The 230,686-nt window shown below is 73.3% G+C and carries 196 protein-coding genes, 1 tRNA gene and 2 pseudogenes (1 of these 199 cut by a window edge); 116 read left to right on the top strand and 83 right to left on the bottom strand.

Going from position 1 to position 230,686, the window contains the following annotated elements:
* Positions 1-1,193, top strand: partial view of a glycoside hydrolase family 3 protein gene (locus IE106_RS00995; RefSeq protein ID WP_189529299.1) — the 3' portion only. It extends 331 nt beyond the left edge of the window; the window shows 1,193 of its 1,524 coding nt (coding positions 332-1,524); its start codon lies off the left edge, out of view; its stop codon occupies positions 1,191-1,193.
* A 74-nt stretch (positions 1,194-1,267) separates the two neighbouring features.
* On the opposite strand, the gene nagB is transcribed toward IE106_RS00995, so the two are convergent.
* Positions 1,268-2,053 (bottom strand): glucosamine-6-phosphate deaminase, encoded by a 786-nt coding sequence (gene nagB, locus IE106_RS00990; RefSeq protein WP_189529298.1) that lies wholly within the window; start codon positions 2,051-2,053, stop codon positions 1,268-1,270.
* 173 nt (positions 2,054-2,226) lie between these two features.
* Here nagB and IE106_RS00985 point away from each other — a divergent pair, with 173 nt between their 5' ends.
* On the top strand, positions 2,227-3,273 hold the full coding sequence (locus tag IE106_RS00985; protein ID WP_189529297.1) for an SIS domain-containing protein: 1,047 nt from the start codon (positions 2,227-2,229) through the stop codon (positions 3,271-3,273).
* A 326-nt stretch (positions 3,274-3,599) separates the two neighbouring features.
* Complete coding sequence (locus IE106_RS00980) at positions 3,600-5,063, top strand: sensor histidine kinase (protein WP_189529296.1); 1,464 nt, start codon at positions 3,600-3,602, stop codon at positions 5,061-5,063.
* Positions 5,064-5,199: 136 nt separating this feature from the next.
* Here IE106_RS00980 and IE106_RS00975 read toward each other — a convergent pair whose 3' ends face one another.
* Both IE106_RS00975 and IE106_RS00970 read right to left on the bottom strand, forming a co-directional pair.
* A complete protein-coding gene (locus tag IE106_RS00975; protein WP_003953983.1) occupies positions 5,200-5,457 on the bottom strand; it encodes a WhiB family transcriptional regulator in 258 nt (85 codons plus the stop codon).
* 317 nt (positions 5,458-5,774) lie between these two features.
* Positions 5,775-6,743, bottom strand: coding sequence for a diacylglycerol/lipid kinase family protein (locus IE106_RS00970; RefSeq protein ID WP_189529295.1), 969 nt, complete (start codon positions 6,741-6,743; stop codon positions 5,775-5,777).
* 69 nt (positions 6,744-6,812) lie between these two features.
* On the opposite strand from IE106_RS00970, the gene IE106_RS00965 reads away from it, so the two are divergent.
* A complete protein-coding gene (locus IE106_RS00965; RefSeq protein WP_189529294.1) occupies positions 6,813-7,235 on the top strand; it encodes a hypothetical protein in 423 nt (140 codons plus the stop codon).
* A 53-nt stretch (positions 7,236-7,288) separates the two neighbouring features.
* Here the strand turns inward: IE106_RS00965 and IE106_RS00960 are convergent, their stop codons facing one another.
* The 3 genes from IE106_RS00960 to IE106_RS00950 all read right to left on the bottom strand — a co-directional run bounded on the left by IE106_RS00960 (position 7,289) and on the right by IE106_RS00950 (position 9,845).
* Positions 7,289-8,251, bottom strand: coding sequence for an RNA polymerase sigma factor SigF (locus IE106_RS00960; RefSeq protein WP_373295896.1), 963 nt, complete (start codon positions 8,249-8,251; stop codon positions 7,289-7,291).
* Positions 8,251-8,664 (bottom strand): ATP-binding protein, encoded by a 414-nt coding sequence (locus IE106_RS00955; protein WP_028963827.1) that lies wholly within the window; start codon positions 8,662-8,664, stop codon positions 8,251-8,253. Before IE106_RS00955 ends, IE106_RS00960 begins: the two co-directional genes overlap by 1 nt.
* Before the next feature lie 263 nt (positions 8,665-8,927).
* Positions 8,928-9,845 carry a 1-aminocyclopropane-1-carboxylate deaminase/D-cysteine desulfhydrase gene (locus IE106_RS00950; protein ID WP_189529292.1) on the bottom strand — a complete coding sequence of 306 codons (918 nt, stop codon included), beginning with the start codon at positions 9,843-9,845 and terminating at the stop codon, positions 8,928-8,930.
* Between the two features lie 213 nt (positions 9,846-10,058).
* Here IE106_RS00950 and IE106_RS00945 point away from each other — a divergent pair, with 213 nt between their 5' ends.
* From IE106_RS00945 to IE106_RS00930, 4 genes are all read left to right on the top strand, one after another.
* Entirely contained in the window at positions 10,059-11,480 is a 1,422-nt protein-coding gene (locus tag IE106_RS00945; protein WP_189529291.1) for a family 2B encapsulin nanocompartment shell protein, read from the top strand.
* An 86-nt stretch (positions 11,481-11,566) separates the two neighbouring features.
* Positions 11,567-12,631, top strand: coding sequence for a family 2 encapsulin nanocompartment cargo protein polyprenyl transferase (locus IE106_RS00940; protein ID WP_189529290.1), 1,065 nt, complete (start codon positions 11,567-11,569; stop codon positions 12,629-12,631).
* A 380-nt stretch (positions 12,632-13,011) separates the two neighbouring features.
* The gene (locus IE106_RS00935; protein ID WP_189529289.1) at positions 13,012-13,257 is read left to right on the top strand and encodes a hypothetical protein; all 246 of its coding nucleotides are present in this window, start codon (positions 13,012-13,014) and stop codon (positions 13,255-13,257) included.
* 62 nt (positions 13,258-13,319) lie between these two features.
* Positions 13,320-13,775 carry a DUF6304 family protein gene (locus IE106_RS00930; RefSeq protein ID WP_189529288.1) on the top strand — a complete coding sequence of 152 codons (456 nt, stop codon included), beginning with the start codon at positions 13,320-13,322 and terminating at the stop codon, positions 13,773-13,775.
* A 127-nt stretch (positions 13,776-13,902) separates the two neighbouring features.
* Here IE106_RS00930 and snpA read toward each other — a convergent pair whose 3' ends face one another.
* Positions 13,903-14,559, bottom strand: a complete 657-nt coding sequence (gene snpA / locus IE106_RS00925) for a snapalysin (protein ID WP_189529287.1) — start codon at positions 14,557-14,559, stop codon at positions 13,903-13,905.
* A gap of 199 nt (positions 14,560-14,758) precedes the next feature.
* Here snpA and IE106_RS00920 point away from each other — a divergent pair, with 199 nt between their 5' ends.
* Complete coding sequence (locus tag IE106_RS00920) at positions 14,759-15,727, top strand: LysR family transcriptional regulator (RefSeq protein ID WP_189529286.1); 969 nt, start codon at positions 14,759-14,761, stop codon at positions 15,725-15,727.
* Between the two features lie 186 nt (positions 15,728-15,913).
* Here IE106_RS00920 and IE106_RS00915 read toward each other — a convergent pair whose 3' ends face one another.
* Positions 15,914-16,978 carry an alpha/beta hydrolase family protein gene (locus IE106_RS00915; protein ID WP_229839909.1) on the bottom strand — a complete coding sequence of 355 codons (1,065 nt, stop codon included), beginning with the start codon at positions 16,976-16,978 and terminating at the stop codon, positions 15,914-15,916.
* An 89-nt stretch (positions 16,979-17,067) separates the two neighbouring features.
* Here IE106_RS00915 and IE106_RS00910 point away from each other — a divergent pair, with 89 nt between their 5' ends.
* Genes IE106_RS00910 through IE106_RS00900 form a run of 3 tightly spaced genes read left to right on the top strand, consistent with a single transcriptional unit; the run spans position 17,068 to position 20,201 of the window.
* Positions 17,068-18,024 (top strand): LysR family transcriptional regulator, encoded by a 957-nt coding sequence (locus IE106_RS00910; protein WP_189529285.1) that lies wholly within the window; start codon positions 17,068-17,070, stop codon positions 18,022-18,024.
* Positions 18,025-18,052: 28 nt separating this feature from the next.
* Positions 18,053-19,510: a sensor histidine kinase gene (locus tag IE106_RS00905; protein WP_189529284.1), complete on the top strand. Its 1,458-nt coding sequence runs from the start codon at positions 18,053-18,055 to the stop codon at positions 19,508-19,510.
* 13 nt (positions 19,511-19,523) lie between these two features.
* Positions 19,524-20,201: a response regulator gene (locus IE106_RS00900; protein ID WP_189529283.1), complete on the top strand. Its 678-nt coding sequence runs from the start codon at positions 19,524-19,526 to the stop codon at positions 20,199-20,201.
* 6 nt (positions 20,202-20,207) lie between these two features.
* Here IE106_RS00900 and IE106_RS00895 read toward each other — a convergent pair.
* A pseudogene (locus IE106_RS00895) lies at positions 20,208-20,909 on the bottom strand (phosphatase PAP2 family protein); the annotation flags it as partial.
* Positions 20,910-21,156: 247 nt separating this feature from the next.
* Positions 21,157-21,552: a superoxide dismutase, Ni gene (sodN, locus tag IE106_RS00890; protein ID WP_010471638.1), complete on the bottom strand. Its 396-nt coding sequence runs from the start codon at positions 21,550-21,552 to the stop codon at positions 21,157-21,159.
* A 159-nt stretch (positions 21,553-21,711) separates the two neighbouring features.
* On the opposite strand from sodN, the gene sodX reads away from it, so the two are divergent.
* On the top strand, positions 21,712-22,137 hold the full coding sequence (gene sodX, locus IE106_RS00885; protein WP_189529282.1) for a nickel-type superoxide dismutase maturation protease: 426 nt from the start codon (positions 21,712-21,714) through the stop codon (positions 22,135-22,137).
* Here the strand turns inward: sodX and IE106_RS00880 are convergent.
* The 4 genes from IE106_RS00880 to IE106_RS00865 all read right to left on the bottom strand — a co-directional run bounded on the left by IE106_RS00880 (position 22,041) and on the right by IE106_RS00865 (position 25,657).
* Positions 22,041-22,670, bottom strand: coding sequence for a CGNR zinc finger domain-containing protein (locus tag IE106_RS00880; RefSeq protein ID WP_189529281.1), 630 nt, complete (start codon positions 22,668-22,670; stop codon positions 22,041-22,043). The two genes, sodX and IE106_RS00880, sit on opposite strands and share 97 nt — an antisense overlap.
* Positions 22,671-22,928: 258 nt before the next feature.
* Positions 22,929-23,690 (bottom strand): amino acid ABC transporter ATP-binding protein, encoded by a 762-nt coding sequence (locus IE106_RS00875; protein ID WP_308427849.1) that lies wholly within the window; start codon positions 23,688-23,690, stop codon positions 22,929-22,931.
* Positions 23,687-24,625: an amino acid ABC transporter permease gene (locus tag IE106_RS00870; protein WP_189529280.1), complete on the bottom strand. Its 939-nt coding sequence runs from the start codon at positions 24,623-24,625 to the stop codon at positions 23,687-23,689. Before IE106_RS00870 ends, IE106_RS00875 begins: the two co-directional genes overlap by 4 nt.
* A 42-nt stretch (positions 24,626-24,667) precedes the next feature.
* Positions 24,668-25,657 carry an ABC transporter substrate-binding protein gene (locus IE106_RS00865; RefSeq protein ID WP_189529279.1) on the bottom strand — a complete coding sequence of 330 codons (990 nt, stop codon included), beginning with the start codon at positions 25,655-25,657 and terminating at the stop codon, positions 24,668-24,670.
* A gap of 659 nt (positions 25,658-26,316) precedes the next feature.
* Here IE106_RS00865 and IE106_RS00860 point away from each other — a divergent pair.
* The 3 genes from IE106_RS00860 (at position 26,317) to IE106_RS00850 (ending at position 30,424) form a co-directional block, all read left to right on the top strand.
* Positions 26,317-27,540 (top strand): NAD(P)-dependent malic enzyme, encoded by a 1,224-nt coding sequence (locus IE106_RS00860; protein WP_189529278.1) that lies wholly within the window; start codon positions 26,317-26,319, stop codon positions 27,538-27,540.
* Positions 27,541-27,934: 394 nt separating this feature from the next.
* Positions 27,935-28,903: a zinc-binding dehydrogenase gene (locus tag IE106_RS00855; RefSeq protein ID WP_189529277.1), complete on the top strand. Its 969-nt coding sequence runs from the start codon at positions 27,935-27,937 to the stop codon at positions 28,901-28,903.
* A 105-nt stretch (positions 28,904-29,008) separates the two neighbouring features.
* Positions 29,009-30,424: a glycoside hydrolase family 5 protein gene (locus IE106_RS00850; RefSeq protein ID WP_189529276.1), complete on the top strand. Its 1,416-nt coding sequence runs from the start codon at positions 29,009-29,011 to the stop codon at positions 30,422-30,424.
* 26 nt (positions 30,425-30,450) lie between these two features.
* Here IE106_RS00850 and IE106_RS00845 read toward each other — a convergent pair whose 3' ends face one another.
* Positions 30,451-31,395: a PadR family transcriptional regulator gene (locus tag IE106_RS00845; RefSeq protein ID WP_189529275.1), complete on the bottom strand. Its 945-nt coding sequence runs from the start codon at positions 31,393-31,395 to the stop codon at positions 30,451-30,453.
* Positions 31,396-31,652: 257 nt separating this feature from the next.
* Between IE106_RS00845 and IE106_RS00840 the strand changes: the two genes are divergently transcribed.
* The gene (locus IE106_RS00840; RefSeq protein WP_189529274.1) at positions 31,653-32,462 is read left to right on the top strand and encodes a hypothetical protein; all 810 of its coding nucleotides are present in this window, start codon (positions 31,653-31,655) and stop codon (positions 32,460-32,462) included.
* On the opposite strand, the gene IE106_RS00835 is transcribed toward IE106_RS00840, so the two are convergent.
* The 6 genes from IE106_RS00835 to IE106_RS00810 form a co-directional block, all read right to left on the bottom strand.
* The gene (locus IE106_RS00835; RefSeq protein WP_003992906.1) at positions 32,463-32,642 is read right to left on the bottom strand and encodes a DUF6104 family protein; all 180 of its coding nucleotides are present in this window, start codon (positions 32,640-32,642) and stop codon (positions 32,463-32,465) included. It lies immediately after the preceding gene.
* A gap of 126 nt (positions 32,643-32,768) precedes the next feature.
* A complete protein-coding gene (locus IE106_RS00830) occupies positions 32,769-36,614 on the bottom strand; it encodes a multifunctional oxoglutarate decarboxylase/oxoglutarate dehydrogenase thiamine pyrophosphate-binding subunit/dihydrolipoyllysine-residue succinyltransferase subunit (RefSeq protein ID WP_189529273.1) in 3,846 nt (1,281 codons plus the stop codon).
* A 290-nt stretch (positions 36,615-36,904) separates the two neighbouring features.
* Positions 36,905-37,978: a HAMP domain-containing sensor histidine kinase gene (locus IE106_RS00825; protein ID WP_189529902.1), complete on the bottom strand. Its 1,074-nt coding sequence runs from the start codon at positions 37,976-37,978 to the stop codon at positions 36,905-36,907.
* Positions 37,979-38,187: 209 nt separating this feature from the next.
* Positions 38,188-38,925, bottom strand: a complete 738-nt coding sequence (locus IE106_RS00820) for a response regulator transcription factor (protein ID WP_189529272.1) — start codon at positions 38,923-38,925, stop codon at positions 38,188-38,190.
* 81 nt (positions 38,926-39,006) lie between these two features.
* Entirely contained in the window at positions 39,007-39,678 is a 672-nt protein-coding gene (locus IE106_RS00815) for a spermidine synthase family protein (RefSeq protein ID WP_189529271.1), read from the bottom strand.
* 54 nt (positions 39,679-39,732) lie between these two features.
* Positions 39,733-40,392 carry a GNAT family N-acetyltransferase gene (locus IE106_RS00810; RefSeq protein WP_189529270.1) on the bottom strand — a complete coding sequence of 220 codons (660 nt, stop codon included), beginning with the start codon at positions 40,390-40,392 and terminating at the stop codon, positions 39,733-39,735.
* A 112-nt stretch (positions 40,393-40,504) separates the two neighbouring features.
* On the opposite strand from IE106_RS00810, the gene IE106_RS00805 reads away from it, so the two are divergent.
* Complete coding sequence (locus IE106_RS00805; protein WP_189529269.1) at positions 40,505-41,068, top strand: hypothetical protein; 564 nt, start codon at positions 40,505-40,507, stop codon at positions 41,066-41,068.
* Here IE106_RS00805 and IE106_RS00800 read toward each other — a convergent pair.
* Entirely contained in the window at positions 41,052-41,555 is a 504-nt protein-coding gene (locus IE106_RS00800; protein ID WP_189529268.1) for a YfbM family protein, read from the bottom strand. The genes IE106_RS00805 and IE106_RS00800 overlap by 17 nt on opposite strands.
* 524 nt (positions 41,556-42,079) lie before the next feature.
* On the opposite strand from IE106_RS00800, the gene lon reads away from it, so the two are divergent.
* Entirely contained in the window at positions 42,080-44,512 is a 2,433-nt protein-coding gene (gene lon / locus IE106_RS00795; protein WP_189529267.1) for an endopeptidase La, read from the top strand.
* 211 nt (positions 44,513-44,723) lie between these two features.
* On the opposite strand, the gene IE106_RS00790 is transcribed toward lon, so the two are convergent.
* Complete coding sequence (locus IE106_RS00790; protein WP_189529266.1) at positions 44,724-45,698, bottom strand: helix-turn-helix domain-containing protein; 975 nt, start codon at positions 45,696-45,698, stop codon at positions 44,724-44,726.
* Positions 45,699-45,888: 190 nt separating this feature from the next.
* Here IE106_RS00790 and IE106_RS00785 point away from each other — a divergent pair, with 190 nt between their 5' ends.
* The 5 genes from IE106_RS00785 (at position 45,889) to IE106_RS00765 (ending at position 52,091) form a co-directional block, all read left to right on the top strand.
* Complete coding sequence (locus tag IE106_RS00785) at positions 45,889-48,753, top strand: M4 family metallopeptidase (RefSeq protein WP_189529265.1); 2,865 nt, start codon at positions 45,889-45,891, stop codon at positions 48,751-48,753.
* A gap of 173 nt (positions 48,754-48,926) precedes the next feature.
* Complete coding sequence (locus IE106_RS00780; RefSeq protein ID WP_229839906.1) at positions 48,927-49,601, top strand: response regulator; 675 nt, start codon at positions 48,927-48,929, stop codon at positions 49,599-49,601.
* Entirely contained in the window at positions 49,598-50,782 is a 1,185-nt protein-coding gene (locus IE106_RS00775; protein WP_189529264.1) for a sensor histidine kinase, read from the top strand. The genes IE106_RS00780 and IE106_RS00775 overlap by 4 nt, the downstream gene beginning before the upstream one ends.
* 239 nt (positions 50,783-51,021) lie before the next feature.
* Complete coding sequence (locus tag IE106_RS00770) at positions 51,022-51,495, top strand: NUDIX hydrolase (protein WP_189529263.1); 474 nt, start codon at positions 51,022-51,024, stop codon at positions 51,493-51,495.
* Positions 51,496-51,575: 80 nt separating this feature from the next.
* Positions 51,576-52,091 (top strand): MarR family winged helix-turn-helix transcriptional regulator, encoded by a 516-nt coding sequence (locus IE106_RS00765; RefSeq protein ID WP_189529262.1) that lies wholly within the window; start codon positions 51,576-51,578, stop codon positions 52,089-52,091.
* Positions 52,092-52,155: 64 nt separating this feature from the next.
* Here the strand turns inward: IE106_RS00765 and IE106_RS00760 are convergent, their stop codons facing one another.
* Positions 52,156-52,938 (bottom strand): protein phosphatase 2C domain-containing protein, encoded by a 783-nt coding sequence (locus IE106_RS00760; protein ID WP_189529261.1) that lies wholly within the window; start codon positions 52,936-52,938, stop codon positions 52,156-52,158.
* A gap of 452 nt (positions 52,939-53,390) precedes the next feature.
* On the opposite strand from IE106_RS00760, the gene IE106_RS00755 reads away from it, so the two are divergent.
* From IE106_RS00755 to IE106_RS00735, 5 genes are all read left to right on the top strand, one after another.
* Positions 53,391-56,150: a sensor histidine kinase gene (locus IE106_RS00755; RefSeq protein WP_229839904.1), complete on the top strand. Its 2,760-nt coding sequence runs from the start codon at positions 53,391-53,393 to the stop codon at positions 56,148-56,150.
* Complete coding sequence (locus IE106_RS00750; RefSeq protein ID WP_189529259.1) at positions 56,147-56,656, top strand: roadblock/LC7 domain-containing protein; 510 nt, start codon at positions 56,147-56,149, stop codon at positions 56,654-56,656. Before IE106_RS00755 ends, IE106_RS00750 begins: the two co-directional genes overlap by 4 nt.
* The gene (locus IE106_RS00745) at positions 56,653-57,045 is read left to right on the top strand and encodes a DUF742 domain-containing protein (RefSeq protein WP_189529258.1); all 393 of its coding nucleotides are present in this window, start codon (positions 56,653-56,655) and stop codon (positions 57,043-57,045) included. The genes IE106_RS00750 and IE106_RS00745 overlap by 4 nt, the downstream gene beginning before the upstream one ends.
* A complete protein-coding gene (locus tag IE106_RS00740) occupies positions 57,026-57,640 on the top strand; it encodes a GTP-binding protein (protein ID WP_189529257.1) in 615 nt (204 codons plus the stop codon). Before IE106_RS00745 ends, IE106_RS00740 begins: the two co-directional genes overlap by 20 nt.
* Positions 57,641-57,715: 75 nt before the next feature.
* Positions 57,716-58,951, top strand: coding sequence for a styrene monooxygenase/indole monooxygenase family protein (locus IE106_RS00735; RefSeq protein ID WP_189529256.1), 1,236 nt, complete (start codon positions 57,716-57,718; stop codon positions 58,949-58,951).
* A gap of 3 nt (positions 58,952-58,954) precedes the next feature.
* Here the strand turns inward: IE106_RS00735 and IE106_RS00730 are convergent, their stop codons facing one another.
* The 4 genes from IE106_RS00730 to IE106_RS00715 all read right to left on the bottom strand — a co-directional run bounded on the left by IE106_RS00730 (position 58,955) and on the right by IE106_RS00715 (position 62,350).
* The gene (locus tag IE106_RS00730; RefSeq protein WP_189529255.1) at positions 58,955-60,031 is read right to left on the bottom strand and encodes a C40 family peptidase; all 1,077 of its coding nucleotides are present in this window, start codon (positions 60,029-60,031) and stop codon (positions 58,955-58,957) included.
* A 158-nt stretch (positions 60,032-60,189) separates the two neighbouring features.
* Complete coding sequence (locus IE106_RS00725; protein WP_189529254.1) at positions 60,190-60,486, bottom strand: DUF8847 domain-containing protein; 297 nt, start codon at positions 60,484-60,486, stop codon at positions 60,190-60,192.
* 10 nt (positions 60,487-60,496) lie between these two features.
* Positions 60,497-61,219 (bottom strand): TetR/AcrR family transcriptional regulator, encoded by a 723-nt coding sequence (locus IE106_RS00720; protein WP_189529253.1) that lies wholly within the window; start codon positions 61,217-61,219, stop codon positions 60,497-60,499.
* A 195-nt stretch (positions 61,220-61,414) separates the two neighbouring features.
* Positions 61,415-62,350: an AurF N-oxygenase family protein gene (locus IE106_RS00715; protein WP_189529252.1), complete on the bottom strand. Its 936-nt coding sequence runs from the start codon at positions 62,348-62,350 to the stop codon at positions 61,415-61,417.
* A 171-nt stretch (positions 62,351-62,521) separates the two neighbouring features.
* On the opposite strand from IE106_RS00715, the gene IE106_RS00710 reads away from it, so the two are divergent.
* Positions 62,522-63,628, top strand: coding sequence for a ferritin-like domain-containing protein (locus tag IE106_RS00710; protein WP_189529251.1), 1,107 nt, complete (start codon positions 62,522-62,524; stop codon positions 63,626-63,628).
* 132 nt (positions 63,629-63,760) lie between these two features.
* On the opposite strand, the gene IE106_RS00705 is transcribed toward IE106_RS00710, so the two are convergent.
* The 6 genes from IE106_RS00705 to IE106_RS00680 all read right to left on the bottom strand — a co-directional run bounded on the left by IE106_RS00705 (position 63,761) and on the right by IE106_RS00680 (position 72,166).
* A complete protein-coding gene (locus IE106_RS00705) occupies positions 63,761-65,230 on the bottom strand; it encodes a penicillin-binding transpeptidase domain-containing protein (protein ID WP_189529250.1) in 1,470 nt (489 codons plus the stop codon).
* Positions 65,227-66,636, bottom strand: a complete 1,410-nt coding sequence (locus IE106_RS00700) for an FtsW/RodA/SpoVE family cell cycle protein (RefSeq protein ID WP_189529249.1) — start codon at positions 66,634-66,636, stop codon at positions 65,227-65,229. The genes IE106_RS00705 and IE106_RS00700 overlap by 4 nt, the downstream gene beginning before the upstream one ends.
* A 59-nt stretch (positions 66,637-66,695) precedes the next feature.
* Positions 66,696-67,967 (bottom strand): ATP-binding protein, encoded by a 1,272-nt coding sequence (locus IE106_RS00695; protein ID WP_229839903.1) that lies wholly within the window; start codon positions 67,965-67,967, stop codon positions 66,696-66,698.
* A 41-nt stretch (positions 67,968-68,008) separates the two neighbouring features.
* Complete coding sequence (locus IE106_RS00690) at positions 68,009-68,842, bottom strand: hypothetical protein (RefSeq protein WP_229839902.1); 834 nt, start codon at positions 68,840-68,842, stop codon at positions 68,009-68,011.
* Between the two features lie 249 nt (positions 68,843-69,091).
* Positions 69,092-71,338, bottom strand: a complete 2,247-nt coding sequence (locus IE106_RS00685) for a PBS lyase (protein ID WP_189529248.1) — start codon at positions 71,336-71,338, stop codon at positions 69,092-69,094.
* Between the two features lie 510 nt (positions 71,339-71,848).
* Positions 71,849-72,166 carry a trypco2 family protein gene (locus IE106_RS00680; RefSeq protein WP_189529247.1) on the bottom strand — a complete coding sequence of 106 codons (318 nt, stop codon included), beginning with the start codon at positions 72,164-72,166 and terminating at the stop codon, positions 71,849-71,851.
* An 80-nt stretch (positions 72,167-72,246) separates the two neighbouring features.
* Between IE106_RS00680 and IE106_RS00675 the strand changes: the two genes are divergently transcribed.
* The 5 genes from IE106_RS00675 to IE106_RS00655 all read left to right on the top strand — a co-directional run bounded on the left by IE106_RS00675 (position 72,247) and on the right by IE106_RS00655 (position 80,148).
* Complete coding sequence (locus IE106_RS00675) at positions 72,247-73,959, top strand: S1 family peptidase (protein WP_189529246.1); 1,713 nt, start codon at positions 72,247-72,249, stop codon at positions 73,957-73,959.
* Positions 73,956-76,265, top strand: a complete 2,310-nt coding sequence (locus tag IE106_RS00670) for a serine/threonine-protein kinase (RefSeq protein ID WP_189529245.1) — start codon at positions 73,956-73,958, stop codon at positions 76,263-76,265. Before IE106_RS00675 ends, IE106_RS00670 begins: the two co-directional genes overlap by 4 nt.
* A gap of 210 nt (positions 76,266-76,475) precedes the next feature.
* Positions 76,476-77,984 carry a vWA domain-containing protein gene (locus IE106_RS30790; RefSeq protein WP_189529244.1) on the top strand — a complete coding sequence of 503 codons (1,509 nt, stop codon included), beginning with the start codon at positions 76,476-76,478 and terminating at the stop codon, positions 77,982-77,984.
* A complete protein-coding gene (locus tag IE106_RS00660) occupies positions 77,981-78,907 on the top strand; it encodes a GlnX family signal transduction membrane protein (RefSeq protein WP_189529243.1) in 927 nt (308 codons plus the stop codon). Before IE106_RS30790 ends, IE106_RS00660 begins: the two co-directional genes overlap by 4 nt.
* Positions 78,904-80,148: an ABC transporter substrate-binding protein gene (locus tag IE106_RS00655; RefSeq protein WP_189529242.1), complete on the top strand. Its 1,245-nt coding sequence runs from the start codon at positions 78,904-78,906 to the stop codon at positions 80,146-80,148. The genes IE106_RS00660 and IE106_RS00655 overlap by 4 nt, the downstream gene beginning before the upstream one ends.
* A gap of 19 nt (positions 80,149-80,167) precedes the next feature.
* Here the strand turns inward: IE106_RS00655 and IE106_RS00650 are convergent, their stop codons facing one another.
* Complete coding sequence (locus IE106_RS00650; RefSeq protein ID WP_189529241.1) at positions 80,168-81,136, bottom strand: CpaE/TadZ family protein; 969 nt, start codon at positions 81,134-81,136, stop codon at positions 80,168-80,170.
* 466 nt (positions 81,137-81,602) lie between these two features.
* On the bottom strand, positions 81,603-82,220 hold the full coding sequence (locus IE106_RS00645) for a hemerythrin domain-containing protein (protein WP_189529240.1): 618 nt from the start codon (positions 82,218-82,220) through the stop codon (positions 81,603-81,605).
* 580 nt (positions 82,221-82,800) lie between these two features.
* Between IE106_RS00645 and IE106_RS00640 the strand changes: the two genes are divergently transcribed.
* The gene (locus tag IE106_RS00640) at positions 82,801-83,667 is read left to right on the top strand and encodes a hypothetical protein (protein WP_189529239.1); all 867 of its coding nucleotides are present in this window, start codon (positions 82,801-82,803) and stop codon (positions 83,665-83,667) included.
* Between the two features lie 833 nt (positions 83,668-84,500).
* Positions 84,501-86,222: a phosphorothioated DNA-binding restriction endonuclease family protein gene (locus IE106_RS00635; RefSeq protein WP_189529238.1), complete on the top strand. Its 1,722-nt coding sequence runs from the start codon at positions 84,501-84,503 to the stop codon at positions 86,220-86,222.
* Positions 86,223-86,247: 25 nt separating this feature from the next.
* On the opposite strand, the gene IE106_RS00630 is transcribed toward IE106_RS00635, so the two are convergent.
* Positions 86,248-86,571, bottom strand: coding sequence for a hypothetical protein (locus tag IE106_RS00630; RefSeq protein WP_229839901.1), 324 nt, complete (start codon positions 86,569-86,571; stop codon positions 86,248-86,250).
* A 628-nt stretch (positions 86,572-87,199) separates the two neighbouring features.
* On the opposite strand from IE106_RS00630, the gene IE106_RS30040 reads away from it, so the two are divergent.
* On the top strand, positions 87,200-88,006 hold the full coding sequence (locus tag IE106_RS30040) for a hypothetical protein (RefSeq protein ID WP_229839900.1): 807 nt from the start codon (positions 87,200-87,202) through the stop codon (positions 88,004-88,006).
* Positions 87,993-90,125, top strand: a complete 2,133-nt coding sequence (locus IE106_RS00620) for a DNA methyltransferase (RefSeq protein WP_189529237.1) — start codon at positions 87,993-87,995, stop codon at positions 90,123-90,125. Before IE106_RS30040 ends, IE106_RS00620 begins: the two co-directional genes overlap by 14 nt.
* A gap of 606 nt (positions 90,126-90,731) precedes the next feature.
* Here the strand turns inward: IE106_RS00620 and IE106_RS00615 are convergent.
* From IE106_RS00615 to IE106_RS00590, 6 genes are all read right to left on the bottom strand, one after another.
* Entirely contained in the window at positions 90,732-91,820 is a 1,089-nt protein-coding gene (locus IE106_RS00615; protein ID WP_189529236.1) for an MAE_28990/MAE_18760 family HEPN-like nuclease, read from the bottom strand.
* Positions 91,821-91,822: 2 nt separating this feature from the next.
* A complete protein-coding gene (locus IE106_RS00610; protein WP_189529235.1) occupies positions 91,823-93,100 on the bottom strand; it encodes a DUF262 domain-containing protein in 1,278 nt (425 codons plus the stop codon).
* A 301-nt stretch (positions 93,101-93,401) separates the two neighbouring features.
* On the bottom strand, positions 93,402-93,779 hold the full coding sequence (locus tag IE106_RS00605; protein ID WP_189529234.1) for a hypothetical protein: 378 nt from the start codon (positions 93,777-93,779) through the stop codon (positions 93,402-93,404).
* Entirely contained in the window at positions 93,776-93,904 is a 129-nt protein-coding gene (locus tag IE106_RS30635) for a hypothetical protein (RefSeq protein WP_268255268.1), read from the bottom strand. The genes IE106_RS00605 and IE106_RS30635 overlap by 4 nt, the downstream gene beginning before the upstream one ends.
* Positions 93,905-94,116: 212 nt before the next feature.
* Positions 94,117-94,548, bottom strand: coding sequence for an ATP-binding protein (locus IE106_RS00595; RefSeq protein ID WP_189529232.1), 432 nt, complete (start codon positions 94,546-94,548; stop codon positions 94,117-94,119).
* 46 nt (positions 94,549-94,594) lie between these two features.
* Positions 94,595-95,002: an NUDIX hydrolase gene (locus tag IE106_RS00590; protein WP_189529231.1), complete on the bottom strand. Its 408-nt coding sequence runs from the start codon at positions 95,000-95,002 to the stop codon at positions 94,595-94,597.
* Between the two features lie 107 nt (positions 95,003-95,109).
* Between IE106_RS00590 and IE106_RS00585 the strand changes: the two genes are divergently transcribed.
* The 10 genes from IE106_RS00585 to IE106_RS00540 all read left to right on the top strand — a co-directional run bounded on the left by IE106_RS00585 (position 95,110) and on the right by IE106_RS00540 (position 102,224).
* Positions 95,110-95,898, top strand: coding sequence for a GntR family transcriptional regulator (locus tag IE106_RS00585; RefSeq protein WP_189529230.1), 789 nt, complete (start codon positions 95,110-95,112; stop codon positions 95,896-95,898).
* Positions 95,899-96,063: 165 nt separating this feature from the next.
* Positions 96,064-96,417: an SCO3933 family regulatory protein gene (locus IE106_RS00580; RefSeq protein ID WP_189529229.1), complete on the top strand. Its 354-nt coding sequence runs from the start codon at positions 96,064-96,066 to the stop codon at positions 96,415-96,417.
* Positions 96,417-97,793 carry an FtsK/SpoIIIE domain-containing protein gene (locus IE106_RS00575; RefSeq protein ID WP_189529228.1) on the top strand — a complete coding sequence of 459 codons (1,377 nt, stop codon included), beginning with the start codon at positions 96,417-96,419 and terminating at the stop codon, positions 97,791-97,793. Before IE106_RS00580 ends, IE106_RS00575 begins: the two co-directional genes overlap by 1 nt.
* Before the next feature lie 86 nt (positions 97,794-97,879).
* Positions 97,880-98,527: a DUF2637 domain-containing protein gene (locus tag IE106_RS00570; protein ID WP_189529227.1), complete on the top strand. Its 648-nt coding sequence runs from the start codon at positions 97,880-97,882 to the stop codon at positions 98,525-98,527.
* A gap of 12 nt (positions 98,528-98,539) precedes the next feature.
* Positions 98,540-98,731 (top strand): mobile element transfer protein, encoded by a 192-nt coding sequence (locus IE106_RS00565; RefSeq protein WP_189529226.1) that lies wholly within the window; start codon positions 98,540-98,542, stop codon positions 98,729-98,731.
* A gap of 15 nt (positions 98,732-98,746) precedes the next feature.
* Positions 98,747-98,941, top strand: coding sequence for a hypothetical protein (locus IE106_RS00560; protein ID WP_189529225.1), 195 nt, complete (start codon positions 98,747-98,749; stop codon positions 98,939-98,941).
* Positions 98,942-98,966: 25 nt separating this feature from the next.
* Positions 98,967-99,212, top strand: a complete 246-nt coding sequence (locus tag IE106_RS00555; protein WP_189529897.1) for a SpdD protein — start codon at positions 98,967-98,969, stop codon at positions 99,210-99,212.
* A 152-nt stretch (positions 99,213-99,364) separates the two neighbouring features.
* The gene (locus tag IE106_RS00550; RefSeq protein ID WP_189529224.1) at positions 99,365-100,684 is read left to right on the top strand and encodes a replication initiator; all 1,320 of its coding nucleotides are present in this window, start codon (positions 99,365-99,367) and stop codon (positions 100,682-100,684) included.
* Positions 100,660-100,854 carry a helix-turn-helix transcriptional regulator gene (locus IE106_RS00545; RefSeq protein WP_189529223.1) on the top strand — a complete coding sequence of 65 codons (195 nt, stop codon included), beginning with the start codon at positions 100,660-100,662 and terminating at the stop codon, positions 100,852-100,854. The genes IE106_RS00550 and IE106_RS00545 overlap by 25 nt, the downstream gene beginning before the upstream one ends.
* Positions 100,851-102,224 (top strand): tyrosine-type recombinase/integrase, encoded by a 1,374-nt coding sequence (locus IE106_RS00540; protein WP_189529222.1) that lies wholly within the window; start codon positions 100,851-100,853, stop codon positions 102,222-102,224. Before IE106_RS00545 ends, IE106_RS00540 begins: the two co-directional genes overlap by 4 nt.
* A gap of 214 nt (positions 102,225-102,438) precedes the next feature.
* On the opposite strand, the gene IE106_RS00535 is transcribed toward IE106_RS00540, so the two are convergent.
* A tRNA-Arg gene (locus tag IE106_RS00535) sits at positions 102,439-102,510 on the bottom strand.
* Positions 102,511-102,614: 104 nt separating this feature from the next.
* Here IE106_RS00535 and IE106_RS00530 point away from each other — a divergent pair.
* From IE106_RS00530 to IE106_RS00405, 26 genes are all read left to right on the top strand, one after another.
* Positions 102,615-103,091: a response regulator gene (locus tag IE106_RS00530; protein WP_189529221.1), complete on the top strand. Its 477-nt coding sequence runs from the start codon at positions 102,615-102,617 to the stop codon at positions 103,089-103,091.
* A gap of 600 nt (positions 103,092-103,691) precedes the next feature.
* The gene (nrtL, locus tag IE106_RS00525) at positions 103,692-104,699 is read left to right on the top strand and encodes an ArgS-related anticodon-binding protein NrtL (RefSeq protein WP_189529220.1); all 1,008 of its coding nucleotides are present in this window, start codon (positions 103,692-103,694) and stop codon (positions 104,697-104,699) included.
* Between the two features lie 16 nt (positions 104,700-104,715).
* The gene (gene lysA / locus IE106_RS00520; protein WP_189529219.1) at positions 104,716-106,107 is read left to right on the top strand and encodes a diaminopimelate decarboxylase; all 1,392 of its coding nucleotides are present in this window, start codon (positions 104,716-104,718) and stop codon (positions 106,105-106,107) included.
* 106 nt (positions 106,108-106,213) lie between these two features.
* Positions 106,214-107,503, top strand: coding sequence for a homoserine dehydrogenase (locus IE106_RS00515; protein ID WP_189529895.1), 1,290 nt, complete (start codon positions 106,214-106,216; stop codon positions 107,501-107,503).
* Positions 107,504-107,510: 7 nt separating this feature from the next.
* A complete protein-coding gene (thrC, locus tag IE106_RS00510; RefSeq protein WP_189529218.1) occupies positions 107,511-108,581 on the top strand; it encodes a threonine synthase in 1,071 nt (356 codons plus the stop codon).
* A 319-nt stretch (positions 108,582-108,900) separates the two neighbouring features.
* Entirely contained in the window at positions 108,901-109,818 is a 918-nt protein-coding gene (thrB, locus tag IE106_RS00505; protein ID WP_189529217.1) for a homoserine kinase, read from the top strand.
* A 425-nt stretch (positions 109,819-110,243) separates the two neighbouring features.
* Entirely contained in the window at positions 110,244-112,316 is a 2,073-nt protein-coding gene (rho, locus tag IE106_RS00500) for a transcription termination factor Rho (RefSeq protein ID WP_189529216.1), read from the top strand.
* Positions 112,317-112,558: 242 nt separating this feature from the next.
* Positions 112,559-114,331 (top strand): trypsin-like serine protease, encoded by a 1,773-nt coding sequence (locus tag IE106_RS00495; RefSeq protein ID WP_229839899.1) that lies wholly within the window; start codon positions 112,559-112,561, stop codon positions 114,329-114,331.
* Between the two features lie 228 nt (positions 114,332-114,559).
* On the top strand, positions 114,560-115,642 hold the full coding sequence (locus IE106_RS00490; protein ID WP_189529215.1) for an LCP family protein: 1,083 nt from the start codon (positions 114,560-114,562) through the stop codon (positions 115,640-115,642).
* Between the two features lie 136 nt (positions 115,643-115,778).
* Complete coding sequence (gene rpmE / locus IE106_RS00485) at positions 115,779-116,000, top strand: 50S ribosomal protein L31 (RefSeq protein ID WP_010474371.1); 222 nt, start codon at positions 115,779-115,781, stop codon at positions 115,998-116,000.
* 132 nt (positions 116,001-116,132) lie between these two features.
* Positions 116,133-117,209, top strand: a complete 1,077-nt coding sequence (gene prfA / locus IE106_RS00480) for a peptide chain release factor 1 (RefSeq protein WP_189529214.1) — start codon at positions 116,133-116,135, stop codon at positions 117,207-117,209.
* A gap of 54 nt (positions 117,210-117,263) precedes the next feature.
* Positions 117,264-118,145: a peptide chain release factor N(5)-glutamine methyltransferase gene (gene prmC / locus IE106_RS00475; protein WP_189529213.1), complete on the top strand. Its 882-nt coding sequence runs from the start codon at positions 117,264-117,266 to the stop codon at positions 118,143-118,145.
* 226 nt (positions 118,146-118,371) lie between these two features.
* Positions 118,372-119,019 (top strand): L-threonylcarbamoyladenylate synthase, encoded by a 648-nt coding sequence (locus IE106_RS00470; protein ID WP_189529212.1) that lies wholly within the window; start codon positions 118,372-118,374, stop codon positions 119,017-119,019.
* Entirely contained in the window at positions 119,016-119,654 is a 639-nt protein-coding gene (locus IE106_RS00465; protein WP_189529211.1) for an arsenate reductase/protein-tyrosine-phosphatase family protein, read from the top strand. The genes IE106_RS00470 and IE106_RS00465 overlap by 4 nt, the downstream gene beginning before the upstream one ends.
* Before the next feature lie 83 nt (positions 119,655-119,737).
* Complete coding sequence (gene glyA / locus IE106_RS00460; RefSeq protein WP_189529210.1) at positions 119,738-121,006, top strand: serine hydroxymethyltransferase; 1,269 nt, start codon at positions 119,738-119,740, stop codon at positions 121,004-121,006.
* Between the two features lie 108 nt (positions 121,007-121,114).
* The gene (locus tag IE106_RS00455) at positions 121,115-122,473 is read left to right on the top strand and encodes an MraY family glycosyltransferase (protein ID WP_189529209.1); all 1,359 of its coding nucleotides are present in this window, start codon (positions 121,115-121,117) and stop codon (positions 122,471-122,473) included.
* 261 nt (positions 122,474-122,734) lie between these two features.
* Positions 122,735-123,172, top strand: a complete 438-nt coding sequence (locus tag IE106_RS00450; protein ID WP_189529208.1) for a Cg1360 family ATP-synthase-associated protein — start codon at positions 122,735-122,737, stop codon at positions 123,170-123,172.
* Positions 123,173-123,397: 225 nt separating this feature from the next.
* Positions 123,398-124,207: a F0F1 ATP synthase subunit A gene (atpB, locus tag IE106_RS00445; protein ID WP_189529207.1), complete on the top strand. Its 810-nt coding sequence runs from the start codon at positions 123,398-123,400 to the stop codon at positions 124,205-124,207.
* 76 nt (positions 124,208-124,283) lie between these two features.
* Positions 124,284-124,526, top strand: coding sequence for an ATP synthase F0 subunit C (gene atpE, locus IE106_RS00440; protein WP_058943722.1), 243 nt, complete (start codon positions 124,284-124,286; stop codon positions 124,524-124,526).
* A 42-nt stretch (positions 124,527-124,568) separates the two neighbouring features.
* The gene (locus IE106_RS00435; RefSeq protein ID WP_189529206.1) at positions 124,569-125,114 is read left to right on the top strand and encodes a F0F1 ATP synthase subunit B; all 546 of its coding nucleotides are present in this window, start codon (positions 124,569-124,571) and stop codon (positions 125,112-125,114) included.
* Positions 125,111-125,926, top strand: a complete 816-nt coding sequence (locus IE106_RS00430; protein WP_189529205.1) for a F0F1 ATP synthase subunit delta — start codon at positions 125,111-125,113, stop codon at positions 125,924-125,926. Before IE106_RS00435 ends, IE106_RS00430 begins: the two co-directional genes overlap by 4 nt.
* A gap of 138 nt (positions 125,927-126,064) precedes the next feature.
* Entirely contained in the window at positions 126,065-127,663 is a 1,599-nt protein-coding gene (gene atpA, locus IE106_RS00425; RefSeq protein ID WP_189529204.1) for a F0F1 ATP synthase subunit alpha, read from the top strand.
* A 20-nt stretch (positions 127,664-127,683) separates the two neighbouring features.
* Positions 127,684-128,601 (top strand): F0F1 ATP synthase subunit gamma, encoded by a 918-nt coding sequence (locus IE106_RS00420; protein WP_189529203.1) that lies wholly within the window; start codon positions 127,684-127,686, stop codon positions 128,599-128,601.
* Positions 128,601-130,043, top strand: coding sequence for a F0F1 ATP synthase subunit beta (atpD, locus tag IE106_RS00415; RefSeq protein ID WP_189529202.1), 1,443 nt, complete (start codon positions 128,601-128,603; stop codon positions 130,041-130,043). Before IE106_RS00420 ends, atpD begins: the two co-directional genes overlap by 1 nt.
* Positions 130,044-130,253: 210 nt before the next feature.
* A complete protein-coding gene (locus tag IE106_RS00410) occupies positions 130,254-130,628 on the top strand; it encodes a F0F1 ATP synthase subunit epsilon (RefSeq protein ID WP_189529201.1) in 375 nt (124 codons plus the stop codon).
* Between the two features lie 156 nt (positions 130,629-130,784).
* Positions 130,785-131,231, top strand: a complete 447-nt coding sequence (locus IE106_RS00405) for a DUF2550 domain-containing protein (RefSeq protein WP_189529200.1) — start codon at positions 130,785-130,787, stop codon at positions 131,229-131,231.
* A 92-nt stretch (positions 131,232-131,323) separates the two neighbouring features.
* Here the strand turns inward: IE106_RS00405 and IE106_RS00400 are convergent, their stop codons facing one another.
* The 3 genes from IE106_RS00400 to IE106_RS00390 form a co-directional block, all read right to left on the bottom strand.
* Positions 131,324-133,195, bottom strand: a complete 1,872-nt coding sequence (locus IE106_RS00400; RefSeq protein WP_373295885.1) for a glycoside hydrolase family 18 chitinase — start codon at positions 133,193-133,195, stop codon at positions 131,324-131,326.
* Positions 133,196-133,322: 127 nt separating this feature from the next.
* The gene (locus IE106_RS00395; RefSeq protein ID WP_189529199.1) at positions 133,323-134,009 is read right to left on the bottom strand and encodes a response regulator; all 687 of its coding nucleotides are present in this window, start codon (positions 134,007-134,009) and stop codon (positions 133,323-133,325) included.
* The gene (locus tag IE106_RS00390) at positions 134,006-135,208 is read right to left on the bottom strand and encodes a sensor histidine kinase (RefSeq protein WP_229839898.1); all 1,203 of its coding nucleotides are present in this window, start codon (positions 135,206-135,208) and stop codon (positions 134,006-134,008) included. Before IE106_RS00390 ends, IE106_RS00395 begins: the two co-directional genes overlap by 4 nt.
* A 134-nt stretch (positions 135,209-135,342) precedes the next feature.
* Here IE106_RS00390 and IE106_RS00385 point away from each other — a divergent pair, with 134 nt between their 5' ends.
* On the top strand, positions 135,343-135,909 hold the full coding sequence (locus IE106_RS00385) for a hypothetical protein (RefSeq protein ID WP_189529197.1): 567 nt from the start codon (positions 135,343-135,345) through the stop codon (positions 135,907-135,909).
* A gap of 75 nt (positions 135,910-135,984) precedes the next feature.
* On the opposite strand, the gene IE106_RS00380 is transcribed toward IE106_RS00385, so the two are convergent.
* The 3 genes and pseudogenes from IE106_RS00380 to IE106_RS00370 all read right to left on the bottom strand — a co-directional run bounded on the left by IE106_RS00380 (position 135,985) and on the right by IE106_RS00370 (position 138,117).
* Positions 135,985-136,557, bottom strand: a complete 573-nt coding sequence (locus IE106_RS00380) for a cob(I)yrinic acid a,c-diamide adenosyltransferase (RefSeq protein WP_189529196.1) — start codon at positions 136,555-136,557, stop codon at positions 135,985-135,987.
* A 13-nt stretch (positions 136,558-136,570) separates the two neighbouring features.
* Positions 136,571-137,319: pseudogene (locus tag IE106_RS00375) on the bottom strand (ABC transporter permease).
* A gap of 9 nt (positions 137,320-137,328) precedes the next feature.
* The gene (locus IE106_RS00370) at positions 137,329-138,117 is read right to left on the bottom strand and encodes an ABC transporter ATP-binding protein (RefSeq protein WP_189529195.1); all 789 of its coding nucleotides are present in this window, start codon (positions 138,115-138,117) and stop codon (positions 137,329-137,331) included.
* A 79-nt stretch (positions 138,118-138,196) separates the two neighbouring features.
* Here IE106_RS00370 and IE106_RS00365 point away from each other — a divergent pair, with 79 nt between their 5' ends.
* The 4 genes from IE106_RS00365 (at position 138,197) to IE106_RS00350 (ending at position 143,625) form a co-directional block, all read left to right on the top strand.
* On the top strand, positions 138,197-138,835 hold the full coding sequence (locus IE106_RS00365; protein WP_189529194.1) for a TetR/AcrR family transcriptional regulator: 639 nt from the start codon (positions 138,197-138,199) through the stop codon (positions 138,833-138,835).
* Positions 138,836-138,964: 129 nt separating this feature from the next.
* Positions 138,965-139,813 (top strand): 3-hydroxyacyl-CoA dehydrogenase family protein, encoded by an 849-nt coding sequence (locus IE106_RS00360; protein WP_189529193.1) that lies wholly within the window; start codon positions 138,965-138,967, stop codon positions 139,811-139,813.
* Between the two features lie 145 nt (positions 139,814-139,958).
* A complete protein-coding gene (locus IE106_RS00355; RefSeq protein ID WP_189529192.1) occupies positions 139,959-140,282 on the top strand; it encodes an STAS domain-containing protein in 324 nt (107 codons plus the stop codon).
* Positions 140,283-140,685: 403 nt separating this feature from the next.
* Positions 140,686-143,625, top strand: coding sequence for an ATP-binding protein (locus IE106_RS00350; RefSeq protein WP_189529191.1), 2,940 nt, complete (start codon positions 140,686-140,688; stop codon positions 143,623-143,625).
* 106 nt (positions 143,626-143,731) lie between these two features.
* Here IE106_RS00350 and nucS read toward each other — a convergent pair whose 3' ends face one another.
* Positions 143,732-144,403 (bottom strand): endonuclease NucS, encoded by a 672-nt coding sequence (nucS, locus tag IE106_RS00345; RefSeq protein WP_189529190.1) that lies wholly within the window; start codon positions 144,401-144,403, stop codon positions 143,732-143,734.
* A 220-nt stretch (positions 144,404-144,623) separates the two neighbouring features.
* On the opposite strand from nucS, the gene IE106_RS00340 reads away from it, so the two are divergent.
* Positions 144,624-145,016, top strand: coding sequence for an SCO5389 family protein (locus tag IE106_RS00340; RefSeq protein ID WP_189529189.1), 393 nt, complete (start codon positions 144,624-144,626; stop codon positions 145,014-145,016).
* Between the two features lie 116 nt (positions 145,017-145,132).
* Here IE106_RS00340 and IE106_RS00335 read toward each other — a convergent pair whose 3' ends face one another.
* Entirely contained in the window at positions 145,133-146,167 is a 1,035-nt protein-coding gene (locus IE106_RS00335) for an LLM class flavin-dependent oxidoreductase (protein ID WP_189529188.1), read from the bottom strand.
* 228 nt (positions 146,168-146,395) lie between these two features.
* Between IE106_RS00335 and IE106_RS00330 the strand changes: the two genes are divergently transcribed.
* Positions 146,396-146,731 (top strand): Rv1322 family protein, encoded by a 336-nt coding sequence (locus IE106_RS00330; RefSeq protein ID WP_189529187.1) that lies wholly within the window; start codon positions 146,396-146,398, stop codon positions 146,729-146,731.
* 13 nt (positions 146,732-146,744) lie between these two features.
* Here IE106_RS00330 and IE106_RS00325 read toward each other — a convergent pair whose 3' ends face one another.
* The 7 genes from IE106_RS00325 to mce form a co-directional block, all read right to left on the bottom strand.
* A complete protein-coding gene (locus IE106_RS00325; RefSeq protein ID WP_189529186.1) occupies positions 146,745-147,563 on the bottom strand; it encodes an ABC transporter permease in 819 nt (272 codons plus the stop codon).
* Positions 147,560-148,726, bottom strand: a complete 1,167-nt coding sequence (locus IE106_RS00320) for an ABC transporter ATP-binding protein (RefSeq protein ID WP_189529185.1) — start codon at positions 148,724-148,726, stop codon at positions 147,560-147,562. The genes IE106_RS00325 and IE106_RS00320 overlap by 4 nt, the downstream gene beginning before the upstream one ends.
* Positions 148,727-148,849: 123 nt before the next feature.
* Complete coding sequence (locus IE106_RS00315) at positions 148,850-149,629, bottom strand: ABC transporter permease (protein ID WP_189529184.1); 780 nt, start codon at positions 149,627-149,629, stop codon at positions 148,850-148,852.
* A gap of 3 nt (positions 149,630-149,632) precedes the next feature.
* A complete protein-coding gene (locus IE106_RS00310) occupies positions 149,633-150,577 on the bottom strand; it encodes an ATP-binding cassette domain-containing protein (RefSeq protein WP_189529183.1) in 945 nt (314 codons plus the stop codon).
* A gap of 160 nt (positions 150,578-150,737) precedes the next feature.
* A complete protein-coding gene (locus IE106_RS00305) occupies positions 150,738-151,673 on the bottom strand; it encodes a coiled-coil domain-containing protein (protein ID WP_189529182.1) in 936 nt (311 codons plus the stop codon).
* A 115-nt stretch (positions 151,674-151,788) separates the two neighbouring features.
* Positions 151,789-155,754: a polarized growth protein Scy gene (scy, locus tag IE106_RS00300; protein WP_189529181.1), complete on the bottom strand. Its 3,966-nt coding sequence runs from the start codon at positions 155,752-155,754 to the stop codon at positions 151,789-151,791.
* A 175-nt stretch (positions 155,755-155,929) separates the two neighbouring features.
* Positions 155,930-156,370: a methylmalonyl-CoA epimerase gene (mce, locus tag IE106_RS00295; RefSeq protein ID WP_189529180.1), complete on the bottom strand. Its 441-nt coding sequence runs from the start codon at positions 156,368-156,370 to the stop codon at positions 155,930-155,932.
* Positions 156,371-156,519: 149 nt separating this feature from the next.
* On the opposite strand from mce, the gene IE106_RS00290 reads away from it, so the two are divergent.
* Together IE106_RS00290 and meaB are read left to right on the top strand one after the other, a co-directional pair.
* Positions 156,520-157,731 (top strand): acetyl-CoA C-acetyltransferase, encoded by a 1,212-nt coding sequence (locus IE106_RS00290; RefSeq protein ID WP_189529179.1) that lies wholly within the window; start codon positions 156,520-156,522, stop codon positions 157,729-157,731.
* A gap of 15 nt (positions 157,732-157,746) precedes the next feature.
* Positions 157,747-158,703 carry a methylmalonyl Co-A mutase-associated GTPase MeaB gene (meaB, locus tag IE106_RS00285; protein WP_189529889.1) on the top strand — a complete coding sequence of 319 codons (957 nt, stop codon included), beginning with the start codon at positions 157,747-157,749 and terminating at the stop codon, positions 158,701-158,703.
* Between the two features lie 144 nt (positions 158,704-158,847).
* Here meaB and IE106_RS00280 read toward each other — a convergent pair whose 3' ends face one another.
* The 4 genes from IE106_RS00280 to IE106_RS00265 form a co-directional block, all read right to left on the bottom strand.
* A complete protein-coding gene (locus IE106_RS00280) occupies positions 158,848-159,324 on the bottom strand; it encodes a MarR family winged helix-turn-helix transcriptional regulator (protein ID WP_189529178.1) in 477 nt (158 codons plus the stop codon).
* Between the two features lie 131 nt (positions 159,325-159,455).
* A complete protein-coding gene (locus IE106_RS00275) occupies positions 159,456-160,250 on the bottom strand; it encodes an AIM24 family protein (protein WP_189529177.1) in 795 nt (264 codons plus the stop codon).
* Complete coding sequence (locus IE106_RS00270; RefSeq protein WP_189529176.1) at positions 160,247-160,897, bottom strand: AIM24 family protein; 651 nt, start codon at positions 160,895-160,897, stop codon at positions 160,247-160,249. The genes IE106_RS00275 and IE106_RS00270 overlap by 4 nt, the downstream gene beginning before the upstream one ends.
* Positions 160,897-161,535: an AIM24 family protein gene (locus IE106_RS00265; protein ID WP_189529175.1), complete on the bottom strand. Its 639-nt coding sequence runs from the start codon at positions 161,533-161,535 to the stop codon at positions 160,897-160,899. The genes IE106_RS00270 and IE106_RS00265 overlap by 1 nt, the downstream gene beginning before the upstream one ends.
* A gap of 152 nt (positions 161,536-161,687) precedes the next feature.
* On the opposite strand from IE106_RS00265, the gene IE106_RS00260 reads away from it, so the two are divergent.
* From IE106_RS00260 to glxA, 4 genes are all read left to right on the top strand, one after another.
* On the top strand, positions 161,688-162,032 hold the full coding sequence (locus IE106_RS00260) for a DUF3817 domain-containing protein (RefSeq protein WP_189529174.1): 345 nt from the start codon (positions 161,688-161,690) through the stop codon (positions 162,030-162,032).
* The gene (locus IE106_RS00255) at positions 162,029-162,319 is read left to right on the top strand and encodes an MTH1187 family thiamine-binding protein (protein WP_189529173.1); all 291 of its coding nucleotides are present in this window, start codon (positions 162,029-162,031) and stop codon (positions 162,317-162,319) included. Before IE106_RS00260 ends, IE106_RS00255 begins: the two co-directional genes overlap by 4 nt.
* A 153-nt stretch (positions 162,320-162,472) precedes the next feature.
* Positions 162,473-164,266: a glycosyltransferase family 2 protein gene (locus IE106_RS00250; RefSeq protein ID WP_229839979.1), complete on the top strand. Its 1,794-nt coding sequence runs from the start codon at positions 162,473-162,475 to the stop codon at positions 164,264-164,266.
* A gap of 3 nt (positions 164,267-164,269) precedes the next feature.
* The gene (glxA, locus tag IE106_RS00245) at positions 164,270-166,246 is read left to right on the top strand and encodes a radical copper oxidase GlxA (protein ID WP_189529171.1); all 1,977 of its coding nucleotides are present in this window, start codon (positions 164,270-164,272) and stop codon (positions 166,244-166,246) included.
* Positions 166,247-166,298: 52 nt separating this feature from the next.
* Here the strand turns inward: glxA and IE106_RS00240 are convergent, their stop codons facing one another.
* Positions 166,299-167,345: a glycoside hydrolase family 6 protein gene (locus tag IE106_RS00240; RefSeq protein ID WP_189529170.1), complete on the bottom strand. Its 1,047-nt coding sequence runs from the start codon at positions 167,343-167,345 to the stop codon at positions 166,299-166,301.
* Between the two features lie 167 nt (positions 167,346-167,512).
* Here IE106_RS00240 and IE106_RS00235 point away from each other — a divergent pair, with 167 nt between their 5' ends.
* From IE106_RS00235 to IE106_RS00220, 4 genes are all read left to right on the top strand, one after another.
* The gene (locus tag IE106_RS00235) at positions 167,513-168,022 is read left to right on the top strand and encodes a MarR family winged helix-turn-helix transcriptional regulator (protein ID WP_189529169.1); all 510 of its coding nucleotides are present in this window, start codon (positions 167,513-167,515) and stop codon (positions 168,020-168,022) included.
* A gap of 44 nt (positions 168,023-168,066) precedes the next feature.
* Positions 168,067-168,399 carry a DUF3817 domain-containing protein gene (locus IE106_RS00230; RefSeq protein WP_189529168.1) on the top strand — a complete coding sequence of 111 codons (333 nt, stop codon included), beginning with the start codon at positions 168,067-168,069 and terminating at the stop codon, positions 168,397-168,399.
* Positions 168,400-168,483: 84 nt separating this feature from the next.
* Positions 168,484-170,184 (top strand): coenzyme B12-dependent isobutyryl-CoA mutase large subunit, encoded by a 1,701-nt coding sequence (gene icmA / locus IE106_RS00225; RefSeq protein WP_189529167.1) that lies wholly within the window; start codon positions 168,484-168,486, stop codon positions 170,182-170,184.
* A 58-nt stretch (positions 170,185-170,242) separates the two neighbouring features.
* Positions 170,243-170,737, top strand: a complete 495-nt coding sequence (locus tag IE106_RS00220; RefSeq protein WP_229839896.1) for a GNAT family N-acetyltransferase — start codon at positions 170,243-170,245, stop codon at positions 170,735-170,737.
* A 32-nt stretch (positions 170,738-170,769) separates the two neighbouring features.
* On the opposite strand, the gene IE106_RS00215 is transcribed toward IE106_RS00220, so the two are convergent.
* Entirely contained in the window at positions 170,770-171,423 is a 654-nt protein-coding gene (locus IE106_RS00215; protein WP_229839893.1) for a TetR/AcrR family transcriptional regulator, read from the bottom strand.
* Between the two features lie 228 nt (positions 171,424-171,651).
* On the opposite strand from IE106_RS00215, the gene IE106_RS00210 reads away from it, so the two are divergent.
* The 4 genes from IE106_RS00210 to IE106_RS00195 all read left to right on the top strand — a co-directional run bounded on the left by IE106_RS00210 (position 171,652) and on the right by IE106_RS00195 (position 175,789).
* Complete coding sequence (locus IE106_RS00210) at positions 171,652-172,629, top strand: tetratricopeptide repeat protein (RefSeq protein WP_189529165.1); 978 nt, start codon at positions 171,652-171,654, stop codon at positions 172,627-172,629.
* A 581-nt stretch (positions 172,630-173,210) separates the two neighbouring features.
* Positions 173,211-173,888, top strand: coding sequence for a DUF6230 family protein (locus tag IE106_RS00205; RefSeq protein WP_189529164.1), 678 nt, complete (start codon positions 173,211-173,213; stop codon positions 173,886-173,888).
* A gap of 94 nt (positions 173,889-173,982) precedes the next feature.
* Positions 173,983-174,492, top strand: a complete 510-nt coding sequence (locus tag IE106_RS00200; protein WP_189529163.1) for a DUF6114 domain-containing protein — start codon at positions 173,983-173,985, stop codon at positions 174,490-174,492.
* Entirely contained in the window at positions 174,482-175,789 is a 1,308-nt protein-coding gene (locus IE106_RS00195) for a hypothetical protein (protein WP_189529885.1), read from the top strand. Before IE106_RS00200 ends, IE106_RS00195 begins: the two co-directional genes overlap by 11 nt.
* Before the next feature lie 61 nt (positions 175,790-175,850).
* Here the strand turns inward: IE106_RS00195 and pyk are convergent, their stop codons facing one another.
* From pyk to pta, 3 genes are all read right to left on the bottom strand, one after another.
* Positions 175,851-177,281 (bottom strand): pyruvate kinase, encoded by a 1,431-nt coding sequence (pyk, locus tag IE106_RS00190; protein ID WP_189529162.1) that lies wholly within the window; start codon positions 177,279-177,281, stop codon positions 175,851-175,853.
* A gap of 113 nt (positions 177,282-177,394) precedes the next feature.
* A complete protein-coding gene (locus IE106_RS00185) occupies positions 177,395-178,597 on the bottom strand; it encodes an acetate kinase (protein WP_189529161.1) in 1,203 nt (400 codons plus the stop codon).
* A gap of 57 nt (positions 178,598-178,654) precedes the next feature.
* Complete coding sequence (gene pta, locus IE106_RS00180; RefSeq protein WP_189529160.1) at positions 178,655-180,745, bottom strand: phosphate acetyltransferase; 2,091 nt, start codon at positions 180,743-180,745, stop codon at positions 178,655-178,657.
* Between the two features lie 282 nt (positions 180,746-181,027).
* On the opposite strand from pta, the gene IE106_RS00175 reads away from it, so the two are divergent.
* Positions 181,028-182,053: an ATP-dependent 6-phosphofructokinase gene (locus IE106_RS00175; RefSeq protein ID WP_189529159.1), complete on the top strand. Its 1,026-nt coding sequence runs from the start codon at positions 181,028-181,030 to the stop codon at positions 182,051-182,053.
* Between the two features lie 181 nt (positions 182,054-182,234).
* Positions 182,235-183,566, top strand: a complete 1,332-nt coding sequence (locus tag IE106_RS00170; protein ID WP_189529158.1) for an RICIN domain-containing protein — start codon at positions 182,235-182,237, stop codon at positions 183,564-183,566.
* A gap of 88 nt (positions 183,567-183,654) precedes the next feature.
* Here IE106_RS00170 and IE106_RS00165 read toward each other — a convergent pair whose 3' ends face one another.
* The 3 genes from IE106_RS00165 to IE106_RS00155 form a co-directional block, all read right to left on the bottom strand.
* Entirely contained in the window at positions 183,655-184,347 is a 693-nt protein-coding gene (locus tag IE106_RS00165; RefSeq protein WP_373295884.1) for a helix-turn-helix domain-containing protein, read from the bottom strand.
* 238 nt (positions 184,348-184,585) lie between these two features.
* On the bottom strand, positions 184,586-185,278 hold the full coding sequence (locus IE106_RS00160) for a response regulator (protein ID WP_189529157.1): 693 nt from the start codon (positions 185,276-185,278) through the stop codon (positions 184,586-184,588).
* The gene (locus IE106_RS00155) at positions 185,275-186,963 is read right to left on the bottom strand and encodes a sensor histidine kinase (RefSeq protein ID WP_189529156.1); all 1,689 of its coding nucleotides are present in this window, start codon (positions 186,961-186,963) and stop codon (positions 185,275-185,277) included. Before IE106_RS00155 ends, IE106_RS00160 begins: the two co-directional genes overlap by 4 nt.
* 125 nt (positions 186,964-187,088) lie before the next feature.
* Between IE106_RS00155 and IE106_RS00150 the strand changes: the two genes are divergently transcribed.
* The 5 genes from IE106_RS00150 to IE106_RS00130 all read left to right on the top strand — a co-directional run bounded on the left by IE106_RS00150 (position 187,089) and on the right by IE106_RS00130 (position 193,117).
* On the top strand, positions 187,089-188,498 hold the full coding sequence (locus IE106_RS00150; RefSeq protein WP_189529155.1) for a cation:dicarboxylate symporter family transporter: 1,410 nt from the start codon (positions 187,089-187,091) through the stop codon (positions 188,496-188,498).
* 184 nt (positions 188,499-188,682) lie between these two features.
* Complete coding sequence (locus tag IE106_RS00145; RefSeq protein WP_189529154.1) at positions 188,683-189,903, top strand: YncE family protein; 1,221 nt, start codon at positions 188,683-188,685, stop codon at positions 189,901-189,903.
* Between the two features lie 51 nt (positions 189,904-189,954).
* Positions 189,955-190,356, top strand: coding sequence for a MerR family transcriptional regulator (locus tag IE106_RS00140; protein WP_189529153.1), 402 nt, complete (start codon positions 189,955-189,957; stop codon positions 190,354-190,356).
* Positions 190,353-190,670 (top strand): thioredoxin, encoded by a 318-nt coding sequence (gene trxA, locus IE106_RS00135; protein WP_189529152.1) that lies wholly within the window; start codon positions 190,353-190,355, stop codon positions 190,668-190,670. The genes IE106_RS00140 and trxA overlap by 4 nt, the downstream gene beginning before the upstream one ends.
* A gap of 203 nt (positions 190,671-190,873) precedes the next feature.
* Positions 190,874-193,117, top strand: coding sequence for a HelD family protein (locus tag IE106_RS00130; protein ID WP_229839891.1), 2,244 nt, complete (start codon positions 190,874-190,876; stop codon positions 193,115-193,117).
* On the opposite strand, the gene glgB is transcribed toward IE106_RS00130, so the two are convergent.
* The 5 genes from glgB to IE106_RS00105 all read right to left on the bottom strand — a co-directional run bounded on the left by glgB (position 193,104) and on the right by IE106_RS00105 (position 202,326).
* Positions 193,104-195,470, bottom strand: coding sequence for a 1,4-alpha-glucan branching enzyme (gene glgB, locus IE106_RS00125; RefSeq protein ID WP_189529151.1), 2,367 nt, complete (start codon positions 195,468-195,470; stop codon positions 193,104-193,106). The genes IE106_RS00130 and glgB overlap by 14 nt on opposite strands.
* A 62-nt stretch (positions 195,471-195,532) precedes the next feature.
* Positions 195,533-196,984, bottom strand: coding sequence for a maltokinase N-terminal cap-like domain-containing protein (locus IE106_RS00120; protein WP_189529150.1), 1,452 nt, complete (start codon positions 196,982-196,984; stop codon positions 195,533-195,535).
* Between the two features lie 212 nt (positions 196,985-197,196).
* Entirely contained in the window at positions 197,197-198,990 is a 1,794-nt protein-coding gene (gene treS, locus IE106_RS00115) for a maltose alpha-D-glucosyltransferase (protein ID WP_189529149.1), read from the bottom strand.
* Entirely contained in the window at positions 198,987-201,023 is a 2,037-nt protein-coding gene (locus IE106_RS00110) for an alpha-1,4-glucan--maltose-1-phosphate maltosyltransferase (protein WP_189529879.1), read from the bottom strand. The genes treS and IE106_RS00110 overlap by 4 nt, the downstream gene beginning before the upstream one ends.
* A 370-nt stretch (positions 201,024-201,393) precedes the next feature.
* Positions 201,394-202,326, bottom strand: a complete 933-nt coding sequence (locus IE106_RS00105; RefSeq protein ID WP_189529148.1) for an SDR family oxidoreductase — start codon at positions 202,324-202,326, stop codon at positions 201,394-201,396.
* 117 nt (positions 202,327-202,443) lie between these two features.
* Here IE106_RS00105 and IE106_RS00100 point away from each other — a divergent pair, with 117 nt between their 5' ends.
* From IE106_RS00100 to glgP, 5 genes are all read left to right on the top strand, one after another.
* Positions 202,444-203,397, top strand: a complete 954-nt coding sequence (locus tag IE106_RS00100; protein ID WP_229839889.1) for an AraC family transcriptional regulator — start codon at positions 202,444-202,446, stop codon at positions 203,395-203,397.
* A 163-nt stretch (positions 203,398-203,560) separates the two neighbouring features.
* Complete coding sequence (locus tag IE106_RS30630) at positions 203,561-204,016, top strand: hypothetical protein (RefSeq protein WP_189529147.1); 456 nt, start codon at positions 203,561-203,563, stop codon at positions 204,014-204,016.
* A 208-nt stretch (positions 204,017-204,224) separates the two neighbouring features.
* A complete protein-coding gene (locus tag IE106_RS00090) occupies positions 204,225-204,632 on the top strand; it encodes a hypothetical protein (RefSeq protein WP_189529146.1) in 408 nt (135 codons plus the stop codon).
* A gap of 14 nt (positions 204,633-204,646) precedes the next feature.
* Complete coding sequence (locus tag IE106_RS00085; protein ID WP_189529145.1) at positions 204,647-206,446, top strand: FAD-dependent monooxygenase; 1,800 nt, start codon at positions 204,647-204,649, stop codon at positions 206,444-206,446.
* Between the two features lie 135 nt (positions 206,447-206,581).
* Positions 206,582-209,227 carry an alpha-glucan family phosphorylase gene (gene glgP / locus IE106_RS00080; RefSeq protein ID WP_189529144.1) on the top strand — a complete coding sequence of 882 codons (2,646 nt, stop codon included), beginning with the start codon at positions 206,582-206,584 and terminating at the stop codon, positions 209,225-209,227.
* 273 nt (positions 209,228-209,500) lie between these two features.
* Here glgP and IE106_RS00075 read toward each other — a convergent pair whose 3' ends face one another.
* Both IE106_RS00075 and IE106_RS00070 read right to left on the bottom strand, forming a co-directional pair.
* A complete protein-coding gene (locus IE106_RS00075) occupies positions 209,501-211,543 on the bottom strand; it encodes a M4 family metallopeptidase (RefSeq protein WP_189529143.1) in 2,043 nt (680 codons plus the stop codon).
* Positions 211,544-211,848: 305 nt separating this feature from the next.
* The gene (locus IE106_RS00070) at positions 211,849-212,688 is read right to left on the bottom strand and encodes an oxidoreductase (RefSeq protein ID WP_189529142.1); all 840 of its coding nucleotides are present in this window, start codon (positions 212,686-212,688) and stop codon (positions 211,849-211,851) included.
* Between the two features lie 83 nt (positions 212,689-212,771).
* Between IE106_RS00070 and IE106_RS00065 the strand changes: the two genes are divergently transcribed.
* Positions 212,772-213,746: a LysR family transcriptional regulator gene (locus IE106_RS00065; RefSeq protein WP_189529141.1), complete on the top strand. Its 975-nt coding sequence runs from the start codon at positions 212,772-212,774 to the stop codon at positions 213,744-213,746.
* A gap of 245 nt (positions 213,747-213,991) precedes the next feature.
* Positions 213,992-215,020 carry a serine hydrolase domain-containing protein gene (locus IE106_RS00060; protein ID WP_229839887.1) on the top strand — a complete coding sequence of 343 codons (1,029 nt, stop codon included), beginning with the start codon at positions 213,992-213,994 and terminating at the stop codon, positions 215,018-215,020.
* 72 nt (positions 215,021-215,092) lie between these two features.
* Here the strand turns inward: IE106_RS00060 and IE106_RS00055 are convergent, their stop codons facing one another.
* The 3 genes from IE106_RS00055 to glgX form a co-directional block, all read right to left on the bottom strand.
* Positions 215,093-216,964: an ABC transporter ATP-binding protein gene (locus tag IE106_RS00055; RefSeq protein WP_229839884.1), complete on the bottom strand. Its 1,872-nt coding sequence runs from the start codon at positions 216,962-216,964 to the stop codon at positions 215,093-215,095.
* Positions 216,961-218,793 carry an ABC transporter ATP-binding protein gene (locus IE106_RS00050; protein WP_189529140.1) on the bottom strand — a complete coding sequence of 611 codons (1,833 nt, stop codon included), beginning with the start codon at positions 218,791-218,793 and terminating at the stop codon, positions 216,961-216,963. Before IE106_RS00050 ends, IE106_RS00055 begins: the two co-directional genes overlap by 4 nt.
* A 106-nt stretch (positions 218,794-218,899) precedes the next feature.
* Positions 218,900-221,227, bottom strand: coding sequence for a glycogen debranching protein GlgX (glgX, locus tag IE106_RS00045; protein ID WP_189529139.1), 2,328 nt, complete (start codon positions 221,225-221,227; stop codon positions 218,900-218,902).
* A 165-nt stretch (positions 221,228-221,392) separates the two neighbouring features.
* Between glgX and IE106_RS00040 the strand changes: the two genes are divergently transcribed.
* From IE106_RS00040 to IE106_RS00020, 5 genes are all read left to right on the top strand, one after another.
* Positions 221,393-222,631 (top strand): L,D-transpeptidase, encoded by a 1,239-nt coding sequence (locus IE106_RS00040; protein ID WP_229839882.1) that lies wholly within the window; start codon positions 221,393-221,395, stop codon positions 222,629-222,631.
* Positions 222,632-222,826: 195 nt separating this feature from the next.
* Positions 222,827-224,086, top strand: a complete 1,260-nt coding sequence (locus IE106_RS00035; protein ID WP_189529137.1) for an Ig-like domain-containing protein — start codon at positions 222,827-222,829, stop codon at positions 224,084-224,086.
* A gap of 87 nt (positions 224,087-224,173) precedes the next feature.
* Positions 224,174-224,941 carry an enoyl-CoA hydratase/isomerase family protein gene (locus IE106_RS00030; RefSeq protein ID WP_189529136.1) on the top strand — a complete coding sequence of 256 codons (768 nt, stop codon included), beginning with the start codon at positions 224,174-224,176 and terminating at the stop codon, positions 224,939-224,941.
* Between the two features lie 299 nt (positions 224,942-225,240).
* Complete coding sequence (locus IE106_RS00025; RefSeq protein WP_189529135.1) at positions 225,241-225,747, top strand: ATP-binding protein; 507 nt, start codon at positions 225,241-225,243, stop codon at positions 225,745-225,747.
* 378 nt (positions 225,748-226,125) lie between these two features.
* A complete protein-coding gene (locus IE106_RS00020) occupies positions 226,126-227,304 on the top strand; it encodes a YncE family protein (protein ID WP_229839880.1) in 1,179 nt (392 codons plus the stop codon).
* Between the two features lie 312 nt (positions 227,305-227,616).
* Here IE106_RS00020 and IE106_RS00015 read toward each other — a convergent pair whose 3' ends face one another.
* Complete coding sequence (locus IE106_RS00015) at positions 227,617-228,255, bottom strand: GNAT family protein (RefSeq protein WP_189529133.1); 639 nt, start codon at positions 228,253-228,255, stop codon at positions 227,617-227,619.
* A 93-nt stretch (positions 228,256-228,348) separates the two neighbouring features.
* Between IE106_RS00015 and IE106_RS00010 the strand changes: the two genes are divergently transcribed.
* Positions 228,349-228,564: an EF-hand domain-containing protein gene (locus IE106_RS00010; RefSeq protein WP_189529132.1), complete on the top strand. Its 216-nt coding sequence runs from the start codon at positions 228,349-228,351 to the stop codon at positions 228,562-228,564.
* Positions 228,565-228,688: 124 nt separating this feature from the next.
* On the opposite strand, the gene IE106_RS00005 is transcribed toward IE106_RS00010, so the two are convergent.
* A complete protein-coding gene (locus IE106_RS00005; RefSeq protein ID WP_189529131.1) occupies positions 228,689-230,212 on the bottom strand; it encodes a glycoside hydrolase family 43 protein in 1,524 nt (507 codons plus the stop codon).
* Positions 230,213-230,686: the final 474 nt, after the last annotated feature.

Genomic DNA, 230,686 nt, shown 5'->3' with positions numbered 1-230,686 from the left:
TCGCCCACGAGCTGGGCCGCCGCCTGGCCGCCTGCGGGGTGGACTTCAACTGGGCGCCGTCCGCCGACGTCAACTCCGACCCGGACAACCCGGTCATCGGCGTGCGGTCCTTCGGCGCCGACCCGCAGCTCGTCTCCCGGCACACCGTGGCGTACGTCGAGGGCATGCAGTCCGCCGGTGTCGCCGCCTGCACCAAGCACTTCCCCGGGCACGGCGACACGAGTGTGGACTCCCACCTCGCGACCCCCCGCATCGATGTGGATCCGGACACACTGCACGCCCGTGAGCTGGCACCTTTCCGCGCGGCCATCGCGGCGGGTTCCAAATCGGTGATGAGCGCGCATATCCTGCTTCCCGCGCTCGACCCCGACCGCCCCGCCACCCTGAGCCCGCGGATCCTCACCGGACTGCTGCGCCGGGAGCTGGGCTACGAGGGGCTGATCGTCACCGATGGCATGGAGATGCAGGCCATCGCGTCGACGTACGGCATCGAGCGCGGCTCCGTCCTCGCGATCGCGGCGGGCGCCGACGCCATCTGCGTCGGCGGCGGCCTGGCGGACGAGGAGACCGTCCTGGGCCTGCGCGACGCGCTGGTGGAGGCGGTACGAACCGGTGGACTGCCCGAGGAGCGACTGGCCGACGCGGCGGCGCGGGTGCGCGCCCTCGCGTCCTGGACCCAGGCGCACCGGGCCAGGGGGGCTGGCTCGGAGCCGGGCGCGGCGGTGCAGGAGGGGACCGCGCCCGGCACCGACATCGGTCTGGTGGCGGCACGCCGCGCGCTGCGTGTGACGCTGGGGGAGGCGCCGTACGCGCCGCCGCGGTCGGCGCCGTACGTGGCGTCCTTCGCGCCCGTCGCCAACATCGCCGTGGGCGACGAGACGCCGTGGGGCGTCGGCGCCGAACTGGAGCGGCTGCTGCCGGGGACGCGGACCGGGACGTACGGCCCGGACACCGCCGCCGAGGACGTGCTGCGGGCGGCGGGGGAGCGCCGGATCGTGGCCGTCGTGCGCGACGCGCACCGTCACGCCTGGATGAGGGAGGCGCTGGACGGGCTGCTCGCCGCCCGCCCCGACACGGTCGTGGTGGAGATGGGCCTGAACCAGGCTCCGCCGCGCGGGGCCCTGCACATCGCGACGCACGGCGCGGCGCGGGTCTGCGGGATCGCGGCGGCGGAGGCCGTCGCCGGGGTGTAGCGCACACGACGGAGGGGCCGGACACCCGCGGGTGTCCGGCCCCTCCGTCGTGTGCCGCGGGGTTCCGCGGCGGTCTACAGGCCCTGCCAGGAGGGCTTGTTGGCGTAGGTGTGGCGGAAGTATCCGGCGAGCTTCAGCTTGGAGGCGGCGGCCTCGTCGACGACGACCGTCGCGTGCGGGTGCAGTTGCAGCGCGGACGCCGGGACGAGCGCGGCGACCGGGCCCTCGACGGTCTGCGCGACCGCCTCGGCCTTCCCCTCGCCGGTGGCCAGGAGGACCAGGTGGCGGGCCTCCAGGATGGTGCCGATGCCCTGCGTGATGACATGGTGGGGCACCTGGTCGATGTCGCCTTCGAAGAACCGGGCGTTGTCGATCCGGGTCTGCTCGGTGAGCGTCTTGATGCGGGTGCGGGAGGCGAGCGACGAGCAGGGCTCGTTGAAGCCGATGTGCCCGTCCGTGCCGATGCCGAGTATCTGGAGGTCCACGCCGCCCGCCTCGGCGAGCGCCCTGTCGTACGCCTCGCACGCCGCCTGCACGTCCTCGGCGGTGCCGTCCGGGCCCAGGAAGGAGTCCGGGCCCAGGCCCAGCGGCTCCACGACCTGGCGCAGCACCGTGGAGCGGTACGACTCGGGGTGCCCGGCGGGCAGCCCGACGTACTCGTCGAGCTGGGCGACCCGGGCGCGCGAGACGTCCACCGCGCCGGAGCGGACCTTGGCGGTCAGGGCGTCGTAGACGGGCAGCGGCGTCGAGCCGGTGGCCACGCCGAGCAGGGCGTCGGGCTTGCGGCGCAGGAGGGTCGCGATCGCCTCCGCGATGAGTTCGCCGCCTGCCTTGGCGTCCTGGACGATGACAACTTCCACGCTGGGCCTGCCGATCTGGGAGGAGGGGGAAAGGGAGTCACACGCAAGGTGGTATAGACCAATCTAGCAGAACGGGCCCGCTGCCCCATGGCCCGATCCGCTCCGTGGACGGCCCGCGCCGGAGGGGCGGGCACCGCTGGCGGACCCCCGTGATCCCTGGTCGACTGGGAGTCATGAGCGACGAGCCCGGACGGATCATGGCGGGGGAGATGGCGGAGCAGCCCGCCGTGCTGCGCCGCATCCTGGAGCGGGGCGCACCCGACATCCGCGCGGTCGCGCAGGCCGTCGCCGCGCGCGGGCCGCGCTTCGTCCTGCTGACCGCGCGCGGCACCTCCGACAACGCCGCGCTGTACGCCAAGTACCTCCTGGAGATCCGCCTCGGCCTGCCCTGCGGGCTCACCTCCATGTCGACGACCACCGCGTACGGGGCGAAGCCGAGGCTGGCCGACGTCCTGGTGATCACCGTCAGCCAGTCCGGCGGCTCGCCCGACCTGGTGGCCTCCACGCGGGCGGCGCGGGAGGCGGGGGCGATCACGCTGGCGGTGACGAACAACCCGGACTCCCCGCTCGCGGCCGTGTCCGAGTACCACGTCGACGTCCTCGCCGGCCCCGAGAAGGCGCTCCCCGCCACGAAGACGTACACGGCGTCGCTGCTCGCCCTCTACCTTTTCGTGGAGGGCCTGGCCGGCGGCGACGGCTCGGCGGCGCGGGCCCTGCCCGACCTGGCGGCGCGGATCCTGGCCCGCCAGGACGAGGTGCGCGCCCTGGCCGCCCGCTACCGGTTCGCCGAGCGGATGGTGATCACCTCGCGCGGGTACGGCTACCCGACGGCCAAGGAGGCCGCCCTGAAGCTGATGGAGACCAGCTACATCCCGGCGCTCTCCTACTCCGGCGCCGACCTGCTGCACGGTCCGCTGGCCATGGTCGACAACGTCTCGCCCGTCATCGCCGTGGTGACCGGGGGACGCGGCGGGGAGGCGCTCCAGCCGGTGCTGGACCGGCTGCGCGGCCGGGGCGCGGACCTGTTCGTCGTGGGGCCGAGGGCCCAGGTGGAGGCGGCGTCGGCCGGGTTCGTCCTGCCGGTGGACGGCCTTCCGGAGGAGCTCCAGCCGATCCTGGAGATCCTGCCGCTCCAGCTCCTCGCGTACGAGGTGACGATCGCCCGCGGGCAGGACCCGGACGCACCGAGGGCCCTGGCGAAGGTGACGGAGACCCGCTGAGGGCCACGGGGCCCCAGGAGCACCCGCGGGCCGCGGCGCCGCGACGGGACCCTCAACCCGTCCGGCACCGCAGCCCGGAGTTGCAACGGCCGAGGGTGTGCGGTCCCGCGGCCGCGGGTGAGGCCTCGGCGCAGTCAGGGCAGAGAGCGCCGGAGCCTCGGTCCGCCCTCCTGTGCGGGGAGGGCGGAAGCCTTACCACCCATTGTGGACTAGACCAATTCCGTCTGTCCATCCGTCGGCGGAAGGTGCTGTACCGGTCCATCCTCCACCACGGACCGGCAAAGCACCAGGTTCAACCACACGGGTACGCTCGCAGGGTGCCGTCCATGAACGACCTCGTCCGCCAGCACACCGCCCTCGGCGAGTCCGACCTCGAGTGGCTCCACCTGCTGGTCTCGGAGTGGCAACTGCTCTCCGACCTCTCCTTCGCCGACCTCGTGCTGTGGGTCCCCACCCGCGACGGCACCCGCTACGTCTCCGTCGCGCAGATGCGCCCCAACACCGGGCCCACCTCCTACCAGGACGACATGGTGGGCCACCTCGTCCCCCGCGGCCGCCGGCCGCTGCTCGACGCCGCCCTCGACGAGGGCCGCATCGTGCGCGAGGGCGACCCGGAGTGGCGCGAGGAGGTGCCGGTACGGGTCGAGTCGATCCCCGTGCGGCGCGAGGGCCGCGTCCTCGGTGTGATCGCCCGCAACACCAACCTGCTCACGGTCCGCACCCCCTCCCGGCTGGAGCTCACCTACCTCCAGTCCGCCTCCGACCTGGCCCAGATGATCGCCGCCGGGGCCTTCCCCTTCCCCGAGCAGCAGGTCGACATGGACGCCTCGCCGCGCGCCGGCGACGGGCTGATCCGGCTCGACGCGGACGGCGTCGTCCAGTACGCCTCGCCGAACGCGCTCTCCGCGTACCACCGCCTCGGCCTGGCCGCCGACCTGGTCGGCCAGCACCTCGGCCAGATCACCGCCGAACTGGCGCCCTCCCGCGGACCCGTCGACGAGGCGCTCGTCAAACTGGCCAGCGGCTACGCCCCGCGCGAGACGGAGGTCGAGGGCAACAGCGGCGTCATCCAGCTCCGCGCCATCCCCCTCAAGCCGAAGGGCACCCGGATCGGTTCGCTCGTCCTGCTCCGCGACGTGACGGAACTGCGCCGCCGCGAACGCGAGTTGATCACCAAGGACGCCACCATCCGGGAGATCCACCACCGGGTGAAGAACAACCTCCAGACGGTCGCCGCGCTGCTGCGCCTCCAGGCCCGCCGGATGGACTCCGATCAGGGGCGGGAGGCGCTGAACGAGGCGGTGCGCCGGGTCGGCTCCATCGCCATCGTCCACGAGACCCTGTCGCAGAACCTCGACGAGCGCGTCGAGTTCGACGACATCGCGGACCGGGTGATCTCGATGGTGGCGGAGATCTCCCCGGGCAAGGTGGTCTGCCGGCGCAACGGGCGCTTCGGCATCCTGGACGCCGAGGTGGCCACCCCCCTGTCGATGGTGCTCACCGAGATCCTGCAGAACGCCCTGGAGCACGCCTTCGCCCCGGCCGAGCAGGGCACGGTCGAGGTCACGGCGGTCCGCGGCGACGGGCGCGACGCCCGGCTGCTGATCACCGTCCAGGACGACGGCCGCGGCCTGCCGGAGGGCTTCGACCCGCAGCGCGCCGGCAACCTCGGACTGCAGATCGTGCGAACGCTGGTGGAGGGCGAGTTGGGCGGCACCTTCGACATGCGCCCGGCGCCCGACCGGGGGACGCGCGTGGTGCTCGACGTCCCGGTCCGCGCGCAGAGGTAGCCGCCGCGCCCGGCGCGCGCCGCGCGGGACGCGGGTGCGGACGGCAGCGAGCCCCGGACCGTATCCGTACGGTCCGGGGCTCGAATGCTGTGGGTTACTGCTGCGCGCTGCTACTCGGGAGGCGCGGTGGCGGTGCTCAGGCGCTGGCGTTGCGCGCCCGGTTACGGGCGGCGCGGCGCTTCATCGCGCGGCGCTCGTCCTCGCTGAGGCCACCCCAGACGCCGGAGTCCTGGCCGGACTCGAGCGCCCACTGCAGGCACTGCTCCATGACGGGGCAGCGACGGCAGACGGCCTTGGCTTCCTCGATCTGCAGCAGCGCAGGACCGGTGTTGCCGATGGGGAAGAACAGCTCGGGGTCTTCCTCACGACAAACGGCGTTGTGACGCCAGTCCATGGCTGCTACCTCTCCTTGGTGTTGCATGCAAGTTGCTTGTGAATGTGAACGCTTTCACGAATCCCCCCGCAAGGGAAGGGCCGACGGCCAGCCGAACTGGTGTGGTCCTGGTTTGAGGAGGGGTTCTGGCTTTCACTGGAGGCCGGTGTTGCGGGCCGTCCCGATCGCCACGTAGAGACTCGCAAACCTCGGCGGCGGATACAACCCCTTCCGGAAAGTTTTTTTTGATTCCTCGGTGTCGGCTAGGTCACAGCCGTACTTCTATAGGGTGGACCCCAGCCCAAGCGTTCGAGATAAAGGGCCAAGGGCCCTTCTACTCACACAATCACACCCAGTGCACGGCGAACGCCTGTGAACGTCACGCTCGTACGGAGCCCCAGGTGGTCACCGTCCATCTGGAACGGCAGCGGCACCTTCGAATGCAAGGTGAAGTCCGTCTGGTCGTGCAGGGAGACCGCGTGCCTGCCCCGCGGGCCGCGCTCCGGGCTGGACGTCAGCAGCTGCGTCCCGTACCGGGCGACGGCGGGTCCCGAGAGCCGGTTCAGCCCCAGCACGTCGAGGGCCTTGTCGAAGGACGCCTCCGGCGACGCGTACACCGGTTTGCTCCCCAGGTACGTCCAGGGGGACGTGTTGCAGATTATCGACAGCACCAGGTCCTCGACCGGGTCCCGGCCCGGCCGCTCCAGCGTGATCGTGCCGTGCCGCCGGTGCGGGTCCACCAGCAGCTGGCGGACGACCTGCCGCAGGTACAGCGCGTGCGTCGACCGCTTGCCGCGCTCCCGCTGCTGCTCGACGCGGCCGATCACGCCCGCGTCGAAGCCGAGGCCCGCGCAGAACGTGAACCAGCGGGCCGGCACCGCCTCGTCCTCCGTGCCCGGGGTGCCGGCCGCCAGGCCCAGCCCGATCGTCCGGCTCCGCCGCTCGCGCAGGGCGTCGAGGATCGCGCCGGTCGCCTCGACCGCGTCGTTCGGCAGGCCGAGCGCGCGGGCGAACACGTTCGTGGACCCACCGGGCACCACCGCCAGGCGCGGCAGCCGGTCCGGGTCGGGGCCGCGGTGCAGCAGGCCGTTGACGACCTCGTTGACCGTGCCGTCCCCGCCGAGCGCGACGACCAGGTCGACGTCCCCGGCGTCGGCGGCCCGCCGGGCGAGGTCCCGGGCGTGGCCCCGGTACTCCGTCGTCACGGCGTCCAGCTTCATCTCGCTGGCGAGTGCGTGGATCAGCACGTCACGGGTGCGGGCACTCGTGGTGGTGGCTGCCGGGTTGACCACGAGGAGTGCGCGCATGCCCGCCAGGTTACCTACCGTGCGGTACCGCGCCCAGGGGGGTCGGGGGCGGGCGGCTACCCTGCTGGGGTGAGCAGCAGCGAACAGAACCCCGCCCCCGCCTCGCGCCCCGCCCGGGTGACGGCCGCCGCGGCGGTGGCCGGACTGGAGGCGCTCGCCCTCCTCGCCGGGGGCGTCTACGTCCTGGTGAACACCCTGACCGGCACCCCCGACGGCTTCACCCAGGCCCTCACCGGCGGCGCGACGCTCATCGCGCTCGGCCTCATCCCGCTGCTGGCGGCGCGGGGCCTGCTGCTGTGCCGCAGCTGGAGCCGGGGGCCGGCGATCATCACGCAGATCCTGGCGCTGCCGGTGGCCTACACGCTCCTGACGGGCGTGGGCGCGGCGATCCCGGCCGGGATCGTGCTGGCGGTGGCGGCGGTGACCGCGCTGGTCCTCCTGGTCCACCCGACCACCACCCGGGCCCTGGGCATCACCGGCCGCACCCCCTGACGGGCCACCGGGTCACCCCGCCAGGGCCCCGGCCCGCCGGCGGCGGCGCGGGGTCACTCCTCCACCAGGAGCTTCTCCCGGAGCTGGGCCAGGGTGCGGGCCAGCAGCCGAGAGACGTGCATCTGGGAGATGCCCACCTCCTGCGCGATCTGCGACTGCGTCATGTTCCCGAAGAACCGCAGCAGCAGGATCCGCTTCTCCCGCGGCGGGAGGTCCTCCAGCAGCGGCTTGAGCGACTCCCGGTACTCGACGCCCTCCAGCGCCTCGTCCTCCGCGCCCAGGGTGTCCGCGACCGCGGGCGACTCGTCGTCCGTGTCGGGCACGTCCAGCGACAGCGTCGAGTACGCGTTCGCCGACTCCAGGCCCTCCAGGACCTCCTCCTCGGAGATCCCGAGCTTCTCCGCCAGCTCGTGCACGGTCGGTGACCGTCCGTGCAGCTGGGACAGCTCCGCGGTCGCCGTCGTGAGCGACAGCCGCAGCTCCTGCAGGCGCCGCGGCACCCGCACCGCCCAGCCCTTGTCGCGGAAGTGCCGCTTGATCTCGCCCACGACCGTCGGCGTCGCGTACGTCGAGAACTCGACGCCCCGCTCCGGGTCGAACCGGTCCACGGACTTGATCAGGCCGATCGTCGCGACCTGCGTCAGGTCGTCCAGCGGCTCGCCGCGGTTCCGGAACCGGCGCGCGAGGTGCTCGACGAGGGGCAGGTGCATCCGCACCAGCCGGTTGCGCAGCTCGGCCCGCTCCGGCGAGCCGTCCGGCAGACCGCGCAGCTCGACGAACATCGCCCGCGCGCCGCTCCGGTCCTGCGGATCGTGCTGCTGGTTCCGGTTCTGCCGCTCGTTCTCGCTCATCCGCGCCGCCCGTTCCGCCCGCGCCGGCGCCTCCACCGGGCCGTCCACCGAACCGTCCACCGGGTGCGGCCGCGCCTGCTGCTCCGGGATGCTCGCGATGCCCTCGGCCGCGTCCGCGGCCCCCGGGCCGCGCTCCTCGTTCCGCACCGGACCGCCCCCGTCCATCACGCCGGCCCGGGTCCCGCGCCGCGCTGTTTGTACAGGCTGATCGAGACCGTACGGTCGTCCGCGACCGACGAGTCCACCTTGCCCGCCAGGGCGGACAGCACCGTCCAGGCGAACGTGTCGCGCTCGGGCGCGCGGCCGTCGGTCGTGGGCGCCGACACCGTGACCTCCAGCGAGTCGTCGATCAGCCGGAACACGCAGCTGAGGACCGAGCCGGCCACGGCCTGCTGGAGCAGGATCGCGCACGCCTCGTCGACCGCGATGCGCAGGTCCTCGATCTCGTCGAGGGTGAAGTCCAAACGCGCCGCCAGGCCGGCCGTGGCCGTACGCAGCACGGACAGATAGGCACCCGCAGCGGGCAGCCGGACTTCCACGAAGTCCTGGGTCCCGGGCTCGCCTGCGATCTGGGACACCCTCACCTCCAAGGTGGCACAAACTCGTTCGGGGACCGGGAGGAGTGCGATCTCCCCGGAACCATGCGGTACGCAGGAATGCGTAGTCGCGGTGACGCTATCGCGATCCATGCCGCCGTGTCGCCGGGGATCCCGGACCAACGGTCGTCACTCATAGTAAACATATGGGCACGTACAGTGGCTAGGGGTCTGCGGCACCCAATCCTGCGGATCCGGCGGAGGATTGACGTACCCAGGCGCCGAGCGGTCGAACCGTCCCCGTCTCAGGCCCGCCACCCCCTGTCCGGATCCGGCCGGCCGGTCACCACCGCGGCGACCGTCGTACCAGGTGCGAAGGCGCCCTCCTCGGCCAGGGCGACCAGCGCGTACAGCATTTTGGCGACATAAAGCCGCTCCACCGCAAGTCCGTGGCGCGTCTCGAAGTCCTCCGCGAACGCCTCCAGCCCGGGACCCGTCCGCCCGTACCCGCCGAAGTGGAACCGGTCGTCCAGGCTCCACTCGCCGGCCGGCCCGCCGAACGCCGCGCTCTGCAGCGCCCGCACCTCCCCGCCCAGGAAGCCGCCCTTCAGCACCGGCACGCCCAGGGCACGCTGCCCCGGCGCCAGGCCCGCCGCCAGCCCGGCCAGCGTCCCGCCCGTGCCGCACGCCACCGCCACCACGTCCGCCCGGCCCCGCAGCTCCCGGCCCAGCCCCGCGCAGCCGCGCACCGCCGCCGCGTTGCTGCCGCCCTCCGGGACGACCACCGTGCCCTCCGGCGCGTCCCGCAGCAGCCGCGCCACCACCTCCGGGTCGCCCTTCGCCCGGTACGTCGCCCGGTCGACGAACACCAGGCGCATCCCGTCCGCCGCGCACCGCTCCAGCGACGGGTTCAGCGGCCGCCCGGCCAGCTCGTCGCCGCGGACCACGCCGACGGTCGGGAAGCCCAGCAGCCGCCCCGCCGCCGCGGTCGCCCGCAGGTGGTGGGAGTACGCCCCGCCGAACGTCAGCACCGGCCGCCCGGCCGCCGCGGCCAGGTTCGGCGCCAGCTTCCGCCATTTGTTGCCCACCAGGTCCGGGTGGATCAGGTCGTCCCGCTTCAGCAGCAGCCGCAGGCCGCGCCGGGCGAACCGGTCGTCGTCGGCCGGCCGCAGCGGCGAGGGCAGCCGCGGCTCCAGGGCGGCGGCGGGATCGCGGAAGGTCACCCGCCCATTGTGCGGCCTCGCGCGGCGTACGGACCGGTCCGGGGGGCGGCCGGGCCCCACCCGGCGGGCGGGACGGGGCGGGAATCGAAAACCGGGCCCCGCTGCCCCGTCCCGCACCGGCCCAGTCCCACTCGTTCGTGTAATGGCGCCGTCACGCCGCGCGCTGAAAGGCTTCGCCGGCAGGTCATCGGAGATCATCGAGAGGGACATTCCATGTCGGTTGGTTCGGTCGGTTCGGTTGGCGACGGCGCCGGGGCCGAACAGGCCCCGCAGCAGAGCCTCGGCACCGCCGCGGCGCGGAACCTGGCGACCACCACCAAGTCGGCGCCCCAGATGCAGGAGATCACCTCCCGGTGGCTCCTGCGGATGCTGCCGTGGGTGCAGGTCCAGGGCGGCACGTACCGGGTGAACCGGCGGTTCACGTACGCCGTGGGCGACGGGCGCGTCACGTTCGTGCAGACCGGCGAGAGGGTCGAGGTGATCCCCGCCGAACTGGGCGAGCTGCCCGCCCTGCGCGGGTACGACGACGAGGCGGCGCTCACCGAGCTGGCCCAGCGGTGCTCCCAGCGCGTGTACGCCTCCGGTGACGTGATCACCGAGGCCGGCGCCCCCGCGGACCGGGTGTTCCTGCTGGCGCACGGCCGGGTCGAGAAGGTCGGCGCCGGCCCGTACGGCGACGAGGCCGTCGTCGACGTCCTCGCGGACGGCGGGTACTTCGGCGACGTGTCCCTCCTCGACGGAGGGGCCACCTGGGAGCACACCCACCGCGCCGCCACCGCCTGCGTGGTGCTGGTGCTGACCCGCACCGACGTCCTCAACCTCGCCGAGCGCGCCGGGTCCCTCGCCGCGCACCTGGCCGGCGTGGCCGCGATCCCGCGGCAGCGGACCAACCGGTACGGCGAGAAGGCGATCGACCTCTCCTCCGGGCACCGGGGCGAGCCGGTCCTCCCGCACACCTACGTCGACTACGACCCGGCCCCGCGCGAGTACGAACTGAGCGTCGCCCAGACCGTGCTGAAGGTCCACACGCGCGTGGCGGACCTCTACAACCAGCCGATGAACCAGACCGAGCAGCAGCTGCGGCTCACGGTCGAGGCGCTGCGCGAGCGCCAGGAGCACGAACTGGTCAACAACCGCGAGTTCGGCCTCCTCGCCAACTGCGACTACGGCCAGCGGCTCCAGCCCCACGACGGCGTGCCGAGCCCGGACGACATGGACGAGCTGCTCTCCCGCCGGCGGGGCAGCAAGATGTTCCTCGCCCACCCGAAGGCCATCGCCGCCTTCGGCCGCGAGTGCAACAGGCGGGGCCTGGTCCCGGAGAGCATCGACGTGGGCGGGCACCGCATCCCCACCTGGCGCGGCGTGCCGATCTTCCCCTGCAACAAGATCCCGATCAGCGACGCGCGCACCACGTCCGTCATCTGCATGCGCACCGGCGAGTCGGAGCAGGGCGTCGTCGGCCTCCGTCAGACCGGCATCCCCGACGAGATCGAGCCGAGTACGTCGGTGCGTTTCATGGGTATCGACGAACAGGCCATCATCTCGTACCTGGTCACGGCCTACTACTCCGCGGCGGTCCTGGTGCCGGACGCCCTGGGCGTCCTGGAGAACGTCGAGGTCAGTCGCTGGAGGTGAGGACCGGGTGCGGGCGGGCGCGCCCCCTGGCGGGCGCCCCCCGCACCCCGCCCCGAGACGTACGCGCACGAGTGGAGGAGGAGACCGTGACGACGACCGGCACGGACAGGACCGGCACGCGGCACGAGGGCGCCGGCCGGGACGCGGTGGCGCTCCTCGACCGCGCGCACGCCGTCGTCACCCCACGGCTGCGCGCCGACCTCGCCACCCTGCCCGCCCCGCTGCGGCGCGTGGCCATGTACCACTTCGGGTGGGAGCACGCCGACGGCAGGCCCGCCGCCGGCCGGGCCGGGAAGGCGGTCCGCCCCGCCCTGGTCCTCGCCTCGGCGCGCGCCCTGGGCGGCGACCCGGGCGCCGCCGTGCGGGCGGCCGCCGCGGTGGAGCTGGTGCACAACTTCACCCTCCTCCACGACGACATCGTCGACGAGGACCGCACCCGCCGGGGCCGGCCCACCGCGTGGACGGTCTTCGGCGTGCCCGACGCGCTCGTCACCGGCGACGCCCTCCAGGCCCTCGCCCTGACCGTCCTGGCCGCGGAGCGACACCCGGCGTCGGCGCCGGCCGCGGCCCGGCTCGGCGCGTGCGTGGTCGAGCTGTGCGCGGGGCAGCAGGCCGACTGCGCCTTCGAGGAGCGCCACCCCCGCGACGTGACGCTCGGCGAGTGCCTCGCCATGGCCGAGTCCAAGACGGGCGCGCTGCTCGGCTGCGCCTGCGCCCTGGGCGCGCTGTACGCGGGCGCGGGGGAGGCCGAGGTCGCCGCGATGGACGCGTTCGGGCGGCAGGCCGGGCTGGCGTTCCAGCTGGTCGACGACCTCATCGGCATCTGGGGCGACCCGCGGCGCACCGGCAAGCCCGCCGGGGCGGACCTGGCCGCCCACAAGAAGTCCCTGCCGGTCGTCGCCGCGCTCACTTCCGGGACGGCCGAGGCCGCGGAGCTGGCCGAGCTGTACGGGCGGCCGGACCTGGACGAGAAGGACGTGGCGCGCGCCGCCGGGGCCGTCGAGCGGGCCGGCGGCCGGGACTGGGCGCAGGCGGAGGCCGCGGACCGGATGGCGCGGGCGGTGCACGGGCTGTCGTGCGCGGTGCCGGACCTCGACGCGGCGGGGGAGCTGCTGGCGCTGGCCGAGTTCGTGACCCGGCGGAACCACTGACCCCGGCCGGTACGGGTGGCCGCCGGTGACGGCGGTGGCCCGTACCGGCTGCCCGTTCCGGTCCGTACCGGCTGCCCGTACCGGCTGCCCGTTCCGGTCCGTACCGGCGCCGGCGACCCGGCCGCCCGCGTCCGCGCCCCGAAGGTGGAGGAGGACCCGCTCGGCGTCCGGCCGCGCGGCGGCGCCCGTGTCGCCGGGGAGCCGGCCGACCGGGCCGGCGAGCCGGTGATCAGGACGTGCCCGCGGCTCCGCGGCCCGGGGCCGCCGCTGTTCGGCGGCGCCCCCTCCCCCGTCACCGGCTCCGCCCCGCGGGCGTCCGGACCTGCGGCGGCGCCGTCGCCCGCAGGGCCGGAACCGCCGAACCGCAATACCCTGGAGGCATGGGCAGCGAAGGACGCCGAACCGTCCGCAGCCCGCGGGAGGCACCGGCCGCCGAGCCGGTGTGCCCCTCCTGCGGGCAGCCTGTCGGCAAGGCCATACATCGACGCAAGGTGCTCGGCGCGTGGGTTCCCACCTGGCAGCCCCGGCCGTGCCACAACCCGCGGTGCGACCTCTTCGGCCGGTCGCCGCACGAGAGTGGGGGCGGATCGGGGAACGAGCCGGGCAACAGCGCCGAGACCGGCTGAAGTCAGGCTCCGGGGGTGTCCGGCGTCACGTCGGCGGCGGGCGTACCGCTACAGTCCGCGCCATGTCATCGGAGTCATCGGAGTCGACCGAGGTCTGGACCGGCTGGTACCGGGACCGCCGTGGGGCGGAGGCCATCCTCATCGCGTCGGACGGGCGGGGCGTCAGCACCCGCGTCAGGGGGGTGCACTACACGGGCGGCGGCTTCGCCGACCTGCGGGCGGCCGAGGAGAGCGGCGGGCTGCCGCTGGCGGGCTGCGTGCTCGAATGGGACCTGCCGCTGCCGGTGGTGACCGACGGTGCCCCCCAACAGGCCACGCTCAGCTGTCTGTTGGCGATCGGCGAGGCGCTGTCCGACGGCTCGCCCGAGCGGGTGGACCTGCAACTCACCCTGCACTGCGGCGGAGCGGCGTACGAGTCGGGGGTGACGGGCGGCGGCTTCGACCGGGCCCTCGGGCGCATCCTGCGGCAGCTCCCGCCCGGCACGCGCTTCGCCCGCGACCTGATCCAGGCGGCGTAGGGGCGGCGGCGCGGTGCCACGGCGCCGCCGGGCCGGTCCCACGGTGACGGCGCCACGGCGACGGCCTCACGGCGACGGTGCCCCGCGGGACACCGCGGGGCACCGTCGTGCGTGCGGGGCGGGGCCGTCAGGAGGCCGGGGCGAGCGCCGCCGCCAGGCCGTTCCGCCACAGGTAGTCGACGCGGGAGCGCTCCTGCGTGTTCGGTATCGCGTTGGTGCAGGACGGGCCGGGCCCGCCGCCGGACATCAGCTCGCTGCACGGGCCCGAGTAGTGGTCCGGCAGGCCCAGGACGTGCCCGGTCTCGTGGGCGGTGACCCGGGTGGAGTCGTAGGTCTGGTTCTGCCGGTAGTCGAGGAAGATGTAGCCGCGGCCGTGCCCGTCGGTGCTGGCGTACGAGCCGCGCGAGTCGTTCCCCTCGTAGTACCGGAAGTCCGGGCTGCTGCCCTCCTGGAGCTTCACGTTGCTGACCGAGCTGTTCCAGATCTGCGTCGAGCGGGCTATCTGGGTGCGGAAGCTCGGGGCGTTGGCCGCCGAGTAGACGACCGTGACGGCCTGGGTGCCGGGGACGGCGGCGCGCTTCCTCGCCACCGACTCCATGACCGCCTCGAAGAAGGCCCGGTTGGCCCGCGCCTCCTCCGCCGAACCGGCGTACGCCGCGTACCCGGCGGTGGCGGCCGCCGGGGCGGGCGCCGGGGCGGCGGTGGCGGTGGTCGCGGCGGGCACGGCGGTGAGGGCGGCGGCGAGGCCCAGCGCGGCGGCCAGCGCGGTTCTGCGGTGCTTCATGGGGGGCTCCTACTCGTCCTGAACGGTTGGGGGGACGCGTTCGGTTGGACAGAGTGTCGGGGAGCCCCGAGGCCCCGCGGATGATGCCAGAGGGCGATAACACCAGCGCATCGCCCCTCGCAACTCCCTTCGACGTGAAGGGAATTCCCGCGCTCACGGTGTCTGGTGTGGTGCGAGGTGACCGCCCTACGCTCAGGGCATGGAGCTGGAGGTGAGACATCTGCGGGCGCTGTGCGCCATCGCCGACACGGGCAGCCTGCACAAGGCCGCCCGGCTCCTCGGGATGAGCCAGCCCTCGCTCACGACCCAGCTGCGGCGCATCGAGAACGCCCTCGGCGCCGAGTTGTTCACCCGCGAACGCACCGGCTGCCGGCCCACCCCGCTCGGCCGGGACGTCCTCAGCCGCGCCCGCCCCCTCGTCGCCCAGCTCGCGCTCCTCGTCAGCGAGACCCGCGCCGCCGCGGCCCGGACGGACGGCGCCCGGTTCAGGATCGGCTCCACCGCCAGCCGCGCCCTCGCGGGCTGGCTGCGCCGGCTGCGGCAGCGGCTGCCCGGCACGGACATCACCCTGCACATGGACGTGTCCGCCAACGCCCTGCTGCGCGCGCTCGCCGCCGGGCAGCTCGACGTGGCGTTCGTCCACGAGGTGGAGGGCTGCCCGCTGCGCGTCCCCGACGGCCTGGAGCGGCTCGTCCTGGTCGACCGGGAACCGCAGTTCATCTCCATGGCCCGCGACCACCCGGCCGCCGCCGCGCCCGTCGTCGACCTGGCCGACCTGGCGGAGGACCGGTGGATGGTCGACCCGACCGTCGACGGCGAGTGGGACGGGCTGCGTCGGGTCCTCGGCGCCGCCGGGATCGACCCGCCGGTGCTCCACGCCGACTACCACACGGCCGCGTCGCTCATCGTCGTCGGCGAGGCCGTCGCCCCCTGCCAGCCCACGTCGGGCCCGCGCGACGACATGGCGATCCGGCCGCTGCGCGACGACCCGCTGGCCGTGCGGCTCCTGCTCTACCACCGGCCCGCGGACCCCGGCGGGCCCGCGGCGCCCCCGTACGAGGCCGCCTACGCCGAACTGGCCGCCGCCTACCGCGAGGCCGCCCTGCGCACCTCCGCCTACCGCCAGTGGCTGCTGCGCCACGGCAGCCCGCTCCTCCGCGCCGGCTGACCGCCCGCCGTGCCGGTCGACCGCCCTGCCGGCTGGTCGCCCTGCCGGTCCACCGCCCGTCGTACCGGCTGCCCGCCTCCGCGCGGGCCCGGCCCCCGCCCTGCCGACGCCGCCCGCCCGGCCCGGCGCCCGTCCCGCCCGCCGGACCCCCGCCGCCCCCCGTGACGGCCGGGGCCCGGCGGGCCGTCACGCCCCTGCCGCCCCCGTACCGAGCCGGGTGGCCAGCCAGTCCGCCGTCGCCGGCAGCCAGTCGGGCCGGCAGTTGCCCAGCAGGTGGTCGCCGTGCGGGACGCACAGCAGCGTGGCGTCCGGGGCCGCCTCGGCCAGCGCCTGCCCGGAGGTGACGCCCGGGATGTCGTCCGTACCGCCCTCCACGACCAGCAGCGGGCACCCGATGTCCGCCGCGGTACGGGTCAGGTCGACCCGCCGGGCGAAGTCCCGCGCCGCCTCCGCGCCCCCGCAGCGGCGCGTGAGCGTGTCCGTCACGAACAGCGGCAGCCCCTCCCACGCCAGCCGGTACGGGCCGCTCACCGCCACCGCCGCGCGCAGCCGCGGCTCGTGCGCCGCCGACACCGCCGCGTAGTAGCCGCCCAGGCTCAGCCCCAGCACCCCGGCGCGCGACGCGTCCACGCCGGGGTGCCCCGCCAGCGCGTCCAGCACCTCGCCGACCACGTGCTGGTAGTCCGCGCGCGGCGCCCGCGCGGCGGCCAGGACGCCCTGGCCCGGCCCGTCGACGGAGCAGACCGCCACCCCGCGTGCCAGCAGCGCGTCGGCCACGGCGTGGAACTCCTCCTTCGCGGAGTCCAGGCCCGGCACCACCACGACCACCGGCACCGGCCGCCCGGCCCCCGCCGGCCGCCGCAGCCAGCCCGCGAACGACGCCCCCTCGACCCGTACCGCCGAGGGCTCCGTCAGCTCCAGCGCCCGGCGCATCGCCCCGTCCGCCGCCCGCGCCGCCCCGGCCGCCGCGTCCGCGTCCGGGTGCGGCAGCAGCGTCGAGAAGTGCAGCCAGCGGGCCGCGCCGCGCAGCGCCTCGCCCGCCGAGACGGCCCGCCCCCCGGCCGCGTCCTCCTCCGCCGCCGCGACCAGCCGGTCGCCCACCGCGCGGAACGCCGCGGGCCAGTCGTACAGCGAGCGCAGGCCGCCGGTCACGCGCGCGTACGCGAACGGGTCCAGGCCCGCGCCGAACGCGCGGGAGCGGTTGCCCGTCACGAACGGGGCCATGACGTCGGGCTGGTCGAGGAAGTACATGCCCCCACCCCATCCGGTACCGGCCGCGCGCGTCCAACAACCGCCACCACCCGCCCGACAACCCGCGGTTGTCGCCTAGGGTGAGCCGCATGGACCTGGACCTCGCACAGGTGCGCGCGTTCACCACCGCCGCCGGTCTGCGGCACTTCGGGCGGGCCGCCGGGGAACTCGGCATCACGCAGCAGGCCCTGTCGAAGCGCGTCGCCCGCCTGGAGGCCCGCCTCGGCGTGCGGCTCCTGGAACGCGGCGACGGCCACGGCGTCCGGCTCACCCCCGCCGGCGAGCGGTTCCTGGGACCGGCCGGGAAGGCGCTGGAAGCCGGTACGGCCGCCGCGGCCGCGGCCCTCGCCGCACCGGGCCCGCACCCCCGCGTCGACGTCTGGGGCCACCTCTACGCCCCCCTGCGCGCCCTCGCGCACGTCCTCGCCGACACCCCGGGCCTCACCGTCGAGACGGGCACCGGACGCGACCACGCCGCCGTCGCCGAGGCCCTGCGGCGCGGCGACGCGGACGCCGGCCTCGGCCGCGTGCCCCCCGGCCCGGCCACCCCCGGCCTGTCCCACCGCCCGGTCCGCCTCGAACCGGTCGACGCGGTCGTCAGCGCCGCCCACCCCCTCGCCGGCGCCACCCGGCTGCGCCCCGCCGACCTGCGGGACAGCACCCTGCGCTGCCCCGCCGAACCCGGACGCCTGGACTTCCTGACCCGGTTCGCGGACCGCTTCGGCATCGCGCACCGCACCGGCGGCCCCAACCTGGGCCCCGCGCCGTTCCTCACCGCGATCCGCGACGACCCGGCCTGCTTCTCCCTCCTCCCGGCGGACGCCGTGCCCGACACCGCCTTCCCGGAGGGCCTGCGGTTCGTCCCGCTCACCGACCCGACCCCGCTCTACGCCTGGTCGCTGCTGTGGCCCGGCGGCCCGGAGGGGACGCCCGGGCTGCGGCCGCTGCTCGACGCCTTCGACCGCACCGGCCGTGCCCGGCGCTGGCTGGAGTACGACGCGGACCGCGACTGGCTGCCGGAAGGTGGACTTTCGGCAGTGTCCTGACGGCCCGTGCCCTGCGTACGGTCGCCCCATGGAGAGCACAGCGGGAAGGGACCTCCCGGCCTGGGCGACGGGCGCGCTGCCGGTGGCGGCGGCCCTCGGGGCGGGGCTGAGCGTGCGGAGCGACTGGTGGGTGCTGCCGACGGCGGCGGCCGCCTTCCTGGCCGGCCGCCGGCCGGGCGGGACGTGGCCGGGCGCCCTCGCGCTGGGCGCCCTCCTGGTGACGGGGACCCTGGCGGTCCTGCTGGTGCCGTCCTGGTTCGCGCACGCCACCACCCTCGTGGGCGTGGTGGTGGCCGGCGGCATGCTGCCGTGGTTCGCGGGCCGGTTCTGGTGGCAGTACCGGGAACTGGTCCGCGCCGGCTGGGAGCGCGCCGCCCACCTGGAGCGCGAGCAGCGGCTCGTCGCCGAGCAGGCCCGGCTGCGCGAACGGGCCCGCATCGCCCAGGACATGCACGACCTGCTCGGCCACGACCTGAGCCTGATCGCCCTGTCCGCCGGGGCCCTCCAGCTCGCCCCCGGCCTCGCCGGCGAGCACCGCGCCACCGCCCGGGACATCCGCGTCCGGGCGGGCGCCGCGGTGGAACGGCTCGGGGAGGTCGTCGGCCTGCTGCGGGAGGAGGGCGCCGGGCCGGAGCCGTCGCCGGACGGCTCCCCGGACGCGGGGCTGGCCCGGCTGGTCGGCGCGGCGGCCGCCTCGGGGCTCGCCGTGGAACTGGACGTCGAGGGCGCCGCGCCGGCCGCGGGGGACGGCACGGCGGGGGAGGGCCTGCCGCCGGTCGTGGCGCGGGCGGCCCACCGCGTCGCCCAGGAGGCGCTCACCAACGTCGCCAAGCACGCCCCGGGCGCCACCGCCACGGTCCGCCTGGTCCACGGCGACGGCCGCACAGAGGTACGGGTGGAGAACGGCCCGGCGCCCCGCGCCCGGCCCGGCGCGCCCTCCGGCGGCGGGCGGGGCCTCATCGGCCTCGACGAGCGCGTACGGCTCGCGGGCGGCACCCTCCGGTACGGCCCGCGCGACGGCGGCTTCGCGGTCACCGCCGTCCTCCCGCACACCGCCCCGGTCCGCGCGCCGGAGCTCGCCGCCGACCGGGCCGCGCCCGCCCGCGCCCCGCTCCCGCAGGAGCACCGGCGCGCCCGCCGCCGCGCCGGACGGGCCCTCGTGGCCCTCGCGGTGGTCCCGGTGGCGACCGGCGCGGCCCTCACCGCCGCCCTCGTCGGCTGGGAGGCGGCCACGGCGCCCCGGGCCGTCCTCGATCCCGGCGCCTACGCCCGGTTGAGGATCGGGCAGGATCGGGCGGAGGTGGCGCGGCTGCTGCCGGAACGTCAGCTGGTCAGCCGGCCGACGGCACCGGAACCGGAGGGAGAGGGCATCACGTGCGAGTACTACGCCGTCACGGCCGACCGCTTCGACGACCGGTCGGGCGACGCCTACCGGCTCTGCTTCCGCGACGGCGCCCTGTGGTCCCGCGACGTGGTCACCCCGTGAACGGCGGCGCGCGATGATCCGGACGCTGATCGCCGACGACGAGCCGATGGTCCGCGCGGGCGTCCGTGCCGTCCTGGCCACCGACCCCGGCATCGAGGTCGTCGCGGAGGCGGGCGACGGCCACGGCGCCGTCGAACTGGCCCTCCGCCACCGGCCCGACGTGGCCGTCCTCGACATCCGCATGCCCGGCCTGGACGGCATCCGCGCGGCGGCCGAGATCCGCCGCGCGGCGCCCGCCACCGGGGTGGTGGTCCTGACGACCTTCGGGGAGGACGACTACATCCTCCAGGCGCTCGGCGGCGGCGCCGCCGGGTTCCTGGTCAAGTCGGGCGACCCCGAGGAACTGATCGCGGGCGTCCGCGCGGTGGCGGACGGCGCCGCCTACCTGTCACCGAAGGTCGCCGCGCGCGTGGTCGCGTACCTCGCCTCCACCGGCGCCGGCGACCGGGCCGCGCGGCGCGGCACCGCCCGCGAACGGGTCGCGGCGCTCACCCCGCGCGAGCGGGACGTGCTGTCCCTGGTCGCCACGGGCCTGTCCAACGGCCAGATCGCCCGCCGGCTGCACGTCGTGGAGGGCACGGTGAAGGCCCACGTCAGCTCGGTCCTGTCCCGGCTGGGCGTCGACAACCGGGCCGCGGCCGCCGTCGTCGCCCACGAGGCGGGCATCGTCCCGCCGCCGGACCACCCGTGACGCGGCCCGCGTCGCGAGGGCCCACGCGGCGAGCCGCCGCGCGGCCGGGCCGGCGACCAGCACGACGGCCACCACCGCGGCCCCGCCGAGCACGGCGCCCGCGGCCACGTCGTGCGGGTAGTGCACGCCCACCAGCACCCGCAGCAGCGCGGCGGCCCCCGCGAGCGGCAGCGTCAGCAGGGCCAGACCGGGCCGTACGAGGGCGAGGCCGACGGCCAGCGCGGCGGCGAGGGTCGCGTGGTTGCTGGGGAACGACCAGTCGCCCGGCTCGGGGCACCGCGCGACCGCCCGCGCGGCCGCCCCGAGCGCCCGGCAGGGCCGCTCCTCGTCGACGACCAGTTTGACGGCCTCGCTCACCCCGTACGCCGCGACGGTCCCCGCCCCGGCCAGGACGGTCCCGGCGACCCGGCGCACGTCCCCGGCGCGCAGCCCCGCCCACCACACGGCGAGGAGCACCACCCCGAGCACCACCAGCGTCCCCTCGGTGGCCACCTCCAGCAGCCCGCCCAGCCACCCGGGCCCGTCCGCCGCGGCCCCCGCCAGCGCCCGGTACGCGTCCGCGGAGGCCCCCGCCGTCACGACCGTCGCGCCGGGGTCCCCCAGCCCCCCGGGCGCGAGCCACGCGACCGCGCCCCCGCCCGCGCCGAGGACGCCCGCGCCTCCCGCCAGCCGAGCCGTCCACGTTCCTCGTCGAAGTCCCTTGTCCATGCCGCCGAAGCTAGGAGCCGGCCCCCGGCCCCGGCCCCCGCCGATCAGCGGCCGCGCCCCCCGACGAAGGTCGGGGTTGACCCCGCCCGCCGAAGCCCCGGACGGCGGGCCCGGCACCCCCGCGGCTCCCTTCCGCGCCTCGGCCCGCGCGGTCCGGGCAGACGCAAGGGCCCGGCCGTACGAGACGGCCGGGCCCTTCCCCGAGTTTTTCGCCCGCGGCCCTTCCACGGCGCCGCGGGAGGGTGACTCAGGCCTTCTTGGTCTCCCAGAAGATGCGGTCGATCTCGGCGATGAGCTCCAGGGCCTTCTCGCCGGTCTTCGGGTCCGTCGACGCCTTGGCGGCCGACAGGGCCTTCAGGGTGTCGTTGACCAGCTGGTGCAGCTCCGGGTACTTCTCGAAGTGCGGGGCCTTGAAGTAGTCGCTCCACAGCACGGAGACGTGGTGCTTCGCGAGCTCGGCGCGCTGCTCCTTGATCACCACGGCGCGGGCCTGGAAGTGCGGGTCGTCGTTCGCGGCCATCTTCTCCTGGACGGCCTTGACCGACTCGGCCTCGATGCGGGCCTGGGCCGGGTCGTAGACACCGCAGGGCAGGTCGCAGTGGGCGCTGACCTTCACCTTCGGGGCAAACAGGCGGGAGAGCATGCAGCTGTCCTTCCTCGTGATCGTCTTCTCAGGTGGGACATTACTCGGTGAGAGGACGGTTTTCGCGAGCGCCCCCTGGGGCTTAGGACAAAAGTCCAGGGAGATCATGGGACTGGTGGAGGAACCGCGCGTGGGATCCCCGGCAGGTGGTGGACGCTGATGACGGAACGAGGGCCTGGGCCCTTGCTGCCCTTCGGGATCGCGGAGGTGACGGGGCCCTCCATGGTGCCCACGCTGCACCACGGCGACCGGCTGCTGGTGCACTACGGGGCGCCGCCGCGTCCCGGGGCGGTGGTCGTGCTGCGCCACCCGCTCCAGCAGGACCTGCTGATCGTCAAGCGGCTGGTGGAGCGGCGCGACGGCGGCTGGTGGGTGCTGGGGGACAACCAGGCCGCCGAGGCGGTGGACAGCAGGGCCTTCGGGACGGTCCCCTCCGAGCTGGTGCTGGGCCGGGTCCGGGCGCGGTACCGGGGGATCCGGCCGGGGCGTCAGCGGTCGGTCGGCGTCGTGCTGGCGTGGCTGCTCTCGGCGGTGCGGCCGGTGCTCGCGGACCGCTCGGTCTCCAGGCGCTTGCGGGCCCGGTAGGCGGCCACGTTGGCGCGGGTGGCGCAGCGGTCGGAGCAGTAGCGGCGGGAGCGGTTGGTGGAGGTGTCCAGGTACGCGTTGCGGCACGGGGGGGCCTGGCACAGGCCCAGCCGGTCCGCGCCGAACTCCGTGAGGTGGAACGCCAGGCCCATGGCGGCGACGGCGGCGTACCCGGCGGTCGCGTTCGACGGGTGCTCGGCCAGGTGCATGTGCCAGCGGGGGCGGCCCTCGTCGTCGAGCATGTCGTGGCCGGAGATCTGCGGGCTGACCGGGAACTCCAGCAGCAACGAGTTCAGCAGGTCCACCGCCCGCGCGGGGTCGCCCTCGTCGGCCGCCGTGAAGACCGCCCGCAGCCGCGCCCGCACCGACCGGAACCGGGTCACGTCGGTGTCCGTCAGCCGGCGGGACATCTGCGTCAGGTCCCCGAACAGGTCCCGCACCGCTTCGACGGAGGTGAGGGAGTCCTTGTTGCGCGCCGGCTCCTCGGTGTTCACCAGACGCACGGCGTAATCCGAGTAATAGGCCAGTTCCACTAGAAATCCTTACCGGAGCGGTCTCGGGTTCGACGGTTCAAGGGTAAGAGATGAATGGGAGGTTTGGGTGTTACTCGGCAGATTGTGCCCCATCCCGCCCCCCACGTGCTCCACGTCACACGCGCCACACGAAGTATCACGAAGGCGCCGCCCTCCCGGTTCCCCGGCACCGGTGCGCGGCCGCGGCGCGCACGGGAGAGGGGCGGTACGGGTGCCGGACACCCGTACCGCCCCTCTCCACGCGGCTCGCCGGGCCGGTCAGAGCACCTTCGACAGGAACGCCTTGGTCCGGTCGTGCTGCGGGTTCGTCAGGACGTCCCGCGGGTTGCCCGACTCGACCACCACGCCGCCGTCCATGAAGACCAGCGAGTCGCCGACCTCACGGGCGAAGCCCATCTCGTGCGTGACGACGACCATCGTCATGCCCGACTCGGCCAGGTCCCGCATGACGTCCAGCACGTCGCCCACGAGCTCCGGGTCGAGCGCCGACGTCGGCTCGTCGAACAGCATCAGCTTCGGCTCCATGGCCAGCGCGCGGGCGATCGCCACGCGCTGCTGCTGGCCGCCGGAGAGCTGCGACGGGTAGTGCCCGGCGCGGTCCGCGAGGCCGACCCGGTCCAGCAGCTTCAGCGCCCGCTCCCGGGCCACGGCCCTGGTCTCCCGCTTGACCTGGACCGGCGCCTCCATGACGTTCTCCACGGCCGTCATGTGCGGGAACAGGTTGAAGCGCTGGAACACCATGCCGATGTCCCGCCGCTTCAGCGCGACCTCGCCGTCCTTGAGCTCGTACAGCCGGTCGCCCTTCTGGCGGTAGCCGACCAGCTCGCCGTCGACGTACAGCCGTCCGGCGTTGACCTTCTCGAGGTGGTTGATGCAGCGCAGGAACGTCGACTTGCCGGACCCGGACGGGCCGATGAGGCAGAACACCTCGCCCGGCGCGACCTCCAGGTCGATGCCCTTCAGGATGTGCGCGGCCCCGTAGGACTTGTGGACGCCCTCGGCCTTCACCATGGCGGTCATGCGTTGCCTCCCTGCCGGCTGGAGAACGACAGCAGGTGCGTCTTCACCTTCTGCCAGGGGGTGGCCGGAAGCGAGCGCGAGCTGCCGCGCGCGTAGTACCTCTCCAGGTAGTACTGCCCGACGCTGAGGATCGAGGTCATGATCAGGTACCAGGTGGCCGCCAGGAACAGCATCTCCACCGGGGCGCCGGACGTCTGCCCGATGTCCTGCGCGTTGCGCAGGAGCTCGTAGTACTGCACCGCCGCCACCAGCGAGGTCGTCTTCAGCATGTTGATGACCTCGTTGCCCGTGGGGGGCACGATGACGCGCATCGCCTGCGGGATCACGATGCGGCGCAGGGTCTTGCTGTGGCTCATGCCCAGGGCGTGGGCGGCCTCGGTCTGGCCCTCGTCGACCGCGAGGAGGCCCGCGCGGCAGATCTCGGCCATGTACGCGGCCTCGTTCAGGCCCAGGCCCAGGAGCGCCGTGAGGAACGGCGTCATGAAGTCGGACCACTCGTCCTTGTAGACCGGGCCGAGGTTGATGTACTCGAAGACCAGGCCCAGGTTGAACCAGACGAACAGCTGGACCAGGACCGGGGTGCCCCGGAAGAACCAGATGTAGAACCAGGCGATCGACGACGTCACCGGGTTCCTCGACAGCCGCATGACGGCGAGGAGGATGCCGCCGACGATGCCGATGGCCATGGACAGGACCGTCAGGAGGAGCGTCTGGCCGACGCCCTCGACGATCCGGTCGTCGAAGAAGTAGTCGGGGATGGCGTCCCAGTTGATCTGGCCCTGCGCGAACGCGTACACGATCGCGGCGAAGGCCGCGATGGCGACGACGGCGCTGACGTACCGGCCGTAGTGGCGGACCGGGATCGCCTTGATCGCTTCGGGGCCGGCGGGCGGAACGGCGTCCTCCGGGCCCTTCTTCTCGATGTCAGTTGTCACAGTGGTGGTGCCTCTCAGTGGCCTGTGGGTGCCGGCCGGGAATCAGGAACCGCCGTTGATCTTGGCCTCGGTCACGGCGCCCTGGGCGACGCCCCACTTGTCGAGGACCTTCTTGTACTCGCCGTTGGCGATGACCGCGTCCATGGCGGCCTTGATCGCGTCCCGCAGCTGCGTGTTGCTCTTGGCGACCGCGATGCCGTACGGGGCGGCCTCGACCTGCCCGCCGACGATCTGGAAGTCCTTGCCGCCGCCGGAGGTCTTCACGGTGTACGCGGCGACCGGGAAGTCGGAGGAGCCGGCGTCCGCGCCGCCGGAGCGCAGGCGGGTCTGGGCCTGCTGGTCGGTGTCGAAGGCCTCGATCGCGATCGCGGGCTTCTTGCCGTCCGTGCACTTCTTCGACTCGGCCTTGGCCAGGTCCTCGGAGACCGTGCCGCGCTGGACGACGAGCTTCTTGCCGCAGAGGTCCGCCCAGGCCTTGATGCCCTTGTCGGCGCCCTTCTTGGTGTAGATGGAGACACCGGCGTTGAAGTAGTCGACGAAGTCGACGCCCTCGCCGACCTTCTTCTTCGTCTCCGAGTCGATGCCCTGCTGGCGGTCCTTCGTGTCGGTCATGGCGGACATCGCGATGTCGTACCGCTTGGCGCGCAGACCGGTGATCAGGGTGTCGAAGGTGCCGTTCTCGAACTGGAACGTCACGCCGAGCTGCTTGCTCATCGCCTCGGCGAGGTCGGGGTCGATGCCGACCGTCTTGCCGTCCTTGTCCTTGAACTCGACGGGTGCGTACGCGATGTCCGAACCGACCTTGATGACACCCTTGTCCCGGATGGCCTGCGGCAGCCGGTCGGCGAGCGGGGCGGAGGTCACCGCCGTCCCCTTCGTCTCCTGGTCGGAGGCGCCCTTCTGCGTCTGGTCGCCACACGCGGTGAGCAGCATGGCGCCGGCGACCGCGGTCGCAGCGACCGCGGCGGTCCGGGACGACCGCAGCGTCCGGGTCTTCGCGGCGGTCGAGCGGCGGGTGGTGCTTGCGGTCATGGTCGGGTTCCTCCGGCGGGTGAAAGGAATGCCAATGGGTCGGGCACGCACCTTCGAGTGTCGCGACCTCGTGTGATTACGGCATCTTGCCATTCGGACCACCCCTCACAAGGGGCTCCGCATGTCAAAATCGGATAACGGGTGATCCCTGAACCTCAACGACCCGGCCCATCCTGGCCGGACCTTCTGCGGACTTACCGGAACCGCGCCGGAAAATCTCCTGCCGATCTCGCGATCCGGACACGATCGCGGTGGCAATCCGGATGCGGAGAGGACTTGTCCAGATATTCGCCCATGAGTCATGTCACCGGGGTACGGAGCATTCTGGGCCGAATAGCCGGATGTGTCACCCCGGCCGCCGGACGCGGCGGACCGCCCCTCCGGGACGGTCCCGGACCCCCGCCGGGACGCCCCTCGGGCCCGGTGACCTGGCTCGCGGGAAATCGGACTCGTCTGCCGGGGCCTCCGTCAGGTAAGAAGGATCCTTACACCCCTCATCCGGGGCTCAGGGCGCGTTGTGCGGCGCGCCCGCGCGTTCGTACCAGTCCCCGCGGGGGCGGGCCAACCGCCTGCCGCGAGGCACGGACGCGGTGCCCGCCCACCCCTCCTCAACCAGGAGTGGCCACCCTCGAACCATGAAGAATTAAGGGGTCAACCCAATGGCAGCGGAGATCGTCAACCCTCGTGGCGTCAGCGATACCGGCGACGGTGCGCAGAACGCCTCGGACGAACCCTTCGACCCGGCATTCGCCCTCCACCGGGGCGGAAAGATGGCCGTGCAGGCCACCGTCCCGATCCGCGACAAGGACGACCTGTCCCTCGCGTACACGCCCGGCGTGGCGAAAGTGTGCAGCGCCATCGCCGAGCGGCCCGAGCTCGTCCACGACTACACCTGGAAGTCCCAGGTCGTCGCCGTCGTCACGGACGGTACGGCCGTCCTGGGCCTCGGTGACATCGGGCCCGAGGCCTCCCTCCCCGTGATGGAGGGCAAGGCCATCCTGTTCAAGCAGTTCGGCGGCGTGGACGCGGTGCCCATCGCGCTCGCCACGACCGACGCCGACGAGATCGTCGAGACCGTCGTCCGGCTCGCCCCCTCCTTCGGCGGGGTGAACCTGGAGGACATCTCGGCGCCCCGGTGCTTCGAGATCGAGCGGAAGCTCCAGGAGCGCCTCGACATCCCGGTCTTCCACGACGACCAGCACGGCACGGCCATCGTCACCCTCGCGGCCCTGCGCAACGCGGCCAGGCTCACCGGGCGCGGTCTCGGCGACCTGCGCGCCGTGATCTCCGGCGCGGGCGCGGCCGGTGTGGCGATCGCGAAGTTCCTGCTGGAGGCCGGCCTCGGCGACGTCGCGGTCGCCGACCGCAAGGGCATCGTCAGCCGGGACCGGGACGACCTGACGCCGGTCAAGCGGGAGCTCGCCGAGCTCACCAACAAGGCGGGCCTGTCCGGTTCGCTGGAGTCGGCCCTCGCCGGCGCGGACGTCTTCATCGGCGTCTCCGGCGGTACGGTCCCGGAACCGGCGGTCGCGTCGATGGCGCCGAACTCGTTCGTGTTCGCCATGGCCAACCCGAACCCGGAGGTCCACCCCGAGGTCGCGCACAAGTACGCGGCGGTCGTGGCCACCGGCCGGTCGGACTTCCCGAACCAGATCAACAACGTGCTGGCCTTCCCCGGGATCTTCGCCGGTGCGCTCCAGGTGCGGGCCTCCCGCATCACGGAGGGCATGAAGATCGCGGCGGCCAATGCGCTGGCGGACGTCGTCGGCGACGAGCTCGCCGCCGACTACGTGATCCCGTCGCCGTTCGACGAGCGCGTCGCCCCGGCGGTCACCGCGGCCGTCGCGGCGGCCGCCCGCGCGGAGGGCGTCGCCCGCCGCTGACCCACCCGGAGGGCCGCATCGCCACCCCGTGCGGGGGACCGCGGTGCGGCCCTTCGGCGTACCGGGGCGCGGATCCCCGGCCCCCGCCGGGGCGGGAGCCGCCCCCTTGGGCCGCCCGTCCTGGGCCGGCTGCCCGGGCCGCCGCCCGCTCCGGAGCGCCTGCCCCGGGCCGCCGTCCGCCGTGGATCGCCGTCCGCCGGGAGCCGCCCGCCCGGCGGGACGGAGCCCGGCGGGGCGCGGGGCCCGCCCGCCGTCCCGGGGCGGATCCGCCGCCGCGCAGCGGCCGGTCGCCGGCCGAACGGGCGGGTGGCGCCGGGGCGGAAGGGGGCGGAGGGACGTGCGTCACATCGGGGTGTGGTTCCGTCGCGCACCGTGCGCGCCTAGTCTCAGGGCCATGTTCGCTGCCTACGCCGCACGTATCGACCGCGATCAACCCCTCAACGGCCTCGAGCTGGGTGACCGCCCGGAACCCGAGGCACGACCGGGCTGGACCACCGTCACCGTCAGGGCCGCCTCCCTCAACCACCACGATCTGTGGTCCCTGCGTGGGGTCGGCCTGCCCGAGGACAAGCTGCCGATGATCCTCGGCTGCGACGCCGCCGGCGTCGACGAGGACGGCAACGAGGTCGTCATCCACTCCGTCATCGGCCAGACCGGCCACGGGGTCGGGCCCCGCGAGCCCCGCTCCATCCTGACCGAGCGCTACCAGGGCACGTTCGCCGAGCGGGTCGCCGTGCCCACCTGGAACGTGCTGCCCAAGCCGAAGGAGCTGAGCTTCGAGGAGGCCGCCTGCCTCCCCACCGCCTGGCTCACCGCGTACCGGATGCTGTTCACCAACGCCGGGGTCCGCCCCGGCGACTCCGTGCTCGTCCAGGGCGCGGGCGGCGGCGTCGCGACCGCCGCGATCGTGCTGGGGAAGGCCGCCGGGCTGCGGGTCTTCGCCACCAGCCGCGACGAGGCCAAGCGCAAGCGCGCCGTCGACCTGGGCGCCGTCGACGCGTTCGAGCCGGGCGCGCGACTGCCGCAGCGGGTGGACGCCGTCATCGAGACGGTCGGCGCCGCCACCTGGTCCCACTCGGTCAAGTCGCTGCGGCCGGGCGGCACCCTGGTCATCTCCGGCGCGACGAGCGGCGACCGGCCCTCGCACGCCGAGCTGACCCGGATCTTCTTCCTGGAGCTGAAGGTCGTCGGCTCGACCATGGGCTCCAAGGACGAGCTGGAGGACCTGCTGTCCTTCTGCGCCACGACCGGGGTCCGGCCGGTGATCGACGAGGTGCTGCCGCTGGACCGGGCGCGGGAGGGCTTCGCCAAGATGGAGTCCGGCGACCTGTTCGGGAAGGTCGTGCTGACGCCCGCCTCCTGACACCCTTGACCTGACTGCCCCTTGAGGGGCCGTCAGGTCTGCTGGTGGGATCTCCGGCATCGCGTCGCGTACGAGCGTCACGTCACGCCATGCCGGAGGTTCACCATGCGTACCACCGTCAGCGCCGTCGCCCTCACCGCCCTGCTCGCCGGGGCCTGCCCCGCGGCCGGGGCGGCCACCGCACCCGAGCCCGCCACTCCCGCCGCGAGTACGGCCACCGCCGCGGCCCGCATCCCCGACCTCACCGACGACCGGGGCCGCGTGCTCACCCTGCGCGGCTGGAACGTCGAGGACAAGACCCACCGCGGCGACGCCGCCCTGTCCGCCGTCACCGAGCGCCACTTCCGCGACCTCGCCGCGCACGGCTTCGACTTCGCCCGCCTCCTGGTCTTCTGGGACGACCTGGAACCGGTCCGCGGCCGGTACAGCGAGGCGTACCTGCGGAAGATCGAACGCGTCCTGGACTGGGCCCGCGCGTACCGCGTCCACGTCGTCATCGACGCCCACCAGGACGTCTTCGGCCCGGCCTTCGGCCACCGGGGCGTACCGGAGTGGGCGACCCGCACCGACGGGCTGCCGTTCACCCCGCACCCCGACGACTGGTTCGCCGAGTACTTCGAACCGGCCGTGCAGCGGGCCTTCACCCACCTCTACGAGGACGAGGACCTGCGCCGGGCGCAGGCCGCGATGTGGCGGGTCCTCGCCGACCGGTTCGGGGACCACCCGGCGGTCCTCGGATACGACCTGATCAACGAGCCGATGGGGGAGTTGCGCGACGGCGAGGACCTCCCCGCGGCGGCCCGCCGCATCGAGGCCGAGCAGCTGACGCCGATGTACCGGCGGCTCGCGGCGGCCGTGCGCGCCGTGGACCGGGACGGCTGGCTGTTCGTCGAGCCGACGCCGATCATCGGCGAGGGCGTGCCCACCGGGCTCGGCCGGATCGACGACCCGAAGGTCGTGTACGCCCCGCACTTCTACAGCACGGCGATGGAGGCGGGCGCCGACTACGACCCGGCGGCGGGCTGGATCGAGGCGTACGAGGCGGCGGTCGTGGCGTACCCCCGGACGCACCGGGTGCCGGTCGTCGTGGGGGAGTGGGGCCCGCCGGACAGCTCCCTGCCGAACATGGGCCGCTTCCACCGCGACGCGCTCGCCTCGCTGAACCGCTACAGCTCCGGCTGGGCGGGCTACGTGTGGTGCTACGGCGGCGGGTACTGCGCCCTGGACGCGGAGGGCCGGTTCCGCGCCCACAAGGGCCTGACGGTCGCGCCGTACGCCACGGCGGTGGCGGGCGAGGTACGCGACGAGGTCCACGCCCCGGACGCGTACCGCGTCACCTACACCGCCCGCCCCGGCGCCACGGAGCTCTCCCTCCCGCCCTCCCCGCGCGGCTGGCGCGTCGGGGTCGAGGGCCGCGCCCGGCCCGGCCGGACCGAGGTGCCGGCGTCCGGGCGGGCGACGCGGGTGACGGTACGGGCGGTTCCGGGCGCGACGGTCACGCTCCGGGTGACCCGGCGCTGAGGCGCGGGCCCGCGCCGGGCCGCCGGTCAGTCCCCGTCCGGGCGGAGCAGGGAGGTGACGCGGTCCGCCGCCGCCGCCAGGTGGCGGCGGACCTCCGACAGCTGCCCGGGCGTCACGCCGTGGTCGCGGGCGGCGTCCCGCACCTCGTCGCGGAAGCGGTCCAGCAGGCGCTCCAGGTCGCGGACCGGGTCGCCGGCGGCCCCGGCCTCCCCGGCCCGGTCCGGGGCGCGGACGGGGCCGGGGCCGGGCGCCGTGCCGGGGGGCCGGGAGCCGCCTCCCGGGCCGCCCAGGAGGCCGCCCAGACGGTCCGTCAGGTCCGCCAGCCCGTCCCGCACCCCGGAGGGCCAGTCGCCCCGCGCCAGGTGCTCCTGGACCTGCTGGGCGGCCTTCTGCACCTCCTGGCGGACCCGCTCCTGGGCCTCCTGCGCCTGGCGGCGCGCGTTCTGCGCCTCCTCGCGGGCGCGGCGCGCCTCGTCCTTGGCCCGCCGGGTCTGCTCGTGCCACTCCTGCCGGGCCCGCCGCAGCTCCTCCTTCGCGGTGCGCCACGCCTCCCACTCCTGCCCGCCGCCCGGGCGGTCCCCCGTACGGCGCGTCCCGCCCGGCGTCCGTATCCCGCCGCGCGGCCGCCCCGCCGGGTCCCGCGCGTCGTCGCGGACCTCGGTGGTCAGCTCGGCCACCGCCTCGCGGATCTCCTGCTCCAGGTGGGCCAGCTCACTCCTGCGCGCCGCGAGCTCCGCGCGGCCGGCGTCGGTGATCGAGTACACCTTGCGGCCGCCCTCCGAGGCGTGCCTGACCAGCCCCTCGGCCTCCAGCTTGGCGAGCCTCGGGTAGACGGTGCCCGCGGAGGGCGCGTACAGCCCCTGGAAGCGCTCCTCCAGGAGCCGGATCACCTCGTAGCCGTGGCGGGGGGCCTCGTCGAGCAGCTTCAGCAGGTACAGCCGCAGACGGCCGTGGGCGAACACGGAGGGCACGTCACCGCGCCTTTCCGGAGGGGAGGCCCTCGGTGGTGGCCGCGCCGGGCGCGGCCGCGGGGGTGCGGGGGGTGAGCCCCGTCGGCTCGGTGACGGACCACTCTGGCATGGTGCTGCCCTTCTCGGCTTCTCGGCTCCCGGCGCCCCGCACCGCCGGGACGCGGCATATCGCGTCTCCTCCCCCGAATCCACGATATATCGCGGTCGAGGCAAGTCAAGACCGCCATAAACGGGCAAATTGCCCTAGCGTATGGCTCATGGACGCGACACCGACCGGCGTGCTGCTGCTCTGCCGGGCCGAACCCGACGCCGTCGCCGCCCCGGCCCACCTGCTGCGCGAGCCCATGGTCCTCGCACCGGCGGGCACGGGCTGGAGCGTCCTCGTCCCCGAGGGTCGCCCCTGGCTCGACGGCTCCGAACCGGTCGAACGGATCGCCACCGGATGGGCCACCGCCCTCGGCGTCGGCGCGCCCTGGCCGGTCGTCGCCCTGTGGTGGGACGGCGAACGGGCCGGCCACACCCTCGCGTACGGCTTCCGCAGGCCCGTCGACTACACCTGGCTCGCGGACGGCACCCCCGTCGGCGAGGACGAGGCCATGCTCACCTTCGCCGAACGCCTCGGCCTCGACCCGGTCCTCGACGTGCAGGACCTCCAGGCCCTCACCCGCCCCGACCCGCACGCCGACGCCCGCGCCCGCCTCCTCGGCCTGGTCGCCGTGCTCACCCGCCTCGGACTGGAGCCACCGCCCGGCGTGCAGCCCGGCGGGACCACCGCGCACCTGCGGGCCGCCGCCCGGACCCGTCCCGGCGCGCGCGACGTCGAGGGCCCCGACCGGCGCGACACCGCCCGCGCCGAACCGGACGCCGCGGGCCGGGGGACGCCCGCCGCCCCGGCCCGCGTCCGCCTCGCCGTCGCCGGCGTCCAACTCGCCGTCGGCCTGCCGCTCCTGGTCTGGGCCCTGGCCCGGCGCACCCCCAGCCCCGGCTGGGGGTGCGCCGGGGCGCTGCTCACCGCCCAGGGCGCGCTGGGGCTCGCCTCGGGGCGGCGCCCCGCGTCGTACGGGTGACTACTCGTCGTCCTCGTCGTCCAGCCGCGCCAGCCACGTCGCCAGCCGCTCGACCGGCACCTCGAAGTCCGGGTTCAGGTCCACGAACGTCCGCAGCTGCTCGGCGAGCCACTCGAAGGTGACCTCCTCCTCGCCACGCCGCTTCTCCAGCTCCTCGATGCCACGATCGGTGAAGTACAAGACACGTCTCCTGAATCCTGCCGGGGCGCTCCCCGGTGTTCCCTCCCAGAGTAGGGCGACCGGTACGCCGGAGGGCCCGGCACCCCCTGGGGTGCCGGGCCCTCCGCAGGTGCGGACGGTCGCCGGTCAGGCCTCGAAGACCTCGTTGACCAGCTGCATCTGCTCGGCCTGGTGGCGCTTGGCCGAGCCGACCGCGGGGGACGAGCTGTGCGGCCGCGAGATGCGGCGCAGGCGCTCGCCGTGCGGGATGTCCGCGCCGACCGCCAGGTCCAGGTGGTCGATCAGGTTCAGCGCGATGAACGGCCACGCACCCTGGTTCGCCGGCTCCTCCTGCGCCCAGATGTACTTCTCGGCGTTCGGGTACTTGGCGATCTCGGCCTGGAGCTGGGCGCCCGGCAGCGGGTACAGCCGCTCCAGGCGGATGATCGCCGTGTCCGTGACGCCGCGCTTCTGCCGCTCGGCCTCCAGGTCGTAGTAGACCTTGCCGGCGCAGAAGACGACCTTGCGGACGGCGGACGGCTCGGCCGACGCGTCGCCGATGACCGGGCGGAACGAGCCGGACGTGAACTCCTCCACCTTCGACGCGGCGGCCTTCAGGCGCAGCATCGACTTCGGCGTGAAGACGACCAGCGGCTTGTGGTGCGGGTTGTGCACCTGCCACCGCAGGAGGTGGAAGTAGTTCGACGGGAGCGTCGGCATGGCGACCGTCATGTTGTTCTGCGCGCACATCTGGAGGAAGCGCTCCGGGCGGGCGGACGAGTGGTCCGGGCCCTGGCCCTCGTAGCCGTGCGGCAGCAGCAGCGTGACGCCGGAGGTCTGGCCCCACTTCTGCTCGGCGGAGGAGATGAACTCGTCGACGACCGTCTGCGCGCCGTTGACGAAGTCGCCGAACTGGGCCTCCCACATGACCAGCGCGTCCGGGCGGGCCAGCGAGTAGCCGTACTCGAAGCCCATCGCCGCGTACTCGCTGAGGAGCGAGTCGTAGACGTTGTAGCGGGCCTGGTCGTCGGACAGGTAGAGCAGCGGGGTGTAGTCCTCGTTGGTCTCCTGGTCCACCAGCACCGCGTGGCGCTGGCCGAACGTGCCGCGGCGGGAGTCCTGGCCGGCGAGCCGGACCGGGACGCCCTCCATCAGCAGCGAGCCGATGGCGAGGGTCTCGCCCATGCCCCAGTCGATCGTGCCGTCCCCGATGGACGCCGCGCGGCGCTGCAGCTGCGGCATCAGGCGCGGGTGCACGGTGATGTGGTCGGGGATGTTGACCTGCGACTCGGCGATCCGCTTGACGGCCTCCTGCGAGACGGCCGTGTTCACGTCCTCCGCCGGGAAGCCGGCCTGCGGGTCGACCGCCTGCGTGGCGGCGGGCTGCGTCGTGGCCTCGCGGACTTCGGTGAAGACCTTCTCCAGCTGGCCCTGGAAGTCCTGGAGCGCCTGCTCCGCCTCCTCCAGGGTGATGTCGCCGCGGCCGATCAGCGACTCGGTGTACAGCTTGCGCACCGAGCGCTTCTTGTCGATCAGCGAGACCATCGCCGGGTTGGTGAACTGCGGGTTGTCGCCCTCGTTGTGACCGCGGCGGCGGTAGCAGATGAGGTCGATCACGACGTCCTTGTTGAACGTCTGGCGGAACTCGAAGGCGAGCCGCGCCACGCGGACGCACGCCTCCGGGTCGTCGCCGTTCACGTGGAAGATCGGCGCCTCGATCATGCGGGCCACGTCCGTGGCGTACATCGAGGAGCGCGAGGACTCCGGGGCGGCGGTGAAGCCGACCTGGTTGTTGATGACGATGTGGACCGTGCCGCCGGTGCGGTAGCCGCGCAGCTGCGACATGTTCAGCGTCTCGGCGACGACGCCCTGGCCGGCGAAGGCCGCGTCACCGTGCAGGGCCACGGGCAGGACGGTGAAGTCCGTGCCGGCCTTGCCGATGATGTCCTGCTTGGCGCGGACGACGCCCTCCAGGACCGGGTCGACGGCCTCCAGGTGGGACGGGTTCGCGACCAGGCTGACCTTGATCTGCTCGCCGTCGAGGCCGGTGAAGGTCCCCTCGGCGCCCAGGTGGTACTTGACGTCGCCGGAGCCGTGCATCGACTTCGGGTCGAGGTTGCCCTCGAACTCGCGGAAGATCTGCGCGTACGACTTGCCGACGATGTTCGCCAGGACGTTCAGGCGGCCGCGGTGGGCCATGCCGATGACGACCTCGTCGAGGCGGGACTCGGCGGCCGAGTCGATCACCGCGTCGAGCAGCGGGATGACGGACTCGCCGCCCTCCAGGCTGAACCGCTTCTGGCCGACGTACTTCGTCTGCAGGAAGGTCTCGAACGCCTCCGCCGCGTTCAGCCGGCGCAGGATGCGCAGCTGCTCTTCGCGCTCCGGCTTGGAGTGCGGGCGCTCCACGCGGTCCTGGATCCACTTGCGCTGCTTGGGGTCCTGGATGTGCATGAACTCGATGCCGGTGGTGCGGCAGTACGAGTCGCGCAGGACGCCGAGGATGTCGCGCAGCTTCATCATCGACTTGCCGCCGAAGCCGCCGACCGCGAACTCCCGCTCCAGGTCCCACAGGGTGAGGCCGTGTTCGGTGATGTCCAGGTCGGGGTGCTTGCGCTGGCGGTACTCCAGCGGGTCGGTGTCGGCCATGACGTGGCCGCGGACCCGGTAGGAGTGGATCAGCTCGAAGACGCGCGCGGCCTTGGTGACGTCGTCGTCGTGCGACGCGTCGATGTCCTTGAGCCAGCGGACCGGCTCGTAGGGGATGCGCAGCGACTTGAAGACGTCGTCGTAGAAGCCGTCCTCGCCGAGGAGGAGGTTCGCGACGATCCGCAGGAACTCGCCGGAGGCGGCGCCCTGGATGACGCGGTGGTCGTACGTCGAGGTGAGGGTCATCACCTTGGAGACGCCCAGCTTGTTCAGGGTGTCCTGGGACGTGCCCTGGAACTCGGCCGGGTAGTCCATCGAGCCGACGCCCATGATCACCGACTGGCCGGGCATGAGGCGCGGCACGGAGTGGACCGTGCCGAGGCCGCCCGGGTTGGTCAGGGAGACCGTGACGCCGGTGAAGTCGTCCATCGTGAGCTTGTTGGCGCGGGCGCGGCGGACGATGTCCTCGTAGGCCTGCCAGAACTCGAAGAAGCCCAGCGTCTCGGCCTTCTTGATGGCCGCGACGACGAGCTGGCGGTCGCCGTTCGGCTTCACCAGGTCGATGGCGAGGCCGAGGTTGACGTGCTCCGGCTTCACCAGGGTCGGCTTGCCGTCCTTGAGCTGGTAGGACCAGTTCATGGCGGGCATCGCCTTGATGGCCTGCACCATCGCGTAGCCGATGACGTGGGTGAAGGAGATCTTCCCGCCGCGGGCCCGCTTCAGGTGGTTGTTGATGACGATGCGGTTGTCGAACAGCAGCTTCACCGGGACGGCGCGGACCGAGGTGGCGGTCGGCATCTCCAGCGAGGCGTCCATGTTCTTCGCGACGGCGCCGGCGGGGCCGCGCAGCGTCACGAACTCCGGACCGGCCGGGGCCTCGGCCGCCGGGGCGGCCTTCGCCGCGGGGGCGGGCTTGGCGGCGGCCGGCTTGGCGGCGGGGGCCGCCTTCGCCGGAGCGGCGGGGGCGGCGGCCGCGGGCTGCGCGGGGGCCGGAGCGGGGGCCTGTGCGGCGGGCGCGGCCGCCTGCGGGGCGGGCGCGGCCGGGGCGGCGGGGGCCTGTGCGGTGGGCGCCTCCGCGGCCGGGGCCGGCTGCGTCACGGTGCCCGCGGCCCCCGAGGCCGCGGGAGCCTCGCCTGCGGGCTTGTCCGCCGAGCCGGAGGCACCCGGCTTGTAATCGGCGAAGAAGTCCCACCAGGCGCGGTCGACCGAATTCGGGTCCTGGAGGTACTGCTGGTAGATCTCGTCGACGAGCCACTCATTGGCACCGAAGGCGGCCGCAGGGCTCTGGCCCTGACCGTCTTGGTCGGACGAGATGCTCGAGTTACTGGGGGACTGAGACGACACGGCGGCAACCGCCCTCTTCCGCTTCACAAGGTGATGGACAGCGGAAATAAAGGCTACGCCTCTACGAGCGGAAGGTGCAGGCCGGGCGTGGCATCGTCGCGTACATCACATCGAACGGCGGGTTTCGCGGGAAGAACCGGCGGGAAACATGCGTGGTTCGGCGGTGCGCGGGTAGCAGTCGGCTGAGCTGCGGCTTCCGCTCCCCGCACCCCTGACCGGCTCCGTCCCAGGTCCGGACGGGTACACGTACACGTACACGGATCCGGAGCGGCTCCGGTTCGAACCCTATGTCAACCGCGCTGCCGCGGAATCCCCGGAAGGGTGACGCGGATGCGGCAGCCCCGCGCCGACTCGGCCACGCCTATGCGGCCGCCGTGGAGATCCACCGCCCAGCGGGCGATGGCCAGGCCCAGCCCCGTGCCGCCGTCGCTGCCCGGTCCGTGCGGAGCGGGGACGCTGCCCCGGTTGAACCGTTCGAAGACCTTGTGCCGCTCCGACTCGGGAATGCCGGGGCCCTCGTCCACGACCTCCAGCTCCAGCGACTCCGGGAACGCCCCGCGCCGGGCGCGCACCGTGACGCGGCCGTGCGGCGGCGAGTGCTTCACGGCGTTGTCGACGAGGTTCGCCACCACCTGGTGGAGCCGCTCCACGTCCGCGTGCGCGGTCAGCTCCGGCGGCGACACGTCCAGGTGCAGGTGGACGTCCGTACGCGTGTGGGGCCCCGACCCGGAGCCGACGGCGCGGTGGGAGGCGGCCAGGCCGGCCTCCTTCAGGACGCCCGACAGGTACGGCCACACCTCGAAGCGGCGCGACCGGAGCGGTACGACACCGTTGTCCAGCCGCGACAGGTCGAGCAGCGTCTCCACCAGGCGGCCCAGCCGCTCGGTCTGCGCCAGCGCCGTGCGCATGGTCTCCGGGTCGGCGGCCGAGACGCCGTCGACGACGTTCTCCAGGACGGCCCGGAGCCCCGCGATCGGGGTGCGCAGCTCGTGGGAGACGTTGGCGACCAGCTCCTTGCGGTGCCGGTCGACGGCCTCCAGGTCGTCCGCCATGCGGTTGATCGTGGAGGCGAGGGCGCCGAGCTCGTCGCGGCGGTCGGCGCCGCGGACGCGGCGGGTGTAGTCGCCGTGCGAGATGCCCTTGGCGACCCTGTTCATCTCGTCGAGCGGGGCGGTGAGGCCGTGCGCGACGAACTGGGTGAGCAGCAGGGTCGCGATCACCGAGAAGACCGTGATGAACCGCAGCTCGGTCTCCGTCCGCAGGGCGACCAGGAGCAGCCCGGTGGTGATGAAGACGGAGACGACGACGAGGGACCCGAGCTTCGTCTTGATTGAGATGGTGACGGAGCGCAGCCGCCCGCGCAGGCCGCGTCTCGGGCGGCGGCCCGTGTCGCCGTCCGCGGGCCGGCGTCCGCGGCCCGCCCTCGGGCACGGGCCGCCGGAGGGCCGGTCGTCGCGCGCGGCCTTCCGGCACGCGCGGTCGGCGGCCCGGCGGTCCCGGTCGGCGCGGGCCGCCGCCCGGCCGTCGCCGCCCGTCGTCCGGGTGCCGTCGCGGGTCCCGGGGCGCCCGCGACTCACGGCGCCGGGGTCTCCAGGGCGTACCCCACCCCGTGCACGGTGCGGATCCGCTCGGCGCCGATCTTCCGGCGCAGCGCCTTGATGTGGCTGTCCACGGTCCGCGTGCCCGACGCGTCGGCCCAGTCCCACACCTCGGCGAGCAGCTGCTCGCGGGAGAGCACCGCGCGCGGCGTGTTGGCCAGGCAGACCAGCAGGTCGAACTCGGTCGGCGTCAGGTGCACGTCGTCGCTCCTGACGCGGACGCGGCGCTGCGCGTGGTCGATCTCCAGTTCGCCCAGCCGCAGGATGCCGCTGCGGGGCGTGACCGCCGCCAGCGCGGCCCGCTCGACGCGGCGCAGCAGCACGTGGACCCGGGCCACCAGCTCCCGCATCGAGAACGGCTTGGTCATGTAGTCGTCGGCGCCGACGCCGAGCCCGACGAGCATGTCCGTCTCGTCGTCCCGCGCGGTGAGCATCAGGACCGGCACCGGCCGCTGCGCCTGGACGCGGCGGCAGACCTCCAGTCCGTCGAAGCCCGGCAGCATGACGTCCAGGACCATCAGGTCCGGCTGCCACGCCTCCGCGGCGTCGACCGCGGCCGGTCCGTCCGACGCGGTCTGCACGAGGAACCCCTCGGCCCGCAGGCGCGCGGAGATGGCCTCCACGATGGTCGTGTCGTCCTCGACGACCAGGACCCGGCGCTGGGTACCCGGCGTGACCGCGTTGCCGGTGTGGCTGGTGTGTGCGTGCTCCATGCCCCGCCCCTGTCGCGACCTGCGCGAGCTGTAGATCCGTGCGCTTCCGCCAACAACATAAAGGCAGGGACCGCGTCGCGGCTACGCGGGGCGAACCCCGAGGTGGACCGCGTCCGGTACGCCCCGGGCAACGGGGATCTCTTCCGACCGTACCCCGGTGAATCCGGCATTCCGCAAGGACTCCTCGAAATCGGCGGACGGCCGGGCGGACCAGACGGCCAGCACGCCGCCGGGGTTGAGGCGGCGGGCGCAGGCGGCCAGGCCGGCCGGCGAGTACAGGCCGTCGTTGCCCTCCGTCACCGTCCAGTCCGGTCCGTTGTCGATGTCCAGGCAGAGCGCGTCGTAGGTGTCGGTGACGCCGGGGTCGTGGACGTACGCGACGAGGTCGGCGTGGAGCAGCGTCGTGCGCGGGTCGGCGAGGGCGGGGCCGGACAGGGCGGCGAGGGGGCCCTCGCGGTGCCAGTCGATGATGGCCTGTTCGCGTTCGACGACGGCGATGCGGCCCCAGGCGGGGTCGGCGGCGGCGTGGGCGAGCGAGAAGCCGACGCCGAGCCCGCCGACGAGGATCGACGGGCGGGCGGGCCGGGTGTCGCCGAGGGCGCGCAGGGCGGCGTCGACGAGGAGCCGCTCGGAGCGGCCGTCGGAGGTGTCCATGAGGAAGGTGCCGTTGGCGATGATCTCGAAGTGGTCGTCGCGCTGCCGCAGCACGACTTCACCGTACGGGCCTTCACGTCGGTCGAGCGTCACGGGCATGCGCCCCACCTTATGCAAGACGGGCGCGGGGCGCCGGAGTTCGGGACCTCCCGGTCAGTCGGCGTCGTCCGTGCCGGGGCCGCGCACGACCCCGGTGAGCGGCCCCTGGCACCGCCAGCCCAGCGACGCGTAGAGGGCGCGGCCCTGGACGGTGGCGCCCAGGACGCCGGTGGCGGCCCCGGCCCCGGCGGCGGCGTGGTGGAGGACGCGCATGACGGTGCGGCCGAGGCCGCGCCGCTGGTGGGCCTCGTACGTCTCGATCTGGTCGAACACGGCCGTACGGCCCGTGGGGGCCACCTGGCCGCGCGCCGCGAGCGAGCCGTCCCGGGCGAGGACGCGCACGAGGTGGACGCCCTCGTGGACCTCGGTGTGCAGGGTGTACCCGGCGGGCGGCGCCGGGACGGGGGCGGGGGCGGGGCGCAGGTCGGTGTACATCATGAAGCCCGGGTCGTCGGGAACGACCCACTCGGGGGTGATCCAGCCGGCGACCTCCTCGGGCCCGGCGAGGACCTTCAGCCAGGCGTAGGGCTGCGTCACGGTCTCGCAGAGCTTGCGGACGGTCGGCTCGTCGGGCTCCGGCAGGACGTGCCGGAAGACGTGGCGGCCCAGGCCCACGTCGATGCGGTAGCCCCACGGCTCCTCGACGGGCGGCGGGGTGCCGCGGGAGACGGCCCAGCCCCGGACCCACGCCGCTGTAATGTCTGCATTGCGCATGGGGTCATTACACACGAGGGGGCGGCGCGGCGCCAGGGTGTAACAAATGGTGCGAATGTGGTGACTCTCTGTTTCGGTTTCCGGAGGGACGTACGAAAGGGAGAGTCCGACCATGAGAAACCCCACAGCCGGCGGCGCCGGCCTGCTGCGCCGCGTGGCCGTGCCCGCGGCGGCCGTGATCCTGGGCCTCGGCCTGACCGCGCCCCTCGTCCACGCCGCCCCGGCCGCCCCGCAGGGCGGCACGGCCACCCGCTTCGGCGGCATCGTCGCCTACGACGCCCTCCCCGGCGCCAGGAACGACGTGGTCGTCGGCATCCTCCTCGGCGAGCTGGCGATCCAGGACGAGTCCGGCGCCGCGGCGGGGCACGGGTGCGTCCGGCGCAGCGACGTCCTCGTCACCTGCGGCCCGGTTTCCGGGGTCGCCCGGGTCGCCGTCCAGGCGCGGGACCTGGACGACCGGGTGTACGTCGCGGTGCCCCTCGACGCGATCGTCGACGCCGGGACCGGCGCCGACGAGGTCGCCACGCACGGCGGCGGCGACCGGATCACCGTCGGCGACGGCGCCCCCGGCGACCGCGTCGCCTCCTGCGGCGCGGGCGCGGACACCGTCGAGGCGGACGCGGGCGACACGGTCCCGACGGCGAGCTGCGAGGGCCGGGTCAGTCCAGCCACATGAGCATGGCGTCCCCCTCGCGCGCCGCGGCGTCGAAGAACGGGACCAGTGCCTCGTAGTAGGCCGTCACGTACTCCAGTGACTCGCCCCGCTCCCAGACGACCACCGGGTACACGTCCGCCCGCGCCAGGTCCTCGGGCCCCACCCCCTCGACGAGCCGTTCGGCGGGGATGCCCCGCAGCGCCTCGGCGGCGACCCGGACCCGCTCGGGCGTCAGGTAGCGCGGCGGGGTGTAGCCCCAGTCCTCGGCGTCCGGTATCGCGTCCTCCCCGAAGACGATGTCGACGGGGAAGCCGATCCGCGACAGCAGGTAGTCCAGGGCGTGCCACGCCTTGTCGGTGTCGAGGCACCGCGCGTCCGCGTCACCGACGCCGCCGCCCAGTTCGGCCTCGACCAGCTCGTCGACCCGCTCCTGCGCCCACTCGGGATCCCCCAGTGCCCGCTCGAACTCGTCGGCCGTCAGTCGTGCGTACTCTCCGATCATGCTCATGAGCGGATCGTAGGCGCCGCCACTGACAACGCCCCCGGACGGCGGGGGCCCCGCCGGCCCCCCGCGCGGCGGTGGGGCGGCGAGACCGGTCCTCCCGGCGCCGCGGGGTGGTGCCCGCGCCCGCTTCTGCGGGCGGCTTCGTCGCGCGGGGGCGCGGAAGGCCGCGGTGGCGCCTTCGCCGGGGGAGGGGCGGGTGTCCGGTGCGCCCCTCCCCGCCGGGTCGGTGGGAGCGTCGTGCTGTCGGGTGCCCCCGGCGCGGGCCGCGGGCCGGCCTCCGGCGCCGGCCCGCGGGAATCAGCCGGTGGGCGGGCGCCGTTGCGCGAGGACCGGCGGGGCGGTGCCGGTCGGTGGGCGGCTCCCGGGCGCGGCGGCCGCGGGACCCGGCCGCGTGGGGCGGGCGCTTCGGCGGGTGCCTTCCGGCAGGGGAGCCGAAGATCGCTCAGAGCGAACAAGGCACGGGGAACAACGGCGGGCTCACATGCATTGAGTCGGTGTAGCTCAACTTGACTGCCGAAGGGGAGATCATGGCATCGACGTCCGCATCGCTCACCCTGCCCGTGCTGCCGCTCGACGGCGAGGTCGTACTGCCGGGCATGGTGGTGCCGCTGGATCTGTCCGACAACGAGGTGCGCGCCGCCGTCGAGGCCGCTCAGGCGGCGGCGCCGGACGGGAGCGGCAAGCCGCGGGTGCTGCTGGTGCCGCGGGTGGACGGGACGTACGCGGGGACCGGCGTCCTCGGGACGGTCGAACAGGTCGGGCGGCTGTCCGACGGTGACCCCGGGGCGCTCATCCGGGGCCGGGCGCGGGTGCGGATCGGGGCCGGGACGACCGGTCCGGGCGCCGCCCTGTGGGTGGAGGGCGCCCTCGTCGAGGAGGCCGTGCCCGACCCGCTGCCCGGAGCCGTCACCGAACTGGTCAAGGAGTACAAGGCCCTCGCCACCAGCTGGCTGCGCAAGCGCGGTGCCTGGCAGGTCGTCGACCGCGTCCAGCAGATCGACGACGTCTCCGCCCTGGCGGACAACTCCGGGTACTCCCCCTTCCTCACCACCGCCCAGAAGGTCGCCCTGCTGGAGACCGCCGAGCCCGTCGCGCGGCTGAGGCTCGCCACCGAGCAGCTCCGCGAGCACCTGGCCGAGCAGGACGTGGCGGAGTCCATCGCCAAGGACGTCCAGGAGGGCGTCGACCGGCAGCAGCGCGAGTTCCTGCTGCGCCGCCAGCTCGAAGCCGTCCGCAAGGAGCTCCGCGAGCTGAACGGCGACGACCCCGACGGCGCCACCGACGACTACCGGGCCCGCGTCGAGGGCGCCGACCTGCCCGAGAAGGTCCGGGAGGCCGCCCTCAAGGAGGTCGACAAGCTGGAGCGCGCCAGCGACCAGTCCCCCGAGGGCTCCTGGATCCGCACCTGGCTCGACACGGTCCTGGAGATGCCGTGGAACGAGCGGACCGAGGACCGGTACGACATCCGCGGCGCCAAGGAGGTCCTCGACGCCGAGCACGCCGGGCTGGAGGACGTGAAGGAGCGCATCACCGAGTACCTCGCCGTCCGCAAGCGCCGCGCCGACCGCGGCCTCGGCGTCGTCGGCGGGCGCCGCGGCGGCGCCGTGCTCGCGCTGGTGGGGCCGCCCGGCGTGGGCAAGACGAGCCTGGGGGAGTCCGTCGCCCACGCGATGGGCCGGAAGTTCGTGCGCGTCGCGCTCGGCGGCGTACGGGACGAGGCGGAGATCCGCGGCCACCGGCGGACGTACGTCGGCGCCCTGCCCGGCCGGATCGTCCGCGCCGTCAAGGAGGCCGGGTCCATGAACCCCGTCGTCCTCCTCGACGAGATCGACAAGGTGGGCTCCGACTTCCGGGGCGACCCGGCCGCGGCCCTGCTGGAGGTCCTCGACCCGGCGCAGAACCACACGTTCCGCGACCACTACCTCGAAGTCGAACTCGACCTCAGCGACGTCGTCTTCCTCGCCACGGCGAACGTGCTGGAGGCCATCCCCGAGGCGCTCCTCGACCGCATGGAACTGGTCCGGCTCGACGGCTACACGGAGGACGAGAAGGTCGTCATCGCGCGCGACCACCTGCTGCCCCGCCAGCTGGAGCGGGCCGGGCTCGGCCGGGACGAGGTGGTGATCGAGGAGGCCGCGCTGCGCCGGCTCGCCGGCGAGTACACCCGCGAGGCCGGCGTGCGGACCCTGGAGCGGTCCCTCGCCCGCCTCCTGCGGAAGGTCGCCGCCCAGGCCGAACTGGGCGACCGGGAGCTTCCGTTCACCGTCGGCGAGGACGACCTGCGCGGCCTCATCGGGCGGCCGCACCACGTGCCCGAGTCCGCCCAGGACCCGGCCGAGCGCCGTACGTCCGTCCCCGGCGTCGCGACCGGCCTGGCCGTCACCGGCGCGGGCGGGGACGTGCTGTTCGTCGAGGCGTCCCTCGCCGACGCGGAGACCGGCGCGGCCGGGCTCACCCTCACCGGGCAGCTCGGCGACGTGATGAAGGAGTCCGCGCAGATCGCGCTCTCCTTCCTCCGCTCCCACGGCGCGGAACTGGAACTGCCCGTCACCGGCCTCAAGGACCGGGGCGTCCACATCCACTTCCCCGCGGGGGCCGTGCCGAAGGACGGGCCGAGCGCCGGCATCACCATGACGACCGCGCTCGCCTCCCTGCTCAGCGGCCGGCTGGTGCGGACGGACGTGGCCATGACCGGCGAGGTGTCGCTGACCGGGCGGGTGCTGCCGATCGGCGGCGTCAAGCAGAAGCTGCTCGCCGCCCACCGGGCCGGGATCACCACGGTCGTCATCCCGAAGCGGAACGAGGCCGACCTCGACGACGTGCCCGCCGAGGTCCTCGACAAGCTGGAGGTCCACACGGTGACGGACGTCCGGCAGGTCCTGGACATCGCCCTGACCCCGGCGACCGCCGGCGCCGGCGCGGACCCGGAGGCCGAGGAGGCGGCGCCCGTGGCCGCCTGACCCCCGCGGGCCGGCCCGCGGGAACCGGTACGGACCCCGCGGGCCGGCCACCCCCGCTCACCGCCCCGGCCACCCGCCGCGCCCCGGCGCGGCGGGCGCGGGCATTCCGCCGGGCGCCGGCTCTCTCCCGCCGGGCGCCGGCCTTCCGCCGAGCGCCGCCCCCGCCGGCCCCCTCCCATCGGGCGCCGGCCTTCCGACGGGCGCGGTGCCCTCACGCGTCCAGCCAGCCCCGGGCCGTCGCGCGGGCGCCCGCCTGGAACCGCGTACGGGCGTCCAGGTCCTCCAGGAGGCGGCTGATGCGGCGGCGGGCCGTGTGGACGTGGACGCCCAGCCGGCGGGCGATCGCCTCGTCCTTGAGGCCCGCCGCGAGCAGCCGCAGCAGCTCCCGCCGCTCGGACCCGTCCTCCCGCCCCCCGTCGCCGTCCCAGGGCGACGCCCGCTCCCACACCGCCTCGAACAGCGGCACCAGCGCCTCCCGCAGCCGCACGTCGGCGACCACCAGCGCGTACGCCCTCGGATCCGCCGCGTCCGACGGCGGCAGCAGCGCCACCCGCCGGTCCACCGCGACCAGCCGCGTCGGCACCCCCGCCGCGACCCGCACCCGCAGTCCCCGCCCCGCCAGCGCGGCCACCGCCCGCGCCCGCCCCGGCGACGCGAGGCCCGCCCGGTCCAGCACCGCCCGCACCTCCACGCCCCGCGCGAGCAGCCCGCCCACGTCCAGGCCCGCATAGGGCACCCGGTCCATGAACAGCACCTCGCGCTCCGCCCCGGCCAGCAGCCGCACGGTCCGCTCGTCGGCCGCGCTCCGCCCCGTCACCCGCTCCACGGCGCACCCGCCGCCGCCCGCCCGGGCGGCCCGCTCCGCCGCCAGCCGTTCGGCCGTGAACCGGAGCCGCTCCAACTCCGCCGATCTGCGGTGCAGTTCCGCCTGCCGCCGGTCGATCAGCGTGCGGATCGCGGCCGCCGGCGCCGCCGGGTGCGGCAGCCCGCCCCCGTCCGCCGGGTCCGGGGGCCGGGCGAAACCGTGCTCCACCAGCCGTTCCAGCGCGGTGTGCACCCGCTCCCTCGGCAGACCGAGGAGCCGCGCCAACTCCTCGACGTGACCGGCCCGTTCCAGCAGCAATGCCTCATAGGCCCGCTCCTCGGCCTCCCCCAGGCCAAGTAGGGGCAATTCCCCCTTGATCATGCGTGGGATTCTCACCGCGCCCTCACCGGACACACAAGTGTGCGTGTCCACTTCTCCGCGCGGTTGGCTCATTGCCCGGGGGCGAGGCGCGCCGCTTGCATGGCCCCGACCACCCGAAACGGCTCTGACCAAGCACGTAGGAGGGGTACGCACCGTGCGCGAACCAAGGAAGACTTCGGCGCGAACCGGCATGCGGAAGGGGGCGGCCGTGTCCGGGGGAGCGGCGCTCCTCGCCGCCGGACTGCTGATCACCGCGATCCCCGCGGCCCACGCCGCCCCCACCCGGCCGGCGGTCCCGCGGGCCACCGAGGCCCGGCCGCCCACGGCAGGGACCGACGTCGTCCCGCTGCCGGAGACGGACACCCCGTCGCTCGTGGACGGCCTGAACGACCCGGTGGACGCGAAGGCGGCGCCCGCCGACGCGGCCCGCGGCCACCTCGCCGCCCAGCAGCGCCGGTACCGGATCCCCGAGCCGCGGCGCGACCTCACCCCCGTGCAGACGCTGCGGCGCGGCGCCGAGGAGACGGTGCGGCTCCAGCAGAGGCACCGCGGCGTGCCCGTCCTCGGCGGGCAGTACGTCGTCCGGATGGAGACGGAGCGGGGCCGGCGGACCGTCACGGGCACCTCCGGCAAGTACTTCACCGGCCTGACGGTCGGGACGAGGCCCGCGGTGAGCGAGGGGACCGCCGTACGGCGCGCCGTCACCGCGACCCTCGCCCGCCTCGCCGGCGACCGGCTCACCCGGACCGGCCCGGACGGCGCCCGGCGCGACGCGGGCACCGACGGGCGGGCGCTGCGCGGCGCCTCCGCCGGCCTCGTGGTGGTCCCGCGCGGCGGGGGCGTGCTCACGTACCACGTGACCGTGCGCGGCGCGCACCCCGCGACCGGCGAACCGGTCCTCCAGCACGTGTACGTCGACGCCCGCGCCGGGTACCCCGTCCTCCGGCACACCGGCATCAAGACGCTCGTCCCGTCCGGGACGGCCGCCGGCGCCCGGCGGGGCACCGCCGCGCGCACGGACGCGCCGGCCGCCCCCGCGCCGGACGCACCCGGCGAGCCCGCCACCGGCACCGGTGTCCGCCTCGTCGGCGGCAAGGTCCCCCTGGCCGTCCACCGCCCCACCCCCGACGGCCCCTACGTGCTGTCCGACCACGTCCGCATGGCCGGCACCACCAAGAACGCGCTCACCACCTGGGACGCCCGCGGCAAGGACGTCCTGGACGTCCTCGGCGCCTGGCCGGCCGACCTGGGCGCCTTCGCGTCCGCCACGCCCGACTTCGGCGAGGAGGCCACCGACTCGGGGGCCGTCGACGCCCACTGGGCCGCCGGCCAGGTCTTCGACTACTACAAGGAGCGCCACGGCCGCACCGGCCTCGACGGCCGGGGCTCGGCCGTCGACTCCCTGGTGGGCGTCACCGCGTTCGGGGAGCCGTACGTCAACGCCTTCTGGGACGGCACCAAGATGGTGTATGGCTCCGGCGACGACGAGTTCCGCCCGCTCTCCGCCGACCTGGACGTCGTCGGGCACGAGATGACCCACGGCGTCGTCGAGAACACCGCCGGCCTCGTCTACGCCGGCCAGTCCGGCGCCCTCAACGAGGCCGTCGCCGACTACTTCGGCAACGCCGTCGACGTCGACCGCTCCGGCCGCTCCATGGACGACCCCGACGCCGGCCTGATCGGCGAGGACCTCTGCCGCACCGCCGGGCCCCGCGACTGCGCGCTGCGCGACCTCGACGACGGCGCCACCACCGCGAAGGACTTCCTCGGCGTCACCTTCGGCGTCGACAACGGCGGCGTCCACCTCAACTCCACCATCTTCTCCGGCGCCCTGTGGGACCTGCGCCAGGACCTCGGCCCCGAGCTCGCCGACCGGATCGTGTACAAGGCGCTCACCGAGTACCTCACCCCGCTCGACGGCTTCACCGAGGGCCGAGAGGCCGTCGTCGCCGCCGCCCGCGCGCTGGGCGCGACGGCCCGGCAGGTCGACACCGCGAAGCGGTCCTTCGCCGCGCACGGCATCGTCCGCGGTTGGGAGGACGCCCTGGGCGCCGACTCCGACACCCTGCTGCGCAAGGTGAACACGGACGGCACGGAGGTGCAGGCCGGCGGTGGCTGGTGGGCCGCCGCGACCTCGAACGACGACGGCTCGGAGCCGTACTCCGTGTACGCCGGCCGCACCGACGGCAAGGGCGCGCCGAAGCTGATGAGCCCCAACGACGGCCGCTTCCACGTGAACCCGGCGACCGACGGCAGGACGGTGGTGTGGACGGCGTACGGCGCGCAGGGCGTCGACGTGCTGTCCCGGCCGCTCGCCGGCGGCCCGGTCAGGACGCTGCTGTCCACCGAGGCCGACGTGCTCAGCGTCCGCGTCGCCGGCGGCGTGACCGTCTTCGACCTGTACGACGTCTTCGGCGACGGCCGCCACGTCGGCTTCCTCCGGGCCGGCGACCCCCGGCCCACGTACGTCGACGGCGCCCGCCCGGACACGCTCACCGGCCTGCCGTCCGTCGGCCACGGCCGCGTCGCCTACGCCAAGCTGTACCCGACCGGGGACGGCGACCGGCTCGGCGTCGAGATCCTCGACCTGGCCACCGGGAAGGCCGTCCTGGCCGAGCAGCACGGCGAGCCCCTGTCCCTGGGCCGCACCGGCGTCAACGCCACCCACGTCTTCTGGCTCAACGACGAGAACCTCGACGACGAGGGGCAGACGACGATCCGCAGGACCGGACCCGACGGGACCGGCACGTACGACATCAGCAGCGAGTACAAGCCGGGCGCCCTCGTCGCCTCCGACCTCACCGTGTCGGACACGGCGGTCACCGTGAGCGCCGAGCAGGCCGGCGCGGGAGGGGCGGACCGGCTCGTCAACGCCGACCTGCCGAAGGTCTGGCAGCTCACCACGGACGGCTCCCGCGTCCAGCGGATGTCCTGCGACCGGGGCATGCAGCTCTCCCCGGCGGCGGACTCCGGCACCCGGGTCGTCTGGCTGGACGGCACGAGCGGCTGGACGAACCTGGTCACCCGCGCCCGCCCGGCGGGCCGGTGCGGCTGAGGCACCCCGACCGGGCGGCCCGCGCCGCTCGCGGAAGGCCCCGGCGCCCTGGGCGCCGGGGCCTTCCCCCGGCCCGCGCACGGCTTCGCGCCGCCGCGGCGCACCACTCCTCGCCGGGGCGCGCAGCGCCTATGCTGAGGGCGCTCCAGAACGCCTGAGTGGGGTCCGGCCGTATGAACCGTTCAGCAGTGCACGTGATGATCGTCGATGACGAGGTCCTGATCAGAGAGGGGCTCCGGCGGATCGTCGACGGTTTCGACGGCACGCGCGTCGTCGCGGTGTGCACGGGCCTGGGGGCGGCCGGCGAGGCGCGCGAGCACCGGCCGGACGTGGTCCTGCTCGACGTCCGCATGCCCGACCGGGACGGCCTGAGCGTCCTCGCGGACCTGCGGGCCCTGCCCGATCCGCCCGTCGTGGCGATGCTGACCACCTTCGACGCGGACGAGCACCTGTCGGCGGCGCTGCGGGGCGGAGCCGCCGGTTTCCTGCTGAAGGACACCGCGCCCGAGCAACTGGAGTACCTGATCAAGGAGTTGGCGGCGGGCGGCCGGGTCATCGCGCCGAAGGTCGCCCGCACGGTCGTCGACGGTTATCTACGCGCGCAGAGCGAGGCGCGCGAGCACCGGCCGGCCGCGCCCGGCGTCCCGGGGGCCGACGACCTGACGCCCCGGGAGCGCGAGGTCCTCGTCCTCCTCGCGGAGGGCCTGTCCAACTCCGAGATAGCGGGGCGGCTGCTCATCGGGACGACCACGGTGAAGGACCACGTCAGCACGGTCCTCGGCAAGCTGGGCGTGGCGAACAGGGTGCAGGCGGCGGTACGGGCGCACCAGCTGCGGCTCGTGCCGTGAGGTGGCGCCGCTCGACCGCCGAGCGGGTCCTCGCGGTCGCCGTGGTGGCCGAACTCCTCACGGTCGCCGAGGCCTTCACCGCCCTGCCCCTCGCCGTGTGCGCGGCGGCGCTGCTCTCCCTGCCGCTGCGGCGGCGCCTGCCGATGGTCACGCTGTGCGCGACCCTGCCGGTGATGCTGACCGGGCACCTGTGGCTGCCGCCCATGGTGGCGATGTTCGAGGTGGCGTCCGGCCGCTCCCGGCGCCGGACCGCGGTGGCCTGCGTCCTGGTGTTCGCGGCGGCGGTCTGCCCCTGGCCGGTGGGGGAGCTCGTCACGATGACCCGCCAGGAGATCCTCACCTCCGTCGAGGCGGCCGCCCTGATGAGCGTGGGCCCCACCGCCCTGGGCCTGCTCGCCACGACCCGCGCCGAGCTGCGCGCCCGCCTCGCGGACCTCACGGCCACCCGCGAGCGGGAGCAGCGCCTGGAGTCGGAGCGCGCCGTCGCCCGCGAACGGGCCCGGCTCGCCCGCGAGATGCACGACACGGTCGCCCACCACGTCGGCATCATCGCCGTCCAGTCGGGCGCCCTGCGGGCCGCCGAGACCGCCGACGCCTGGAAGCGGGAGACCGCCGAGAGCATCCGCCGCCACAGCGTGCAGGCCCTGGAGGAGCTGCGCGACATGGTCGGCGTGCTGCGCGCCTCCGACCCGGACGCCGCCCGGTCCGCCGGCCGCACCGGCCTCGACGGGCTGCGGGACCTGACCGGCGACAGCCTCCTGGACGTCACGGTCGACGTGACCGCCCCCCGGACGGCACCCGCCCCGGACGTGGAGTGCGCGGTGTTCCGCATCGTCCAGGAGTCCCTGAACAACGTCCGCAAGCACGCCCCGGGCGCCCGGGTCGCCGTGCGCGTCGCCCCCGGCCCGGACGAGCGCTCACTGTCGGTGGAGGTCCGCAACTCCCCGCCGCCCGCCCCCGCACGGCCCTCGACCCGGCCCCCCGGCCCGGACCCGGCACCCGGACGGGACACCGCCCCCGGCACGGACCGGCCCGGTACGGACCCGCCCGGCACGGACCTGCCCGGGGGCGGGTACGGGCTCGTCGGGCTGCGGGAGCGGGCCGAGCTGCTCGGCGGGTCGCTGTCGACGGCGCGCTGCCCGGAGGGCGGTTTCACCGTACGGGCCGTCCTGCCGCTGTGAACGGCCCGCCGGTCGGAGGGGGCCGACCGGCGGTTACGCCCCCGCGGCGCGCCCGGCAGGATGGGGCGGCCGGGCTCCGGCGGGCCACGACCAGGCCCGGCGGACTCGAAGGGGGAGCTTCCACGGCCGCGTTCCGGCGCGTCCGCGGAACGGCACCGGTCGACGAGGTTCCGGCGTACCGGGGCACCGGGGCAGAGGTGCGCCGGCGCGCCGGAACCGCGCCGTAGCAGACTGGGCCGATGCGCACACCGAGGAAAGCCGCCCGGGTCGCCGTGCTCGACCCCGACGGCGCCGTGTTCCTGTTCCGCTACGACAACGAGGAAGTCGGCGTCCACTGGGCGATGCCCGGCGGCGGCACCGAACCGGGCGAGACGCCGGCCGAGGGCGCCCTGCGCGAGCTGCGCGAGGAGACCGGCTGGACCGACGTCGCGGTCGGCCCCCCGCTGTGCCTGTGGGAGCACGACTTCACCCGCGCCGGCGTCCCCGTCCGCCAGTACGAGCACATCTTCCTCGCCGCCGCCCCGGCCCCCCGCCGGGACCCGTCCGGCGACCTCGCCGCCGCCCACGCCGAGGACCGGATCCTGCGCTGGCGGTGGTGGACGCCGGACGAGCTGGCCGCCGCCGACGAGCCGCTGTGGCCGCCGCGGCTCCCGGAACTCCTCGCCGCCGTCCGCCGGGACGGCCCGCCGGCCCGCCCCGTCGACCTGCGCTGACGGCCCGTCCCCTGCGGAATACTTGCCGTGCCGCGGGACACGCCGCGGTACGGCGGTCGGGACGCGCGAGGGGTGCGGACATGCGGGAAAGCGGTACGGACGACGAACCGGTGCACGGCGGGCGGAGCGCCGACGGCGGCGCGGACCGGGCGTACCTCGCCCTCGAACGCGAACTCGCCGTCTTCCTGCGCCGCGCCCGCGCCTCCTCCGGCGAGATGGCCCGCGAGGTCCACCCCGACCTGGAACCCGCCGCGTACGGACTGCTCGTCCGGCTCGACGAGGCGGGCGGTCAGCGGGCCACCGGACTCGCCGGGTACTTCGGCGTCGGCAAGGCCACGATGAGCCGCCAGCTGCGGGCCCTGGAGGAGCTGGGCCTCATCGCCCGCGAGCCCGACCCGGCCGACGGCCGCGCCTCCCTCGTCCGCCTCACCGAGGAGGGCCGGGACCGGTTCCGCCGCGTCCGCGACGCCCGCCGCGCCCGGTACGTGCGCAAGCTCGCCGGCTGGGACCGCGCCGAGGTGGCGGAACTGGCCCGGCTGCTCCACCAGCTCAACACCCGCGCCGAGGACCGGGACCCCGCCGGTCCGCGACCCTAGGGAGGGCCTCCGAAGGAGCGTCGCCCGCCCGGCGGACGGGGCGCCGAGGCCCCGGCCCGGGGGCTCACAGCTCGGCGTACACCGCCGTCGCGTCGTCGTGGCGCTTCCAGCGGCGCACCCCTCCGGCCTCCGCGTCCCGCGCCTCCAGCGCCCGGACCCGGTCGAGGAGGCCCCGCGCGCCCTCCTTCCGCAGCACGCCCAGGCAGTCCGCCCAGTCGCCCTCGCCGAACAGCTCCACCCACCGCGCCGCCCCGTCCGTCAGCGCCGCCACCGCCCGGACGGCGGACCGCGGCGTCACCCCGGTCACCGCCCGCACCGCCACCGACGGGTCCGCGGCGGCCGTGAAGAAGCCGCCCCGCGCGTTGCGCAGCCGGTCCGTCGCCGCGTGGGAGCGCAGCACCTCGGGGGGGACGAGATCCAGCCGGTCGTCCCGCACCGCGCGGACCGCGCCCCCGGGCGACTCCAGCAGCAGCACCGAGTCGGACAGCACCAGGTGCTCCACGGCCTCCGCGTCCCAACGCGCCACGACCACCGTCGCCTGAGGCGTACGGACGTGAGAAAGGTCACACGTGCCGGAGTGGGACTCGGCGGTGCGCCGGATTGCCTCCGCCAGGACCTCCACCAGGGTCAGATCCGGCCGCGAAGCGGACAGTTCGGTCAGCGCGCCCCCGAGGCGCGCGGTGAACCAGGGCACCGGGTGCACACAACCCACGTCCACGGACGGCGGCGTCACCCCGTCCAGGACCACCAGGACACCGCCCTGGCCGGAGGCCGGAACCGCGCTGGCGGCCCAGTCCTCGTTGGGGCGTTCGGGGTCGCCGGGCAGGGAGGCGGTTTCCGTGTGCACGCGTCCCAGTCTGCATGACTCCTTCACCGGTGAACAGGCTCCGTGAAGGGTCCGTACCAGCAGGTCAGGGGCGTGCGTCCGGTCGCGCGGGGGTGTCCTCGGCCGCGCGTCGCCGCGTGCGGGCGCGCATATTGCCAAAGCCCGCGCGGAAGGTCCAACCCGGTGCCCCCCGCACCCCCTCCGCGCGCGGGGCCGAAAGTTGTTAGCCAACTCCGGAGTGTTGTTCACTCGTTCGGGTGGCGGAGCGGCCGAGGGGTGCTCGCTTCCCAAAAGGGCTGGAATGGTCGGAAGCCGTACCAGGGGTGGGAGCGCTCTCCATGTGTGACCGGTCGTCACCTCTGCTTCATGGGCGAACGAGTTCAAGAATGTGAGCACCGGTGCAGAAGCGCAGTGACACTCCCGGCGATCCCCATGTTCCGGGCGGCCGCGGCGTACGGGTACGGAACCGGCTCGTGGCCGGTGTCGCCCTCGTCGGCATCACCGTCATCGGCGCCGGGGTCCCCGGCCTGCTCACGACGTCCGCCGACCTGACGGAGTCGCAGGGCCTGGTCACCTTCGCCGAGCTGAACCGGCAGGCGGTCACCCTCGCCCACTCCCTCGCCGACGAGCGCGACGAGGTCACCGCGTACATCGCCGCCGGCCGCGGCACCGCCGCGGGGGACGGCCGGGACGCGGAGAACGGCACGAACGGCGCCGGTGAGGGCGCGGACCGCGCGAAGCCCGCCCTGTCCGGCACCCACAGCGCCCGCGTCGACCGCCAGATCGAGGAGATCCGCGCCGCCGCCCCCGACGACGTGCGCCGCGCCCTCGCCGACGTGCCCTCCCTGCGCCGCACCGCCCTCGCCGGTGACGGCACCGCGCTGACCGCCCACCGCGCGTACACCGAGGTCATCGACAAGCTGCGGGCCCTCGCCGCCCAGCTCGCCGACCGCACCCCCGCCCGCGCCGCCGACGGCCCCGGACGCGCCCCCGCCGAGCTCGGCCAGGCCGTCGAACAGGCCTCCGCCACCCGCGGGCTGCTCCTCGCCGCGCTCGCGGTGCCCGGCTCCGGCGGCTCCGGGCGCACCGTGTACGACCCCGTCAGCGGCCGTTACGTCACCGAGGAGGACCCGGGCGCCGGGACCGCCGCCCGGACCCGCGACGAGCTGAGCGCCGCCGCCCACCGGGCCCGCGTGCGCGAGCAGGTCTCCCTCGCGGACTTCGACAGCACCGCCGACGCGGCCACCCGCGAGTCGCTCGCCGCGACCGTCACCGGCCCCGAGGTCAAGGCCGCCGAGGACCACCTCGGCAAGCTCGCCGACGGCCCCCAGCTGACCCGCGCCGAGCGGAAGACCGACCCCGAGCGGCTGTCCGCCGCGCTCACCGCCCGGATCGAGCAGATGCGCGGCGTCGAGTCGACCCTGGCCACCCGCCAGGTCGAGCGCATGGAGCGGCTCCGCGACGACGACGTCACCGCCCTGGAGCTGCGGGTCGCCCTGCTCGGCGGCTGCCTGCTCGTCGCGATCGGCGTCTCCACGGCCGTCGCCCGTACGCTCACCCGCCCGCTCGCCGTGCTGCGCCTCGGCGCCGCCCGGGTCGCCGCCGCGCCGGAGAGCGAGGAGCCGATCCGGTTCACCGGCCGCAACGACGAGTTCGCCCAGGTCGTCCGGTCCCTCAACACCCTGCACGGCAGGCTCCGGGAGCTCGGCGCCCGCGCCGCGCGGGACGAGGAGCGGGAGAGCGCCGCCGCCGAGCTGGCCGCCCGCCACGCCGAGCTGCGCGAGGAGACCGAGCGGCTGACCACCGAGCTGGAGCGGCAGCGGCACAGCGTCCACCACACGTTCGTCAACCTGTCCCTGCGCACCCTCGGCCTCGTCGAACGGCAGCTGACCGTCATCGAGAAGCTGGAGGACCGCGAGCAGGACCCGGAGCGGCTGTCCACGCTGTTCAAGCTGGACCACATGGCCACGGTCATGCGCCGCCACAGCGAGAACCTGTTGATCCTCGCCGGCCACGAGCACGCCCACGCCCACCAGGGGCCGGTCCCGCTGGTCGACGTGCTGCGCGCGGCGGTCAGCGAGATCGAGCGGTACGAGCGGGTCGCCATCCAGTCCCTGCCCCAGCACGCGTACGTGGCGGGGTTCGCCGCCGACGACGTCAGCCACCTGCTGGCCGAGCTGCTGGAGAACGCCACGTCGTTCTCGCCGCCGGACGCGCAGGTCCAGCTGTCCGGATGGCTGCTGGACGGCGGCGACGTGATGCTGTCCGTACGGGACAAGGGCATCGGGATCACCCCGGCGCGGCTCGCGGACCTCAACGCCCACCTCGCGGACCCGGCGCTCGCCGAGGCCGCGGCGGCCTCGCCGCGCGGCGGTGCCGGCGGCGAGGAGGGGGCCGCCGAGGGCGAGGGCCTCGGACTGCGGGTGGCCGCGCTGCTCGCGGCGCGCCACGGCGTACGGGTCGAGCTGCGGGCGGAGCAGGACGGCGGGGTGACGGCCGTCGTCGTCCTCCCGCAGGCGCTCCTGCCGGACGCCCCGCCGGCGGCCGGGCCCCCGGCGGTGGCCCTCGCGGAGGGGCTGCCGACGGTGTCCCTGCCGGGTTCGGTGGCGGAGGCCAACTCCAACGCGCTGCCGACCCGCAGGCCGGCGGCCGCGGAGGCCCCGGCGGACGGCGCGGAGGCCCCGGCCGAGGCGGCGGCGACGGAGACCGGGCAGGCCGTAGCGGAGACCGAGCAGACCGAGCGGGCCGTACCGGAGGCCGAGGGCGGGAGCACCGGGTCGGAGGACGCCGGGGCAGACGCCGGACGCGAGGACGCCCAGCCGGAGGACGCCGAGCCGGAAGGTGACCAGCCGGAGGACGCCGAGCCGGCCGAGCACCACACCGCCGCCGACGACGACGTGGACGCCGACGCCCCCGCCCTGCGCGAGGCCACCCTCCAGGTGCGGCTGCCCGCGCCCGACGGGGCGGGGGAGCACGAGCGGGCCGCCGACGACGGGCCCACCCGGGAGCGGGTCACCGACAAGGGCCTGCCGAAGCGGACGCCCCGGATCGTCGACGCCGGGCCCCGCCGCGCCGAGCGCACCGGCGGAGTCAACGCCGAGGAACTGCGCCGCCGGCTCGGCGGCTTCCACCAGGGGGCCAAGGAAGGCCGGCGCGACGTCGAGGCCGAGATCACGGGGACGGGGAAAGCGGAACCAGGAGCGGGGGACACCGTCGAGGAGGCACACAGTTGAGTCCGACGACCGACAGCGGCACCCAAGGACTGAGCAGCGAGGCACGCAACCTGCACTGGCTGCTGGGCAATCTCGTGGAGGAGGTGCCTGGCGTCCGGTCGGTCGCCGTGGTCTCGTCGGACGGCCTGCTCCTGCTGTCGTCCGACCCCGACGCGGCGAACGCGGGCACCGGCGATGACACCGCCGGCCGCCCGGCCCGGCCGCGCAGCCCCCGGGGCTCCAGCGCCGACCTCGCCACCATCGTCTCCGGCATCGCCAGCCTGACGGTGGGCGCCGCCCGCCTCATGGACGGCGGCTCCGTCAAACAGACGATGGTCGCCATGGAGGAGGGCAGCGTCTTCGTCATGTCGATCAGCGACGGCTCCCTCCTCGGGGTGCACGCCGCGCCCGACTGCGACATGAGCGTCGTCGCGTACCACATGGCCCTCTTCGTGGGCCGCGCCGGGCACGTGCTCACCCCCGAACTCCGCAGCGAGCTGCGCAGGACGATGGAGGACGGCCGATGACGGCACTGACCGCCAAGCTGCCCGTGCGCGGCGAGGGCCGCAGGCCCGCCCGCGTCCGCCCGTACTCGCTGACCGGCGGACGGACCCGTTTCGGGCACGTCCTGCTGGTCGAGACGTTCGTCGCCGCGCCCGACGCGCCGGAGGGACGGCCCGCCAGGCCCGGCGGGCGGCTCATGCCGGAGATGCGGGCCATCGTCCAGGTGTGCCGCCGGATGCGGACGGTCGCCGAGGTCTCCGCGCTGCTGCGGATGCCGCTGGGGGTCGTACGGGTGCTGATCAGCGACCTGGCCGACCAGGGAAAGCTCCGTGTGTACGGGACCGGGCACGGCTCCGGTCACCCCGACCGCGCACTGCTGGAAAGGGTGCTGAGTGGACTTCGCCGTCTCTGACCTGCCGGACGAGGAGGTACCGGCACCCTGGCAGCTCGACCCGGAACGGGCCCCGATCGCGACGAAGGTCGTCGTCGCGGGCGGTTTCGGCGTCGGCAAGACCACGTTCGTCGGGTCGGTCTCCGAGATCACCCCGCTGCGCACCGAGGCCCTGATGACCCAGGCCAGCGCGGACACCGACGACCTCACCGCCACGCCCGACAAGATCACCACCACCGTGGCGATGGACTTCGGGCGGGTCACCCTCGACGACGACCTCGTCCTGTACCTCTTCGGCACCCCGGGCCAGCAGCGCTTCTGGTTCATGTGGGACGACCTGGTGCGGGGCGCGATCGGCGCCGTCGTCATGGCCGACACGAGGCGGCTCACCGACTGCTTCGCCGCGCTCGACTACTTCGAGAGCTGCGGCCTGCCCTACGTGGTGGCCGTCAACCACTTCGAGGGCACGCAGCGGTTCGAGGTGGAGGACGTGCGCGACGCGCTGACCGTTCCGGACGACGTACCGATCGTGATCATGGACGCGCGGGAACGATTCACCGTCGTCGAGTCGCTGCTCGCGCTCGTCATGCGCGCCCTGGAGAAGACCCCCGCCTAGCGGTCCCGCCCGCCCCCGTCCGTCACCGCCACCACGCCGTCCACGGCCGACCACAAGGAAAGAGGCCCCCTCTCGATGCGGAAGATACTCATCGTCGGAGCCGGCCAGTCCGGGCTCCAGCTCGCCCTCGGTCTCCAGGCACAGGGGTACGAGGTCACCCTGATGTCGAACCGTACGGCCGACGAGATCCGCTACGGGCGCGTCATGTCCACGCAGTGCATGTTCCACACGGCGCTCCAGCACGAGCGGGACCTCGGCCTCAACTTCTGGGAGCCGCAGGCCCCGCGCATCGAGGGCCTCGGCGTCTCGGTCGCCGGCCCCGACGGCACCCGCGCCGTCGACTGGGTGGGCCGGCTCGACGGCTACGCCCAGTCCGTCGACCAGCGCGTGAAGATGGCCGGCTGGATGGACACGTTCGCCCAGCGCGGCGGCCAGCTCGTCATCCACGGCGCGGCCGTGTCCGACCTGGACTACTTCTCCCGCACGTACGACCTCGTCCTCGTCGCCGCCGGCAAGGGCGAGCTGGTGTCGATGTTCGAACGGGACGCCGCCCGCTCCCCGTTCACCGAGCCGCAGCGCGCGCTCGCCGTGGCGTACGTCCACGGCCTCGGCCCGCGCCCCGAGCACCCCGAGTTCGACGCGGTCCGCTGCAACCTCGTCCCGGGCGTCGGCGAGCTGTTCGTGATGCCGACCCTCACCACCGGCGGCCGCGCCGACATCCTCTTCTGGGAGGGCCTCCCCGGCGGCCCGCTCGACGTGTTCCGGGGCGTCAAGGACCCGGCCGAGCACCTGGCGCTCACCCTGGAGCTGATGGAGCGCTTCACGCCCTGGGAGTACGCCCGCGCCACCAAGGTCGAGCTGACCGACGCGGGCGGCACCCTCGCCGGCCGGTACGCGCCGACGGTCCGCAAGCCCGTCGGGCGCCTCCCCGGCGGCGGCCTCGTCCTGGGCGTCGGGGACGTCGTCGTCGCCAACGACCCCGTCACCGGGCAGGGCTCCAACTCCGCCGCCAAGTGCGCCGCCCGCTACCTCGAGTCGATCGTCGAGCACGGCGACCGGCCGTTCGACGAGGCGTGGATGCAGGCCACGTTCGACCGCTACTGGGAGACCGCCCGGCACGTCACCAAGTGGACCAACGCGATGCTGGGCGTCCCGCCGGAGCACGTGCTCCGGCTGATCGGCGCGGGCCAGGAACTCCCCGCCGTCGCCCACCGCTTCGCGAACGGCTTCAACGACCCGGCCGACTTCGAGAACTTCCTCTACGAGCCGGAGAAGACCGCCGCCTTCCTGGAGTCCGCCGCCCCGGCGTGACCCTCACGCCCCGCCGCCCCCCAGGGCCGGCGGGGCGTACGCCGCCAGGGGCGGGGCGCCGGCGTCGGGCCGTACCGCGCCCAGCACCGGGAGCGCGGCGAGCGGCGACACGGCCACGGCGGCACCGGGCCGGGGCGCGTGTACGACCCGGCCGCCGCCCACGTACAGCGCCACGTGCGTGGCCTCCGGGAAGTACACCACCAGGTCCCCGGGGCGCAGCGACCGCAGCGGGACCTTCGGCAGCGTCCGCCACTGCTCCGGGCCGGTGCGCGGCAGCGGCCGGCCCGCCGCCGCCCACGCCCGCGCGGTCAGCCCCGAGTCGTCGAAGGCGGCGGGGCCCGCCGCGCCCGCCGCGTACGGCTTGCCGAGCTGGCCGGCCGCGTACGCGACGGCCTCGGCGCCCCGGGCGGAGGGGGCGCCCTCCTCGGCCAGTGCCCCGGAGTCCAGCAGTTCGCGCTGCGCCCGGTCCGTCCGGTCGCGTTCCAGCGCGGCCAGCTCCGCGAGCCGCTCGGGCGACAGCCCGGCCAGGGCCTCCTCCACCTCCCGCAGCTTCGCCAGCGCGTCGTCGCGGGCCCGCTGCCGCGCGGCGGCCAGCGTCTGCCCGCGGTCCAGCGCCCGGCGCGCCGCCGTCGCGACCGCGTCCGCCCGCTTCTCCCCGCTCTCCAGCAGGGCCACCGTCGCCGCCCGCTCCCGGGCCAGGCGCCGCAGCACCAGCGCCTGGTCCAGGGCGTGGTCCGGGTCGCCGGAGAACAGCAGCCGCAGCGCGGGGAACGGGTCGCCGCGGCCCTGGTATTGGGCCCGGGCCAGCCGTCCGGCCGCGTCCCGGGCCCTCGCCAGCGCGTCCCGGGTGCGCGTCAGGTCCCCACCGAGCCGCCGCACCTCGGCGGCCTGCGCGGCCAGTTCCTCCCCGGCGGCGTTGTACGCCTCCCCGGCCGCCTCGGCGTCCCGGTAGAGCAGCCGCAGGCGGGTGAGCAGCTCGGACACGGACTCGGCCTCGGCACCCGCGGGCGGCGGCGCGGGGGCGCCGAGCACCAGCGACGAGGCGAGCGCGAACACGGCCGCGGCCCTGCGGAACGTCATGCCACCACCTCCGGTCGACGGGGTGATGATCGGTCGTCGGACAAGGGGAGGAAACGACGAATGGGCGAACCGGCCCAACCCGGTCACCGGTCCGGGGGAACGGGTCCGGGGGAACGGGTCCGGGGGAACGGGCCCGCCGGGGCCGGGGGCCGGGGCGGCTACGCGGGCCGGTCCGGGGCGTCCCGGCCGGCCTGCGGCTTCGACCAGGGCCACCGGGGGGTGCGCCGGTCGCGGCCGGCGGGCTCGTACGCGTACTTCCAGCCGCGTTGCAGCCCGAGCCGTTTCGTGTACCCGGCGGGCACCCGGCGGTAGGCGTGGACCGTGGGCGGGCCGCCGTCCTCGCCGGGGACGGGGACCTCGTACCACTTCGGCGGGTGTCCCGTCGGCCCGGTCAGCACGGGCAGGACGCGGCCGTCGAGGGGGCCGCCGGAGAAGGGGGTGTTCTCGGTTCGCACCCCGCCAGTCTCACAGCAGGTGCGCGGCCCCGCCCACCACGGGCACCACCCGGCGGGCCAGCGTCCCCACGGGGCCCTCGGTCCTCTCCAGCGCCAGCAGGCCCTCCACCACCCGCGCGGTCTGCGGGTCCGTCGCGGCGGTGGCGGCCAGCAGGGCGACGAGGTGGTCGACGAGCCAGCCGCGCAGCTCGTCGAGGGGCGGGCACTTGCCCTCGTCGAGCCAGATCAGCGACGCGGCCTCGACGGAGGCGATCCAGGTGCGCACCATCAGCCGCAGCCGGGGCCCGGGGTCCGGTACGCCGAGGTGGAGGAGGATCTGCTCGGCGGCGGCCCGCCGCACCTCGTCCACGATCGCCGTCGTCCGGGACGTCTCCGCGACGCTGCCGCCCCGGAGCAGGGCGGCGAACCCGGCGTCGTGCTCGTCGACGAACGCCAGGTACCGGTCCAGGACCCGGGTGAGCCGCTCGGTGGGCGGGCCCTCGGGCGGCTCGGCGAAGCACAGCTCCAGGCGGTCGGCGGCGGAGCGCAGCGCGGCCTCGTACAGCTGCTGCTTGCCGCCGGGGAAGTACCGGTACACCAGCGGCCGGGACACCCCCGCCGCCTCCGCGACGTCGTCCGGCGACACGTCCTCGGGCGCCCGGTGGGCGAACAGCGACAGCGCGGCGGCCAGGAGCTGGGCCCGCCGTTCCTCGACGCTGAGCCGGCGGTACGCGGGCGTGGCGGCACTGGTCATGTCCGCAGGGTAACCCCGCCGGGTGTACGGGATCAGTGCCCCGGCCGGCTCCCGGCGACGTCCGGCCACGACGGCGCCGGCCGCATGGGGGCCGGGAACCCCGCCGGGGCGCACCGCCCGCGCGTCCCGGGCCGGCGGTCCCGAGGTCCTCCACGGCCGGCGGCCCGTGCGCCCCGGGCCGGCGGCCCGTGCGTCCTAGGCCAGCAGTCCCGAGCTCTTCCACAGCCGGCGGCCCGCGCCCCGCAGCACGCCGATGTCGTCGAGGAAGTCCGTCAGGCGCTTGGCGCCGCTCTGCATGACCTCCCTGCGGTGGCCGCTCGCCCGCACCTGGGCGACGGCCTCGCGGCGGTCGAGGCCGACGTTCTCGTACACCCGCGGGTTGACGAAGCAGACCGAGAAGACGCGGGCCGCCTCACCGCAGCTGAGCCGGGTGAACTCCTGCTCCCAGCGCGGCGCCGTGACCATCTGGCGGCGCAGTTCCTCGCGCGCGTAGCGGACGTGCCGGGCCTCCTCCACCACGTGGATGCGGGTCACGCCGCGCACCAGGGTCTGGATGCGCTCGTCCGGGAAGGTGAGCCGCTGCATCCAGTCGAGGATCTCCTCGCCCAGCAGCGTCGCCGCGAACGAACCGGGCGTGGTGGACACGGTCTTCAGGACCCGCGCCATGTTGTGGTAGACGCGGGGCACCGGGTAGGCCGGGGCGCCGCCCTTCTCGATGAGCCGGGCGAACATCATGGAGTGGCGGCACTCGTCCGCTATCTCGGTGAGCGCGTACCGGACGTGGTTGCTGGTCACCGACTTGTCGTAGATGTGCCGGACCAGCAGCTGCATCAGGATGATCTCGAACCAGATGCCCAGCGACGCGAGCGAGGCGGCCTCGTGCCGGGCGAGGTCCATCCGCTGCTCCTCGGACATCTTCCGCCACAGGGGCGTGTCGTAGAGGGAGACCAGCTCCGGGGGCCAGAACCACTTGCCGTCCTCGAACGGCGCGTCCCAGTCGAGCTCGGTGTCGGGGTCGAAGGAGTGCTTGGCGGAGGACTCCAGCAGCCGCGCGGCGACCTGCTCGCGGTCCCGGAGCGGGCCCAGCGCGTCGCGCAGCAGGCGCAGATCGGGTTCGGACACGGTCGTCATGGTCTCGGCCACCTCGCAGTCGGCTTCGGGGTCGTGCGGTCGCCCCCTTATGAGACTGCGTGTCAGTAAGCCCGTCAATCCCTTCGGCGCGACTTGTTGACCCCTCGTCTAGCAGGATGGAATCTGCCCCTCGGAGGTCCCGTACCCGCAACGACGCGAAGGAGCCCCCCTGTGTCGACGCTCGACCTGTACGCCAACGACCCGGGATCCGCGGACTGGCAGGTCCCCGCCTCGGGAGCCGCCCGCTTCTCCTGGGAGTACGACGAGGGCCGCGACCGCCTCCTTGCCCTCTACCAGAAGGGCAAGGACAAGCAGTGGGACGGCGCCCGGCGCATCGACTGGGACCTGGAGGTCGACCCGTACGACCCCCTCGGCACCCCCGACGAGGCCATGACGGTCCACGGCACCCGCCACTGGGCGAAGATGACCGAGAAGGACCGGGGCGACCTGCGCCGCCACTACGCGTCCTGGCAGTTCAGCCAGTTCCTCCACGGCGAGCAGGGCGCCATGGTCTGCGCGGCCCGCATCATCGAGGCCGTCCCCGACCTGGACGCGAAGTTCTACTCCGCCACCCAGGCGATGGACGAGGCCCGGCACGCCGAGGTCTACGGCCGCTTCCTCCACGAGAAGATCGGGATGCTCTACCCGATCAACGACAACCTCCGGTCGCTGCTCGGCGACACCCTCCGCGACTCCCGCTGGGACATGCCCTACCTCGGCATGCAGGTCCTCATCGAGGGCCTGGCCCTCGCCGCCTTCGGCATGATCCGCGACACCACGAACAAGCCGCTGCCCAAGCAGATCCTCGCGTACGTCATGCAGGACGAGGCCCGGCACGTGGCGTTCGGCCGGATGGCCCTGCGCGACTACTACCGGCAGCTGACCGACGCCGAACTGCGCGAGCGCGAGGAGTTCGTCATCGAGGGCTGCTACCTGATGCGCGACCGGCTGCGGGGCGTGGAGGTGCTGGAGAACTTCGGCATCCCGAAGCGGGAGGCCGAGGAGATGTCGGAGCGGTCGGAGTTCCTGCAGCTGTTCCGCAAGCTGCTGTTCAGCAGGATCGTGCCGTGCGTCAAGGACATCGGCCTGTGGGGCGAGCGGCTGCAGAAGGCCTACCTCGACATGGGCGTCTTCGACCTGGGCGACTCCAGCCTCGACCTGCTGATGGCCCAGGACGAGGAGATCGCCGAGCGCCTCGACGCCGAGCGCTTCGCCAAGGAGGAGGCCGAGCGCGTCGCCGAGGTCACGGACGCGATCGCGGACGGTGCGACGGCGTAGCCGGGGACCCGGGCGCGGGCGGGGTCGGCCCGGCGCGCGCCCGCCGAAGGACGTCCGGCCGTCCGCGTCGGCGCTCCGGCGGTACCGGGCGGTGCCGGGCGGTGCCCGCCGCGCCCCGCCGCGGGGGAGCGGTCACGGCCCCCGGTCCGGCACCAGCGCCGCCTCCATCACCGAGCGGGCGATCGGGGCCGCGCTCCCGCCGCCGCTGATCTCCTCGCGCCGCGCCGCCGCGTCCTCCACGACCACCGCCACCGCGACGGCCGGCCGGGCCGCGCCGGCCGCGCGGGCCCAGCCGATGAACCACGCGTACGGCGTGCCCTGGTTGCCCATGCCGTGCTGCGCGGTGCCGGTCTTGCCGCCGACCTCCGCGCCCTCGATGCCCGCGTTGCTGCCCGAGCCCCGCTCGACCACGTCGACCATCAGCTCCCGCAGCCGCCGCGCCGTCGACGGCTCCATCGCCCGGGCGTACGTGCGCCGGGGCGTCCGCCCGACGAGGCCGCCGCCCGCCGTGGCCGTCGACTCGACCAGGTAGGGGCGGGCCAGCTCCCCGTCGCCCGCGACGGCCGACGCGACCATCGCCATCTGCAGCGGCGTCGCCCTCGTGTCGTACTGGCCGATCGCCGACAGCGCCAGCCGGTCCGGGGACATGTCCGTGTCGATGTGGGACCGCGCCACGCGCGAGGGGATGCGCAGGTCCGGGTCGTTGAAGCCGAACGCGCGCGCCGTCCGCAGCAGCCGGGACTGGCCGACCTCGACGCCGAGCCGGGCCAGCACCGTGTTGCACGACCAGCGGATCGCGTACGCCAGGGAGGCGTCGGCGCAGCCGTTCGCCTCGTTCGGCAGCAGCGTGCGCGTGCCGGGCAGCGGGTACGGGTCGGGGGTGCCGGTCGGCGCGTGCACGTCCGTGACGACGCGGGCGTCCAGCGCCGCCGCGGCGGTCACGATCTTGAAGGTGGACCCGGGCGGGTACGTCTCCCGCAGCGCCCGGTTCAGCATCGGCCGGTCCGGCGCCGTGTTGAGCCGCGCCCACGCCGTGGCCACCTCGCTGCCCGTGCCGGACAGCACGCCGGGGTCGTACGACGGGCTGGACACCAGGGCCAGGACGCGGCCGCTGGACGGCTCCAGCGCGACGACCGCGCCGCGCCGCCCCGCCAGGCCCCGGTACGCGGCCTGCTGGAGGGCGGACCTGATGGTGGTGGCCACCCGGCCGCCCGGCCGGCGGCCGGGGGCGAGGCCGCTCCACGGGGGGAGCGGGGACAGGCGCGGGCTGGTGCCGGACAGGACGGCGTCCTCGGCGTCCTCCACGAGCGTCGTGCCGTACGTCTGCGAGGCGTGGCCGGTGACCGGCGCGTACAGGGGGCCGTCGGTGTACGTGCGCTCGTACCGCAGGAGCTGGCCGGTGTCCTTCGACCCGGTGACCGGGCGGCCCTCGACGAGGATGTCGCCGCGCGGCTCGGCGTACCGGGACAGCACGGTGCGGCGGTTGGCCGGGTTGCCGTCGAGCCGGTCCGCCTGGAGGACCTGGACGCGCGCCGCGTTGGCCAGCAGGGCCACCAGGAGGACCAGGGACAGGGCCGCGGCGCGGCGGATGTACGCCGTCACCGGGCGCCCTCCCGCACGGGCGGCACGAGCACGGCGGTCACGTCCGGCTCGGCGGCGGGGACGTCGCCGCCGGGGCCGGGGGAGGGGGTGCGGGCGGAGTCGCTCACGCGCATCAGCAGCGCCACCGTGATCCAGTTGGTGACGACGGACGAGCCGCCCTGCGCGAGGAACGGCATCGCCATCCCGGTCAGCGGGATCAGCCCCATCACCCCGCCCGCGATGACGAAGACCTGGAGCGCCAGGATCGACGCCAGCCCGGTCGCCAGCAGCCGGCCGAACGGGTCGCGCAGCGCGAGCCCGGAGCGGTAGCCGCGCGCGACGAGCAGCGCGTACAGCAGGAACAGCGCGGTGAGGCCGGCGAGGCCCAGCTCCTCGCCCGCGGTGGCGAGGATGAAGTCCGACTTGGCGGCGAAGCCGATGAGCGACGAGTGGCCGAGGCCCAGGCCCGACCCGAACATCCCGCCCGCCGCGAACGCGAACAGCGACTGCGCCAGCTGCCCCGGCCCCCGGCCCGCCTCGATCGACGCGAACGGGTGCAGCCAGTCCTCCACCCGCCCGTGGACGTGCGGTTCGAGCGCGCCCACCGCCCAGGCGCCCGCCCCGGCGAGCAGCAGCCCGACCGCGATCCAGCCGGTGCGCCCCGTCGCCACGTACAGCAGGACCACGAACAGGCCGAAGAACAGCAGCGACGTGCCGAGGTCCCGCTCCAGGACCAGCACGCCCACGCTGATCAGCCACACCGCGACGACCGGCCCCAGCACCCGGCCGGCCGGCAGCCGCACGCGCCACAGCCTGCGGCCCGTGTGGGCGAGCGCGGTGCGGTTCGCGGCCAGGTACGCGGCGAAGAACACCGCGAGCAGGACCTTGGCGAACTCGCCCGGCTGGAAGGACAGCCCGCCGGCCCGGATCCAGATCCGCGCCCCGTTCACGGCGGGGAAGAAGATCGGCACGGTCAGCAGGACGAGCGCGGCGGCCACCGACAGGTACGCGTACCGCTGGAGCAGCCGGTGGTCGCGCAGGCACACCACCACGAGCGCGAACAGCGCCACGCCGAGCGCCGACCACACCAGCTGGGTGGGCGCCGCCTGGTCGGCGGGGGTCTCCAGGTCGAGGCGGTAGATCAGGACCAGCCCCAGGCCGTTCAGCAGGAGCGCGACGGGCAGCAGCAGCGGATCGGCGTACGGGGCGCCGAAGCGCACCGCCAGATGGCCCGTCAGCGCCAGCAGGCCGAGGCCGGCCCCGTACCCGGCGACGTCGTGCGGCACGGCGCCGCTGCGGGCGAGGCCCACGCCGGCGTAGCCGTACATGGAGCACAGCACGGCGCAGCACAGCAGCGAGAACTCCACGCCGCGCCGCTTGGGGGGACGCACCCGGGGCGGCGGGGGGTGCGTCGTCGCTGCGGTCATGCTCCGCAACGTAGCAAGCCGTTGGTGATATGTCCCTTATGTCACACCGCGCCGCGCCGTCACCGGGGCTCCTCGCCGTCCTCCGCCGTGAGGTCCACGTACTCCGGGAGGGTGAGCCGGGCCTCCGCGCCGCCGCCCGGCGGGTTCGCGAACACCAGCTCGGCGCCGACCACCGCCGCCTGGCCGCGCGCGATGGTCAGCCCCAGCCCGTGCCCCTTGCTCCCGCTCTCCGTGCGGAACCGCTGCGGCCCGTGCTCCAGCAGGTACGCCGGATACCCCTCGCCGTGGTCGCGGACCGTCACCACCGGCCCGTCGACGGTCAGCACGACCGGCGGCCGGCCGTGCTTGTGCGCGTTGGCCAGGAGGTTGCCCAGGACCCGCTCCAGGCGCCGCCGGTCGGTCTCCACCCGCGCGTCGCGGACGATCCGCACCCGCGCCCCCACGCCCGAGGCCCGCACCACCCGCTCGGCCAGCGGCCCCAGCGCGTACACGTCCAGGTCCACCCGCTCGCCGCCCGCGTCGAGGCGCGAGATCTCCAACAGGTCCTCCGTCAGCGCCCGCAGGGCCCGCACCCGGTCCTGCACCAGCTCCGACGGCCGGCCCGGCGGCAGCAGCTCGGCCGCCGCCGACAGCCCCGTCAGCGGGGTCCGCAACTCGTGCGCCACGTCCGCCGTGAACCGCTGCTCGCTCAGCAGCTTGCCCTGGAGCGAGGACGCCATCGTGTCCAGCGCGCCCGACACGGTCGCGACCTCGTCCTGCGGCCGCGACGGGTCCTTCGTCCGGGGGTCGTCGACCCGCGCGTCCAGGTCGCCCGCGCTGATCCGCCGCGCCACCTGCGCCGTCAGGTGCAGCCGCCGCGTCACCCGCGTCACCGCGAACGAGCCGACCAGCAGCGTCGCCCCGATCGCCAGCACCGACGACCCGAGGATCGCCTGGTCCAGGCCGCCGATGGTGCGCGCGCTCAGCGAGTAGTCCACGCGGACGGCCAGGGCCCGCCCGTCCGCCGGGCCCGCCGCCCACATCGTCGGCCGCCCCTCGTGGTCGGCGACCACCGTGCCCCGGCTGCCCCGCGTCGCCAAATCCCGCAGCGAGGGCGGCAGGCCGACCGGGTCGACGCCCGCGAACGGCGGCAGCGGCTCCCCCGCCTCGTACGCGCGCGTCACGTCCTCCAGCCGGGACAGCGCCTTCTCACGGGACGCGTCCACGGTCTGCCGCGTCACCGACACGTGCACCAGCGCGCCCAGCAGCGCCGCCAGCGCACAGCACATGAGCGTGATGAAGACGGCCGCCTTCCACGTCAGCGTCGCCGTCCAGGCGGGACGGCGCGGCACGCCCCGCACCCGCCGCCGGACCGGGCACGCGCGGACGGCGCTCACCGGGCCCCCGCCCCCGGTGCCCGGCCGGCGCCCGCCCCGGACACCGCGTCCGCCCCGGGCGCGACCTCCGGCTCCGGCTCGGCGTCCGCGTCCGGCTCCCCTCCCGCGTCCGGTGCCGGAAGCGCCCCCGGGCGGGGCGGCGTCGGCTTGACCCGTACGATCTCGTCCCGCGCGGGCAGCATGGTCCGCTGCTGCGCGTCCCACGACCACGCCGTGCGGTACTCGTAGCCCGGGAAGCCCGCCGACACCGCCCGCAGGATCAGGTCCCGGCCCGCCAGCTCCACGCTGACCAGCTGCTCGACCGTCGACATGATGCGGGTCAGCCCGCCGCCCTCCGGCAGGTAGCAGCGCACCGCCACCAGCCGGCCCGTCATCCGGATCCCGACGACCAGCTCCTCCTCGCCGTCCCCCGTCAGGTCCCGGTGGTACGGGGCGAGGACCGGGCACGCCGCCGGCTCCGTGCCGCACCGCCGCACGGCCCGCGCGGTCGCGTCGTCCATGCCGTCCGCGCCGCTGTACCGGTCCGGGCTCGCCTCCAGTTCGGCGCGCACCACCGCCACCGGGTCGACCCGGCGCACGTCGCCGTCCGGCACCCGCACCCCCGGCACGCGCTGGGTGTCGTTCTCCCCGTAGTCGACCGGCGGCGCCGTCACCGGCGGCAGGTCGGGCCACAGCCGGACCGGGCCCACGGCGGTCGGGGTGGCGCCCGCGCTGCGCAGCTCGCCCGCGCTCCCGCACGCCACCAGCGGGAGGAGCAGCGCGGCGGCCGCGACGGGCGGCACCAGACGGGCCGCGCGGCGCGCGGCGGGGCGGCGGCGGTGCGGGGTCACGGTCCTCGGTGCTCCTGGGGTCGGGGGGTGCTGCGCAGACCCTACGACTTCCGGGACGCCCCGCCCCGGACGGGCCGCCGACACACTAGAAGACCCGCGTTGCGGCGACCCCTCGACGGTGTAACAGCCGGCCCACACCCACCCGCGACGGGGCCGCACCCACCCGCGACGGGCCCACACCGACCCGCGACGGACCCGCGGTGCCGGGGCCGGCCCGCTCCACCGGGGAGCCCGGCACCGGGGAGCGGCCTACTCCGCCGGGGAACCCAGCGCGCGGCGGCACAGGGAGAGCAGCCGCTCGTCCTCGTGGACGTCGTGGTCGCCGGTCACCCCGGCCGACACGTTGTGCCGCCGCGTACGGGCGAGTTCGGCGCGCAGCAGCGGCACGGCCTCCGGCGCCGGCCGGTCGACCGGGCCCAGTTCGGCGAGGCACTCGGCGATCTCCACGCGCGTGTGCCGGTTCTCGCGCCACGCCGCCAGCAGCGCCGGCAGCGCCTCCCGGACGTCCCCGGTCACCCGGCACAGCGCCGTCCCCGCGTCGACGCGCAGCCACACGTCCGACACCGACAGGCAGGCCCGCAGCTCCGGCGCCGCCGCCCCGGCCGACCCGCCGAACGCGCCGACCGTCCGCGCCGCCGACCGCCGCCCGTGCGTGTCGGACGCCCGCAGCAGCCCCCGCAGCCTCGGCAGGACCGCCCCGGCGTCGCCCTCCACCGCCCACAGCGCCCGCGCCGCCGCCGTCACCGTCCCGGCGGAGGCGTCGTCCAGCAGGACCCGCACGTCCGCCGCCGCCTCCCGCGCGGCCGGGCCGAACGCCGCGACCGCCCGCAGCGCCGACTCCAGCACCCACTCGCGGCGGAACGCCGGCGCCCCGCGCAGCGCCCGCAGCACCTCCGGCAGCGCCTCCACCGCCCGCAGCTTCGCCAGCGCCAGCAGCAGCGGCCCCGACTGCTCGCCCAGTTCGTCGTCGAGCGGCAGCGCGCCCAGCCTGCGGCGCAGCAGCGGCACCAGCGGCCCGGCCGCCTCCGCCAGGTGCGGGATCGCGTACAGCAGCTTGCCGTCCGGCTCCGGCTGCTCCAGCGCCCGGGCCAGCGCCGGCACCGCCCGCGCGTCCCCCGCCCGGGTCAGCGCCAGCAGCGCGCTCACCGCGCCGGGCCGGCCGCCCACCCACTCGGGCGCCCACGGCGCGGGGTCGGCGACCACCCGCGCGGCCAGGTCGTCCGCGGCGGGCACCGCCAGCGAGAACAGGCCCTCCAGCCAGCTCGCGGCCGCCGCCCGCAGCCGCGGCTCCGGGTCGTGCAGCTGCGTCCCGACGAGCCGCACCACCTCGTCGTACGCCCCGCGCCAGGTGCGGACGAGGCTGCCGCACATCCACACCGCGTCGGTCCGCTGCGCGCTGTCGGGGCTGCGCAACTGGGCGGTGACCAGGGCGATGCGGTCGTCGACCCGGTCGTCGAGGGCGCCGTGCAGGGTACGGAGCAGGTCGTCCGCCCACGCCGTGCCGCGTCCCGCCCGCTGCTCCTCGCGCAGCTCCCGCACCTGACCGACGAGCGTCGGGGCGGCGGGCCGCAGCTCGACCGGCTCCGCCGGTGGCACGGGGTGCACGGAACCCGCCTGGGTCTGCGCCTCCCGCACCCCCGGCCCGGCCCAGGAGTTGGCCGAATTCCAGGGGGTCGAGGGGGTGTTGGGCCCGCCCAGGCCCATGCCGCCGCCCGTCGGCGCGCCCGCGCCGGGGAAGCCGCCGGGCGCGCGGGGCCCGTACTGGCGCAGCTCCGCCAGCAGCCCGGTCACGGTCGACACGACGTCACGCGGCAGCCGCCCCGGCGCGCACCGGGCGAGCTGGGCCAGCGCGGCCAGCCGCAGCGCGGGGTCCTGGGCGGCGCCGGACAGCCAGGACAGCCAGCCCGCGGTCTCCTCGCGCAGCGACTCGTACCGCAGGGCGATCCTGCCGACCGCCTCGACCAGCGCGAGCCGCACCTCCGTGTCGCGCTCGACGGTCAGCCGCTCCCGCAGCAGGTCCAGCACGCGCACCGGGTCGCCGTGCAGGGAGGCCAGCGCGCCGGGGACCGCGAGCCGCACCTCCCGGTCCTCGTCGCCGACCAGGGCCAGGAACACGTCCGCGCCGGCGGCCACGGCCGCGGCGGCCATGGCGTAGTTGGCGGCGTCCTCGAACTCCTCGTCCTCCGGGTCGAGTTCGTGCATCTCGTCGTCACCGGACAGGTCGATGCCGCCGATGCCGGCGAGCAACTCCACCACGTAGCCCCGGTCCTGGACGTCCGGGCAGGCCACCAGCTCCAGCAGGAACGGGATGCACGCCAGGGTCGAGTCGTACACGTCGCCCTGGTGGTGCACCGTGCCGTACAACCCGTCCAGCGCCCGCTCGCGCTCCGCCGGGTCGTCGGACGCCAGTCCGCGCAGCAGCGCGGGCACGTCGTCGGCCGGGCCGTAGGCATGACCCAGCGAGGCCCAGTCGACCTCGTCGATCCCCGTGAACATGCCTTCCCTCCCCGTGGACCCTGCGCTTGGGGGCAATAGTGCACCACACCGCGGGCGGCGATGCCCCGGCAATCGGACACGCCCCGGACACGCCTCGGACACGTCTTCGCGTGCCTGTTCCTCTGTTCCCTGCCCGGTTGTCGCCCGCTCAGCCCTCCGGATGCCGCCCCGGCTCCCCGGGGCGGGCGGCGCGGGCGCCCCGGGCCGCCGGACCGGGCCGCGAGCGGCCGTCCACGGCCTTCCGCACGGCCGGGGCGCCGACTCGGGAGGGGGACGGCGGCCGCGCCGGTCCGCTCGCCGGGGTGCGGGGCGACGGGCCCTGCACGGCGTGCCACCCGGGGTACCCGGCCCGCGCGGTCCGGGCCGCCGTCCGCCTCCGGCGCGAGCGGGCGGAGGCGGTGGCCGAGCGGCTTTCGGAAAGTCGACGCCGGGGCCCGTTCGGCGACGAGCCGCGCACCGGCGCGCCGCACCGCCGGAAGGGCGGGCCCGACCGGACCGGCGCGGCGGCCGTCAGCGTGCGGCGGGCGGGGGCGGCGCGCCCCGGCCGACCCGGACGCGGCCGCCCTCGTACTCGGGCACCAGCTCCACCTGCACCTGATGCGTCGTCTGGCGGTCCACCTGGCCGCCCAGTTCGGCCGTCACCACCCCGATGCGCAGCCCGCCGCGGCCCGAACCGGAGCGGTGCACCTGCACCGTGAACTCCAGGTTGACCCTCTCCACGGTGAACCCCAGCGCGCGGCCCTCCGCCTCGTCCCGGGCCTTCTCCAACTCCCCGCGGATCTGCCGCACCACCTCGGCCAGCCCCACGAAGTCCTCTCCGTCCGCCATCGCGCAACCCCCCCGCGGTCGTCGGTTTCCCGAACGTCGAGTATGGGGCAGAAGAGGCCTTCCGCGTATAGTTTCGGACCATGGTTGCTGACGGGGGTATCAGCGTCGATCCTTCCTCGAAGACCCCGCCGTGGGCGGTCCGCATCCGGTGGAGCAACGGCGAAATCGCGGGCGCGGGCGTCCTGTTGGCCCCCGACCGCGTCCTCACCTGCGCCCATGTCGTCGCCCCCGGCGCGCACGTGACCGCCGAGTTCGTCGGCGCGCCCGGGCCCGACGTCCCCACCGTCACCGCCCGGGTCGACGAGGACGCGTACGTCCCCGAGACCCGCGACGCGGACGACGACCCCAGCGGCGACGTGGCCCTCCTCCGGCTCGAACACCCCAGGCCCGCCCACGAACCGGTCTCCCTCCACCGGCTGTCCGCGCCGAACCGCGCGGTCCGCATGTACGGCTTCCCCTACGAGCACAACGGCGGCATCTGGTTCCGCGCCACCATCATCGGCGGCTGCGGCCGCGACGGGCAGGTCCAGCTCGGCCCGCAGACCCCCGGCGAACTGGCCAGCCCCGGCTGCAGCGGCGCCGGCGTCGTCGACGACCTGACCGGCGAGGTCATCGGCATCGTCCTCACCGGCCTGCGCGACCGGCACGGCAACTCGTTCTCGTTCATGAGCCCCGCCGAGACCATCGTCCGGCACCTGCCGCAGGTCGCCGCGTGGACCCGCGGCCGCACCGCCGTCGACGACCGGCTCCGCTCCCGCACCGGTGGCGAGCCCCCCGCACCGGCCCTCGACGAGCCGTTCGCGCAGCGCCTCGCCGCCTGGCTGCGGGGCGACGGGGAGCAGGTGAAGATCAGCCTCGTACGCCCCGGGGACCACGCCCGCGCCGCGACCCTGCGCCGCGCCATCACCCTCGCCGACCGCGAGTTACGCACCACCGCCTCCGTCGACCGGGCCTCCCTCGACCCGCCCGGCACCGTCCCCTCCGCGGGCGGCCACGACCTGGCCCTGGACGTCACCGGCAGCACCGCCGCCGAGACGGCCGAGCGCATCGCGGAACGCATGGGCCTCTGGCAGCACCCCGCCGACCCCGCCGCCGAGCGGATCAGGACCGGCGGCGTCACCCTCACCCTCGTCGTCGTCGGCGTCGACCGGGCCGTCGACCCGCCCGCCCTCCTCGACCTCCTCGCCGTCCTGCGGGAGCGCGGCAGCCGCCTCCTCCTCGTCTTCCACGACACCGGCACCTGCTACGAACGCGCCTGGTCCGACCTGGTCACCCGGCCCGCCCAGGAGCGCCGCGCCCGCCTCGTCGCCCGCCTCCGGGAGATCACCGGACCGCTCGCCGCGTCCCTGGGCGACGCCATGGCCACCGTACGGGCCGACGACCCCGAGGCTGTCCACGACGCCCTCTACCGGGCCGGCGGCGCCCTGCACCTCCTCACCGCCGAACGGCCCCCCGCGCCCGGCGAGGGCCCCGACCTGGCCTCGTTCGAACGGCTCACCGACCGGCTGAGCACCCGCCTCCACGCCGCCGCCGGCCGCCTCGACGCCCTGTGCCGCCGCCGCGGCGAGCTCATCGGCCGCCTCGACGGCTACCACGCCCTCCACCGCGGCCTCACCGAAGGCGCCGAGGACCTGGAGGCCGACACCCTCCACCGGCGCGCCCACCGGCTGCTGCGCGCCCGGCCCTGCGACGTGCGCGCCGCCGAGGAGGCCGTCGACGCGTACACCCACCTCGTCGAGCGCGTCGACCGCGCCGGGCACGAGCGGGACCGGGGAGGTGCCGCGCCGTCATGACGACACCCGCCCCCACGCCCTGCACCCGGGCCGGCTGCACCGGCACGCTCATGGTCACCGGCTTCTGCGACACCTGCCACCGGCTGCCCCCCGCCCTGGCCGCCCCCGCGCCCACCGTCCCCGAGCCTCCCCCCTTCGCCCCCACCGCACCGGAGCCCGCCGCCCCGCGCCCCGCGGCCCCCGCCGGCCCGGCCCCGCTCGACCGCGACGGCCTCGTCCTCCTCCCGCACATCACCGCCCCCGACCCCGGGGTGGCGGCCGGCACCACCGCCCGCCCGCCCACCGGCGGCCGCCGCTGCGGCTTCGAGAACTGCACCGGCACCATCGGCATCGGCTACGACGGCGGCCCCGCCCCCGACCACGGCTTCTGCCCCGAGTGCGGCCGCCCGTACTCCTTCGAGCCCCGCCTGCGCCCCGGCGACACCGTCGGCGGCCACTACCGCGTCCTGGGCTACCTCGCGGCCGGCGGACTCGGCTGGGTCTACCTCGCGGAGGACACCAAGGTCCCCGACCACCTCGTCGTCCTCAAGGGCCTCATCAACACCAGCGACGCCGTCGCCCGCCGCTCCGCCGTCGAGGAGCGCCGCTCCCTCACCACCCTCCACCACCGGGACATCGTCCGGATCATCACCTACGTCCAGCACCAGGCGCCCGGCGACGACGAGCCGACCGGCTACATCGTCATGGAGTACATCGCCGGCCGCTCCCTCGCCTGGATCCGCTACGCCTCCGACGAGGAGCTGACGGAGACCTTCGGCCGGCCCTTCGGGATCGACCACGTCCTCACGTACGGCTGCAAGATCCTCGGCGCGCTGGAGTACCTCCACGACCAGGGCCTCCTCTACTGCGACATGAAGCCCGACAACGTCATCCACTACGGCCGCGACATCAAGGTCATCGACCTCGGCGCCATCCGCCGCGTCGACGACCGCGCCTCCGGGCTCGTCTACACCCGCGACTACGCGCCGCCGAAACGGGAGCGCGACCGGCGCGGCTTCCACGTCGACACCGACCTGTACACCGTCGGCCGCACCCTCCAGGCCCTCGCCACCCGCGCCACCCCCGCCTCCGGGCTCGCCGCCCGCTCCTTCGACGCGCTCGTCCGCCGCGCCACCCACCCCGAGCCGGCCGCCCGCTTCGCGTCGGCCGCCGAGATGTCCCGCCAGCTGTGGGAGGTGCTGCGCGAACACCAGGCCCTGACCTGGCACGAGCCGTACCCCGAGCGGTCCACCCGGTTCGCGCCCACCGCGGCGCTGTTCGGCTCCGCCCTCGGCACGCCCCCGGACCTCGGCCACTGGACCGCCGCCCCGGACGGACCCCGCACCCTCCCCGTACGGGCGCCGGACCCGCGGGAGGCCGCGCGGGGCCTGCCCGTCCCCCTCCCCGACCCGGACGACCCGGCCGCCGCCCTCCTCGCCGGACTCGCCGCCCGCAGCCCCGGGCGCATCGCCGAACAGGCCGCGCACGACCCGGCGTTCGGCACCGTCGAGACCGCGCTGTGGCTGTGCCGCGCCTACGCCGACCGGGGCGCGCCCGGCGAGGCCGAACGGTGGCTGGGCACCGCCGGGCGGCTGGGCGCGGACGAGTACGACTGGCGGATCCCCTGGCACCGCGGGCTGCTGCGCCTGGCGGAGGGCCAGGTACGCGCGGCGGAGGAGGAGTTCGCGGCCGTGTACGCGGCGCTGCCCGGCGAGTGGGCGCCCAAACTGGCGCTCGGCTACTGCGCCGAGTACCTCGACGCCGACGAGCAGCGGACGCGGGACTACTACGAGGCGGTCTGGCAGCGCGACCGCACGCAGGGCAGCGCGGCGTTCGGCCTGGTGCGGGTCCACCTGCGGCGCGGCGACCGGCGGGGAGCCGTCGCCGTCCTGGACGAGGTGCCCACCACCTCCCGCCACCACGACGCGGCCCGCGTCGCCGCCGTCCGGGTGCTCGCCGGCCGGCTGCCGGGCGGCGGCCCCACCGCGGCGGACCTGCGCGGGGCGGCCGACCGGCTCGCCGAGTCGGCCCGCACCGGCGAGGACGCCGCCGCCCGGGCCCGCCTCGTCACCGAGGTGCGGGAGAACGCGCTCGCCTGCCGGCCGCCCGGCGGGTGGGGGATCGGCTTCCCCGCGGGCGAGGTGCTCGGCCCCGAGGACAGCGTCCCGGCGCTGAGCGGCCTGCTCTCCCGCTCCCTGCGGGCCCTCGCCGACCAGGCGCACGACGGCGACCTGCGGGGCGACCTGCTGGACCGGTCGTACGCGGTCCTCCCGCCACCGCGCCTGCGGCTCCCACGGGCGGGCCGCCGGGGGAGGCAGCGGGTCTGAGGGGCCCGCACGGGACCACGACACGCCGGGGGAGACGGGCACCGAGTCGAACACGAGCACCGAGACGAACGGGCACGGAAGGCGAACGAGCACCGAGACGAACGAGCACGGAAGGCGAACGGGCCCGGAGGACGGCCGCGAGGAACGGACGAGCGCGGCCGGCGGACGGCCGCGGGGGCGAACGCACGCGACGAGGGGGACGCGAGGGACATGACGCCGGACAGCACCGCGGGCGGCACGGCGAGAGCCACGGCCGACCTGGAGATCAGCCAGTGGAAGTACCTGTCCACGGAGGCCCGCGAACAGGAGATGCACGTCGTGCTGACCGTCCGCGTCGACGGCACGGGCGGCGCGGTGGACGGCACCGGGGGCGGGGACCGCGGCCCGCTGCTCGCCGAGGTGCTGGTCGTCGACTGCTCCAGCTCGATGACCTGGCCGCAGGAGAAGTTCCGCGCCGCCCGCCAGGCCGCCGCCGCCGCGATCCGGATGCTGCCGGCCGGCACCCCGTTCGCCGTCGTCCAGGGCACCGAGGGAGCCGCCATGGCCTACCCGGCGGCGCCGCGCATGGCCGCCGCGTCCGCCGGGCACCGCCGCCGCGCCGAGTCCGCCGTCCACGGCCTGGTGGCCGGCGGCGGCACCTGCATCGGCGCCTGGCTCGACCTGGCCGGACGGCTCCTCACCGAGCAGGACGCGCCCATCGGGCACGTCCTGCTCCTGACGGACGGCAAGAACCAGCACGACAGCGAGATGCCGCTCGACGCCGTGCTCGACACCTGGGAAGGCCGCTTCGTCTGCGACGCCTGGGGCATCGGCGACGGCTGGGACGCCCAGGAACTGCTGCGCATCGCCCGCCGGCTGCACGGCGGTGTCGGCGCCGTACGGGAGGAGTCCGCGCTGCCCGGCGAGTACGAGAAGCTGACCGCCCGCCTGCTCACCAAGGCCGTCCCCGAGCTGACCGTCGAGGTCACGCCCGTACCGGGCACCACGGTCCGCTACCTCAAGCAGGTGTTCCCCACGGAGGCCGACCTGGAGCCCGCCGGCCGGCCCGAGCCCGGCGGCACGCACCGCTTCACCACCCGCGCCTGGGGCGACGAGACCCGCCGGTACCACCTGTGCCTCTCCACCGACCCCACCGGCCGCCCCCGGCGCGAGGACCTGCAACTGGCCGTCGTCTCCCTCGCGCTGCCCGCCGCCGACCGCGGCGTGCGCCTGCCGCCCCCGCGCCCCTGCGTCGTCCACTGGACGGAGGACCCGGCGCTCTCCCGGCACACCGACACCCAGGTCGCCCACTTCCAGCTGTACGGGGAGCTCGGCCAGGCCGTCGCCGCCGCCGCCGACGCCTACCGCAGGGGCGACCGAGAACGCGCCGAACACCACCTGGGCCGCGGGGTCCGGCTCGCCCACACCGTCGGCGCGGCCCGGCCGCTCGCCGACTTCGCGCGGCTGGTGGAGGTCGTCGACGCCGCCGCCGGACGGGTCCGGCTCCGCCCCGACCTGGCCCCCGTCGACTTCGAGCACCTGATCACCACCAGCAGCCACAGCACGTACGGCCCCGAACAGGACGGCGACGCGCCGGAAGGCCCCGGCGGGCCGCCCACCGCGGGCACCGCGGCCGGCCCCGGCGCCGCCACCCTCCCGTGCCCGGCGTGCGACGGGCGGGCACCGGTCACCGCCCGGTTCTGCCCCCGCTGCGGCCACCGGCTCCGGGAGCGGCCGTGAGCACCACCGCGAGGGACCTGCGCGTCCGGCTGTCGCGGCTGCTCGTCCTCGGCCTGGCCACCACCCTCGTGGCCTTCGGGGCCTTCCGCGCCGTCCACGACGACGCGGCCCGGCTCGCCGCGTCCAGCGCGCCCGGCGTCCTCGCCGTCGACACCGCCGAGTCCGCCCTGGTCCAGGCCCGCGACGCCGCCGCCGAGGCCGACCTGCAAGGGGCGGGCACGGGCACCTTCCACACCCACGTCTCCGTCGCCCACCAGGCCCTCGCCCTGGCCGCCTCCGAGAACGTCACCGGCCTCGACGGCCGCCGCACCCTGCAGACCGTCACCGGACTGATCGCCGTCTACTCCGGCTGGGTCGAGCAGGCGGGCCGCGAACCCGGCGGCTCCCCGCTGCGCGCCGCCTACCTGCACTACGCGAACCGCGTCCTGGAGACACCCGACACGGACGAGGACATCATGGGCCGCCTCGCCGAACTGCGGAAGGAGCAGCTGGAGGTGGCCGAACGGCAGGCCGCGCCCGGATGGCCGCTGACCGTCGCCTGGACGGCCGCCGCCGTGCTGTTCACCCTCCTGTGCGCCGCCCTGTGGGAGACCCAGCGGTTCACCCGGAGCCGCTTCCGCCGCCTGGCCGACCCGGCGCTGCTGGCCGCGACGGCGCTGTGGGCGGCGGGCGCCGCGACCCTGGTGTGGCTCACCCTCCGCACGCGCGCCGGCACCGCGGACGCCCTGCGCGAGCTGAGGGGCGAGCCGACCGGCGACGGCATCGCGACGGCCGGGGCACGGGTCGCGGAGTACCTGGCCGACGCGGACGTACGGGCGGCGGCGTCCGACGGGATCCTGGTGGGAGGGGTGGCCCTGGTGGCCCTGACCGTGAGCGGCCTGCTGCCGCGCATCGCCGAGTACCGCGTCCGGAGGCACCGATGAGCGGCCGCCGGCGCCGGTACACGATCGTGGGGCTCTGCCTGGTCCTGCTCGCCACCTGCGTGGCCGTGGGCGCGCAGTGGTGGACGGGCCGCTGGAAGGGCTCCGTCACGGTGCTGGGCAACTGGACCGGCGGCGACGAGGAGCGCTTCCGCCGCGACGTGCTGGAACCGTTCGAGCGCAAGCACCGCATCCGGGTCGTGTACCAGGGCAGCTCCGCCGAGAGCCAGGTGCTCGCCGCCGACGTGGCGTCCGGCACGCCCCCCGACGTGGTCATCATGCCGGGCCCGGGCGAGCTCGCGGCGTACGCGGCCCAGGGCCGGCTCAAGCCCCTGGACGGCCTGTTCGACCCGGACCACTACGACCCGGGGTGGGCGCCCGCACTGAAGGGCGGCGTCCACTGGATCCCCGTGAAGGCCGACCTGAAGAGCATGGTGTGGCATCCCGGCGCCCTCACGGAGGCCGAGGCCGCCCGCATCGCCCGGGACCCGGGGGAGTGGTGCCTCGCCCTGGAGTCCGGTGCCACGTCCGGCTGGCCGGGCACCGACTGGGTGGAGGACGTCCTGCTCCAGCAGGCCGGCTGGGAGACGTACCAGAAGTGGGCGACGGGCCGGCTGCCCTGGACGGACCCGGCGGTGCGCAGGGCCTGGACGACGTGGGGCGACCTCGTCGGCGCGGGCGACCGGAGGCGCGTGGAGCGGGCGCTCCTCGCCCCCTACCAGGACCCGTGGGGCGGCGAGCGCCCCGCCTGCGCGCGGGAACGGCTGGAGCACCAGGCGGCGTTCGTCCGCTCCGGCGCGCACTGGACGGCGGTCCGCGGCCGGTACGTCCACGCCAAGGCCGTGATCCCCGGCGCCCGGCAGGACCTGACGGCGTGGGAGGTGTCCGGCGACCTGGCGGCCATGCTGCACGACACCCCCGAGGCGCGGGCGCTGGTCCGCCACCTCGCCGACCCCGGCACGACCCAGCTGGGCTTCACCGCCAACCGGGCCGTCCCGGCGGGCACGTACGACGGGGACCCGACGGCCGAACGCATCGACGCGACCCTGCGCGGCCGCGGCACGATGCGCTGCTGGGACGCCTCCGACGCGATGCCCCCGGCGATGCGCGACGCCTTCCACCAGGCGGCGCTGCGGTTCCTGGCCGACCCGGGGGAGCTGCCGGCGCGGCTGGCGGTGCTGGAGGAGGTCCGCGAGCGGCACGGGCGGGCGGAGTGGCTGCCCTCGGCGTGCGGCAGCGGCTGAACCCGCCCTCCCCCCGCCCTCAGCACGCCCCGAGGGCCCTCCGCAGCGCCTCCCCGGCGAGGCCGACGGCCGCGTCGTTCGTGGCCTGGGCGAGCATGGCCGTGTGGATGGGCCCGCCCTGCGCGAGGTGCCGGTCGTACGGCAGCGTCAGCACGCTCACCCCCGGCTCCCGCAGGTGCGCGACGGCCGTCTTCGGGTCGAGGGTCATGTCGGGGGCGCCCGACGTCAGGACGACGACGGTGCTGTCGATCGCCCGCCGGTGCGGCAGCCCGCCCAGCCAGTCCAGCACCACACGCGTGCCGTTGACGCCCTCCGCGGTGCGCGGCGCGACGATCACCCGGGCGTGCGCGGTGTCCATCGCCGTACGGGCGACCTCACCGGGCAGCGTCTCGCAGTCGACGACGGTCACCGCGAAGTGGCGGCGCAGCGCCAGCGACACCGTCCGGTACGTCGGCACGTCCAGCGGCGGCCCGACGCGGCCCTGGCTCGCCGGGAGCAGCCAGCCGCCGTCGGCGACGGGGACGAGGTAGCCGGTGATGTCGTTCAGGTCCATGCGGGGCGTCAGGATCCGCGCCAGCTCGGGGCAGGACCACCGTACGGACGGGGCGCCCATCCGCACGGCGAGCGTACCCAGCGCGGCGTCGGCCTCCAGGGTCAGCACCGGGTCGGGCCGGTGCCGGGTGAACGTACGCCCCAGGAGCGCGGCGACCGTCGACTTGCCGACCCCGCCGCGGATGGACGTCACGGCGATGACCCGCCCGCTGGGAACCGGCAGCCGGACCTCCGGCCCGCCGCGGCCGCGCTCCCCGGGCTCCTTGACGGCGGAGGCGGCCAGCCCGCGCAGCGACCGCCCGACCCGCCGCGCCGCCGAGTCGCCGTGCTGGGGCCGCCCGAGGGCGGACGCGAGCCGCGGGTCGACCACGGGCACGGATTCGGGCGCGGGCAGGGACACGTACGGCCTGCGCATCAGGTGGTCGCCGTGAGTCATGCCGTACTCCTAAGCGAGGGTGCCGAGGACACCGGTGGCGAGCGGGAACAGCGGGCGGGAACCCCCGGTTGCGAGCGGGGCACCGGCCTCGGGCCACCGCGCCCCGCGCCCACCGGCGCGAGCGGTCCGGGTCCGCGGACGGCCGGCCCCCCGGCGGCCCGGGGAGACACCCCCGGCGGCGGTCCGCGCGACACCGGCGGCCGCCCCGACGGCGCTCGCCCCGGCGGCGCTCGTCCCGGCGGCCCCGCGCGTACGCCACCCCCACCCGGCTTCCGTCTCCGCGCCCACCGCGGCGGCCCCCACTGCACTCACGCGTTCGAACCTACCATCGGCCCCCGCCCCCCGACCGGCAGGAGAAAGCCGCCGCCGGCCGGGCCGACGACGGCATATCCCCACACACCCAACACCCCGGAGCGAAGCCCCCGAACGCCCCCTACGCCGCACTCACCCCCGCACCCCCACGGCCTCAGCCGGCGCCGGCGCCCTCCTCGGCCTCCTGCACCTGCCGCTCCAGCTCGTCCTTGTTCATCGAGGACCGCCCCTCGACGCCCAGCTTCCGCGCCTTCTCGTACAGTTCGGCCCGCGTGGGCCCCTCGCCGCCCCGCCGCCCGGAGCCCTGCCCGTCCCCGGTACCGTCACCGACGGCCGTCCCGGCGAGCTCCTCGGACCGCTGCCCGGCGAACTCCAGCCCTAGCCGCTGCAGCCGCTCGGCGTCGAAGGTCCGGCTGAGCACGGGCAGCAGCTCCTCTTCCTCCTCCTGCACGTGGTGGCGGACGGCGTCGACCCACTTCTCCAGCTCGCGGTCGAACTCCGCGCTCTCCCAGTCCAGTTCCAGCAGGTGCTTGCCCAGGTGCTCCGCCTCGTGGTGCTCCTCGGTCGCGTGCCGGACCTCGTCCTTCTCCCCGGCCTCCTCGGCGAGCGCCGGGTAGACGCACTCCTCCTCGGCCCGGCTGTGCGCCTCCAGCATGGCCACGGCCAGCGGCAGCGCCAGCGGCCGCGAACTCCTCTCCTTCTTCATCATCTCGAAGAGGCGTTCCAGCTCACGGTGGTCGGTCTTGATCATCGTGATGACGTCATCGGCCATGGCGGGCCCTTTCGCTTTCGACGATCCAACGGTGCCGTGACCGTGTTGCCCGAAAACCCGCCCCAATGCCTCCCCGCCGAACTGCCCCGGTCGAGCCACGCACCACACCGCGGACCGAACGGCCGGCGCCACACACCCCCGCGGACCACCGGCACGCCGAAGCTCCGCCGTACGAGGGCGACACGGCACGGCCACCTGCTCGACGGAACCCCACCACGGGACCGGCCCAACGGGCGAGGGAACCGGACCCGCCGGGCGAAGCCCGCGACACGGAAGCCGTCGGCGCACTCCGGCGGGGCACGCCTCCCACCGCCGGTGCCGCCCGGATCGGCGCCCGACAGCCCGGGCCGGCATGGAGCACCACGTCCTCGCCGTGCGCCGGCCTTCCGAGGGAGCGCGCCTCCGGCGTGCGAAGCGGAACGGAGGACCACGAGGGGAGCCGGGCGCAGCCTCCTCCGCGCCGCATCCACGGTTCAGGCCGCCGGGTCGCAGGCTCGCTGCCCGGTGCCGTGCCGCCTTTCGCCCGAGGCCGGCCGGAGAGACGATGGAAGTGGTTCAGCCAGGGGGCAAAGGAGGCATCGTGTCCAGCGGACACGGTGTGCGACGTGGGGCGGCTGTGACGACGGCGCTGGCGCTCAGCCTGGTCTCGGTCCCGGCTGCGGCCGGCGCCCTCCCGAGTGAAGGCCACAGGGCGGTGCCGACCCCGTGCACCGACGCCACGCAGCCGGTGCGGCCGGCACAAGGTTTCGAGGGCCTGTACGAGTTGTTCTACAACGTGGATCAGGACTGTGCCACGCTCACCAACATCTCCGCCCGCACGGACGCCAGGAACGGCAGGGTGCTCCTGCTGACCGGCCAGGGCGAGATCATGAAGCCCATCCGCTGGGCCGACATGAGCGAGCTCCACTGGATCCGCCAGACCACCGCCAGGGCGGCGGAACAGGCATTGGCGGAGCAGGGGGACACCGGCTCGGTGGTGATCCTGCCGGATGAAAGCGTCAGCTATTCCCCGGCCGACGCCCGGTACTACAACATCCGCGTCGCCGACGCTCACGTCACCCAGGCGGCCAAGGTCTCCGAGAGCCTTGCCGCACAGGCCGCGGTCGACGCCTTCAAGAACAGCTCGGCCGAGGGGCGCAGTGGTCTCACGAACACCATCGCCACATGCGCGATCGCCGCGAAGCAGACATGGCGGGAGGTGGAGCAGAACCCGAGTAATGCCGGGCTCTCCGACGTCCTCACCCGGATGACGCAGCATCCTGAATGCAAGAACGCTTATGCCGCCATCGACGCCGTCAAGAGGGTCAGTATGACCATCCCGAAAGGCGAACAAAGCTGGCGCCAGAAGATGAAGAACTTCGCAGACCAATTCGACGACGTGTGGTCGAAGAGCATCCTGGACGACGCCAAGAAGGCGGGCCGAATCTTCATCCGAGCGGTTCCCTGAAACCACCCGCAAACCAAACGACGCGGCGTGGCGGCGGGCCGACCCGGCGCACCCCGGCCCTGAACGTCGGGGACCTCCCGTAAGGGAGGTATGACGCTCCTCGCGGACGCGTCAACGTCAATGAGGCGGCTGCCTACTTGAAGATTCCTGACTCCTTGGAGGGGGAGGGGGTATGGCCCGAGTGGCAGAGAGATTCCGATCCCGAGAGGGGAGCCTTTCCGAGGGGGATTCCGCTCACCCCCGAAGGAAGATTTGACGCCCATATGTCAATTCGCCCCATGTCGGCCCACTGTGGAATTCATCCGCAACAGACACCCCCAAACCCAAAAGAGAGGCGCGCGCCGTACAGTTCAGGTGGCAGAACGAGGCTTCACCGCCTCGGCTTGGTGGTGGCCGGCAGTCGAGGAAGCAGCCGGGCGGCGCGTGCCGAACAGGCCGTGACCCAGGAGTCGCCCGGGCCGCACTCACGGATGCGTCGGAAACGTGTCGCGGACGCTAGGAGGCAGCGAGAGAACCGGCTTCCGACCCCCTGTCGGCATCCGCCCCGACCGAACCACAGCCTCGGCTCCCTGGCCGGTGCACGCCCCCGGCAGGATGCACGAACCTGTGCGCATGGCTGCGGAGGGCCTGTGCGGCCCCTGTTGTCGCTGGTCACAAGGTTTCCCGGCCCTCGCTTGACCGGCGCCGTCGACAGCAGTCCGCATCCGACAGGGGCGGCGACTTTCCCGACCTGGCAAGATCGGGGAAAGAGGGTTGGTGGATCAGGGGGAGGTTCGGTGGGAAGCCTGCGTGTCGGTGACGTGTTTCGGTCCGCCCGGAACAGAGACCCGTCGATGGCCCGTATCGATGATCACCCGAATATCCACTACGTCACGGCTTTCACGGTCCTCGCTCAGATTCAGCTCAGCAAGGGAATCAACCCGATCGCCAAGGCCAAGGCTGTCGACGGGCAGCGCCGTCCGGCCGTCCTGATCCGTTCCAGCCCGTGGAAGGCCGGAACGGATGAGACGCCCTGGCATGACGTGTTCGACCTGGACAACGGCCGCGTGAGCTATTTCGGAGACCACAGGGTCGAACACGCAGTCCCGGTGGGCACGACTCAAGGCAACGCAGTGCTACTGGAGGTGCTGAGGGAACATCAGGCGACCACCCCCGAAGAGCGTGCGCTGGCCGCACCGCTGCTGCTCTTCGCAGCGGTATCGCGTAACGGGACTCCGAAGGGATACGTCGAGTTCTGCGGCGTGGCGGTTGTCGAAGGTGCCGAGCAGGTCGAGCAGGAGGCGAAAGGAAGGTTCTTTCCCAATTATCGCTACGATCTGAGTGTCATGGACCTGACTGCGGAAGGAGATCGAGTCGACTGGACGTGGATCGAGGATCGCGGAAGGCCCCGGCTCTCGGCTGCAGAAACGCTCCAGCGCGCTCCTCGCTCCTGGCGTCAATGGGTGGAGCAAGGGCATGCCGTGTTGCCCGAGTTGCGACGACGGCCCGCACGCGCAGGCAATGGCTCCGGTCGGGGTTCCCAGGGCGATGACCAGGGCCCCATGGCGCTGTTTCCCGTCCCTCGCCGACCGAACGACTCGGCTCCGACTCTTCGTGCACCGACCGGGGCGCCGGAGAATCTGACGGTCGACATGCTCATGCAGAAACTGAGAAACCTCAAAGTCCACCAGAGGAACGGCCGGCAGAGCAGGCACAAGCCGCTCGCCTTGCTGTGGGGTATCTCCCGTGTCGCTGCAGGAAAGCCTCCTCTTGCGCCGTGGCGGCAGTTCCGCGACGAGGTAGGAGGGCTGCTGGCCGAGTTCGGCCTTCCCGACTCTTCTGTGACCCCGGAGTACCCGTTCTGGCACCTGCGGACGAGTCAACTGTGGGATGTCCATGGCGTGCCACCCGAGCAGACTCACAAAGTGCATGCGGCAACGTTCGACAGACTGAATCCTGAGGGGGGAATGGTCCGGCAGGCCGAGAGGCTGCTGAGGGACGCCTGCGTGCGGTCCGAAGCGATCGCCGTCCTACGGGAGACCTATCTTGCCGACATCGACCAGCACACCCTGATGGAACGGTTGGGGCTGGCCGGTTACGAGAGAGCGAGCGGCGTCGTGGACTTCGCAGAGGACCACGAGAGGGAAGCCGACCCCGCCACACGGCGTACGGTCGCCTCATCTCGTATCGTCCGCGATACCGCTTTGGCGGCCCAGGTGAAGAAGCTGCACGGCGACCGCTGCCAGGTCTGCGGCCTACAGCTGCCTACGCGGTTCGGCACTTATAGCGAAGCCGCCCACATCCGCGGCCTGGGCCGTCCCCATAACGGCCCCGACGAACTGTCCAACCTACTGGTGCTGTGCCCGAACCATCACGTCCAGTTCGATACATTGGCGATCTACGTCGACTCGACCGGCATCGTCCGCACGACCGCCGACGGCAGATTCGTGGACAGACTTCGCCGGCACCCCGCTCACCGGCTCAGCGCGGCTCACCTTCGCTACCACCGGGCCCTGTGCGGCAGGGACACGACTGACCAACGTGTCACTCTGCGCGATCAGGAACCTTCACCATAGGCGTGGCCCCGCTTGAGACGTCACCTCAATTGGTGAGGTGCCGTCGGATGAACGGTGCAGCCCCCGGGACGAGTACGGCGAAGATGGTCAGCCGTCGAAGGCCGGACTGAGCGGCGAGTTCGCTTCCTCGGTGGCTGCCCCGGATCAGGAGCACGGCGACGAGCACATCGAACAGCGCCGGCGACGACCAGGAGCGGTTGAGCCACCCTGATGTCCAGTCATACGGGTGCAGGCCGTGGCCGAGGAGTTCGGTGGCGTGTGCGGAAGCGCCGACGAAGAGCAGGACGGCTGCGATGCTGCAGGCTGATATGACAGCCCGGCATGGGGTGTGGTGCGTCCATCCGATCACGCTGTCGCTCGTTCCACCTGCAGGTGTCACACGTCGGCTGTCCATCTGCGGGAGCAGATGAGGGTGGCTGCGATCCCAGCGAAGACCGGGAAGTGCTCGGCCTTGTGTTCGTGGCGACGGTGCAGGCGGTGGCAGCCGCCCCGACAGGCCGTCGTGCGCTCGATCGCCCAGTTCTGGCAGCAGCAGGACGAAACGGGCTGAGAGCGACCTGGTGAGAACATTGAGCTCACCTGCTTCAGTGCTGGGCATGTCCTCGCGCCGTCCAGGTGCCGGGCCCAAAGCTTTTGGCCCTGACTTGCAGCGGCGCCCCTGAGGGCTTCTCTCTGAACAGCTCACGGCGGCCGACGCGCGGCCGCCCCTGGAGGCACACGCCCGCACCTACGCGAAGACCCCGGCCTCAGCGTTTCCGCTGGTGACGGGGTCTTTGGGCACCTCATGCAGGGTGCCCCCGGCAGGATTCGAACCTGCGCACACGGCTCCGGAGGCCGTTGCGTTCCTAGGAGAAGTAGCTGGTCGCAGCCCTGTGCGTTCCCTGAAGGACGCGATCCGTCCACGCATGGTCCACGGTGCCATTAGTGTTGCCCGGCAAGTCGAGGGTGGCTACGGGACAGCACAAAAGGGCTAAATCGTGACAAATGTGACAGTTGCCTCAGTTTTCATCTCCTGCTACGACGCCATGCAGCGTGGCGAATTGATTCGCCGCAGGACCAGGCGGGATAAAGAGTTCCACTTTCAGGATTGGGTCGGTGACCGAATCACCGAAACAGGATTTTCATGGGAAGTAACCAAGCGGAACAAATATCCTGACTACGTCATGACTGACTACCTCGAAGGATTCGAGGTGAAGGGCTTGGAGACTCCCGGAAGGCAGGCAGATTTCGACTGCAATAGCCAGCTCGCGACGGGCATGCACGAAGGGAGATCAGTTTACTACATCTTCGGACGCTACCCGAAAAGATTCGAGGGAGATCAGTTCCCAGTCCTTGACCTAGTAATCTGTCATGGTGATTTCTTGAACGCTCACCATGACTATGTGCATAAGAATGACAGCTTCCGCGATTTTGGATCCTATGGCGATATCTTGGTGCGTGATCGGAAGATGTATGTCGCTCCTACGCCTTATGCATTGGCGGATGGCCTGAATTCGAATTGCACATTGATCGCACCTAAGGGCGAGGTGCTTGACGGGGCTGATAGTCTGAGGGAGGTCGGCTCCTTGATTCGGGCCGATGCTGATAAGATTGCAGCTAAGTACACCTTCGACTTTCGCGATAACTCATTGCGCACGGAGTTGACAGATAATCCGACAGCCGGATTTACTCGCGCCTTCACTGCGTTTAGGGCAAAGAGTGATCCGGCTGGTGAAGTTGGCATGAAGCCCGTGAGGCGTATCCCACGACAGCCCCTACTGGATGAAAACGATGAACCATTCTGATCACTTGGCTCTTTTCGACGCTGACGTGCAATGTCATCGGGGCATCCCAAGCTCGTCCGCGCTAGAAGCGGCGTTTCCTGCGGTCGAACTCAGCAAGATCGCAGAGAATGAGTCATGGCGTAAGGAAGTTCATCGCCCGGCTACGAGTACTCATAAATGGTGGGCCAAGCGCTTGGGGAGTGTTTTCCGCGGCATCATTGCGGCTGCAGTAACTGAAGCAGACGGCGACGCCCTTAAGACTTACAGCAGCGCTACGAATCTTGATGGCTTGGTTGTGCTTGATCCGTTCGCGGGTTCCGGTACGACTGTTGTCGAAGCAGCAAAAATGGGCGCAAGCGTCATCGGTTCGGATATTAATCCGGTTGCTACTCTGGTTCAACGTCAGGCTGTACAGCAATGGGATGTTTCTGAATTGCGCCGAGCCTTCAAGCTTGTCGAGTCACAATGCCGTGAAGAGATTGATCGAGTTCATCGTACTGAAAACGGCGAGCCGGTTCTCTACTATTTCTGGGTCACAGTAGCCCACTGCCCCAATTGCGAGGTAAGCACCCGGCTTTTCTCGACCCATGTTTTCTCGCAGCACGCTTATCCTAAAAGGGTTCCTGAGGCGCAAATCGTTTGCCCGGTATGCTTGGACGTACAGGCTGGACGATACGACTTTGCATCAGCGGAATGCCGCAACGGCCATAAGTTTGAGCGCGTCGGCGCAGTGAATCGCACCCAAGTTACGTGCGCCAACGGGCATACCTCCAAAGTGCTTGATGCTTTGAAGGGGAAAGCCCCGAAGCGTGAAATGTATGCAAAGCTTGTTCTGGGGTTTGACGGGAAGAAGCGGTATGAACCCATCAACGCCTTTGATAGGTCTCTGTATGCAGAGTGCGTTGACCTGCTGCAAACCAATGAACGTGACCTCGTGCTGCCGGTTGGTCAACTTGAGCTGGGGGAGAACACCCGCCAGGCGATGCGGTGGGGATTCACTGAATGGCGTCAATTCTTTAATGAGCGGCAACTTTATTCGCTGGGGTTGCTCGGTTCTGCGATTCGTGATGTAAGCGCGGGCGATGCCGAGCGAGAGGCCCTAGTTGCACTATTCTCAGGAACGCTCGAATTTAACAACATGTTCTGTTCCTTCAAGGGGGAAGGGACAGGTGCCGTCAGGCACATGTTCAGTCATCACATCCTCAAACCTGAGCGTACGCCCCTCGAGGCACACCCTTGGGGCACACCTGCGTCGTCTGGATCATTTTCTACGCTTTTTCGTAGCCGAATTATTCGCGCACACGACTACAAGACGGATCCCTTTGACCAGGTGCTGATTAATGGCACTGTACAGAGGACCACAGGCTTGTCTGTCCCGTTCGAGGGGAAGCCCCTCGACGCATGGCCCGAGCAGGGGCTTAGAACCAGGCAGATTTACATCCGGAACGGTGATTCGTCCCGCACCGATCTGCCTTCAGGGTCCGTGGACCTCATCGTGACTGATCCACCCTATATGGATAACGTCCACTACTCGGAACTTGCCGATTTCTTCCACGCTTGGCTCATGGGGATGGAGCCTTTTTCGGGATACCCATCATTTTCCCAGACAACAAGAAGAATGGAAGAGGTGCAGAGCGCTGATCCGAGGCAGTTCGGTGATGCGATCTCGCGTGTCTGGGAGGAATGCGAGCGCATTTTGAAGCCGGGAGGCTTGTTGGCTTTCACCTTTCACCAGGCTCGCTTGACAGGGTGGGTAAGCCTTGTGGAGGCACTGACTAACGCCGGACTTGGGGTTACGGCTATTCAACCTATCAAGGGTGAGATGAGCACGAGTGTCACGAAGGGTGGAAGTGAACCCTCGAACCTTGATTCGATCATCGTATGCAGGAAAAGGAAAGAAATTCCTCCCGGTTCCAACTTGCCCGAGGCTGCAGCGGCACGAGGAGAGAGGCTACTGCGTGAATTGCAGGAGGCAGGTATTGACGTTGGCGTCGGAGACGTAAAATCGGTAATCCGTGGGCATGTGCTCGCGACTTACACGCTCGGTCAAGGACTGACTCTTTCAGACCTGTCAGAGCTGGCTGAGTCCCTGACGAGCAGGAGCGTGGTTCGTCTCTGCAGTGCGAGTGTCAGCAGCTGACGCGATGAGCTTTGTGGTTCAGCGGTAGCCAATGGAGCTTCGGCCGGCACTGATACGCGAGGTTGGCGTAGCGACTTTGGCCGGGAGCTGCTTTGGCGCGAGTGATCATGGCCCCGTAAGCTTCCGGCGCGTCGGGCAGTCTGTGGACCTGCCCGCTAAAGCACGACGTTGGGGCCATGATCTTCGAGGCTCGCGCCAAAGTGGCTGGCTAAAGTCGCGGAGCCGACCGTCCCAGGCACGGTTTTGTAACGTCAGGCGACTGATACCTATGCGCGACACAGGACGGTCAGGCTCTACGCGATGAACGGAGTGAACTGCAGAGATTGCTCTGTTCATCGCTCGCGTCGGTCACTGCACGCAGATCCGGGGCCCCTGAATCCCGGCCGCACGGGCTGGATAGGACCCTGCCATGAGGGATCGAGCTCTGCTGGTCCCACTGCATCGTTGCTGGAATTGACCGGATACGCCCCCGCGCAATTCGTGCTGTCGGGGCTCTGCGCGGATGGCGAGGCTTGCCAGTTATGGGCGAGAGGTCGACCAGGGCCTGTTGACATCGGCAGCGGTGATGGGTGATGACCTCAAAGGAGGATGCCGTTGCCGCGCTGATCAGGTGGTGTTTGCTGTCTCCTGCGGTCGACCGCTGTCGTGCTCGTCTGACGTTTCACCGGCAAGGGAATCAAGGAACTCCGCATCTGCAAGGAGCGCGGAGATCTCTGTGCTTAGAGAACTAACTTTCCCAACGAAGATTACGTCCGGCGTCAGCGTCATTCCGATGCAACCGTCCTCTGCTTGCAATGCATCCTTTGCCAGACAATGCGCTTGAATGTCCTCGTCTTTGAGAGTGTGGATTCTTGCTGCACGCAACCGTGACGATCCCTTTTCAATGCCGAAGACCGTGTCACCCACCGAGATTTCCGTGGCCTCTAGAGCGATGATATGAGCCTTTGGCTTCGCGTAGTACTGCTTGACGTAACCGACAAGCGCCGGGGATAGATGCAGGAAGGTTGCTTTTCTGATCTCGTCGAATATCGCGGTGACCAGCTTCTTGAGGACCTCGCAGATTGCTGTCAGGATGTCGGAACTAGCCAAATCGACGTAGTCTCCGTGAGCGATTTCATTTCGGCGACTTACCAAGTCCGCTAGAATGCTTTCGACATCCTTGTACAGTCCCGACAGGAGTCCATCCTGTAGCGTCTTGATATCGATCTTACCGATTGAGTCGCTAAAGTTTACGTTTACCCTCCTCAGCAAATCTGACAGCATGTCGCCTTTAAGGTTCCTGTCATGGAAGCTGAGCGCAATTCCGCTAAGGGTGTAGTCCTCCGCTCCGTCGAGACATGACGCCAAACTGCGTAGCATCTCATCGATATCGTTTCGATCTAGACGGCCGCCGCTATCCCTGGTAAGCAGTTGCCGGGCTTGGCTGTCATGGGCCTTTTGAATGTTCTCAGGCAAGTCTGTGTACTCGGGAAAAAAAGTGGCGCACAGGGATGCGTAACGCGCAATGATGTCATCCACGAACTGCTCGAGGCACCCATATAGATTGATGATAGACCCCGAGTAAACGAGGCGGCGCCATTCCGAGTTTCGTGCCGATTCCCTTGTCTCTGTAAGTGACTGCAGCTTCTCATCAAACTCCAGAGCTGAGAGGATTTCGTCAAAGCGCGCGAGAGCGGCCTTCAAGATTCCATGCATGCTCAGCTCCGGCCGTTCAAGTGGCCGTCAAGAAACCCTAGGTAAAGCTTGTTGCGCTCGGCTAGGTCGCGAGTATTGACCCTGCGACCGTCGATTCGATCTCCGTTTTCTTCGTAGAACCGGTCGATCCCTTCACGGATCGCGAATCGCTTATCCACTAGCTCGGTGCTTCGTGAGAGTCTTTGGCTAAAAGCAAGCATCAGAGGTTCGTACGCAACAATGGCCGGCTCTTCAATCCATTGCCACTGCCCGTTCCGGAAACGCTTTAGCCAGAACGCGCGGTGGGTCATGACTTGCTCTACCAGATCAGAGGTCTGAACGAACAATGCTCCCAGCTTGGTCAGAAGCTCGGGCTTGTACCCGTTCGCAGCCTTGAGGTAGGAGTCAAGGAAGAGTTTCAGATTTCTTGGGTTGCGCGACCCGGCAATCAATCTTTGCCGGTATGCGAAGAACCGTAGCACCAATTCGACGTCGTACATCGATCGGTAATAGGGGTGGTTTTCTGGTGACGATTCGCCCTCTTCGCCGTCTTGTTCATTGCTCGTAGTCGTAATACCCCAGAGGCGGCGAAAGCTAGGCGTCTCGGCCAGCTCAAGGCACAGGCGGTTCATAGGGCCCGGCAGCAGGGCATTCCGAGATTCCTGTGCAGTCAGATCTACGCCACCGCTATTAATGCGCTCGAAGACGAGCTGTTTCAGTAGATCTGCTTCGCGGCCTGAAGGTCCGCCAGTTTCATGCAAGAGAATGACAGCGCTAAGGTAGCGGCGGTCGATGCCGCGTTGCGACATTTCATCCAAGTCGGAGTAGCGCTTACCGTTATGCTGCGGGAAGTACTGGAGATCTCGGAGGGTGTAGCTATCTTTATAGAACTCAGAAATGGCAGTTAGGCGCTGAAGGCCGTCCATAACTTCGAACTTGCTGAGTTCTGCCTCGTAAAGGAAGATCGGAGGAATGGGCACGTTAAGCATGATGGATTCGATGAGTCTAGACTGCTTATCGGGGTTCCATCGATGGCGGCGCTGGAAATCTGGGTTTAGATTCCATTCTTTCCCTGCCACTAGGTCGGGAATCTGAGCGACCTGGTAACGGGCTTGTTCCGTCACGATGCGGAAGTCGCCTTGCCTGTGCTTCGCGGCTTCGTCTATTCTCTGGTCGATGTTCTCTTGAAAGTTAACTCGCTCACCAGGTAGAAGGATTGGAGACTGCCTTGCGGTGGCATCTTCCTCTACGGTGAAAAGGCTCTGATCGTGAGCTTGAGGTCGTGAATTTTGCTCCGCCATGTGATGCCACCGTTCGCTCTCTGTCGATCGCTCGAGATGAGTTGTATCCAAGCAGATCGTAAAGGCAGTCGGGGGCAGTCTGTATCGCACAAATGAGCGATCTCGGCAGATTTATTTGGGACAATATGGGTTAGGTGTCCGCAAAGGGGGCTCCGATGGTCCTGTCCTGGCTTCTCAGCGCGCGGCACGGGCGCCGGCCGGGCTGGAGCGGGGCGGAGACAGGAGCGCAGGCCCGGCCGGGGGCCGTGCCGCGCGCGGTGAGCGGAGCGAGCTGCCTTGAACCCGTAGAGAAGGTTGTAACTCAGTCCGCGTGGTGGGGATCGAAGCTGCCAGCGCAGAACGGAAGTTCGGTGTCCCGCCGGTGTGCGAGGGGCAGGAAGAGCACCGGCCGGATGGTCCATGTGATGTGGGTGCCGGCCTGCGTGATGGTCAGGGTGCAGGGTTCGGAGCGTATGAGGGCCTGGACGGTCTCAGTCCGTTCTTCGTACAGCCAGGTCCACACCTGCTTCGAAGCATCGGCGTCGAGTGCTGGTGAGATGGTGTGGAGGGCGATGGCGACCCATCGGCTTGCCTGGGGTGCCGAGTAGGCGTCGAAGGACGCCCGGAGTACCGGGGCCTCGGTGGTGGTGGGGTCCTGGGTCCAGCATTCGCACCAGTAGCCGCGGGTGAGGCTGTTCACGGCATCGCTCCTGTCGGGTGAGCCACGAGCACGTAGCGGGTGTTCTCGTCGTGGAAGGTGAGCTGGTAGCCGGTGCCTGCGGTCAGGTAGGCGAGGGCGCGTTCGTGCTCGGCCTCGTCGGTCAACCAGCACAAGGCCGGTTGCGCATGGGGGGCATCGAGCTGGTCCGCGACGTGCCGCGTGCGCTCCTGTAACCAGCGCAGTGCCAGGCGTGGGCTCGCTGCGTCGTGTGCTCCTAGAGGGATGGCGCCGACCTCGTGCAGGGGGTAGGCGGCGGCCCTGCACCGGTAGGGGAGGAACGGGCGGCGCGCGTCCGCTGCCCGATGGCGTGGGGGCCTCAGCATGGGTGCTCCTCTGGGGAGCCGGCCCCGGTGAGGAGTTCCGCGGTGACCGTGTAGCCGCCGTGGTGGTCGCGGACGACGACCCGGTGGGCGAGCGCGTTGACCATGCTCAGGCCCCGGCCGTGTTCGGTCCGCTCGCCTTGTTGCCGGGCCTTCGGGACCGTACTGGCGCCGCCCTCGTCCGTCACTGACAGGGCTACCACCCGCGGGGAGACGGCGACCGCCAGGTGGAAGCTGCCGGACTGCGTGCCGCTGGCCGTGTAGAGGACGGCGTTCGCGCTCAGTTCGCTCACGATCAGCTCGGCGTCGTCGACCAGGGGAGATCCGCGCAGGATGTCCCGGGTCCAGCGGCGGGCTCGGCTGACCTCTTCGGGGAAACCTGGGCAAGACAGTCCCCAGACCCGGGCCGTACTCGTATACTCGTGCATACAAGTTCCTTCATGCTGGTAGGCCGCCATGTGCAGCGGGTTCGGGCTAGACGAGTTTCACTCCGTCGTGGGCGCGGACGGCCGGCGGGGATATCGCGTCGAGTGCGTCCAGGACGCGGATCGCGTACGCCTCGTCGGCGAGTTCGGTGACCTCCTCACGGGTGGCCCAGCGCAGCGCGCGGGTCTCCTCGCCCGTGGTGGGCGTGCCGTCGGCGGCCTCGCAGCGGAAGACCAGGGAGACGATCAGGCCCTTCATGTTCTTGTAGACGCCGGTCAGGGTCGCGGGAAGCGCGATCTTGATACCGGTCTCTTCGAGAACTTCGCGCTGGAGGGCTTCGGGAATGGTCTCCTCGCGTTCGAGGACTCCGCCCGGAGGTTCCCAGTGGCCGTTGTCGCGGCGCTTGATCAGGAGGGCCCGCCCCTGGTCGTCGACGATGACTCCGGCGACGCTCACGGAATGCGGACGGTCGGTGCTCACGGTCCTCGGCCCTCTCGGCTGGCTAGGCTCTCCACCGTAGCAACAACACTCACCCACTCGTCTAGATACCTAAAGGAGTACACGTGCCCCCTCTCTCCTCCGGCCTGCTCGGCGCCCTCGACCCCACGAGCGATCGTGCGGTCTTCCGGCAGATCGCCGACCAGCTGCGCGAAGCCATCGACCGCGGCCGCTTCAAGGAGGGCGAGAAGCTGCCCTCCGAAGCCGAGCTCGTGGAGCACTACGGGGTGTCCCGGATGACCGTCCGCAACTCCTTCTCCGTCCTCCAAGGGGAAGGGCTCGTGCACGCCGAACACGGCAAGGGCGTCTTCGTGCGACCACGGCCGCCCGTGCGACGACTCGCCTCCGACCGGTTCGCCCGGCGCCATCGGGAGCAGGGCAAGTCCGCGTTCATCGTGGAAGCGGACGCGGCCGGCAGTCACCCTCAGGTCGACAGTCTGGAGGTCAAGGAGGAGAAGGCCAGCCAGGACGTCTCCACCCGGCTCGGGTCCGTGCGCCGCGTGCTCGCCCGTCGCCGGCGCTACCTGCTGGACGGCCGTCCGGTGGAGTTCGCCACGTCGTACCTGCCGCTCGACATCGCGCGCGGTACGCCGATCGCCGAACCCAATCCGGGGCCCGGCGGCATCTACGCCCGTCTTGAGGAGCTGGGCCACCGCCTGGACCACTTCGAGGAGGAGATCCGCGCCCGGATGCCCTCGCCGGCCGAGGTCAAGACGCTCCACCTGGCCTCCGGTGTGCCCGTGATCCACCTGATCCGGACCGCGTACGACACGGAGGGGCGGGCCGTGGAGGTCTGCGACACGGTGATGGCGGCGGACGCGTACGTCCTGTCGTACCAGCTCCCGGCGACCTGATCGCGTGGGCGGTGGCGGTGCGCGGGGGCGTCTCTCCGAACTCGTACACCCCAACAGGCATACTCGTATAGACGAGTGGGCAAGTTGTGTGGCAAGGTGGTTGTCGTTCCCGGAGATCGGGTTCGAAGGCCGCATCTTGTATAGACGAGTAGATGGGGAGAAGTTTTGCGTACCATCCGCGTGGAGACCTCGGCCGCGACGATCCTGCTGACCGAGGCCGCCGAGCCTAAGGTCCGCGACCGGCAGACGGGCGAGGTCGCCAAGGACGCCGTGAGCGGTGAGGCGCTGATGACGATCGGCGTCGTCTACATCGAGGACGGGGAATCGTCGCTGATCAAGGTCACGGTTCCGGAGAGCGGCGTTTCCGAGGGGCTGGTCCTCGGCTCGCCGGTCTCGCTGCCGGGGCTGGTGGCCCGCCCGTGGGAGAGCGTCTTCAACGGGCAGCAGCGGCACGGCATCGCCTTCCGCGCCGCCGCCGTCACCCCGGCCGCCTTCCCGGCCGCCGTGGGGGCCGCCTGATGACCGACCTGACGACGCTCCTGGAGGTGGGTGGCCCCCTCGCCGCACTCGGCGGCGGGGCCGCCTACGCCCGGGCCAAGCACCCGGCGGTCTACTGGTCCGCGGTCGGCCTGCCGGTCTCCACGGTCCGGCTGCTCGGCTCGTACGGCTCGGTCATGGAGGCGTGCGGCCTGACCGTGGCGCCCTCCCGGCTGCGGGTCCTGGCGGTCAAGGCCGCCACTCGCCGCGAGGTCCGGCCCGTGTCGCCCCGCCGGGGCATGATCCGGCCCACCTCGACCGGATTACGGCTCCGGCTGCGGCTCGCTCCGGGGCAGGAACCGGCGGACGTGGCGGCCTCGGCCGAACGGCTGCGGCACGCCTGGGGCGTCCACGCCGTGTACGTGAGGACGGTCAAGCCGGGTGTCGTCGAACTCCGGCTCGTCGGCTTCGACGTGCTGCGGCAGGTGCGGATGCCCCGCAAGGTCGACGCCGGGCTGTTGAAGGTGCCCGTCGCGCTGCGCGAGGACGCGACCCCCTTCGTACGCGACTACCGGACCATCCCGCACCAGCTCACCCTCGGCGCGACGCTGTCCGGCAAGTCCATGTACCTGCGTCACCTCGTCGCCGGCCTCGCCCGTCAGCCGGTCGCCCTGGTCGGCATCGACTGCAAGCGGGGCGTGGAGCTGGCGCCGTTCGCCGCCCGGCTGTCGGCTCTCGCGACCGACCCGGAACAGGCGGCCGAGCTGCTGCCCATGCTCGTGAGGGAAATGGAGGACCGGTACGACCTGATCAAGGCCCGGCAGGGCATCGCACCCGACACCCCGGCGGAGGAGATCACCTCCGACGTCTGGGGTCTGCCGGAGAACGAACGGCCCACACCGATCGTGCTGTTCGTGGACGAGGTGGCGGAACTTTTCCTCGTCGCCACGAAGAAGGACGAGGAACGCCGGGACGAGATGGTCACTCAGCTCATCCGTCTCGCCCAGCTCGGCCGGGCCGCCGGCATCTACCTGGAGGTGTGCGGGCAGCGCTTCGGCGCCGAGCTGGGCAAGGGGGCGACCATGCTGCGGGCCCAGTTGACCGGCCGCGTCTGCCACCGCGTCAACGACGAAGCCTCCGCCAAGATGGCGCTCGGCGACATCGCGCCCGAAGCGGTCATGGCCGCCTGTGCCATCGCCCCCGAACGGCCGGGCCTGGCCGTGGCCGGTGACACCTCCGGCGGCTGGTCCCGCATCAGAACCCCGTACCTCTCCCTCGGGGAGGCCGCCGACATCTGCCGCAAGGCGGCGCACCTGGTGCCCGACCTGCCCGCGCTCAAGCCCTTCCGGCCCGACGTGCCCGTACGGCCGGTCGAACCCCCGGCTCCGGTCGTCCAGCCGCGTCCGGCGACCGGCTGACCGCCCCCTTCCCGACCCGGTCGGCGTGACCGTCTCACGCCACGTCCCTACCCCTCCCATGCCCGAATCCGAAAAGGAGCCGCCGCATGCGCGTCCACCTGGCCCGCGTCGACGCGGTGCTCGTCCAAGCGGTCATCGCCGCCGCGCTGTCCTTCGCCCACCTGCACGACCTCGCCTCGGCGGCCGGGCAGGACGGGTGGAAGGCGTGGGCCTACCCCATATCGGTCGACCTGCTGCTCGTCGCTGCCTGGCGCCAGCTGCGGACCGGCGATGCGAAAGCGGCCGGGTGGTGCTGGTTCGTGATCGCGCTCGCCGCCTCCCTCGGCGCGAACGTCGCCACCGCCGGCCTGCTGGACATGGACCAGGTCCCGGCCTGGCTGCGCATCCTCGTCGCGGGCTGGCCCGCGGTCGCCTTCCTCGGCGGAACCCTCCTCGCCCACTCCCCGCCGCCGACGGCGGACAAGGAAACCGAATCCGCCCAGCGCGATGAGGACACCGAGGACCAGGAGGACGACTCCGAACCCCCGCCCGAGGAACCGTCCACCCGGCCCGCAGCCTTGGAAGCACCACCCGCGCGGCCCGCCGTGGCCGTTCCGGCTGCCCTGGTCGAGCACGCCCGCAAAGTCGCCGCCGAGCACCACGCCCGTACCGGAGCACCCATCGACACCTCGACCCTGCGCGCCCGCCTCGGCGTCCCCGCGCCCCTGGCCGAAGCCATCGCCGCCCACCTCTGAGAGGAGACCCGCATGACTGCCCGTCGCCGCTTCCGCTCCGTCATCCGCATCGGCCCGGTACAGGTCGGCACCTACTACGACGGCCGCGGCCGGGAGAAGCACACCGCCGTCTGCACGGCCCCGCGCTGCGGCTTCTCCGCCGACTACGACAGCCGCGCCGCCGCCGAGCTGGCCGCCCGCACCCACCGCTGCCCCGTCCGCTGAGAGGACCCGCACACCGTGACCGTCAGCCTGCCGCTCGTCGTCATCCTCGGCTTCTTCGCCTGGGGAGCGGTCAAGTTTCTCGGCGTCCGCACCTGGATCGTCGTCGTGATCGCCCTCTTCGGCTTCTGGCTCTCGCAGACCTTCATGGCCCCGGCCATCGAGTCCGGTACGCGCTCCGGCGTGGACATCATCAACGGCTCACATGACTAGACGAGTAGGTAAGAAGAGCTTCGCCGTGTTCCTGCCCAAGTACCCCGACAGCCCCACTCCGCCGCCCGCGCACACCCACACTGCGGCCGACCAGGTGCTCGCCCGGCGTCCGGTCCCGCAGGTCTCCGTCAACACCGGAGCGGTCGCGGCCCTCCTCGTCGGCGGCGTCGTGCTGACCGCGCTCCTGGCCGCCGTCGCCGTCACGGCCGTCTCCGTGGCCGTCGCCGCCGTGGTCCTGCGCTCGCTGCTCCGCGACCAGCACCGCCGCTGACGCACCGGACCCCCGGGGCGGCCTCGATACCGCCAAGCATCCGCCGCTCCGGGGCCCTCTCCCTCCAGCCGAACCAGAAGGAGAAAGCCATCATCACCCGCGCCACTCCGCCCCCGCTCCGCGAACTCGGCGAACTGGCCGCCCTCGGCACCATGCCCGCACTCCTGCGCCAACTCGCCGGCCTCGGCGGCTGCACGCACCCGATCCGCCTCGACGGCCACCGCACCGAGCACGACATCGACACCCGCACCGGCGAGATCGGCCGCGTCCTCCAGCACCTCGACTCGGCCGACCTCCCGGCCGGACAGCTCCTCGTGCGCTGCAACAACCGGCGTACGACCCGGTGCGCGGCCTGCGCCGAGGTCTACCGCCGCGACACCTTCCACCTGATCACCGCCGGACTGCGCGGCGGCAAGGGCGTCCCCGAACAGGTCGCCACCCACCCGCGGGTCTTCGCCACCTTCACCGCTCCCGGCTTCGGCCCGGTCCACAACCGCGCCACCGGCCCGGCCGGCACGGTCCGCCCCTGCCGCTGCGGCGCCCGCCACGACCAGGACGACGCCGTACTCGGCACCGCCCTCGACCCGGACACCTACGACTACGAAGCCGCCGTTCTGTGGAACGCGCACGCCGGTCCGCTGTGGCGACGCTTCTCCATCTACCTGCGCCGGGAGGTCGCCAAGCGCGCCGGCCTCACCCAACGGGCCTTCCGCGAACACGCCCGGGTCTCCTTCGCCAAGGTCGCCGAGTACCAGAAGCGCGGCGCCGTCCACTTCCACGCCGTGATCCGCATCGACGGCCCCGACGGCGGCGACACTCCGCCCCCGGCCTGGGCCACCGCCGAGCTGCTGACCGACGCCATCCGGGCCGCCGCCACCGCCGCCTGCGTGGACGGGCCGGTCATCGACGGCCGCGCCCACACCTTCGCCTTCGGCCGACAGCTCGACATCCGTACGATCCGCTCGGCCGACTTCGACGGCGGCCGGGAGCTGACCGAACGGGCCGTCGCCGCCTACATCGCCAAGTACGCCACCAAGGGCGCCGAGACGGCGACGGGCGCCCTCGACCGGCCGCTGAAGTTCGCCGCCGAGCTGGCCCAGCTCGACATCAGCGACCACGCCCGCCGCCTCATCCGCACCGCTTGGACCCTCGGCGCCCGCAAGGACCTCGAACACCTCCGCCTGCGCGCCTGGGCCCACATGCTCGGCTTCCGCGGCCACTTCTCCACCAAGTCCCGCCGCTACTCCACCACCCTCGGCGCCCTCCGCGACGCCCGCGCCGCATGGCGCCGCGCACAGGCGGCCACCACACCACCCGAGCACGACACCGAGAACGACACGACGTACGTCCTCGCCCACTGGGCCTTCGCCGGAACCGGCCTGTCCGACGCCGAAGCCTGGCTCACCGCATCCCTCACACCCGCCCCCGGAACGGAAGGAGAACCGACATGGACCACCGCCGCGACGAGCTGATGACTGTCCCCCAGGTCCTGGAAGAACTGGGCGGTGTTTCTCGCCGGACGTTCTACAGGTGGCGTGAGCTGGGTCTGGGGCCGGCTGCTTTCAAGCTGCCCAACGGAGAGTTGCGGGTGTGGCGGAGTGACTTCACCACGTGGCTTCGGCAGTTGGAGGCGGCGGCGTGAAGTCTCTCGACGTGAAGGTCTGGGGCGTCCGCAAGCGGGACACCAAGACGCCCTCGTACGGGGTCCGCTGGTCTGTTGCGGGCAACGTCTTCTCGGAGTCCTTCCGGACCAAGGCGCTTGCCGACCACTACCGCACCAAGATCATGCGCGCGATGCGCGACGGCGAGGAATTCGACACGGGGACGGGTCTGCCGGCTTCGATGGAAGAGAAGAAGTCGGCCGTGTCGTGGTATGCCTTCGCTCTCAGGTACCTCGCTATGAAGTGGCCCCATGCCGCCCCCAACACACGGGACGGCATCAACGAATCCCTCACCAGCGTGACACTGGAACTCCTCGACGAGCGCGCGGGCCGGCCGTCCGACGAGACGATTCGCAAAGCGCTGCGCAACTGGGCCTTCGTATTGCCGGGGCCCGATGACCGGGAAGTCCCGGAGGACGTGCGGAACGTTCTTCACTGGGTGTCCAAGGCGTCCCGGCCGCTCACCGATCTCGCTGAACCGGCCACGGCTCGCGCGGTCCTCGACTCGCTGAAGCTCAAACTCGACGGCACGGCGGCAGCAGCGGAAACCGTGCGGCGCAAGCGTCGGACGCTCGTTAATGCCGCGAATTACGCCGTCGATCTGGGGGAGTTGCGGGAGAACCCCATTACGGCTGTCCGCTGGCAGAAGCCGAAGGTGTCCAACCAGGTCGACCCACGGGTCGTCGCCAACCCGGAGCAGGCACGGAATCTCCTGACGGCGGTTTCCTACGTGGGCGGGTACCGGCGTGCCCGCGGTCGTCGCCTCGTGGGTCTGTTCGCCGCCATGTACTTCGGCGGGCTCCGGCCGGCGGAAGCGGTCGGCCTGGTCGAGACGGACTTGAACCTTCCCGACCACGGTTGGGGTTCGGCGCTGCTCCACCGCACCCGCCCGTCCGCCGGGAAGCAGTGGACCGACTCGGGGGAGACCCACGACGACCGCGGATTGAAGAACCGGCCGACCGAGGACGTCAGGCGGGTGCCCATCCCGCCCCACCTCGTCACCGTGTTCCGCGAGCACCTGGCCACCTTCGGCACGGCGGACGACGGACGGCTGTTCTTCAGCGAGAAGGGCTCGGTCGTCCCGTCCTCGACCTACTACCGCGTGTGGCAGGAAGCCCGACTCCTCGCGCTTCCGCCCGCCGTGGCGGCCTCGCCGCTCGCGAGCCGGCCGTACGACCTCCGGCATTCGGCGCTGTCGACGTGGCTCAACGCCGGTGTCGACCCGACCGAGGTGGCCGAACGCGCCGGCAACAGCGTCGAGGTCCTGCTGACCCGCTACGCGAAGTGCCTCGACGGGCGGCAGGACGTCGCCAACCGGCGCATCGAGGATCTGCTCCGCGAGTACGACTGACACTATCCGCCCACGTTCGAGGCCCCTGGCATCCCGTCCAGGGGCCTCGTTGTTTCCGCGGGCTCACCTGCGGCAACGCTTCAAGATCCCGTCCACGCCTCGTCCACGGACCCCGACATGCGGCCGCTCGGCGCTGCATCTGACTGCACATACGCGAAGACCCCGGCCTCAGCGTTTCCGCTGGTGACGGGGTCTTTGGGCACCTCATGCAGGGTGCCCCCGGCAGGATTCGAACCTGCGCACACGGCTCCGGAGGCCGTTGCTCTATCCCCTGAGCTACGGGGGCGTCCGCCGTGTTTCGCGGCGACGGGTAGAACCCTACCAGCTCCTGGAGGGTGCCCGTGAACAGGTATTTCCGGTGGTCGGGCGGTGGGGGGTCCCCCGCGCGGGGTGGAAGTGGCGAAAACCCGGACGCGGGGGCGGGGCGGGACCTACTCTCGAGTTGTGTCAGGCGTCTCCGGGCGGGTGCTGGTTGTGGACGACAACCGGGTCATCCGGCAGCTGATCAGGGTCAACCTCGAGCTGGAGGGCTTCGAGGTCGTGACCGCGGCCGACGGTGCCGAATGTCTGGAAGTCATCCATCGGTTCCAACCCGATCTGGTCACTCTCGACGTGGTCATGCCGCGCCTGGACGGGCTGCGCACCGCCGCCCTGCTCCGCGCCGACGAGCGGACCCGACACCTGCCGGTCGCGATCATCAGCGCGTGCGACGAGGGCGAGGTGGAGAGCGGCCTGGAAGTCGGGGTGGACGCCTTCCTCGCCAAGCCCTTCGAGCCGGCCGAGCTCGTCCAGCTGGTACGCGGTCTCCTCCTGCCCCCGATGGACGGCCGGCACGACACCGGCCGGGCGGGTACGACCCAGGGCTGAACCCCGGGGTTGGATCCGGGGCGGGGGATCGGGCTCGCGGGGTGTGCGGGGGATGGGGTGGCGTCTCGGGACGGTGGGTGCTCTGGGACGTGGAACCCTTCGGGATGGAGAACGCTCCGGGATGGAGAACGCCCCGGGGCGGAGAGCATCTCGGGGCGGAGAGGGCCTCGGGAGGCACAGAGCGCTTCGGAGTGGGGAGAGTGCCGGGCCCGTGGGTGCCCCGGCCCGGCGGCTGCCCGGCCCGGCGGCCGCGCTCCGGTTCGGTGCCTGCCCGGGCTGACGCCCGCCCCCGCCCGGTGACCACCCCGGGTTGATGCCCGCCCCGGTCCGGTGCCCGCCCCCGTCCGGTGGCCGCCCGAGCCGACCGGTGCGTCAGGGGAGGAGCGCGCCGGGAGACGAGCAGGTCAGGGGAAGCACGTCGGGAAGGAAGCGGGGAAGTGGCCGCCCCCGCCCGCCGGGTGTCCTCCGGGTGTCCTCCCGGCGGCCTTCGGGTGTGGAGGGGCGGGGGGCGGGGTGGTTTTCGGTCGGGTACGGCGTTCTGTTGACCGTATTCCGAAACAGGTTCGCGTTCCCTCCCCCCTCCTCGCCTACGCTTGTCCCGTGACCCCCGCCGATCTCTCGCTCACCGTGCTGCGCGCCGTGCGGCGTGCCGTCGGCGACGGGGCCCTGGCCGTGCGCGAGGTGCCCCCGCGGGTCGTCGTCGAGCGGCCCCGCGCCGGGGGGTGCGGGGACTGGGCGACGAACGCCGCGCTCCAGCTCGCCGGGCCCGCCGCGCTCCCGCCCCGGCAGGTCGCCGAGGTGCTGCGCGAGCGGCTCCTGGACGTGCCCGGCATCGAGCGGGTCGACATCACCGGCCCCGGGTTCCTCAACCTCACCCTCCGCCCCGGCACCCGCGCCGAGGCCGGCCGGCTCCTCGTCCGGGACGTCCGCGAGCACGGGCCGCGGTACGGGCACGGGGACGCGCTCGGCCGGCTCCCCGAGTACGAGGTCCGCTTCCTCCTCCCGGAGGGCGCCGACCTCCGCCTCCGGGCCCTCACGCACTGCGTCGTCGCCCTCCTGCGCTCCCAGGGCGCCCCCGCCCGCGTGGACGGCGCCCCCACCTCCCGCCGCCTCCACGCACTCCCCCCGCACTACGACGTCGCCGCCGCCCTCGGGCCCGACGCCCGCCGGTGGGCGCTGCTGCGGCCCGCCGCGCACGACCGGGTCCTCGACGCCGCGCCGCTGCTCCGCCTGACCGAGGCGGACAACCCCCTCTTCACCGTCCAGTACGCGCACGCCCGCTCCCGCGCCCTCCTCCGCAACGCCGCCGACCTCGGCTTCACCGGCGCGTACGAGGAGGAGGCCGACGCCCCGGAGCTGCTCGCCGCGCTCGCCGACCACCCCTCCGTGCTCCTCGCCGCCGCCCGGCACCACGCCCCGGACCGGCTCGCCCGGCACCTGGAGGCCACCGCCGACGCGTTCCTCGGGTTCCAGCACACGGTGCTGCCCCGCGGTGACGAGAAACCCTCGGCCGCCCACCGCTCCCGGCTCGCCCTCGCCGAAGCCGCCGGGACGGTGCTGGCCGGCGGCCTGTCCCTGCTCGGCGTCACCGCCCCCGACCACCTGTGACAGCTGTGAGAGAGACATGAGCCGTTCCGCGCACCCCGCCGGCCCCCGCCACGCCGACGTCCTCCCCGAAGGCCACTACAGCGCGCCGCCCGCCGACCTCAACCACCTCGACGGCAAGGTGTGGGCCCGCACCGTGCGGCGCGGCGACGACGGGGTCCTGACCGTGGGCGGCATCCCCGTCACCTCCCTCGCCGAGGAGTTCGGGACGCCCGCGTACGTCCTCGACGAGTCCGACTTCCGCGCCCGCTGCCGGGCCTGGGCCGACGCCTTCGGCGAGGACGCCGACGTGTTCTACGCCGGCAAGGCGTTCCTCTCCCGCGCCGTCGTGCGGTGGCTGCACGAGGAGGGGCTGAACCTCGACGTGTGCTCCGGCGGCGAACTCGCCACCGCGCTCTCCGCCGGCATGCCCGCCGAGCGCATCGCCTTCCACGGCAACAACAAGAGCGCGGAGGAGATCCGGCGGGCCGTCGAGGCGGGCGTCGGGCGGATCGTCCTCGACTCCTTCCAGGAGATCGTGCGCGTCGCCCACGCCGCCCAGGCCCTCGGCCGGCGGCAGCGCGTGCAGATCCGGGTGACGGTCGGCGTCGAGGCGCACACCCACGAGTTCATCGCCACCGCGCACGAGGACCAGAAGTTCGGTCTCGCCCTCGCCGGCGGGCAGGCCGCCGAGGCCGTGCGGCGCGCGCTGCGGCTCGACGGGCTCGAACTGGTCGGCATCCACTCCCACATCGGGTCGCAGATCTTCGACATGGCGGGCTTCGAGGTCGCCGCCCGCCGCGTCGTCTCCCTCCTCGCCGAGGTGCGCGACGAGCACGGCGTCGAGCTGCCCGAGATCGACCTCGGCGGCGGACTCGGCATCGCGTACACGTCGGACGACGACCCCCGCGAGCCGCACGAGATCGCCAAGGCGCTCGGCGAGATCGTCCGCCGCGAGTGCGAGGCCGCCGGGCTCGCCACGCCGCGGATCTCCGTCGAGCCCGGCCGCGCCATCGCCGGCCCGGCCGCGTTCACCGTGTACGAGGTCGGTACCGTCAAGCCGCTGGAGGGGCTGCGCACGTACGTCTCCGTCGACGGCGGCATGTCGGACAACATCCGCACCGCGCTGTACGACGCCGAGTACAGCGTCGCGCTGGTCTCCCGCACGTCCGACGCCGAGCCGATGCTCAGCCGGGTCGTCGGCAAGCACTGCGAGAGCGGCGACATCGTCGTCCGGGACGCGTTCCTGCCCGCCGACCTCGCGCCGGGCGACCTGATCGCCGTGCCCGCGACCGGCGCGTACTGCCGCTCCATGGCCAGCAACTACAACCATGTGCTCCGCCCGCCCGTCGTCGCCGTCGCCGACGGCGCGGCGCGGGTGATCGTCCGGCGCGAGACGGAGGAAGATCTCCTGCGTCTCGATGTCGGCTGATGAAATAGATGTCTCAGGATCCGGACGGGGGATAGAAACTCCCGTCCGGTGAGTGAGACTGGACCACCGTAGAAATACGCAGAAGGACAGGAAACGAGGTCGGATGATGCGTACGCGTCCGCTGAAGGTGGCGCTGCTGGGCTGTGGAGTGGTCGGCTCAGAGGTGGCGCGCATCATGACGACGCACGCCGACGACCTCGCCGCGCGCATCGGCGCCCCGGTCGAGCTCGCCGGCGTGGCCGTCCGCCGGCCCTCCAAGGTCCGCGAGGGCATCGACCCCGAGCTGATCACCACCGACGCCATGGCGCTCGTCAAACGCGGCGACATCGACGTGGTCGTCGAGGTCATCGGAGGGGTCGAGCCCGCCCGCACCCTGATCACCACCGCCTTCGAGCAGGGCGCGTCCGTCGTCTCCGCGAACAAGGCGCTCCTCGCCCAGGACGGCGCGGCGCTGCACGCCGCCGCCGAGGAGCACGGCCGGGACCTCTACTACGAGGCGGCCGTCGCGGGCGCGATCCCGCTGATCCGGCCGCTGCGCGAGTCCCTCGCCGGCGACAAGGTCAACCGCGTCCTCGGCATCGTCAACGGCACGACGAACTTCATCCTCGACAAGATGGACACGTCCGGCGCCGGCTACTCGGAGGCGCTCGACGAGGCCACCGCCCTCGGGTACGCGGAGGCCGACCCGACCGCCGACGTGGAGGGCTTCGACGCTGCCGCCAAGGCCGCCATCCTCGCCGGCATCGCCTTCCACACGCGGGTGCGCCTCGACGACGTGTACCGCGAGGGGATGACCGAGGTCACCGCCGCCGACTTCGCCTCCGCCAAGCGGATGGGGTGCACCATCAAGCTGCTCGCGATCTGTGAGCGGGCCGCCGACGGCGAGTCCGTCACCGCGCGGGTGCACCCCGCGATGATCCCGCTCAGCCACCCGCTGGCCTCCGTGCGCGGCGCCTACAACGCCGTGTTCGTCGAGTCCGAGGCGGCCGGGCAGCTCATGTTCTACGGTCCGGGCGCCGGCGGTTCGCCGACCGCGTCCGCCGTGCTCGGCGACCTGGTCGCCGTCTGCCGCAACCGCCTCAACGACGCGACGGGCCCCGGCGACTCCGCGTACACCCAGCTGCCCGTGAGCTCCATGGGCGAGGTCGTCACGCGGTACCACATCAGTCTCGACGTGGCCGACAAGCCGGGTGTGCTCGCCCAGGTGGCGACGGTCTTCGCCGAGCACGGCGTGTCGATCGACACCGTCCGCCAGCAGGGCAAGGACGGGGAGGCCAGCCTCGTCGTCGTCACCCACCGCGCGCCCGACGCCGCCCTGGGCGGGACGGTCGCGGCGCTGCGCAAGCTCGACACCGTGCGCGGTGTCGCCAGCATCATGCGTGTTGAAGGGGAGTAGAGGACCCATGACCAGCAAGGGCACCCACCAGTGGCGCGGCATCATCGAGGAGTACCGGGACCGCCTTCCGGTCACGGACACGACGCCGGTCGTCACGCTCCGTGAGGGTGGTACGCCGCTCGTCCCGGCCCAGGTCCTCTCCGAACTCACCGGGTGCGAGGTGCACCTGAAGGTCGAGGGCGCCAACCCCACCGGGTCGTTCAAGGACCGCGGCATGACCATGGCCATCACGCGGGCCAAGGAGGAGGGCGCCAAGGCGGTCATCTGCGCCTCCACCGGCAACACCTCGGCCTCCGCCGCCGCCTACGCGGTGCGCGCCGGCATGGTCTCCGCCGTCCTCGTCCCGCAGGGCAAGATCGCGCTGGGCAAGATGGGCCAGGCGCTGGTCCACGGCGCGAAGATCCTGCAGGTCGACGGCAACTTCGACGACTGCCTGACGCTGGCCCGCGCGCTCTCCGACAACTACCCGGTCGCGCTGGTCAACTCCGTCAACCCGGTGCGCATCGAGGGCCAGAAGACCGCCGCGTTCGAGATCGTCGACATGCTCGGCGACGCCCCCGACATCCACGTGCTGCCCGTCGGCAACGCCGGCAACATCACCGCGTACTGGAAGGGGTACACCGAGTACGCCAAGGACGGCATCGCCTCGCGCACCCCGCGCATGTGGGGCTTCCAGGCGTCCGGCTCCGCGCCGATCGTCCGCGGCGAGGTCGTCAAGGACCCGTCGACCATCGCCACCGCGATCCGCATCGGCAACCCGGCCTCCTGGAGCTACGCGCTCGCCGCGCGCGACGAGTCCGGCGGCTCCATCGACGAGGTGACGGACCGTGAGATCCTGCGCGCCTACCGCCTGTTGGCCGCCCGGGAGGGCGTCTTCGTCGAGCCCGCGTCCGCCGCGTCCGTCGCCGGCCTGCTGAAGGCCGCCGAGCACGGCAAGGTCGACCCGGGCCAGACCATCGTCTGCACGGTCACCGGCAACGGCCTCAAGGACCCCGACTGGGCGGTCGCCGGAGCCCCGCAGCCCGTCACCGTCCCGGTCGACGCCGTCGCCGCGGCCGAGCGCCTCGGCCTGGCCTGACCCCTCCGGCGCCACCACCCCGCGGGCCCGCCCGTCCGGCCGGGCCCGCGGGCGGCGACCCGCCGCCGTCCGAGGAGCACGGGCGGGCACGCGACACGCATCGTGCGCCTCCTGTGCGCCCTATGTCGCGGTGGAACCTTCCTTCGATAGGCTGTACCGAACCCATCCCGCCGCATATGCCGCGGGTGACGACGCCGTTGGTGACCGCCGAAACGGCCCCGGGTCCTCGTACGCCTGACGGAAACCCTCGCAGTCCCCCCGCCCGTCCCCACCCCGCAGGTCACCCCCGCAGGTCCAGATCAAGGAGAGTCAACGAGCGATGGCCGGTCCCGCTTTCCGCGCCGCCGCCGTACGGGTGCGCGTCCCCGCCACCAGCGCCAACCTCGGCCCGGGCTTCGACGCCCTCGGCCTGGCGCTGGGACTGTACGACGACGTCGTCGTCCGGGTCGCCGACTCCGGGCTGCACGTCGACATCGCCGGCGAGGGCGCCGACACGCTCCCGCGCGACGAGAGCCACCTCCTCGTACGCTCCCTGCGCACCGCGTTCGACCTGCTCGGCGGACAGCCCCGCGGCCTCGAGGTCGTCTGCGCCAACCGCATCCCGCACGGCCGCGGCCTCGGCTCCTCCTCCGCCGCCATCTGCGCGGGCATCGTCGCCGCCCGCGCCGTGACGATAGGCGGCGACAACCGGCTCGACGACGCCGCGCTGCTGGAGCTCGCCACCGAGATCGAGGGCCACCCCGACAACGTCGCCGCCTGCCTGCTCGGCGGCTTCACCGTGGCCTGGACCGAGGGCGGAGCGGCCCGCGCGATCAGGATGGACCCCGAGGATTCCATCGTTCCGGTGGTTTTCGTCCCCGCGAACCCCGTCCTCACCGAGACGGCTCGCGGCCTGCTGCCCCGCGCCGTCCCCCATGTGGACGCCGCCGCCAACGCCGGCCGTGCCGCGCTGCTCGTCGAGGCCCTGACCAGGCGCCCCGAGCTGCTGCTGGCCGCCACCGAGGACCGGCTCCACCAGGAGTACCGGGCCCCCGCGATGCCGGAGAGCATCGCCCTTGTGAACCGGCTGCGGGCGGACGGCATCCCCGCGGTCATCTCCGGCGCGGGCCCCACGGTGCTCGCCCTGGCCGAGGACGGCGCGGCGGACAAGGTCGCGCTGCTGGCGGGAGAGGGCTGGGCGGCCAACCGGCTCGCCCTCGACGTCGCCGGTGCGAGCGTGCTGCCGCTCGCACCGTGATCCCACCGGGCCGGGTCCCGCCGTGGCGCGGGTCGCCGGATACACGGATTGCCGGTGTGTGAGAGGGGGAATGTTTGTTGGAGCCGGTAGTGTTAACCTCAAGTCTGCACCCGACGTCTTTGTGGCGCGGTGCTGCGTGTCCCCGTCAGGGACCACCTTTCTTCCGGGAGCCTCCCAAACTGCCTGAGCAGCCTGCCTGAGCAGTTTCGAGCACGCTCCGGAACCGGCGCGCGTCTCCCCTCGCTTTTCCCAGGAGAGGGCCGAGCAGGGGGCCTCGGGCCGGACCCACGCACGTTATTTCCTCTGCCGCCGTAATCCCGGCGGAACCACCGCCCCGGCACGGCCCCCACAACAGGGCCGAGGCCGGACAGCACAACCGGTCGCCGAGCCAGAAGGCCGACGTCCGCTCCAGGGAAGGACCCTTCGTGAGCGACACCACCGATCTGATGGGCGTGACTGCCGACAAGACTGTCGACACCACCGCGCCCGCCGCAGGTGCTGCCACTGGCACCACCTCACGGCGCCGCCGCTCCGGCACCGGCCTCGAGGGCATGGTCCTGGCCGAGCTGCAGCAGGTCGCGTCCGGCCTCGGCATCAGGGGCACCGCGCGCATGCGCAAGAGCCAGCTGATCGAGGTCATCAAGGAAGCGCAGGCGGGCGGCGGCGCGGCCGCGCCGAAGAACGCCGAGTCCGGCACCGCAGAGGCCAAGCCCAAGCGCCGCACCACCTCCCGCACCCGTACGGGCGAGGAGACCGGCGGCAAGGCCGCCGACGCCGCGGAGGCGGCCGGTTCCGCGAAGGCGGAGAAGGCCGACGGGGCCGCGCGGGGCGAGAAGGCCGTCGCCCAGCAGCAGATCGAGATCCCCGGCCAGCCGTCGCCGAAGCTCGCCACGTCGCTGGACCAGGGCGACGAGGCCGCCGGCGAGCGCCGCCGCCGCCGCGCCACCTCCCCGGCCGGCAGCCCCGCCGCCGAGGCCGAGGGCCGCGCCGAGGCCCGTACCGACGTCCGCACGGAGGTCCGCCCCGAGGGCCAGGACGCCCGTACGGCCGAGTCCGCCGCCGAGACCGCCGAAGCCGGCCGTCGCGACCGCCGAGACCGCCGCGACCGCGACCGGGACCGGGGCGACCGCGGTGACCGGGGCGACCGCCAGCGGGACCGCCGCGACCGCGGCAAGGGCGACGACCAGCAGGGCGGCGGCCAGCGCCAGCAGCGCCAGGGCGCCCCGCAGAGCCAGGTCGGCCCGCAGGACGACGACGACTTCGAGGGCGGCCGCCGCGGCCGCCGCGGGCGCTACCGCGACCGCCGCGGCCGTCGTGGCCGCGAGGACTTCGCCGGTGAGCCGCAGGTCTCCGAGGACGACGTCCTGATCCCCGTCGCGGGCATCCTGGACATCCTCGACAACTACGCGTTCATCCGCACCTCGGGCTACCTGCCCGGCCCGAACGACGTGTACGTCTCCCTCGCCCAGGTCCGCAAGAACGGCCTGCGCAAGGGCGACCACGTCACCGGTGCCGTGCGCCAGCCGAAGGAGGGCGAGCGCCGCGAGAAGTTCAACGCGCTGGTCCGCCTGGACTCCGCGAACGGCATGGCCGCCGACTCCGGCCGCGGCCGCCCGGAGTTCAACAAGCTGACCCCGCTCTACCCGCAGGACCGGCTCCGTCTGGAGACCGACCCGGGTGTGCTGACCACGCGGATCATCGACCTCGTGTCGCCGATCGGCAAGGGCCAGCGCGGTCTGATCGTGGCCCCGCCGAAGACCGGCAAGACCATGATCATGCAGGCGATCGCCAACGCGATCACCCACAACAACCCCGAGTGCCACCTGATGGTCGTCCTCGTCGACGAGCGTCCGGAAGAGGTCACCGACATGCAGCGGTCGGTGAAGGGCGAGGTCATCTCCTCGACCTTCGACCGCCCCGCCGAGGACCACACCACCGTCGCCGAGCTGGCCATCGAGCGCGCCAAGCGCCTCGTGGAGCTGGGTCACGACGTGGTCGTCCTGCTCGACTCGATCACCCGCCTGGGCCGCGCGTACAACCTCGCGGCGCCCGCCTCCGGCCGCATCCTGTCCGGTGGTGTCGACTCGACCGCGCTGTACCCGCCGAAGCGCTTCTTCGGCGCCGCGCGGAACATCGAGGACGGCGGCTCGCTGACCATCCTCGCCACCGCGCTGGTCGACACCGGCTCGCGCATGGACGAGGTGATCTTCGAGGAGTTCAAGGGCACCGGCAACATGGAGCTCAAGCTCGACCGGAAGCTCGCCGACAAGCGCATCTTCCCCGCGGTGGACGTCGACGCGTCCGGCACCCGCAAGGAGGAGATCCTGCTCGGCAGCGAGGAGCTCGCCATCGTCTGGAAGCTGCGCCGGGTGCTGCACGCGCTCGACCAGCAGCAGGCGATCGAGCTGCTGCTCGACAAGATGAAGCAGACCAAGTCGAACGCCGAGTTCCTGCTCCAGATCCAGAAGACGACGCCGTCCTCCGGCAACAACGACTGACGTCGTCTCAGCGGTACCGGACCGCCCCCCGCTCACCTCGGTGACCGGGGGGCGGTTCCGCGTTGTACGATCAGCGCGTCGTAGTGGGGGGGAACGTATCAGCGAATACGCCCACTGAGTTGGCGGAGCCGTGCCCTGAAGCACCGGGCGGCTCCGCGCCGTTGTGTGGGCCGTGCGTCTTCGCCCCACCCGATGCCCGGTGGCCGGACTCCTCCCCGCTCACACACCGAGAGGAGTTCTGAGTGACATCTGCCCAGTGGAGGGCACGCACCGCCCTCCCCGCGGCCGCCGCCGCGCTCGCCCTGAGCGGTGCGATACTCGGCGCCGCACCCGCCCAGGCGGCCGACGTGGCGCCGGCCCCGGCCAAGCAGAACGCCGGGAAGGTCCAGGCCCCGTCCAAGGCCGACCTGCTGGACCGCGTCAAGGGCTCGGTCGCCGACGTCAACGACGGTGAGGCCGACACCGCCCCGGCGCGGGAGCGGGAGGCCGGTGAGACCACGGGCTCCGGCGCCAAGGAGTCGTACATCATCGGCGGCACGGCGGCCCCGATCACCGAAGCGCCGTGGATGGTGCAGCTGCACTACTACGACGACAAGGGCACCGACGACGCGGCGGACGACGAGGGCTACTTCTGCGGCGGCTCCCTGGTCGCCCCGAACAAGGTCCTCACCGCCGCGCACTGCGTGTACGGACTGGACTGGGCGGCGAACGGCGCGGTCGTCGCCGGCACCGACCGGATGCCGACCGACGTGGACCTGCACGGCGGGCGCGTCGTGGGCGTGGACCGCCAGTGGATCAGCCCGACGTACGACGACGCCACGATCACGGGCGGCGACGTCGCCGTCCTCACCCTGTTCGAGGCGCTGCCGTACAAGTCGCTCCAGCTCACGCAGAGCGGCGACACCGCGTCGTACCGGGACGGCACCTCCGCCACGGTCTACGGCTGGGGCCGCACCAGCTCCACCTCGGACGACGGCTCGCAGACGCTGAAGAAGGCCGTCGTCCCGATGCGGGCCGACTCCACCTGCTCGTCCTACTACGGCGGCGAGTTCGTCGCGGGCCAGATGGCCTGCGCCGGCAACCCCGCCACCGGCCAGGACGCCGGCACGGTCTCCCCGTGCAACGGCGACTCCGGCGGCCCGCTCGTCGTGGGCGGCCGCATCGCCGGCGTCGTGTCGTGGGGAGTCCAGGACTGCGTCGAGAAGGGCGCGTACAGCGTCTACGCGAAGACCAGCACGTACGTCGGCCAGGTCAACGCGCGGATCGACGACAGCGACCTCGACTTCGACGGCCGCGCGGACCTCTTCGCGCGCACGTCGGCCGGCGAGGCGTGGGAGTACTACTCCCGCGGCACCTCGCTGGGCGGCCGGGTCTCCCTGGGCGACTGGAGCGGCTACAACCTGGTCCGCCAGGCCGACCTCGACCGGGACGGCTTCCAGGACTACCTGTACCGCACGACCGGCGGTGTCCTGAAGCGGTTCCACTGGAACGGCGAGGACGGCTTCGTCGAGTCCACCGTCGGCTCCGGCTGGGGCGCGATGAAGAACATCCTCGTCCCCGGCGACATGTCCGGCGACGCGCTGCCCGACCTGCTCGCGCAGGACAACAACGGCTACCTGTGGCTGTACCCGGGCCGCGGCAACGGCACCTTCGGCGCCCGCGTGAGCGTCGGCTCGGGCTGGGGCGTCATGACCATCACCGGCAAGGGCGACTACACCGGTGACGGCAAGGCCGACATGCTGGCCCGCGACACGTCGGGCCGCCTGTGGGTGTACCCGGGCCGCGGCACCGCCACGGCGACGTTCACCAACCGGGTCCTGGCCGGCACCAGCGGCTGGAACTTCACCGCGTACGCCGCCACCGGCGACGTCAGCGGCGACGGCAAGGCCGACCTGCTGGCCCGTGACTCCGCCGGTGTGATGTGGCTCTACCAGGGCCGCAGCTCCTCGACGGCGCCGTTCGTCCCCCGCGTCAAGATCGGCTCCGGCTGGAACGCGTTCAACCTCTTCGGCTGAGCGAGCGGAGATCCGTCCGCGGCACGGCCGCCCCGGCCCCGTACGGGCCACCGGGCGGCCGTGACCCGCGGGAAGCACCCCCCTGTGCCCGCCGTGCCCCGCACGGCGGGCACCGGCGTTCCCCGGGGCACGCGGAACCCCGTGCAACCCTTTGCCGGGGTCCGCCGTCTGACCGGGTGCCGTTGAGGAACCCGGGGGAGTACACGGGTCGAGGGGATCGAGGAGACCATGGGCGAGCAGGACACGGGCGGCATACCCGCCGGGCGCGGGAACGGCAGACCGGCCGCCAGGCGCGGCCTGGCCGTCGTGGTCTGGTCGGTCGCGGCCCTGGCCGTCCTCGGCGCGGGCGGACTGGGCCTCGCCTACGTGAAGCTCGACGCCAACATCGAGAGCGTCGACATCAACACCCAGCTCGGCGACGACCGCCCGCGGAACATCGACGACGGCTCCCTCGACATCCTCGTCCTGGGCTCCGACTCCCGCTCCGGCGCCAACCGCGCGTACGGCCGCGACGAGGGCGTCGCCCGCTCCGACACCGCGATGATCGTCCACCTCTACGAGGGCCGCGAGAAGGCGAGCGTCGTCTCCGTCCCGCGCGACACGCTGGTCACCCGCCCCGAGTGCGCCCGCCGCGACGGCGGCAGCGAGCCCGCCGCGTACCGCGCCATGTTCAACACCGCGTACGAGGTCGGCGGCCCCGCCTGCGCCGTGAAGACCGTCGAGCAGATGTCCGGCATCCGCATGGACCACTACATCGAGGTCGACTTCACCGGCTTCAAGAAGCTCATCGACGAGCTGGGCGGCGTCCGGGTGACCACCACGCGGGCCATCGAGGACGAGAGCAGCCACCTCGACCTCGCCGCCGGCACCCACACCCTCGACGGCGAGCAGGCCCTCGGCCTCGTCCGCACCCGCAAGGGCGTCGGCGACCAGAGCGACCTCGGCCGCATCCAGCTCCAGCAGTCCTTCGTCAAGGCGCTGATCGACCAGGTCAAGCGGGTCGGCGTCTTCACCAGCCCGCAGCGGCTCTGGGGCCTGGCCGACGCCGCCACCAAGACGATCACCCCGGACTCCGAGCTGGACAGCGTCAAGGAGCTCGCCGACTTCGCCGGCGGCCTGTCCGGCCTCGGCGCCGACGACGTCCAGATGATCACCATGCCGGTCCGGTACGACGAGACCGACCCCAACCGCGTCGTCCCCGTGGAGGCCCAGGCCCAGCAGGTGTGGCAGGCCCTGCGCCAGGACCTGCCCGTCCCCGCCTCCGCCACCCGGGACACCGCCACCGGGCAGGCCGCCGGCGTGATCCGCTGAGGGGGGCGGAATACCCGCGGCCCCACCCCGGTTTTGGGAGATACGGCCGGTCCTGGCAGACTGGTACGTCGGCCCCGGTTCACGCACCCGCATCCCGCGGCGGCGACCCGGAGCCCTCCCGAAACTAGGAGACACCTTGAAGCGCGACATCCACCCCGAGTACGTCGAGACCCAGGTCAGCTGCACCTGCGGTGCGTCGTTCACCACCCGTAGCACGATCGACGGCGGCGCCATCCGTGCCGAGGTCTGCTCCGAGTGCCACCCGTTCTACACGGGCAAGCAGAAGATCCTCGACACCGGTGGCCGCGTGGCCCGCTTCGAGGCCCGCTTCGGCAAGGCTGCCGGCTCCAAGAAGTAGAGAGCCGTACCGCCGGTCTCCGGTCGTCCCTCGGACGGCCGGGGCCGGCTTTTTGGTCGGGGGTCCGGGTCTCCCCCCGGACCGTCCCGTCGCCCGCAGCCCCTCATCTACACCCCACTCCAGGAGCCCCCGATGTTCGAGGCGGTCGAGGAACTGGTCGGCGAGCACGCCGACCTCGAGAAGAAGCTCGCCGACCCTTCGGTCCACGCCGACCAGGCCAACGCGCGCAGGCTCAACAAGCGCTACGCCGAGCTGACCCCGATCGTCGCCACGTACCGCTCCTGGAAGCAGACCGGTGACGACATCGAGACCGCCCGCGAGTTCGCCGCCGACGACCCCGACTTCATCGTCGAGGTCAAGGAGCTGGAGAAGCGCCGCGAGGAGCTCACCGACAAGCTGCGGCTGCTGCTTGTCCCGCGCGACCCGAGCGACGACAAGGACGTCATCCTGGAGATCAAGGCGGGCGCGGGCGGCGACGAGTCCGCCCTCTTCGCCGGCGACCTCCTGCGGATGTACCTGCGGTACGCCGAGCGCGTCGGCTGGAAGACCGAGATCATCGACGCCACCGAGTCCGAGCTGGGCGGCTACAAGGACGTCCAGGTCGCCGTGAAGACCAAGGGCGGCAACGGCGCGACCGAGCCCGGCCAGGGCGTCTGGGCGCGGCTGAAGTACGAGGGCGGGGTGCACCGCGTGCAGCGCGTGCCCGCCACCGAGTCGCAGGGCCGCATCCACACCTCCGCCGCCGGCGTCCTCGTCACGCCCGAGGCCGAGGAGGTCGAGGTCGAGATCAACCCCAACGATCTGCGCATCGACGTCTACCGCTCCTCCGGCCCCGGCGGCCAGTCCGTCAACACCACCGACTCGGCCGTCCGCATCACGCACCTGCCGACCGGTGTCGTCGCCTCCTGCCAGAACGAGAAGAGCCAGCTCCAGAACAAGGAGCAGGCCCTGCGCATCCTGCGCTCCCGGCTCCTCGCGATCGCCCAGGAGGAGGCCGAGCGGAACGCCGCGGACGCCCGCCGCAGCCAGGTCCGCACGGTCGACCGGTCGGAGAAGATCCGCACGTACAACTACCCCGAGAACCGCATCTCGGACCACCGCGTCGGCTTCAAGGCCTACAACCTGGACCAGGTGCTCGACGGGGAGCTGGACGCCGTGATCCAGGCGTGCGTCGACGCCGACGCGGCCGCGAAGCTCTCCGCCGCGTGAGCCCGTTCCCGTAATCCCACACCCTCGTACGACCCAGCAGCCCGGAGGACCAGCGTGCAGCAGAATTTCGGGGGGAGAACCCCGAGCCCCCGCAGCCTGCTGCTGTCGGAAGTCGCCCAGGCCACCCAGCGCCTGGCCGACGCCGGCGTGCCGTCGCCGCGTTTCGACGCGGAGGAGCTCGCCGCGTTCGTCCACAACGTGAAGCGCGGCGAACTGCACCGCGTCGAGGACGGCGACTTCGACGCCCGCTACTGGGAGGCCGTGGCGCGCCGGGAGGCCCGCGAGCCGCTCCAGCACATCACCGGCCGGGCGTTCTTCCGCTACCTGGAGCTCCAGGTGGGCCCCGGCGTCTTCGTGCCGCGCCCGGAGACCGAGTCGGTCGTCGGATGGGCGATAGACGCCGTACGGGCCATGGACGTCGTCGAGCCGCTGATCGTCGACCTGTGCTCCGGTTCCGGCGCGATCGCCCTCGCCATGGCCCAGGAGGTGCCGCGCTCCCGCGTGCACGCCGTGGAGCTGTCCGAGGACGCCCTGGAGTGGACCCGCCGCAACGCCGAGGGGACCAGGGTCGCCGTCCACCACGGCGACGCCCTGTCGGCCCTCCCGGAGCTGGACGGCCAGGTCGACCTGGTCATCTCCAACCCGCCGTACATCCCGCTCACCGAGTGGGAGTACGTGGCGCCCGAGGCGCGCGACCACGACCCCGACATGGCGCTGTTCTCCGGCGAGGACGGCCTCGACGTGATCCGCGGCATCGAGCGCACCGCGCACCGGCTGCTGCGCCCCGGGGGCCTCGTCGTCGTCGAGCACGCCGACACGCAGGGCGGCCAGGTGCCCTGGATCTTCAACGAGGAGGCCGGCTGGACGGACGCCGCCGACCACCCCGACCTGAACAACCGGCCCCGCTTCGCGACGGCCCGCAAGGCGACGCCATGACACCGGCGTCCCCGACCGGGCCGGCGCCGACGGCGGGACCGGACACCCGCGGCTGCCCGCGGACGCTCCGCGGGGCACCCGGAGCGAGTGACCCGAACGGGCGCGCCACCGCGCGGAAGAGCGCGCGGAATGCGCGAGGGACGGGCGACCGCGCACGGTCGGCCGTCGGCGGGGCCCCGAGCGCCCCGGAGCTGAACCGAGTGACCGAAACTGGGAGGGCCCGCTGATGGCACGGCGATACGACTGCAACGACGCGACCGACCGCTCGACGGGCCTGCGTGAGGCCGCGTCCGCCGTCCGCCGCGGCGAGCTCGTCGTGCTGCCGACGGACACCGTCTACGGCATCGGCGCGGACGCCTTCAGCCCGGAGGCCGTCGCCGACCTGCTGGACGCCAAGGGCCGCGGCCGCAACATGCCCACCCCCGTCCTCATCGGCTCGCCGAACACCCTGCACGGCCTGGTCACGGACTTCTCCGAGCAGGCGTGGGAGCTCGTCGACGCGTTCTGGCCGGGCGCGCTCACGCTCGTCGCCAAGCACCAGCCGTCCCTCCAGTGGGACCTGGGCGACACCCGCGGCACGGTCGCGATCCGCATGCCGCTGCACCCGGTGGCGATCGAGCTGCTCACCGACGTCGGCCCGATGGCGGTGTCCTCCGCCAACCTGACGGGACACCCGGCGCCGGAGGACTGCGACGCCGCGCAGGGCATGCTCGGCGACTCCGTGTCGGTGTACCTGGACGGCGGCCCGACCCCGGGCATCGTGCCGTCCTCGATCGTCGACGTCACGCGGGACGTGCCGGTGCTGCTGCGCGCGGGCGCGCTCTCCGCGGACGAGCTGCGCAAGGTCGTACCCGACCTCGAGGTGGCCAATTGACCGCCCCTGAGGGGCGTGGCATAGGCACGGCGAGCACGTTCCGCATCCTCCACGTCAGCACCGGCAACGTCTGCCGCTCGCCCATCACCGAGCGGCTGACCCGCCACGCCCTGCACGACCGCATCGGCGACCCGACCGGCTGCGGCCTGATCGTGGAGAGCGCCGGCACGTGGGGGCACGAGGGCGCACCGATGGAGGCGAACGCCGAGACGGTCCTCGCGGACTTCGGCGCGGACGCGAGCGGGTTCGTCGGCCGGGAGCTGATCGACGAGCACGTCATCCGCGCCGACCTGGTGCTCACGGCCACCCGTGACCACCGCGCCCAGGTCATCTCGATGGGCCACAGCGCGGGCCTGCGCACCTTCACCCTGAAGGAGTTCACCCGGCTGGTACGGGCGATAGACCCGACGACGCTGCCCGACCCGGAGGCCGACGGCGTGGTGGCCCGGGCGCACGCGCTGGTGCAGGCGGCGGCCGCGCTGCGGGGCTGGCTGCTGGCGCCGAGCGCCGAGGCGGACGAGGTGAACGACCCGTACGGCGCGCCCATCACGTTCTTCCGCTCGGTGGGCGACGAGATCAACCAGGCCCTGGAGCCGGTGGTGACCGCCCTGACGGGGATCCCCGAGCACCGCTGAGCCGCCGGGCGGGCCGCGGGGCCCGGGCCTACAGTGGAGGGGACCGGGGGACCCGCCCACGCCTGGAGCGCCTGGAGCCACTGATGCCCCTCATCGCTGGAGCCGAGGAGGCGCCGGCCGGCGCCTACGGACCGGACGCCGACGCGCTGCGCCGGCAGGACCCCGAGATCGCCGACGTGCTGGACGGGGAGGCGCGGCGGCAGGAGGACGGCCTCCAGCTGATCGCCGCGGAGAACTTCACGTCGCCCGCCGTGCTCGCCGCGCTCGGTTCGCGGCTCGCCAACAAGTACGCCGAGGGCTACCCGGGCCGCCGCCACCACGGCGGCTGCGAGTACGCGGACGCGGCCGAGCGGCTCGCCGTGGAGCGGGCGTGCGCCCTGTTCGGCGCCGAGCACGCGAACGTGCAGGCCCACTCGGGCTCCTCCGCCGTGCTGGCGGCGTACGCGGCGCTGCTGCGCCCCGGGGACACCGTCCTGGCCATGGGGCTCGCCCACGGGGGCCACCTCACGCACGGGTCGCCGGCGAACTTCTCGGGGCGCTGGTTCGACTTCGTCCCGTACGGCGTCGACGCGGAGAGCGGGCTCGTCGACCACCACCAGGTGCGCGCCCTGGCCCGCCGGCACCGGCCGAAGGCGATCGTGTGCGGTTCCGTCTCGTACCCCCGGCACCTCGACTACGCCGAGTTCCGCGACATCGCGGACGAGGCGGGGGCGGCCCTGATCGTCGACGCGGCGCACCCGATCGGCCTGGTCGCCGGGGGAGCGGCGCCCAACCCCGTCCCCTACGCGGACGTGGTCTGCGCCACGACGCACAAGGTGCTGCGGGGGCCGCGGGGCGGCATGGTGCTGTGCGGGGCGGATCTGGCGGAGCGGGTCGACCGGGCGGTGTTCCCGTTCACGCAGGGCGGCGCCCAGATGCACACCGTCGCCGCCAAGGCCGTCGCCTTCGGGGAGGCCGCGACGCCGGGGTTCCGGGAGTACGCCCACCGGGTCGTGGCGAACGCTCGCCTCCTCGCCGCGCGGCTGGCCGCGCTGGGCTTCGCGGTGACGACCGGCGGCACGGACACCCACCTGATCACCGCCGACCCGGCCCCCCTCGGCGTCGACGGCCGCGCCGCACGCGCCCGCCTGGCGGCCGCCGGGCTGGTCGTGGACACCTGCGCCCTGCCGCACGGGGACGGCCGCGGCATCCGCTTCGGCACGGCCGCGGTGACCACCCAGGGCATGGGCGCCGCGGAGATGGAACACGTCGCGCGGCTGTTCGCCGCGGCCCTCGGCACGGACGCGGAAACGGCCTCCGTACGCGCCGAGGCACGCGCGCTGGCCGGGCGGTTTCCCCCGTATCGGGGGTAGAAGCACCTTTCGGTGGAACCGTGCGACGCTCCGGGGTGTCCCACACCAGGGGAGCGGCGCGACTAGGGTGTGGGGCTGAGATGGCCAGCGATTCCTGTGGGGCAGCCCGTGCGTGATTACCTGCTGACGCTCTGCATCACGGCCGCGGTGACCTATCTGCTCACCGGGCCGGTGCGGAAGTTCGCCATCGCGGCCGGCGCGATGCCCGAGATCCGTGCGCGCGACGTGCACCGCGAGCCGACGCCCCGGCTCGGCGGCATCGCGATGTTCTTCGGGCTGTGCGCGGGCCTGCTCGTCGCGGACCACCTGGACCGCCTCAACAGCGTCTTCGCGCTCTCCAACGAGCCGCGCGCGCTGCTCTCCGGCGCCGCCCTGATCTGGCTGATCGGCGTCCTCGACGACAAGTTCGAGATCGACGCCCTGATCAAGCTGGGCGGGCAGATGATCGCGGCGGGCGTCATGGTCATGCAGGGCCTGACGATCCTGTGGCTGCCGATCCCCGGCGTCGGCATGGTCGGCCTCACCCAGTGGCAGGGCACGCTGCTGACCGTCGCGCTGGTCGTCCTCACCATCAACGCCGTGAACTTCGTCGACGGCCTCGACGGCCTCGCCGCCGGCATGGTGTGCATCGCCTCCGCCGCGTTCTTCCTGTACGCGTACCGGCTCTGGTTCGGGTACGGCATCGAGGCGGCCGCGCCGGCGACGCTGTTCGCCGCCGTGCTGATGGGCATGTGCCTGGGCTTCCTGCCGCACAACATGCACCCGGCGCGGATCTTCATGGGCGACTCGGGCTCGATGCTGATCGGCCTGGTGCTCGCCGCGTCGGCAATCTCCATCACGGGGCAGGTCGACCTCGACACACTGAAGATCTTCGAGGGCTCGACGCGTCAGGCGACGCACGCCGCGCTGCCGGTCTTCATCCCGCTGCTGCTGCCGCTGACGATCATCGCGATCCCCATGGCCGACCTGGTGCTGGCCATCGTGCGGCGCACCTGGAACGGCCAGTCGCCGTTCGCCGCCGACCGCGGCCACCTGCACCACCGGCTGCTGGAGATCGGCCACTCGCACAGCCGCGCCGTGTGGATCATGTATTTCTGGTCGGCGCTGATCGCGTTCGGCACCCTGACGTACTCGGTTCACTCCGCGTCCATGTGGATCATGCTGCCGATCGTGGCGCTGAGCGCGGTGGGCCTGGTGCTGCTGCTCCTGCCCCGCTTCCAGCCGCGTGCGCCGCGCTGGGCGGAGTCGTTCGTGCCGCCCCGCTACCGGCGCCGGAAGGTCGCCCCGCAGGCCGCGGAGGAGGCCCTGGCGGCCGCCGGGGCCGGTACCGGGCCGGAGGGGGCGGCCGCCGCGCAGGCCGGGGAGGCGGGGGAGCGGCCGCGCGTTCCGGCGGGAGTCAACGGCGCGACCGCCATCGGAGCCCGTTCGCACCTTCCCGAACGGCGGAAGGCGGGAACGCCGAGTTGACGGAGGGATAACGCCGGGGCTTTACCAGGTAAAGCCTCGGTTTGTCGTGCACACACGCGCGGCTTCCTTCTCATGTGTGACAGTTGGCACACCTTCGGGTAAAGACCTCTTCAAATAGTTTGTGATACCGTTCACGAGACCCGGCGACAGTGCCGAAGGGCCGTAGTGCGACGGCCCGTTGGCGCCGAGATCTGACTCGGCCCGGGCCTACGCTCGTCCATGACGACACCACTGCCCCCACCAGCAAGCGGAGATGCCGCCATGCCGTCCAACGACGCCCGCTCCCTCCTGCACGCCGCCGTGCCCACTCTCGCGACCGGTGCCGTCGGCGCCGTGGTCAGCGGTGTGGCGGCCGGCGGAAAGGGAGTGGTCGGAGCGGTCCTGGGCGCGGTGCTGGTGGTGCTCTTCATGGGACTCGGCATGGTGGTCCTCCAGCGCACGGCGAAGTCGCTGCCGCACCTGTTCCAGGCCATGGGCCTGATGCTCTACACGGCGCAGCTGCTGTTGCTCTTCGTCGTCATGTCGCTGCTGAAGAACACCACGCTGTTCGACTTCAAGGCCTTCGGTTTCACGCTGCTCGCAGCCACGATCGTCTGGGTCACCGCGCAGGCGCGTCACTACATGAAGGCGAAGATCCTCTACGTCGACCCGGCGTCGGACAACGGCGGTCACGCCGCGAAGACCGGGTCCGCGGCGTGAGAGGTAGGGCCGGGATAAAGGGCCGTTCGAGATGCTGCTATCGTCCGATGCCACATGCGGCACTGCGGGCGCGGCCATCCGAGCTGACGCCTGTCCCAGCGCGACGCTCGACGCCTAGCCGCCGCCCCCTTATCCGTAAGACCAGTCCAGTGCCGAACCGCGGCTGCGTGCCGCGCCGACACAACGAGGTTGCCGTACCTATGCGCCACGCTGAAGGAGCCCGCGGTGAGTGCTGACCAGACGCTTGCCTTCGACCCCGATTGCCACATCTTCACACCGTGTGGCTTCCCGGCGCCGGGCCTGCACACCTTCCTGTACGAGCCCATCGCCACGGTCGGCGGCTTCGAGTTCACCAAGCCGATGCTGCTCGCCCTGCTGAGCTCCCTCGCCGTCATCGGCTTCTTCTGGGCCGCCTTCGCCAAGCCGAAGCTGGTGCCCGGCAAGGTGCAGATGATCGGTGAGGCCGGGTACGACTTCGTCCGCCGCGGCATCGTCTACGAGATCATCGGCAAGAAGGACGGCGAGAAGTACGTCCCGCTGATGGTGTCGCTGTTCTTCTTCGTGTGGATCATGAACCTCTGGTCCATCATCCCGCTCGCGCAGTTCCCGGTCACCTCGCTGATCGCCTTCCCGGCCGGTCTCGCCCTGATGGTGTACGTGCTCTGGGTGGGCCTCACCTTCAAGAAGCACGGCTTCGCCGGTGGCTGGAAGAACATCCTCGGCTACGACAAGTCCCTCGGCGCGATCCTGCCGCTGATCATGCTGCTCGAGTTCTTCTCGAACCTGATCATCCGGCCCTTCACCCACGCGGTGCGACTGTTCGCGAACATGTTCGCCGGCCACCTGCTGATCGTCATGTTCTCGCTGGCCACCTGGTACCTGATGAACGGCCTGGGCTTCGTCTACGCCGGCGCCTCGTTCGTCATGGTCCTCGTGATGACCGCCTTCGAGCTCTTCATCCAGGCCGTCCAGGCGTACGTCTTCGTGCTCCTGGCCTCCAGCTACATCCAGGGCGCGCTCTCCGAGCACCACTGAGCCCGTCCGCCGCCAAACCCCCAGCCATCCGGTGGCCAACCCCCACCGGATCACTGAAAGAGAAGGAAGAACCGGCATGTCCGCTCTCCAGCAGCTCGCCGCCGAGAACGCTGTCTCCGGAAACGTCTCCGCCATCGGCTACGGCCTGGCCGCCATCGGCCCCGGCGTCGGCGTCGGCATCATCTTCGGTAACGGCACCCAGGCCCTCGCCCGCCAGCCCGAGGCCGCCGGTCTGATCCGTACCAACCAGATCATGGGTTTCGCCTTCTGTGAGGCGCTCGCCCTCATCGGCATCGTCATGGGCTTCGTCTACAAGTAAGCCGGACCGACTGCCCAGACCCCTTTCACGGAAGGCACTGATGTGAACGCTCTGTTCCTTGCAGCAGCGGAGGAGCCTCAGAACCCTCTTCTGCCGCATCTCGACGAGCTCGTCATCGGCCTGATCGCCTTCGCCATCGTCTTCGGCTTCCTCGCCAAGAAGCTCCTCCCGAACATCAACAAGGTTCTGGACGAGCGCCGTGAGGCCATCGAGGGCGGGATCGAGAAGGCCGAGTCGGCCCAGATCGAGGCCCAGAGTGTGCTTGAGCAGTACAAGGCTCAGCTCGCCGAGGCCCGCCACGAGGCCGCGCGTCTGCGCCAGGAGGCACAGGAGCAGGGCGCCGCGATCATCGCCGAGATGAAGGCGGAAGGCCAGCGTCAGCGCGAGGAGATCGTCGCCGCCGGCCACGCGCAGATCGAGGCCGACCGCAAGGCGGCCGCCGCCGCTCTGCGTCAGGACGTCGGCAAGCTCGCCACCGACCTGGCCGGCAAGCTGGTCGGCGAGTCCCTCGAGGACGTCGCCCGCCAGAGCCGCACCATCGACCGCTTCCTCGACGAGCTCGAGGAGAAGGCCGAGGCCGCCCGATGAACGGAGCGAGCCGCGAGGCACTGGCTGCCGCGCGCGAGCGTCTCGACGCGCTGACCGACCACACGTCGGTCGACGCGGCGAAGCTCGCCGACGAGCTGGCCGCCGTCACCGCGCTGCTCGACCGCGAGGTGTCGCTGCGTCGGGTCCTCACCGACCCGGCGCAGGCCGGTGAGGCCAAGGCCGACCTGGCCACGCGACTGCTGAGCGGTCAGGTGGGCGGCGAGACCGTCGACCTGGTCTCCGGCATGGTCCGCTCCCGCTGGTCCCAGTCGCGCGACCTGGTCGACGCGGTCGAGACGCTGGCGGACACCGCGGACCTCACCGCGGCCCAGAAGGCCGGCGCGCTCGACGACGTCGAGGACGAGCTGTTCCGGTTCGGCCGGATCGTGACCTCCAGCCCCGAGCTGCGGGCCGCGCTGACCGACCGGGCCGCCACGGCCACCGCCAAGGGCGGGCTGCTGCGCAGCCTCCTCGGCGGCCGGGCCAACGCGGCGACCGAGCGGCTGGTCGTCCGCCTGGTCACCCAGCCGCGGGGACGTAGCCTGGAGGGGGGACTCGAGTCCCTGTCCAAGCTCGCCGCGGCGCGCCGGGACCGGATGGTCGCGGTCGTCACGTCGGCGGTACCGCTCACCGACCAGCAGAAGGCGCGCCTCGGCGCGGTGCTGGCGAAGATGTACGGCCGGAACATGCACCTCAACCTCGACGTGGACCCCACGGTCCTCGGCGGGATCACGGTGCGGATCGGCGACGAGGTCGTCAACGGCACGGTCGCCTCCCGCCTCGACGAGGCGTCGCGGCGACTGGCCGGCTGACCCGCGGACCAGGTCACCAAACCCAACAAGCGTTACCTACGGCCCGGTTGGGCCGTGCACAGGATGCAGAAGTTCTGGGGGGAGCCCCCAGATCCCCCAAAGAGACTTCGGGCCCAACAAGGAGAGCAGGGAACCCAGATGGCGGAGCTCACGATCCGGCCGGAGGAGATCCGGGACGCGCTGGAGAACTTTGTCCAGTCGTACAAGCCGGACGCGGCCTCGCGCGAGGAGGTCGGTACGGTCAGCCTTGCCGGCGACGGCATCGCGAAGGTCGAGGGGCTGCCCTCGACCATGGCCAACGAACTGCTGAAGTTCGAGGACGGCACCCTCGGCCTCGCCCTCAACCTCGAGGAGCGCGAGATCGGTGCCATTGTCCTCGGTGAGTTCAGCGGCATCGAGGAGGGCCAGTCGGTCCAGCGCACCGGCGAGGTCCTGTCCGTCGCCGTCGGCGAGGGCTACCTGGGTCGCGTCGTCGACCCGCTCGGCAACCCGATCGACGGCCTCGGCGAGATCGAGACGTCCGGCCGCCGCGCCCTCGAGCTGCAGGCCCCCACGGTCATGCAGCGCAAGTCGGTGCACGAGCCGATGGAGACGGGCTACAAGGCCGTCGACGCGATGACCCCGATCGGCCGTGGTCAGCGTCAGCTGATCATCGGCGACCGCCAGACCGGCAAGACCGCTCTGGCCGTCGACACGATCATCAACCAGCGTGACAACTGGCGCACCGGCGACCCGAAGAAGCAGGTCCGCTGCATCTACGTCGCCATCGGCCAGAAGGGCTCCACCATCGCGTCCGTCCGCGGCGCGCTGGAGGAGGCCGGTGCCCTGGAGTACACGACCATCGTCGCCGCCCCGGCGTCCGACCCGGCCGGCTTCAAGTACCTGGCGCCCTACACCGGCTCCGCCATCGGTCAGCAGTGGATGTACGAGGGCAAGCACGTCCTCATCGTCTTCGACGACCTGTCGAAGCAGGCCGACGCCTACCGCGCCGTGTCGCTGCTGCTGCGCCGCCCGCCGGGCCGCGAGGCCTACCCGGGTGACGTCTTCTACCTGCACTCCCGCCTGCTGGAGCGCTGCGCCAAGCTCTCCGACGAGATGGGCGCCGGTTCGATGACCGGTCTCCCGATCGTCGAGACCAAGGCCAACGACGTCTCGGCGTTCATCCCGACCAACGTCATCTCCATCACCGACGGCCAGTGCTTCCTGGAGTCCGACCTGTTCAACGCCGGTCAGCGCCCGGCCCTGAACGTCGGTATCTCCGTGTCGCGAGTCGGTGGCTCGGCCCAGCACAAGGCCATGAAGCAGGTCTCCGGCCGGCTTCGTGTCGACCTGGCCCAGTTCCGTGAGCTGGAGGCGTTCGCCGCCTTCGGTTCCGACCTGGACGCCGCGTCGAAGTCCGCCCTGGAGCGCGGCAAGCGCATGGTCGAACTGCTGAAGCAGCCGCAGTACCAGCCGATGGCGACCGAGAACCAGGTCGTCTCCGTCTGGGCCGGCACCACCGGCAAGATGGACGACGTCCCGGTCCAGGACATCCGCCGCTTCGAGTCGGAGCTGCTGGACTTCCTGCACCGCGAGCACAAGTCGCTCATGACCTCGATCCGCGAGGGCGGCAAGATGTCCGACGAGACCTTGGACAAGGTCGCGGAGTGCATCGTCGACTTCAAGAAGCAGTTCGAGACCTTCGACGGCAAGCTGCTCGGCGAGGACGCCCCGGCCACCGTCAACGTCTCCAAGTGACGACGGAAGGGACCTGATCCATGGGAGCGCAGCTCCGGGTCTACAAGCGTCGCATCCGGTCCGTCACCGCGACGAAGAAGATCACCAAGGCGATGGAGATGATCGCCGCCTCGCGCATCGTCAAGGCGCAGCGCAAGGTGGCGGCCTCCACGCCGTACGCGACCGAGCTCACCCGAGCGGTCACGGCGGTGGCGACCGGGTCGAACACCAACCACCCCCTCACCACGGAGGCGCAGTCCCCGACCCGTGCCGCGGTCCTGCTCATCACGAGCGACCGCGGTCTGGCCGGCGGCTACTCCTCCAACGCCATCAAGCAGGCCGACCGGCTCACCGAGCGGCTTCGCGGCGAGGGCAAGGAGGTCGACACGTACGTCGTCGGCCGCAAGGGTGTCGCCTACTACGGCTTCCGCGAGCGCAAGGTCGCGGACGCCTGGACCGGCTTCTCCGACAACCCGACCTACGCGGACGCCAAGCAGGTGGCCGCCCCGCTGATCGCGGCCGTCCAGCAGGACGCCGCGGACGGCGGTGTCGACGAGCTGCACATCGTCTTCACGGAGTTCGTGTCGATGATGACGCAGACGCCGGCGGACGACCGGATGCTGCCGCTCAGCCTCGAGAAGGCCGCGGAGGAGACGGGGACCAAGGGCGAGATCCTTCCCCTGTTCGACTTCGAGCCGTCGGCGGAGGACGTCCTGGACGCCCTCCTGCCGCGCTACGTCGAGAGCCGCGTCTACAACGCCCTGCTGCAGGCCGCCGCCTCCGAGCACGCGGCCCGCCGCCGGGCGATGAAGTCGGCGACCGACAACGCGGGAGAGCTGATCAACTCGCTCTCGCGCCTTGCCAACGCGGCCCGCCAGGCCGAAATCACCCAGGAAATCAGCGAGATCGTCGGTGGCGCGAGCGCCCTGGCCGACGCGACCGCGGGGAGTGACAAGTAATGACGACCACTGTTGAGACGGCCGCCGCCACGGGCCGCGTCGCCCGGGTCATCGGCCCGGTCGTCGACGTGGAGTTCCCCGTCGACGCGATGCCGGAGATCTACAACGCGCTGACGGTCCAGGTCGACGACCCGGCCGAGGAGGGCAAGCGCAAGACGCTGACGCTCGAGGTCGCCCAGCACCTCGGCGACGGCATCATCCGCGCCATCTCCATGCAGCCCACCGACGGCCTGGTCCGCCAGGCCCCGGTGACCGACACGGGCGCGGGCATCTCCGTCCCGGTCGGCGACTTCACCAAGGGCAAGGTGTTCAACACCCTCGGTGAGGTTCTGAACATGCCGGAGACCAACGCCGACGTCACCGAGCGCTGGCCGATCCACCGCCAGGCCCCGGCCTTCGACCAGCTCGAGTCGAAGACCGAGATGTTCGAGACCGGCCTGAAGGTCGTCGACCTCCTCACCCCGTACGTCAAGGGTGGAAAGATCGGCCTGTTCGGTGGTGCCGGTGTCGGCAAGACCGTGCTGATCCAGGAAATGATCATGCGTGTCGCCAACCTCCACGAGGGCGTCTCCGTCTTCGCGGGCGTCGGCGAGCGCACCCGCGAGGGCAACGACCTCATCGCGGAGATGGAGGAGTCCGGCGTCCTGGACAAGACCGCCCTGGTCTTCGGCCAGATGGACGAGCCCCCGGGCACCCGTCTGCGCGTCGCCCTGGCCGGTCTGACGATGGCGGAGTACTTCCGCGACGTCCAGAAGCAGGACGTGCTCTTCTTCATCGACAACATCTTCCGGTTCACCCAGGCCGGTTCCGAGGTGTCCACCCTGCTCGGCCGCATGCCGTCCGCGGTGGGTTACCAGCCGAACCTGGCCGACGAGATGGGTCTCCTCCAGGAGCGCATCACGTCGACCCGCGGTCACTCGATCACCTCGATGCAGGCGATCTACGTCCCCGCCGACGACCTGACCGACCCGGCGCCGGCCACCACCTTCGCCCACCTCGACGCGACGACGGTTCTCTCCCGTCCGATCTCCGAGAAGGGCATCTACCCGGCCGTGGACCCGCTGGACTCCACGTCCCGGATCCTGGACCCGCGCTACATCGCGCAGGACCACTACGACGCCGCCATGCGCGTCAAGGGCATCCTGCAGAAGTACAAGGACCTCCAGGACATCATCGCGATCCTCGGTATCGACGAGCTGGGCGAAGAGGACAAGCTGGTCGTCCACCGCGCCCGTCGCGTCGAGCGCTTCCTGTCCCAGAACACCCACGCGGCGAAGCAGTTCACCGGCGTGGACGGTTCGGACGTCCCGCTCGACGAGTCGATCGCCGCGTTCAACGCGATCTGCGACGGTGAGTACGACCACTTCCCGGAGCAGGCCTTCTTCATGTGCGGTGGCCTCGAGGACCTCAAGAAGAACGCCAAGGACCTCGGCGTCTCCTGAAGTCCGTGAGGTGTGAGGGGGCGGGCACGTCCCGCCCCCTCGCGCTGCACCCCCTCCGGGGCCCCCGGCCCCGGACCCCGGCCGCCCCCGCGGCCGCCCCCGGCCGTGCTGGCCGACGCGGGTCCTCGGCGCTCCGGTGCCGACGGCCCTACTAGACTTATGACCCAACACCCGGCAAGACCCGCCGGGTGGTGACCCGAGGAGCCACCCTTGGCCGCTGAGCTGCACGTCGAGCTGGTCGCCGCGGACCGGAGTGTCTGGTCCGGCGAGGCCACCCTGGTCATCGCGCGCACCACCTCCGGCGACATCGGCGTCATGCCCGGCCACCAGCCGCTGCTCGGTGTGCTGGAGTCGGGCCCGGTGACCATCCGTACGAGCGAGGGGGGCACGGTCGTCGCCGCTGTGCACGGCGGTTTCCTCTCGTTCGCGGACAACAAGCTGTCGCTGCTCGCGGAGATCGCCGAGCTTGCGGACGAGATCGACCCCCAGCGCGCCGAGCGTGCGCTGGAGCGTGCGAAGGCGGAGTCGGACGCCGCGGCAGAGCGGCGCGCCGAGATCCGGCTGCGCGCGGTGGCGGCGCGCTAGCGCACCGTCGCCGATCCACCCCGCCGGGAGCCCCTCAGGGGGCGGCCCGGCCCCTCAGCCGCGGCTCGGCCTGGATTCTCCAGACCGGACCGCGGCTGAGGCGATGCAGATGCAGGTCGTATTCGGTTACAGGACGAAGCGAGGAGGTCGGTGGAGATGTTCCTCGCTCTGCTGGTGAGCGCACTGGTCGTCGCACTGGTGGTGATCGGGCTCTTCGTCTTCGGCCTGCGCCGGCGGCTGATCCAGCGGTCGGGCGGCACGTTCGACTGCAGTCTCCGCTGGAACGTCCCCGAGGAGGTCGACACCTCCGGCAAGGGCTGGGTGTACGGGGTCGCCCGGTACGGCGGCGACCGGATCGCCTGGTTCCGGGTCTTCTCGTACGCGCCCCGTCCGCGCCGCGTCCTGGAGCGGTCCTCCATCGAGGTCCTGGACCGCCGCATGCCGGAGGGCGAGGAGGAGCTGGCGCTCCTGTCGGACTCCGTCGTGCTGGGCTGTCTGCACGGGGGGACGCGGCTGGAGCTCGCCATGAGCGAGGACGCCCTCACCGGTTTCCTCGCCTGGCTGGAGGCGGCGCCCCCCGGGCAGCGGGTGAACGTGGCGTAGGCCGCGCGTCCCGCCCCCCCCGCACACGAATCGAGCCGCACCGTTTCCGGTGCGGCTCGATCGTCGTCCGGGGGTGCCGGACGGGTCAGCGGTTACTGGAGGCCGGAGTGGACGGCCGTGGCCAGCTCACCGTTGGCGGTGTCGCCGCTGAACTCCCAGTAGAAGGCGCCGCCCAGGCCCTGGCCCTTGGCCCAGGCCATCTTGGACTGGACCGTCGCCGGGGTGTCGTAGCTCCACCAGTTGGTGCCGCAGTGGGCGTACGCCGTGCCGGCCACGGTGCCGTTCGCCGGGCAGGTGTTCTTGAGGACCTTGTAGTCCTCGATGCCCTGCTCGTACGTGCCGCCCGCGGGGCCGGTCGCGGTGCCGCCCGGCTCCTTCTGGGTGACGCCGGTCCAGCCGCGCCCGTAGAAGCCGATGCCGAGCAGCAGCTTCTTGGCGGGCACGCCCTTCGCCTTGAGCTTGGCGATCGCCTCGGCGGAGGTGAAGCCGGACTGCGGGATGCCCGGGTAGGCGGTCAGCGGGGAGTGCGGGGCCGTCGGACCCTTCGCCTCCCAGGCGCCGAAGAAGTCGTACGTCATCACGTTGTACCAGTCGATGTACTGCGATGCCGGACCGTACTCCGCGGCGTCGATCTTGCCGCCGGCCGAGGCGTCCGCGGTGATGGCCGCCGTGACCAGGTTGTTCGCGCCGAACTTGCCGCGCATGGCCTGCATCATCTTGGTGAAGGCGGCCGGGCCGCTGGTGTCGCAGGTCAGGCCGCAGGCGTTCGGGTACTCCCAGTCCAGGTCGATGCCGTCGAAGACGTCGGCCCAGCGGGGGTCCTCCACCAGGTCGTAGCAGGACTGGGCGAAGGCGGCCGGGTTCTGCACGGCCTGGCCGAAGCCGCCGGACCAGGTCCAGCCGCCGAACGACCACAGCACCTTGATGTGCGGGTACTGGGCCTTCAGCTTGCGCAGCTGGTTGAAGTTGCCGCGCAGCGGCTGGTCCCAGGTGTCGGCCTTGCCGTCGACGGACTGGTCGGCGGTGTACGCCTTGTCGTAGTCCGCGTAGGCGTCACCGATGGTGCACTTGCCGCCCTGGACGTTGCCGAACGCGTAGTTGATGTGGGTGATCTTGTTGACCGTACCGGACGTCACGAGGTTCTTGACGTGGTAGTTGCGGCCGTAGACGCCCCAGTTGGTGAAGTAGCCCATCTTGACGGTGGACGACGGGCCGGGGCCGGGGCCGGGGCCCGTGTCGCCACCGGTCGTGCGGACCGCGACGGAGGCGCTGGCCGGGCCGGTCTGGTCGGCGGTGTCCCGCGCCTGGACGCTGTAGGAGTAGTCGGTGCCGGCGGTCAGGCCGGTGTCCGAGTACGTCAGGCCGGTGACGGTCGCGACCTTGGTGCCGCCGCGCAGGACGTCGTAGTTCTTGACGCCCTTGTCGTCGGTGGCCGCGGCCCAGCTGAGCTTCACCGACGTGTCGGTGATGTCGGAGGCGGTGGGCTTGCCGGGCGCGGACGGGGCGCTGTCGCCGGGCTGGCCCGGGCCGCCGTCACAGGACTCGCCGTTCAGCTTGCAGCCGGAGGGGGAGCCCGAGCCGGAGCCGTTGAAGCCGAAGGTGACGGACGCCCCGGGGGCGAGGGTGCCGTTCCAGCCGAGGTTCTTGGCGGTCCAGTGGGTGCCGCTGTTGGTGACGGTGGCGTCCCAGGCGGAGGTGACGGAGGTGCCGGTGGGGAAGTCCCACTCGACGGTCCAGGAGGAGAGGGAGGTGGTGCCGGTGTTCTTCACCGTCCACCTGCCCTCGAAGCCGCCGCCCCAGTCGGAGGCCTTGGTGTAGGTGGCGGTCGCCGAGGCGGCCGCCTGGGCGGGGGTGGCGAGGCCGACCATCGCGGCCAGGGGAAGCAGCAGCAGTGCGGTGGCTCCGGCCGTGGCTCTGGCCAGGAGTCCCCTTTTGCTCCGTGGTGCTTGAGTGCTCGTGCTCAACGGTGCTCCTCAAGATGTGGACGGACATGGTGGGGGTCACGTGTGTCCGTGAAAGGTGCGCGCCGTGAGCGTAGGAAGGTCTGGACCAATCGTCAATAGGTCCAGACCACTGGGAAGGCTTCTCGGGTCAGACGCCCAATTCCCGAGCCAGCACCGCGGCTTGCACCCGGCTGCGCAGGCCGAGCTTCCCCAGAAGCCTGCTGACGTGCGTCTTCACCGTCGCCTCCGCCATGTCGAGGCGCACCGCGACCTCCGCGTTCGACAGCCCCTCGCCGAGGCACGACAGCACCTCGCGCTCCCGCCGCGTCAGCGGGGCGAGCACGCTCCGGTCCGGTCCGGCGTCCGCCGCGCGGTCGCCCGTCCCGCCCCGCCGCGGCGCCGCGAACTCCGCGATCAGCCGCCGGGTGACCGCCGGGGCGATCAGGCCCTCGCCGCGCGCCACCGTCCGTACCGCCTCGATCAGGTCCCGCGCCTCGGTGTTCTTCAGCAGGAACCCGGCGGCGCCGGCCCGCAGCGCCCCGAAGACGTACTCGTCCAGGTCGAAGGTGGTCAGGACCAGGACGTCCGCGAGGCCCTCGGCCACCACCCGGCGCGTCGCCTCCACCCCGTCCAGCAGCGGCATCTGAACGTCCATCAGCACCAGGTCCGGGCGCAGCTCGCGGGTCAGCCGCACCGCCGCCTCGCCGTCCCCGGCCTCGCCGACCACCTCGATGCCGGGGGCGCTGCGCAGGATGAGGACCAGCCCCGCCCGTACGGCCTTCTGGTCCTCGGCGACCAGTACGCGGACCGTGCCGCCCGTCGTCTCCGTGCTCATGTCGCCGGCTCCCTGTCGTCCTCCGCCACGGGCAGCACCGCCCGTACCCGCCACGTCCGGTGCCCCGCCCCGTCGGCCGGGCCCGCCTCGAACTCCCCGCCCAGCAGCGCCACCCGCTCCCGCATCCCGACCAGTCCGGCCCCCGACCCGGGTGCGCGCGGCCCCGCCGCCGGGCGGTCGAAGGGACTGGTCACCGCGACCGTCAGCGCGTGGCCGGTACGCTCCACCACGACGGCCACCTCGCCCGCGTCGGCGTGCTTCAGCGCGTTCGTCAGCGACTCCTGCACGATGCGGTACGCCGCCAGCTCCACCGGCGCGGGCAGGTCCTCGTCGGACGGCGGGGCGGTCAGCGCGAACGTCAGCCCGCTCGCCGCGCCGTGCGCCGCCGCCTGCCGCACGAGGGCGGCGAGCCCGGCCAGGGTCGGCGCGGGCGCGGGCTCGCTCTCGGCGCCGCTGTCCCGGAGCAGCGAGATCAACCGGCGCATTTCGGCCAGTCCCTCGACGCTGTTCTCCCGGATCACGCCGAGCGCCTCCCGGCTGGTGTCCGGGTCGTCGAGGGAGAGCGCGGCGGTCGAGTGGATGGCGATCGCGGAGAGGTTCCCCGCGACCATGTCGTGCAGCTCCCGCGCCATCCGGGCCCGCTCCGCGACCACCGCCTCCCGCCGGTCCATCTCCGCCAGCAGTGCCGTCTGCTCGGCGCGCAGCCGGGCCGCGTCGGCGGCCTGCCGGTGGTTGCGGACGACCGCGCCGGTGGTGGCGGGGACGAACGACACCATGCCGGCGAGGATGCCGATCAGCAGCGCCCACGGCTCCTGGTACCAGGCCAGCGACGCGATCGAGACGGCGACGGTGACGAGCCCCGTCGTGACCGGCAGCCGGCGGGCGAGGGCGGGGGAGCCGTACACCACGGCCGCGTACACCAGGTCCGTGAACATCAGGATCGTCGCGATGCTGCCGCGCGTGAGCTGGTCCGCGACGATCGCGACCGTCCCGACCAGCAGCGCCGTGCGGGGCCTGCTGCGCCGGACGAACTCCAGCGCCGTCATCACGGACAGCGGCAGCAGGACGGCCCAGGACGCGTCGACCACGCTGTGCCGCGGGCCCTGGTTGAACACCCCGAGCGACCACAGCAGGAGGCCGCCGGCCAGGCCGGTCGCGGCCAGGAAGACGTCGTCGCGGTGGGGGCGGGGCGGTGTCACGTTCCCATCCAACACGGCCCCGGGCCCCCGCCGCCTCCCCGCGCGGGGTGAGCCGCGACTACATCGAAGGATGCAGCGCGGATTCCTCATCGGCGACGACGCCCGGGGCGCGCGGCGACGGCAGGCTGGGAGGCATGGTCGTCACATTGATCGTGGTCTGCGAAGTCGGCTTCTGGGTGCTGCTGGCGGCGGGGCTCGCCGCGCGGTACGTGCTGAGGATGCCGCGCACGGGTGCGGCGCTGCTGCTGTGCGAGCCGCTGCTGGAGGTCGTCCTCCTCGTGGCGACCGCCGTGGACCTGCGCGGCGGCGCCGAACCGAGCTGGACGCACGGGCTGGCCGCGCTGTACATCGGCTACACCGTCGGCCACGGGCACCGCACCGTGAAGTGGCTGGACGGCCACGCCGCCCACCGCTTCGGCGGCGCGCCCCGCCCGGTCGGCCCGCCCCGGTACGGCAGGGCCCGCGCCCGCCACGAGGGCCGCGTGTGGCTCGGCACCCTGGTCGGCGCGGTCGTCGCGACCGTCCTGCTCCAGGCCGCCGTCTGGTACGTGGACGACCCGGGCCGGGTCGGTCCGCTGCAGAGCTGGATGGGCGCGGCGTGGCGGGCGGCGGGCATCCACGGGCTGATCGCCCTGTCGTACGCGATCTGGCCGAAAAAGGCCCCCGAGGAGAAGCCGGTCCCGGTCGGCAAGGACGCCTGACAGCCCCGGCGGGGCGCCGTACCGGTCGGGAGGCGGGCCCCCGGACCCCCGGCGGGGCCGGGGGTCCGGGGCGGGTCAGCGTTCCCCGCCGGGGACCCACAGGACGTCGCCGACCTCCTTGTTGGCCGTCCGGGCCAGGATGAACAGCAGGTCGGACAGGCGGTTGAGGTAGGTGGCCGTCAGGGGGTTCATCGTCTCGCCGTGCACCTCCAGCGCCGCCCACGTCGAGCGCTCCGCGCGGCGGACCACCGTGCACGCCTGGTGCAGGAGCGCCGCGCCCGGCGTGCCGCCCGGCAGGATGAAGGAGCGGAGCTTCTCCAGGTCCTCCAGGAACCGGTCGCAGTCCGCCTCCAGCTTGTCGACGTAGGACTGCTCCACCCGCAGCGGCGGGTACTTCGGGTCCTCGACCACCGGGGTCGACAGGTCCGCGCCCACGTCGAACAGGTCGTTCTGCACCCGTACGAGGACCTTGACGACCTCCTCCGGCAGCCGGCCGAGGGCGACGGCGGTCCCGATGACGGCGTTCGCCTCGTTGGCGTCGGCGTACGCCGCGATCCGGAGGTCCGTCTTGGCGGTGCGGCTCATGTCGCCGAGCGCCGTCGTGCCCTTGTCGCCGGTGCGGGTGTAGATGCGCGTCAGATTGACCATGCGGCCAGCCTAGTTACGTACCGGCGCTCCGGAAGCCCCGTGTGCCGACCGTCACGGCCAGCGCCGCGCAGACGGCGGCGGCGAGCGTCCCGTACAGCATGTCCGGGCTCGTGTAGTCCCCGGCGTACGCGGACCGCACCGCGTCCACCAGGTAGCGCAGCGGCATCAGGCGCGACAGCAGGTCGAGCCAGCCGGGCGCCAGCGCCATCGGCAGCATCAGCCCGGACAGCACATCGACGGCACGGTCACCGCGTTGACGACGGGCCCGAACTCCTGCGGGGAGGAGGCCCTCAGCGCCAGCGCGTACGACAGGGACGCCAGGATCACCGTCAGCGCGGCGACGAAGGCGAAGCCGACGAGGATCCCGCCCAGCGGCGCCCGCAGCCCCATCACCAGCGCCGCCAGCACCAGCAGGACCGCCTGGACGACGAAGAGCACGACGTCCCGCAGGACGCGGCCGAGGAGCAGGGCGAGCCGGCTCACCGGTGTGGCCCGCATCCGTTCGACCACCCCCCACTGCTTCTCGAGGACGATCCCGAAGCCGGCGAACGACGCGCCGAACAGGCCGAGCTGGAGCAGCAGCCCCGGCACGAGCACCTGCCAGGAGTCCCCGTGGCCGCCGAGCGGGAGCCGGGTGAGCAGCGGGCCGAAGAAGACCAGGTACAGCAGGGGCGTCAGCACGCCGAAGAGCATGTGGAAACGGGAGCGCAGGGTCTGCCGGGCGCACCGCCCGAAGACCAGCGCCGTGTCGTGGAGCAGCACGTCGTCCTCCTAGACGGCGATCGGAGCGGAGTCGGCGGGTGCGGGGCCGCGGCCGGTGAGGGCGAGGAACGCCTCCTGGAGCGAGGCGTCCGGCGAGCCCGCGTACCGCTCCTTCAGGGCGGCGGGCGTGCCCTCGGCGGCGACCCGGCCGCCGTCGACGACGACGAGCCGGTCGGACAGCTCGTCGGCCTCGTCGAGGTGGTGGGTGGTGAGGAAGACCGTGGTGCCGTGGGTGTCCCGCAGGCGCCGTACGAGCCGCCACAAGTCCGCGCGGCCGGCCGGGTCGAGGCCGGTCGTGGGCTCGTCGAGGAAGAGCACCTCGGGCCGGTGCACGAGGCCCAGGGCGATGTCCAGGCGCCGCCGCTGCCCGCCGGACAGCGCGGCGCAGGGCCGGTCGAGGAGGTCGGTGAGGCCCAGTTCGCGGGCGAGTCCGGCCGCGCGGCCGGCGGCCTCCGCCCTGCCCAGGCGGTGGAGCCGGCCCTGCGTGACCAGCTCCTCGCGGACGGGGGCGCCCGGGTCGACGCCGCCGGACTGGGCGACGTAACCGATCCTGCGCCGTACCCCGGCCGGGTCGGTGGCCAGGTCGCACCCGGCGACGGTCGCGGTCCCGGCGGTGGGGCGCAGCAGCGTGGTGAGCATGCGCAGGGTGGTGGTCTTGCCGGCGCCGTTGGGGCCGAGGAAGCCCAGGATCTCGCCGGGCAGGACCGTCAGGTCGATGCCGCGGACGGCCTCCACGGGGCCGCCGCGCCCGCGGAAGGTGTGGGCCAGCCCGGCCGCACTGATGATTGCCGTTGCCATGCCCCCAGAAAATCAGAGTGACCCCAAATTTGCAATGACCCCAAGTTTTGGTGCGCACCAAGACGGCTAGGATGCGGCCATGGCGGAGGGACTCAGGGAGCGGAAGAAGAGGCGGACCCGGCAGCACATCTCCGACGTGGCCACGGCCCTCTTCCTGGAGAGGGGCTTCGACGCCGTCACGATCGCCGAGATCGCCGAGGCCGCCGACGTCTCGGTCAACACCGTCTACAACTACTTCCCCGCCAAGGAGGACCTGTTCCTCGACCGCGGGGAGGACGCCGTCGACCGCCTCTCGCGCTGGGTCCGCGGACGCCGGACGGGAGAGTCGGCCGCCCGGGCCGTCCTGCGGGAACTGCACGAGGCCGTCGAGACCCTCTCTCCCGCCGTCGGCCTCTTCGAGGGGTGCGCCGACTTCACGCGCGTCGTCCTGGAGGTGCCCGCCCTGCGCTCCCGCCTCTGGCAGATCCGGCAGGACGGCCTCGGGGAACTGGAGCGCACCCTGCGCGCCGAGGTCGCGGCCCCGGACGACGACCCCGTCCCCGCCCTGGTCGCCGGACAGCTCGACTGGCTGTACGCCGCCCTCACGGACCGCATCTCCGCCGGGATGGCGGAGGGCCGCGACCCCCGCGAGGTCTCCCGCGAAGCCCTCGCCCTCCTCGACGAGATGGAGGACCTCCTGGGCGAACGGGTCCTCGACTACGCGGTACGGCTCACCTGAGAGAGCGTTCCGGTGTGATGTCCGTCATCTGAGACGTGACGCGCATCTCTTCACCGCCACAGCGACCCTCCCGGGCAGTAACCTCCCGCCGGAGAACCGAAAAGTGGACGCGTGTGAAGGGGATTGATCGTGGCCAGGAAGCTCGCCGTCATCGGCGCCGGACTCATGGGGTCCGGCATCGCGCAGGTCTCGGCCCAGGCGGGCTGGGACGTCGTGCTGCGCGACGTCACGGACGCCGCCCTCACCCGCGGGACCGACGGCATCAAGGCGTCGTACGACAAGTTCGTCGCCAAGGGCAGGCTCGACGCCGCCGACGCCGAGGCCGCGCTGGCCCGCATCACCACGACCACCGACCTCGACGCCGCCGCCGACGCCGACATCGTCGTCGAGGCCGTGTTCGAGAAGCTGGAGGTCAAGCACGAGATCTTCCGCGCCCTCGACAAGCTCGTCCGGGACGACGCGGTCCTCGCCTCCAACACCTCCGCCATCCCGATCACCAAGATCGCGGCGGTCACCGAGCGCCCCGAGCGGGTCGTCGGCACGCACTTCTTCTCGCCCGTCCCGATGATGCAGCTCTGCGAGCTCGTCCGCGGCTACAAGACCAGTGACGAAACCCTCGCCACCGCCCGCGAGTTCGCCGAGTCGGTCGGCAAGACCTGCATCGTCGTCAACCGCGACGTCGCCGGCTTCGTCACCACGCGCCTCATCTCCGCCCTCGTCGTCGAGGCGGCCAAGCTGTACGAGTCCGGCGTGGCCTCCGCCGAGGACATCGACATCGCGTGCAAGCTGGGGTTCGGCCACGCGATGGGCCCGCTCGCCACCGCCGACCTCACCGGCGTCGACATCCTCCTGCACGCCACCGGCAACATCTACACGGAGTCCCAGGACGAGAAGTTCGCCCCGCCGGAGCTGATGCGCCGGATGGTGGACGCGGGTGACATCGGCCGCAAGAGCGGGCAGGGCTTCTACAAGCACTGACCGCTCCGTGCCAAATCGACTTCACCCTCTCGGGTGAACTCGGTATCGGTTTGCTTACAACGCGCAACCGCTCAGGTGATGCGGTGGTCACTTGTTGCAACAGAAAGACGTGACGGAACAAGAACAGCACTCTCGGGGAGCGCATATGCACATCAGGGGCGACCACACCGAGCTGGTCGTCGGGGGCCGCCTCGATGTCCGCAGCGCGGCGGACGCCCGTACGGTCCTGCACTCGGCCGTCGACGACGGAGCCGGCGACCTCGTACTCGACCTGACCGACCTCGACTCCTGGGACGCCACCGGGCTCGGGGTCATCATGGGCGCCCACCGCCGCGCCGGCCGCTGCGGCCGCCGCCTCGTCCTGCGCGGCGTGCCGCCCCAGATGCAGCGCCTGCTCGTGGCGACCAGGCTCCACCGCATCCTCGCCATCGAGGGCGGACTCGCCGCCGAGTCGCTCCCGCGCGTCTGAGCCGTGGCCGGGGACGCGCCCGCGGCACGCGACCGGCGGGCACCGCCCGGGGCGCGCGCCCGGTGCCCCCCCCGGGGGCGCGCCCGGGACACCCACCCGCCGCGCCCCCGCCGTACGGGCCGACGGGCGTCCGCACGCGCCCGCCCCGGCCGGCGACGCGCGGCCCGCCCGTACATGCGGGAGCAAAACACCCCAGGCGACCCCAGCCGCCCATACTCACAAGACCGTGACGTCTGGGGCGGCCGGCACCCCGGATGTTTCCCGCGGCCCCGCGAACGTCTAGGGTCTTGCACGTCTGCCCATCGACGGACCCACACGGCGGGCACCGGACCAGAAGCGACACCATGCGTGCAGATCGGCCGGGAGGGGCTTCGCCGCACCACGCTTTTGGGGGGCTTTCACCATGGACCCGATGAACCCGCGGCCGGACGACCACGGCCACGACAGCACCGACGACGCCGCCCACCAGAGCGGCGACGCCGGCCACCCGCGCGCCTCCCGCGACGACCTGCCCGCACCGCTCGGCACCGGCAAGTCCCCCGCCCCCGCCCGCACCGCCCAACTCGTCGCCGGTGACTTCCTCCTCACCGTCAACCCGGTCGACGGCAGCGAGATCGAGCCCTGCCCGCCCGGCCGTCAGCCCGAGCCCCCCGCCCGCCGCACCCCCGGGCAGCGCGCCGAACGCGACCGCGCCGCCGCCCCGCCCGTACCCGCCGGGCCCGCCGCCCTGCTCCCCCCGCTCCTGGAACGCACCGAACAGCGCGAACGGCTCGTCCGCCTCCTCTCCCGCGGCCGCTCCGTCCGCCTCACCGGCCCGGCCGGCTCCGGCCGCACCCGGCTGCTCGACGCCGTCGCCGCCGACTGCGCCGGCCTCGCGCCCGACGGCGTCATCCGCCTCTCCGGCCACCGCCACACCGTCGGCGACGTCCTGTACGACCTCTTCGCGGCCGTCCACCACGCCCCGGGCCACCGCCCCGACCGGGCCGGGCTGCTCGCCCTCGTCCGCGAGATCGGCGCCGTCGTCCTCCTCGACGACCTCGAGTTCGGCGGCGCGTCCCTCGACGAACTCCTCGACGCAGCCCCCGAGTGCGCGTTCCTCTTCGCGGCCACCCCCGACACCCCCGCGCCCTCCCCGGACGCCTCCGTCGACGAGGTGGTCCTCACCGGCCTCGACCGGTCCACCACCCTCGAACTCCTCGAGCACGCCGTCGACCGGCCCCTCACCGACGAGGAGGCCAACTGGGCGGGCGACCTCTGGTTCGAGTCCGAGGGCCTGCCCCTCCGCTTCGTCCAGGCCGGCGCCCTGCTCCAGCAGCGCGACGTCCTGCGCGCCCCCGTCCCGGCGGGCGACGACACGGACCCGGAGAACAGCGTCTTCACCGACGTCCGCGACGCGCCCCTGCCGAGCCTCGGCGAAGCCGCCGCCCCCGCCGCGCTGCTCGCCTCCCGGCTCTCCGAGGCGGCCCGCGAGACCCTCCGCTTCGCCGTCGCCCTCGGCGGGGAGGTCCCCCACCAGGCGCACCTGCCCGCCCTCGTCGGGGACACCCACGCCGACGCCGCGCTCGGCGAGTTGATCCGCTGCGGGCTGCTCACCCCCGTCGGCCCGCGCCACCGCCTGGCCCCCGGCGTCACCGAACAGCTCGCCGAACACGGCTACGACGAGGGCGCCCTGACCCGCACCCACACCGCCGCCCAGCACTACGCCTGGTGGGTGGGCCACCCGTCCGTCGCCCCCGAGCGGGTCACCGCCGAGGCCGACGCCGTGCTCGCCGCGCTGCACACCCTCGCGTCCAGCCAGGAGGCCGGGCACGCCAGCACCGCCGTCCTCCTCGCCCGCAGCGCGGCGCCCGCCCTCGCGGCCGGCCTGCACTGGGGCGCCTGGGAGCGGGCGCTGCGCTCCGGCCAGGCCGCCGCGCGGCTCGCCGGCGAGGTCGCCGAAGAGGCGTACTTCCACCACGAGCTGGGCGTCCTCGCCCTGTGCAAGGGCAACCTCGACCGGGCGCGCGCCGAGTTGGAGGCGTCCATCGCGCTGCGCGGCGCCCTCGCGGACAAGCGCGGCACGGTCGCCGGCCGCCGCGCCCTCGCCCTGGTGGCCGACCGCGAGCGCAGTGCCCGGCAGGCGTCCCCGTCGTACGACCACGCGGCCACGCCGCTGCCGGGCAGCCTCCGCGCGGGCCCGGCGCCCGGCGCGGGCCACACGGGCGCCCCGGGCGCCGGACCCGGCCGTACGGGTTCCGGTACGGGACCGGCCGCCGCGGCCGGCCCCGGCGCGGACGCGCCGGCGGGCACGGGCGCCGGGTACGGCCTGAGCGGCGGGTACGGTTCCACGGCCGGGACCGGCGGCCGAGCGGGCACCGGCTTCGGGACGGGGACCGCCGCGGGCTTCGGCGCGGATCCCGGTTCCGCTTCCGGTTCCGGTTCCGCTTCCGGTCCCCTCGTCGGGTACGGCTCGACCGCGGGGCCCGGCGCCTCGGGCGGCTCCGCCGGGGCCGACTTCGACGCCGCGTACGGCGCCGTCGGCGCGAGCGCGAGCGCGAGCACGGGCGCAGGCACGGGCGCGGACGGGGGGACGTACGCGTACCCCCGGCAGGAGCGCCCCGCGCGGAAGGGGCCGCGGAGCCTGCTGCTCAGCGGCACCCGGCGCAACCTCGTCGCGGCCGGCGCGGGCGCCGTCCTCGCGGCGGTGCTCGGCACGGTCGTCACCCTCGGCGCGACCTCCTCCGGCGGCGACGGCGGCACCACCGACGACAGGGTCGTCACCGAGCACTCCTCGGGCATCGACGGCACCACCGGCGGCGGCCTCGACGACGAGACCCCCGACGACGGCGGCGGCGGCACCACCGGCACGTCCGGCGGCGGTACGGGCGGCTCCGCCACCGAACCGGCGGGCGACGGGCCCGGCTCGTCCGAGCAGCCCGGCTCGACCGGCTCCACGGGCGACGACCCGACCGGCCCGGCGACCGGCCCGTCGACGCCCGGCGGCGACACGACGTCCGGCGGCACCGGCGACGGCACCACCACGTCCGGCACCACCACGTCCGGCGGCACCGGCGGCGGTACCAGCACCGGCGGCTCCACCACCTCCCCGAGCACCACGGGCTCCCCGACCTCCGGCGGCGGCTCGTCCACCACCAGCCCCGGCCCCTCGGGGTCCACGACGACCAGCCCGTCCCCCTCGGACCCGCCGACCGAGCAGCCCACCGAGACCCCCGACCCGGGCGGCGCCGCGGGCGGCACCAGCGGCGGCGACGGCGGCGGCGACTCCACCGGCGGCGGTACGTCGTCCAACGCCAGCGGCACCGTCACGCCCGGCGCGCCGGGCCCCGGCGGCTCGGACGCCTGAGCCGGGCGCGGCGCCCGCGGCCCACGCCCGCACGGCACGACGACGGCCCCGGGTGGCACCACCGCCCGGGGCCGTACGCGTACGTTCCCGTGATCCCGACGAGCCGTCAGAACAGGCGCAGCTTGTCGTCCTCGATGCCGCGCAGCGCGTCGTAGTCCAGCACCGCGCAGTGGATGCCCCGGTCCGTCGCCAGCACGCGCGCCTGCGGCTTGATCTCCTGCGCGGCGAACACGCCCTTCACCGGCGCCAGGTGCGGGTCCCGGTTCAGCAGCTCCAGGTAGCGGGTCAGCTGCTCCACGCCGTCGATCTCCCCGCGCCGCTTGATCTCGACGGCGACCGTGCCGCCGTCGGCGTCCCGGCACAGGATGTCGACCGGGCCGATCGCCGTGGGGTACTCGCGGCGGATCAGCGTGTACCCCGCGCCCAGTGTCTCGATCCGGTCGGCGAGCAGCTCCTGCAGGTGCGCCTCCACCCCGTCCTTGATGAGGCCCGGGTCCACGCCCAGCTCGTGGGACGAGTCGTGGAGGATCTCCTCCATGGTGATGATCAGTTTCTCGCCCGCCTTGTTGACGACCGTCCAGACGCCGGCGGAGTCGCCCTCACCCTCCTTGAGGGTGCACGGAGGGGACATCCAGTTGAGAGGTTTGTAGGCCCGGTCGTCGGCGTGGATCGAGACGCTGCCGTCCGCCTTGACCAGGATCAGGCGGGGGGCGGAGGGCAGGTGGGCGGTGAGCCGGCCCGCGTAGTCCACGGAGCAGCGGGCGATGACGAGACGCATGGTCGGCAACGCTACTCGACACACGTGGTTCCGCGCGATTCGGTGCCAAACGGCCGTGAATCCTTGGCCTGTTGTGGGCCAATCTCCTGGTGCGGCCCGGACGGCGCCCCTACCGTGGAAGCAGGAGGTCGCCGCCCGTGCACGCAGCGTGCACGCACGGGGGGTCCTCCTTCCCTGCCCGTAAGACCCCGCTCCCCGCGGGGTCGCGAGAGGAGAACCCATGTCGCTCGACGTCTCACCGGCTCTGTTGGACCAGGCCGAGCGAGGCGAGGTCGACGAAGCGGACTTCGTCGACTGCGTCCGGACCTCCCTGCCCTTCGCATGGGAGATGATCAGTTCTCTGGTGGCCCGGCTGAAGGTCGACGGGGGTGCCTTCGCCGACAACCAGACGCCTCCGCCGGACGAGCACGCGCGCGGACAGCTGCTGCGCGCGCTGGCGAGTGACGCGATACGGGGGGCGCTGGAGCGCCACTTCGGCGTCCGGTTGGCCTTCCAGAACTGCCATCGTGTCGCGGTGTTCCCCCTGGACCCGGCGGTCGACGAGCGGCTGGCCCGCTTCACCTCCGTACGGGCCCAGCTGCTGAACCAGTCGCCCGTGCTGCGCGACTGCTGACCGCCGCGTACGTGTTGCCGCTCCGCATCACCTAGGGAGGGACGACGGATGCAGGGGCGGCAGCCAGCCGGCAGGACGGGCCCCGCGCCCCACCGCCCGGCCGGCGCCCGCACGGCTCACCGCAGCAGCGGCAGGACCTCGGCACCCAGCCGCCGCACGTTCTCCTCCGTCGCCGCGACCTGGCCCGACCCCTCGGCCAGCAGCGCGAACCGCCGGATGCCCGTCCGCTCCGACGTGGCGGCCAGCCGGTCCGCCGCCAGCCGGGGCGTCCCGACCGGATGCAGCCGGCACAGCAGCTCCGTGTACGCGTACGGGTCCCGCATCGACCGGTGCCGGCCGTCCACGGTCACATGGGCGCCGAGCCCCTGGTGCAGCCAGCCGGGCATCGCCTTCAGCAGCGTCTCCACCGCGTCCGCCGTGTGGTCGGCGATCTGCGCGACGCCCGCCGACACGTGCCGCTCGGCGATCCGCGCGACCTCGTCCGGGGTGTGCCCGGCGGCGAGGGCCTCACGGCGCCACAGGGCGGTGATCTCCGCCTTCTCCTCGTCCCCGCAGTGCATCCCGAGCAGCATCGGCAGGCCGTGCCCCGCGGCGAGCCGGACGCTCCTCGGCGACGTGCAGGCGAGGACCGTCTCCGGCGCGCCCGCCCCGTCGATCAGCTCGTCCGGCCGGGGCACGACCGCGACCTCCCGGAAGCGGTGCCGCTCGCCGTCCGCCCCGACGCGCCCCTCGCGCAGCCAGCGCAGCAGCACGTCCAGGGACTCCGGGAAGTGCCGCTCGTACGCCTCCAGGCCCGCGCCGAACACCTCCAGGTCGACCCACGGCCCGCCACGGCCCACCCCGAGCGTGAACCGCCCGCCCGAGGCGATGTGCAGCAGCGACGCCTGCTCGCCCAGCGCGACCGGATGGGCCGTCGGCAGCACGCTCACCGCCGTGCCGACCCGGATGCGGCGCGTCCGGCCCAGCAGCAGCGCGGCCAGGGTGACGGCGGAGGGGCACACGCCGTACGGCACGAAGTGGTGCTCCGCGAGCCACACCGAGTCCAGCCCCGCCTCCTCGGCGACCTCCGCCGAACGCACCGCGCGGTGCAGCGCCTCGCTGTGCCCCTGGCCGGGGAACTGCGCCGCCAGCACGAAAGTCCCCACGCGCATCGCCTTGTGCCTCCTTGACCGCCGACGCCGCTCCCCCCACCGCCGACAACGCCTGACACGTGCCAAAGGCAACGGCCCGTGGCCGGGTTCTTGCGATTTTCGGCTAACCGCCCCTGGGTGGGGGGTGGATCGCACAGGTGTCGGGGGGCGGCGAGGCCGTGCCGGAGGCCGCCGCGGGGCACTTAGGCTGGACGGGACACCCGTTCCGTCCGCCCTGTGAGGTGCCCCGTGTCCCCGCGCCGCAACCGGCCCCCGAAGAGGGGCGGAGAGAAGTTCCCCGAGACCGGCGGGGGCGACGGCGACCGCTACGGCGGGTTCCAGCGGACGGAGACGTGGCAGGGCGAGGAGTGGGCCGTGCGGAACGTGGCGGGCGCGAGCGCGGCGGGGAAGCGGTACCGCTGCCCCGGCTGCGACCAGGAGATCCCCTCCGGCGTCCCGCACGTGGTGGCCTGGCCCGAGTACGGCGGCGTGGACGACCGGCGGCACTGGCACCGGGCGTGCTGGAACGCGAAGGACCGCCGCACCACCCGGGTGCAGCGGTCCCGCAACGCCCCGCGCCACTAGGCCGCGGGCCGGCTCACGCGTCCCGGCGGTCGAGCGCCGTGTACGCCCCGGCCAGCGCCACGGCGGTCACGCCCATGATGATCCACAGCGGCTGCCAGCCGGACGGCATCGGCATGCCGCCGACGGGGCCGCCGGTGTAGAGGGTGCCGAGCAGGGCCGGGATGGAGTACTCGACGAGCGCGGTGCGCAGGTCGTTCAGCTCCCGGGTGTACAGGCCGATCGCCAGCACGTACGGCAGCAGCACCAGGCCGATCATCGTCGTGATCGACCCCGCCGAGTGCCGCAGCAGGGCGCCCACGGCCAGGGACAGCAGCCCCAGGAACGCCATGAACAGGCCCACGCCGACCGTCACGCGGATCCACTGCCCGGCGCTCGCCCCGCCCGTCGTCCCGAGGACCGCGCACTGCGCGGCCGCGGTGAACGCCGAGACGAGCGTCGTCGTCACGAAGACCAGGGCGAAGAAGACGATCGCCTTGGCGGTCAGCACCCGGCCCCGGCTCGGGCACGCCGTCAGGGTCGTGCGGATCATGCCCGTGCCGAACTCGGAGGTGATCGTCAGCACGCCCAGCGTGATCACGCACACCGTGGCGAGCAGCATCCCGAGCAGGCCCAGGGTGAGGACGGAGCCGCCCTCGTACGCGTCCGGCGAGGCCGACGCCTCACCGATCGCGTACGCCAGCAGCACCCCGAGCCCGAGGACGAGCACGACCATCACGCCCAGCGTCCAGAGCGTCGACCGCAGCGACCGCATCTTGGTCCACTCGGAGGCGATGGCGTCCCCGAGGTGGGCGCGGCGCACGGGGATGGGGGAGGTGTACGGGGTGGTGGTCATCGGGCGTCCTCGGTGCTGCTCTCGTGCGTACGGCTCTGCTGCGGACCGCCCCCGCCGGCGCGGTCCGCGTCCGCCGGACCGCCGGAGGCGGCCGGGGCGGCCGCGGCACCGGCCGGCACCGGCGGGGCCGCCGGGGCGGGCACGGGTACCGGGGCGGGCGGCGGGGGCGCGTACCAGCCCTCCAGCGGGACGTCGGGGACGACGGGCGGCTGCTCGGGCACCGGCCCCAGCTCCGCGAGCCGGTCGTCCGTGGAGCGGTAGTCCACGGCCGTCTGCGTCATCCGCATGTACGCCTCCTCCAGCGACGCCTGGTGCGGGGACAGCTCCCACAGCCGGACCCCGGCGTCGTGCGCCAGGTCGCTGACGCGGGGGAGGGGCAGCCCGGTCACGCGCAGGGCCCCGTCCGGCTCCGACAGGACGAAGCCGCCGGCCCCGGTCAGGGCGGCGACCAGCTTCTCGCGCTGCTCCGGTTCCCCCGCCGGGGTCCGTACGCGAGCGAAGCCGGCGGAGTTGGTGGCGATGAACTCGCGCACGCTCATGTCGGCGAGCAGTCGCCCCCGGCCGATGACGACGAGGTGGTCGGCGGTGAGGGCCATCTCGCTCATCAGGTGCGAGGAGACGAAGACCGTGCGGCCCTCCGCGGCCAGCGCCTTCATCAGGTTCCGCACCCAGAGGATGCCCTCCGGGTCCAGGCCGTTGACCGGCTCGTCGAAGAGGAGCACCTGCGGGTCGCCGAGGAGCGCCGCCGCGATGCCGAGCCGCTGGCCCATGCCGAGCGAGAACCCCTTGGACCGCCTGCGCGCCACGTCCTGGAGGCCGACGACGCCCAGCACCTCGTCCACGCGGCGCGCGGGGATGCCGGCGAGCTGGGCGAGGGCGAGCAGGTGGCTGCGGGCCGTGCGGCCCCCGTGCACCGCCCGCGCGTCGAGGAGGGCGCCGACCTGGCGGGGCGCGTTCGGCAGCTCCCGGAAGGGGTGGCCGCCGATCGTGACGCGTCCGGAGGTGGGCCGGTCCAGCCCGAGGATCATGCGCATCGTGGTCGACTTGCCGGAGCCGTTCGGCCCCAGGAACCCGGTGACGACGCCGGGCCGCACCTGGAACGACAGGTCGTCCACGGCGGTCTTGGCGCCGTAGCGCTTGGTCAGGCGGACTGCCTCGATCATTCTCCAGCCCCACACAGCTCGGTCCGACGGCGGGCGGCGCCGCGCGCCACACGCACGCCAAGGCCACCCGTAGGAGGTAAGAGGGGGGTGGGGCCGTGACGGTTCCACCCTCCCCCCGGAAACCTACGCGTCGCGCTTCTTGAGCACCACGTAGCCCCCGGCGAGGGCCGCCGCCACCCACAGGAGCATGATGCCGAGCCCGCCCCACGGCCCGTACGGGGCCGGGTCCTGGCCCATCGCGTTCGGCACCACCTGCATGATCTTGGATCCGGCCTGGTCGGGGAAGTACCGGGCCACCTCCTTGGCCCCGGGGACGGCGGAGAGGATCTGCGACACGAGGAAGAAGAACGGCACGAGGATGCCGAGCGACAGCATCGAGGAGCGCAGCATCGCCGCCACGCCCATCGAGAAGACCGCCATCAGGCCCATGTAGAGGCCGCCGCCGATCACCGCGCGCAGCACGTTCTCCTCACCGATCGACGTCCGGTGCTCGCCGAGCAGCGCCTGGCCGACGAAGAACGACAGGAAGCTGGTCACGAGGCCCACGGCCAGCGCCAGCAGCCCCGCCACCGTGACCTTGCCGAAGAGGAACGTCGCACGCTGCGGCACCGCCGCCAGCGAGGTGCGGATCATTCCGGAGCCGTACTCCGTGCCGACCACCAGGACGCCGAAGACGACCATCGCCAGCTGCCCCAGCACCATGCCGGAGAAGCTGATCACGGTCGGGTCGAAGGTCGCCCGCTCGAACTCCGGGAGGTTGTCGAACTGCGCGCGCATCAGGGCGCTGAGCCCCGCGCCCACCGCGACCGTCACGACCAGCGCGCCGGCCAGCGTCCACACCGTCGACGCGACCGTGCGGATCTTGGTCCACTCCGAGCGGAGGACCGCAGGTACCGATGCCATCGTTCAGGCCCCCTTCACGTCCGCGCCCCACTGGGGCCCGGCGCCGTCGTGTGCGTGGTACTCGACCGCGCCCGCGGTCATCTGCATGAACGCCTCCTCCAGCGAGGCCCGCTGGGCGCTCAGCTCGTGGAGGACGACGCGGTGCTCCGCGAGGAGTTCGCCGATCCGCTCCGTCGACTCCCCGTCGATCTCCAGCGCCCCGTCCCCGGCGTCCACCGCCGTCAGGCCGGCCGAGGCCAGGACGTCCCGGGTGAGCTCCCGCTGGGGGGTGCGCAGGCGCACGTAACTGCGCGAGTTCCGCTGGATGAAATCGGCCATCGACATGTCCGCGAGCAGCTTTCCCTGCCCGATGACGACCAAGTGGTCCGCCGTCAGCGCCATTTCGCTCATCAGATGACTCGAAACGAAGATCGTTCGCCCCTCCGTCGCGAGATGTTTCATCAGATTGCGGATCCAGTGAATTCCCTCGGGGTCCAGACCGTTGACGGGTTCGTCGAACATCAGAATCCGGGGATCGCCCAGGAGCGCGGCGGCGATTCCCAGCCGCTGCCCCATCCCCATCGAAAAATTCTTCGATTTCTTGCGCGCCACCGCCGAGAGGCCCACCAGGTCGAGGACCTCCCCGACCCGCCGCTCCGGAATGCGGTTCGACTGCGCCAGGCACAGCAGGTTGTGGTACGCGGTGCGGCCGCCGTGCAGCGCCTTGGCGTCCAGCAGGGCGCCGATGTACTTCAGCGGCTCGTCCAGCTCGCGGTAGTGCCGGCCGTCGATGCGGACCGTGCCGCTCGTCGGGGCGTCCAGGTCCAGCATCATGCGCATGGTCGTCGACTTGCCCGCGCCGTTCGGCCCGAGGAACCCGGTCACCATTCCGGGACGGACCGTGAAGGAGAGACGGTCGACCGCCGTCTTCGTGCCGAAACGTTTGGTCAGGCCCTCTAGTTCGATCATGCGCCCACGCTACGGAAGCGCATGGCCCCCCGCCACTGGAATGGCGGGGGGCCATGCGGAGTACGCGAATCCGGCCCTCACGGGGGAACAGGACCGGCGCGCGGACCCACCGTCCGGGACGGCCGACGGCACGTCCGCCGACGGCTCGTACGCCGGTGGATCAGCGGGACTGCTGCGCCGGGACGCCGCGGCCGGTGGGCTCGTCGTCCGGCACGTTCGCCGCCGCGACGGCGGCACCGGTCAGCGTGGCCAGCATCTCGCGGACGTTGGTCAGCTGGGCGTTGATCGAGTCCCGACGGTTCGTCAGCGCCGCCAGCTCGCGCTCCGATTCGCTGCGGATGCGGTCCGCCTTCGCGTTGGCGTCGGCCACGATGTCCTCGGCCTGGCGCTGCGCCGTCTCCACCGTCTGGCGGGCCCGGCGCTCCGCGTCCGTACGCAGCTTCTCCGCCTCCAGGCGCAGCTGCTCCGCGCGGTGCTCGATCTCCGCGAGGCGCTTCTCCGCCTTCGCCTGACGCGAGGCCAGGTCGCGCTCCGACTGCTCGCGCCGCTTGGCGAGGTTCGTCTCGAAGTCGGCGGCGGCCTGGGCGGCCTTGGCGCGCGTCTCCTCGAACAGCGCGTCGGCCTCCTCGCGCTTGGACTGCGCGTCCTTCTGCGCCTCGGCGCGCAGCGTGTTCGCCTCGGACTGCGCCTTCTCGACGATGCGGACGCCCTCGTCCTCGGCCTTCGCCTTGCGCTCCGTCGCGTAGGCCTCCGCGTCGTTGCGCACCTGCTGGGCGGCCGACTCGGCCAGCTCGCGGTGCTGCTCGGCGGCGCGGCGGGCCTCCTCGCGCAGGTCCTTGGCCTCCTCCTCGGCGAGGCGGAGGATCTTCTCGACGCGGGCGCCCAGCCCGGCGTACGACGGCTCGGCGTCGCTCACCTGGGCCTGGGCGTTCTGGGTCTCGAGGTGGAGTTCCTCGATGCGCTTTTCCAGAGCGGTGATTCGGGCCAGAGCACTGTCACGGTCGGCGACGAGCTTGGTAATGCGGTCGTCCACCTGACCGCGGTCGTAACCACGCCGCACGAGCTCGAAGCCGAAGGGGGAGGAAGTGTCGCTCATGGGGTTCCTGTCGAATGAGACCGGTGAGGTGTTAGAGGGAATCCTAGGGGCCCGAGCGGCGTGTCATCGAGCGGATGACCGTTTGATTGGGAGAATGTCCAGCCTTTTGAGTGGCTCAGCCGGTGTTTGACTTGCCACTCGAACGGGTACCGACGGTCGCGCCCGCCTTGACGCCGCCGTCCTTGTCCCCTCCGGACGGCGCCTCGAAGGACTCCAGCGCCTCCAGCACGGCCTGGACGCGGGCGATCTCGCCCTTGATGTCCTTCTGCCGGCGCACCAGCACCTCCAGCTCCCGCCGGCCGTCCGCCATCAGGCGCTCGGCCTCGGCCTCGGCGTCCTCCTTGGTCTTCTGCGCCTCGCGGGTCGCGTCGGCCTTCTTCTGGTTGGCCTCCTTCAGCAGGACCTCGGCCTTCTTCACCGCGGCGATACGGACCTTGCTCGCCTCCGAGTTGGCGTCCGCCATCAGCTCCTCGGCCTTCGCCTTCGCCTCGGCCAGCTGCTCCTCCGCCGTGCGCACCAGCTTGTCGGCCCGCTCCCCGGCGACCCGCGTCTGCTCGGCGCTCTCCCGGCGGGCCCGCTCGTGCAGCTCCTCGATCTCCGCCTCGGTCCGCGTGCGCAGCTCCTCCATGCGCTCCCTTATGGCGTTCGCGTCGCTCCGGGCACCGACCAGCAGCTCGTCCGCGTCCGTACGGGCCTTCTCCACCAGGGTGTTGCCCTCGATGGTCGCCTCGGACACGATCCGCTCGGCCTCCTTGCGGGCCGCGCCGACCATCGTGTCCGCCTGCGCCTCGGCCTCCGTGGTGGCGCGCAGCGCCTCCTCCTGCGCCTTCGCCATCAGCTGGTCGGCCTGCTCGGCGGCGTCCGCCCGGCGCTTGGCCGCGGCCTCCCGCGCCTCGTCCAGCAGCCGGTCCGCCTCCGCGCGGGCCTCCGCGCGCAGCCGCTCCGCCGCCTCCTCGGTCTCCTTGAGGTGCCGCTCGGCCTCCGCGCGGATCCGCGCGGCGGCCTGCTGCGCGGAACCGACCGTCTCGGCGGCCTCGGCACGCAGCCGCTCCGCCTCGCCGGTGGCCTCCGCGACGAGCTTGTCGGCCTGCCCCGCCGCGTCGGCGCGCCGCTTGTCGGCCGCCCTGCGCGCCTCGTCGCGCAGCCGGTCCGCCTCGGCCTGCGCCTCGTCGAGGACCTCGACCGCCTCGGTCGCCAGCCGGTCCGCCTCCAGGGTCGCCTCGGAGCGCAGCCGCTCCGCCTCACCGGTCGCCTCGCCGACGATCCCCTCGGCCTTCGCCGTGGCGTCGCCGACCAGCTTCTCCGCCTCGGCGGACGCCTCCGTGACGAGCCGGTCCGCCTGCGCGGCCGCCTCGGAACGGATCCGGTTGGCGTCGCCGCGGGCCTCCGCACGCGTACGCGCCGCGTCCTGCTCGGCCGAGGCGAGCGAGTCCGACGCCTCCGTCCGCACCCGCTGCGCGTACTCGGAGCTGTCCGCCTTGAGCCGCTCGGCCTCCGCCAGCGCCTCCTTGACGGCCCGTTCGGCCAGCGCCTTCGCCGCCTCGGACTCCTCCTGCGCGCGCGTCCGGACCCGTGCCGCGTCCTCGGCGGCCCGCTCCCGCTCCTGGTAGGCGTCGGCCCGGACCCGGTCCGCCTCCTCCTGCGCCTCCGTACGCGTCCGCTCCGCGGCGTGCTCGGCCGCCGAGCGCAGCCCGGCGACCTCCTCCTCGGCCGCCTCCTGGAGGCCGGCGACCGAGTCCCGCACCTGCTGCGCGGTCTGCTCGGCGGCGGACACGAGCTCCGTGGCCCGCTGGTCCGCCTCCTCGACCAGCCGCTGCGCCTCCGCCTGGGCCTCCTCGACCCGCTTGCGGGCCGACGCCAGCAGCTCCTCGCTCTGCTCCCGGGCGCGGGCGCGCTCCTGGTCGGCCTCGGTGCGCGCGGCGCCCAGCGTCTCCTCGGCCTCCCGGCGGCGCCGGTTGGCCTCCTCCTGCGCGGCCGCCAGTTCCTCGGCGGCCTCCGTCTTGAGCCGTTCCGACGCTCCTTGCGCCTCGGCGCGCACGCGGTCGGCGGTCTCCTGCGCCTCCGTCCTGAGCCGCTCCGCCTCGGCGGCGGCCTCGGCCCGGAGCCGTACGGCGGTGTTCTCCGCCTCGGCGCGCGAACTCGACGCGTCCACCGCGGCCTCGGTGCGCAGCCGCTCGGCCTCCTGCTCGGCCTGCTCCTGGAGCGCGCGCCGCCGCTCGGCGGCCTCGGTGCGCAGCCGCTCCGCCTCCTCGGCGGCCTCCCGGCGCAGCCGCTCCGACTCCGCGCGGGCGTCGGAGAGGGCCTGCTCGGCGGCGGTGAGCCGGGCCTCCGCCTCCTCGTGAAGCCGCGTCAGCTCCTCGGCGGCCTCCGCCTGCCGGGCCGCGACCCCCCGCTCGGCCTCCGCGCGCAGGGCCTCGGCGGCGGCCTCGGCGGCCGTCCGCACCGACTCGGCCTGCTCCTCGGCGTCCGCGCGCAGCTGCTCGGCCTCCGCGCGCGTGCGCTCCAGGACCTCCTCGGCCTGGGTGCGCAGGGCGGCCGCCCGCTCGACGGCCTCCGTGCGGACCCGCTCGCTCTCGGCGGTCGCCGCCGCGCGCAGCTCGTCCGCGTCCGCCTTCGCCTGGGTCAGCAGCTCCTCGGCGGTCTTGGCCGCCTCCTCGATCTGCTGGACGGACTCGCGCCGGGCCTCGGCGCGGATCCGCTCGCCCTCCGCGATCGCCTCGGACCGCAGCTGCTCGGCCTCCCCGCGCAGCCGCCGCGCCTCCTCCTGGAGCTCGACGGTCTTGGCGCGGTACTCCTTGGTGTCGTCCTTCGCGGCGCCGCGCAGCTGCTCGGCCGTGTCGGCGGCCTCGCCGACGAGCCGGTCGGCCTCGGCCTCCGCCTCGCGGCGGATCCGCTCGGCCTCCTCGGTCGCCTTGCGGGTGGTCGCCTGGGCGTCCTCGGACGCCTTGCCGAGCATCTCCTCGGCGGCGCGGGCGGCGCTGGCGAGCTGGGCGGCGGAGTCCTCGGCGGCCTTCGTGCGGGCCTTCTCGGCGGCCTTCGCGACCAGCTTCTCGGCCTCGGCGCGGGCGTCCGCGAGCGCCTGCTCGGCGTCCGCGCGGAGGGCCTCGGCCTCCTTGGTGGCCTCGCCGACCAGGCGGGCGATCTCGGCCTTCGCGGTACGGGTGCGCTGCTCGTTGGCCGACTCGGCGGCGGTGACGCGCTTGGTGGCGTCCTCGGTGGCGGCGGCGACGACCTTGTCGGCCTCGGCGCGGGCCAGCCGCAGCCGCTCCTCCGCCTCCTGCATCCGCTGCTCGGCGGCGCGGCTCAGCTCGGCGGCCTGCTGGCGGGCCTGCTCGGACTCGGTGGCGGTGGCCGTGCGGAGCCGCTCGGCGTGGCTGGTGGCCTCCTGGGCCTGCGCGGAGGCGGCGTTGAGGAGCCGCTCGGCGTCCTTGCGGGCGCGCAGCAGGAGGGACTCGGCCTCGACGCGGGCGGCCTCCGACTCGGCGGCCAGCCGCTGGCGGGCCTCCTCCGCGACGCGGGCGGCCTCGGCGCGGGCGGCGCCCAGGGCCTGCTCGGCCTCGGCGCGGGACTCCTCCATCAGGCGCCGCGCCTGGGCCTCGGTACGGGCGCGCAGCTGCTCCGCCCAGGCGACGTTCTCGTTGACGTGCGCCTCGACGGTCCGGCGGCGCTCGGCGAGCTCCTGGTCGAGCTGCTGGCGCCGCTGCACGGCCTCGTTGTGCAACTCCGCCTGGAGACGGGCCTGGTGCTCGGCGTGCTCCTGGAGGATGCGCTGGGTCTGGGCGCGGGCCTCGCGCAGCTCGCGCTCCGCGTCGGAGCGCATCTGCTCGGCCTGCATCTGGGCGTTGCGCAGCATCTGCTCGGCCTGGTAGCCGATGTCGGCGCTGTCGTAGGCAGGCCGGGACGCGATGGCGCGCCGCGCCTCGTGGAGCTTGGCGCGCAACACCTCGACCTGGTAACCGAGGTCCTCGGCGTGCTGGACGGCCTTCTCCCGCTCGGTCTTCAGCCGGTCCATCTCGGCCTCGAACCGCGAAAGGTGGTCGTCGTCAGCCCGGTGGCTCTCCTGGCGTTCGTAGCCCCGCACTGCGCGGTCCCATCCGTCCCCTGGTCGCGAACTCTCTTCGTACGGGCACCGTTCGCCGGCGAACGGGCCCCCGGGGAATGGTGTCAGATCGACGCTTCCGACGACGCCGCCGCAGGCGGCACCGACCCGGCCCCGGCCCGGAGCCGCCCACTCTACCGGGCCGGGGTGTGTCGGTTCAGTGCTCGGCCGAGGAGGGCTCGGCCGACGTGACCAGTTCGGTGAGCACGCCGTGGCAGTCCTTGGGGTGCAGGAACGTGATGCGGGACCCCATCGAGCCGCGCCGGGGCTCGTCGTAGAGGACCCGGACGCCCTTGCCGCGGACGTCGGCGGCGACGCCGTCCACGTCGGCCGTGCCGAAGGCGATGTGGTGGACGCCCTCGCCGTTCTTCGCCAGCCACTTGGCGACGGTGGAGTCCTCGCGGGTGGGTTCCAGCAGCTGGAGGTAGGAGGCGCCGCCGTCGGAGGTCTCGTTGATCTTGAGCATGGCCTCGCGGACCCCCTGCTCCTCGTTGACCTCGGTGTGGAAGACCTCGAAGCCGTACGTCGAGCGGTAGAACTCGACGGTCTTGTCGAGGTCGAAGCAGGCGATCCCGATGTGGTCGATTCTCGTGAGCATGCGAACAGTGCAGCGCTCCACCGGCCGGTTACGCAACGTGCGCGCCGTCACACCGATCGCCCGGTGACCGGGACTGGTACCGCTCAGTACATTGGCGGTAAACCCTCGTTCACTCCGCAGCCCCCCCGGGCTGAAAGGGGATCGTCCTCATGTCTGGAACGACCGGTACCACCTCCGTCATCGTCGCGGGTGCCCGTACGCCCATGGGCCGGCTGCTCGGCTCGCTCAAGTCCTTCTCCGGTGTCGACCTCGGTGCCTTCGCCATCAAGGCCGCGCTGGAGCGGGCGGGCATCGGCGGCGACCAGGTGCAGTACGTGATCATGGGCCAGGTGCTCCAGGCGGGCGCCGGGCAGATCCCCGCCCGGCAGGCCGCCGTCAAGGCCGGCATCCCGATGAGCGTCCCGGCGCTGACGGTCAACAAGGTCTGCCTCTCCGGGCTCGACGCCATCGCCCTCGCCGACCAGCTGATCCGCGCCGGCGAGTTCGACGTGATCGTCGCCGGCGGCCAGGAGTCCATGACCAACGCGCCGCACCTGCTCCCCAAGTCCCGCGAGGGCTACAAGTACGGCGCGATCGAGATGCTCGACGTGGCGGCGTACGACGGCCTCACCGACCCGTTCGACGGCATCGCGATGGGCGCCTCCACCGAGCGGCACAACGTCCGCCTCGGCATCGGCCGCGCCGAGCAGGACGAGGTCTCCGCCCTGTCGCACCAGCGTGCGGCGGCCGCCCAGAAGAACGGCCTGTTCGAGGCCGAGATCACCCCGATCGAGATCCCGCAGCGCAAGGGCGACCCGGTGATCTTCGCCAAGGACGAGGGCATCCGCCCGGAGACGACCGTCGAGACGCTCGCCAAGCTCCGCCCGGCGTTCGACAAGGACGGCACGATCACGGCCGGCTCGTCCTCCCAGATCTCCGACGGCGCCGCGGCCGTCGTGGTGATGAGCAAGGCCAAGGCCCAGGAGCTGGGCCTGGAGTGGATCGCCGAGATCGGCGCGCACGGCAACGTCGCGGGCCCGGACAACAGCCTCCACTCCCAGCCGTCCAACGCGATCCTGCACGCCCTGAAGAAGGAGGGCCTGGGCGTGGAGGACCTCGACCTGATCGAGATCAACGAGGCGTTCGGCGCCGTCGCCGTGCAGTCCATGAAGGACCTGGGCGTTTCCCCTGAAAAGGTGAACGTCAACGGTGGCGCGATCGCCCTGGGCCACCCCATCGGCATGTCCGGCGCCCGTATCGTGCTGCACCTGGCGCTGGAGCTCAGGCGGCGCGGCGGCGGCATCGGCGCGGCGGGCCTGTGCGGCGGCACCGGCCAGGGCGACGCGCTGATCCTGCGTGTCCCGAGCGCTTCGGCGAAGTAAGGAGCTCTGTACGTGATGGTGGACGTCCCCGCACTGGTCGCCCAGGCACGGGAGGGCCGGCCGCGGGCCGTGGCCCGGCTGATCTCGCTCGTGGAGGGGGCGTCCCCGCAGCTCCGTGAGGTGATGGCGGCGCTGGCCCCGCTGTCGGGCGGTGCGTACGTGGTGGGCCTGACGGGCTCGCCCGGCGTCGGCAAGTCCACGTCGACGTCGGCGCTGGTCTCCGCGTACCGCAGGGCCGGCAAGCGGGTCGGCGTCCTCGCGGTCGACCCGTCGTCGCCGTTCTCCGGCGGCGCCCTGCTGGGCGACCGGGTCCGGATGTCCGACCACGCCTCGGACCCGGGCGTCTACATCCGCTCCATGGCCACCCGCGGGCACCTGGGCGGCCTGGCGTGGGCGGCGCCGCAGGCGATCCGGGTGCTGGACGCGGCGGGCTGCGACGTGGTGCTGGTGGAGACGGTCGGCGTCGGCCAGTCCGAGGTGGAGATCGCCTCGCAGGCCGACACCTCCGTGGTGCTGCTGGCGCCGGGCATGGGCGACGGGATCCAGGCGGCGAAGGCCGGGATCCTGGAGATCGGCGACGTGTACGTGGTGAACAAGGCGGACCGGGACGGCGCGGACGCCACGGCCCGCGAGCTGAACCACATGCTGGGCCTCGGGGAGTCCCGGGCGCCGGGCGACTGGCGGCCGCCGATCGTCAAGACGGTCGCCGCGCGCGGGGAGGGCGTCGACGAGGTCGTGGAGGCCCTGGAGAAGCACCGCGCGTGGATGGAGGAGCACGGGGTCCTCGCGGAGCGCCGCCGGGCCCGCGCGGCCCACGAGGTGGAGACCATCGCGGTCACCGCGCTGCGCGAGCGGATCGGCGACCTGCACGGCGACCGGCGCCTCGGGGCGCTCGCCGAGCGGATCGTGGCGGGCGAGCTCGACCCGTACGCGGCCGCCGACGAACTGGTGGCGGGCCTGACGGGCCGCTGACGCGGGTACGGCGAACGGCCCCGCCCCGAGATCGGGGTGGGGCCGTTTCGCGTGTGGCTCGTGGTCCCGGGTGGAGGATCCGTCGGCGTGGCCCTCACCGGGGAGAGCGCCCCGCGGGGCAGCGCGGGGGCGTGTGCGCCCGTCCTAGGGCTTGCCGCGCAGTCCTCGCAGGTGCTCCGCGATGGGCCGCAGGGAGGCGTGGAGGCCGGTCAGCGCCTCGGGGGGCAGCTGGTCGATGAAGTGCCTGCGCACCGACTCGACGTGGTGCGGCGCCACCTTCCGCATGGTCTCCATGCCCTGGTCGGTGAGCACGGCGTACAGTCCGCGCCGGTCCGACTCGCAGTTCTCGCGGCGGACCAGCCCGGCGTTCTCCATGCGGGTGATCTGGTGCGAGAGCCGGCTCTTGGACTGGAGGGTGGCGGCGGCGAGGTCACTCATCCGCATGCGCCGGTCGGGGGACTCCGAGAGGTTCACGAGGATCTCGTAGTCGTTGTAGGTCAGGCCGAACGGCTGGAGGTCCCTCTCCAGCTGGTACGTCAGGAGTCGGTTGACGTCCAGGTACGTGCGCCAGGCGCACTGTTCGGTGTCGGTGAGCCATGGGATGGCCGCCTCGGTCTCCATATATGGATTCTACCTAAGAAGTTGAAAATTGGACGAAGTGAGGTGACGCCGCTCTGCTTCCCCGTCCCCCGTCCTCGACGTCCCCGCAAGGGCGCAGACGTTCGAGCGCGTCACACTCCGCAGACTACCGCTCACAGCCCGAAGCGACGCTGGAGGTCCCCCAGCTGGCCGGGAAGGCGCGGTGCCGACCCGTGCGAGCCCTGGCCGGAACCGTGTCCCGGGTGCGGCGCCCCGCCCCCGGGGACGCCCGGCTCGTGCGGAACGGTTCCGGTGCCCCGCTCCGGCAGCAGCGCCTCCGACGACTGGAGCAGGACCGTCCCGGCCCCGACGAACTCGAACTGGTGCTCCTCGCCCGACGCCCCGCCGATCCCCGTCAGCGCCCGCAGGCCGCCCAGCACCCCGCTCAGGTACGCGTGGTCGTAGTGGTGGCACGGCGACGGGCAGTCCGCCCAGCCCACCAGCGCCTGCGGGTCGACCCGGATCGGGGGCTCCATGAACACCACCGGCCCGTTGGACGCCGCCACGAACGTGCCCGTCCCGATCAGCGTCAGGAACCCCGGCACGATCGACTGCTTCAGCGACAGCGACGGCTCGAAGGCCAGCAGGTTCCCGGACCGGACGGTCAGGTTGCCCTCGTCCAGGTCGTAGGAGTTCACGTCGAACGCCCGGTCCGCGAGCAGCATCTTCCCGCTGCCCTCCGCCACCACCCAGTCGCCGGCGTGCATCGGCGAGTGGAAGCTCGTGCGCACCAGCCGGTCCAGGGCCCCGTGCCCGACGCCCTGGAAGGAGACGTCCCCGTAGTAGGCGATCATCTTGCCCTTCTGCAGGAACCACCGGGACCCCTTGAGGTCCACGCAGAAGGTGTACGGGTTGACGTTGTCGTCGCTCGGCAGAGTCGACGGGTCGTGCACCGCGGACGCGTTCACAGCTTCTCCTCCGACGCCTGGACGTACACCGCACCACTGCCGCTCAGCTCCAGCTGGAACGCCTCGCCCGAGCCGCGCCCCACCATGTCGCGCCAGCCGAGCGCGGTGGAGAGCCTGTTGCGTACGTCGCCGTGGTGCGCGACGTACGCCTGCGGGTCCACGTGGACCGGCCGCTCCGGGGTGACGGGCAGCTCCAGGACCCCGCCGTGCGCCATGACGGCGACGGCGCCGTGCCCCTTGAGGGTCGTGGTGAACAGGCCCTGCCCCGTCACCTGACCGCGCACCATGCCCATGACGCCGCCCTGCGCGCCCATGAACATCGTCCCCTGCTCCAGGCTCCCGTCGAACGCCAGCAGCCGGTCCGCCTCCACGTACAGCGTGTCCCCGGCGAGCCGGATCACCTGCACGTGGTGGCCGCCGTGTCCGAACAGCACCGTGCCCTCGCCCTCGACCGTCATCAGCGGCGCCGCCTCACCGGCCGCGCGCCGGCCCAGCATCGCCATCACCCCGCCCTGGCCGCCGGCCGTGTTCGGCGTGAAAGTGACGTCCCCCCGGTACGCGAGCATCGCCCCGCGCTGGCTGAACATCCGCTGCCCCGGCGCGACCGTGGCCTCGACCACCTTGGAGTTGATCTCCCGGAACGGCATCAGACGTCGCCTCCCACGGTGTTGCGCTCGCTCGGCTGCACGTACACCAGCCCGTCGCCCTCGAACCGGATCTGGAACGCCTCGCCGCCCCCCTCGCCCAGCAGCGTGCGGAACGTCACGCCGGACTGGAAGCTCTGCCGGAGGTCCCCCTGGTGGGCCACGTACGCCCCGGGGTCCACCGACAGCGGGTACCGCGGCGTCACGCGCAGCACCACGGCCGGCCCGTCCGACGTGATCGCCACCTGGCCGGAGCCCTCGACCGTGGTGGTGAACAGCCCGGTGCCGCCGGCGCCGCCGCGCAGCCCGGTGAACGTCGTCCCGGTGCGCAGCCCGCCGTCGGAGCAGAGCAGGTTGCTCGCCTCGACGCACAGCTTGTCGCCGTGCAGCGCCAGCACGGTGACGTCGGAGGCCCGGTCCGCGAAGTAGCAGGTGCCCTGCCCCCTCACCTCCATGACCTCCATCTGCTCGCCGGTGAGCCGCCGGGTGACCATGCCGCGGAGGCCCTCGCCGCCGCCGCTCATCTTCTTGAAGGCCATCCGGCCCTCGTACGCGACCATCGAGCCGTTCTTCGCCCTGACCGCGTCACCGGTCACGTCGACGGCCAGGACCTTGCTGCCTTGGAGTCGGAAGGTTGCCACGGGCCGACGGTAACCGGCGGGCGGCGGTGAGGACAGCTCCGCCGGGGGGATCCGGACCCTGGGCACGCCCCGGCGCGGCCACCTGACAGAATGTACGGACGCTTGTGCAATCGTTCACAAGATCGATCCCCGCGCAGAAGGTGCCTGTTCCCGTGGACATCAAGACCGCATCCGCCCTCCACCGCCTCCGGCTCGTCTCCGGCCCCGAGGCGGTCTCCTTCCTCGTGCTGCTCCTCTGCTCGGTCCTCAAGCGCACGACGGAGTTCAACGCCGTCCCCCTCATGGGCGCCGTCCACGGCTTCCTCTTCCTGCTGTACGTGGTCTTCTGGCTGGACGCCTGGAAGAACGCCAAGTGGGACGTGAAGACCGGCGTGCTGTACTTCGTCCTCTCCGTCGTCCCGCTCGGCGGCTTCTACGCCGACCGGAGGCTGAAGCGCGCCGCCGACGACGCCGTGATCGCCTCCCGCGCCCGGCGCGAGGGGACGGTGGACGCGTGATCGTCGCGTTCTCCGTCACGCCGCTGGGCGTCGGCGAGGAGGTCGGCGAGTACGTCGCCGAGGCCGTGCGCGTCGTCCGCGAGTCGGGGCTGCCGAACCGCACCGACGCGATGTTCACCTCCGTCGAGGGGGAGTGGGACGAGGTCATGGACGTCGTCCGGCGCGCCGTCGCGGCCGTCGAGGCCCGCGCCCCGCGCGTCTCCCTCGTCCTGAAGGCCGACATCCGCCCCGGGGTGACCGACGGCCTCACCGCCAAGGTCGCCACGGTGGAACGCCACCTGGCCTGACCCCGGCGCCGCCCGCCCCCGGGCGGCGCCCGCCCCGGGGCCCCCGACCCGCCGAGCCGTACGCCCGGTCGGGGGCCTCCAGATCGACACGTGCCCACCTGTCCCCTTTCGTGGGGGTAAGCGATCCCGCTCGACAGGCTGGAGGCACTCGTGCTGAGGTCGGAGGGCAACGACACCAGCGACAGCGACGGCACCGGGGCGGGCGCCGGCGGCGGGTACGACTACGACGCGTACAGCCGTCTCGCCGGTCCGCTGACGGACCCCGGCCCGGCGGCCCACACCGTCGAGTACCGCAGCCTGCTCAGCCGCGAGCCGCGCCGAATACGAGCCGTGCTGCTCATGGTCCTCGCACCGGTGCTCTCCGCGGTCCTCCTCGCCTACCTGGTCTGGCCCACCCACCGGACCCGCCGGGAGGGCGGCGACCGGTGGCTGGTCGCGCTCGACGCGGTGATGCTCGCGTCGATCGGGCTGATCTGCCTGTTCATGCTGGTCAACGTCGTCTCGATCGCGCACGCCACCCTCGTCGCCCGCGACCCGGTCCCCGTCCTGCCCGAGCCGGGCACCCGCGTGGCCTTCCTGACCACCCACGTCCCCGGCAAGGAACCGCTCCCCATGGTGCGGGCCACCCTGGAGGGCGCCGTCCGGGTCCGCCACCAGGGCGTCCTGGACGTCTGGCTGCTCGACGAGGGCGACGACGAGCAGGCCAGGGCCCTGTGCGCCGAACTCGGCGTCCGCCACTTCACCCGCAAGGGCGTCCCCGAGTGGAACCGCCGCTCGGGCGTCCACAAGGCGAGGACCAAGCACGGCAACTACAACGCGTGGATCGCCCTGCACGGCGACGCGTACGACTTCTTCGCGTCCGTCGACACCGACCACGTGCCGCTGCCGAACTTCCTGGAGCGGATGCTCGGCTACTTCCGCGACCCCGACGTCGCCTTCGTCGTCGGCCCGCAGGTGTACGGCAACTACGACTCCGCCGTCACCAAGGCCGCCGAGTCCCAGCAGTTCCTCTTCCACGCCCTCATCCAGCGCGCCGGCAACCGCTACCGCGCCCCCATGTTCGTCGGCACCAACAACGCCGTGCGGGTGAGCGCCGTCCTCCAGGTCGGCGGCCTGTACGACTCCGTCACGGAGGACATGGCCACCGGCTTCGAGCTGCACCGCCGCAGGAACCCCGCGACCGGCCGGTACTGGCGGTCGGTCTACACGCCCGACGTGCTCGCCGTGGGCGAGGGCCCCGCCTCCTGGACCGACTTCTTCACCCAGCAGATCCGCTGGTCCCGCGGCACCTACGAGACGCTGCTCAAGCAGTACTGGAAGGCGCCCCTGCGCACCCCGCCGGGGCGCCTCCTCAACTACACCCTGATGCTCGCCTACTACCCGATGACCGCCGTCAACTGGTTCCTCGGCGTCCTCAGCTGCACCCTCCACCTGTGGTTCGGGGCCTCCGGCACCCAGGTCTCCTCCTCCGTCTGGCTGATGCTCTACAGCGACGCCGCCGCCCTCCAGATCGGCCTCTACCTGTGGAACCGCCGCCACAACGTCTCCCCCCACGAACCCGAGGGCTCCGGCGGCCTCGCCGGCATGGCCATGTCCGCCCTCTGCGCGCCCGTCTACCTCGCGTCCCTCACCTCCGCCGTCCTGCGCACCAGCGGCCGGTTCGTGGTCACCCCCAAGGGCGGCGAGGCCAGCCCCGACCGGCTGGCCACCTTCCGCATCCACCTGGGCTGGGCCGCCGTCCTCGCCTCCGCGCTCCTCGCGTCCGTCCACTTCGGCCACACCCACGCGGCCATGCGCACCTGGGCGGTCCTCGCCCTGGCCGTCTCCCTCGCGCCCGTCGCCGTCTGGGCCCGGTCCACCGTCCGGGAGCGCCGCGTCACCGCCCGGCGGGCCGCGCGCGGCGAGGAACCCGAGGCCGCACTCGCCACCACCTCCGGAGGGAACTGAGCCATGGCCTACCGGCCGTCCAGGAAGTTCAAGAAGACCCTGCTCGGCGGCGGCGCCTTCGTCGTCCTCGCCGGCCTCAACGCCCCGGCCGCGCTCTCCTTCGCCGAGGAGAAGTACCACGCCTACAAGATCTCCCAGCCCGGCTACAAGGCGCGGTACGGCTCCTGGGAGCAGGTCCACGTCCCCGGCGAGCACCGCCTCAACGCCATCCACGCCGCCCTGCTGCGCACCGGCAAGGTCCTCCTCATCGCCGGGTCGGGCAACAACCAGAAGAGCTTCGACGCCGGCACCTTCAAGACCATCCTCTGGGACCCCGCCGCCCACACCTTCCAGGCCGTCGACACCCCCGAGGACTTCTTCTGCGCCGGCCACAGCCAGCTCCCCGACGGCCGCCTCCTCGTCGCCGGCGGCACGGCCCGCTACGAGGTCCTCGACGGCGAGGTGAAGCGCGCCGGCGGCGCCATGCGCGTCAAGAACGAGAGCCCCGACAAGGCGGTCACCCTCAGGAAGGGCACCGTCTTCCGCTCCCCGGGCGGCGTCGAGTACGTCTCCACCCAGGACGTGACGGTCCCCCGGGCGAAGCGCGAGTTCAAGGTCTCGTACTCCGCGACCGGCCGGATGAAGCCCTGGGAGACCCGGGTCACCGCCGCCGAGGCCCGGGTCTTCGTCGAGGCCAGGAAGGAGGGCCCGCAGGGGCTCACCACCCAGGCCGCCCAGTACACGATCCGCGGGCTCAAGGGCGAGGACGCGCGGAACGTCTACGGCATCGCCCAGAAGCTCACCACCAACAAGCAGGACTTCCAGGGCATCAAGTCGGCCTACGAGTTCGACCCGGTCGCCGAGCGGTACGTGCCCGTCGCCCCGATGAAGGACGCCCGCTGGTACCCCACCCTCGTCACCCTCCAGGACGGCAGGGTCCTCGCCGTCTCCGGCCTCGACGAGGTGGGCGACGTCGTCCCCGGCGACAACGAGATCTACGACCCGAGGACCAAGAAGTGGACCCGGGGCCCCTTCCGCTACTTCCCCACCTACCCCGCCCTCTTCCTCACCCAGGGCGGCAAGCTCTTCTACACCGGCTCCAACGCCGGCTACGGCCCGGCCGACAAGGGCCGCGTCCCCGGCCTGTGGGACCTGAGGAGGAACGTCTTCCAGGAGATCCGCGGCATCGACGACCCCGACCAGCTGGAGACCTCCGCCTCCCTCATCCTCCCGCCCGTCCAGGAGCAGAAGCTGATGGTCCTCGGCGGCGGCGGGGTCGGCGAGTCGGCCCTGTCGACGCCCCGCACGGCCGTCATCGACCTCAAGGAGCAGAGCCCCGTCTTCCGGGCCGGGCCCACCCTCCCCGAGGGCACCCGCTACCTCAGCAGCGTCCTGCTGCCCGACGACACCGTCTTCACCACCGGCGGCTCCCGCGACTACCGGGGCCGCGGCGCCAGCGACATCCTCAAGGCGCAGTTCTACGAGCCGCGCACCAACGGCTTCCGCCCGGCCGCCGAGCCGACCGTCGGCCGCAACTACCACTCCGAGGCCCTGCTGCTGCCGGACGGCCGCGTGGCCACCTTCGGCTCCGACCCGCTGTTCGGCGACAAGGACAACACCAGGATCGGCACGTTCGAGCAGCGCGTGGAGGTCTTCACCCCGCCCTACCTCCAGGGCGACGCCCCCCGCCGCCGCCCGGTCCTCGGCGACGGGCCGAGCGCGTTCGACCGCGACGGCCGCGCCACCTTCGCGACGAAGGACGCCGGCCGCATCACCAAGGCCCGGCTGATGCGGCCGAGCGCCGTCACCCACACCACGGACGTGGAGCAGCGCTCCGTCGAACTGGGGATCACGCGGACCGAGGACTCCGTCACCGTCGAGGCGCCGCTCGACCCGACCCTGGTGCCGCCGGGCTGGTACATGCTGTTCGCCCTCGACGCCGAGGGCCGCCCGTCCGTCGCCAAGTGGATCAGGGTCGACCTCCGGGAGCCGCGCGGCTAGGGAGGGTCCTCGAAGCGGCATCGTCCGGCGGACGGGACTTCGAAGGCACGGCCTAGGCGGCGGGCGCCCGGCGCGCCAGGCCCAGGGCGTACTCCGGCCACCAGGTGCCCGCCGCCGGCCCGCCCCGGCAGGTGCCGTCCGACTCGCCGGGCCGCTTCACCCACAGGTACGCGTCGACCAGCCGGTCGCCGGTCCGCAGGGTGGGCGGCGTGCCCAGCGCCCGGCCCGGCGGGTTGCACCACGCCTCCTCGCCGCCGCCGGGCAGCGGTCCCGCGCCGTTGCGGCTGGTGTCCACGGTGAAGTGGGCCCCGCCCAGCAGCCCCGACAGCTCCGTCCCGAACGCCCGGACCACCTCGTCCGTCTCGAAGTTCGCCACGTTCAGCGCGAAGCCGTCCGCCCGTTCGACGCCGGCGCGCCGCAGCGGTTCCACCAGCCGGCCCGGGTCCCTCATCCACGCCGGGTTGCCCGCGTCCAGGTACACCCTGGTGTTCGGCTGCCGCTTCAGCCGGTCCACGGCCCGGGACAGCAGCCGGTAGCGCTCCTGTGCGCCCGCCCCGGTCGTGCAGCCGTCCACCACGTGCGCCACGGCGTCCGGTTCCAGGACGACGATGGCCGGGGCGTCGCCGATGGCGTCCGCGAACGCGTCGACCCACCGCCCGTACGCCTCCCCGTCCGGGGCGCCGCCCGCCGAGTACCGGCCGCAGTCGCGGTGCGGGACGTTGTACGCGGCGAGGACGACCGTCCGCCCCTCGCCGGTCGCGCCGCGCACCGCCCGCGCCACGTCCCGCGCGGGGTCGTCGCCGGACGGCCAGATCGCGGCGGGGCGTTCGGAGATCCGCCGCAGGAGCCGCGCCTCCTCGGTGCGGCCGGCCGCCTCGTACTCCCTCACCTGCCGCGCCGCCGCGCTGTCCGGGTCGACCCAGAACGGGGAGCCGGAGGAGGGGGCGGCGGCCTCGCCCCGCCTGGCCGGCGCGGGGGAGGGCGGCTCCCCGGCGGTGCCGTCGCCCCGGCCGGGGCCGGAGGAGCAGCCGGAGGCGACGAGGAGGGCGGTGAGCGTCAGGGTGAGCAGGGCGCGGGACGACGGTCGGTTGCCGGACATCAAGATCCCTCGGATCGCTGCGGGCAGACCCGGCCATCGTGACACGGTGGTCACGCGCAGTCGCCGTGCGACACCGGGAGTGACGCCTGGAGGGGTGCCGGAGCGGCCCGGCGCCCGAAGTGTGAGATCGGGCTGACCGCCATGTGACCACTCGGTAAGGTCATGGCGTGCCGAAGCCGCTCAGTCTCCCCTTCGACCCCATCGCCCGTGCCGGCGAACTCTGGCGGCAGCGCTGGGGCCCGGTCCCCTCGATGGCCGCGATCACCTCGATCATGCGCGCGCACCAGATCCTGCTGGCCGAGGTCGACGCCGTGGTCAAGCCGTACGGGCTGACGTTCGCGCGGTACGAGGCGCTGGTGCTGCTCACCTTCTCCAAGGAGGGGGAGCTGCCCATGTCGAAGATCGGCGAGCGGCTGATGGTGCACCCCACGTCGGTGACGAACACCGTGGACCGGCTGGTCCGCTCCGGCCTGGTGGCCAAGCGCCCCAACCCGAACGACGGGCGCGGCACGCTGGCCTCCATCACCGGGAAGGGCCGCGAGGTGGTCGAGGCGGCCACGGCGGACCTGATGGCGATGGACTTCGGCCTCGGCGCGTACGACGCGGAGGAGTGCGCCGAGATCTTCGCGATGCTGCGGCCGCTGCGGGTGGCGGCGGGGGACTTCGACGAGACGTAGGGGTGCGCGAAGATCGCCCGGATCGGGTGGTTACGCTCGATGCCATGAAATCCAGCGTGCTGACCCGCTACCGGGTGATGGCCTACGTCACGGCCGTCATGCTCCTCGTGCTCTGTGCGTGCATGGTCGCCAAGTACGGCTTCGGCGTGGGCGAGGACGTCACCTTCATGGTGTCCCAGACCCACGGCGTGCTGTACATCATCTACCTGATCTTCGCCTTCGACCTGGGCTCCAAGGCCCGCTGGCCGTTCGGCAAGCTCCTGTGGATCCTGCTCTCCGGCACCATCCCGACCGCCGCCTTCTTCGTCGAGCGCAAGGTCGTCCGTGAGGTCCAGCCGCTGATCGCCGGCTCCGCGCCGGTCGCCGCCAAGGTGTGACCGCACGTCCCCGACCGCCGGGCGCGGCGTGCGCCCGGCGGTCAGCCATCGACATTTACTAGGACGTCCTAGTAAATTCGAGGTATGGACGCTGACGCCATCGAGGAAGGCCGCCGACGCTGGCAGGCCCGTTACGACGCCGCCAGGAAGCGCGACGCCGACTTCACCACGCTCTCCGGTGACCCCGTGGAGCCCGTCTACGGGCCGCGGCCCGGCGACACCTACGACGGCTTCGAGCGGATCGGCTGGCCCGGTGAGTACCCCTTCACCCGCGGCCTGTACCCGACCGGCTACCGCGGCCGCACCTGGACCATCCGCCAGTTCGCCGGCTTCGGCAACGCCGAGCAGACGAACGAGCGGTACAAGATGATCCTGGCCGCGGGCGGCGGCGGCCTCTCCGTCGCCTTCGACATGCCGACGCTCATGGGCCGCGACTCCGACGACCCCCGCTCCCTCGGCGAGGTCGGCCACTGCGGCGTCGCCATCGACTCCGCCGCCGACATGGAGGTCCTCTTCCAGGGCATCCCGCTCGGCGACGTCACCACCTCGATGACCATCAGCGGCCCCGCCGTCCCGGTCTTCTGCATGTACCTCGTCGCCGCCGAGCGCCAGGGCGTCGACCCGTCCGTCCTCAACGGCACGCTCCAGACGGACATCTTCAAGGAGTACATCGCCCAGAAGGAGTGGCTGTTCGGGCCCGAGCCGCACCTGCGGCTCATCGGCGACCTGATGGAGCACTGCGCCCGGCACATCCCCGCCTACAAGCCGCTCTCCGTCTCCGGCTACCACATCCGCGAGGCCGGCTCGACGGCCGCGCAGGAGCTGGCGTACACCCTCGCGGACGGCTTCGCCTACGTCGAGCTCGGCCTCTCCCGCGGCCTGGACGTCGACGTCTTCGCCCCCGGGCTCTCCTTCTTCTTCGACGCGCACGTCGACTTCTTCGAGGAGATCGCCAAGTTCCGCGCGGCCCGCCGCATCTGGGCCCGCTGGCTGAAGGAGGTCTACGGCGCCAGGACCGACAAGGCGCAGTGGCTCCGCTTCCACACCCAGACCGCCGGCGTCTCCCTGACCGCGCAGCAGCCCTACAACAACGTCGTGCGCACCGCCGTCGAGGCGCTCGCCGCGGTGCTCGGCGGCACCAACTCGCTGCACACCAACGCCCTCGACGAGACCCTCGCCCTCCCCTCCGAGCAGGCCGCCGAGATCGCCCTGCGCACCCAGCAGGTGCTGATGGAGGAGACCGGCGTCGCCAACGTCGCGGACCCGCTGGGCGGCTCCTGGTACGTGGAGCAGCTCACCGACCGGATCGAGGCCGACGCCGAGAAGATCTTCGACCAGATCAAGGAGCGCGGCCTGCGCGTCCACCCGGACGGGCGGCACCCCATCGGCCCGATCACCTCCGGCATCCTGCGCGGGATCGAGGACGGCTGGTTCACCGGCGAGATCGCCGAGGCCGCCTTCCGCTACCAGCAGTCCCTGGAGAAGGACGACAAGAAGGTCGTCGGCGTCAACTGCCACACCGGCTCGGTCACCGGCGACCTGGAGATCCTCCGGGTCAGCCACGAGGTGGAGCGCGAGCAGGTGCGGATCCTCGCCGACCGCAAGGCCCGCCGCGACGACACGAGGGTGCGCGCCGCGCTCGACGCGATGCTGGCCGCCGCCCGGGACGGCTCCAACATGATCGAGCCCATGCTCGACGCGGTACGGGCCGAGGCCACGCTCGGGGAGATCTGCGACGTCCTGCGCGACGAGTGGGGCACGTACACCGAGCCCGCCGGGTTCTGAGCGGCCCCCGCCGGAAAACCCTTCGCCCCCGAAGGATCTCGGCGTGCATGCTGGACGCGTGCATGCCGAGATCCGAGAGGCCACCGCCGGCGACTGGCCGGCCGTCTGGCCCTTCTTCCACCAGATCGTCGCCGCGGGCGAGACCTTCACCTACCCCGTGGACCTCGACGCCGAGGAGGCGCGCGGCTGGTGGCTGCTGGAGCCGCCGAACCGCACGGTCGTGGCCGTCGACGCGGCCGGTACGGTCGTCGGCACCGCCAAGATGAACCGCAACCAGGCGGGCAACGGCGCGCACGTCGCCAGCGCCAGCTACATGGTCGACCCGGCGCACGGCGACCGCGGCGTCGGCCGGGCGCTCGTCGAGGACAGCCTCCGGTGGGCGAGGGAGGCCGGCTTCCGGGGGATGCAGTTCAACGCGGTCGTCCAGACCAACACCCACGCGGTACGGCTCTACGAGGACCTGGGCTTCGGGATCGTCGGCACCGTCCCGGACGCCTTTCGCCACCCGGTGCACGGCTACACGGGGCTGCACGTCATGTACCGGCCGCTCTGACCCCTCCGCCCGGTCCGCCCGCTCCCGGCCGCTCAGTCGTACGCGGCGGCGCCGAGGCCGCCGAGCAGCAGCGCCGTGAACCGCCGGACCCACTCCCCGTCGACGGGCTGCCCGCTGACCAGGGCCCGGTGGACCACGGTGCCCGCGATGACGTCGAAGACCAGGTCGTCGGCCGCGCCCGCCGCGTCGGCGCGGTCGTCCGCCGGCACGGGCAGCTCGCCGCGGGCCTGGGCGCGGGCCCGGCCCTCCAGGACCAGCCGCTTCTGCCGGTCGACGATGGAGGCGCGGATCCGCTCGCGCAGCGGTTCGTCGCGGGTGGACTCGGCGACGACGGCCATCAGCGCCGTCTTCGCCTCGGGCCGTTCGAGCAGCGCGGCGAACTGGCGCACCACGCCCTCGACGTCCGCGGCGAGGCTGCCGCGGTCGGGCAGCTCCAGCTCGTCGAAGAGGACGGCGACGGCGTCCACGACGAGCTCGTTCTTGCCGGCCCAGCGCCGGTACAGGGTGGTCTTGGCGACGCCGGCGCGGGCCGCCACGTCCCCCATCGACAGCTTGGACCAGCCCAGCTCGACCAGGGCGGCGCGGGTCGCCTCCAGGATCGCGGTGTCCGCTGCGGCGCTGCGCGGACGCCCGGGGCGCCCGGCCCGTGCGGCGGCGCTCGGGGGAGGGGTGTGGCGGCGGCACATGACGGCGACCATACCGGCGGGTAGGCGCGGTGCCCCGGCGCCGCGCGTGTGAGCCAGTTCACCCGCCCGCACGGCCCGTGCCCCCCGCCGCGCAGTTACGCTACGACGCGTAGCGAAAGGCTGGTGCGGCCCGCAGCGACGACCACGGGCGCCGGGTGGGGACCCGGTGCCGCCACGTCTTGTGCCATGACTTACCGGTTACGTGCGCGGAAGGGGGAGGATGTACCCATGCAGCCTAGGAACATGTCCATGAGCGGCGTCGTCGACCTCGCCGCGGTGAAGGCGGCCGGAGAGGCCAAGGCGAAGGCGGAGCAGGCGCGCGCGCAAGCGGGCGGACAGGGCGGCGGCGGAGCCGTGCCCCCGTCCGCGCTGGTGATCGACGTCGACGAGGCGGGCTTCGAGCGCGACATCGTCCAGCGGTCCGCCGAGGTACCGGTCGTCATCGACTTCTGGGCCGAGTGGTGCCAGCCGTGCAAGCAGCTCGGCCCTCTGCTGGAGCGGCTGGCCGTCGAGTACAACGGCCGTTTCGTCCTGGCGAAGATCGACGTCGACGCCAACCAGATGCTGATGCAGCAGTTCGGGATCCAGGGCATCCCGGCGGTGTTCGCGGTGGTGGCCGGCCAGGCCCTGCCCCTCTTCCAGGGCGCGGCGCCGGAGCCGCAGATCCGCGAGACCCTGGACCAGCTCGTCCAGGTCGCCGAGCAGCGCTTCGGCCTGACCGGCCTGACCGTGGACGCGGACGGGCAGGCCCCCGGCGTGGACGCCGGGGCCGGGACGGTGCCGGCCGGCCCGTACGACGCGCTGCTGGAGGCGGCGGTCCGGGCGCTGGACTCCAACGACATCCCCGGCGCGATCCAGGCCTACCGGAACGTGCTGGTCGACGACCCGGGCAACATGGAGGCCAAGCTGGGCCTCGCCCAGGCCGAGCTGCTCGGCCGGGTGCAGGGGATGGACCCGCAGCAGGTCCGCAAGAACGCCGCCGACGACCCGGCGGACGTGGCGGCCCAGCTGGACGCCGCCGACCTCGACCTGGTGGGCGGCCACGTGGAGGACGCCTTCGGGCGGCTCGTCGACACCGTGCGCCGCACGGCCGGCGACGACCGGGACGCGGCGCGCCTGCGGCTGCTGGAGCTGTTCGAGGTCATCGGCCCGGACGACCCGAGGGTGATCAAGGCCCGCGGCGACCTGGCGCGCGTGCTCTTCTGACCCCGGCCCCCCCGAGGCCGTCCCGCCGGCAGGGCCGCGGGGCGGCCTCCGGGGCGTCGCACGGCCGCGTTTTGCCAAATCTTGGCAATCGCGGTCGCTGTTACTTCCAGTAAGTCAACACCGACTTTATGTCCGTCTATCGACGCTGAAATCACCTTTCGCCGAACCGGTCGGTAGCACCGTGAGTGCCTGCGCGACGGCGCGCTGTCGCGCCCGGTTTATCGAGCCGTTACTAGCCGGTAACGAACCCCCTTGTGCCCCGCGCCCGAATGGACCACGATCGGCCACGCTCGGTCCGACGCCGCACCGCGGGGTCGGTTCCCCACCGAGTGGGCCGGGGCACCTGCGCCGGCCGCGGACAGGGGGGTTCCTGCTCATCCGGCAGGGCCTGTCCGAACAGGCCGCGCGGACGCCTGCGCCGAGCGGCCGGTGGTTGTCGCTCGGGGGTGATCGCCGGTGATCCGGACGCGGCTCGCGCCCGATCCGCGGGCGTTCCCCTTCCCGAGGACGTAGCACTTCTCCCATCCCAGGACGGGCCTTCGGGTCCGGCCCGGAGATGTACGTCCGAGAAGGAGGAATCTATGAAGTCCCAGGTTCGCGGTGGGACCAGATGGAAGCGGTTCGCCGTCGTCATGGTGCCCAGCGTGGTCGCGACGGCGGCGGTGGGCGTCGGACTGGCGCAGGGCGCGCTCGCAGCGTCGTTCGCCGTCTCCGGCCAGGAGTTCAAGGTCAAGGCGGAGCGCCTGGACGGCACCGGCTTCGCCCAGTACGGCGGCGTGGACATGGGCTACGCCAACATCAAGGAGGGTGACCAGCTCGTTCCGCGGCCGGTCGCGATCTCGACCTTCCGGGATGCCAAGATCACCAACATGTGCCAGTCGGTGGTCACGCCGGACGTGCCGGTCTTCGGCAAGATCACGCTGAAGCTGACGGCGGGCACGGACCCGAAGAGCGAGGCGCAGCGGGTCCACGCGACCAACCTGTACCTCGACGTCACGGACCTCGACGCCAACGCCGAGTTCAAGAACATCGACATCGGCATGGCCGCCAAGGACACCGCCCAGGGCAAGCCCTTCGGCAAGGGCCCGGCGGTCAAGGACGAGAAGATCAACCAGAACGGCTTCGCCCAGCAGGCGGAGACGGCGGTCCTCACCGACGTGGAGCAGAAGGCGTGGGCGACCACGGCCGGCACGTTCAAGCTGCCCGGCCTGAGCATGCGCCTGCACAAGGGTGACGGCCCCAAGGTCGAGTGCTACTGACCGGTGATCCGTACGGGCGGGCGCGGGACCCGCGAGGCGACCGTGCCCGCCCGTCTCCCTCTTCGACACAGCAACACAGTTCCAGGGAGCTTCCATGAGCGCCGAGTCGCCGGAGCAGAACGAGCACTTCATCCGCGTCCTCAGGCAGCGGTTCCGTGACTGGCGGGGTACCCGGCCGTTCTGGGCGGGCCTGTTCACCCTGCTGGGCGGAATCCCGATCGCCTACTTCCCGTACGCGACCCTCCAGCTCGGGCAGATGACCCTCTCGATGGCGACCACCGCGGGCGCCGGGTCGCTGATCATCGGGGTCCTGCTGGTCACCCTGGGCCTGACCATGTGGTTCCAGCAGGCCGTGCGCATCTTCGCGGGTGTCGCGGCGATCCTGCTCGCCCTGGTGTCCATCCCCGTGGCCAACCTGGGCGGCTTCGTCATCGGCTTCCTGATGGCGCTGATCGGTGGAGCCCTCTCCGTCTCCTGGGCGCCCGGGCAGCCGGAGAGCGAGCCGGAGCCCCACGCGGACGACCTGCCGGACCCGGTCGCCGCACCCATGTACGACACCGAGACGACTGTCGACGCCAATGGCGGGAGGAACAGTGCGGGGTGACGAGACACAGCCGGCGGCGGCCGACGACGGGGCCGTGCGCGGAAGGGGTGGACCGCGCCACGCGGCCCCCCGCAGATCGCTGCTGACCAGGCTTCAGGCGCCGGCGGGCAAGGCGCTGGCCCTGGCCGCGATGCCCACGGCCGTCCTGGTGGGCATGAGCCTCACGCCGCGGCCGGCGCTGGCGGACGAGAAGGACGTCCCCTTCGCGCCGGGCCCGTGCGTGACGCAGTCGGACGAGCCGGCGGAGTCGGAGGAGCCGAAGCCGACGCCGAGCCTGTCGCCCTCGCCCTCGGCGTCGCCGTCCGCGACCCCGTCGCCGAGCGGCGGGACGCCGTCGGGGAAGCCGACGGGGAAGCCGTCGGGGGACGGGACGGACGAGCCGACGGCGGACCCGACGAAGGAACCGCAGAAGGACACGTCCCCGGCCGCGACCCCGTCCCCCACGCCCACCGCGTCGCGCGACCCCCTGGACCCGCTGGGGGTCGGGGAGGCCGTCAAGGACCTCCTCGGCGGACTGGCGGGCAGGCAGGAGCCGACCGGAGCCGCCCCGTCGGCGCCCGCGCCGACCGCGACGCCCACCGCCCCGCCGACCGCGACGCCCACCGCCCCGGTGACGGCGAAGCCGCCGACGAAGCCGGCGGAGGGCCCCGGGCGCCCGTCCGCGAAGCCGGTCGACGAGGTGTCGGACGAGACCGAGGAGGCCATCAGGGAGGCCGCCGGCAAGGTGGGCGCCGAGGTCGAGGAGCTGCCCGAGGACGTCAAGGGCCTGGACCCGAAGAAGGACGAGGACGTCCCGGACGGCGCCAAGCCCCGCTTCCCGTGCCCCACCCCGGACCCCCAGGCCCTCGCGGACGCCGAGCTGGAGCCCGGCATCCCGCACGTGGCGGACGACCCGTGGCGGCTGGAGAGCACGAAGCTCACCCTGCGCGGGCTGAAGTACCACGGCATCGTCGAGGTCCGAACGGGCAGCGGCACGGTCAAGAAGGCCCTGAAGTTCACCGCCTCGGAGGTGGACATCAAGGACCTGCACCAGCTCACCGTCCACAGTGAGGGCCGCACGGGCCACGTCGCGTCCCGCCCGGGGTCCACCTCCACGATCCGCGGCGGCACGGTGACGATGTACACGGAGGAGCTGAAGGGCGACCTCTTCGGCATCATCCCGATCACGTTCAGCCCCGAGAGCCCGCCCCCGCTGGACGTTCCCTACGCCTTCTTCACCGACGTGAAGGTCACCCAGGCGGCCCAGTTCGGCGGCACCCTGGCCGTGCCGGGCCTCCGCAACTACATCGAGGACTGAGCGCGCCGCGACGGGGGCGGCACCCGGGCCACCGGGTGCCGCCCCCGCCGTACGTCCGGTGTCAGGCGTCCTCGCCGCTGCCCAGGTGGTGGACGCGGACCATGTTCGTGGTGCCGGGGACGCCGGGCGGGGAGCCGGCGGTGATGACCATGACGTCGCCCGGGTTGTAGCGCTGGAGCTTCAGCAGCTCCGCGTCGACCAGGTCGACCATCGCGTCGGTGTTGTCGACGTGCGGGACGACGAAGGACTCGACGCCCCAGCTCAGCGCCAGCTGGTTGCGGGTGGCGACGTCCGTGGTGAACGCCAGGATCGGCTGCGCCGCGCGGTAGCGGGACAGGCGGCGGGCCGTGTCGCCGGACTTGGTGAAGGCGATCAGCGCCTTGCCGTGCAGGAAGTCCGCGATCTCCGCGGCCGCGCGGGCCACCGAACCGCCCTGCGTGCGCGGCTTCTTGCCGGGGACCAGGGGCTGCAGGCCCTTGGAGAGCAGCTCCTCCTCCGCCGCCGTGACGATCTTCGACATCGTCTTGACCGTCTCGATGGGGTACGCGCCCACGGACGACTCCGCGGACAGCATGACCGCGTCGGCGCCGTCCAGGATCGCGTTCGCCACGTCGGACGCCTCGGCGCGCGTCGGCCGCGAGTTGGTGATCATCGACTCCATCATCTGGGTCGCGACGATCACCGGCTTGGCGTTGCGGCGGCACAGCTCGATGAGCCGCTTCTGCACCATCGGGACCTTCTCGAGCGGGTACTCGACGGCGAGGTCGCCGCGCGCCACCATCACGCCGTCGAACGCCATCACGACGTCCTGCATGTTGGCGACGGCCTGCGGCTTCTCCACCTTCGCGATGACCGGGACCCGGCGGCCCACCTCGTCCATCACGCGGTGGACGTCCTTGACGTCGTCGGCGTCCCGGACGAAGGACAGCGCGACCATGTCGCAGCCCATCCGCAGGGCGAAGCGCAGGTCCTCGACGTCCTTCTCGGAGAGCGCCGGCACGTTCACCGCCGCACCCGGCAGGTTGATGCCCTTGTGGTCGGAGATGACACCGCCCTCGATGACGATCGAGCGCACCCGGGAGCCGTCGACCTCCAGCACCTTCAGCTCGACGTTGCCGTCGTTGATCAGGATCTGGTCGCCCTTGGAGACGTCGCCGGGGAGGCCCTTGTACGTGGTGCCGCAGATGGACTTGTCGCCGGGGACGTCCTCGGTGGTGATCGTGAACTCGTCCCCGCGGACCAGCTCCACCGGGCCCTCGGCGAAGGTCTCCAGACGGATCTTCGGGCCCTGGAGGTCGGCGAGCACGCCGACGGCGTGGCCCGTGTCCTCGGCCGCCTTGCGAAGGCGGTGGTACCGCTCCTCGTGCTCAGTGTGGGTTCCGTGGCTCATGTTGAAACGGGCCACGTTCATGCCGGCCTCGATGAGCGCTTTCAGCTGCTCGTAGGAGTCGACGGCGGGGCCCAGTGTGCAGACGATTTTGGAACGGCGCATAAGGCGGATCCTATCGGTTTGTTTCAGTGCGGAATATTCCGGCCGGCGGAATGTACAAATGGGCGGACTGCCGCTCAGTCGAGTTCTTCGAAGTGAGTTGTTGTTTCCCGATTTCAGTTGTTTACCAGCGAGTAAGTCTGTCGTGCGATCTCCAGTTCCTCGTCGGTCGGAACCACCGCGACCGCCACCCGCGCGCCCGCGGGCGAGATCAGGCGCGGCTCCCCGGACCGCACGGCGTTGAGCTCGGGGTCCACCGCCAGGCCCAGCTGCTCCAGGCCCTCCAGGGCAGCTTCCCGCACCGGGGCCGCGTTCTCGCCGACGCCCGCCGTGAACGCCACCGCGTCCACCCGGCCGAGCACCGCGTAGTACGCCCCGACGTACTTCTTCAGGCGGTGGACGTAAATGTCGAACGCGAGCCGGGCCCGCTCGTCGCCCTCGTCGATTCGGCGGCGGATCTCCCGCATGTCGTTGTCCCCGCACAGCCCCACGAGACCGCTCCTCTTGTTCAGCAGTTCGTCGATCTCGTCGACCGACATCCCCGCCACCCGCCGCAGGTGGAAGGTGACCGCCGGGTCGACGTCACCGGACCGCGTACCCATCACCAGGCCCTCCAGCGGCGTCAGGCCCATCGACGTGTCCACGCACCGCCCGCCGGCCACCGCCGAGGCGGACGCGCCGTTGCCCAGGTGCAGCACGATCACGTTCACCTCCGACGGGTCCCTGCCCAGCAGCCGCGCCGTCTCGCGGGAGACGTACGCGTGGGAGGTGCCGTGGAAGCCGTAGCGGCGGATGCGGTGCGCGTCGGCGGTCTCCGTGTCGATCGCGTACCGGGCGGCGTGCTCGGGCATCGTCGTGTGGAACGCCGTGTCGAAGACCGCCACCTGCGGCAGGTCCGGGCGCAGCGCCCGCGCCGTGCGGATGCCGACGATGTTCGCCGGGTTGTGCAGCGGGGCGACCGGGACCAGCCGCTCCACCTCCGCCAGCACCTCGTCCGTGACCACCGTGGGCTCGGTGAACCGCAGGCCGCCGTGGACCACGCGGTGGCCGATCGCCGCCAGGTCGGGGGAGTCCAGGCCGAGGCCGTCGGCGGTCAGCTCCGCCGCGACCGCCCTCAGGGCCGCCTCGTGGCCGGCCATCGGGGCGGTGCGCTCGCGCCGCCCGCCGCCCGCCGGCGTGTGCACCAGGCGCGAGGTGCTCTCGCCGATCCGCTCCACGAGGCCGACGGCGAGACGGGAGCCGTCCCGCATGTCGAGCAGCTGGTATTTCACCGACGAGGAGCCGGAGTTGAGGACGAGGACACGGGTCGCGCTGGTCACGGGTGCGGTGCTTTCTGTCGTCGGGCGGGAGGGGCGGGGCGGGCGGGGGCGCGGGTGTCACGCGGGGCCGTGCGGCGCGGCCTGTGCCTGCGCCTGGATGGCGGTGATGGCCACCGTGTTCACGATGTCGCTGACGAGCGCGCCGCGCGACAGGTCGTTCACCGGCTTGCGCAGGCCCTGCAGCACCGGGCCCACGGCCACGGCGCCCGCCGAGCGCTGCACGGCCTTGTACGTGTTGTTGCCCGTGTTCAGGTCCGGGAAGACCAGCACGGTGGCCCGGCCCGCGACGTCCGAGCCGGGCAGCTTCGTCGCCGCGACGGACGGCTCCACGGCGGCGTCGTACTGGATCGGGCCCTCGACGCTCAGCTCCGGGTGCGCCGCGCGGACCAGCTTCGTCGCCTCGCGCACCTTGTCCACGTCCGCGCCCGACCCCGACGTGCCGGTCGAGTACGACAGCATCGCGATCCGCGGCTCGACGCCGAACCGGGCGGCGGTGGCCGCCGACTGGACGGCGATGTCGGCGAGCTGCTCGGCGTCCGGGTCCGGGTTGACCGCGCAGTCGCCGTACACGAGGACCTCGTCCGCCAGGCACATGAAGAACACCGACGACACGATCGACGCGTCCGGCTTCGTCTTGATGATCTCGAACGCCGGCCGGATCGTCGCCGCCGTCGAGTGCACCGACCCCGACACCATGCCGTCCGCGAGGCCCTCCTCGACCATCAGCGTGCCGAAGTAGTTGACGTCCGACACCACGTCGTACGCCAGCTCCACCGAGACGCCCTTGTGCGCGCGCAGCGCCGCGTACCGCTCCGCGAAACGCTGCCGCAGCTCGGACGCCGCCGGGTCGACCAGCTGCGCGCCGGACAGGTCGATGCTCAGGTCGGCGGCCTTCTTGCGGATCGTGTCCGGGTCGCCGAGCAGCGTCAGGTCGCACACGTCGCGGCGGATCAGCACGTCGGCGGCGCGCAGCACCCGCTCCTCCACGCCCTCCGGCAGCACGACCCGGCGGCGGTCGGCGCGGGCCTGCTCCAGCAGCTCGTGCTCGAACATCATCGGCGTGACGCGGCCGCTGCGCGCGACGGAGACCCGCTTCAGCAGGTCGCCCGTGTCGACGTGGCGCTCGAAGAGGCCCAGCGCGGTCTCCGCCTTGCGCGGGGTGGCCGCGGTCATCTTGCCCTCCAGCGCGAACAGCTCCTGCGCGGTGGGGAAGCTGTTGCCGCTGACCGCGATCACCGGCGTGCCGGGGGCCAGGCGGGCGGCCAGGGTGAGGACCTCCTCGCCGGGCTGCTCGTTCAGGGTGAGCAGGACGCCCGCGATCGGCGGCGTGCCGGCCGAGTGCGCCGCCAGCGCGCCCACCACCAGGTCGGCGCGGTCGCCGGGGGTGACGACCAGGCAGCCGGGGGTCAGGGCGTTGAGGAAGTTCGGCAGCGTCGCGCCGCCGAAGACGAAGTCCAGGGCGTCGCGCGCCAGCCCCGAGTCGTCCCCGAGCACGACGCGGGCGCCCAGCGCGTGGGTGATCTGCGCGACCGTCGGGGCGGAGAGCGCCGGCTGGTCGGGCAGGACGTAGCACGGGACGGGGAGGCGGGCCGCGAGCCGCTCGGCTATCGCCCCCCGGTCCTCGGTGGCCACCCGGTTCACGACCATCGCCAGGACGTCGCAGCCGAGCCCGTCGTACGCGCGGAACGCGTTGCGCGCCTCGGCCCGCACCGCGTCGGCCGGCCGGCCCTTGCCGCCGACGACCGGGATGACGGAGGCGCCGAACTCGTTGGCCAGGCGCGCGTTGAGCGCCAGCTCGTCGGGCAGCTGCGTCGCGGCGAAGTCCGTACCGAGGACGAGGACGACCTCGTAGGCGCGCGCCACCGCGTGGAACCGCTCCACCAGGTGGGACACGAGCGCGTCGGTGCCCTGCTCGGCCTGGAGCGCCGCCGCCTCCCGGTAGTCCATGCCGTACACCGTCGCCGGGTCCTGCGACAGCCGGTAGCGGGCCCGCAGCAGCTCGAAGAGGCGGTCCGGCCCGTCGTGCACCAGCGGGCGGAACACCCCCACCCGGTCCACCTGGCGGGTGAGGAGCTCCATCACTCCCAGCTCCACGACCTGGCGGCCGTCCCCGCGCTCGATCCCGGTCACGTACACGCTGCGCGCCACGCCGTGGTCTCCTGTCCGTCAAGCGAGTGTGCGACTAGTGCTCCGTATTGGCGAAAAAACACCTCGCGAGAGGCGGCCATACCCTCTTGACAATACCTCCGCGAGTGGGTAGGGCGCCTGCCGGGTGCGGGGTGGGGCCGACCCGCCCCCGGGTCGGCCCGGCGGCCCCCGCGGGATCCCCCGCCCGCCCGGCCGGCCGGGCAGGGGGAACGCGGCCCGTGGGACAATTCGGGTGCCCCCGTACGGCACGGCGATTCCCTACCGAGCAGGAGACACAGCACGATGCGTATCGGAGTTCTCACCGCAGGCGGCGACTGCCCCGGCCTGAACGCCGTGATCCGCTCGGTCGTGCACCGCGCGCTCACCGGTCACGGAGACGAAGTCATCGGCTTCGAGGACGGGTTCAAGGGCCTCCTCGACGGCCACTACCGGCCCCTCGACCTGAACGCCGTCAGCGGCATCCTCGCCCGCGGCGGCACCATCCTCGGCTCGGCCCGGCTGGAGCGCGCCCGGCTGCAGGAGGCCGCCGAGAACTGCGACGACCTGCAGCGCCGCTACGGCATCGACGTCCTCATCCCGATCGGCGGCGAGGGCACGCTGACGGCGGCCCGCATGCTGTCCGACGCGGGCATGCCGGTGGTCGGCGTCCCCAAGACCATCGACAACGACATCTCGGCGACGGACCGCACGTTCGGCTTCGACACGGCGGTGATGGTCGCCACCGAGGCCATAGACCGGCTGAAGACCACCGCCGAATCGCACCAGCGGGTGATGGTCGTCGAGGTGATGGGGCGTCACGCGGGGTGGATCGCCCTGGAGTCCGGCATGGCCGGCGGCGCCCACGGCATCTGCCTGCCGGAGCGGCCCTTCCAGGTGGACGACCTGGTCAAGATGGTCGAGGAGCGGTTCGCGCGCGGCAAGAAGTTCGCGGTGATCTGCGTCGCGGAGGGCGCGCACCCGGCGGAGGGCTCCATGGAGTACCGCAAGGGCGAGATCGACCAGTACGGGCACGAGCGCTTCCAGGGGATCGGCACCCGGCTCGCCAAGGAACTGGAGAGGCGCCTCGGCAAGGAGGCCCGGCCCGTGATCCTCGGCCACGTCCAGCGGGGCGGCACGCCGACCGCGTACGACCGGGTGCTCGCGACCCGCTTCGGCTGGCACGCGGTGGAGGCCGCGCACCGGGGCGACTTCGGCAGGATGACGGCGCTGCGGGGGACGGGGATCACCATGGCGCCGCTCGCCGACGCGACGACACGGCTGAAGACGGTGCCGGAGGACCGGATGCTGGAGGCGGAGTCCGTCTTCTGACCGGCCCGCCGGCCCGGCGCCGTGAAGCGGCCTTGATCGTCCCCCTGTAACGATCAAGGCCGCTCGTCCGTGGGCCGTGGCCGGATTCCACTCTTGAGCGCCCTTGCCGTTTCAACAAGGCTTGGGGCTTGTCCCGGACATGTCCCAACCCTGTCCGGGGCGGCAAGGGAAGGAACTGTCGATGACCGACGGGGAAGAAGTCCCCAGCCCACGGGACCCCCAGGACCCCGCCGGGTTCGTCGCCCAGCTGCAGGCGCTCAAGGACTGGTCCGGGCTGACGTACCGCGAACTGTCGGTCCGCGCGGAGGCGGTGGGCGACAGCCTGCCGCGGTCGACGGTCGCGAACATGCTGGCGCGCGGGACGCTGCCGCGGGAGGAACTGCTCGTCGCCTTCGTCCGCGCGTGCGGGGCGGGGCCGGAGGAGACGGAGCGCTGGCTGGCCGCCCGCAAGCACCTGGCCGGCCGCCGGAGCCCCCACCCGGCGCCGGGCCCGTGCGCCTGCGCCCCCGGCTCCTGCACCTGCGGCCCGCACGACCCCGAACCGGCCCGGACCACCGGCGCCCCGGCCCCGCTTCCCGGCGCCGCGGACGCGTCCGGCTCCGTGCCGGCCCCGCGTCCCGGACCGGACGCGCCCGCCGCGGAGCCGGACGCCCCGGCGGGGGCCCCGGCGCCGGACGCGGCCGGCCGTCCCCCGGGGGACGGCGGCCCCGCGGGCGTACCGGGCGCCGGGGACGACCGGCCGCGCGGCGCGGCCGGGGACACCGGCCCTCCCGCCGGCACCGCGCCGCGGCCGCACACCGGTGCGGCCGCGCGGGACGCGGCACCCGCCGGGGACCACCCGCCGAACGGCGCGCGGGCGCACACCGGTACCGGGCCGGCCGCGGCGGACGGACGGTCCGGCGCGGGGCGGCCCCGGGGGCTCCGGGCGTGGGCGGGACGGGCCCTCGTGCCGGTCCTGGGCGGGATCACGCTCCTCATGGCGCTGGTCACCGTCGTCTCCCACCTCGGCGGCGACGGGAAGGACGGCCCCGGGCCGACCGCCGCCGCCCCGCCCGCCGAGGGGAGGGCCGACATCCGCGCCCTGCACTCCGGACTGTGCCTCAACGAACGGCGCGGGCAGCGCAGCGGGCAGGTGTACCAGGTCGACTGCGCCGGCGCCGTCGTCCCCCGCTACTCCCTCGCCCGCCTGGACGGCGGCCTGTGGCGGATCGTCTCGGACCACCCCGACTACGGTCCCGGCTGCTCCGGCATCCCCGTCGAGGCCGCCCGGAAGGACGGCGCCCCGCTCGCCGACCAGGAGTGCGGCAAGCGCGGCCCGAGCGAGGCGTTCCGGATCGAACCGCTGGACGGCGACCCCGCGCAGGGGCACCGCCTGCGCAGCGCCGGGTCCGGGCTGTGCGTCACCGTGCCCGGGGCGTCCCGCGAGGCGTGGACGGCCGTCGTCCAGAAACCGTGCGCGCCGGACGGCGCCGGCCAGCTCTTCGGCTTCGACCGCCCCCGGTCCGGGGGTTAGACATACCGACCCGTGAGGCCGTGCCTTCGACGCCCCGTCCGCCGCCCTGCGGGCGAACGGCGCTCCTTCGAGGACGCTCCCCGGCGCCCTACAGCCGCGCCAGCGTCCAGAAGTGGTCGACGATCCGCTCCAGGTACGCGCGGCCCTCCTCCCCGCCGCTGCCGCCCGAGTCGCCCCAGCTGTACGTGGCGACCATCCGCGCCTGGTAGTCGGCGTGCAGCCGCTGGAGCACCTCCTCCAGGTGGTCGCGGCGCATCGGCAGCAGCTTCGAGGCCGGGCGGACGTACGCCTGCCAGCGGGTGGTGGCCGCGTCCCGCAGGACCTCCGCCAGCTCGGCGTCCCTCCCGGTGGCGTTCAGCAGTTCGCGCGGGCCCAGGCCGAGGACCTGCGCGAGCGCGGCGGTCTGCCGTTCGTTGCCGCGCCAGCGGCCGGACTCCTCCATCCGCAGGTACGCCCTGGCGTCCACCCCGATCCGCCGGGCCAGGTCCTCGGGCGCCATGCCCCGGGCCATGCGGTGCTCCCGCAGGGTCGTCGCGGCGGTGAGCAGCTCGCCGGGGGAGCACCACAGCACGCCGGCGAGCGCGGTGAGCTCGCGGGCGTCGGGACGGCCGAGGCCGCGTTCCCAGGCGGTGACGGTCTCGGGGGAGACGTCCAGTCCGTACTGCGCGCGCAGGCCGTACGCGACGTGGCCGGGTGCCATGCCCAGGCCCTCGCGGAGGCGGCGCGCGGCCAGGGCGTTGAACGGGGGCGTGGGGGCGGGGGGAGAGGGGTGCACGCGCACAAGCTAGGGGCGGGTCGTCACCTGTGGCTACGGTCCGTTCGAACAACGGCCAATGTTGGAGGAAGGTCCAGAAGAATCCCTTTTCCGGTCCGATGCGCCTTCCGGGTGCTCCAGGCGCTCGGGGCGGGGGCTCGGGGCGCGCCGGGAGGGCGGCCGGGCCCGGCCGCCCTCCCGTACCCGCGACCTCCGGCCCCGCGGGCGGTACGCCCGGCGGCCGTACGTCCGGCGCTCCCGCGGCTCAGCGGCCCGGTGTGCCCGGCAGCCAGCGGTACTGGAGCTCCGGCCGCCCGACCTGCCCGTACTGCGGGCTGCGCTCCGCCCGCCCGACGGTCACCAGGTGCTCCAGGTAGCGGCGCGCGGTGATCCGCGAGATGCCCACGGCGGCGCCGGCCTCCGCCGCGGTCAGCCCGCCGGACGCCTCGCGCAGGGCCCGGGTCACGGTGGCGAGGGTGGGCGCGCTCAGTCCCTTGGGCAGCGCGGCGGGCTGCGGCGTGCGGAGCGCGGCGAGCGCCCGGTCGACCTCGTCCTGCCCGGACGCCTCGCCCACGGCCGCGCGGAACTCGGCGTACCGCGCGAGCCGGTCCCGCAGGGTGGCGAACGTGAACGGCTTCAGCACGTACTGCACGACGCCGAGCGACACGCCCTCGCGCACGATCGCCAGGTCGCGCGCGGAGGTGACGGCGATGACGTCGGCGGAGTGGCCTGCGGCCCGCAGGGAGCGCAGGAGGTGCAGGCCGTGGCCGTCCGGCAGGTACAGGTCGAGGAGGATCAGGTCGACGGGCGTGCGCTCCAGCAGCCGTACGGCGGCGGCGCGCGAGTGGGCGACGCCGACCACGCCGAAGCCGGGCACGCGCCCGGCGTACAGGGCGTGCGCGTCGGCGGCGACCGGGTCGTCCTCGACCACCAGCACCCTGATCCCGTCCGCGCTCACGTCCGCCCCTCCGTCCCGGCGCCCCCGCCCGTCACCGCCGCGCCCCCGCCGTCCACCGGGCGCGTCGGTGACGGTACCCGCTCCGCCGGTGCCGCCGCCCGCCCCGGTCCGCCGCCCAGCGGCAGCCGCACCGTGAACTCCGCGCCGCCCTCCGGGGCCGTGTCCAGCTCCACGCGGCCGCCCGCCCGGTGGGCGGCCTGCCGCACCAGGGGCAGGCCGATGCCGCGGCCCGGGCCGCGGGTGGACCAGCCGCGGGTGAAGACCGCCTCCGCGTCGCCGGGCCGCACGCCCGGGCCGGTGTCCGCGACGCGCAGCAGCAGTTCGCCGCCGGCCGCGGCGAGCGCCACCGTGACGCGGGAGCCCGCCGAGCCCTGCGCCGCCTCGACGGCGTTGTCGATCAGGTTGCCGAGGATCGTGACGAGGTCCCGCGCCGCGAGGCCCGGCGGCAGGACGCCGTCGTCGATGCGGCTGTCGTCGGTCAGGACCAGCTCGACGCCCCGCTCGCTGGCCTGCGCCGACTTGCCCAGCAGCAGCGCGGCCAGCACCGGCTCGCCGACCGCGTCGACCACCCGGTCCGTCAGCGTCTGCGCCAGCTCCAGCTCCGCCGTCGCGAAGCCGACCGCCTCCTCCACGCGGCCCAGCTCGATCAGCGACACGACCGTGTGCAGCCGGTTCGCGGCCTCGTGCGCCTGCGCGCGCAGCGCCTGCGTGAAGCCGCGCTCCGAGTCCAGTTCGCCGGAGAGCGCCTGGAGCTCGGTGTGGTCCCGCAGGGTCACGACCGAGCCGCGCCGCTCCCCGCCGACCACCGGCCGGATGGACACCACCAGCACCCGGTCCGCCGTCAGGTGCAGTTCGTCCTCGCGCGGCTCGGCCGCCAGCAGCGCGCCCGTCAGCGACGGGGGCAGCCCCAGCTCGGTGACGGAGGTGCCGACGGCGTCCTCCCGCAGGCCCAGCAGCTCCCGCGCGCCGTCGTTGACCAGCGCGATCCGGCGGCGCCCGTCCAGCATCAGCAGTCCCTCGCGCACCGCGTGCAGGGCGGCCTGGTGGTAGTCGTGCATCCGGCTCAGCTCGGTGGCGTTCATGCCGTGCGTGTGCCGCCGCAGCCGGGCGTTGACCACGTACGTGCCGACCGCGCCCAGGGCCAGCGCCCCGCAGGCGAAGCCGAGCAGCGCGGTCACCTGGTGCCGCAGCTGCTCGGTGATCCGGTCGACGGTGATGCCCGCGCTGACCAGGGCGACGACGCGGTCCCGGTCCCACACGGGCGTGATCGTCCGTACGGAGCGCCCCAGCGTCCCGTCGTACGTCTCCGTCAGCGTCCCGCCGCGCTGCGCCGCGTCGATGTGGCCGAGATACGTCCCCCCGATCCGGTCCGGTTCCGGGTGCGTCCAGCGCGTGCCGTCCGGTGCCATGACCACCACGAAGGTCACCCCGCGCTCGCCGGTGAGGGCGTCCGCGTACGGCTGGAGGGCGGCCGTCGGGTTGTCCGAGCGGACGGCGGCGACGACCGAGGGCGACCTGGCCACGGCCGTCGCGGTGGCCGTCGCCTGCCGGCGCGCGGTCTCCTCCGCCTGGGCGCGGTCGGTGAGGTACGCGAAGACCGCGCACCCGGCCACGATGACCGCCACCAGCACGGCCTGCATGGCGAACAGCTGGCCGGCGAGACTGCGGGGGCGGGGGAGGCGCATGCCGCAAGTCTGCCTGTCCGAAAACGTGTGAACGAAACGCACGCAACGGTGACCGGGGTCACAGGCGTGGTGGATAGTCGCGGGGATCCACCGGGACGTGGAGCGAATTCTTCGAGGAGGACCCCGTGGCCGCACGGCGGGAACGAACCCACTACCTGTATCTGGCCGTCATCGCGGCGGTCGTCCTCGGCGTCGCCGTGGGCTTCGCCGCGCCGGACGCCGCGAAGGAGCTCAAGCCGCTCGGCACCGGTTTCGTCAACCTCATCAAGATGATGATCTCGCCGGTGATCTTCTGCACGATCGTGCTGGGCGTGGGTTCCGTGCGCAAGGCCGCGAAGGTGGGCGCCGTCGGCGGTCTGGCCCTGGGTTACTTCATGGTCATGTCGACCGTCGCGCTGGCCATCGGCCTCGTCGTCGGCAACCTGCTGGAGCCCGGCGCCGGGCTGCACATCACCGCCGAGACCCGTGCCGCCGGCGAGCAGCAGGCCGAGGGCGCCAGCGAGAGCACCGTCGACTTCGTCCTGGGGATCATCCCCAAGACCCTCGTGTCGGCGTTCACCGAGGGCGAGGTCCTCCAGACGCTGCTCGTCGCGCTGCTCGCGGGCTTCGCGCTGCAGGCGATGGGCAAGGCGGGCGAGCCGGTGCTGCGCGGCATCGGCCACATCCAGCGGCTGGTCTTCCGCATCCTGGCGATGATCATGTGGGCGGCGCCGGTCGGCGCGTTCGGCGCGATCGCCGCGGTGGTCGGCTCGACGGGCGTGGACGCGCTGAAGTCGCTCGCCGTCATCATGCTCGGCTTCTACGCCACCTGCGTCCTCTTCGTCTTCGTCGTGCTCGGCGCGCTGCTGCGCCTGGTCGCGGGCGTCAGCGTCCTGGCGCTGTTCAAGTACCTGGCGCGGGAGTTCCTGCTGATCCTGTCCACGTCGTCGTCCGAGTCGGCGCTGCCGCGGCTGATCGCCAAGATGGAGCACCTGGGCGTGAGCAAGCCCGTCGTCGGCATCACCGTGCCGACCGGCTACTCCTTCAACCTGGACGGCACCGCGATCTACCTGACGATGGCCTCGCTGTTCGTCGCCGAGGCGATGGGGCAGCCGCTGGCGGTCGGCGAGCAGATCTCGCTCCTCGTCTTCATGGTCATCGCGTCGAAGGGCGCGGCGGGCGTCACCGGCGCCGGGCTCGCGACGCTCGCGGGCGGCCTGCAGTCGCACAAGCCCGCGCTCGTCGACGGCGTCGGCCTGATCGTCGGCATCGACCGGTTCATGAGCGAGGCGCGCGCGCTGACCAACTTCGCGGGCAACGCCGTCGCGACCGTGCTGATCGGCACGTGGACGAAGGAGATCGACAAGGACCGGGTGGCGGAGGTCCTCGCCGGCCGGGCGCCGTTCGACGAGACGACGCTGCTGGACGACGGCCACGGCACGGCCGACGACGGCCACGGCACGGCCGACACCCCGGCCGACGGCGCCCCGGCCGTCACCGCTCCGGCCGTCACCGCTCCGGCCGACTCCGCCCCGGAGCGGCCCGCCAAGGTCTGAGGCGCCCCGCCGGGAGGCGGCGGGGTACGGGGCGCGCGGGAGCCGGGGCAGGGCCGGCTCCCGCGCCGTCCTCGGGGGGTCCCGCAGGGCATACCGCCGGTAACATGTCGCTTCGAGCATGACATGAACACGTCCTTGCTTTGACGACGACCGCCACCCGCACCGGTGTGAAGGGATGGTCCCCATGTCACGTCTGGCCCGTACGACCGCCGCGCTCGTCCTCTCCCTGTCGCTCGCCGCCGGCCTCCCGGCGGCCTCGGCCGCCGTCCCGGAGGGGCCCGCGACGCCCGCCGCCGGCCCGCTCCGGGACGTGGTCCTGGTCGGCAACAGCGCGGACGGCACGGTGAGCTTCCTCGACGCCCGCACCCACCGCAACCTCGGCACCCTCGACGTCGTCCCGGACCTGGAGGAGGTCCTCGGCGGCATGGACCTGTTCCGCCGCGCCGCGTACGAGGTGGTCAGGCAGCAGGCCGGCGGCGACAAGTTCGTGGACGACGCCCACCTGTCGCCGGACGGCCGCACCCTGTACGTCTCGCGCGGCAACCTCGGCGACACCGCCGCGTACGACGTGGCGACGGGCCGCCAGGTGTGGCGGACGCGGCTCGACGGGTTCAAGGCCGACCACGCGGCGCTCTCCGCGGACGGCCGGACGTTCGTCGTGTCCGCCATCACCGCGGCCAAGGCGCAGGTCATCGACACGGCGACCGGCCGCATCACCGGCGAGTTCCCGACGGGCACGTACCCGCACGAGAACATCTACTCCGCGGACGGCTCCCTCATCTACAACATGTCCATCGGGGTGACCTCCCTGCCGAAGGCCCTCGACTTCCTCAAGGGCAGCAAGCAGGTGACGGTCGTCGACGCGGCGACACTGAAGGTGGTCCGCACGTACGCCTTCGACAAGGGGATCCGCCCCGCCGTCGTCACCCCGGACGGCAGGACGATGTACGCCCAGCTGTCGTACCTGAACGGCTTCGTCGAGTACGACCTCCAGGCCGGGCGCACGGTCCGCACCGTGGAGATGCCCTTCAGCGAGGCGGGCGCGGCGCTGAAGCCGGACGACTACCCGCAGAACTCCGCCCACCACGGCATGGCCCTGAACGCGGCCCGCGACAAGCTCTGCGTGGCCGGGACCATCGACGACTACACGGCCGTGGTCTCCCGCCCCGGCCTCACCACGGACGGCTTCGTCCACTACCCGCAGGGCTCCCTCCCGTACTGGGCGGTGACCGGCACGGACGGCGGGACGTGCTGGGTGACGCTGTCCAACCGGGACGAGGTGTCGGTCGTCGACTACGCGACGGCGAAGGAGGTCGCGCGGGTGAAGGTGGGCGACTTCCCGCAGCGCGAGCGGACGGGCCGGCTGGCCCCCGAGGCGCTGCCGGGCCTCACGCCCCAGGGGTGACGGGGCGTCGGCGCTTGCCTTGACGCCGACGTCAAGCCCTACGTTCGGGGCATGCGAATCGGCGAACTGGCCCGGCGCGCCGGGGTCACCACCCGCACCCTGCGCTACTACGAGTCGCGCGGGCTGCTCCCGGCGCGCCGCGGCGACAACGGGTACCGGACCTACGGCGAGGACGACCTGCGCCTGCTGCGGCAGATCCGCGTCCTCCAGGACTTCGGCTTCGGCCTGGAGGAGACCCGGCCGTTCGTCGAGTGCCTGCGCGCGGGGCACCCGGCGGGCGACGCCTGCCCCGCGTCGCTCGCCGTGTATCGGCGGAAGCTGACCGAACTGGACGCGCTGATCGACCAGCTCGGCTCCGTCCGCGCGCAGGTCGCCGCGCAGCTGGCCGCCGCCGAGGCCGCCAGGCACGAAGCCCCCGAACCCCGCTGCCAATTTGGAGGCACCACCCCATGAGGACCGTCACCGACGCCGACTTCGCCACCGAGGTCCTGTCCGCGGACCGCCCGGTCCTGGTCGAGTTCACCGCGAAGTGGTGCGGCCCCTGCCGCCAGCTCGCCCCCGTCCTGGACCAGGTGGCCGAGGAGTACGCCGACCGCCTGGACGTCGTCGCCCTCGACGTCGACACCAACCCGGAGGCGGTGTCCCGCTACGCGGTGCTGTCCACGCCGACGCTGCTGCTGTTCGAGGGAGGCGAGCCGGTGAGGTCCCTGACGGGCGCCCTCCCCAAGCGCCGCCTCCTCCAGGCCCTGGCGCTCACCGCGCCCTGACCGGCGGCCCGGCCCCCGGCCCCCGGCCCCCGGCCCCCGGGGGCCGGGGGCCGGGCCGCCGCCGCACCGTCACAGCGCCACACAACGAAAAACCCCCTCCGGATTGACCGGTGGGGGTGGGCGACGCGTAGAGTGGATGACTCTGCGCGCAGGCATGGCAAAGCCTCGCGCGGAGACAACAGGCACACGTTATCGCGTCGGGAGTGGAATTGTCAATCGGTGAGACCGAGGCGCTGCGGGACGAACAGCGGTTCGTCAGGGACCTCCACGCGAGGCTCGACGTCCTCCGGGAGCGGGCCGAGGCGGCCGTGCGCGACGCGCTGAGGAGTGCCGCGAGCGGCCGGCAGGCACGGGTGGAGCGCGACGTGGTCGTCGCCGAGCAGTCCGGGCTGCTCGCCGCGTACGAAGCGGGCGACCGGGCGCTGTGCTTCGGGCGGCTGGTGTTCGAGGACGGGCGCGACCACCACATCGGGCGGATCGGCATCCGGGAGGACGACGCCGAGCGCACCCCCCTCGTCGTCGACTGGCGCGCCGAGGTCGCCCGCCCCTTCTACCTCGCGACCGGCCACACCCCCATGGGCCTCAGCCGGCGCCGCCACCTGACCACCCGGGGCCGCGAGGTCACCGCCCTGCACGACGAGATCCTCGACCTGCGCGACACGACGCGCAGCGGACACGAGGGCCGCGACGCCGACGCCGTGCTGCTCGCCGCGCTCGACGCCGCCCGCACCGGCCGGATGACCGACATCGTGCGGACCGTCCAGGCCGAGCAGGACCGCGTGATCCGCGCACCGCACCAGGGCGTCCTCGTCGTCGAGGGCGGGCCCGGCACGGGCAAGACGGCCGTCGCCCTGCACCGCGCCGCCTACCTGCTGTACGCGCAGCGGGAGCTGCTGGCCCGCCGGGCCGTGCTCGTCGTCGGGCCCAACGCCGCGTTCCTGCGGTACGTCGGCGACGTGCTGCCCGGCCTCGGCGAGACCGGCGTGCTGCTCGCCACCGTGGGCGAGCTGTTCCCCGGCGTCCGCGCGACCGGCACCGACAGCCCCGAGGCCACCGAGATCAAGGGCCGCGCCGCCATGGCGGACGTCCTCGCCCGGTTCGTCCGCGAGCAGCAGACCGTGCCGCCCACCCGGGAGCCCCTGGAGATCGCCCACGACGACTACGGCACGCTCCTCCTCGACCGCGACACGGCCGAGGACGCCCGCTGGGACGCCCGCTCCTGCGGCCTGCCGCACAACCTCGCCCGCCCCCGCTTCGCCACCCGGGTCATCGACGCGCTCACCGCCCAGCTCGCGGACCGGATCGGCGCCGACCCCTACGGCGGGCCCAACCTCCTCGACGCCTCCGACATCGCCCAGCTGGGCAAGGAGATCGCCGCCAGCGACGAGGTGCACGCCGCGATCGACGAGCTGTGGCCCCTCCTCACCCCGCAGCAGCTCGTCGAACGGTTCCTCGACGCCCCGTACGGCCACCTCCCCGACGGGGAGGCCGAGTTCCTGCGCCGGGAACCCGGCTCCCCCTGGACCCCCGCCGACGTGCCGCTCCTCGACGAGGCGGCCGAACTGCTCGGCGAGGACGACTCCGCCGCCCGCGCCGCCGCCGTCCGCGAGCGCGCCGAGCGCGTCGCCTACGCCCAGGGCGTCCTCGACGTGTCGTACGCCTCCCGGACGTACGAGTTCGAGGACGAGGAGTCCGAGGTGCTCGCCGCGCACGACGTCGTCGACGCCGAGCGGTTCGCGGAGCGCCACGAGGAGGACGACCACCGCACCGCCGCCGAACGCGCGGCCGCCGACCGCACCTGGGCGTTCGGGCACGTCATCGTGGACGAGGCGCAGGAGCTGTCCGCGATGGCCTGGCGGCTACTGATGCGCCGCGTCCCGACCCGCTCCATGACCCTCGTCGGCGACCCCGCCCAGACCGGCGACCCGGCCGGCTGCGGCTCCTGGCGGGAGATCCTCGCCCCGTACGTGGGGGACCGCTACGAGCACGTCACGCTCGGCGTCAACTACCGCACGCCCGCCGAGGTCATGGAGGCCGCCGCGGAGGCGCGGCGCGCCGAGGAGCCGGGCTTCCGCCCGCCGCGCTCCGTGCGCTCCACCGGCGTGCCGCCCTGGGAGACCGTGACCGACGACCTGCCCGCCGCCGTCGCGGAGGCGGTCGCCCGCGAGACCCGCGACGAGGGGCGGCTGGCCGTCATCGCGCCCGCCGCCCACCTGCCCGCCCTGGCCGCCGCGCTCCCCGGCGCGGCGCACGGCCCCGACCCGGACCTGACCCGGCCCGTCGTCCTCCTCGAACCGCGGCAGGCGAAGGGCCTGGAGTTCGACACGGTGGTCGTCGCCGACCCGGACGCGATCCGCGCCGCCGGGCCGCACGGCGCCAACGACCTGTACGTGGCGTCGACCCGCGCGACCCAGCGCCTGGGCAGCGTCCGGCTCAGGCCGGCCTGAACCAGACCGTGGCCAGCGGCGGCAGCGTCATGCGGACGCCGTCCGGCTCGCGCTTCAGCGGGCCGGGGTTCCGCACGCCGCTGCCGCCGTACCGCGCGGCGTCCGTGTTGAGGACCTCCTCCCAGGCGGGCACGGAGTCCGGCGCCCACAGCCGGTAGCCGTCGCGCACGACCGGCGAGAAGTTGCTCACCGCCAGCAGCGGGCCGCCCTGCGCGTCGTACCGCACGAACGCGAGGACGTTGTCGTCGGCGGCGTCGCCCAGCGCCCACTGGAAGCCCTCCGGGACCGTGTCCCGCTCCCACAGCGCGGGGGTCGCCGCGTACACGGCGTTCAGGTCGCGGACGAGGTCCCGCACGCCCCGGTGGTCGCCCGCCGAGTGGTAGCCGTCGTCCAGCAGCCACCACTCCGGCCCGTGCGCCTCCGACCACTCCGCGCCCTGCGCGAACTCCTGCCCCATGAACAGCAGCTGCTTGCCCGGATGGGCCCACATGAAGCCCAGGTACGCGCGGTGGGTGGCGCGCCGCTGCCACCAGTCGCCCGGCATCTTCGACACGAGCGCCTGCTTGCCGTGCACCACCTCGTCGTGCGAGATCGGCAGGACGTAGTTCTCGCTGTACGCGTACACCATCGAGAACGTCATCTCGTTGTGGTGGTACTTGCGGTGCACCGGCTCCTTGGAGACGTACACCAGCGAGTCGTGCATCCAGCCCATGTTCCACTTCAGCCCGAAGCCGAGCCCGCCGTGGTCGGTGGGGCGGGTCACGCCCTCCCAGGCGGTGGACTCCTCGGCGATCGTCACCACGCCCGGGCAGCGGCGGTAGACGGTCGCGTTCATCTCCTGGAGGAAGCGGACCGCGTCGAAGTTCTCCCGGCCGCCGTGCTCGTTGGGTGCCCACTCGCCGTACTCCCGCGAGTAGTCGAGGTACAGCATCGAGGCGACGGCGTCGACGCGCAGGCCGTCGATGTGGAACTCCTCGCACCAGTACACGGCGTTCGCCACGAGGAAGTTGCGCACCTCCGTCCGCCCGTAGTCGAACTCCAGCGTCCCCCAGTCGGGGTGCTCGGCGCGGCGCGGGTCCGGGTGCTCGTACAGCGGCGTCCCGTCGAAGCGGGCCAGCGCCCAGTCGTCCTTGGGGAAGTGCGCCGGCACCCAGTCGACGAGGACGCCGATCCCCTCCTGGTGCAGCCGGTCCACGAGGTACCGGAAGTCGTCCGGCGTGCCCAGCCGGGCCGTCGGCGCGTAGTACGAGGTGACCTGGTAGCCCCACGACGGGCTGTACGGGTGCTCGGCGACCGGCATCAGCTCCACGTGCGTGAACCCGAGGTCCTTCACGTACGCCGGCAGCACCTCGGCCAGCTCGCGGTACGTCAGCCCCGGCCGCCACGACGGCAGGTGCACCTCGTACACGGAGAACGGCGACAGGTGCGCCGGGCGCTCGCCGCGGCGGGCCATCCACTCCGCGTCGTGCCACCGGTGGTGCGAGGCGGTGACGACGGAGGCCGTCTCCGGCGGGCACTGGGTGCGGCGCGCCATCGGGTCCGCGCGCATCGAGTGGTGCCCGTCCGGACCGACGACCTCGAACTTGTACAGCGTGCCCTCGTCGACGCCGGGCACGAACAGCTCCCACACGCCGCTGGCGCCCAGCGACCGCATCGGCAGGCCCGTGCCGTCCCAGAACGTCCAGTCCCCGGCCAGCCGCACCCCGCGCGCGTTCGGCGCCCACACGGTGAAGCGCGTCCCCGCCACGCCCTGGTGGGTCGTCACGTGCGCGCCGAGCGCCGTCCACAGCTCCTCGTGGCGGCCCTCCCGGATCAGGTGCAGGTCCAGCTCCCCCAGCGTGGGCAGGAACCGGTACGGGTCGTGGACCTCCAGCTCGGCCTCGTCGTACGAGACGAGCAGCCGGTAGTCGGACGGCACCCGCGGCAGCGGCAGGACCCGGGCGAACAGGCCGTCGCCGCCGTCGTGCAGCGCGTGCCGCTCCCCGTCGGGGAGGACGACGGCGACCGCCCGGGCGTGCGGGCGCAGCGCCCGGAACACCACCCCGTCCGGCACCGCGTGGGCGCCCAGCAGCCCGTGCGGGTCGTGGTGCTCGCCGGCGAGCAGGCGCGCCCGGTCGGCGCCGTCCGGGAAGTGCGCCGGCACCCCGTCGGCCCCGTCCCGGGGGCGGGGCGGCCGGCCGGTCGCGGCGGGCGCCCCGGAGGCGTCCGGGCCGGGTGCGCCCGGGGCCGGGGCGTCCGGCGCGGGTGCGTCCGGGGCGTCCGGGGCATTCTGCGCGGACGCGTCCAGGGTGGTGACGACCGGCTGCGCGGTCCTCGTCGTGGGGGGTTTGCGGGTCGGACGGCGGGGGGTCACGGGAGAGGTCCTCCTCGGTGAGGTGAGTGAGGTGGGGTCACGGGGACGGGGGTGGGACCGGGTCAGGAGCGCCGGTCGGGGGAGAGCCCCGGGCGCCCGGAGAGCGCCCGCCCGGAAAGCGGCGACGCCGGGTCCGCGCCCGGGGGCGAGGCCAGGCGGCGGACGGCCGCCATCGGCACGCGCAGCCAGTCGGGGCGGTGCCGGGCCTCGTAGACGACCTCGTACACCGCCTTGTCCGTCTCGTACGCGCGCAGCAGCGCCTGCTCGTCGCGCGGGTCGCGGCCGGACGCCTCGGCGTAGCCGGAGCAGTACGCGTCACGGCAGCGCTCCGCCCACTCCGGGTGCCAGGGGTGGTGCGAGTGGGCCGCGTAGTCGAAGGAGCGCAGTATCCCGGCGACGTCCCGCACCGCGGGCTGCGGGCGGCGGCGCTCGGCGAGCGGCTTCGAGGGCTCCCCCTCGAAGTCGATCACCGCCCACTCGCCGTCCGGGGTGCGCAGCGCCTGCCCCAGGTGCAGGTCGCCGTGGACCCGCTGGGCGCGCCAGGTGCTGCCGCCCTCGGCGAGCGCGGCGACCGTCTCGAAGGCGGCGCGCAGCCCGGGGACGTACGGCATGAGCGCGGGCACCGCCTGGGTGGCGGCGTCCAGGCGGCGGCTCATCGCGACGGCCAGGTCCCGCGCCTGGCGCCGGGCGAGCGTCACCGTGGGCAGCGCCCGGGCCAGGGCGGTGTGCACCTCGGCGGTGGCCCGGCCCAGCGCGTGCGCCTCCGGGACGAAGTCGCGGCCGCCGGCCAGCGCGTCCAGGGCGAGCCGCCAGCCGTCCCGCGAGCCGCGCAGGTACGGCTGGAGCACGCCCAGCGTCGCGCCGTCCGGCCCGGTGCCCGCCTCGAACCAGGCGACGGGCGCCGGCACCCGCGCGCAGCCGGCGCGGGCCAGGGCCAGCGGCAGCTCCAGGTCCGGGTTGGCGCCCGGGTGGATCCGCCGGAAGATCTTCAGGATGTACGCGTCGCCGTAGACGAGCGACGTGTTCGACTGCTCGGCGTCCAGTACGCGCGGGGTCAGCCCGTCGGGGACGGCCACCGTCCGGTGGAAGCTCAGCGGGCCGATCGCGCCGGGCGAACGCAGCCGTTCCAGGAGCAGCGCGGCGAGCCGCGGGTCCTGGAGCGCCTCGTACACGGTGCGCCCCGCCAGCGGTCCCCGGGTGACGTGCCCGATCAGGGCGGGGGAGAGCCGGGGCGGGAGCGTGTCGCACACGCCCAGCAGCAGCTGGTAGCAGTCTCCGGGCGGAGCGGACGAGGTGACGGGGCCGGGCTGCTGGACGCGGACGAGCAGGTGCAGCAGCCCGGGTCCGGCGGCGCTGAGCGGGAGCAGTTCGGTGGCCGACACGAGGGCGAAGCCGGTGACCGGCTTGCCCTTCCCGGCGAACCACCTTCTGCGCGGCAGCCATTCGTGGAGCAGCGGCGCCAGTGACGGCAGCAGGGCGACGGGTGCCCGGGCGGTGGATGCGGTCTCCGACATGGCAGCGCGTCCTTTCCCCGGGTACTACAGAATGCACGGAATGTGCAGAGTGTCCCGGAATGCGGCATGAGCTGTCCGGCTGTGCGGGACGTGTCGGGCGGGGATGGTCCTTATAGACCCGAATCGACGTATGAGGGGGACAGTGCCCAGGGCGGAGCGAGGGAAACGCCCCGCCCCGACATGCGGGGGCGCGGGGGGTCGAAGACGCGCCGTCAGCGGTGGGCCGGCGCCGCGTCCGCGGGGTCGGCGGCGCGCCGGGCGGCGCGTCCGGCGGAGCGCCGGGCGGACGCGGCGGCCTTCGTGGGGAGCACCGTGTCCTTGCGCAGCCGGAACCAGTAGAAACCGTGCCCGGCGAGGGTCAGCAGGTAGGGCCACTCGCCGACGGCGGGGAAGCGGACCCCGCCGATGAGCTCCACCGGGTGGTGCCCGTTGAACTGCCGCAGGTCCAGCTCGGTCGGCTGCGGGAAGCGCGAGAAGTTGTGCACGCACATCACCAGGTCGTCGCCGTACTCGCGGAGGAAGGCGAGGACGGCCGGATTCGACGAGGGCAGTTCGGTGTACGAGCCGAGCCCGAAGGCCGGGTTCTGCTTGCGGATCTCGATCATCCGGCGCGTCCAGTGCAGCAGCGACGACGGGGACGCCATCGACGCCTCCACGTTCGTCACCTGGTAGCCGTAGACCGGGTCCATGATGGTCGGCAGGTACAGCCGGCCCGGGTCGCAGGAGGAGAAGCCCGCGTTGCGGTCGGGCGTCCACTGCATGGGGGTGCGCACGCCGTCGCGGTCGCCCAGCCAGATGTTGTCGCCCATGCCGATCTCGTCGCCGTAGTACAGGATCGGCGACCCCGGCAGGGACAGCAGCAGGGCGGTGAACAGCTCGATCTGGTTGCGGTCGTTGTCGAGCAGCGGGGCGAGCCGCCTGCGGATGCCGATGTTGGCGCGCATCCGCGGGTCCTTGGCGTACTCCGCGTACATGTAGTCGCGCTCCTCGTCGGTGACCATCTCCAGGGTCAGCTCGTCGTGGTTGCGCAGGAAGATGCCCCACTGGCAGTTCGCCGGGATCGCCGGCGTCTTGGCCAGGACCTCGGAGACGGGGTAGCGGGACTCCCGGCGGACCGCCATGAAGATGCGCGGCATCACCGGGAAGTGGAACGCCATGTGGCACTCGTCGCCGCCGGCGGCGTAGTCGCCGAAGTAGTCGACGACGTCCTCCGGCCACTGGTTCGCCTCGGCGAGCAGGACCGTGTCCGGGTAGGCGGCGTCGATCTCCTTGCGGACCCGCTTGAGGAAGGCGTGGGTCGCCGGGAGGTTCTCGCAGTTGGTGCCCTCCTCCTGGTAGAGGTACGGCACGGCGTCGAGGCGGAAGCCGTCGATGCCCAGGTCCAGCCAGAACCGCAGCGCGGAGAGGATCTCCTGCTGGACGGCCGGGTTCTCGTAGTTGAGGTCCGGCTGGTGCGAGAAGAACCGGTGCCAGTAGTACTGCTTGCGCACCGGGTCGAAGGTCCAGTTGGACGTCTCGGTGTCGACGAAGATGATCCGGGCGTCCTCGAACTGCTTGTCGTCGTCGGCCCAGACGTAGTAGTCGCCGTACGGGCCGTCCGGGTCGGCGCGGGACTCCTGGAACCACGGGTGCTGGTCGCTGGTGTGGTTCATCACGAAGTCGATGATCACCCGCATGCCGCGCTGGTGCGCGGCGTCCACGAACTCGACGAAGTCCGCCAGGTCACCGAACTCCGGCAGTACGGCCGTGTAGTCGGACACGTCGTAACCGCCGTCGCGGAGCGGGGACTTGAAGAAGGGCGGCAGCCAGAGGCAGTCGACCCCCAGCCACTGCAGGTAGTCCAGCTTGGCCGTGAGGCCCCTGAGGTCGCCGATGCCGTCGCCGTTGCTGTCCTGGAAGGAGCGGACCAGCACCTCGTAGAACACGGCCCGCTTGAACCAGTCGGGGTCCCGGTCCTTGGCGGGGGTGTCCTCGAACGTGTCGTGGACGGGCTCGTTCACGGTCATGATGTGGGTGACCCTCCGATCGGGGGAGACGGTCGCAGGACGGAACGGTGCTGATCAGGGGGGCAGCCCCCGGATCCCCGGCACACCACCAGCACGTGCGCGGGTGTGACACCCGGCTCCAGGCGCACATAGTTGGTCCTGCCCCAGTGATATGTCTCGCCGGTGAGCTCGTCGCGCACCGGTACGGTCTCGTGCCAGTCGAGGCCGAGATCCGGCATGTTCAACGAAACCGTCGCCTCCTGGGTGTGGTGGGGGTCGAGGTTCACGACCACCAGAACCACGTTCGAACCCTGCCGTTTGCTGTACGCGATGACCGCGTCGTTGTCGGCGTGGTGGAAGCGGAGGTTCCGCAGCCGCCGCAGCGCCGGATGGCGGCGCCGCAGCCGGTTGAGCGTGGTGATGAGCGGGGCGATGCTGCGGCCCTCCCGCTCGGCGGCCCTCCAGTCGCGGGGCCGCAGCTGGTACTTCTCCGAGTCGAGGTACTCCTCGCTGCCCTCCCGCAGCGGGGTGTTCTCGCACAGCTCGTACCCGGCGTACACCCCCCACGTCGGCGACAGCGTCGACGCGAGCACCGCCCGCGCCTCGAACGCCGGCCGCCCGCCGTGCTGGAGGTAGGCGTGCAGGATGTCGGGGGTGTTCACGAACAGGTTCGGCCGCATGCAGGCGGCCGTCCGCGTGGACAGCTCCGTCAGGTACTCGGTCAGCTCCTGCTTGGTGTTCCGCCAGGTGAAGTACGTGTACGACTGCTGGAAGCCGATCGCGCCGAGCGTCCGCATCATCGCCGGCCGGGTGAACGCCTCCGCCAGGAAGATCACGTCCGGGTCGGTGCGGTTGACGTTGGCGATGACCTTCTGCCAGAACACCACCGGCTTCGTGTGCGGGTTGTCGACGCGGAAGATCCGCACGCCGTGCGCCATCCAGTGCCGCAGCACCCGCACTGTCTCGCGGATGATGCCGCGCATGTCCTCGTCGAACGCGAGGGGGTAGATGTCCTGGTACTTCTTCGGCGGGTTCTCGGCGTACGCGACGGTGCCGTCCGCCCGGTGCCGGAACCACGCCGGCCGCTTCCTCACCCACGGGTGGTCCGGGGAGCACTGGAGTGCGAAGTCCAGCGCCACCTCCAGGCGCAGCTCCCGCGCCCGCGCCACGAACGCGTCGAAGTCCTCCAGCGTGCCCAGGTCCGGGTGGACCGCGTCGTGCCCGCCGGCGGCCGAGCCGATCGCCCAGGGCACGCCCGGGTCGTCGGGGCCGGCCTCCAGCGTGTTGTTCGGGCCCTTGCGGTGCGTCGTGCCGATCGGGTGGATCGGCGGCAGGTACACCACGTCGAAGCCCATCGCGGCGATCGCCGGCAGCCGCTCGGCGGCCGTGCGGAACGTCCCCGACACCAGCCGGCCGTCCTCGTCGCGGCGCGCGCCCTCGGAGCGCGGGAACATCTCGTACCACGACCCGTACAGCGCCCGCTCCCGCTCCACCAGCAGCGGCAGCGGCCGGGACGCGGTGACCAGCTCGCGCAGCGGGTGGCGCTCCAGCGTCTCCCGCACCTGCCCGGCCAGCGCGGCGGCGAGCCGGTCGGCGGGGGAGAGGCGCACGTCCCGCAGCGCGTCCACCGCCGCCAGGACGGCCTCCCGGCCCTCGTCCTTCGGGACCCCGTCCGCGGCCCGCTCGTGCAGGGCGGCGCCCTCGGCCAGGACCAGTTCCGTGTCGATGCCCGCGGGGACCTTGACGCCGGCCTCGTGGCGCCAGGTGGCGACCGGGTCGCTCCACGCCTCCACGTGGTACGTCCACAGGCCCTCGCAGGTCGGGGTGACGTCGGCACCCCAGCGGTCCGTGCCGGGCGCGAGCTCCCGCATCGGGGTGAACGGGCCCGGCCGCCCCGACGGGTCGGTGAGCACGACGTCGGCGGCGACCGCGTCGTGGCCCTCCCGGAAGACCGTGGCCGAAACCTGGAAGGTCTCACCGGCCACCGCCTTCGCGGGCCTTCTGCCGCAGTCGACGAGGGGGGAGACGTCCAGGACGGGGATACGACCGATCAGCGCGTTCACAGCATCACCTGAAGGTTGTGTACGAGGTATCGCTCTTTGTAACCGCTCCGTTGCGGCATGGCGCGTCGCGGGCATCACCGCTCCTCTCCGGGTTCACTCGGGTGGGCGGGTACCGGGGGAGCCTTCCCACACCCCTCGGGTGGGCAATCCGGGGGTTTCCCGCCTTCCGGCCCGAAAGGGCGTCAGGCCAGACAGCCGAGGACCGACCCCGTTCGGAGGAATTCCGGGGCCGGTCCACGGTCGGGTGTGTCATTTTTTTCGCTTGTCACGCCTTCGGACCCCGCGGGCGGGGGCCGGCGGGAGCCTCGCGCCTCCCGCGCGCCCGCCGTCCGCCCGCGGCGCCCGGGGGCGGACCGGGCCCTCAGGAGGAGGGCGTGCCGGTCGCCTCCTCCGCCCACACCTGCCACGGGCGCCGCGCCACCCAGTCCTCGACCGGCGCGGGCGCCGGTGACAGCGCCCGGGCCGCCGCGCCGCCGTCCCCGGCCATCAGCAGCGGCTCGGCCCCCGACGCCATGTAGCGGTAGACGCCCGAGACGCCGGCCGCCGCCTCCGCGCCCAGCACCCGCGCCAGGCCCTGCTCGAACACCGACGGGTCCAGCGGCTCGTACCGCACGGACCGGCCGAGGCCGCGGGCGAACGCCTCCGCCAGCTCGTCGCCGGTGAGCGTCCGCGCGCCGCCGACGTCGAACGTCCGCCCCTCCACGCCGTCCGCGGTGAGCGCCCCGTACACCGCCTCCGCCAGGTCCTCGTGGGAGAGCCAGGCGACGGGGGTGCGGGCGGGCAGCGGACAGGCCAGCACCCCGTCGTTGACGAGCGCCGGGGCGTTCCACGGGCTGAACAGGTTGTCGAGGTACATGGGCGGGCGCACCACCACCAGCGGCACGCCGCCGTCGCGCAGCACCTCCTCGGCGACGCGCCGCGTCTCGAACGCCGCCAGGGAGGTGACCCGGGCCGGCACGCGGGTGTTGGCGTTGTACACGATCCGGCGCACCCCCGCGTCCCGCGCCGCCGCCGCGATGTTCCGCGCGTACCGGGCGACCCGCTCCGCCTCGTACACCAGCGGCATCACCACCGCCGCGTGCGTCGCGCCCTCGAACAGCGCCCGCACGTCCTCGGCGTCGGCCAGGTCTCCGGAGGCGCAGGCCACCCCGGGCAGCGGCGGCCGGTCCCCCGCGGGGCGGCGCGACAGGGTCCGCACGCGGTGGTTCCGCTCGACCAGGAGGCGGGCGACGGCGCCGCCCTGGAAACCGGTCGCCCCCACCACGGCGACGCGCATCGGAATGTGATCGGACATATGCCTGAAGGGCCCTTCGATAGGGTGTCTCTGCTGCCGGGAAGGCACCTTTCAGGCTGGCGGCGACAGCTTTGGCCGATCAATTAACAAACCGGGGCGGGGGTTGAGGGATCGTCCATGGACATCATGCGGAACGACGGCGACGACCTCCTGAGCGAGCTGCTGAAGCCGCTCCGGCTCACCGGGGTGTTCGACAGCCGCTGGCACGTACGGGCCCCCTGGGCCATCGAGGGGGACGCGGAGCGCAGCTGCGCCGTCCTCCACTACGTCGTCGAGGGCGACTGCTGGATCAGCGGGACCGACCAGCCCGCCCAGCAGCTCCTCGCCGGTGACCTGGCCGTCTTCCCGACCGGCGCGGCCCACTGCCTCTCCGACCACCCCGAACGGCAGGGCGTCCCCCTCAAGGCCGTGCTGCCCGAGCGGCAGCCCGGCACGTCCGGCGAGATCAGCATCGGCGGCGAGGGGCCCGAGACCCGGCTGCTCTGCGCGGGGCTGCACTACGACTCCAGCGCCGCCACCGGCCTCTACCGGGCCCTGCCCTGGGTGCTCGTCCTCGACCGCCCCCAGGTCGACCGGGAGCCGCTGCTCCGCGACACGCTGCGGCTGCTCGCCTCGCCCGACCGGCCCGCCGGCCCCGGCGACCGGCTCATCACCCTCCGCGCCTTCGAGATGGCCCTCGTCCTCGCGCTGCGCCCGCTGCTGCGCGACTTCGCCGAGAACCCCGCCGTCCTGCCCGTGCTGCGCCACCCCGGCATCAGCCGCGCCATGGTCATGATCGCCACCCGGTTCGCGGAGCCGTGGACGATCGATTCCCTCGCCCGCGAGGTCGGCATGTCCCGCTCGGCGTTCACCGCCGCCTTCCGCGAACTCGTCGGGGAGGCGCCGGCCCGCCACCTGACGGGCCGCCGGATGCAGGAGGCGGCCCGGCTGCTGTGCGAGACCTCCCTGCCGCAGTCCGCCGTGCCGCAGCGCGTCGGCTACCAGAGCGCGGTCGGCTTCCACCTGGCCTTCCGCAAGTGGTTCGGCAAGACGCCCGGCGAGTACCGGTCCCACCCGACGGGCGTCGCGTGAGGGCCGCCCCGGCCCGCGCCCCCCGCCCGGCGTCCCGGACATCCCGGTCGCAACGGTGGACAACGGCTGGCCGGTTCTTAAGGACCGCTGGACGGACGTTCATTGCCGCGGGCGGCCACCGGCGGTCAGGCTCTGGTCGGCACAGCCGTTCCCCAGAGGAGACATGGTGACCAGGTCCGGTCAGGAACACCCGCGGTCGCTGCGCGACGGCCGGGAGACACGGCTCGGCGGCGAGCGGGCCGAGGACGTCACCGGACACCCCGCCCTCCGCGGCACCGCCGCCTCCCCGGCCCCCCTGGACGACCCGGCGCAGGCCTCCGGGCACGCGGCCGTCCTCCCCCGGGACGGCGTCCACCGCGCCCACCCGGCCCCCCGCTCGTACGTCCGCTCGCCCGGCACCCCGGCCGAGGAGCGCGTGAAGCCGCCGAAGCCGTCCCGGGGCGCGCCCGGCTCCGAGTCCGCCGGGCGCCACGAGCCGTACGAGCGCTCCTCCCACGCCACCCCGCACGTCGCGCTCCCGCGGCGGGCGGGGGAGGGCGACGGCCCGGCCCGCGGGCCCCTCGCCCGCGCGTGCCTCCACGGGCGCGCCCCGGGCGACGCCGCACGGGAGCCCCGGTGACCCGCCCGGCCGGCACGAGCACGACGCGCCGGCCGCGCCCGCCCGCCCCCCGACCGGCGCCCCCGCGCCAGGACGGGGTGGGCGCCCCGCGGTGACCGCCCGCCGGCCCGGTGCGGGCCCCCGGCGGCTCCCGCCGCCCGGGCACGCGCCGCCCCGCCGGAGCGGACCGCGTCACACCTCATCCACACATGCCCGAGAGGGGCCTGCGTTGATCCTGTACGACCTGGTCGAGCCCGGACTCGACACCTGCGCCGAACCGCGTCACCGCACAGCCGGGATACGCGCCGCCGACCCGCTCGGCGCCGACGTGCTCCTCGCCGCCGTCCCCGGCGCGGACGACGACGCCGACACGGCCGCGCTCCCCGCCGCCCCGCGGGACCCCGTCCCCGACCCCGACCGGGTCGCCGACGGGAACGCCGTCGGGTGCCCCGCCGCGACGCGGGGCCCCGGCCCCCTCCCCGGTCCGCCCGGGCGCCACGGCGTCCGGCCCGTCGCCGCCGTCCCCGAGGCCCTCCCCGTCCCGGGGGAGCCCGGCCGCCGCACCGGCACGGTGACCCGCGGCCACGAGACCCTCGTCCGCCGCGCCGCGGTCCCGCCGCGCACCCCGGCCGCGTGAGAGGACCACGGGACATGACTCCGGACCACACCACCCAGGGCACCCCCCCGGCCGCCCCCGACGACACCCGCCCGGCGGCTCCCGGCGACGCCGCCCCGGCCGTCCCGCACGACGCCGCCCGCGCGAACCCCGGCGACGGCGCCCGCGCCACGCCCGGCGGCACCGCCCTCGACGACGTCCTCGACGACGCCACCCTCGACGGCGTCGTTCCCGGTGCCGACGCCCCCGGCGCGACCTGCGGCACCGCCCGCGAGGCCGCCCGCGCCACCTGCGCGCGGCAGGAGGCCGCCGAGTGCGGCGGGGCCGCCGCGGCCCGCTCGCTGGAACCCGACGTCCTCGTCGTCGGCGGTGGGATCGCCGGCCTCACCACGGCGCTCGCCCTGCACGCCGCCGGCTTCGTCCGGGTGACCGTCGTCGAGGCGGCGACCGGGACGCGCCCCGTGGACGCCGGGCTGAACCTCATGCCCGACGCCGTGCGCGAACTCGACGCGCTCGGCCTGCTCGACCGGCTGGAGGCCGACGCCGTCCGCACCGGGGAACTGCGCTACTACCACCGCTGCGGCGCCCTCGTCGCCCGCGAGGAGCGCGGCCTGCGGGCCGGCTACCGCTGGCCGCAGCTGTCCGTGCACCGCGCCCACCTCCGGCGCGTCCTCGCCGACGCCGTGCGCGAACGCCTCGGCGAGGGCACCCTCGTCACCGGCGTCCGCGTCACCGGAGTGGACCGGCAGCCCGGCGACGCCCGGCCCCGCGTGCGGATCGAGCACCGCTCCGGCGCCGTCCGCAGCCTCTCCTGCCTCGAACCGGACCTGCTGATCGGCGCCGACGGCGTCCGCTCCGCCGTGCGCTCCGCCCTCCACCCCGACGAGGGCGAACCCCCGCGGAACGGGATGCTCGTGTGGCGCGGGGTGTCCCGGATGGACCCCCGCCGCGCCGCGCCGTTCATGCTGGTCGCCGGCGACGACCGGCAGAAGGCCGTCGTCCACCCGGTGACCGAGCCGTCCCCGCACCGCCCCGAGGTCCTCGTCACCTGGGCGCTCGCCATGCCGGCGGACGCCGTCGACGGGCGGTCCCCCGGCGACTGGGAGCGCCCGGTGCCGGTCGGCCGGTTCCTCGGCCACTACGAGGGCTGGGAGTTCGACGGGGTCAGTGTCCCGGAGGTGCTGCGCGCGGCCGACGGCGCGTACGAATACCCCCTGGTGGACCGCGATCCCCTCGCCCGCTGGAGCCACGGCCGCACGACCCTGGTCGGCGACGCCGCCCACCCCGCGTGCCCCCTCGGGTCCGACGGCGCCACCCGGTCCGTCGTCGACGCCCGCGCCCTCGCCCACGCCCTGGCCGTCCACCCGGATCCGGTGGAGGCCCTCGCCGCGTACGAGGCCGAGCGCCGCTCCGCCGGGACCGGACTCCAGTGGGCCGACCGGGGCCCCGGCCCGGAGGCCGTCGTCCACCTGGCCCACGAGCGGGCCCCCGCCGGCTTCACCGACATCGACGACGTCGTCCCGCCGGAGGAGCGCCGCGCCATCGCCGCCCGGTACGCGGCGACCGGCGCGTCCGACCGCGAGACGGTCAACCAGGGATCCCCGTACGACGTCCCGGGCACCGCCCCCGGCGCACCCGCCGCCGGCCCGCCGCCCCACGGCGCGCCGGCGTCCGCCGCGCCCGCCCCCGGGACCCCGGCGCACGGCCTCCTCGCCCCCGGCGCGCCCGCCCACGGGTCCCTGTTCCACGGCACGTCCCGCGACACGCCCCCGTACGGCGTATCCGCGCGCGCCACCCCGTTCCGCGACACGCCCGGTACGCACGTGCTCCCCTGAACGCGCCCCCGGTGCCACGTGCGCCGTGCGCCGTGGTCGGGCGCGGCGCCGTGGCACTACCGTCGGGACAGGACGGCGGACGCATAACGTGGTGTGTCCGCCACTGTACGTATCTCCCCTGCGAAGGTGGAACACGTGAAGGCCATCCGTCGATTCACCGTCCGCCCCGTCCTGCCCGACCCCCTGCGACCCCTCAGCGACCTCGCGCGCAACCTGCGCTGGTCCTGGCACGCCGAGACCCGCGAACTGTTCCAGGCCGTCGACCCCGAGGGGTGGCGCGCGGCCGGCGGCGACCCCGTCCGGCTCCTCGGCACCGTCTCCGCCGCGCGGCTCGGCGAGCTCACCAGGGACCGGAGGTTCCTGCGCCGCCTGACCGCCGCCGCCGACGACCTCGACGACTACCTGCGCGGCCGCCGCTGGTACCAGAACCGGACCGTCGGCGAGGGCGACGACACCGACCTGCCCGACGCCATCGCGTACTTCTCGCCCGAGTTCGGCGTCACCGCCGCCCTGCCGCAGTACTCCGGCGGCCTCGGCATCCTCGCCGGCGACCACCTCAAGGCCGCCAGCGACCTCGGCGTCCCCCTCGTCGGCGTCGGCCTGCTCTACCGGCACGGCTACTTCCGCCAGTCGCTCTCCCGCGACGGCTGGCAGCAGGAGCACTACCCGCTCCTCGACCCCAACGAGATGCCCCTGACGCTGCTGCGCCGCCCCGACGGTGGCCCCGTCCGCGTCTCCCTCGCCCTGCCCGGCGGCCGCTCCCTCCACGCGCACGTGTGGGTGGCGCAGGTCGGCCGCGTCCCGCTGCTCATGCTCGACTCGGACGTCGAGGAGAACGGACCGGGCGAACGGAACGTCACCGACCGGCTCTACGGCGGGGGCAGCGAGCACCGGCTGCTGCAGGAGATGCTCCTGGGAATAGGAGGTGTCCGGGCCGTACGGGCGTACTGCGCCCTCACGGACCACCCCGCCCCCGAGGTGTTCCACACCAACGAGGGCCACGCCGGCTTCCTGGGCCTGGAGCGCATCCGGGAGCTGACCGACCGGGGCACCGACTTCGACGCCGCCCTGGAGGCCGTACGGGCCGGGACGGTGTTCACCACCCACACGCCCGTCGCCGCCGGCATCGACCGCTTCGACCGCGACCTCGTCGCCCGCCACTTCGGGCCCGGCGCCGAACTGCCCGACGTGGACGTCGGCCGCGTCCTGCAGCTCGGCCGCGAGACGTACCCGGGCGGCGACCCGAACGTCTTCAACATGGCCGTCATGGGACTGCGCCTCGCCCAGCGGGCCAACGGCGTCTCGACGCTGCACGGCGCCGTCAGCCGCTCGATGTTCGCCGGCCTGTGGCCCGGCTTCGACCCGGAGGAGGTGCCGATCACCTCCATCACCAACGGCGTCCACGCCCCCACCTGGGTGGCGCCCGAGGTGATCCGGCTCGGCGCCCGCCGGATCGGCGCGCAGCGCGCCGAGGACGCCCTCAGCGTGGGCGGCTCCCAGCGCTGGGACGCCGTCGCGGAGATCGACGACGCCGCGATCTGGGAGCTCCGCCGCGACCTGCGGGAGCAGCTGGTCCACGAGGTGCGCGCCCGCCTCCACGCCTCCTGGCGGGAGCGCGGCGCCGGCGCGGCCGAGCTGGGCTGGATCGACGGGGTCCTCGACCCGGACATCCTCACCATCGGCTTCGCGCGCCGCGTCCCCTCGTACAAGCGGCTGACGCTGATGCTCCGCGACCGCGACCGGCTGCGCGAACTGCTGCTGCACCCGACGCGGCCCGTGCAGATCGTCGTCGCGGGCAAGGCCCACCCGGCGGACGACGGCGGGAAGCGGCTGGTGCGGGAGATGGTCCGGTTCGCCGACGACCCGCGCGTGCGCCACCGCATCGTCTTCCTGCCGGACTACGGCATGGCGATGGCGAAGAAGCTGTACCCGGGCTGCGACGTGTGGCTGAACAACCCGCTGCGCCCCCTGGAGGCGTGCGGGACGAGCGGCATGAAGGCCGCGCTCAACGGCGGCCTCAACCTGTCGGTGCGGGACGGCTGGTGGGACGAGTGGTACGACCCGGACTTCGGCTGGTCCATCCCCACCGCGGACGGCCCCACCACCGACGAGGACCGGCGCGACGACCTGGAGGCGAACGCGCTGTACGAGCTGATCGAGCAGCGGGTCGCGCCGCGCTTCTACGACCGGGGCGCGGACGGGCTGCCCGGGCGGTGGATCGAGATGGTCCGCCGCACCCTGTCGACCCTGGGCCCGAAGGTGCTGGCGGGGCGTATGGTGCGGGAGTACGTGGAGCAGCTGTACGTCCCGGCCGCGCGGGCCCACCGCTCCCTGGACCCGGACGCGGCGCGGGAACTGGCCGGGTGGAAGTCCCGGATCCGGGCGGCCTGGCCGGGCGTGGCCGTCGACCACGTCGAGGTGGACGAGACCAGCGAGGTCGCCGAACTGGGCTCCACGCTGGCCCTGCGGGTCCGGGTCACCCTCGGCGACCTGACCCCGGAGGACGTGGAGGTCCAGGCGGTCGCCGGCCGGGTGGACACCCGTGACGCGCTGGCCGACGCCCGGACGTTCCCGCTGAAGCCGGCGGGCGGCGGCAGCGGCCCGGACCAGCAGGGCCGCTGGGTGTACGAGGGCCCGCTGACCCTGGACCGCACGGGGCCGTTCGGCTACACGGTCCGCGTCCTGCCGGCGCACCGGCTCCTCGCGGCCGGCGCCGACCTGGGGCTGGTGGCGCTGCCCGCGGAGTCGGCGGCGGAGGGCGCGGGCGTCCTGCTGCGCTGACCGGCGCCCCGTGGCCGTCGCCCCCTCCCCACGCGGGGGGCGACGGGCCCGGACCCAGCCTGCCGCCTCCGCCGGGGCCCGGACATCCTCCTGCGGTCCCGGTCCCCCTCGGCCGCCGGACGGACCCGGCCCCGGTACCGGAGGACGAGCCGGCTTTCCGTCACGGCCGTCCGGCCGCCCCCGCGGCGCGCCGCGGGGGCGGCCCGGGGCACGCGTGAGGCCGCCGCCCTCGCGGGCGGCGGCCTCCTCCCGGCCTGGCGGGGTCCTCCCGGTCTACGGGAAGGTCAGCTTGAAGCCGTTGATGTAGCCGGTGTCGTAGCGGGCCGTGTCCTGGACGCGGAGCTGCCAGGTGCCGTTGGCGACCTCGCTGGACGCGTCGACGGTGTACGTCTCCTGGACGTTGTCCGCGGAGTCGCTGCCGCTGGCGCTCTTCAGCCGGTACGCGGTGCCGTCCGGGGCGACCAGGTCGACGACCAGGTCACCGCGCCAGGTGTGGACGATGTCCACGCCGACCTTCAGCGCGGAGGGCGCGTTGCCGGTCAGGCCGGTGACGGCGACGGACGAGGAGACGGCCGCCCCGGCGTCGGGGATGTTCACGTCCGCGGCGTTCTCGAAGACCTTGCCGACCGGCGGCTCGCCGCCGCCGGGGCGGGCCCCGACGTTGACGCCGGCCCAGGCGTGCTCGACGGCCTTGACCTCGGCGCTGCCCGCGCCGTACAGCTCGGTGGCGACGGCGACCGTGCCGGTGCGGGCACCCGCGTAGTTCGTGGTGCTGGTGAACTTCGTGGTGAGCGCCTTGAACCAGATCAGCGCGGCCTTGTCGCGGCCGATGCCGGTGACGGGGAGCCCGTCGGAGGTCGGCGAGTCGTAGCTGACGCCGTTGACGGTCTTGGCGCCGCTGCCCTCGGAGAGCAGGTAGAACCAGTGGTTCGCCGGGCCCGAGGAGTAGTGGACGTCGATGCCGCCGATGCCGGAGTACCAGGCGTCCTTGGACGAGCCGTCCCTGCTCGGCTTGTCCATGTAGCGCAGCGGGGTGCCGTTGCCGCGGATGTCGATCTTCTCGCCGACCAGGTAGTCGCCGACGTCCTTGGGGTTGTTGGCGTAGAACTCGACGGCGGCGGCGAAGATGTCGGACGTCGCCTCGTTCAGGCCGCCGGACTCGCCGCTGTAGACCAGCTTCGCGGTCACGGAGGTCAGGCCGTGGGTCATCTCGTGCGCGGCCACGTCGATGGAGGTGAGCGGCTTGGCGTTGTTGGTGCCGTCGCCGTACGTCATGCAGAAGCAGCTGTCCTGCCAGAACGCGTTGACGTAGTTGTTGCCGTAGTGGACGCGCGAGTACGCGCCGACGCCGTCGCCCCGGATGCCGGAACGGCCGTGCACGTTCTTGTAGTAGTCCCAGGTGAGCGCGGCGCCGTAGTGGGCGTCGGCGCCCGCGGTCTCCAGGTTGGCCGGGGTGCCGTCGCCCCAGGTGTCGTCGGCGCCGGAGAACAGCGTCCCGGTGCCGGAGGTGCCGCGGTTGAGGTTGTACGTCTTGTGGCTGCCGCGCGCGGTGTCGGTCAGGGTGTAGTTGCTGCCGGACTGGGCGGTGCCCAGGGTGACCTGGCCGCTGTACTGGGTGTTGCCGGTCCCGTTGTGGACGGCCTGCCACTCGTACAGCTTGGCGCCGGTCGCGGCGTCGGTGACCACGTGCAGCTCGTTGGGGGTGCCGTCGTGCTGGAGGCCGCCGACGACGGTCTCGTACGCGAGGACGGGCTTGCCCTGCGCGAGCCACACGACCTTGCGGGGGGCCCGCTCCGCCTCCGACGCCTTCGAGCCCTCCGCGCGGGCGGCGGTGAGCGCCTGCCGCTCGGCCGCGGCCGGGGCGACCTCGGCGGTCGTGTCGACGTTCCTCAGTTCCGCGCGGGACGCCTTGGCGACGCTCTCCGTGCGCCCGGACCCGTTCTCGGTGACCAGGAGGTCGCCGCCGAGGACCGGCAGCCCGGCGTACGTCCGCTCGTAGCGCGTGTGGGTGGTGCCGTCGCGGTCCTGGACCACGTCGCGGACGACGAGCTTCTCCTGGGCGCCGAGGCCCAGCTCCTTCGCCTTCTCGGCCTTGCCGGCGTCGGCCGCGCGGATGAGCGCGGTGCGCTGCGCGGGGGAGAGGTCGGCCGGGAGCGAGCCCGGGTCGGCCTGGGAGGCGGCCTGGCCCTTCGGCGCCGTGGCGGCCCGGGAGTCGTCGGCGGTGGCGGACCCGGTCTGGACGCCCACGGCGAGCATGGCGGCGGCGGCTATCAGGGCACCGGTTGCGGTCGCGCGACGGGATGGCGTGGATCTCACGCGGAACTCCTTTGCGAGGGGGGTACCGGGGGCGGGGTGGGCCCACGGGCGGTGCAAACAGAGCAGGCGGAGCGACGTGCGGAGAACGGGGGAAGAGTGGCACCGCGCGGCCATGCATGTCAGGAGCGCGTCAAAAGAATGGCCGGAAGTCGTCCGTTGCCCGAAAGACCGGGTCCGTTAACCGGACGTCAAGGCGGTGTTACGGCGCCGTGTGCCGTCCGGCCCGCCGGCGCGCGCCCGGAGCGGGGCCGGGCGCGCGGAAGCGGCGGGGGCTCGGCCCCCGCCGCGTCCCAGGCGGCCCGGCCTCAGCCGACCGGCTCGTCGTCGAAGGCGGTCGCCCGGGTGCGCTCCTCCCAGGCCGTGACCTCGGACCGCACCTGGTCGAGATGGCCGAGCACCGCCGTCACGCCGTCGTCGCCGAGCGGCAGCCGCAGCGGCGTCTCCTCCGCCTCCAGTGCGGCCAGGACCAGCGCCGCGGCCTTCGCCGGGTCGCCCGGCTGCCGGCCCGCCCCCTCGGCGATCATGCGCCGGGTGACCCCGACCGACGCGGCGTACGCCTCCGACTCCGCACTCGCGCCCGCCCGGTCGAACAGCGACGTCCGGAACGCCCCCGGCTCCACGACCAGCACCTTCACGCCGAACGCGCGCACCTCCTCCGCCAGCGCCTCCGACATCCCCTCCAGCGCGAACTTGGTGCCGCTGTACGCCGAGAACCCGGCGAACGACATCTGCCCGCCCATGCTGCTCATCTGCACCACGGCCCCCGACCGGCGCTCCCGCATGTGCGGCAGCACCGCCCGCACCAGCGCCGCCGGCCCGAACACGTGCAGGTCGAACAGGTCCCGCAGCTCGGCGTCCGTCGTCTCCTCGAACGCCCCGACGTGGGTCCGCCCCGCGTTGTTGACCAGCACGTCGACCCGCCCGTGCCGGGCCACCACGTCGGCGACGACGGCCTCGACGGCGGCCGTGTCCGCCACGTCCAGCCGCACCGCGTCCACCTGGTCCGGGTGCGCCGCGACCAGGTCGTCCAGCGCCTCCGGCCGCCGGGCCGCACCCACCACCACGTCCCCGTCGGCCACCGCCGCCTCGGCGATCGCCCGCCCGAACCCGCTGGTGGCCCCCGTGATCAGCCATACCTTGTGCACGCTCGCCCCTCCCGTGTCCTCGTCCGACGCAACCAGCCTGCGCGCGGGGCGAGTTGCCCGTCCAAGATCCGTCGTGATAGCCGATGGGCATGGACGTGCACGGGCGGGACCTCAGGTACTTCGTCACGGTGGCCGACGAACTGCACTTCACGCGTGCCGCGGAACGGCTCTACGTGTCCCAGCCGGCCCTGAGCAAGCAGATCAGGTCCCTGGAGCGGCAGGTGGGGACACCGCTGTTCCTGCGGGACCGGCGGGGCGTGGCCCTCACCTCCGCGGGCGAGGCGCTGCTGCCGCACGCCCGGCGCGCCCTGGCCGCCTGGGACGACGCCGAGGAGGCCCTGCGGCGGGCGGAGGCGGCCCGGCGGGGCACGCTCCGCGTCGGGATGAGCACCAGCCCCGGGCGCGGCGGCCTGCTGCCCGCCGTCCGCTCCCGGTTCACCGCGGCCCACCCCGAGGCGTCCCTGCGGCTGCGCCAGTACAGCTGGGACGACCCGACGGCCGGGCTCGCCGACGGCACCAGCGACGTGGCGTTCGTCTGGCTGCCGCTGCCCCTCCCGGAGCGCTACGGGTGGACCGTGGTCGCCGAGGAGCCGCGCCTCGTCGCTCTCCCGGAGACGCATCCCCTCGCGGCGCGCGACGCGCTGGACTTCGCCGACCTGGCCGACGAGCCGTTCCTCGCCCTGCCCGCGAGCGCCGGGCCGCTGCGCGACCACTGGCTGGCCGTCGACGCCCGCGCGGGCCGCCCGCCGCGCGTCGGCGCCGAGGTCGCCGGTACCGAGGAGACGTACGAGGCGCTCGTCGCCGGCCTGGGCGTGGTCCTGGTCGCCGTCGGCAACGCCCCCCTGATCACCCTCGGCGGGGTCGTCACCCGCCCGGTGCGCGATCTGGCCCCCACCCGGTACGCGCTCGCCTGGCGCACCGAGGACCGGCACCACCCGCTGATCGCCGGCTACGCCGAGGCGTGCCGCCGCGTCCCGGGCGAAGGCCCCCCGCCCCCACCCGCCTCGCCGTCCTGTGCCGCCGGCGCCCCGCGCCCGCGGGAGGCACCACGGCCGTGAACCCCACCACCGCCCCCACCGGGCCCCCGGAGCCGGACCGGGCGCGGCGGACGGACCGGCGTACGGGTGGCGGGAGGGTCCCGGAACCACGGGCGCCGGCCGGGGGACCGGACGCGTCCGACGCGCACGTCACCGGTCGCATCGGGGCCGTCCACGAGTCCGTTGACGCGCGCCGCCGGGGCGGCGCGCGACGCGGGGCCCCGCACACGCCGTCGGGAAGACGGCCTCCACCACGAAGGGCAGCAGTGAGCAGACCGACCACACCCCCACACGAGCAGCGGCCGACGCCCGGCGCGGCGACGGCCGAGGGCGGCTCCGACGCCCCCGCCGGCGTCTCCACCGGCGCCCCGCCGGCCTCCGCCTCCGCGGCGAAGGCCGCCGGGGCGGGCCGCCGGACGGCCCTCCGCGAGCGGTTCCGGCGCGCCGTGCCGCTGTGCGTGCTCCGCCCGGGGCGGGAGCCCCACGTGGAACACGGCCACGACCCTGCGCTGTTCGTCGAGATCGGGTCGCTCACGAAGGTGCTCACCGGCACCGCCCTGGTCCGCGCGGCCGCGGCGGGACTGCTGGACCCCGACGACCCGGTGGAGCGGTGGCTGCCGGCCCCGCCCGGCTCCGGCATCACCCTGCGGCACCTGATGGAGCACACCTCGGGCCTGCCCCGGCTGCCCCCGGGCCTCCGGGGACCCGCCCGCGACCCGTACGCGCCGTTCACCGCGGAGGCGCTCGGGGGGATGCTCACCCGGCTGGACCGGCTCGTGGAGCACCCCCCGGGCCGGCACACGGAGTACTCGAACTTCGGGTACGCCGTGCTGGGCGCCGCCCTCGCCGCCGCCACCCGGCAGCCGTACGAGGAACTGCTGCGCGCCCACGTCCTGGAGCCGCTGGGCGTCGCCGACGAGGTGACCGCCTCCCCGCCGGCCGACCGCGCCCTGAGGGCGAGGGGCCGGTTCGGCGGCGTGCGGGCCGGCTGGACCATGGACGGGGCGATCCTGCCCGCGGGCGGCATGTGGGCCACGCCCCGGGCCATGGCCGCGGTGGTGAGCGGGCTGCTCGTGGAGCGCCGGTTCGGCGACCCCGCGTCCGCCTGGCAGACGGCGGACCGCCTCCGGTGGCACAACGGCGCCACCCGGGACGCCTCCGCCTTCGCCGGGGCGTTCACCGACGGCGGCGAGTGGGTCCTGGTGCACCGGCTCGGCGGCAGGCCGCAGGACACCGACCGGATCGGCGTCGACCTGCTCGCCGGGACACGGCCGGGGTGGCCGCCCGGACGCTGAGGGCCCCGGCACCCGGCCGGCGCGGCCGCGTCCTGCGCGTCCGCGTCCGCCGGGCCCCGCGGCCACGCGGCGTCAGCCCACCAGGCTCTCCCGCCACGCCCGGTGCAGACCGGCGAAGCGGCCCTCCCCGGCGATCAGCCGCTCGGGCGGCCCGTCCTCCACGATCCGGCCGCGCTCCATCACCAGCACCCGGTCGGCGATCTCCACCGTGGACAGCCGGTGCGCGATCACCACCGCCGTACGGCCGTGCAGCACCGTGTCCATCGCCCGCTGCACCGCCCGCTCCCCGGGGACGTCCAGCGAACTGGTCGCCTCGTCCAGGATCAGCACCCCGGGGTCGGCGAGCAGCGCGCGGGCGAAGGCCACCAACTGCCGCTGGCCCGCCGAGATGCGCCCGCCGCGCTTGCGCACGTCCGTGTCGTACCCGTCCGGCAGCGCCGCGATGAAGTCGTGGGCACCGATCGCCTTCGCGGCGTGCTCGATCTCCTCGCGCGTCGCGTCCGGGCGGCCCACCGCGATGTTCTCCGCGACCGTCCCGGAGAACAGGAACGCCTCCTGCGTCACCATCACCACCCCGCGCCGCAGCTCGGAGGCGGACAGGTCCCGCAGGTCGACGCCGTCGAGGAGGACCCGGCCCTCGGACGGGTCGTAGAAGCGCGCCAGCAGCTTCGCCAGCGTCGACTTGCCCGCGCCCGTCGAACCGACCACCGCCACCGTCTGCCCGGCCGGGATCGCCAGGTCGAAGCGCGGCAGCACCTCGCCGCCCGTCCGGTACGCGAAGCGGACGCCCTCGAAGACGACCTCCCGGCCCGGCGCCCGGGCCGGCCGCCGCGGCAGTTCCCGCGACACGGCGGGCTCCGGGACCGTCGGCCGCTGCGCCAGCAGGCCGGCGATCTTCTCCAGGGACGCGGCGGCCGACTCGTAGGCGTTGAGGAACATCCCCAGCCGGTCGATCGGGTCGTACAGCCGCCGCATGTACAACACGGCCGCCGCCAGCACGCCGAGCGCCAGCGTGCCCTCCGCCACCCGGTAGGCGCCCCACAGCACCATGCCCGCCACGGCGGTGTTCGCCACCAGCCGGGACCCGACCACGTAGCGGGCCATCTCCAGGATCGCGTCGCCGTTGCGCCGCTCGTGGTGCCGGTTGAGGGCGCCGAACGCCTCGTCGTTGGACCGCTCCCGGCGGAACGCCCGCACCGGCCGGATGCCGTTCATCGTCTCCGCGAACTTCACGATGACCGCCGCGATCGCCGTGGACCGCGCGCTGAACGCGGCCGAGGCCCGCCGCCGGTACCTCCGCACCAGCAGGTACAGCGGTACGAACGACGCCACCGCGACCGCGCCGACGCCCCAGTCCAGCCACAGCAGGATCAGCGAGATGCTGGCGAACGACAGCACCACGTTGACCAGTTCCTGGAGCCCCTCGCTCAGCAGTTCCCGCAGCGACTCCACGTCGGTGGTCGACCGCGAGATGAGCCGCCCCGACGTGTACCGCTCGTGGAAGTCCACGCTCAGCGCCTGGGCGTGCCGGAAGATCCGGCCCCGCAGGTCGAGCAGCACGTCCTGGTTGACCCGCGCCGACGCCTCGACGAAGCCGTACTGGAACAGCCCGGCGCCCAGCGCGCACAGCCCGTACCCCACGGCCACGGCGACCACCGGTCCGTGGTCGCCCTGGCGCAGCGCCGGCACGGCCCGGTCGATGGCGTACGCGACGAGCAGCGGCCCCGCCTGCACGGCCGCCTGCTGGAGGAGCAGCAGCAGCGCCGCCAGCGCCACCCGCGCCCGCCGGGGCGCGAGCAGCGACCGCAGCAGCGCCCCCGTCGCGCCCTTCGGCGCGGGCAGCGCGTCCCGGTCGAACGGGTCCCGCCCGTCCGGCCCCGCGGCGCCGTCCGGCCCCTCCTCGGAGGTCTCGCGCTCGCGCAGCGCCTGGTCCTGAGCCGTCATCGCTTCCCGTCTCCCGTCCCCGACATCAGCCACGCGTACTCGGCGCTGGTCCGCAGCAGCTCCTGGTGCGTCCCGACCGCCGCGATCCGGCCCTCCGACAGCAGCGCCACCCGGTCGGCCAGCAGCACCGTCGACGGGCGGTGCGCCACCACGAGCGCCGTCGTGTCCCGCAGCACCTCCCGCAGGGCGGCCTCCACCAGCGCCTCGGTGTGCACGTCCAGCGCGGACAGCGGGTCGTCCAGGACGAGGAACCGGGGCGTGCCGACGACCGCGCGCGCCAGCGCCAGCCGCTGACGCTGCCCGCCGGACAGGCTCAGGCCCTGCTCGCCCACCTCGGTCCGCGCGCCCCGCGGCAGGTCCGCCACGAAACCGGCCTGCGCCACGTCCAGCGCCCGCCGCAGCTCCGCGTCGCCCGCCTCCGGGCCGGCGCCCATCAGCACGTTGTCCCGGACGCTCGCCGAGAAGAGCGTCGGCTCCTCGAACGCCACCGCCACCAGTGACCGCAGCCGTTCCCTCGGCATCTCCGCGATGTCCTCGCCGTCGAGCAGGACGCGGCCCGACGTCAGCTCGTACAGCCGCGGCACCAGGGCCGTCAGCGTCGTCTTCCCGGACCCGGTCGCGCCCACCAGCGCCAGGGTCTCGCCCGGCCGGATCCGCAGGTCCACCCCGCGCAGCACCGGCGGGGAGTCCTCCGGCGCGTCCGGGTAGCGGAAGGTCACGCCCTCGAACACCACCCCGCCCGGCACGTCCCCGCCCGGCGCGTCCCGCCCCGGCGCCCGGTCCGCGGCCGTCGCCACCGCACCCGGCGCCCGGTCCGCGGTCTCCTCCGCCTGGTCCATCACCTCGAAGTACCGCTCCGTCGCCGTCGCCGCCTCCTGGCTCATCGCCAGCAGGAAGCCGATGGACTCCACCGGCCACCGCAGCGCCAGCGCCGTCGACAGGAACGCCACCAGCGTCCCCGCCGACAGCTCCCCGTCCGCCACCTGCACCGTGCCCAGCACCAGCGCGGCGCCGATCGCCAGCTCCGGGACGGTCGTGATGAACGCCCAGATCGCCGCCAGCAGCCGGGCCTTGCGCAGCTCCGTCCCGCGCAGCCGCTCCGCCAGCACCCGGAACGCGCGCGCCTGGCTGCGGTGGCGGCCGAAGCCCTTCACGACGCGGATGCCGAGCACGCTCTCCTCGACCAGCGTCGTCAGGTCGCCCACCTGGTCCTGCGCCCGCCGCGCCGCCTTCGAGTACCGCGTCTCGAACAGCGAGCAGCCCACCACCAGCGGCACCACCGGCAGCAGCAGCACCAGCCCCAGCGACCAGTCCTGCGCCAGCAGCACCACGAAGCCGGCGAGGACCGTCACCCCGTTGACGAACAGGAACGTCAGGGGGAAGACCAGGAACATCCGCAGCAGCGACAGGTCCGTCGTCCCGCGCGACAGCAGCTGACCCGACGCCCACCGGTCGTGGAACGCCACCGGCAGCCGCTGCAGCCGCCGGTACAGGTCGGCGCGCAGGGACGCCTCCACCCGCGTCGACGGCCGCGCCACCAGCCAGCGCCGCAGGCCGAACAGCAGCGCCTCGGCCACGCCGAGCCCCAGCACCGCGAGCGCCCCCAGCCACACGCCGTCCGGGTCGCGCCCGGCGACCGGGCCGTCCACCATCCACTTCAGCACCAGCGGGATGACCAGGCTCAGGCAGGACGCCACGACCGCCACGAACGCCGCCGCGAGGAACCGCCCCCGCACCGGCCGCAGGTAGGGCCACAGCCGCAGCAGGGAGCGTACGGCGGAGCGCTTGGGGGCGACGGGGCGCGGGGCGGCGGAGGTCGAGGCAGGCATCAGGACCGAGCCTAGGGTTCACCCCTGACTTCGCTCACGCGGTTTTCCGCCGAACGCCGACCCGTTCACCCGCCGGACGCTCGCCCGTCCACCCGCCGGACGCCGCTCATCCGTTCACCCGCCACAGCAGCGCCGACCTCGCCGGCACCGTCACCGCCTCCCCGCCCGGGCACAGGGTGCCCGGCGCTTGCGCCTGCTCCTCCCGCGAGGTGTCGACGACCAGTTCGTACTCCTGCGCCCACGGCGGTCCCGGCAGCCGGTGCTCGACCGGCCCGTCACCCGCGTGGAGGATCACCAGGAAGCTGTCGTCCACGACCGCCCGGCCCCGCTCGTCGCGCCCCGGGATGTCCCGCCCCGACAGGTAGAAGGCGATCGTCCGGGCCGGCGCGTACCAGTCGCCCTCGGTCATCTCCGCCCCCGCCGCCGTGAACCACGCCAGGTCCCGCAGCCCGTCGGCGCCCTGCGGGCGGCCGGAGAAGAACGCCCGGCGCCGCAGCACCGGGTGCGCGTGGCGCAGCGCCAGCAGCCGCCGGGCCAGCGCGAGCAGCTCCCGCGCCCACGGCTCCTCCAGCAGCGACCAATCCACCCAGCCGATCCCGTTGTCCTGGCAGTAGGCGTTGTTGTTGCCGCCCTGCGTGCGCCCCATCTCGTCCCCGGCGACCAGCATAGGCACCCCCGTGGACAGCAGCAGCGTGGTCAGCAGGTTGCGGATCTGGCGGCGGCGCAGCGCGGTCACGGACGCGTCGTCGGTCTCGCCCTCGGCGCCGCAGTTCCACGACCGGTTGTCGTTCGTGCCGTCCCGGTTGTCCTCGCCGTTCGCCTCGTTGTGCTTGTGCTCGTACGACACGAGGTCGCGCAGCGTGAACCCGTCGTGCGCGGTGACGAAGTTGACCGACGCGTACGGGCGGCGCCCGCCCCAGGCGTACAGGTCGCTCGACCCCGCCAGCCGGTACCCCAGGTCCCGCACGTCGGGCAGGGCGCCGCGCCAGAAGTCCCGCACCGCGTCCCGGTAGCGGTCGTTCCACTCCGTCCACAGCGGCGGGAAGGCGCCCACCTGGTAGCCGCCGCTGCCCACGTCCCACGGCTCGGCGATCAGCTTCACCCGCCGCAGCACCGGGTCCTGCGCGATCACCGCGAGGAACGGCGACAGCATGTCGACGTCGTGCATCGACCGGGCCAGCGCCGCCGCCAGGTCGAAGCGGAAGCCGTCCACGCCCATCTCCGTCACCCAGTAGCGCAGCGAGTCGGTGATCAGGCGCAGCACCTGCGGCTGGACGACGTGCAGCGTGTTGCCGCAGCCGGTGTAGTCCGCGTACCGGCGGGCGTCGGGCTGGAGCCGGTAGTAGCCCCGGTTGTCGACGCCCCGCAGCGACAGCATCGGGCCCAGCTCGCCGGCCTCCGCCGTGTGGTTGTAGACCACGTCGAGGATCACCTCGATGCCGGCCTCGTGCAGCGCGCGCACCATCCGCCGGAACTCCCCGACCTGCTGCCCGCCCGTCCCGGTCGCGGCGTACGCGGCGTGCGGCGCGAAGTAGCCGATGGAGTTGTAGCCCCAGTGGTTGCGCAGCCCGCGCCGCAGCAGGTGGTCCTCGTGCGCGAACTGGTGCACCGGCAGCAGCTCCACCGCCGTCACCCCCAGGCGCACCAGGTGGTCGACCGCCGCCGGGTGCGCCAGCCCCGCGTACGTGCCGCGCAGCTCCTCCGGGACGCCGGGGTGGCGCATGGTGAAGCCCCGCACGTGGAGTTCGTAGATGACGGAGTCCGCCCACGGCGTCTTGGGCCTGCGGTCGTCGGCCCACTCGTCGCCGGGCGCGTCGTCGTGCACCACGACGCCCTTCGGCACGTACGGCGCCGAGTCGCGGTCGTCGCGCACGGTGTCCGCGACGTGCTGGTCCGGCCAGTCCCGCACGTGCCCGTACACCTCCGGCGGCAGCGCGCCGAAGTCGCCGTCGACCGCGCGCGCGTACGGGTCGAGGAGCAGCTTCGCCGGGTTCCAGCGGGCGCCGGTCCACGGGTCCCACCGGCCGTGCACCCGGTAGCCGTACCGCGCGCCCGGCCGCACGCCCGGCACGAAGCCGTGCCAGATCCCGTGCGTCAGCTCCGTCAGGGGCACCCGCGTCTCCGTGCCGTCCGGTGCGAACAGGCACACCTCGACGGCCTCGGCGCCGCCCGCCCACAACGCGAAGTTGGTGCCGGCCGTCCCGTCGGGGCCGGCGCGGAAGCGGGCGCCCAGCGGCGTCGGCGCCCCCGGCCAGGCGGGTGGCGGCGCCGGCGCGGCCGCGTCCGGGGCCGCGTGGGCTCCGGGGCCGGTGTCGGTGACCGCCCGCCCCCTGCGGCGTAACCCGTTCGGCCCCGCACGGCGTGCCTCGGGGGACGTGTCCGGTGCCCCCGGGACCGCGCCCTGGGCTGGACTCTGTTCGGCTGCGCTGGACACCTGCCGGCCTCCCGAGGCTCGTCCGGCGACCGGGCCGGGGTTCCCGACCGCCCCGCTCCGGTCCTCCCCGTGTTCTGCCCGGAGTCTCCCGCTCCCAACATGGGCCGCCCCGAACACGACCCGTACAGACGTTTCCCTGCCGGGGGGCCGGTCGTTGGGCGGACCGTGAGACACGTACGGAGACTGGCAGGGCTCGGCGTCGCCGCGGCGACGGTCTGGGCGGGAGCGGCGGCCGTGCTGGCCGGGTGCACGGCGGGCGGCGCGGGCGCCTTCGGCGGCGGGGAGGGCGGGGCCGGCCGCGGGGGTGACACCATCCGGGTGACCCCGCACGACGGCGCGCGGGACGTACCGCCGGACGGCCGGCTGGAGGTGCGGGTGCCGAGCGGGCGGCTGGAGAGCGTCCGGGTCCGCAGGGTCGAGGACGCGGAACCGGCGGAGGTGCCCGGCGCGGTGACCCCCGACGGGCTGCGCTGGCGGCCCGGGGCCGGGACGCGGCTGGCGCCGGCCGCCAAGTACGCGGTCGACGCCGTCGCCCTGGACGGGCACGGCCGCCGCTCCGCCCGGCACACCACGTTCACCACGCTCGTCCCCGCGCACCGCTTCATCGGCTACTTCACGCCGGAGGACCACGCCACGGTCGGCACCGGCATGATCGTCTCCTTCCGCTTCAACCGCCCCGTGCGCGACCGCGCCGCCGTGGAGCGGGCGGTCCGGGTCACCGCCGACCCGCCCGTCGAGGTCGCCGGCCACTGGTTCGGGGCCGACCGGCTCGACCTGCGCCCCGAGCGGTACTGGCGGCCCGGCACGCGGGTCACCGTCGACCTGCGGCTGCGGGACGTGGAGGCGGCGCCCGGCGTGTACGGCGTCCAGCGCCGGACCGTGCGGTTCACGGTCGGCCGCTCGCAGGTCTCCCGCGTCGACGCCGCGGCCCACACGATGGAGGTGCGCCGCGGGGGCCGCCTCCTCGCGACGCTGCCCGTCACCGCCGGGGCGTCGAGGACCACCACGTACAACGGGAGGATGGTGGTGACCGAGCTGTTCGAGACGACCCGGATGAACGGCGCCACGGTCGGCTTCACCGACGCCCAGGGCAAGGGCGAGTACGACATCAAGGACGTGCCGCACGCGATGCGGCTGACCGACTCGGGCACCTTCCTGCACGGCAACTACTGGGCGGAGCCGTCGGTGTTCGGCGCGGCCAACGTCAGCCACGGCTGCGTCGGGCTGCGCGACGTCAGGGGCGGCAGCGCCACGTCCCCGGCGGGCTGGTTCTTCGACCGGACCCTCGTCGGCGACGTCGTCGAGGTGGTCAACTCGCGTGACCGGAAGGTCGCTCCCGACAACGGGCTGGGCGGCTGGAACATGGACTGGAGGCGGTGGAAGGCCGGCTCCGCCCTGCGCTGACCCCGCGCCCCGCACACCCCGTCCGGCACACCCCGGACGGGGAAGGTGGTCATGTGAACGACTTGGGACCGAACGGTGACAATCCGGTGTGCTCGGCGCCGCTCGCGGTGTGATTATCTAACGCGGTGCGTGCGAGTGCAGCGCGCGGGGGTGCAGGCCACGGCGGTGCCGGGCCGTGCGAGGGGAGAGTTCATCGTGAAGGGGCAGCCGATATCGGGGGCGTCGGCCGGAGTCGCGCCGCGGAGCCGGCGCGGCCGGGGCAGAGGACCGCTGGCCGTCGTCGCCGGAACGTTGCTGCTGCTCGTCACCGCGTGCGGTGGCGGGGGCTCGGCGGAGGACGGCAAGGGCGGCGCGCCGGGCAAGAACGGCTCGGGGCAGGTGGAGAACGCCGCCTCGCAGGCCGTCGTCACCGTCGCGCCGAAGGACGGCGCCGACGCGGTCGCGACCAGCGGCGCGCTGAAGGTCACCGCGGAGAGCGGCAAGCTGACCACGGTCACCGTCACCGACTCCAAGGGCCGGCCCGTCGAGGGCGCCCTGTCCGCGGACGCCACCAGCTGGCAGCCGGTCAGGCACCTGGCGGCGGCCACCAGGTACAAGGTGCACGCGGTCGCCAAGGACGCGGCGGGTCGTGAGTCGGCCAAGGACACGACCTTCACCACGCTCGTCCCGAAGAACACGTTCGTCGGCCACTACACGCCCGAGGACGGCCAGACGGTCGGCGTCGGCATGCCGGTGTCCATCAACTTCACCCGGGGCATCACCGCCCCGGAGGCCGTCGAGGCCGGCATCAAGGTGACCGCCGTGCCGGCCGTGCCGATCGAGGGCCACTGGTTCGGCAACGACCGGCTCGACTTCCGCCCGGAGAAGTACTGGGCGCCCGGCACCAAGGTGACCGTCGAGCTCAACCTGGACGGCGTCGAGGGCCGCCCCGGCGTCTACGGCAAGCAGACCAAGAAGTTCGCCTTCACCATCGGCCGCAGCCAGGTCTCCACCGTCGACGCGAGCGCCAAGACCATGACGGTCGTCCGCGACGGCAAGACGATCAAGACCATCCCGATCACCGCGGGCGCCCCGTCCACCACCACGTACAACGGCCAGATGGTCATCAGCGAGAAGTACAAGGTGACCCGGATGAACGGCGCGACCGTCGGCTTCGGCGGCGAGTACGACATCAAGGACGTGCCGCACGCGATGCGCCTGTCCACCTCGGGCACCTTCGTCCACGGCAACTACTGGGCGTCGGCGGGCACCTTCGGCTCCTCCAACGTCAGCCACGGCTGCGTCGGCCTGCGCGACGTGCGCGGCGCGTACGACGGCTCGACGCCGGCCGCCTGGTTCTACGACAACTCCCTCATCGGTGACGTGGTCGTCGTGAAGAACTCCAAGGACAAGCAGATCCAGCCGGACAACGGCCTCAACGGCTGGAACATGCCGTGGTCGGAGTGGACCAAGTGACCGAACGGTGAATTCCGCCCGCGGGGACCGGTGCTGTGACGAACCGCACCGGTCCCCGCGGCGTTAACGGCGGCTAACCTGCCCCGTATGACAGTGACTCTCGAAGTTTCCGCGGGCGTCGGCACCATCCGCCTGGACCGCCCCCCGATGAACGCGCTGGACATCGCCACGCAGGACCGGCTCAAGGAACTCGCCGAGGAGGCCGCGGGCCGCGACGACGTCCGCGCCGTCGTCGTCCACGGCGGGGAGAAGGTGTTCGCCGCCGGCGCGGACATCAAGGAGATGCAGCTCATGGACCACGCGGCCATGGTGGTGCGGGGCAAGGCCCTCCAGGACTCCTTCACCGCCGTCGCCCGCATCCCCAAGCCCGTCGTCGCCGCCGTCACCGGCTACGCCCTGGGCGGCGGCTGCGAGCTGGCGCTGTGCGCCGACTTCCGCATCGCCGCCGACAACGCGAAGCTGGGCCAGCCCGAGATCCTGCTCGGCCTCATCCCCGGCGCGGGCGGCACCCAGCGCCTCGCCCGGCTCGTGGGTCCCTCGAAGGCCAAGGACCTCATCTTCACCGGCCGCCACGTCAAGGCCGACGAGGCCCTGGCGATCGGCCTGGTCGACCGGGTCGTCCCCGCCGCCGAGGTGTACGAGCAGGCGCACGCCTGGGCCGCGAAGCTCGCGCAGGGCCCGGCGCTCGCCCTGCGCGCCGCCAAGGAGTCGGTGGACGCCGGTCTGGAGACGGACATCGACACGGGTCTGGCGATCGAACGCAACTGGTTCGCGGGCCTGTTCGCCACCGAGGACCGGGAGCGCGGCATGCGCAGCTTCGTCGAGGAGGGGCCGGGCAAGGCCAAGTTCCTCTGAGCGGGACCCCGTTGGGGCGTCCGAACCGTCCGGGCGGTGCCGCGGCGCGGGAGGATCCGCGCGCCGGGAATTCCACCGTCCGGGTGGTTTGAGGTCCCTGGTGGAACCGTTGGGGAGCCCTGGATCGGCCATCTCCGCCACCCTGGTGACGTGTCGCGTCACCGCAGGTCAGCGCGGGTGCGAAGGACTTCCGATGCCCGCGTCATATGCCGTCGGCGGCCCGCGGGGCGGCCAGTTCCGCCGGGTCGATTCCCGCGGAACCGCCCCGCGGGTCCCGCCGGACGGCCATGATGGTGGGCATGGCGGGGCTGGATGGTGTGGAGCGACCGTGGCAGCACGGCGGTGCCACCGCGGCGAGATGGGTACCCTCCGCGGATGACGAGCAGGCCCTCAAGGCGCTCGAACTGTACGGCGATCCGAGCGTGGAGGAGGTACGGCTGCCCTCCCGCCCCGAGTCCGCCGCGATCGCCCGCCGGCTCGCCCAGTGCGTCGTCCTGCGCACCTGGTCGCTCGGCCCGCAGATCGCCGAGGACGTGATCCTGCTCGTCTCCGAACTCGTCGGCAACGCCGTGCGGCACACCGGCGCCCGCGCGTTCGGGCTGCGCATGTACCGCCGCCGGGGTGGCCGGATCCGGGTGGAGGTGCGCGACCCGTCGCGCGGCCTGCCGTGCCTCATGCCGGTGCGGAGCATGGACGTCAGCGGACGCGGGCTGTTCGTCGTGGACAAGCTCTCGGACCGCTGGGGCGTCGACCTCCTGCCGCGCGGCAAGAACACCTGGTTCGAGATGCGGGTCACCGACCGCTGAACGCACAGAAGCCCCCTGCGCACCGTCGTGGGGCGCCGCGGGGGCTTCTGGGGGGAGCGCCGCGGACGAGGAGGGGTGTGTCCGACGGCGCTGTCGACGACCTGGCCCGGGTCAAGGGGGTCGTATGCCTCGACTATGGCAGACGGGGGCCTTGTCGCCAAACTCCCAAGGCTCCTCAAGAGTGAGCAACTCGGACAATTCCCCGATGATTCCAAGGTGAGGTCGGCCACTCGCCTGGAAAACCATGAATAATTATCGGATTGACTGAGTGCTTCCCCTCCTTGGATGCCTCTCCGGTGCGCCCGCTCCGTCGACGCGCGAAAGGCATGCCCTGCGCCAATCGGCACCTTTCCCCCCTCCTCCTCCTTAAATGGACACGTGACCCCGCTCCCGAGCAAGCGTTCCCTCGGCCTCGTCGCGGCCGCGCTGCTGGCCGCCCTCGCCGGCTGCTCCGGTGGATCCGCCCCGCCGAAGGCCACCGCACCGCGCCAGGCCGCCCCGGCGAAGGCCACCCCCGCCGGGCCGGCCGCCCTGCCCGGCATGCCGCCCCCGCTCGACCCCCGGGACGTCTACGCCGCCGACCGCCCCCACCGGCTCTCCCCGGTGGTCAGGGACTTCCCCTCCCGCGTGTACGTCCCCAACACCCTCTCCGACACGGTGTCCGTCATCGACCCCGCGACCTACCGGGTCGTCGAGACCATCCCGGTCGGCAGACACCCCCAGCACGTCGTCCCGTCCTGGGACCTCAAGACCCTCTGGGTCAACAACAACCAGGGCCACACCCTCACCCCCATCGACCCCCGCACGGGCAGGCGCGGCAAGGACGTCGAGGTCCACGACCCGTACAACCTCTACTTCACGTCCAACGGCAGGTACGCCGTCGTCATGGCCTCCCTCGACCGGGAGATCGTCTTCCGCGACCCCCACACCATGGAACGCCGCCACACCGAACCCGTCCCCTGCTACGGGGTCAACCACGCCGACTTCTCCGCCGACGGCCGCCACTTCGTCGTCTCCTGCGAGTTCTCCGGCGAACTGCTCAAAGTCGACACCCAGAGGATGAAGGTCGTCGCCCGGCGCGAACTCCCCTTCGACGGCGCCATGCCACAGGACGTGAAACTCTCACCGGACGGGAAGACCTTCTACATCGCCGACATGACGGCCCACGGCATCTGGGCCCTCGACGCCGACACCTTCGCCACCCCCCGCCTCCTGCCCACCGGCAAGGGCTGCCACGGCCTCTACGTCTCCCGCGACTCCAAGGAGATGTACATCCCCAACCGCGGTGAGGGCTCCGTCTCCGTCTTCGACTTCACCAAGAACAAACTGACGAAGAAATGGTGGCTCCCGGACGGCGGCTCCCCGGACATGGGCGGCGTCTCGGCCGACGGCAAGGTCCTGTGGCTGTCCGGACGGTACGACTCCGAGGTGTACGCCATCGACACCACCACCGGCCGGCAACTCGCCCGCATCCCCGTCGGCGCCGGCCCCCACGGCCTGGCGGTCTACCCCCAGCCGGGCCGCTATTCGCTGGGGCATACCGGGGTGTTTAGGTAATTTTTGGCTCGTTGCGCCTCCGGGGCGCTGGGAGCGGGTGTCGACAGGCCGAACGTGCTCAGCCCTTCGTCCCTCAGGGCCTGCGCGCGATCGGCCTGTCGACACCCACGCGCCCCTTCGGCTCCACGAGCGGCCCAGCGGGGAACCCTCCCCCTCCCCGGCGACCCGGCCCCGCACGAAGCGCACCCCCCATCGGCCCGGCCTGCACGTGCCCTTCGGCTTCACGAGCGGCCCACGGGGGCGCCCCCCCTCCCCGGCGCGGGTGTGGGCCCGCCGGAGGGTTCGGGGGCGCAGGGGGGCGAAAGGCGGTGCTCAGCTGGCTGTGAGGAGGGCCTCCGCGCACACCGGGCGGTAGCCGGCCGCCTGGAACGTCCGCACGCTGCGGGCGTTGCCCGGAGGCTGCTGCGCCCACACGTGGCCGCCCGGCACCAGGTGGCGGGCGGCCAGGGCCAGCCGCACGCCCAGGCCCCGCCCCCGTGCCTCCTCGTCCAGTTCGATCGCCGCCTCCCACCGGCCCGCGACGGCGCGCCCCAGGACGACGACCCCTCCGTCCGCCCGCCACACCCGTACGTCGTCGCGGTACTTCCGGGCCCGCACCACCCGCGGGTGCTCCGGGTCCTCGATCTCCCGCAGCGGCACGGGCGGCCCGCCCGGGAGCGCCGGCGCCACGGTCAGCAGGTCCACCGTGTCCATCGACCGCCCCGTGCGGCGCATCAGCGACGCCAGGAACAGCGGGTTCATCGACGCGGCCAGCGGATCGCTGCCGGCGGCGGCCAGCTCGGCGCGGACCCACTCCGGGTCCTCGTCGAGGAACACCACCGAGTGCGCCGTGAAGGCCAGCACGCCCGCGTCGCGCCGGCTCGGCTGCGGGACGATCACCGTCGAACCATCCGGCGCCGGGAACTCGCCGCGCGCCGCCGCCTCCAGGACCCGTGCCACCTCGTCGCTCATGCCCCCATCGTCACCCGAGGCCCACCGCGTCGGGCCACCACCCCCTGCGGATACCCTTGCGGCCGTAGTACAGAGAGACGAAGGGGTGGAGCGATGGCGGACATCGAGTCTGCGCGCAAGGCTTTCGACCGTTACGACGTGAACGGCGACGGGTTCATCACGGCCGCGGAGTACAAGAGCGTCATGGCGCAGCTCGGCGACTTCCAGGTCACCGAGACGGTCGCCCAGGCGGTCATCAACGCGCAGGACGGCAACGCCGACGGCCAGCTGAGCTGGGACGAGTTCTGGGCCCACCTCAACAGGGCCTGAACCGCCCGCACGCGCCCGAGGGGGCGTCCCCCGCGACCCGCGGTGGTGACGCCCCCTCGGCGCGTGCCGGCCGCCCGGTGCGCACCGAGGGGCGCCGCCGCTCCGGAAGGGGAAGGGCGGAACGTCACGGGTGCGGGGGGTCGAGCGGTTCGTAGTCGAACCAGTCGAAGTGGACCGTGCCGGCCGCGGCGTACATGCCGATGACCCGGCCGGTGAAGCCGCCGGCCACCTCGGTGGACAGGTACCGGCCGTCGAGGGTGCCGAGCGGGGTGAACGCGCCGTCCCGCTCCTCGACGCCGAGGGAGAGGTCGTCGGGGCCGGAGCGCGGATCGTGGGGCGTGCGCACGGCGGTCACGTCGACGCCGAGGACCAGGGGGCCGGCCGCCGGTACCGGCCGGGACGCCACCACCGTGCGCAGCGGGCCGATGCGGGCGATCAGCCTCACCTCCGCGGAGTCCGCCTCGATCTCGTAGTGGTGCCGCTCGTCGAGCCGGACCGCCAGGCCGCCGCGTCCCCCCGCAGGGTCGACGAGCGCGCGTACCCGGCACGACGGGTGCTGCTGGCGCCGGCCGAGGAACACGGCGTCGAGGTCGTCCAGGGAGCCCCCGCGGGCGTGCAGGGTCAGCCACCCGGCGCGCTTCCCGGTCGTGCAGTGCCGGGCGGAGCGGTCGCGCGGCGAGATCCAGCACGGCTGCGGTTCGCCGAGGTCGAAGTCGTCGCGGCGCGGCACGGCGGGGCCCGGCCGGAGGGGCCAGGGGGGTGCGGCCGGGGCGGGCGACAGGTCGCCGACGACGGGCCAGCCGTCCACCCAGTCCACCGGCGCCAGGAAGGTCTCCCGGCCGAGCACGTGCCAGCCGGGGGTGCCGCCGCCCGGTCGCACGCCGAGCAGCACCATCCACCACGAGCCGTCGGGCGCCTGGACCAGGTCGGCGTGGCCGGTGTTCTGGATCGGGTGGTCGAGGCCGCGGTGCGTCAGGACCGGGTTGGCCGGGCACGGCTCGAAGGGGCCGGCCGGGGTGCGGCCCCGGGCGACCGAGACGCCGTGGCCGCGTTCGGTGCCGCCCTCGGCGATGAGCAGGTACCAGTGGTCACCGATCCGGTACAGGTGCGGCGCCTCCGGGGCCTTGGCGCCGGGCGTGCCGGACCAGATCCGGCGCGGCGGGCCGAACGTCTCCCCGGTGTACGGGTCGATGCGCACCTGGTGGACCCCGGCGACCGTGCACCAGCAGGTGCCCTCCTCGTCCCAGGCGAGGTCGGGGTCGATGCCGGTGACGCCGGGCAGCCGGACCGGGTCGGACCACGGCCCGGCCGGGTCGGTCGTGGTGAACAGCAGGTTGCCGCCGTCGCTGACGTTGGTGACGATCAGCCAGAACCGGCCGTCGTGGTGGCGCAGCGTGGGCGCGTAGATCCCGCCGGAGGCCGGGGTGTCCGCCGGGAGGCGCAGCTGGCCCGGCCGGTCCAGGGCGTTGCCGATCTGGGTCCAGTGCACCAGGTCGCGGCTGTGGAAGAGGGGCACGCCGGGGAAGTACTCGAAGCTGGAGCACGCCAGGTAGTAGTCGTCGCCCACACGGCAGACGCTGGGGTCGGGGTGGAAGCCGGGGATCACCGGGTTGGCGACGGTGCCGTCCGCCTGCCCTCCGAACGCCATGCCGTCCCCTCCCCTTCGCCGGGCGCGACGCGGTGCGACACGGCGCGGTGCGGCGCGGTGCGGCCGGGGCGGCACCGCGCACGCCGGCCGGCGCGGGCGGATCCCGGTGGAGCGCCGGTCTCGGTACCGCTGTCACACGCGATGGTGAAGCGCTTCGATTCCCGGGAGGAGCGTAGTGACGAGATCGCCGGCGCGGCAAGAGTACGGGCAGCGCGAGAACGGCCGCCGTCGTCGTGGACGGAGCCGGCCGGTGTCGGCGGGTGGGGGAGAGGAAAGGGGGAAGGGAAGTTGATGCGCTTCGACGGAAGGGGAGTGGACGAGGCCCTCTCCGGCTCGGTGCCTCTTCGCGGGGGAGGGGAGAGGGAAGGCCCCGGCCCGCTCCGCGAGACGGCGGGAGCGGGCCGGGGCCGTCGGCTCAGCACTCGATGATGTTGACCGCCAGCCCGCCGCGTGCGGTCTCCTTGTACTTCACGG

Origin of the sequence: Streptomyces roseolilacinus (assembly GCF_014649335.1) — a bacterium.
GTDB classification, from domain to species: Bacteria; Actinomycetota; Actinomycetes; order Streptomycetales; family Streptomycetaceae; genus Streptomyces; species Streptomyces roseolilacinus.
This window is presented reverse-complemented; position numbering and strand designations above follow the sequence as displayed.

Coding starts and splice junctions, on each gene's coding strand:
- IE106_RS00985 (WP_189529297.1), top strand. CDS start 2,227: ATGAGCGACGAGCCCGGACGGATCATGGCGGGGGAGATGGCGGAGCAG.
- IE106_RS00980 (WP_189529296.1), top strand. CDS start 3,600: ATGAACGACCTCGTCCGCCAGCACACCGCCCTCGGCGAGTCCGACCTC.
- IE106_RS00975 (WP_003953983.1), bottom strand. CDS start 5,457: ATGGACTGGCGTCACAACGCCGTTTGTCGTGAGGAAGACCCCGAGCTG.
- IE106_RS00970 (WP_189529295.1), bottom strand. CDS start 6,743: ATGCGCGCACTCCTCGTGGTCAACCCGGCAGCCACCACCACGAGTGCC.
- IE106_RS00960 (WP_373295896.1), bottom strand. CDS start 8,251: ATGGACGGGGGCGGTCCGGTGCGGAACGAGGAGCGCGGCCCGGGGGCC.
- IE106_RS00945 (WP_189529291.1), top strand. CDS start 10,059: ATGTCGGTTGGTTCGGTCGGTTCGGTTGGCGACGGCGCCGGGGCCGAA.
- IE106_RS00935 (WP_189529289.1), top strand. CDS start 13,012: ATGGGCAGCGAAGGACGCCGAACCGTCCGCAGCCCGCGGGAGGCACCG.
- IE106_RS00930 (WP_189529288.1), top strand. CDS start 13,320: ATGTCATCGGAGTCATCGGAGTCGACCGAGGTCTGGACCGGCTGGTAC.
- snpA (WP_189529287.1), bottom strand. CDS start 14,559: ATGAAGCACCGCAGAACCGCGCTGGCCGCCGCGCTGGGCCTCGCCGCC.
- IE106_RS00920 (WP_189529286.1), top strand. CDS start 14,759: ATGGAGCTGGAGGTGAGACATCTGCGGGCGCTGTGCGCCATCGCCGAC.
- IE106_RS00915 (WP_229839909.1), bottom strand. CDS start 16,978: ATGTACTTCCTCGACCAGCCCGACGTCATGGCCCCGTTCGTGACGGGC.
- IE106_RS00910 (WP_189529285.1), top strand. CDS start 17,068: ATGGACCTGGACCTCGCACAGGTGCGCGCGTTCACCACCGCCGCCGGT.
- IE106_RS00905 (WP_189529284.1), top strand. CDS start 18,053: ATGGAGAGCACAGCGGGAAGGGACCTCCCGGCCTGGGCGACGGGCGCG.
- IE106_RS00900 (WP_189529283.1), top strand. CDS start 19,524: ATGATCCGGACGCTGATCGCCGACGACGAGCCGATGGTCCGCGCGGGC.
- sodN (WP_010471638.1), bottom strand. CDS start 21,552: ATGCTCTCCCGCCTGTTTGCCCCGAAGGTGAAGGTCAGCGCCCACTGC.
- sodX (WP_189529282.1), top strand. CDS start 21,712: ATGACGGAACGAGGGCCTGGGCCCTTGCTGCCCTTCGGGATCGCGGAG.
- IE106_RS00875 (WP_308427849.1), bottom strand. CDS start 23,690: ATGACCGCCATGGTGAAGGCCGAGGGCGTCCACAAGTCCTACGGGGCC.
- IE106_RS00865 (WP_189529279.1), bottom strand. CDS start 25,657: ATGACCGCAAGCACCACCCGCCGCTCGACCGCCGCGAAGACCCGGACG.
- IE106_RS00860 (WP_189529278.1), top strand. CDS start 26,317: ATGGCAGCGGAGATCGTCAACCCTCGTGGCGTCAGCGATACCGGCGAC.
- IE106_RS00855 (WP_189529277.1), top strand. CDS start 27,935: ATGTTCGCTGCCTACGCCGCACGTATCGACCGCGATCAACCCCTCAAC.
- IE106_RS00850 (WP_189529276.1), top strand. CDS start 29,009: ATGCGTACCACCGTCAGCGCCGTCGCCCTCACCGCCCTGCTCGCCGGG.
- IE106_RS00840 (WP_189529274.1), top strand. CDS start 31,653: ATGGACGCGACACCGACCGGCGTGCTGCTGCTCTGCCGGGCCGAACCC.
- IE106_RS00820 (WP_189529272.1), bottom strand. CDS start 38,925: ATGGAGCACGCACACACCAGCCACACCGGCAACGCGGTCACGCCGGGT.
- IE106_RS00815 (WP_189529271.1), bottom strand. CDS start 39,678: ATGCCCGTGACGCTCGACCGACGTGAAGGCCCGTACGGTGAAGTCGTG.
- IE106_RS00810 (WP_189529270.1), bottom strand. CDS start 40,392: ATGCGCAATGCAGACATTACAGCGGCGTGGGTCCGGGGCTGGGCCGTC.
- IE106_RS00805 (WP_189529269.1), top strand. CDS start 40,505: ATGAGAAACCCCACAGCCGGCGGCGCCGGCCTGCTGCGCCGCGTGGCC.
- IE106_RS00800 (WP_189529268.1), bottom strand. CDS start 41,555: ATGAGCATGATCGGAGAGTACGCACGACTGACGGCCGACGAGTTCGAG.
- lon (WP_189529267.1), top strand. CDS start 42,080: ATGGCATCGACGTCCGCATCGCTCACCCTGCCCGTGCTGCCGCTCGAC.
- IE106_RS00790 (WP_189529266.1), bottom strand. CDS start 45,698: ATGATCAAGGGGGAATTGCCCCTACTTGGCCTGGGGGAGGCCGAGGAG.
- IE106_RS00785 (WP_189529265.1), top strand. CDS start 45,889: ATGCGGAAGGGGGCGGCCGTGTCCGGGGGAGCGGCGCTCCTCGCCGCC.
- IE106_RS00780 (WP_229839906.1), top strand. CDS start 48,927: ATGAACCGTTCAGCAGTGCACGTGATGATCGTCGATGACGAGGTCCTG.
- IE106_RS00770 (WP_189529263.1), top strand. CDS start 51,022: ATGCGCACACCGAGGAAAGCCGCCCGGGTCGCCGTGCTCGACCCCGAC.
- IE106_RS00765 (WP_189529262.1), top strand. CDS start 51,576: ATGCGGGAAAGCGGTACGGACGACGAACCGGTGCACGGCGGGCGGAGC.
- IE106_RS00745 (WP_189529258.1), top strand. CDS start 56,653: ATGACGGCACTGACCGCCAAGCTGCCCGTGCGCGGCGAGGGCCGCAGG.
- IE106_RS00735 (WP_189529256.1), top strand. CDS start 57,716: ATGCGGAAGATACTCATCGTCGGAGCCGGCCAGTCCGGGCTCCAGCTC.
- IE106_RS00730 (WP_189529255.1), bottom strand. CDS start 60,031: ATGACGTTCCGCAGGGCCGCGGCCGTGTTCGCGCTCGCCTCGTCGCTG.
- IE106_RS00720 (WP_189529253.1), bottom strand. CDS start 61,219: ATGACCAGTGCCGCCACGCCCGCGTACCGCCGGCTCAGCGTCGAGGAA.
- IE106_RS00715 (WP_189529252.1), bottom strand. CDS start 62,350: ATGACGACCGTGTCCGAACCCGATCTGCGCCTGCTGCGCGACGCGCTG.
- IE106_RS00700 (WP_189529249.1), bottom strand. CDS start 66,636: ATGACCGCAGCGACGACGCACCCCCCGCCGCCCCGGGTGCGTCCCCCC.
- IE106_RS00685 (WP_189529248.1), bottom strand. CDS start 71,338: ATGTTCACGGGGATCGACGAGGTCGACTGGGCCTCGCTGGGTCATGCC.
- IE106_RS00680 (WP_189529247.1), bottom strand. CDS start 72,166: ATGGCGGACGGAGAGGACTTCGTGGGGCTGGCCGAGGTGGTGCGGCAG.
- IE106_RS00675 (WP_189529246.1), top strand. CDS start 72,247: ATGGTTGCTGACGGGGGTATCAGCGTCGATCCTTCCTCGAAGACCCCG.
- IE106_RS00670 (WP_189529245.1), top strand. CDS start 73,956: ATGACGACACCCGCCCCCACGCCCTGCACCCGGGCCGGCTGCACCGGC.
- IE106_RS30790 (WP_189529244.1), top strand. CDS start 76,476: ATGACGCCGGACAGCACCGCGGGCGGCACGGCGAGAGCCACGGCCGAC.
- IE106_RS00655 (WP_189529242.1), top strand. CDS start 78,904: ATGAGCGGCCGCCGGCGCCGGTACACGATCGTGGGGCTCTGCCTGGTC.
- IE106_RS00650 (WP_189529241.1), bottom strand. CDS start 81,136: ATGACTCACGGCGACCACCTGATGCGCAGGCCGTACGTGTCCCTGCCC.
- IE106_RS00645 (WP_189529240.1), bottom strand. CDS start 82,220: ATGGCCGATGACGTCATCACGATGATCAAGACCGACCACCGTGAGCTG.
- IE106_RS00635 (WP_189529238.1), top strand. CDS start 84,501: ATGGCCCGTATCGATGATCACCCGAATATCCACTACGTCACGGCTTTC.
- IE106_RS00620 (WP_189529237.1), top strand. CDS start 87,993: ATGAACCATTCTGATCACTTGGCTCTTTTCGACGCTGACGTGCAATGT.
- IE106_RS00615 (WP_189529236.1), bottom strand. CDS start 91,820: ATGCATGGAATCTTGAAGGCCGCTCTCGCGCGCTTTGACGAAATCCTC.
- IE106_RS00610 (WP_189529235.1), bottom strand. CDS start 93,100: ATGGCGGAGCAAAATTCACGACCTCAAGCTCACGATCAGAGCCTTTTC.
- IE106_RS00595 (WP_189529232.1), bottom strand. CDS start 94,548: ATGCACGAGTATACGAGTACGGCCCGGGTCTGGGGACTGTCTTGCCCA.
- IE106_RS00575 (WP_189529228.1), top strand. CDS start 96,417: ATGACCGACCTGACGACGCTCCTGGAGGTGGGTGGCCCCCTCGCCGCA.
- IE106_RS00570 (WP_189529227.1), top strand. CDS start 97,880: ATGCGCGTCCACCTGGCCCGCGTCGACGCGGTGCTCGTCCAAGCGGTC.
- IE106_RS00565 (WP_189529226.1), top strand. CDS start 98,540: ATGACTGCCCGTCGCCGCTTCCGCTCCGTCATCCGCATCGGCCCGGTA.
- IE106_RS00550 (WP_189529224.1), top strand. CDS start 99,365: ATGCCCGCACTCCTGCGCCAACTCGCCGGCCTCGGCGGCTGCACGCAC.
- IE106_RS00545 (WP_189529223.1), top strand. CDS start 100,660: ATGGACCACCGCCGCGACGAGCTGATGACTGTCCCCCAGGTCCTGGAA.
- lysA (WP_189529219.1), top strand. CDS start 104,716: ATGAGCCGTTCCGCGCACCCCGCCGGCCCCCGCCACGCCGACGTCCTC.
- IE106_RS00515 (WP_189529895.1), top strand. CDS start 106,214: ATGCGTACGCGTCCGCTGAAGGTGGCGCTGCTGGGCTGTGGAGTGGTC.
- thrC (WP_189529218.1), top strand. CDS start 107,511: ATGACCAGCAAGGGCACCCACCAGTGGCGCGGCATCATCGAGGAGTAC.
- thrB (WP_189529217.1), top strand. CDS start 108,901: ATGGCCGGTCCCGCTTTCCGCGCCGCCGCCGTACGGGTGCGCGTCCCC.
- IE106_RS00490 (WP_189529215.1), top strand. CDS start 114,560: ATGGGCGAGCAGGACACGGGCGGCATACCCGCCGGGCGCGGGAACGGC.
- prfA (WP_189529214.1), top strand. CDS start 116,133: ATGTTCGAGGCGGTCGAGGAACTGGTCGGCGAGCACGCCGACCTCGAG.
- IE106_RS00470 (WP_189529212.1), top strand. CDS start 118,372: ATGGCACGGCGATACGACTGCAACGACGCGACCGACCGCTCGACGGGC.
- glyA (WP_189529210.1), top strand. CDS start 119,738: ATGCCCCTCATCGCTGGAGCCGAGGAGGCGCCGGCCGGCGCCTACGGA.
- IE106_RS00450 (WP_189529208.1), top strand. CDS start 122,735: ATGCCGTCCAACGACGCCCGCTCCCTCCTGCACGCCGCCGTGCCCACT.
- atpE (WP_058943722.1), top strand. CDS start 124,284: ATGTCCGCTCTCCAGCAGCTCGCCGCCGAGAACGCTGTCTCCGGAAAC.
- IE106_RS00430 (WP_189529205.1), top strand. CDS start 125,111: ATGAACGGAGCGAGCCGCGAGGCACTGGCTGCCGCGCGCGAGCGTCTC.
- atpA (WP_189529204.1), top strand. CDS start 126,065: ATGGCGGAGCTCACGATCCGGCCGGAGGAGATCCGGGACGCGCTGGAG.
- IE106_RS00420 (WP_189529203.1), top strand. CDS start 127,684: ATGGGAGCGCAGCTCCGGGTCTACAAGCGTCGCATCCGGTCCGTCACC.
- atpD (WP_189529202.1), top strand. CDS start 128,601: ATGACGACCACTGTTGAGACGGCCGCCGCCACGGGCCGCGTCGCCCGG.
- IE106_RS00405 (WP_189529200.1), top strand. CDS start 130,785: ATGTTCCTCGCTCTGCTGGTGAGCGCACTGGTCGTCGCACTGGTGGTG.
- IE106_RS00395 (WP_189529199.1), bottom strand. CDS start 134,009: ATGAGCACGGAGACGACGGGCGGCACGGTCCGCGTACTGGTCGCCGAG.
- IE106_RS00385 (WP_189529197.1), top strand. CDS start 135,343: ATGGTCGTCACATTGATCGTGGTCTGCGAAGTCGGCTTCTGGGTGCTG.
- IE106_RS00380 (WP_189529196.1), bottom strand. CDS start 136,557: ATGGTCAATCTGACGCGCATCTACACCCGCACCGGCGACAAGGGCACG.
- IE106_RS00370 (WP_189529195.1), bottom strand. CDS start 138,117: ATGGCAACGGCAATCATCAGTGCGGCCGGGCTGGCCCACACCTTCCGC.
- IE106_RS00365 (WP_189529194.1), top strand. CDS start 138,197: ATGGCGGAGGGACTCAGGGAGCGGAAGAAGAGGCGGACCCGGCAGCAC.
- IE106_RS00355 (WP_189529192.1), top strand. CDS start 139,959: ATGCACATCAGGGGCGACCACACCGAGCTGGTCGTCGGGGGCCGCCTC.
- IE106_RS00350 (WP_189529191.1), top strand. CDS start 140,686: ATGGACCCGATGAACCCGCGGCCGGACGACCACGGCCACGACAGCACC.
- nucS (WP_189529190.1), bottom strand. CDS start 144,403: ATGCGTCTCGTCATCGCCCGCTGCTCCGTGGACTACGCGGGCCGGCTC.
- IE106_RS00340 (WP_189529189.1), top strand. CDS start 144,624: ATGTCGCTCGACGTCTCACCGGCTCTGTTGGACCAGGCCGAGCGAGGC.
- IE106_RS00335 (WP_189529188.1), bottom strand. CDS start 146,167: ATGCGCGTGGGGACTTTCGTGCTGGCGGCGCAGTTCCCCGGCCAGGGG.
- IE106_RS00325 (WP_189529186.1), bottom strand. CDS start 147,563: ATGACCACCACCCCGTACACCTCCCCCATCCCCGTGCGCCGCGCCCAC.
- IE106_RS00320 (WP_189529185.1), bottom strand. CDS start 148,726: ATGATCGAGGCAGTCCGCCTGACCAAGCGCTACGGCGCCAAGACCGCC.
- IE106_RS00315 (WP_189529184.1), bottom strand. CDS start 149,629: ATGGCATCGGTACCTGCGGTCCTCCGCTCGGAGTGGACCAAGATCCGC.
- IE106_RS00310 (WP_189529183.1), bottom strand. CDS start 150,577: ATGATCGAACTAGAGGGCCTGACCAAACGTTTCGGCACGAAGACGGCG.
- IE106_RS00305 (WP_189529182.1), bottom strand. CDS start 151,673: ATGAGCGACACTTCCTCCCCCTTCGGCTTCGAGCTCGTGCGGCGTGGT.
- mce (WP_189529180.1), bottom strand. CDS start 156,370: ATGCTCACGAGAATCGACCACATCGGGATCGCCTGCTTCGACCTCGAC.
- IE106_RS00290 (WP_189529179.1), top strand. CDS start 156,520: ATGTCTGGAACGACCGGTACCACCTCCGTCATCGTCGCGGGTGCCCGT.
- meaB (WP_189529889.1), top strand. CDS start 157,747: ATGGTGGACGTCCCCGCACTGGTCGCCCAGGCACGGGAGGGCCGGCCG.
- IE106_RS00280 (WP_189529178.1), bottom strand. CDS start 159,324: ATGGAGACCGAGGCGGCCATCCCATGGCTCACCGACACCGAACAGTGC.
- IE106_RS00270 (WP_189529176.1), bottom strand. CDS start 160,897: ATGCCGTTCCGGGAGATCAACTCCAAGGTGGTCGAGGCCACGGTCGCG.
- glxA (WP_189529171.1), top strand. CDS start 164,270: ATGGCCTACCGGCCGTCCAGGAAGTTCAAGAAGACCCTGCTCGGCGGC.
- IE106_RS00240 (WP_189529170.1), bottom strand. CDS start 167,345: ATGTCCGGCAACCGACCGTCGTCCCGCGCCCTGCTCACCCTGACGCTC.
- IE106_RS00230 (WP_189529168.1), top strand. CDS start 168,067: ATGAAATCCAGCGTGCTGACCCGCTACCGGGTGATGGCCTACGTCACG.
- icmA (WP_189529167.1), top strand. CDS start 168,484: ATGGACGCTGACGCCATCGAGGAAGGCCGCCGACGCTGGCAGGCCCGT.
- IE106_RS00215 (WP_229839893.1), bottom strand. CDS start 171,423: ATGTGCCGCCGCCACACCCCTCCCCCGAGCGCCGCCGCACGGGCCGGG.
- IE106_RS00210 (WP_189529165.1), top strand. CDS start 171,652: ATGCAGCCTAGGAACATGTCCATGAGCGGCGTCGTCGACCTCGCCGCG.
- IE106_RS00205 (WP_189529164.1), top strand. CDS start 173,211: ATGAAGTCCCAGGTTCGCGGTGGGACCAGATGGAAGCGGTTCGCCGTC.
- IE106_RS00200 (WP_189529163.1), top strand. CDS start 173,983: ATGAGCGCCGAGTCGCCGGAGCAGAACGAGCACTTCATCCGCGTCCTC.
- pyk (WP_189529162.1), bottom strand. CDS start 177,281: ATGCGCCGTTCCAAAATCGTCTGCACACTGGGCCCCGCCGTCGACTCC.
- IE106_RS00175 (WP_189529159.1), top strand. CDS start 181,028: ATGCGTATCGGAGTTCTCACCGCAGGCGGCGACTGCCCCGGCCTGAAC.
- IE106_RS00170 (WP_189529158.1), top strand. CDS start 182,235: ATGACCGACGGGGAAGAAGTCCCCAGCCCACGGGACCCCCAGGACCCC.
- IE106_RS00155 (WP_189529156.1), bottom strand. CDS start 186,963: ATGCGCCTCCCCCGCCCCCGCAGTCTCGCCGGCCAGCTGTTCGCCATG.
- IE106_RS00145 (WP_189529154.1), top strand. CDS start 188,683: ATGTCACGTCTGGCCCGTACGACCGCCGCGCTCGTCCTCTCCCTGTCG.
- IE106_RS00140 (WP_189529153.1), top strand. CDS start 189,955: ATGCGAATCGGCGAACTGGCCCGGCGCGCCGGGGTCACCACCCGCACC.
- trxA (WP_189529152.1), top strand. CDS start 190,353: ATGAGGACCGTCACCGACGCCGACTTCGCCACCGAGGTCCTGTCCGCG.
- IE106_RS00120 (WP_189529150.1), bottom strand. CDS start 196,984: ATGTCGGAGACCGCATCCACCGCCCGGGCACCCGTCGCCCTGCTGCCG.
- treS (WP_189529149.1), bottom strand. CDS start 198,990: ATGACCGTGAACGAGCCCGTCCACGACACGTTCGAGGACACCCCCGCC.
- IE106_RS00105 (WP_189529148.1), bottom strand. CDS start 202,326: ATGTCCGATCACATTCCGATGCGCGTCGCCGTGGTGGGGGCGACCGGT.
- IE106_RS00100 (WP_229839889.1), top strand. CDS start 202,444: ATGGACATCATGCGGAACGACGGCGACGACCTCCTGAGCGAGCTGCTG.
- IE106_RS30630 (WP_189529147.1), top strand. CDS start 203,561: ATGGTGACCAGGTCCGGTCAGGAACACCCGCGGTCGCTGCGCGACGGC.
- IE106_RS00085 (WP_189529145.1), top strand. CDS start 204,647: ATGACTCCGGACCACACCACCCAGGGCACCCCCCCGGCCGCCCCCGAC.
- IE106_RS00065 (WP_189529141.1), top strand. CDS start 212,772: ATGGGCATGGACGTGCACGGGCGGGACCTCAGGTACTTCGTCACGGTG.
- IE106_RS00055 (WP_229839884.1), bottom strand. CDS start 216,964: ATGACGGCTCAGGACCAGGCGCTGCGCGAGCGCGAGACCTCCGAGGAG.
- IE106_RS00050 (WP_189529140.1), bottom strand. CDS start 218,793: ATGCCTGCCTCGACCTCCGCCGCCCCGCGCCCCGTCGCCCCCAAGCGC.
- IE106_RS00030 (WP_189529136.1), top strand. CDS start 224,174: ATGACAGTGACTCTCGAAGTTTCCGCGGGCGTCGGCACCATCCGCCTG.
- IE106_RS00025 (WP_189529135.1), top strand. CDS start 225,241: ATGGCGGGGCTGGATGGTGTGGAGCGACCGTGGCAGCACGGCGGTGCC.
- IE106_RS00015 (WP_189529133.1), bottom strand. CDS start 228,255: ATGAGCGACGAGGTGGCACGGGTCCTGGAGGCGGCGGCGCGCGGCGAG.
- IE106_RS00010 (WP_189529132.1), top strand. CDS start 228,349: ATGGCGGACATCGAGTCTGCGCGCAAGGCTTTCGACCGTTACGACGTG.
- IE106_RS00005 (WP_189529131.1), bottom strand. CDS start 230,212: ATGGCGTTCGGAGGGCAGGCGGACGGCACCGTCGCCAACCCGGTGATC.